Raw genomic sequence first — 225,911 nt, 5'->3', positions numbered from 1 at the left:
TCTGTTTCCATATATTGCACCGGCTTTCTGCCGGAAGTCGCGGTGTTAACCTTCAAAAGCCCGTCTCAGGGCATTTCTTACGATCAAGGCAAACTTTTCCTTCCGCACTTTGCGACAGTTCAACGGCGTGGACGGAAGTGGGAAAAGTGTCTGTACCCTCAAGGAGCCCCTCGCCATGCACGCCATCAGCTTTATCCAGGACTTGGCCGTGATCATGTTGGTGGCAGGGGTTGTCACCATCCTGTTTCACCGCCTCAAGCAGCCGGTGGTGCTGGGCTACATCGTCGCCGGGTTCATCATCGGCCCCCACACCCCTCCGTTCGGCCTGATCCACGACGAAGACACTATCAAGACCTTGGCCGAGCTGGGTGTGATTTTCCTGATGTTCTGCCTGGGCCTGGAGTTCAGCCTGCGCAAACTGTTCAAGGTCGGTGCCACGGCGTTTATCGCGGCCTTCCTGGAAATCATCCTGATGATCTGGATCGGCTACGAGATCGGCCGCTGGTTTGACTGGAGCACGATGGACTCGCTGTTCCTCGGCGCGATCCTGGCGATCTCCTCGACCACCATCATCGTCAAGGCGCTCAATGACCTGAAGATGAAGAACCAGCGCTTCGCCCAGCTGATCTTTGGCGTGTTGATCGTGGAAGACATCCTCGGCATCGGCATCATCGCCTTGCTGTCGAGCATTGCCGTCAGCGGCACGGTCAGCTCCGGCGAGGTGTTCTCAACGGTCGGCAAGCTCTCGCTGTTCATGATTGTCGCGCTGGTTATCGGCATTTTGCTGGTGCCGCGTTTGCTGGCCTACGTGGCCAAGTTCGAAAGCAACGAGATGCTGCTGATCACCGTGCTGGGCCTGTGTTTCGGCTTCTGCCTGCTGGTGGTAAAGCTGGAATACAGCATGGTGCTGGGCGCGTTCCTGATCGGCGCGATCATGGCCGAATCCCGCCAGTTGATTAAGATCGAACGTCTGATCGAACCGGTTCGCGACATGTTCAGCGCCATCTTCTTTGTGGCAATTGGCTTGATGATCGACCCACAGATCCTGCTGCAATATGCCTGGCCGATTGCAGTGATTACCGTGGCGGTGGTGCTGGGCAAGATGTTGTCCTGCGGCCTAGGTGCGTTTATCGCCGGCAATGATGGCCGTACCTCACTGCGCGTGGGCATGGGGCTGTCACAAATTGGTGAGTTTTCCTTCATCATCGCGGCGTTGGGGATGACGTTGCAGGTGACCAGTGATTTCCTCTATCCCGTAGCGGTGGCGGTTTCGGCGATTACCACACTGCTCACGCCGTACCTGATCCGTGGCGCCGACCCGCTGTCATTGAAGATCGCGTCGGTAATGCCCAAGCGTTTGAGCCGGGTGTTCGGCATGTATGGCGAATGGCTGCGCAGCATTCAGCCTCAGGGCGAGGGCGCGATGCTGGCGTCGATGATCCGCAAAATCATCCTGCAAGTAGGGGTGAACCTGGCGCTGGTGGTGGCGATCTTCTTTGCCGGCAGCTTTTTTGCTGTGCGAATCGGAGGGTATCTGGAAGGCTGGATCAGTGATCCCAGCTGGCAGAAGGCGTTGATCTGGGGTGGGGCGTTGTTGCTGTCGCTGCCCTTCCTGATTGCGGCGTACCGTAAGCTCAAGGCGCTGTCGATGCTGCTGGCGGAGATGAGTGTGAAGCCGGAAATGGCCGGGCGGCATACCCAGCGCGTGCGAAGGGTGATCGCGGAGCTGATCCCGATCCTCTCGCTGCTGGTGATCTTCCTGCTATTGGCAGCCTTGTCGGCCAGTATTCTGCCGACCAACAAGTTGCTGGTGCTGATCGCCGTGGTCACGGCGGCAGTGGCGGCCGTGCTCTGGCGGTGGTTCATCCGCGTGCATACGCGGATGCAGGTCGCCTTGTTGGAGACGCTGGATAATCACAAGGATACGCCGGAGCACTAAGCGCCTGGGGGTGGGGTCAGCTTTCCAGCCAGACGTCCCGCGCCCAGTGCCACACCGATTCCCAGGTTTCCTCGGTGACGATTTCTTCTTCGCCGGACCACAGCACTACAGTGCCGTCTTCTTCGACGCAGTAGTAGTCGTCGCCGTCCTGGCAGATCGGGATCAGGCTACGATCAACACCGGCGTCCCAGGCGTTGGCGGCAACGTCTGGCAGGTAGGTGTGGGATTGCGGGTCGGTGACGGTCACCGGCTCCAGGCTGCCGTACACCACGTCGCTGACGGTCAGCAGAAACTCTCGGAAGACAAACGGAATGTCGATGAACAGTTGTTCCTCGATTTCCACCAGCAGGTCTTCGTCAGGCAGCTCCAAAGGAACCGGGACCGGTTCGTTGGCTTCACGCAATTGTTCGATGATTTCTTCCACGGCCGGGATCCTCTTGCTAGATGGCGCGGTTTATAGGGGCGTTTTATACAGTAGCTCGCTATAAGTGCAACCGTGAAATAGAAAACCCCGGACAGGTCCGGGGTTTTTTGTATCTGCGTGCTAAGCGTGCAGGGATCAGCCGTTCTGGCGGATACCGGCCACCAGCCAAGGCTGGTTGTCGCCCTGGGCACGTTCCATGTTCCAGCTTTCGCTGAACACTTCGCCCTGGTCGAAACGCGAGGTCTTCGACACACCGCTGAAGGTCAGGGTGGCGATGGTCTTGTCGGCGCGATCATCCACACCTTCCAGCTGGACGCGCAGGTCGTCGATGTAGGTCGACTGGAAGCCGTCGCCCAGGTCGGCGCGTTCGCGCTTGAGGAACTCCAGCAGCTGTGGGGTCACGAACTCGGAGATCTTGTCCATTTCGTTGGCGTCCCAGTGTTGCTGCAGGGACTGGAAGTGGCTACGGGCCGCTTCGACGAAACGCTCTTCGTTGAACCAGGCCGGCGCGTTGATCACCGGACGGGCTGCAGCAGGGGCTGCAGAACCACCGAAGATCGAGCCCATGGCTGGTTTTTGCTCGAACACTTCACGCTGCATCGGCGCGCCGGCTGGAGCCAGGTGCTCCTGCTGCTTGCGGCGACGGGCGGCGATAAAGCGGAAGATCACAAAGGCGATGACCGCCAGGATCAGGATGTCGAAGATCTGCATGCCCTGGAAGCCGCCGCCCATGAACATGGACGCGAGCAGGCCACCGGCGGCGATACCGGCCAGAGGGCCCAACCAGCGCGAAGCACCGCCGGCCTTGGCCGCGGCGCCGGCAGCACCGGCTGCGCCTGCGGTCGCGGCTGCACCGCCCGTGGCGCCGGCGGATGGAGCCATTTGGCTGGTCTGGTGAGTCGGTGCCGCACCGGAACTTTTGCCGCCACCGAAGCGTTTGGCGTTGGCGTCGAGGCTCATCGTCAGGCCGATGCACAACGCCATGGCGATGCTAAGAAAACGTTTCATAAAGGGAATTCCCATTTGTGGATTGCACGCGCGCCATGTTGCACAGGTGTAGTGACACTGGCTAGCGACATAATGTTTCGGGCTTTTGCGTAGGACCGATTCAGAATGGTCTGTAGGACTTATTACAGATATTGGCCCGCGCTCGTTAAATACAAGGGCGGGCCAATAACCTTCATGTAGGCAAATGTTTCAGCTCTGACAGCGGGGAAGACCTCAGAGGGCTTCGAGTTTCGCGTAACCCATCATCAGCCACTTGCTGCCTTCGGCGAAGTTCACCTGCACCCGTGCCTGGGCACCCGCGCCTTCGAAGTTGAGGATCACGCCTTCACCGAACACTGAATGCCTGACCTGCTGGCCAAGGCTGAACTGGGTTTCCGGGATTTCGGAGCCGGCAAACAGGCTGCTGGAGTTCTGCTGCTGGCCTCCGCCGAATGGGCGGCTGACGCTGTTGGACAGGCGCACTTCCTGGATTAGACCCTTCGGCACTTCACGTACGAAGCGTGACACCTTGTTGTAGGTCTCGCTGCCATACAGGCGTCGGGTCTCGGCGTAGGTCATCACCAGGTTCTGCATGGCGCGGGTGATGCCCACGTATGCCAGGCGGCGTTCTTCCTCAAGGCGGCCGGGTTCTTCCAGGCTCATCTTGTGCGGGAACAGGCCTTCTTCCATGCCCACCAGGAACACATACGGAAATTCCAGGCCCTTGGCGCTGTGCAAGGTCATCAGCTGGATGCTGTCTTCATGCTCATCGGCCTGGGTATCACCGGCTTCCAGCGACGCGTGGCCGAGGAACGCAGCCAGCGGCGTCAGCTCTTCGTCTTCCTCGGTGTTTTCGAAGGCACGGGCGGCGCTCACCAGTTCCTCAAGGTTTTCTACCCGGGCCTGGCCTTTCTCGCCTTTTTCCGCTTCGTGATAGGCGATCAGCCCGGACTGTTCGATTACCGTCTGGGTCATCAAATGCAGGGGCATTTGCGCGCACTTGGCCGCCAGGTTCTCGATCAGCTCGACAAACACCCCCAACGCACCGGCTGCGCGGCCAGTCAGGCCTTTATTGACGATGAGCAAGCGCATGGCTTCCCACATCGACACATCGGCATGGCGTGCGTGATCGCGGATGGCCTCGACGGTTTTTTCGCCGATGCCGCGCGCCGGGATATTGATCACCCGCTCCAGCGCCGCATCGTTGCCGCGACCTTCCAGCAAGCGCAGGTAGGCCATGGCGTTCTTGATTTCGGCGCGCTCAAAGAAGCGCTGGCCGCCATAGATGCGGTACGGGATGCGTTCGCGCAGCAAGGCTTCTTCCAAGACCCGCGATTGGGCGTTGGAACGGTAAAGGATCGCGATGTCGCTGCGCGCCAGGCCGGTCTTCAGCGCGCTTTCGATGGTTTCCACCACGTAGCGCGCTTCATCGTGCTCGTTGAACGCGGCGTACAGGTTGATGGCCTCGCCTTCGCCGCCGTCGGTCCACAGCTCTTTGCCCAGGCGCCCGGTGTTGTTGGCGATCAAGGCGTTGGCGGCCTTGAGGATGCCGGCGGTGGAGCGGTAGTTCTGCTCCAGGCGGATGGTCACCGCGTCTGGGAAGTCTTCGGAATACTGGTAGATGTTCTCGATTTTCGCGCCACGCCAGCCGTAGATCGACTGGTCGTCGTCGCCCACCACCATCAGGCTGTCGCCACCCTTGGCCAGCAGGCGCAACCAGGCGTACTGCACGGCGTTGGTGTCCTGGAACTCGTCCACCAGGATGTGGCGGAAGCGCTTCTGGTAATGGGCCAGCAGGCCTGGGTTGTCACGCCACAGGTCGAGGGCGCGCAACAGCAGCTCGGAGAAATCGATAACCCCGGCGCGTACGCAGGCGGCCTCGTAGGCTTCATAAATGCTGCGCATGGTGGCCAGGAACAAATCACCGCTGGCCTGGATATGCTGTGGGCGCAGGCCTTCGTCTTTCTGGCCGTTGATGAACCATTGCGCCTGACGCGCCGGCCAACGCTGCTCGTCGAGGCCCAGCTCGCGGATGACCCGCTTGACCAGGCGTTGCTGGTCATCGCTGTCGAGGATCTGGAAGGTCTGGGCCAGGCCCGCCTCCTGCCAGTGTGCCCGCAACAGGCGGTGTGCCAGGCCGTGGAAGGTGCCCACCCACATACCGGCCGGGCTGATGCCCATCAACTGCTCGATGCGATGACGCATCTCGGCAGCGGCCTTGTTGGTGAAGGTCACCGACAGGATGGAATGCGGGGACGCGTTTTCGACCTGGATCAACCAGGCGATACGGTGCACCAGCACTCGGGTTTTACCGGAGCCAGCACCGGCCAGGACCAACTGACGGCCAACAGGGGCCGCTACGGCCTGGCGTTGGGCATCGTTGAGGGAGTTCAGCAAAAGGGAGAGATCATCGCGCATCGGCGCATTCTATGGCCCCCGGGGAAGTGGGGCAAATACCAATGCCGGGTGGTCGACCGAAAACCACCCGGGTGATGACCGGTCGGTCAATGGCCGCAGCCCGCGGGGCGTCTCGCTCGAGCCCTCTGGCACCGAAGTTTGCGCCGCACGACCGTGCAGATTTTATGACGTAGAGCAGTTTGGCCCAGGCGCTTGCTTGTGTATGCTCCGTCGACGTTTCGGGCTCACCATTATAAGAACACTGCCTATGACCTTCAGCACTGATCTGCTCGGCCCCTCAGCGGCGCCCGCGCAGGTTCTTCGCAAACACTACGCCACGGAGATGGCGGTCGAGCGCACGCGCCTGCTGTATCAGGGTTCGCTGTTGCCGACCCTGTTGATGCTGGTGAATGGCCTGGTCTGCGCCTGGCTGTTGTGGAACCCCAAGCAATACCTGCTGGACAGTATCTGGCTGGTCTGGCTGCTGGCCCTGGTGGCGATGCGTGTGATCCAAGTGGCGGCGTTCGACTCGGCCATGCCCAGCCGCCAGGCTCAGCCGGTGTGGCGGCGTATGTTCATGCTGGGTTCGGCCGTCAGCGGTCTGACCTTGGCCACGGCCGCGATCGCGCTGGTGCCGGTCGATAGCTTCATGCAACAGGCCTGGGTGTTCGGCCTGATCGGCGCGGCGACGCTGTCCGCCAGTGTGGCCTATGCCGTGAGCCTGCCGGCGTTCTTGTCGTTCGCCTTGCCGTGTCTGGTGCCGGCGATCCTTTACCTGTTCTGGACCGGCGACCCGCAGCAACGCGGTTGGGGTGTGCTGGGCCTGATCCTGCTGGCATCCTTGAGCCTGGTGGCGTGGCAGGTCAATCGCCTGATCCAGCGCGGGCTGCTGCGGCGTTTTCAGAATCAGGCACTGATCGAACATCTGCAACAGGCGCAACAGCGCAGCGAGCAACTCAATCAGGAGCTGGTGCGCGAAGTTGAACAACGTCGTCAGGTCGAGCACGAACTGCGCGAAGCCCAGGTCGGCCTGCAGGACCGCGTGGCGCAACGCAGTCAGGAGCTGGACGCCACCCATCTGGCCCTGAATAAAAGCGAAGCGCGCCTGGCCATGGCGCTGCAAGCCAGTGAGTTGGGCCTGTGGGACTGGAACCTGCAAACCGACGAAGTCCATCACACCCAACTCAAGGAGTTGTTCGGCCTGGAGCCGGAATACGTCACGGCCATGCTCAGCCACCTCAAGCCGCGCTTGCACCCTGATGACCTGCCGCTGCTCAAGCGTGCCTTGGTGGAACACCTCAAGGGCCGCAGCGAGGACTACCAGGTGGAATACCGCGTGCGCCACGGCGATGGGCACTGGGTGTGGATCGAAGACCGTGGCCGCGCCGTGGAGCGTGCGCCCAGTGGGCGGGTGACGCGCATGCTGGGTACGCGCCGCGATATCACTGCGGGCAAGGCCCTGGAAGAACAGCAGCGTTTGGCGTCGACAGTATTCGAGGCCGCCAGCGAAGGCATCGTTATCCTTGACCCGGACTACAAGCTGATCGCCGTGAACCAGGCGTTCAGCCGTGTCACGGGTTTTGAAACCGACGACATGATCGGTCGCAATGTGGTCGAACTGCCCAGCAGCCGCGATGCCCGCCGCCACTTCCCAGTGATCCGCCAGGCGTTGCTCAGCCACGGTACCTGGCAGGGTGAACTGGTGGAGACACGCAAGAACGGCGAGCTGTATCCGCAGTGGCTGCAATTGAATGTGGTGCGCGATGTCCGAGGAAAAGTCAGCCACATTGTGGGCTTCTTCGCCGATCTCTCGGCGCGGCGCGAGTCCGAAGAGCGCATGCGCTACCTGACCCATTACGACGAATTGACCGGCCTGGCCAACCGCTCGCTGTTCCGCGAACGGCTGCGCGAGGCTCACCAGCGCGTACGCCAGGGCGGGCGCAACCTGGCGTTGCTACACATCAACCTCGACCGCTTCAAATTGCTCAATGACAGCCTGGGCCATGAAGTTGCCGACCAACTGCTGCAGAAAATGGCACGCCGCCTGATCAACGCTTTACCTGAGGCTGACACCATCGCGCGTCTGTCCGGGGACGAATTCGCTGTGCTGTTCGACGCCTACGGCAACCTGTCCAGTCTTGCGCGAGTGGCCACGCGGTTACTGGCCAAACTGCGGGTGCCCGTGACGGTGGAGGGGCATGAGCTGGTAGTGAGTGCCTCGATGGGTGTCAGCCTGTTGCCGGACAATGCGCGGGAAATTTCCGCACTGGTCAGCCAATCCAACATGGCCATGCAACATGCCAAACACCTGGGCGGTAATAACTTCCAGTTCTACACCGACAGCCTGCAAGCCAGCACCCTGGAGCGTTTGCAGCTGGAAAACCACTTGCGCAAAGCCATTGATGAGGGCCAGCTCACGGTGTTCTATCAGCCGAAACTCTGCCTGGCCACCGGCAAGCTGAATGCTGCCGAGGCGTTGATCCGCTGGGAGCATCCGCAGTGGGGCATGGTGCCGCCGGGGGACTTTATCGGCCTGGCCGAAGAGACGGGTCTGATCGTGCCACTGGGCGAGTTCGTGCTGCGCGAAGCCTGCTGGCAGGCTTGTGAATGGCAGCGCCAGGGGCTGGCGCCGATCCGGGTGTCGGTGAACCTGTCGGTGCATCAACTGCGCCAAGGCAAGCTGGTCAGCCTGGTGCGCCAGGTGCTCGAAGAAACCGGCCTGGACCCGCAATACCTGGAGCTGGAACTGACCGAAAGCCAATTGCTCGACAGCGTCGAACACATCATCGCCACCTTCCAGCAACTGCGGGACCTGGGCGTGAAACTGGCGATCGACGATTTCGGCACGGGTTATTCGTCCCTGAGCTATCTCAAACGCATTCCCGTGGACTATGTGAAGATCGACCAGACCTTCATCCGTGGGCTGGGCCAGGGGCGTGAAGACGCGGCCATCACCCGCGCCATCATCGCCATGGCCCACGGGCTGGCGCTCAAAGTGGTGGCCGAAGGCGTGGAAGATCAACAGCAGCTGGATTTCCTGCGCGGTGAACGTTGTGACGAGGTGCAGGGCTATTTGATCAGTCGGCCGATGGAGGCCAAAGGGCTGGCAGATTTGTTACGGAAAAATGCGGATTTTCCCTAGTGATGCCTGGGGCCGCCCTGTGGCTACAACTTGGCCGCCCTTAGATTCAAAGGGGGGCGGGGCGATTTAGTGATGCGCCGGACGGGCAAAACGACAATTCTTGTAGTATAACTACAAGCTTGCTACATCCCTGGCCCTGCCCATAACAAGAGTCCTGCCCTTTGAACCTGTTGCAACATATCGCCCAGTCGCGCCACCTGTTACGCAAATCGGAACTCAAGGTTGCCGATCACGTGCTGCTTGACCCTGCGGCTGTGATGCACAGTTCCATGGCCGACCTGGCGCACAGCGTGGGCATCAGCGAGCCGACCATCGTGCGCTTCTGCCGCGCCATCGGCTGCTCCGGGTTCCAGGACTTGAAACTCAAGCTGGCGCAAAGCCTGGCCGCGGGTGCCAGCTTTGGCCAATTCGCGATCCATGAAGACGACTCCGTCGCCGACTACAGCCTGAAAATCTTCGACACCACCCTGCACACCTTGATGGAAGTGCGGGAGAAGCTTGACCCGGTGGAGTTGCAAAAGGCCGTGACCGCCATGTCCCAGGCCCAGCGTGTCGAGTTCTATGGTTTTGGTGCTTCTGGCGCGGTGGCTGCCGATGCCCAGCACAAATTCTTCCGCTTGCTGCTCACCGCAGCGGCCTACAGCGACCCGCACATGCAGGCGATGTCGGCGGTGACCTTGAAGCCTACGGACGTAGCCATCTGCATTTCCCAGTCGGGCCGTTCCAAAGACCTGCTGATCACCGCCAACCTGGTGCGTGAAAGCGGTGCATCGCTGATCACCCTGTGCCCGAGCCAGACGCCGTTGGCGGAACTGTCCACGGTCAACCTGGCGATTGATGTGCATGAAGACACGGAAATCTATACGCCGCTGACCTCGCGTATTGCCCATCTGGTGGTGATCGACGTGCTGGCGATGGGCGTGGCCATGGCGCGCGGGCCGAGCCTGGTCAACCACCTCAAGAGCGTGAAGCGCAGCTTGCGCAGTCTTCGCCTGTCGCCTAAATCGGTCAAAGCCCTCGACGATTGATTCAAAGTCACACTCGGTCAAATGTGGGAGCAGGCAAGCCAGCTCCCACAGTGGATCTGCGTCAGCTTTAGAAGATTCATCGTCCTGTAACCCCCGCGCCGCCAAACCGTCATCGCCCAGGGCCATCCTGAACTCCCCGTACTCGCATTGGGAGACTCCAAATGGCCCGGCCCTACGAAGACAGCAACAGCTCCGTCAAAACCCGTCGTCAGCAGGAAGACCAGCGCCGCATGGCGTTCCGTCGCGCAATCGAAGACCGTTGCGAGGAGCGCCAACTGCTCCAGAGCATCAGTGACTACCCGGAACTCCATTGGCAGGCGCCCGCGGGTGCCCAGCGAAACGCTCAGCCAGTGCGCTGATCTGCACCCGCTCGCTGCGGATAAAGCCCAGGAACGCATGGGCCACCGGTGACAGGCGCTTGGCTTTGGCTTGCACCAGGCACCAACTGCGGTACAGCGGCAGTTCTTCCACCGGCAGCTCCTTGAGCCCGCCGGTGGCCAGTTCCATGTTGACTGCGTGACGCGTCAGCAGGGCCACGCCCAACCCCGCGCATACACATTCACGCTGCGCCTCGGCCGAGGCCACTTCCACCGCCTGGGTGAAGTGCACGCGTTTTTCCTTGAAATACTCCTCGCAGGCCAGTCGCGTGCCGGAGCCTGGCTCGCGCAGCAACAGTGTGTAGGGTTCCAGATCCTGCAGGCGCAGCGGCCCTTGCAGGCTTAGCGGGTGATCGTGTGGCGCCACGGCGACGATCGGATTGTTGAGGAACGGCAGGAATTCCAGGCCCATGTCCTGGGGCACCATGGACATGATCACCAAGTCATCGCGGTTGTCCGAGAGCCTTCGGATCACCTGGGCGCGGTTGACTACCGTGAGGTGCAACTGCACTTCCGGATGCTGGCGCTTGAAGGCGGCAAACAGGTGCGGCACGAAGTACTTGGCGCTGGACTCAATCGCCAGCTTGAGCTGGCCTTGCAGCGAACCCTGCATATCCGACAGCTGCATATCGAGGTTTTCCAGGCGCCCGAAAATGTCGCGACTGGCGCGTTGCAAGGCTTCGGCGGCCTCGGTCATGTAGAGCTTTTTGCCGACATAATCGAACAACGGCTGGCCGATCAGCTCTTCCAGCTGGCGGATTTGCAGACTCACGGCCGGTTGAGTGAGGGACATTTCCTCGGCTGCGCGGCTGTAGGAGCGCAAATCGCAGACTTCATTGAAGATCTGCAATTGACGCAATGTCATACGCATCAATGATTTACGCATTATTTCAATCCTTTCGCCCCAGGCCGTCCGGCCAACTATAAGTCTTTACTTATGCACGACCCAATAATTATTGATTTTTGTTAATCCCTCTGCAGGCTTAGTGTGTGTCTCGCGACTGTCATGAAACATTTGGTCACGCGCCGACCCGGGTCTAGCGGGTCGAAGAACGCAGCAATCGGCTCAAGGGAATTTCCAAGTGATAAAAAAGATCCTGATCGCCAACCGTGGTGAAATCGCCGTACGAATCGTGCGTGCCTGCGCCGAGATGGGCATTCGCTCGGTCGCGGTCTATTCCGACGCCGACCGCCACGCGTTGCACGTCAAGCGTGCCGACGAAGCCCACAGCATTGGTGCCGAGCCCCTGGCCGGCTATCTGAACCCGCGCAAGCTGGTGAACCTGGCGGTGGAAACCGGTTGTGATGCGCTGCACCCTGGTTACGGCTTCCTGTCGGAAAACGCCGAACTGGCAGACATTTGCGCCGAACGCGGCATCAAATTCATTGGCCCGTCGGCAGAAGTGATTCGCCGCATGGGCGACAAGACCGAAGCGCGCCGCAGCATGATCAAGGCCGGTGTACCGGTCACGCCGGGCACCGAAGGCAACGTTGCGGATATCCACGAAGCCCTGACCGAAGGCGACCGCATCGGTTATCCGGTGATGCTCAAGGCCACTTCCGGTGGCGGTGGCCGTGGTATCCGTCGCTGCAACAGCCGTGAAGAACTTGAACAAGCCTTCCCTCGCGTGATCTCCGAAGCCACCAAGGCCTTCGGTTCGGCGGAAGTGTTCCTGGAAAAGTGCATCGTCAATCCCAAGCACATCGAAGCGCAGATCCTCGGTGACAGTTTTGGCAACGTGGTGCACCTGTTCGAGCGCGATTGCTCGATCCAGCGCCGCAACCAGAAGCTTATCGAGATTGCCCCCAGCCCCCAGCTGACCCCAGAACAGCGCGCCTACATCGGCGACCTGTCGGTGCGTGCGGCCAAGGCCGTGGGTTACGAAAACGCCGGCACCGTGGAGTTCCTGCTCGCCGAGGGCGAGGTGTACTTCATGGAGATGAACACCCGGGTGCAGGTGGAACACACCATCACCGAAGAAATCACCGGTATTGATATCGTCCGCGAACAGATTCGCATCGCCTCCGGCCTGCCGCTGTCGGTGAAACAGGAAGACATCCAGCACCGTGGTTTCGCGTTGCAGTTCCGCATCAACGCTGAAGACCCGAAGAACAACTTCCTGCCCAGCTTTGGCAAGATCACCCGTTACTACGCCCCCGGCGGCCCTGGCGTGCGTACCGACACGGCGATCTACACCGGTTACACCATCCCGCCGTTTTACGACTCCATGTGCCTGAAACTGGTGGTGTGGGCGTTGACCTGGGAAGAAGCCATGGACCGCGGCCTGCGAGCCCTGGACGACATGCGCCTGCAAGGTGTGAAGACCACCGCCGCCTACTACCAGGAAATCCTGCGCAATCCGGAATTCCGCAGCGGCCAATTTAATACAAGCTTTGTGGAAAGCCACCCTGAGCTGACCAACTACTCGATCAAGCGCAAACCCGAAGAGCTGGCCCTGGCCATCGCCGCCGCCATCGCCGCCCACGCAGGCCTGTGAGGAATATAAGAATGAGCAAGAAAATCTTCGTAACCGACACCATCCTGCGCGACGCCCACCAATCGTTGCTGGCGACCCGCATGCGTACCGACGACATGCTGCCGATCTGCGACAAGCTCGACAAAGTCGGCTACTGGTCCCTGGAAGTCTGGGGCGGCGCGACCTTCGACGCCTGTGTGCGCTTCCTCAAGGAAGACCCGTGGGAGCGCCTGCGCAAACTGCGCGCCGCGTTGCCCAACACTCGCCTGCAGATGCTGCTGCGCGGCCAGAACCTGCTGGGCTACCGCCACTACAGCGACGACGTGGTCAAAGCCTTCGTCGCCAAGGCTGCCGTAAATGGCATCGATGTATTCCGCATTTTCGACGCCATGAACGACGTGCGTAACCTGCGCGTGGCGATCGAAGCGGTGAAAGCCGCCGGCAAACACGCCCAAGGCACCATCGCCTACACCACCAGCCCGGTGCACACCGTCGAAGCTTTCGTGGCCCAGGCCAAGCAGCTGGAATCCATGGGTTGCGACTCGATTGCGATCAAGGACATGGCCGGCCTGCTGACGCCGTACGCCACCGGCGAGCTGGTCAAGGCGTTGAAGGCCGAGCAAAGCCTGCCGATCTTCATCCACTCTCACGACACCGCCGGCCTGGCCGCGATGTGCCAGCTCAAGGCCATCGAAAACGGTGCCGACCACATCGATACCGCCATCTCCAGCTTCGCCTGGGGCACCAGCCACCCAGGCACCGAGTCGATGGTCGCCGCCCTTAAAGGCAGCGAATTCGACACTGGCCTGAGCCTGGAGCTGCTGCAGGAAATCGGCCTGTATTTCTACGCCGTGCGTAAGAAATACCACCAGTTCGAAAGCGAATTCACCGCGGTCGATACCCGCGTTCAAGTCAACCAGGTGCCCGGCGGGATGATTTCCAACCTGGCCAACCAGTTGAAAGAGCAGGGTGCGCTCAACCGCATGAACGAAGTGCTGGCGGAAATCCCGCGTGTGCGTGAAGACCTCGGCTTCCCGCCGCTGGTCACTCCGACCTCGCAGATCGTCGGCACCCAGGCGTTCTTCAACGTGTTGGCTGGCGAGCGCTACAAAACCATCACCAACGAAGTGAAGCTCTACCTGCAAGGCGGCTACGGCAAGGCGCCAGGCATTGTGAACGAGAAACTGCGTCGCCAGGCCATCGGCAGCGAAGAGGTGATCGACGTACGCCCGGCCGACCTGCTCAAGCCGGAAATGACCAAGCTGCGCGGCGAGATCGGCGCGTTGGCCAAGTCTGAAGAAGACGTGCTGACCTATGCCATGTTCCCGGACATCGGGCGCAAGTTCCTCGAAGAACGCGACGCCGGCACCCTGGCGCCTGAAGTGCTGTTGCCGATCCCTGAAGCTGGCGGCGTGGCGCGCGTCGGTGGCGAGGGCGTACCGACTGAATTTGTGATCGACGTGCACGGTGAAAGTTACCGCGTGGACATCACCGGTGTGGGCGTGAAGGCTGAAGGCAAGCGCCACTTCTACCTTTCCATCGATGGCATGCCGGAAGAAGTGGTGTTCGAACCGCTCAACGAGTTTGTCAGCGGTGGCAGCAGCAACCGCAAGCACGCTACGGCGCCGGGTCATGTCAGCACCGCAATGCCGGGCAATATCGTCGACGTGCTGGTCAAGGAAGGCGACGTGGTCAAGGCCGGCCAGGCCGTGCTGATTACCGAAGCCATGAAGATGGAAACCGAAGTGCAGGCCGCTATTGCCGGCAAGGTGACCGCGGTTCATGTGGCCAAGGGCGACCGGGTCAACCCTGGCGAAATCCTGATTGAAATCGAAGGCTGATCCAGCCTTCGAAACTACCGTTTAATCCTCGGGGGGCAGGTGCCCCCTTTTTTTGCCCGAAATCTGGCAGGTTTAGAAGCTCATCTTCCATTGGCCCATCAAGCCTTGGTTACGGCTGTTTGTACCGGCTTGGGCGCTGTAGGTCAGGCCTACGGAGTGCTGTGTCGACAACGCGAGGTCCAGGCCAGCGTGCAGGTCCAGGCTATTGCGGTCCAGCGAGGTGCCATTGATGGTGAAACCGTCTGCCATGGCCGGCAGGGCTCGATAGGACTGGCGGACCTGGCTGTCGACGTCGCCGTAGAGGTGTTTCCAGCTTGTGCTGAGGTGAGGTGTGAGGCTGATCTGGTTATCGAATCGATACAGCGTTGCCAAGCGCAGGCCAAAAGTGCTGCTCAGGTTTTGCTGGGTTTGTGCGCCGACGTTCAGCGCGGTCAGACCTCCCGTTTCCTTGAAACTGTCGCGGTGGTAGCGCTGGAAGCCGAGGCCTGCGAAGGGTTCGATGCTCAGATCCGCGACGCCCAATTGATAGCCCATTTCAGAGAACAGGGTTTGGCTTTGAGCGTTGTATTTGCCCTTTAGCTGCTCCTTGTAATCAAGCAGGTTGACGTTGCGCTTGTTCTGGCCAGCATGGTCGCTGTAGATCGCACCCAGGCGCAGGGCCAGCGGTCCGTCCTGGCGCACGGCATAACCCCCCAGGTGCCAGCTGTCCAAGTTGGCGGAGAAACGTTGGGCATCGAGGTTGCTGGTGGATTTCGCGGCCATGACACCGACTCTCCACGCGTCATCCAGTGCCCAGTCGGCACCCAGCAACAGGCCTTGGCTTTCGTATTTCATCCCGGCGCTGCCGCCTTGTTTGTCGAGGCTGCCGCCGTTGCCCAAGCCTTGCACCCAGACGTGGCCTTCGTCGTCGGTGGGCAACGAGCGTAGGGTCGAGAGCAATTGGTTGCTCAGGTGCTGCGTGGTGTTGTGCGTTGCCGTGGCAAGGTTGGCGTTCTGGCTGCCGGCCAACTGCTCAAGGCTTGCGCCGATCCCTCCGGGTTGTTTGCCCAGTGCATCGCCGAATTTTTCCAGGGCTTTGATTTGCTCGGAGTTCAGTTCTCCGGACTCCAGTAACCGAATCAACGCGGGCTCCAGCACCTTGGCCACCTGCAAGCCATTGTGGGAGGTCGCTTTCTGAGTGAGATAACCGTCGAGGGGCTCCGCGTTGGCTTCGGGCTCGTAAGGCCACGCGTCGGGCAGCGCATCGTCGGGTTGAAACGGATACGGCAGGTATTCGATATCGCCTCGCGCCTGCGCGGTTTGAAGGCTGGCGGCGCTGAGGGCAAGGGCAATGACAAGTGCGAGTCGGTGTTGTGTAAAGGACATGAAATCCCAACCTCTGATGAATGAGGCCGGGAATTTAGCGAGATCGCGGGGTGATAACTGTCAGGCCAACTACCCCTGGTTTGCGGGAGTTGTCTCTAGTCCGGCGCGATTAAAAACGCATCTGCTGTGGCCGCGTATCGAACACGGTGAAGGCAATCAGACCCTGAAGTCGCTGAACGCGGTGTTCCGCCCCTTCGGCTTGCAGATGGGCGTGGTCAAGGTCCGTCGTAAATGGAGCAACTGACCCTCACCCGCGCCGTACGTAGCCCTTGCCGTAATGCCGCTCCATCCGTGCCTGGATCAGTTCCAGTCCGAGGGACATCACCCAGTAGATGATTGCTGCGGTGGTGAGCATCTCGATGTAGCGATAGCTTGAGCGTCCATAGGACTGCGCCAGGAACATCACTTCCCACACGCCCATCACTGAGATCAGGGACGAGTCCTTGAGCATCGAGATGAACTGGTTGGTGGCGGGCGGGATGATGGTGCGCATGGCCTGGGGCAGGGTCACGTGCCAGAAGATCACACTGTCACGCATGCCCAACGCCAGGGCCGCTTCGCGTTGGCCGTGAGGCACGCCGAGGATGCCGGCGCGAAAAATTTCGCTCAGGTAGGCGCCGTAGTTCAGCGACAACGCGATGATCCCGGCGACGATGGCGCCTGGCACCAGACCCAGTTGGGGCAGGCCAAGGTAGATCAGGAGGATCTGGATCAGCAGCGGCGTACCGCGAAAGAACGACGCGTAAAAGCTGGCAATGCCAAAGGCCACGGCGCTTTTGGACAGGCGCCCCAGCGCGGTGACAAAGCCCAGTATCGACGAGGCCACGATTGCGCACAGGCACAGGAACACTGTCAGCGCTGCGCCTTGCAGAAAACCGTTAGGCGCCAGGTGCAGGCCCACCAGGTTGGGCAGTTTGTCGAGAATGATCGAGAACTTCAGGTCAAAGCTCAGGAAAAAACTCGCAAACAGGCAAAACAGCGCGGCCCAGGTCAGGTACAGCCGCGTGCGGAAACCCAGCAGGCGCTGAAGCCGCGATGCATTGACCGGCGGCTTGGGAGGCGTTGGAAATGCTGTCATTGGCTGATGTCAGCGCCGATCCATTTTTGCGACAGCTTGCTCAAGGTGCCGTCCTGTTTCAGCTGCGCGAAGACTTCACGCACTTTGCTGTCCCACTGCGGGTCGCCTTTTTCGATGGCCACCGAATTGGGCTCGGAATACAGCGGCTCGCCGGCCAGCTTGAAACGCTTGTCCTGGGTCAGGCGCGGTTGGGCGGTGACCAGGTTGGTGAGGATCGCATCCAGACGCACGCCGGCGCCCAGGCCGAGGTCCTGGAAGGCCACGTTGTCGGTGTCATACGGGGCGATCTGCACATCCTCGAATGGATATTGCAGTTGGGTGTCCTCGGCGCCTTCAATCACCAGGTTTTTATTCAGGTAGCTCTCGTAGCTGGAGGCGCTGGTGAGGCCGACTTTCTTGCCGCTCAGGTCCTTGGCGCTGTGGATGCGATCATCCTTGGCGTTGACCACGATCACCGCCGGCGACGCGTAATACTCCACGGGGAAGTCGAACACTTCGGCGCGAGCCTTGCTCGGGGTCATGGAGCAGATGCAGATGTCGTAGCGCCCGCTCCAGCGCCCGGCGGCGATCACGTCCCAGGACGGGGTCTCAAGACGCAACTTCACACCGAGTTTCTGCGCCACGGCCCTGGCCACGTCAACGTCGAAGCCATCCAGCTGGTTTTGCTCGTTCAAGAACGAGAACGGTGGATAGCTTTCCATCAGCACGCCCACCAATTCTTTGTTCTTCTCGATGCGATCCAGCGTCGCACCGCCGAAGGCTTGAGTCGAGGCGGCCAGCAGGGTCAGGCCCAGGGCCAGCAGCGGTTGAAGTTTCATGAAGGACACCGTTAGAAAAAAGAGTTGTTATGTACCGAATGGAGCGTATTAAATAGTTATAAGAACGACTCTCATAGTGAGTTATTTTCATAAGCTTATGAGTAAAAAGCATATGGCCACAGCAACAGTAATTCTCGATGGCGGCATGGGCCGTGAACTGCAGCGCCGCGGCGCGCCGTTTCGGCAGCCGGAGTGGTCAGCACTGGCGTTGAGCGAAGCACCGCAGGCGGTTGAAGCGGTGCATGCGGCTTATATCCAGAGCGGTGCCAATGTCATCACCAGCAACAGCTACGCGGTGGTGCCGTTTCACATTGGCGAGGAGCGGTTTGCTGCCGAGGGCCAGGCCCTGGCGGCCCTGGCCGGTACGCTGGCACGACGTGCTGTGGAAGCTTCCGGTCAGGCCGTGCGAGTAGCGGGTTCGTTGCCGCCGTTGTTTGGCTCATATCGCCCCGATCTGTTCGAGCCGCAGCGCGTGGCCGAGTTGCTGACGCCACTGGTGCAGGGCCTTGCGCCCTACGTTGACCTGTGGCTGGCGGAAACCCAGAGCTCCATCGCTGAAGCGCGTGCGATCCAGGTCGGGCTGCCGCAGGACGGCAAGCCGTTCTGGCTGTCGTTTACCCTCAAGGACGAAGACACCGACGACGTGCCGCGCCTGCGCTCCGGCGAGCCAGTGGCGGACGCGGCCGAAGCGGCGGCGCAGTTGGGTGTGCAGGTGTTGTTGTTCAACTGCAGCCAGCCGGAAGTGATCGGCGATGCGATTGATGCCGCGCGCCAAACCTTCGAGCGGCTCGGCGTGCACATTGAAATAGGGGCCTACGCCAACGCCTTCCCGCCGCAACCCAAGGAAGCCACGGCCAACGATGGTCTGGACCCACTGCGTGACGACCTTGACCCGCCGGGCTATCTGCACTGGGCTGCGGATTGGCAGGCACGTGGCGCCAGCCATTTGGGCGGGTGCTGCGGGATTGGGCCGGAGCATATCGCCGTGTTGGCGCAGAAGCTGGGTTAATTGAACCCACACAGGCCCAAATGTGGGAGCGGGCTTGCTCGCGAAAGGGGTGGGTCAGGCGACATCGTCGTTGGCTGAAACACCACCTTCGTGAGCGAGCCCGCTCCCACATTCATGTTGTGGTGACCGTGGGGGCTAGGCTCGGCACTCTGCCAGTGTGTTGAGTTGGCCTGAGGTTGTTTGATTCGCCTCCGACAACCAGCGCTCAAACCCCGCCTCAATCGCCGGCCATTCCGAATCGAGGATCGAGTACCACGCGGTATCTCGGTTCTGCCCCTTCACCACCATGTGCTGGCGGAACACCCCTTCAAAACTGAATCCCAAGCGCTCGGCCGCATATTTGGAACGGGCATTGCCGTTGTTGCATTTCCATTCCAGTCGGCGATAGCCCTGCTCAAATGCATACTTGCCCAGCAAGTACACCGCCTCGGTGCTTTTGGGCGAGCGCTGCATCGGCGCACCGAAGGTGACGTGACCAATTTCAATACGACCTTGCGCCGGCACGATGGACATCAAGCTGAGGATGCCCTGTACCTGACCGGTCGCGCGGTCGATCACGCTGAAAAAGTACGGATCACTGTTGGCGGCGTGATTGTTCAGCCAGGCATCGAATGTGCTGCGCTCGGGAAACGGCCCATAGGGCAAGTAGTCCCACAGTTTTGGATCCGCGCCTGGGCCATGGAGGGCGTGGAACAAGTCGTCGCCATGGCGGGCCGGATCGAGTTTTTCCAGGCGGATGAAGCGTCCTTCCAGCAGTTGAGCTGTGGGCGCCGGGACGCCTTTCCAGTTGGCGAGAGAGGTCATCATGCTGCGCTCCTTAAAGGCCTTTGCGAAATTGGATGAAGCCAGGGCGTTCGGCGATGCGTTCGTAGAGTTGGATCGCGGTGGCGTTGGTCTCGTGGGTCAGCCAGTGGACCTTGCAGCAACCGTCAGCTTTGGCGGTGGCGTAGACGAATTCGATCAGCTTGCGGCCCACGCCGGTGCCGCGTTCGGTCGGGACCACCAGCAGGTCCTGCAGGTAGCAGGAGTTCTCGATGCTCCAGTTGGAGCGGTGGTAGATAAAGTTGACCATGCCCACCGCCTTGCCGTCCTGCCAGGCCAGGGCCGAGTAGGTAGGCTCGCTGGCGTCGATCAGGCGCTGCCAGGTGCTTTGGGTGACGGCGTCGGGCAGTTCGGTGTTGTAGAACGTCAGATACGCTTGCCACAGCGGCAGCCAAGCGGCGTGGTCGGCGGCGGTGACTGGGCGGATGTCGATCTGGCTCATTCTGTGGCTCCTTGGGGAATGAAGCGTGCGAGGGTCTGGTCACGCACATCGATGCTGGCGGCAAGGCCTTCGCGTACACCGGCAATATCCGCCGAGCTGCGGTTCTGGCTGAGTTTGCGTTTACCGATCAGGCGCTCGATCGGCAGGGCGAAGCCGACGATGGCTTTGAGCATGCCGTCAATGTAGTCGGCCGGGGCGTCGCTGACTTTCCACGGCTGCGCGCGACTGCCTTCGTGGCGATCGGTCAACGCCGTGACCACTGCGAGCAGGCGCTGGGCGTCGCTGAATACCTCGGCCTTGCCGTAAGCGTGCACGGCGATGTAATTCCAGGTGGGTACCACTTTGCCGTGCTCGGCCTTGGCCGGGTAAAACGCCGGGCTGATGTAGGCCTCGGCACCGGCAAAGATCACCAGGGTTTCGCTGCCGTTGTGCAGGTCTTGCCATTGTGGATTGGCCTTGGCCAGGTGCCCGTAGAGCGTGCCGTTCGGGCCCTCATCCGGGTTGAGCAGCAGTGGCAAGTGACTGGCCAGCAGGCCGTGCTCACCAAACGTCACCACTTGCGCCAGGCGAGTGTGTTGGATCAGCTGATGCAGTTCGGGCAAATCATCGAGGGCGAATGAGCGTGGTGTGTACATGCAAATTTTCCTTGGCGAATGCTTGCATCGTAGGCAGGCTAATGGCTCGTTGTAAGAGCCATCTGGAACCAATTTCATAGGTCCAATATGTCGCCTGTCTCGCCACCCCTGTCATTCAACCCCGCCGGTATTGAGTTGGATCGCCGTCAGGGCCTGACTCGCCAACTGTATGACGCCTTGCGCCAACGAGTACTGGACGGGCGGCTGGTCAGTGGCACGCGCTTGCCTGCGACCCGTGACTTGGCGGCCGCGCTGTCGATCTCCCGCAACAGCGTGGTGCGTGCCTACGATCAGCTGTATGCCGAGGGTTTCACGGAGAGCCGCGTGGGCGACGGAACTTATGTGGCGAAACTGCCCACTGCAAAAAAGCTGTCCACAAACCTGTCCACAGGGTTATCAACAGGCTTATCCCCAGGTTTATCCACAAATCCCTCTCAAAACCCTCAAGCTGCGCCGGTAAAAGTTATCCACAGCGCAGCGCTGGGGCGCTTGGAAAACAACCATTTGCCCCTGCCGCCCACGGGGCCGCCGCGCGCTTTTCGCGTGGGTGTGCCGGCGTTTGATCTGTTCCCCTTTGACGTTTGGGCCAAGCTGAATGCGGCTTTCTGGCGCAAACCGGACTTCGAACAACTGTGTTACGGCAACCCCGCAGGCGACCCGCGATTGCGCGGGCTGATCGCCGCGTATCTACGCAGCTCGCGGGGCATGCAGTGCTCGGCTGAGCAAATTGTGATCACCAGTGGAGCGCAACAGGCAATTAGCCTTTGTGCACAGTTGCTGGTGGCGCCTGGCGATGGTGTGGCGATTGAAAACCCTGGCTACCGTGCGGCCGGCCATGCCTTCGCGTTGGCTGGCGCACAGCTGCGCGGCGTGGCGGTGGATGCAGAGGGCATTGATTGCAACGTGTTGAACACCTTGAGCGATTGCCGCCTGGCCTATGTCACCCCGTCTCATCAGTACCCGTTGGGCGTAGTCATGAGCCTGGCCCGGCGTCTGGAGTTGTTGGCCTGGGCCGAGCGTAGCGGGGGTGGATCATCGAGGACGACTACGACGGCGAATATCGCTACAGCGGCGCCCCGTTGGCCCCGCTGGCGGCCTTGGATCGCAGCGGGCGCGTGCTTTATGTGGGCACCTTCGGCAAAGTCGCATTCCCCGCATTGCGCCTGGGTTACCTGGTGTTGCCGCCGACGCTGGTGGAGGCGTTCGCCCAGCGCCGCGCGGTGGATGTACGGCATTCGGAGGTCAGCACCCAGGCGGTGATGGCGGAGTTCATGGCCACGGGGCATTTTCAACGGCATATCCGACGCATGCGCCGTGCTGCACTCAGTCGGCGTAACGCGCTGCTGAACGCCTGGTCGGGCGAGCTGGCGGGCGTCGGCAGTCTGCCCAATGCCGCTGCGGGCCTGCACCTTACAGTACGGGTGGACAGCCTCGCTCGCGAACAGCAACTGCTGGCGCAAGCGCGCTCGGTTGAGGTGGAGATCAGTGCCCTGAGCAACTACTGGTTGCCCGACTCCAGCACACCCCCCGATCAACGCGCCGGGCTGGTGCTGGGGTTTGCCGCGGTGCCCGAGGCGGCGATCAGGCAGGCGCTGGGCCGGTTGCGCAAGGCCTGGACAGGTTAGGCGACAGGCTGAGGTGGTTTAGCCTTGAGGAACAGCGAGCGCGCCAACTGTGGACCGATTTCTCTACGGTACACGGCGATGTCGCTCAACGATTCGCGTTGGCCACCCATCTTTCGCTGCTTGTGGGTTTTCAGGTGGGCCGCGGTGTAGGCCTCGTTCGGACCGGTTGGGGTGGGGTAGTGAAAGTGTGCATACCACAGCGGGAGTTTGGTTGTGGCGTCCACCACCGTGTATTCCCGTAGATAGCCCTTGTCGCGCCCCCTGAGTTTAATGCGCTCGCCAACCGGTGGATCGACCGTCACGGCGCCCTCATGCAACAGTATTTCGATATGTGCGGCCTCCGGTGGGCGGCGCTTGAGCACGTCGATCTTGACGCGTTTGCCTTCTCGGTACAGTTTTTTGCCTGCCTCATCCAGGTTGCGGCTGGTCAGCGCGGCCGACGGCGAGTCGATTCCTGTCAGGTTGCTGGCGGTCAATGCGTCTTCGATGTCCAGGCTGGCCTGTTCCAATTTTTTGGCGTGCCGATGAAAGCTTTCTTCGATTTCCACTGGCAGCTGTGCGGTTTTTTTAGCCCAGGCTTCCTTACGGGTGATAAATGCGTCGACGCCATCGATCAGATCCAGGCCCGAATTGATGGCAATTTGCAGATCGCGGACCCGGGTGCGGGGACCGGGCTTGAGCACCTGTTCCTGTTCCACCCAGACCCCGGGCTCTTTCTCGTGGAAGGTGGCAATAACCTTGCCCGTCATCGGCTCCTTCACATCGACCAGCGCTTTGCCGTCTTCAGCGGGAGTTTCTCGCTGTTCGCCGACCACTATCCCCTTGGAGCGCGTCTTGATGTACTTACGCTTCACTCTGGAGGCGGCGTTGGACGGGCCTGGGGTGGGTTCAAGTGTTTTGCGCTCGCGAAGCAGGGCCGTCAGTTGTTTCTTTGCGCGTTGGGCAAACTCATCCACTTGCGTGCGCAGGTTTTCGAGGTCGGGCCTGTTGAGGTCGGTGGGAAACTCCGCCGGCAGGTCCACGAGGTTCTGATCAACCCTGGAGAACTGGTCCGTCAGGCTATCCAGTGTTTCGATCAATTGCTCCAGGGGGGCCACATTGACGGGTTGCACGGCCTCCCTGAAGCTTTGCACCGTCAGCTCCGCCGCGTCGACGATGCGGCGTAAGGCCTCCCTGGCATCGACGCGCGATGGCGACTCGCCTTCTGTTACGCACAAGAAGTGGCTCAAGCTGACCTTGAACGCCTTGAGGTCATCAACGTCATGGCCTGACGCGAAGTTATCATCGCTTTGGACCAGCTCTGCTCCCAACGCACCCAGGTCCAGGGCCTGCTCGCGGCGTTCTCGTACATATTCCAATCGATCGATCATGGCCTGTGTCGCGGTATACAAGTCGCGATAGTGAACCGTAGGCCAGGTATCTTCTTGAATATTCTCGATATCGAAGTGGCCCTGTGAGGCTTGCAACTGTTTGCGAAATGGAATTCCTTGTTCATAGATGGCTGAACGCGCCAGCAATAGCTGGTGTTTCAGGTAACTCGCCATGCCGTCCTGGTAGTTGGGAACCGTGTCGATGATCTTCAAGGATTTAAGCTGTGAAATCGGCACGTCTATCTCTTTGAGGCGCGTATCGATCTGTTCGAGAAAGGTGGCCCTGGCCAACTCCTTTGCGTCATCCGCAGCACTGTCGATGGCGCTGCGCAGTTTTTCAAGACTGGCAGTGCGCTCGGCTCGCGTGTTTTCAAATAGCTCCAGTTTTTGACGTAAGTCAGCGATTTTCGGTGGCCTGAGGGCTTCACCTTTTTTGCGCCGACTGCGCAGGCCTGCGCCACGAAGACGCAAGCGTGTATCGACAAACCATTGGCCCAGTTGGTTACCGATTAGCAGCGGACCGTGCCGGCCCGGTTGTTGCGGATCGACGATCAATACTGCGTCGTTTTCATCGACGATCACTTCAAACCATCGCTCACCCACCGGGGCGTACCAGTGTTGGTCTTTGGCATAGAGATTCAGGTAGGGCCCGGCGACCGTATGTTGTTCGCCTAATTTATCGGGCTTGGGTAACGTGAAACTGTCCAGGAAAGTCCCCAGGCTTGGCGAGTTGCGGGTTATGGCTCCACTGATATGCAAGGTGTGCTCGTGGCCGATGGGGGGCCCTACGCCGTCCACCGTAGGTTTTTGTATGAGTTCTGGCTTGGCCGCAGGGGGTGGCAACTTTGGCAGTACGCCAGGCTTCTCGATGGCCGGCCCAGGCCCATGCCGTGTGGCTACGTGCGTTGCCAGCACCATGCCCAGCGTCAGGAAGATATCCACCAGGGCCGAAATGCCGGTTGTACGGTCGTCGATTTCTTTGGCGTCGACCATCTGTTGCAAGTCATCCATCAGTTGCCAGATCCAGGTCGCGGCGCCCACTGAGCGACCCATGAACGGCAGCACGGTGTTAAAGATCAGCCACCCGGCGTTCTTGAGGCTTTGCCAGCGCGCCTCGGCGTTGGACAGCGATTGGCGATCGGCCAGCGTAACCATTGCAGCGGCGTTGGCCTTGAACAGTGTTGCGAAGTAATCACCGCGCAGTACCTCCTGCCCCAAGTCGATGGGCCCGGTCATCACTAATGCGTTCAGCGGGTCGTTCACCAGGCTGGTGAGCACCCAGGGCGAGGGCAGGCTGCCGGGAAAGACAAACTGTGCGTAAGCCGTGCGCACATTGTCAGGCAGCCAAGCCAGCACCGATTGGCGCAATGGGGTGTCTTGCTTGATCGCGTACAGCAGGTTGGAGGGCGATGGGAACTCCATCAACTGTACATCGGACAGCGGACGATAGAGCAGGCAAGGCCCCTTCTTCGGGTCTTGAGGACCAATGATGAACATGTTGCTGACCACGTCGACTGAGGCGGTCAGGCGCAACTTGGGGCGCAGGGACAGCGGGCGAATGACGATGGCCGCGCCGTCGACTTCACGGGCCGCGCTGTCAGGACTCAAGGCGGCACAAACGTAGCGATAGCCTTGTTCACTCACCCCGAAGACGCGCTGAATTTTGCACTGCAGCGCCAGCAACGGTAATTGCAGGCGTAGGTGAGCGATGTAGAGCTGTTGCCGACGCAGGGATTCGACAGGGTCGTCAAGGAGTGTGCGCTTGACCAGGGCCGGATAGCGCTCACCGACATTCGCCTGGGTAATCAACGCTTCCAGGTAGGCAGCCGTCATCCAGGCAGGCACATCGCTGCCGTTTTTATAGCTGACGGTTTTGTTGCCCAAAGGCAGGGCTATCAGGTTTTCCAGGGCCAGCTGCGCCAGCGTCAGGGTTTGGATCTGGGTATTGCCCGGCACAATCAAGGTGCCCCAGGCCTGCACGCTGGTAATGGTGATCCGTACATTGTTGAGTGTTGCGCGGGCAACCTCTGGGTGCTCAGTGAGCATGAGCGTATGAATGGCATCCAGGGCGAATTCATCGATGGACTTGATGCCATCATCAAAGGCTTTACCCGCGTCCTGAAAGTGCTGGGCCGCCACATCCATCGAGTATCGCCCATAGGCTGATTGATCGGTGGGAGACGCGTCGAGCAACCAGGTGGGCAGTGCATGATGAACCGCGTCGAGCCTGGATGGGGCTATCAGTGACAGCAAGTCAACCGTGTTGCTGGGGGCGGCTTGGGCCACGGTGGCTACCACTTCGCCGTTTTCGAAGGTGACCGCGCCGATCGCTTGAATTTGCAAGGCTATAAACGTGCAGGCCTGTTGCTCGAAAAAATTGCCGGCCGGCTCGAACAGGCGCCAGTGCATCGAGGAAGACCGTGCAATGGCACCGTGAGTGCTCAAGGATTCGCCAAACTCCTTCTGGCTGTTGAAGGCGGCGTAGCCAGTGCCAATCGAATAGCTGAGGATAATTTCACGCTCCCCGAGGCGCCCGATCAGCACCGCCAACGCTGCCAGGTTGGAGTGGCTGACCTGCGTGGCTTGCTGCACGTCGATATCAATCAGGTAGGCCTTGGTGTTGTACTTGTCGTGGAGCTGGCGGTCGGCGTAGTCGGGATAGAGAAAAACGTTCCTGGCGACGTTGCACTCATCTTCATCCCAGCCCTCGACGCTTTCGATATTCCAGATTCTGCGCAAGGCATTGGCAAAGCTCTGCCAGCGCGGGCCGTTCTCTTGCGGGCTCTGGTTCCAGAACAGAAGTTGCTGCTCTTGGTACGCGACGGGCAGCAGCGGTGCCAGCTCATTGATCAGGCTGCCGACAGTGTCCACCTTGACCGGCAGATGCACGTTCGGCCCGAGGGTGGTTTGATAGATCAGGTAATGCTCGCCGTCGATCCAGGTCACTGTGGTGTTGGACATCACGCACCGGGACAGCGCCCCGGTAAGCGATTGGGCGTGCGGCGTACCGGGCAGGATCACCTCTGCAGTGATTTGCCAGCCGGGTGTGATCAGAAGCGCCAGGTCGGGGTCAATGTCGAGGTCGGGATACAACTCGCGTAAGCTCGAACGCAGGGTGGCCGCGGCTACTTCGCGTAATGAAGGGCCGGTGGTCAGTTGGGTCAGTAAATCTTTGGCGCTGGAGGGGAATGTGGGCAAGAGGGGCTCCTGACAGGCAAGGTGATGAGGGCTGCCGAATGCAGCTCAAGACCTCAATCACGCTAAAGCGCAGGTCTGTCAGGAGGTGGTATTCAGATACCCGACTTGATCTTGCTCCAGGCTCGGGTCCTGGCGCGCTCCGCGTCACGGCCCAAAGGTTTAAGGGTATACAGCGTGGCCATCGCCGCCTCGGTGGGGTACAGGTTGGGGTTGTTGCGAATCGAGGGGTCAACCTGTTCGGTGGCGTCTTTGTTCGGGTTGGGGTAGCCGACGAAATCGCTGATCGGCGCGATCACCTGCGGTTGCAACAGGTAGTTGATGAAGGTGTAGGCGTCCTGCGGGTTTTTCGCGCCTTTTGGGATGGCAAGCATGTCGAACCAGATCGGCGCGCCTTCCTTGGGCAGGCGCATATCTACGGTCACGCCATTTTTGGCGTCCCTGGCGCGGTTGGCGGCCTGGGAGAAGCTGCCGGAGTAACCGACGGCCACGCAGATGTCGCCATTGGCGATATCGGCCATGTACTTGGAGGAGTGAAAGTAAGTGACGTAGGGGCGAATCTTCAACAGCAGCGCTTCGGCCTTTGCATAGTCCTTGGGGTTGCTGCTATTGGGGTCCAGACCCAGGTGTTGCAGGGCCAGGGGCAGGATCTCCGACGGGGAATCGAGCAGGGCCACACCGCATTGCTTGAGCTTACTGATGTTTTCTTCTTTGAAGATCAGGTCCCAACTGTCCACCGGCGCATTGACGCCCAGCGCGGCCTTGACCTTGTCGGGGTTGAAACCGATGAGAATGGTGCCGTACATGTACGGCACGGCAAATTTATTGCCTGGGTCATTGGCTTCGATCAGCTTCATCAGCTTGGGGTCGAGGTGCTTCCAGTTCTGTAACTGGCTGCGGTCCAGAGGTTGGAAAACTCCGGCCTCGATCTGCTTGGCCAGGAACACATTGGATGGCACCACCACGTCATACCCGGAGTTGCCGGTGAGCAGCTTGGCTTCCAGGGCTTCGTTGGTGTCGAAGATGTCATACACCAGTTTGATCGTGGGGTTCTGCGCCTTGAAGTCTTCCAGTGCCTTGGGCGTGATGTAGTCGAACCAGTTGTAGACCCGCAGGGTTTTCTCTTCGGCGTGGGCCATACCGCTGATAACGGCAGCGCAGAGGACGAGTGACTTGAGCATGTTCATTGGGCTGCCCCTTCAAATCCTTCAAGAACGTTGACGGCATTGATGCCGATTTCTTCCACGGCATAGCCGCCTTCCATCACGAACAGCGTGGGTTTGCCCAGATCGGCGATGCGTGCGCCCATTGCCAGGTAGTCCGGGCTGTCGAGTTTGAACTGTGAGATGGGGTCGTCCTTGAACGTGTCCACACCCAGGGACACGATGATGATGTCGGCGCCATAGCGCTCGATCTCTTTACAGGCTTCCTCAAGCGCTGCACTCCAGCGCTCCCAGCCGGATCCTGCAGGCAGCGGGTAGTTGAAATTGAAGCCTTCGCCTGGGCCTTCACCCAATTCGTCGGCATAGCCCAGGAAAAACGGAAACTCCGCCTCGGGGTGGCCGTGGATCGACGTGAACAGCACGTCGCGGCGTGCGTAAAAAATCGATTGGGTGCCGTTGCCGTGGTGGTAGTCCACATCCAGGATCGCGACCTTTTTGTGGCCCTGATCAAGAAAGGCTTGGGCGGCAATGGCGGCGTTGTTGAGGTAGCAATAACCGCCCATCAAGTCGCTGGCGGCGTGATGTCCCGGTGGTCGGCACAGGGCGAAGGCACTGTGGGCGCCTTGCTGGATCGCCTGTTGCGCGGTGAGCGCGACTTGCGCTGCGCTGTACGCCGCTTGCCAAGTGCCGGCGGTAATCGGCGCGCCGCCGTCGAAGCTGTAGTAACCCAGCTGGCCGTGCAGGCTGGTGGGCAATACCCTGCGCAAGGTACGGGCGGGCCAGGTGTAGGGCAGCAGGTCGCCATCCGTGGCGAATTCAGTCCAGCGCGCCCAGGCGCCTTTGAAAAATTCCAGGTAGTCGCGGCTGTGGATGCGTTGCAGCGGCGCCACGCCAAAATCCTGCGGCGCTTGCACCGGGCCCAGTTCGCGGTCCTTGACCCGTTGCAGCACGTGGTCCGCGCGCGAGGGCATTTCGAAACAGGGCATCAGTTGCCCGTCCATCAATTCGCACCGACCGTGATGCAGGTGATGATCGTCTGAGTAGATCGTCAGCATTTTTTGTTCTCCGCAGGCTGTATCAGTGGATGCAGTCTTGCGGCGGGACGGTTTTAAGAAAACAGCAAGAGCGGCCAAAAGGGGATAAATACGGCCAAATTATGTGACCGCAATTCGCCCCGCTAGCGCATCGACCCGTCATTGCGAGGCGTCAGGGGCGAAATTGACTGGGTGCCACGCCGCTCCAGCGTACAAATGCGTGGCGAAAGCTGGCGGTTTCACTGAAACCGAGCTGTTCCGCGATTCGGTAGATCGGCAGTTCGTCCTGCCCCAGCAACTGCTTGGCGCGCTCGAAGCGCAGCTCATCGAGCAGTTCCTGGTAGCTGCTGCCCAAGTCATGCAAATGCCGACGTAAGGTTCGCGCGGAACAGTTCATCTGCGCAGCCAAGCCTTCAATGCCGGGCGCGGCGTGGAGCTGGGCGGCGAGCAAATGGCGGATCCGACCCAGCCAGGCCTGGCGCCCGGTAAACTCCAAGTTCTGCTTGCGACAGCGATCGGTCATGGCTTGATGGGTGACGGCGTCGGCCAGTGGCAGCGGCTGGTCGAGCCAGCGCTTATCAAACGCGAAGGCGTTGGCGCTGGCTTCAAAATGCAGTGAGCACGCGAAGCACTCGTGGTAGCGCGCGTGATAGTCCGGCGCGCTGTATTCGAAACGTGCACCGAGTAACGGCAGCGGCTGGCCCAGCAGGTCGTCGCAGATGATTTTCAGCGAAACCAGGCAGAATTCGACGTTGAACATTTCCAGCGCGGGCGTTTCCCGGTAATCGGCGGCGGTCAGCCAGATACGTTCGCCGTCGTTTTCCAGGCTCAGCTCGAAAAGTGTTCCCAACAGCGCCGGGTAGCGTAGCGCCAGGCGCAACGCGTCACCGAAGGTGGCACAGGTGAGCAGGGCATAACCGAGCATGCCGTAGGACGACACATGCATCTTGCGGCCCAATTCGAGGCCAATATCCCGCCGCAGCGCGACTGCGTTGGTACACACACGCATCTCCTGGTTGGTGGTGATGCAGGCGTCGGCGCGGCTCAAGTCGGCGGCGCAGATACCGCTGCCCGCGAGCAACGTTTCAGCCGGCAAGCCTTCGGCCTTGAACGCGTTAATGACCAGCGAGACGGCGTTGAGGGTCGTGAGGTGGGAGTGCAACATAGGGGCTTCCAGCCAGGGGATGGCTGGAAGTGGAGCAAATTATATGCCGCTCAGCGCAGCTCGCCGCACAGGTCCAGCTCTACCAGACGGCGGACCTCCTGGATATCGAGCCCGGCGCCGATCAGCGCGTTGAGCTTGCCGAACGCGGCTTCACGGGTCATGCCGCCACCGGACAACACGCCCACGCCACGCAAACGACTGCCGGCTTCGTAGACGTCCAGTTCCACGCCGCCTTCATGGCATTGGGTGATCGCGACCACGACCACACCTTGCGCCTGCGCACGCTGAAGGCTGGCGAGGAACTCGGGGTTATCGCTGGGCCCGGTGCCGCTGCCGAAACATTCCAGGATCAGCGCTTGAATGCCGCTGCCAATCACCGCGTCCAACTGCGCCGCACCGATGCCCGGCACCAGAGGCAGCACGCCGACGCTGGCCAAGGCTTTGGGCTGGCGATAGTCCAAGGCCTTGGGAATGGACTCTGCACGCGCAGCACCGCCCTGGCGATTCAGCGCCGCGAATGGATTGCGACCGAAGCTGCGAATTTTCGCGCAACGGGTCGGTGCCATCAGCGCGCCGTGGAAGTACAGGTGCACACCCGGCGCGATGCCTTTGCCCAGCGCCGCCAGGGCGCCGCTGACGTTTTCCCAGGCATCGCTGTCGGGCACGCCGGCTGGCAGCATCGAGCCGGTAAACACCACCGGTGCAGGCAGGCCGAGCAGTTGAAAGCTCATGGCCGCCGCGCTGTAGGCCAGGGTGTCGGTGCCGTGCAGGATCAGCACGGCATCGCAGCCGTCGTCCACGGCCTCAACCACGGCGGTGCGCAGGCGCTGCCAGTAAGCGGGGGTCATGTTGGCGCTGTCGATCAACGGGGCCATTTCCTGGAAGCGCCAGGCAGGCGCTGGCAGGTGTGCCAGCTGTTCGCGCATGCGTGCTTCGAAGCCGGATGCGGGAGCCAGGCCATGGGTGCTGGCCTGCATGCCGATGGTGCCGCCGGTGTAGAGCACCATGACGTTACTGGATGAGGACATCGATAATTCTCCTGAACGAAAAACGCCGCACGGCCTTGAGCATGCCCAAGGTCGTGCGGCGTGTCATCTATCTACGCTTAGCGTTGCACTTGAGCGTTCAGCTCAGCCGACGTTGCTGCTTCAGGTTTTACCGGGTTCGCCGGCCACGCCTTACGGTCCAGGTCCAGATCAGGAAACTGACTGGAGTCGAACACCGGCGTCTTGATACCCGCCGCGCGCTGGTTGTCGTAGTCGTTCAGGATGCGCATGGCGATCTTGAACAGGAACGCCAGGGCGAACAGGTTGACGAACGCCAGCATCGTCATGGTGATGTCGGCGAAGGCAAACACGGTGCTCAGGTTCTCGATGGAACCCCAGAAAATCAGCACCAGCACCAGCGCGCGGTAGCCCATCAACACCTTGCGGTTGTTGCCGACCAGGAAGCGCAGGTTGCTCTCGCCGAGGTAGTAGTTGTACATGATCGAGGTGAACACGAACAACGCCAGGGCCACCGAGATAAACATGCGACCCCAGTCGCCGACCACGGCCGCCAGGGAGTTCTGGGTCAGGGCAATGCCGTCGCCTTCGAAGCCCGGGGTGTAGAAGCCGGAAAGCAGGATCAGCAACGCAGTACAGGTGCAGATCACGAAGGTGTCGAGGAACACGCTGAACGCTTGCACCACGCCTTGGGCGATCGGATGCTCTACCGACGCCACGGCTGCCACGTTAGGCGCACTGCCCAAACCGGCTTCGTTGGCGAACACGCCGCGCTTCACACCCATGATGATCGCGCTGCCCACCAGGCCGCCGAAGGCTTGGTCGAGGCCGAAAGCGCTCTTGACGATGGTCGCGAGCATGGCGGGTACGTGGTCGAATTGCAGCACGATCACGTACAGGGTTACCGCGATGTAGACCAGGGTCTTGACCGGTACCAGCAGGTCGGCAATCGAGGCGATGCGCTTGATCCCACCGATGAACACCAGGCCGAGCAATACGGCCAGGGCCAGGCCGGTGTAGGTGGTGTCCAGGCCAAAGGCGTTGTTCAGCGAGTGAGTTACGGCATGGGCTTGCAGGCCGTTGAACGCAAAACCGAAGGTCACCAGCAGCAGGAATGCCATGACCATACCCAGCCAGCGCTTCTGCAGGCCGTGCTGGATGTAGTAGGCCGGACCGCCACGGTAGGTGCCTTCGGCGTCGGTGCGCTTGTACAACTGGCCGAGGGAGCACTCGATGAAGCTCGACGACATGCCGACCAACGCGGTGACCCACATCCAGAACACGGCACCGGGACCACCCAGGGTCACGGCAATGCCGACACCCGCGATGTTACCGGCACCCACGCGGCCGGCCAGGCTGAGCATCAGCGCCTGGAAGGAGCTGAGCTGGCCGGCGCTGCTTTTGAGGCTGTCTTTAAACACCGAGAACATGTGGAAAAAGTGGCGCAACTGAACGAAACGCGAGCGAATCGTGAAATAACCGCCGAGCCCGACAATGAGCACGATCAGTACTTTCCCTGAGAGGAAGTCGTTGATGACTTCGAGCATGGAGTGTTCCTCGCTGATTTTTCTAATGGCAAACGCAGGACGGTTCAATGCATCGCTCGGCACCAGGCAGTGCACGACGCTTGGACCCCAATCCTTTTGCGGGTGTTGTTATTCATGCGGTTTCGCGCTGTCCAGGACCTCGATAACGACGATCTCTGACGCGAAGAGGGGCGGCACTATACCTAGGCGAGCGTGATCCGTCTGCACAGGCCGATTAAAGGTTTCAGCACGCTCGAGTCGGGCAAGGAGGGTTTGCAGGGCGATATTGGATTTTTTATGGGCGTCATTTCACAACCTTGAGGCAAAAAAAAGGGCCTGAAGAACGAGCCTTCAGGCCCTCAAAAGGTGAGAGGTGTCTAGTCCCTCAACCTGGTGAGCGGTGCAACAAACGCTTAGGCCTTCAGGGGAACCAAGCGTGGAGCAATCATGTTTTCGGGGCGCAGGATGTCGTCGAGCATGGCGTCGTCGAGCAAGCCTTCTTCGCGCACCAGTTCCAGCACGCCGCGGCCGCTTTCGAGGGCGATACGCGCGATGCGGGTGGCGTTTTCATAGCCGATGTACGGGTTCAGCGCGGTGACCAGGCCGATGGAGTGCTCCACCAGTTCGCGGCAGCGCGCTTCGTTGGCGGTGATGCCGACGATGCAGTGTTCGCGCAGCATGTCCATGGCGCGTTGCAGCAGGCGGATCGAGTCGAAGATCTTGAAAGCGATCAGCGGCTCCATCACGTTCAGTTGCAGTTGGCCACCTTCGGCTGCCATGGTCAGGGCCAGGTCGTTACCGATGACCTGGAACGCTACCTGGTTCACGGCTTCCGGAATCACCGGGTTGACCTTGCCGGGCATGATCGAGCTGCCTGGCTGACGCGCTGGCAGGTTGATCTCGTTGATGCCGGTGCGTGGGCCGCTGGACAGCAGACGCAGGTCGTTGCAGATCTTCGACAGCTTCACCGCCGTGCGCTTGAGCATGCCGGAGAACAGTACAAAGGCGCCCATGTCGGAGGTGGCTTCGATCAGGTCGGCGGCTGGAACAACCGGTTGGCCGCTGATAACGGCCAGGCGTTGTACAGCCAGGGCCTGGTAACGCGGGTCGGCGTTGATGCCGGTACCGATGGCGGTGCCGCCCAGGTTGACTTCGGTCAGCAGCTCGGGCGCGAGGGTCTTCAGGCGCGCCAGGTCTTCGCCCAAGGTGGTGGCGAAGGCGCGGAATTCCTGACCGAGGGTCATCGGCACGGCGTCTTGCAACTGGGTGCGACCCATTTTCAGCACGTGGCTGAACTCTTCGCCCTTGGCGGCGAAGGCCTGGATCAGGCTGTCGAGGCTGGCGAGCAGCGCGTCATGGCCCAGCAGCAGACCCAGGCGGATCGCGGTCGGGTAGGCGTCGTTGGTCGACTGCGCCATGTTCACGTCGTTGTTGGGGTGCAGGTACTGGTATTCGCCCTTGTTGTGGCCCATGGCCTCCAACGCGATGTTGGCGATGACTTCGTTGGCATTCATGTTAGTTGAAGTGCCAGCGCCGCCTTGAATCATGTCCACCACGAACTCTTCGTGGAAATCGCCGCGGATCAGGCGGGCACAGGCTTCGCTGATGGCAGCGTGCTTGGCTTCGCTGAGCTGGCCCAGTTCGCGGTTGGCGTCAGCCGCCGCTTGCTTGACCATTGCCAGACCGACCACCAATTTCGGGTAATGCGAAATCGGAACGCCCGAGAGGCGGAAGTTGTTCACCGCTCGCAGGGTCTGGATGCCGTAATACGCTTGAGCAGGTACTTCGAGTACGCCAAGCAGGTCTTTTTCGGTACGGAAAGATGCAGCGGAGGACATGACGGAAATCATCTCGATATGGACCCGGAACTGGCCGGAACGCTGCGAATGCTAGGCTTGTAGAACTTTTTGGGCCAATGCTGTTAAACACTGGCCTATGCACAAACGGCATAATGCAGGTGTGACCCGGTTATCATGACGGGCGTGTGTGCCAAAATGGTGCATACCCGTGGGAGGAAGTGATGAACCTTGAGAGCAAATGGCTGGAAGACTTCAGCGCCTTGGCGGCCACCCGCAGCTTTTCCCAGGCGGCAGAGCGACGCTTTGTGACCCAGCCGGCGTTCAGCCGACGTATCCGTAGCCTGGAGGCAGCGTTGGGCCTGACCCTGGTCAACCGCTCGCGCACACCGGTGGAATTGACGGCAGCGGGGCAGTTGTTCCTGGTGACTGCGCGCACGGTGGTTGAACAGCTCGGCGAGGTTCTGCGCCATTTGCATCACCTGGAAGGCGGGCAGGGCGAAGTCATGCAAGTGGCAGCCGCCCACTCCCTGGCCCTGGGGTTCTTCCCGCGCTGGATCGCACAATTGCGTAACGAAGGCTTGAACATCGCCACGCGCCTGGTCGCCACCAACGTCGGTGACGCGGTACACGCGCTGCGCGAAGGCGGCTGTGACCTGATGCTGGCGTTCTACGATCCGGACGCCGCTATGCAGATGGACGCCGAGATCTTCCCGTCGCTGCACCTGGGCAACACCGAAATGCTCCCGGTGTGCGCCGCTGATGCCGACGGCAAGCCGTTGTTCGATCTGGAAGGCGAGGGCAGTGTGCCGCTGCTGGCCTACAGCGCCGGCGCGTTCCTCGGGCGTTCGGTGCATTTGCTGCTGCGCCAGCGTGCGCTGCGTTTTACCACCGTGTACGAAACCGCCATGGCGGACAGCCTCAAGAGCATGGCCCTGGAAGGCCTGGGCATCGCCTGGGTACCGCAACTTAGCGTACGCGCGGAGTTGGCCCGTGGCGAACTGGTGGTGTGCGGCGGCCCGCAATGGCATGTGCCGCTGGAGATCCGCCTGTATCGCTGTGCGTTGGTGCGCAAGGCGAACGTGCGGTTGTTGTGGCGCAAGTTGGAAGGTGGCGCGGCCCAAAGCGCCTGAGCGCGATGCAGATCAACTGTGGGAGCGGGCTCGCTCGCGAAGACGGTGTATCAGACACCGCTATTTTGACTGCCCCAGCGCATTCGCCAGCAAGCCTACTCCCACAGGGTTTTACAGCGTCCCTGGCTGACTCTTGAGTCAATAAAACCGCCGGTTTGCGCCACTGGACAGATGGTCATTCCAGGGGCTGTTTATCTTGATTATTACGGTATACTGCGCGGCCTTCGGCCGGTCCAACCGGCCTTAATTCGTACAACAAGCCACGCCGGATTTCCCGCGTGGCTTGTTGTTTTTTGACGCGCCTGCGGGCGCCCAGAGAGAAGAGGCACGACGATGAGTGCATTGGTTGGCGTGATCATGGGCTCCAAGTCCGATTGGTCCACCCTTAGCCACACCGCCGATATGCTGGAAAAACTCGGCATTCCGTATGAAGTGAAGGTGGTCTCTGCCCACCGCACCCCGGATTTGCTGTTCCAGTATGCCGATGAAGCAGAATCCCGTGGCATCGAGGTGATCATCGCCGGTGCCGGCGGTGCGGCGCACCTGCCAGGCATGTGTGCGGCCAAGACCCACCTGCCGGTGCTCGGTGTGCCGGTGCAGTCGTCGATGCTCTCGGGTGTGGATTCGCTGTTGTCCATCGTGCAGATGCCGGCCGGTATCCCGGTGGCGACCCTGGCGATCGGCAAGGCCGGTGCGATCAACGCCGCGTTGCTGTCCGCCAGCATCCTGGGCGCCAAGCACCCGCAGTTCCACGCGGTGCTGAAGAAATTCCGTGCTGAGCAGACAGACAGCGTGCTGGACAATCCAGACCCACGCATCGCCTGAGGTTGTTGACGATGAAAATCGGTGTAATCGGTGGCGGCCAACTGGGTCGCATGCTGGCTCTGGCGGGAACCCCGCTGGGGATGAACTTCGCTTTCCTGGACCCGGCGCCGGACGCCTGCGCGGCCGCCTTGGGTGAACACCTGCGCGCTGACTACAGCGACCCGGACCACTTGCGCCAACTGGCCGACGAAGTCGACTTGGTGACCTTCGAGTTCGAAAGCGTCCCGGCCGAAACCGTTGCGTTCCTGTCGCAGTTCGTCCCGGTGTACCCCAGCGCCGAAGCCTTGCGCATTGCCCGTGACCGCTGGTTCGAGAAGAGCATGTTCAAGGACCTGGGCATTCCGACCCCGGCCTTCGCCGATATCCAGTCCCAGGCAGACCTGGACGCTGCAGTCGCCAGCATCGGCCTGCCGGCCGTGCTGAAAACCCGCACCCTGGGTTATGACGGCAAGGGCCAGAAAGTCCTGCGCACTGAAGCTGATGTGGTCGGTACCTTCGCCGAACTGGGCAGCGTCGCCTGCCTGCTGGAAGGCTTCGTACCGTTCACCGGCGAAGTCTCGCTGATCGCCGTGCGTGCCCGTGATGGCGAAACCCGTTTCTACCCGCTGGTGCACAACACCCACGACAGCGGCATCCTCAAGCTGTCAGTGGCCAGCACCGACCACCCGTTGCAGGCTTTGGCGGAAGATTATTCCAGCCGTGTGCTCAAGCAACTGGATTATGTAGGCGTGATGGCGTTCGAGTTCTTTGAAGTCGACGGTGGCCTCAAGGCCAACGAAATCGCCCCACGCGTGCACAACTCCGGGCACTGGACCACCGAAGGCGCCGAGTGCAGCCAGTTCGAAAACCACCTGCGGGCGGTTGCGGGCTTGCCATTGGGCTCCACGGCCAAAGTCGGCGAGAGCGCCATGCTCAACTTCATCGGCACCGTGCCTGCGGTGGAAAAAGTCATCGCCATCGACGACTGCCACCTGCACCACTACGGCAAGGCCTTCAAGGCCGGGCGCAAGGTCGGCCACGCCAACCTGCGTTGCAAGGACCGCGCAACGCTGGAAGCGCAGATCCTCAAGGTTGAAGCGCTGATCGCCGAGCAATAAGGTGAGCCCGACGGGAACCATTGGTGACCGTCGTCTCTCTGATTGCAGGATGCCAAAGCCTGACTAGGCTTTGGCATAGCTCACTTCAATCAGAGGGAAATGCCATGGGTATCATCGGAACCATTTTTATCGGCTTGATCGTCGGCCTGCTGGCGCGTTTCCTGAAACCAGGCGACGACAGCATGGGGTGGATCATGACCATCCTGTTGGGTATCGCTGGCTCTCTGGCCGCGACCTACGGTGGTCAGGCACTGGGTATCTACCAGGCCGGTCAAGGTGCAGGTTTCATCGGCGCGCTGGTGGGTGCCATTGTGTTGCTGGTGATCTACGGCCTGATCAAAAAGAAGTAATCAGCCGACAAAGTCCTCTGCGCTGCGCAGGCGCAGGGGGCTAGAATGCTCGGCACTTGTACTTGCCGAGCTTCTCCATGCGCCGTCTTCTGTTGACTCTCCTTTTGCTGGGCCCTGGCCTGGCGCACGCCGGTGAACTGCCGGAAACCGACTGGCTCGACCTGATGCCGCTTTCCGACCAGAAAGCCCTCGAAGCCATGCCCGAGATCGATCACAACTCCCCCGAAGCCCAGGGCACCTTCACCGACAAAGGTGGCCTCAAGCAAAGCAAAGGCTTGCCGGCGGTGATGTATTCCACCAAGACCGTGGCCGCCATGAACGGCAAGAACATCCGCATCGGCGGCTACCCGGTGCCGTTGGAAACCGACGCCAAGGGCCGAAGTACTTTGTTCTTCCTGGTACCGTATCCGGGCGCCTGTATCCACGTGCCGCCTCCGCCGCCCAATCAGCTGGTGCTGGTGCGCTATCCCAAGGGGCTGAAGCTGGATGATATCTACACGCCGCTGTGGGTCACGGGCACGCTGAAGGTGGAGAAGGTCAACAATGACCTGGCCGATGCGGCGTATGCGCTGGATGCGGGGAAAGTACGGGTGGTGAAGGAGTCGGATTTATAAGGCGCGGCACATGACCCAATGTGGGAGCGAGCAAGTCTCACCGCCGCTCCCACATTTCGATTGGGCTTACAGGGCTATAGCGGCGATGCTCACGCCCAGCGTATGGCTTTCACCCGGTGCCAGGCTCACCACGTCATCCAGCACATTCGCCGTCTCGATGCACAGCATGCCTGTCCAGCCATCATCGGCCATGTCGTCAAATGCCTTGGCGCGTTCGGTCCACGGGTTCCAGATCACGGTCGACTTTGAGCCTTCGCTGGTGAGCTGGATACGGCGTTGCCAGTCTTTGTCGACGATAGTCAACTGTGACGGCGTATCGAGGTAGATGCGATCGGTCTCGGCGGTGAAGTGCAGCAGGCCGGATTGTGTCTTTTCGGTCCAGCCGTCGGCGGTATCGATATAGGCGCGCCCGTCCAGCCCTTCGACCTGCGCATTGCGCACATCGCTTACGGCGAAGTAGGTGTGCAGCGCCTGGCTGAGGGTCACGGTGTCGGTACCACGGTTGTGGCTGGTCAGGCGGATATGCAGTTGGTCATCCAGCAGCAGGCTCAGTGTCAGGCCGACCTGATGGGGCCAACCAGGAAAGCCGCCTGCCGGCACCGGCAGTACCAGATCCACGCGTAGCGCTTCACCTTCAAGCTCGGTCGCGGCCAATTCCCACAACGCTGTGCGCACGAAACCGTGTGCGCCAGCGGGCTGCTCGCTCTGACGCATCGCTTTCACGCTCTGCGGGTTGCGGTCAAATACGCCAAACCACGGCCAGCACACCGGTACGCCGGTGCGAATGCCCTTGCCCTTTTTGAACACCGCTTCAGGATTCGGCCAGATCAGTGGCTGTTCGCCGTCGCGCCCATAACTGAAGAGATGCGCGCCCTGTTGGGCCACTATCAGTTCGGCACCGTTGTGGCGGATACGCCAGCAATCCAGCTCGTCGATTTTCACGGTTTCAACGTGGGGCGTCGGCATAACAAAGCACTCTTCATGGCAGGCAATGGGGCAATTGACCGTCAAAACCCGGCGAGGTTTAACGTGCGCGCGATGGAACCGAGCGCGTGCGGCCGCTGCCGTCGATGGCGACGAATACAAATACCGCCTCGGTAACCTTGCGCCATTCGCTGGACAGCGGGTCGTCGCTCCACACTTCGACCATCATCTGGATCGAGCTGCGGCCGATTTCCAGGGCCTGGGTATAAAAGGAGAGCTGTGCGCCCACCGCGACCGGCACCAGGAACGCCATGCGATCAATGGCCACAGTGGCGACACGCCCGCCTGCAACCTTGCTGGCCATGGCGGTGCCGGCCAAGTCCATCTGCGCGACCAGCCAGCCGCCGAAGATGTCGCCAAAACCGTTGGTTTCACGCGGGAGCGCGGTGATTTGCAGGGCGAGGTCGCCTTGCGGGATAGGATCTTCTTGTTCGAGTTCGATCATGCCGAGGGCCTCTGACCCGTAACGCTTCATGGGTATTTCAAGTGGATAGCCGTCTTCGAAAAAAACGTTTCAGCACCAACATACACCGCGTGATGCGTTTCTCGTAAGGCGTACTAAAGGGAAACTCTGCCAAATCGGCTGGATGGCGCCCAACGACGTTTTGGCACCGCAGCCCCTCAAGACTGCGGTTCTTGCGCTTGCAAGGGCCGAGTATATCGAGACCCTGGCGCCACGACGACCTCTGGGCGTTCATTTGGTCGGCATTTAGCGGCTGTATCGCGGCTTTTTCCGGCAACTGTGCTTATCGGCGCAAATAAACAGCAGGAAAGGGGAATATTGCGCCCCTATAAATGGTTATTCGCTCAACGCTGTGCTTTTTCTAGCGATTTGCTATCTTGCCAAACCTGCCGCAAGTCCCGCTTGCCATCCTGATTACTATAAGAGAAGCCTTGCTATGTCCTCCGTGCCCGCAAGCAGTGCGCAACCGTCGCGCCCGCTGACCCGCAACGACTACAAAACCCTGTCGCTGTCTGCCTTGGGCGGGGCGCTGGAGTTTTATGATTTCATCATTTTCGTGTTTTTCGCCACCGTGGTCGGAAAACTCTTCTTCCCCGTGGACATGCCTGAATGGCTGCGCATGATGCAGACCTTCGGCATCTTCGCCGCCGGCTACCTGGCACGCCCCCTGGGCGGCATCATCATGGCGCACTTCGGTGACCTGTTGGGTCGCAAGAAGATGTTCACCCTGAGCATCTTCATGATGGCCGTACCGACCCTGATCATGGGCCTGCTGCCAACCTACGCGCAGATCGGTCTGTGGGCACCGGTGCTGTTGCTGCTGATGCGCATCATCCAGGGCGCCGCGATTGGTGGTGAAGTGCCTGGCGCCTGGGTGTTCGTCTCCGAACACGTACCGCCGCGCCACATCGGCTACGCCTGTGGCACCCTGACCAGCGGCCTCACTGCCGGTATTTTGCTGGGTTCGCTGGTGGCCACTGCGATCAACACGCTCTATAGCCCGGAGCAGGTCTCGGATTTCGCCTGGCGGATCCCGTTCCTGCTCGGCGGCGTGTTCGGCCTGTTGTCGGTGTACCTGCGTCGCTGGCTGCATGAAACGCCGATCTTCGCCGAGATGCAGCAGCGCAAGACCCTGGCCGCCGAGCTGCCATTGCGCGCGGTACTGCGGGATCACCGCGGCGCTATCGTGTTGTCGATGCTGCTGACCTGGCTGCTGTCAGCTGGCGTGGTGGTGGTCATCCTGATGACCCCGACCGTGCTGCAGACCGTCTACCACTTCAGCCCGACCGTGGCGCTGCAGGCCAATAGCCTGGCCATCGTCACCCTGAGCCTGGGCTGCATAGCCTCGGGCGCATTGGCTGACCGCTTCGGTGCCGGCCGCGTGCTGGTTACCGGTTGTGCGCTGTTGTTGGCAACGTCCTGGACGCTGTATCACAGCCTCATGGCCCACCCGGATTGGTTGTTCCCGCTGTACGCCCTGACCGGCCTGTTCGTAGGCACCATCGGCGTGGTGCCGTACGTGATGGTCAAAGCCTTCCCGCCCGTGGTGCGTTTCAGCGGCTTGTCGTTTTCCTACAACGTGGCCTATGCCGTGTTCGGCGGGCTGACGCCGCTGGCAGTGTCGCTGCTGATGAAGGAAAGCCCGATGGGCCCGGCCTATTACGTTGCCGCCCTGTGCTTGATGGGGATGGTGGTGGGTGGGTATCTGTGGAAGCGTTCGCGCTGACGCTTTGACAATGACCGCTCCCGCGCCCTGCGTGGGAGCGATGGCAACGCCTCGCTATGCCCCTTCTCCTTGCCAATAGTGGCCTTTCATCTAACTGTCACATTCCAGACATAGAGTGTTCACACGGCCTCCCGATACTTGGCCCCGATCCAACTATCCCTATCTGCTAGGAGCAAGGCATGAAACTGAAACGTTTGATGGCGGCAATGACTTTTGTCGCTGCTGGCGTTGCGACCGCCAACGCGGTGGCCGCTGGTGTTGATCCGGCAATTCCGGCTTATGTTAAGACCACTGGTGTGTCGGGCAACTTGTCCAGCGTTGGTTCCGATACCCTGGCTAACCTGATGACCCTGTGGGCCGAGGGTTACAAAAAGGAATACCCGAACGTCAACATCCAGATTCAAGCTGCCGGCTCCGCTACCGCGCCACCTGCGCTGACTGAAGGCACCTCCAACCTGGGCCCGATGAGCCGCAAGATGAAGGACACCGAACTGGCGGCCTTTGAGCAGAAGTACGGCTACAAGCCAACCGCTATCCCGGTTGCCGTGGATGCCCTGGCTGTGTTCGTGCACAAGGACAACCCGATCCAGCACCTGACCATGGAACAAGTCGACGCGATCTTCTCCTCGACGCGTCTGTGCGGTGGCAAAGCCGACGTGAAAACCTGGGGTGACCTGGGTGTGACCGGCGACCTGGCCAACAAGCCAGTACAACTGTTCGGTCGTAACTCGGTTTCCGGCACCTACGGCTACTTCAAAGAAGAAGCCCTGTGCAAAGGCGACTACAAGCCAAACGTGAACGAACAACCTGGCTCGGCTTCGGTCGTGCAGTCGATCAGCTCCTCGCTGAACGGCATCGGTTACTCGGGCATTGGCTACAAGACCGCCAGCGTGAAAACCGTGGCCCTGGCCAAGAAAGGCAGCACGGATTTCATCGAAGACAGTGAAGAAAACGCCCTGAACGGAAAATACCCGCTGTCGCGCTTCCTCTACGTTTACGTCAACAAAGCCCCGAACAAGCCTCTGGCCCCGCTGGAAGCTGAGTTCGTGAAGCTGGTTCTGTCCAAACAGGGCCAGGAAGTTGTGGTGAAAGACGGCTACATCCCACTGCCAGCCAAAGTCGCCGCCAAGGCCCTGGCTGAACTGGGTCTGAAAGAAGGCAACTGATTGCCTCTGCGGGGCCGGAGTACCGGCCCCGCATCCGAATTTTCTAGTCCGCTGCCAGCCTTGCTTCGCGGCGGCTTTGTTGCGTCACTGCACTGTCATCTTTCTGTCATACAGGATCGCTAGGGTGTGCGCATGAATGATCTGGCCAATTCCACCATGACGACGACTTCTCCCCCCAAGCGCATTGACTTCAATACGCCTGAGCTGCAACGCAAGCGCCGCATTCGCGCGCTCAAGGATCGCCTGACCCGTTGGTATGTGCTGGTCGGCGGCCTCGCCGTCCTCGGCGCCATTACCCTGATTTTCTTCTTCCTGGCCTATGTCGTCGCGCCGCTGTTCCAAGGCGCCTCCTTGACCAAGGAAGATGCATTGACCCCGGCCTGGATCCAGGACGCGGGCAAGCCGCTGATGATCTCCCTCGAAGAACAGAACCAAGTCGCCATGCGGGTTTCCGACAAGGGCCAGGCGTTGTTCTTTAATGTGGAAACCGGCGCTGAACTCAAGCGCGTCGACCTGCCACTGCCCGCTGGCACCAGCGTTGCCTCTATCGGTGAAGACCAGCCCGGTAGCCCGTTGGTGATCCTGGGTCTGTCCAATGGCCAGTCCATGGTGTTCCGCCACACGTATAAGGTGTCCTACCCGGACGGCAAGAAAACCATCACGCCTGCGATCGAATACCCCTACGGTGAAACGCCGATCGTGCTGGATGACGCCGGTCGCCCGCTGGAGCACGTCGCCCTTAATGCCACTGATTCCACCTTGGTGGTTGCAGGTTCCGCCGGTTCGCATTTGAACGTGCTGTCCCTGAGCCGCGAAGAAAACATGATGACCGGCGAAGTCACCAGCGAGCAAAAGCGCATCGAACTGCCGCAGATGACCGAGCCAGTGAAGGCGATCTTCATCGACCCACGCCAGCAATGGTTGTACGTGATCAACGGTCGCGCCCTGGCCGACGTGTTCAGCTTGCGCGACAAGAGCCTCAATGGTCGTTACAAATTGCTCGAAGACGGCAATGCCGAGGTGACCGCCAGCACGCAGCTGGTGGGCGGTATCTCGCTGATCATCGGTAACTCCAAGGGCGGCCTGGCCCAATGGTTCATGGCCCGCGATCCGGATGGCGAGCAGCGCTTCAAACAGATCCGCACCTTCCAGATGGGCACCACGCCTATCGTAGAAATTTCCGCCGAAGAGCGTCGCAAAGGCTTCACCGCCCTCGACGCTTCCGGCCAGTTCGGCGTGTTTCACAGCACCGCGCACCGCACCCTGTTGGTCGACCCTGTAGTCGATGGCCAAGGCGTGTACGGCATGTCGCCACGGGCCAACCGGGTGATCGTCGAAGCCGGCGGCAAGCTGCAACCGTTGATGCTCGATAACCCGCACCCGGAAGTGTCGTGGAGCGCGTTGTGGAGCAAGGTCTGGTACGAGAACTACGACGAGCCTAAATACGTCTGGCAATCGACCGCCGCCAACACCGACTTCGAACCCAAGATGAGCCTGGCCCCGCTGACTTTCGGCACCCTGAAGGCCGCGTTCTACGCCATGCTGCTGGCGGCGCCACTGGCCGTTGCCGCGGCGATCTACACCGCCTACTTCATGGCCCCGAGCTTGCGCCGCAAGGTCAAGCCGGTGATCGAACTGATGGAAGCAATGCCGACGGTGATCCTCGGCTTCTTCGCCGGCCTGTTCCTGGCGCCGTATGTGGAAGGGCATCTACCGGGCATCTTCAGTCTGTTGATGCTGTTGCCGATTGGCATCCTGGTCGCCGGTTTCGTGTTCAGCCGCCTGCCTGAGTCGATCCGCCTGCGGGTGCCCGATGGTTGGGAAAGCGCGATCCTGATCCCGGTGATCCTGTTCATGGGCTGGCTCTCGCTGTACATGAGCCCGTACCTGGAAACCTGGTTCTTTGGCGGCGACATGCGCATGTGGATCTCCCATGACCTGGGCATTACCTACGACCAGCGCAACGCCCTGGTCGTCGGCCTGGCCATGGGTTTCGCGGTGATCCCGAACATCTATTCCATCGCCGAAGACGCCGTATTCAGTGTGCCTCGCGGGCTGACCCTGGGCTCGCTGGCCCTGGGCGCCACGCCGTGGCAGACCATGACGCGCGTGGTGATCCTGACCGCCAGCCCGGGCATCTTCTCGGCGCTGATGATCGGCATGGGGCGTGCTGTCGGCGAGACCATGATCGTGTTGATGGCCACCGGTAACACCCCGGTGATGGAGATGAACCTGTTCGAAGGCCTGCGCACCTTGGCGGCCAACGTCGCGGTGGAAATGCCCGAGTCGGAAGTGGGCGGCAGTCACTACCGCGTGCTGTTCCTCTCGGCGCTGGTGCTGCTGCTGTTCACCTTCATCATGAACACCCTCGCCGAGCTGATCCGTCAGCGTCTGCGCAAGAAATACTCGTCGCTTTAAGAAAGGTAGAAGTCTGTGAAACAGAACTCCCTGAATGGATGGTTCAAGAGCGGCGCCCCCGGCGTCTGGATCAGCGGTGGCGCAGTGTCCATCGCGGTCATCATGACCATTGGTTTGTTGGCCGTGATTGCGGTGCGTGGTTTGGGCCACTTCTGGCCAGCCGACCTGATCCAGGCCAACTACACCGTACCGGGCCAGGCCAACCATATCGTCATCGGCGAAGTGGTGCAGAAAGAAGAAGTACCGCGTGAGCGCCTGAAAAGCGCTGGCCTGCCTGTGCCGGAGCAAGGTCCGGAATTCATGACCCGCGAGCTGATCAAGGTCGGCAACCGCGACCTGAACGGCAACGACTTCACCTGGATCGTCGGCGAGTGGCTCAAGGACCAGACCACGCCTGCGAACCTGATGACCATCGAGCGCCGTGAGTGGGGCAACTTCTACGGCACGCTGGTCAACGTCAAGCAGGATGGCAAGGTCATCGCCGAAGGCGAAGCCGCGTGGCCGGAACTGCAAGCCCGTGTCGAGCGCGTCAATAAGCTGGCCGCCCAACTCAAGACCCTGGAGAAGTCCGACATTGGCGCGATCAACGCCGGTCTCGAACGCATCCGTCTGCACGGCCGCAAACTGGAACTGGAAGGCAAGCTCGACGCTGCCGCCCAGGCCGACATGGACGCCGACCGCGCCGAGCTGAATGCCCGCTACCAGGACATCGAAGAGCGCCTGGCCGATCTGCATGCCCAGTTCAACCGCGACGCCCTGACCGCCCGTGACGGCAACGGCAAGGAAGTCGAAATCGGCATCGGCAAAGTGGTGCACGCCTACCAGCCGAACGCGATGGGCACGATCACCAAGGTCGGTTTCTACTTCAGCAAAGTCTGGGAATTCCTCAGCGACGACCCACGGGAAGCCAACACCGAAGGCGGGATTTTCCCGGCCATCTTCGGCACCGTGATGATGACCCTGATCATGGCGATGATCGTCACTCCGTTCGGCGTGCTGGCAGCGGTGTACCTGCGTGAATACGCCAAGCAGAACACCCTGACCCGCGTCATCCGTATCGCCGTGAACAACCTGGCTGGTGTGCCGGCCATCGTCTACGGCGTGTTCGGCCTGGGCTTCTTCGTGTATGTCTTGGGCGGCTCGGTGGACCGCCTGTTCTTCGCCGAAGCCCTGCCGGCGCCGACCTTCGGTACGCCGGGTTTGTTGTGGGCCTCGCTGACCCTGGCACTGCTGGCGGTGCCGGTGGTGATCGTAGCCACTGAAGAAGGCCTGGCGCGGATTCCTCGCACCGTACGTGAAGGCTCCCTGGCACTGGGCGCGACCAAGGCGGAGACGCTGTGGAAGATCGTGCTGCCGATGGCCAGCCCGGCGATGATGACTGGCATGATCCTCGCCGTGGCCCGCGCCGCCGGTGAAGTGGCGCCGCTGATGCTGGTCGGTGTGGTGAAACTGGCGCCGTCGCTGCCGCTGGACGGCAACTACCCGTACCTGCACCTGGACCAGAAGATCATGCACCTGGGCTTCCATATCTATGACGTCGGCTTCCAGAGCCCCAACGTTGAAGCCGCACGACCGCTGGTGTACGCCACCGCGTTGCTGCTGGTGCTGGTGATCGCCACGCTCAACTTGTCGGCGGTGTGGATCCGTAACCACCTGCGCGAAAAATATAAAGCGTTGGACAGCTAATTGAAGTGAGCGCGGACTGAATGTGGGAGCGGGCTTGCTCGCGAAAGCGGTGTATCGGAAACACATGTGCTGACTGACACACCGCTTTCGCGAGCAAGCCCGCTCCCACACCGAACTGCGCCAGACACAGCTTTTTAGTAAGCCGCCAGCCCGATCCAGAAGCCTGCGGTTCAATGAAACGAATTGGTAGCACAGGGAGCATCCCATGCAACAAGACACCCACACCCACGGCATCAACATGTCTGCCCTGGGGCGCGACAAGCAGAGCCTGAGCCTGGCCCAGGAAACCGTGGCCATCGAAGTGCCGGGCCTGAGCCTGTACTACGGTGAAAAACAGGCACTGTTCGACGTCAGCATGAACATCCCCAAGCAGCGCGTGACCGCCTTCATCGGCCCGTCGGGTTGCGGCAAGTCCACACTGCTGCGGACCTTCAACCGCATGAATGACCTGGTGGACGGCTGCCGCGTAGACGGTGCGATCAACCTCTACGGCACCAACATCTACCGCAAGGGCGAAGACGTGGCCGAGCTGCGTCGCCGCGTGGGCATGGTGTTTCAGAAGCCCAACCCGTTCCCCAAGACCATCTACGAAAACGTGGTCTACGGCCTGCGCATCCAGGGCATCAACAAGAAACGCATCCTCGACGAAGCAGTCGAGTGGGCCTTGAAAGGCGCGGCGCTGTGGGACGAAGTCAAAGACCGTCTGCACGAGTCAGCCCTCGGCCTGTCCGGTGGTCAACAGCAGCGTCTGGTGATCGCGCGGACCATCGCCGTTGAGCCGGAAGTGCTCCTGCTCGACGAACCGTGCTCGGCACTCGACCCGATCTCGACGCTGAAAGTCGAAGAGCTGATCTACGAGCTCAAGTCCAAGTTCACTATCGTCATCGTGACCCACAACATGCAGCAGGCGGCGCGGGTTTCCGACTACACCGCGTTCATGTACATGGGCAAACTGGTGGAGTTCGGCGATACCGATACCCTGTTCACTAATCCGGCGAAGAAGCAGACCGAAGACTACATCACCGGTCGATACGGCTAGAGAGCTGTGGTTCTCATCGCACTGACGCTGCGGTTCTCCGCACCTTACCGGACGCTCCAAGGACGCCAACATGATTAGCAAAGAAGGCCTTACCCACCACATCTCCGCGCAGTTCAACGCCGAGCTTGAGGAAGTGCGCAGTCACCTCCTGGCGATGGGCGGGCTGGTGGAGAAGCAAGTCAACGACGCCGTGACTGCGCTGATCGAGGCCGACTCGGGCCTGGCCCAGCAAGTGCGTGAGATCGATGACCAGATCAACCAGATGGAACGCAACATCGATGAAGAATGCCTGCGCATTCTGGCCCGTCGCCAGCCGGCGGCGTCCGACCTGCGTTTGATCATCAGCATCTCCAAGTCGGTGATCGACCTGGAGCGCATCGGCGATGAGGCCACCAAGATCGCCCGCCGCGCCATCCAGCTCTGCGAAGAAGGCGAAGCGCCACGCGGTTACGTGGAAGTGCGCCACATCGGTGATCAGGTGCGCAACATGGTGCGCGATGCCCTTGACGCCTTTGCCCGCTTCGATGCTGAGCTGGCACTCTCGGTGGCGCAGTACGACAAGATCATCGACCGCGAATACAAGACCGCGCTGCGTGAACTCGCGACTTACATGATGGAAGACCCACGCTCTATTTCGCGGGTCTTGAGCATTATCTGGGTACTGCGTTCTCTGGAGCGCATCGGCGACCACGCACGCAATATCTCGGAACTGGTGATTTACCTGGTGCGCGGGACCGACGTTCGGCACATGGGCCTCAAGCGCATGAAGGCCGAAGTTGAAGGTTCGGCGGATCTTATCCCTAATGTTCCGGGCGAATCTGACGATAAGTAAGGTTGCCCGAGAAATTAACGCCCGGCCTTTGGTCGGGCGTTTTTGTTTGCGGCCACTGAATTTTTTGCACGTTGAGTGAGATAAATTCCCAACGTGACTACAGAGTTTTGGCAAAATGCCACCAGTCAGGCGTGTTGCGTGCCGAAGTGTTAATAGGATGAAGGGTCGATGAGTAAAGTCAGTGTGTTGGTGGTGGATGACGCCTCGTTTATCCGCGACCTGGTGAAGAAGTGCCTGCGCAACTACTTCCCCGGGATCAAGCTTGAAGACGCGGTGAACGGCAAAAAGGCCCAGGCCATCCTGATGCGCGAGAGCTTCGACCTGGTGCTGTGCGACTGGGAAATGCCGGAGATGTCTGGCCTTGAACTGCTGACCTGGTGCCGCGAGCAGCCTCACCTCAAGGCCATGCCGTTCGTGATGGTGACCAGCCGTGGCGACAAGGAAAACGTGGTCCAGGCCATCCAGGCCGGCGTTTCGGGCTATGTCAGCAAGCCGTTCACCAACGAGCAGTTGCTGAACAAGGTCAAGCAAGCCCTGCACAAGATCGGTCGCCTCGACGCGCTGGTCGCCAGTGCACCGACCAAAATGAACTCGGCTTTCGGCAACGATTCACTCAGCGCGCTGACCGGTGGCAAACCGGAAGCCGCACGCGCAGCGCCGGTTGCTGCTGCGCCTGTGCCCAACAAAGGCCTGCTCAACAGCCCACCGGTACAGGCGCCTTCAGCGGCGCCGGCTGGCGGTCGTGGCCAGGGCCAACTGCGCCTGTCCAGCGGCAGCCAGCAATGCGTGATCAAGGCACTGAGCATCAAGGAAGCGCTGCTGGTGGTGCGCCGTGGCGAAGTGTTGCCTCAGGTACTGGAAAGCGCCGTGCTCGACCTGGAGCAGGGTGAGAATGCCGAAGTGGCCCGTCTCAACGGCTACCTGCACGCCATCGTCGCCTTCGAACCCAAGCCTGACAGCGATTGGTTGCAGCTGACCTTCCGGTTTATCGACCAGGACGCGCAGAAGCTCGACTACATCTCTCGCCTGATCGCACGGGGTACGGCGCAGAAGCACTTTGTGCCGGGTGCCTGACCTCTTGATACCGGAAATTGACCGATTATCTGACTGTCGGCGTCTGCCTAAATGAACGTGGATATTTGTTTCAGCGGGCTGCCAGTCTAAAGTTGTCATGATCCCTTGTTAGCCTGCCGTTCCGTTATCCCGGCAGGTTCACGCCATGCTCATGCGCTTTTTGCTGTGCTGCGGGCTGGCCACGGTCACCGTGTCGACCCAGGCCATGACCCTCTACAAATCCATCGATGCCAATGGCGTGGTGTTTTTCAGCGATCGCTATACGCCGGGTGCCCAGGCATTCGTGATGCAGGAGCGCAAGCTCGAACGGCCGATACTTGACAGGCCGCCTTCCCGTTACCCACCTCAGGCGCACCGCTATCCCTTGCCTTGGCGTGGCGGACCGTTTCGTATGACCCAAGGCCCCAACGGCACGTTCAGCCATACAGATGCCAAAAGCCGCTACGCCATGGACATCGCCATGCCCGAAGGTACGCCGATCATTGCGGCACGCAGCGGTGTGGTGGTGAAGACCGAAAACGAGCAGGCCGGGCGGGGCAGTGATGCGTCGGGGAATTTCGTGAGGGTGCGCCACGATGATGGCACCGAGGGCGTTTACCTGCACCTCAAGCAAGGTTCGGTCAGTGTCCGAGCTGGGCAGCGTGTGGCGGTGGGGAGCCCGCTGGCGTTGTCGGGTAATACCGGCAACAGCAGCGGGCCGCACCTGCACTTTGTGGTGCAGCGCGCCACCGAGGCGGGGCTGGTGTCGATCCCGTATGAGTTCAACCAGCCGGTGGGTGCATTGCCCAACTTTGCGTTGGGCAATTGAGGGTCAATCCAGCAGAAGTACCTTGGCCAACACGATCTTCGGTCCTTTCATCTTCTTGATGATGATCCGCAAACCTTCCACCTCCAGCACTTCTTCCTCTTCCGGCACGCGCTTGAGGGTGTCGTAGATCAGGCCGGCCAGGGTTTCGGCCTCGATGTGGTCCAGGTCGACACCCAGCAGGCGTTCGACCTTGAACAGCGGGGTGTCACCGCGCACCAGCAGCTTGCCCGGCTGATAAGCCAGGATGCCGCGTTCGGCCTTGCGGTGTTCGTCCTGGATATCGCCCACCAGCACTTCCAGCACGTCCTCCATGGTCAGGTAGCCGATGATCTTGCCGTCGGCCTCTTCCACCAGGGCGAAATGCGCGCCGCCTTTGCGGAACTGCTCCAGCAGCTGCGACAACGGCATGTGTCGCGACACACGCTCCAGCGGGCGGGTCAGCTCAGCCAGGTTGAACGACTCGGGAATGTGGTCCAAGGCTGCCAGTTCCAGCAGCAGGTCCTTGATGTGCAAGAGGCCGACAAACTCGTTGCGCACCGCGTCATACACCGGGTAGCGGCTGAATTTGTGGCGACGGAACAGCGCGAGGATTTCCTTGAGCGGCGCATTAAAGTCCAAGGTGACCAGGTCTTCCCGGGAATTGGCCCAGTCCACCACTTCCAGCTCGCCCATTTCCACGGCGGAAGCCAGTACACGCATGCCTTGGTCGCTTGGGTCCTGGCCACGGCTGGAGTGCAGGATCAGCTTGAGTTCTTCGCGGCTGTAATGGTGTTCATGGTGCGGGCCAGGCTCGCCTTGGCCGGCAATGCGCAGGATGGCGTTGGCGCTGGCATTGAGCAGGTAGATCGCCGGGTACATGGCCCAGTAGAACAGGTACAGCGGCACCGCCGTCCACAGCGACAGCAGCTCGGGCTTGCGAATCGCCCAGGACTTGGGCGCCAGCTCACCGACCACAATGTGCAGGTAGGAAATCACGAAGAAGGCGGCAAAGAACGACACGCCCTTGATCACTTCCGGCGACTCGACGCCCACGGCGCCCAGCAGCGGTTCGAGGATGTGCGCGAAGGCGGGCTCACCGACCCAACCCAGGCCCAGGGAGGCGAGGGTAATGCCCAGCTGGCAGGCCGACAGGTAGGCATCAAGCTGGCTGTGCACGGTACGCAGGATCTGCCCGCGCCAGCCGTTTTTGTGGGCGATCGCCTCGACCCGGGTGGCGCGCAGTTTGACCATGGCAAATTCCGCCGCAACGAAGAAACCGTTGAGCAGTACCAGGATCAGTGCAAAAAGAATCATGCCGAAGTCGGCGAAGAGTGTAGCGAGGGTGATACCAGGGGAAGGGTCCATGATGGGGTTTTGCAGGTTCCGTGTGTTCAATAAGGGGTGGCAGGTGGGCCTGAAGGGCAGGCGCAAGTCGGCCAATGTAGCGGCTGACGGGGCGCTTGCCTAGTGCCCACTGCCGGGCGGGGCGTGGAATACGCACTTCGACACGCTGGAAATCTAATGTGGGAGCGGGCTTGCTCGCGAATGCGGTGGGTCAGTCAACACCTTCATGGCTGACCCACCGCATTCGTGAGCACGCCCGCCTTCACCTTTCAGGTTTGGGTCGTTCTCAGGTTATTCATCGGCAGTGACCCCCCGCGAACGGGTCATCTGCGTCGGCGGAAAATGGCAGGTAAACGTACTGCCATGCCCCAGCACGCTGCTGATTTCCAGGCGCGCACGGTGGCGCAAGAGCACATGCTTGACAATCGCCAGGCCGAGCCCGGTACCGCCGGTATTGGAGTTGCGGCTGGAGTCGACGCGGTAGAAACGCTCGGTCAGACGCGGCAGGTGCTTGGCGTCGATGCCGATGCCGGAGTCTTGCACGCTCAGGTGCGCGCCCTGTTCGTCGGTCCACCAGCGGATGCGGATATTGCCTTTGTCCGGGGTGTACTTCACGGCGTTGAACACCAGGTTGGAAAACGCACTGCGCAACTCACCTTCGCTGCCTTTGAGCAGCACGTTCGGGTCGGCTTCCAGGGTGATCTGTTGCCCACGTTGGCCGGAGAGGGCCAGGGCGTCGTTCTTGATGGTTTGCAGCAGGCTTTGTACGGCGACGGGGTGGTTATCCGAGGGGTAATCGGTCGCCTCAAGCTTGGCCAGCAACAGCAAGTCGTTGAGCAGCGTCTGCATGCGTGAACCTTGCTGCTGCATCTGCTGCAGGGCTCGGCTCCAGCGCGGATTGATCTCGTCGACGTTGTCCAGCAGCGTCTCCAGGTACCCACAGATCACGGTCAGAGGCGTACGCAGCTCATGTGAGACGTTGGCGACGAAGTCTTTGCGCATCTGTTCCAGCTGGTGGATGCGGGTAACGTCGCGCACCAGCATCAGGTGTTCATTGTTGCCGTAGCGCGTCAGGTACAGCTGGATGCGTACGCGGTCATTGGTGGGTGAGGGGATTTCCAGGGCTTCTTCGTAGTTTTCCTGCTCGAAGTACTCCTTGAAGCGCGGATGGCGCACCAGGTTGGTCACCGGCTGGCCGCTGTCCTGGGGCGTTTTGAGGCCCAGCAGGGTTTCGGCGGCGCGGTTCCACCATTCCAGGTTGCCGTCGCTGTCGAGCATGATCACCGCATCCTTGAGCGCGGCGGTGGACTCCTGCACCCGGTCGATCACCGCTTGCAGGCGCCCGCGCACCCGTTGGTCGCGTCGTTGCAGGTGGTAAATGCTGTCGAACACTTCGCCCCACAGGCCGTAGCCATCGGGCGGTGCTTCGTCGGGTTTGTGCTGGCGCAGCCATTCGTGCAGGCGCAGCAGTTGCTTGAGGGTCCAACCCAGGTACAAGGCAATGCCGACTGCCAGGCTCCAGCCGTAGTAGCCACTGACCAGGCCCACCAACAGGCAGCCGGTGATCAGCAAAAGCATGTGGCGGATCAGGGTGCCATGCCAGTTTTGGTTCACTTAAACATGCGTCCTTGTCAGCTGTTAAGGAAAAAAGGGACGGGCTCAGCCTTTGGTGGAGAAGCGGTAGCCGGTGCCGCGCACGGTTTGTACCAGATTCTCGTAGGCCTCGCCCAAGGCTTTGCGCAGGCGGCGGATATGCACATCCACGGTGCGCTCCTCCACATAGACGTTGCCGCCCCACACCTGGTCGAGCAGTTGGCCACGGGTGTAGGCGCGTTCCTGGTGGGTCATGAAGAACTGCAGCAGGCGATATTCGGTAGGGCCCATCTCGGCCGGCGTGCCGTCGATGGTCACGCGGTGACTGATCGGGTCCAGCAACAGGCCACCGACTTCAATCGGTGCTTCGCCATCGGTCGGGCCGGCGCGGCGCAGCACGGCTTTCAGGCGTGCGACCAGTTCGCGTGGGGAAAACGGCTTGGTGATGTAGTCATCGGCACCGACTTCCAGGCCCTGGATCTTGTTGTCCTCTTCGCCCTTGGCGGTGAGCATGATGATCGGGATGTCCCCGGTCAGCTCGTCACGCTTGAGACGGCGGGCGAGCTCGATGCCGGAGGTGCCGGGCAGCATCCAGTCCAGCAGGATCAGGTCCGGCTTGCGGTCGACGATAATGGCATGGGCCTGCTGGGAGTTCTCCGCCTCCAGGCAGTCGTAGCCGGCCATTTCCAACGCAACGGCGATCATCTCGCGGATGGGCGCTTCGTCGTCAACAATCAGAATGCTCCTGCCAACCATGCTCAAAAATCCTCTTGTCATTTAACTGTCTTGCGCCGCATTAGATAACGGAATTATTGCAGTCGTGTGACAGTAATTTAGTCGCTCGGGCAATTACCGCCTCTCTGGACTACGCTTTGGGTCCGAATCCTGACAACCAAAAAAGGAAGGTTCCGATGACTTACAGCACGATTTCCTGGAAAGCCCTGCTGGTAACGGCAGCGTTGACGCTACCGACCCTGGCGTTCGCGGCGGAACCCGCGATGACGAAAGACGGGATGCTGGTGGACCACAAGGGCATGACGCTCTACACGTTCGACAAGGATGCCGACGGCAAGTCAGTGTGCAAGGACCAGTGCGCGACCAACTGGCCGCCGCTCAAGGCTGAGTCCACCGATACGTCGACGGGCAAATGGACGGTGATCACTCGCGACGACCAGACCAGCCAGTGGGCCTATGACGGTAAGCCTGTCTACACCTACAAGGATGACCACAAGGCGGGTGACAAGACGGGTGATGGCAAGGGTGGGGCGTGGCATGTGATCAAGCCCTGATCACCACTGTAGGAGCCAGCTTGCTCGCGAAGGGCGTTAACGATAACGCTGGGTGCCTGACACACAACAGCGCTCTCAGGTTTTTCGCGAGCAAGCTCGCTCCTACAGCATTCAGCGAAATGCGTAGTCCGCCACAATCCCGACAAATATCGCCAGCCCGGCCCAGTGGTTGTGCAGAAACGCCTTGAAGCACTTCATCCGGTCCTTGTCGCGGGTGTACCAGAACTCCCAGGCAAAACAGCCCGCCGCCGCCAGCAAGCCCAGGTGGAACCAGCCGCCCAGCTCGAACCGTGCGCCCGCCAGCAGCAGGCACGCCAGCGAAAGGCCTTGCAGGGTCAGGATGATCACGCGATCAGCTTCACCAAACAAAATGGCGGTGGATTTCACGCCGATTTTCAAATCGTCATCGCGATCGGTCATCGCGTAATAAGTGTCGTAGCCCACCGTCCACAGCAGGTTGGCGATATACAGCAGCCACGCGGCGGCGGGCAGGCTGCCGGTCTCGGCGGTAAACGCCATCGGCATACCCCAGGAAAACGCCGCGCCCAGCACCACTTGAGGGTAATAGGTGTAACGCTTCATGAACGGGTAGCTCGCCGCCAAAGCCAAACCACCGAGGGACAACAGGACAGTGGTGGCGTTGGTCAACAGCACCAGCAGGAAACTGATGCCCATCAGCACCGCAAAAAACACCAGCGCTTCCTTGGAGCTGATCTTGCCGCTCACCAGTGGGCGCTGCTCGGTGCGCTTCACATGGCCGTCGACCTTGCGGTCGGCCCAATCATTGATCACGCAGCCGCCCGCCCGGGTCAGCACCACGCCCAGCACGAAAATCACAATATTGATCAGGGACGGCGAACCTTTGCCTGCAATCCACAGTGCCCACAGCGTCGGCCACAGCAGCAAGTAAATGCCGATGGGTTTGTCCATCCGGGTCAACTGAATGAAATCCCAGGCCCTCGGGTTCAGGCGGTTCAGGGATTTGAGCAGGCGTTGATACATCAGCAGTTCTCCGGATGGGCATGCAGCGCGTGCCAGAAGCTCGGCAAAAAGATCTCCGCCACCAGCACGCTCAGCGAACCGCGATCGAAGCGTGAGCGGCGCGCCCACAGCCCGTCGGTCTGGACCGTCGTGGGCAGCCATTGTCGCGGGTAATGGCACACCTCAATGGCCTGGCGGGTGAATGCCTGGTCGCAAAACAGCAATTCACCCAGTGAACGGCTGCCCAACTCATCCATATGCAAGCCGTCGCCCTGCAAGGCACTGCGCGCCGCCACACTGCGCGCGAACACCCAAGGCTGGCCCTGCCCACGCAAATACACTTCACGCACCCAGCCGATAGTGGCCGGGGCCAGTGCCAGGGCAGCGCATTCATCATCGCGCAGTGGCTGCCACCCTTCGAACAGTGGCGTCACGCTGAAACCGTCGCTGGACAGCCACGTCAGCCGCCGTGTCAGTGAGTCTTCGTTGAACAGCCAATTGAGGGTCAAAGGCGCAGGCGCAGGGTGCAGAAGGCTCTGGGTCAGCCATTGGCAAGCATCGGAAGAGTCGATTGAGTGCGGCACGGTGAGTCAGTATTGGCAGCAAAAGAGGCGGCGAGCTTACCATGGCGTCCCTGGTTTTTGCCGGACCGAACTGGCTGTTTGCGTCGATCGTGCTTGCATCTGCCCGCCCCGATCAGTACAAAACGCCCTGAGCCGCACGGCAACGCTGGATCCATCGACCGTCGGCCAAACTGCCTGGACCCTGAGGAAGTAAGTAATGAAGAAGTGGCAATGTGTAGTCTGCGGCCTGATCTATGACGAGAAAGACGGCTGGCCGGATGACGGAATCGCTCCGGGAACCCTGTGGCAAGACGTCCCGGAAGACTGGCTGTGCCCTGACTGCGGCGTGGGCAAAATGGATTTCGAAATGATCGAAATCGGCTAATTTTCAGCTTTCAGATAAGTACTACAAGGAGAAAGGAATGAACGCACCTGTCGTGATCATCGGCACAGGATTGGCCGGTTACAACGTGGCCCGGGAGTTTCGCAAGCTCGACAGCGAGACCCCATTGCTGCTGATCACCGCGGATGACGGGCGCTCCTACTCCAAGCCCATGCTCTCCACCGGCTTTGGCAAGAACAAGGAAGCCGATGGCCTGAGCATGGCCGAACCCGGCGCCATGGCCGAGCAACTCAAGGCCGAAGTGCGCACTCACACCCGCGTCAGCGGCATCGACCCCGGCCACAAGCGCCTGTGGATCGGCGAGGAAGCGGTGGCGTACCGCGACCTGATCCTGGCCTGGGGCGCAGAAACCGTGCGTGTGCCGGTGGAAGGCGATGCGGCTGAACTGATTTTCCCTATCAACGATCTCGAAGATTACGCACGCTTTCGTGCCGCCGCTGCCGGCAAACGCCGTGTGCTGCTGCTCGGCGCCGGCCTGATCGGCTGTGAATTTGCCAATGACCTGATCCTTGGCGGTTATGAAATCGACCTGGTGGCACCGTGCGAGCAAGTCATGCCGACCCTGCTGCACCCGGCCGCCGCCGCAGCGGTACAGGCCGGCCTGGAAAGCCTTGGCGCGCGCTTCCACCTGGGTCCTGTCCTCAATCGCCTACAGCGCACCGCTGACGGCTTGGAAGCCCATCTGTCGGACGGTGAAGTGATCGCCTGCGACCTGGTGGTCTCGGCCATCGGTCTGCGTCCACGCGTGGACCTGGCCGCCGCCGCCGGCCTGCAGACCAACCGCGGGATCATGGTGGATCGCCACCTCAAGACCTCCCACGCCAATATCTACGCCCTGGGCGACTGCGCCGAGGTCGACGGCCTGAACCTGCTGTACGTGATGCCGCTGATGAGCTGCGCCCGCGCCCTGGCCCAGACCCTGGCCGGCAACGCCACCGCAGTCAGCTACGGCCCGATGCCGGTGACCGTCAAGACGCCGGTCTGCCCACTGGTGGTCTCGCCACCGCCTCGCGGCACCGAAGGCGTCTGGAGCGTTGAAGGCGAGGGTGCCGACATCAAGGCCTTGTGCCGCGACGCCAGCGGCCGCCTGCTGGGCTACGCACTGACCGGCAGCGCCGTGATGGAAAAACTCGCGCTCAATAAAGAACTTCCACCGTTGCTGGCGTAAATAGCGGTCGTTCTGTCGGAATAACCGCGTTTTTCACCCTAGAAAGGTCGCCGCGAGACTGGCGGAGCGTGCGAGGGCATGCCATCCTCACTCCCGTCTGCCGCAGAGTAGAGCCTGCGGCGCTTTGGGCGCTGCTCCAGAAGAGAGCAGCACGGACATAACAACAAAAAACCGTCAAAGAGGCTTCACTTATGCGTAAACCAGAACTCGCAGCCGCCATCGCTGAAAAAGCGGATCTCACCAAAGAACAGGCTAACCGCGTCCTTAACGCTGTTCTCGAAGAAATCACCGGCGCCCTGCACCGCAAGGACAGCGTCACCCTGGTTGGCTTCGGCACCTTCCTGCAACGCCATCGCGGCGCCCGCACCGGCAAAAACCCACAAACCGGTGAGCCGGTGAAAATCAAGGCGAGCAACACCGTTGCGTTCAAACCGGGTAAATCGCTGAAAGACACTGTTAACGCGTAATGGCGTTACCGTCTCGAACGGGGCGGGGTGGTAGGAAAAATGGGCACGCCGACTGGGTCGGGTGCCCATTTTTTGTCCTTGGTGTTACAGAGTCTGCAGGCCAACCAGCAAGCTCACGGGTGTAGACGCGCCGTCCTCTTATTTAGAGTCATCATTGGACCTGCCAGTTCTTTTTGAAAAGCGCACGTCACCCGCAATAATTTCAATGTAATAATCATGGCTTTGGATAATATAGTGTGTGTATTTGTTCTTGTCATAGGCTCTCCAGTTGGGTGAAGTGATATCCCTTTCTTTTGTCAGGCCTTCAAGCCAAGAGGACTCAGGGATTACCCAATAGGAGGACTTGAACTCATCGTCCTCGCGGTTTTCGTAATAGTGCAGGTGTTTATTACGCTCCAGCCTGAGGGCCCATACATTAGAGAAATCCAGAATGCCGATATATTTGGAGTAGTTTGCGTTTTTGGTCCAAGTAGGAAACTCGGCTCTTACATCATCTCGCTCAAGGGTGATGCGAACGTTGTCATTCGGCGCCTGCCATACTGGCAACTCAATAGCGAATGCCCGATCTTTACTTGTAGGTACTGTCATAGCCGTTATCCTTTGCATGTTGGTACTTTGGACGTACCGCTATTTGGCAAGCCATTATTCCTGAGTCGGGTATTAAAGTCGCGTAGCAGGGTAGGGTCGGTAATGACCTTGTACTTAATTTGTTTTGCCTTGCCCAGCACAGCAATCGCCAGGCGGCTGTTGCCATCCCGTGCGACAAGCTGGCCTTTGACATTCACCACTTCAATTGGTGGGAAATCGGTAACTTTCAGTTTGCCCTTTTTAACTTGGTTGACGACAGATTGGATAGGTTTTTTTCCTTCGGGAGTATCGAACGCGCTATTGATGGTTCGCTGGGCAAAGTTGATGTCCTTCGGGTTTCCTAATTGCTCACCTGGGCCCAGCTCAATGCCTTCCAGGCCAAGCGGGTCAACCCAGCTGAAAGGGTTGAAGCCGTATAAGTAGAGATTCAGTCCTCCCATCAAGCTGATCGGGTCAGGGGATGTAAAGCGCCCTATATCCGGATCGTAGAATCTGAAAGTGTTGTAGTGCAGCCCTGTTTCTCGATCCAGATACTGCCCCTGGAATCGCAGGTTCTGTTCTTCAATGTAATGAGGTTCTCGCACTTCCTCCAGCGTGTTGCCCCACACCCGGTACGTTGCCTGCCAGACGATGTGGCCGTCAGCTTCGCTGAGTTGTGCCGGAAGGCCGTTGAGATCGTTATGGTAATAACGCAATTTCTGCAGTTGTCCAATGCCATCTACGCGGGCCAGGGGTTCATAGCCCTCATTTTCGTACACGTATAGGCTGGTCTGGCTGTATTTGTGTTCCTGCAAGAGACGCAAGCCGTCCCAGGAAAAACGAGTTTCACTCAGTGGGTAACCATCAATACCGTGTTCCGTTTTTTTGATGCGTCGGCCCAGTGGGTCATAGTGCATTTTCACCACGTTGCCGTTTTCATTGCGGACTTCAATCAGTCGGCTTTCTGCATCGTAGGCAAATCGTTGTACGCCTCGGGAGGTGCTGCGTTTTTCGATCATGCGTCCGAAGCCGTCATAACGGTAGCGCTTGTCCTGATAGGTCATCAGCTTGTTATGTACTACTAGGCCCGCTCCGGGGTGCGGACTGTCCAGCAGGTTGGCGGCGGCGTCGTAAGTAAAGGTTTCGCGCTGGCCCAGCAGGTTATCCTGGCTGGCAGTGATGCGGCCGGTAGCGTCGTAGTGCAACAGCTGGCGCTGCTGGGTCGTTGGTTGCTGATCGAGTTTGCCGGTCAAATTGTCAGCGGGGTCGTATTCGAAGTGCTGTTGCATTGCCGCCGGCGTCAGCATGGGCTGGTGGCTATGACGGCAATGGCGTGAACGCAGGCGACCGCTCCGGTCGTATTCGCTACGTGTGCTGAGCTGGCCTTGAGTACGTAGCACTTCACGATGAAGGCGGTCGCGCTCGAAGTCGCTGATAACTTCTCCGTCCAGATTGATCTGATGCAAGTGGCCGCTGCCGTAATACAGCCGATTAAGCCAGCGGCCGTCAGGCAGTTGGGTCTGGGTTAGATTGCCGAGTTCGTCATAGTGATGTTGCAAGGTGCCCATAGGGCTTTGTTCGGTCAATAACCGGCCGAGAGGAGCGTATGCGAAACTCAGGACTTGGGTATCGCCCGACAGATCGGTAAAGGTGACGGCGCAGAGCTGGTCCAGCGAATCGTAAACGTATTCGGTGCGGCCATCATCGGTCATTTTTGCAATCAGTCGGCCAACAGCGTCGCGTTCCATCCGGTGAACGATAGGTGACGGCGTCTCGGCAGCGTTGACCAGAGTATTGTCGAAATGCGCGGGAACGGCCGTCATTGCAGTCATGTGGTTCAGCAGATCATAGGTGTAGCGCTTGGCGCTGCCATCGAGGTCTCGCTGTTCGGTCAAGCGATCCCCGGCGTCCCAGACAAACTGGTAGCTTTCTTCATTCTCGTTGATCAGGGCTTTCAGCCGTCCATAGCTGTCATAAGCGAACTTCACCCGTCGGCCATAGGCATCCGTTCGCTGACACACCTGGCCACGCCTATTGTGTTGATACAACGTGGTGTGCCCTGCCGGGTCGGTGTAACCCAGCAATAGGCCACTGGTATCACGTGTGTACTGTTCGGTTCGCCCGTCAGGCAATTGGCTGCTGATCAGCCGCCCACGGGCGTCATGGCTGAACTGAGTACGTTCTCCGAGCGCATCAGTGATGAACTGTAAAAATCCCCGCTCGTCGTAACCGAATCGCGTCGAATAACCCGAGCAATCGATGTGTTCGACCAATTGCCCAAACGGACTCCAGCGCAGCTTTTTGCTTTTGCCGGTAGCGTCGATGATTTCCACGGGGTGGCCGTGGCTGTCGTAGCGATAACGGGTAATGTGGCCCATCGGGTCGGTGGCGGCGATGCAGTTACCGCGCTGATCGTATTGATAGTGCCAGCTGTGGTTGGCGGGGTTGGTCTCAACCAGAGGTAATGCCCAGTGTTCGAGCCACATCGTCGAATCGCGACGGCCCAGCGGGTCGATTTCACTGATGAGGTTACCGGTTTCGTCGTAGCTATATTCAAAGCGCCCGCCCTGAGGATCGGTAGCGCCGAGCAATTGGCGCTCATCGTTCCAGTCGAACAGCCAGGTCTGGCCGAGATTGTCGCTGTACTTGGTGATTTGGTGCTGGTTGTTCCAATGACGAATGCTGATGCGCTGCATGCCGTCGGTGATGCGCGTGACACCGGCACTCAGGTCGTACTCGAAATGGTAAGCATCGCCTTCATCGGTCCAATGGTGTGATACGCGCCATTCCACGTCCTCAACCAAGGCCCACTCATAAAAAGAGCGCAGTCCGGCAGGCAGTTGGTGCTCTACCATCCGCCTGCCTGCGTCGTAACTGAAGCGTCGTTGTATCTGACCGGTGGCATCGCGCACCTCTGTCAGATCGCCAGTTGCGTTGTAACTGTAACTCACGAGCACTTCACGACGCTGATCAGGGTAAACACGCTCAATCTTGGACACGTGACCCTGGTCGCGGATTAATTCAACCTGCACCAGATCAAGGTTGTCGTGCAACTGCACCAAACGCCCGGCGGCGTCGTAGTTGAGGTGGATGCGATGGTCGTTGCGGTCACCAAGCTGAGTAAGGCGTAGCAGTGATACGTTTGCCGGAGTGGATTCGAACAAGCGATATATACCGTCGGCGCTTTCGATCAGCAACTGACCATTGCGATGTCGCCGAATGCTCAAACCCTCTCCCGGACTGAACATCGCGCTGCCAAGTGATATACCGCCAAGGTTGATTCGCCTGCCTTGCTCGTCGGTGTAGAGCAATTCTTCACCGCCGTCAGGGTGTAGCAGTATCTCTACGCTGATCTCGTACGGGACACTCCAGCCTGCACCAAACATCCCGGTGCGGCGCTCATCTCGCGAGTTATAAAAACGTTGCCAATCGATTGGCAGGATGCCGGGCAATACAAAATCCAGCTCAGTCTCGCCACCCAATACCTTGGCCCCAGTTGCCGCATGCACCGGGTTAGGTGACCCCATCGTCGCATTGGCTGCAGCGCCCATCGCTTGGCTGACGGCATAAGAAGTTACCCCCGCGAGCAACATGCACGGCAAATTACTCAGCGTCTTGCCTTTGGCACCTTTCAGCATCATCAGCGCTTCAATCGCCAACCCCACCCCAGGGGTTTTCCCGCTGCGAATCTCCTGCACCACCACCGTCCCACCACCAATGGTGACGTTTGGCGAGATCAGCCCCGACGACACCACCGTCGCATCGCACATGCTGCGGTCGCCACTGCGCACGGCGGGCTGGCCGTTGATGGTGACTTTGTCAGACCCTTCGGCCAGAAGCTGTGGTGGCATCGGCGGATGGCGGGCACACAGGACCATGTCGGTGAGGGCCGGTACCACGCCCGGTGCAGGCGTGGCGACAGTGGGGCGCCATAGTTGGGAGAAGAAACCCTCGGCCATGTCCAGAAAGCCGGGCTCGGGTCGTGGCTCGGGATCGGGCTCCGGCGGCACTTGCTCAAGCTCTGTGCCAGCGGGTGCCACGTGCGAAGGAATGGAGCCTGCGGCCCGTGCAGCCGGAATGCTGTTGACGAAAGTGTCGGTCGAACCCACCGCAATCGTGGCTTCCACCACGGGCGGGAACAGCGCGTTGGCGAAGCTCTCGCACATCTTGCTGAGGCCCTTGTCGGCCCCCGTCTTGCTCATGGCCATGCCGACGACAATGCCCACCACCGCGCCGAGGATGCAGCCGCCGATACCGGCGGTAGCAATCGTCACCCCCACGGCCGCCGCGACAGCAGCAGTCGCCAGCGCAGTAATCGCCACGTTGGCCGCCACCTCCAGCACACCGCCGAGGATGTCGGCCATCATGGAGGTGTGGGTCAGCGCATCGCCCATCCGGGCAGCCCATAGAGCGTCAGACATACAAGCAGCTCATCAAGAAATGGCGTCGAACGACAGCGAATTTTTAATCAACGCCCAATGCGCCGCCTCGGCATCCCCGAGCTTGTCGGCCTTCACGTAACTCAAGGCGAGCATCTTGCGCGTTCCCGGTAGAACCAGCGCCAACTGGTACTGGAACACTTTGTCATTGCCCTTGTTGAACTGGCTGCGCAGTTCGATGCCTTCCACTTCTTGGGCTGCGCCCAAACGCACGTCCACACCGGGTTGGTAGCGCAAATCCTGCACCTGTTTTTCCAGGCGCTGGAGCTGGTCGTTGAAGTTGCTGTGCAGGGTTTCACCCTCGGCCAGCAGGCTGCGGCTGACAATCAGGGATGTTCCCAATTCAGGGAACTTGAGGATATTGATCGTCGCGTCCTGCAACTCACTGGCGGGCAGTTGAAACTGGAATTCGTTGATTCGATACGTCATGAAAACAGGTCTCGTCAGGAACTTTTAGGCGCGGGGAACGCGGCTTTGATATTGGCGTCGATGGCGCCTTTCTGGCCCTGGCCATCCGGCGTGGCGCCGGGGCCGCCGCCGTTGTTCAGGTGCAGGACGCCGCCGGTGTTGAACTCTGCGTCGCCGCTGGCATAGAAGCTGATCTGCACGCCGGTGAGGTTGATCTGCCCACTGGCGTTCAACTCCAAAATGCTTTCGCCGCAGACCAGGCGCAGGTTTTCGCCCACTTCGATGACGTAGCTCTGGCTGATGCTGTCGGTCTTCTTCTGGCCTACTGAGAGGATGTCTTCCTGCTTGACGATGCGCAGGCGGTTGTTGCCGATGGTCACCGTCTCGTTATGCCCGATGCTTTTGTTACGGTCATGCCCCACCGAATGGCTCTCATCCACCTCCACCACGATGTCCTGATTGCGCTCGGCGTGGATATACAACTGCTCCAACCCCTTCTTGTCCTCCATGCGGATTTCATTGAAGTTGGCTGGGCTGCCGCCCTTGCTGGAGCGGCTTTTCATGCCGCTCTGGGTAGCGTTCTCCGGCAGGTCGTAGGGCACCGTCTGCTCGGCGTTGTACACGCGGCCGGTGATGATCGGCCGGTCGGGGTCGCCTTCCAGAAAGCTCACAATCACTTCCTGGCCGATCCGTGGGATCTGCATCGATCCCCAGTTCTTGCCGGCCCAGGATTGCGATACACGAATCCAGCATGAGCTGTTCTCGTTGGATTGGTCGTGACGGTCCCAGTAGAAGTGCACTTTTACGCGGCCGTACTGGTCAGTCCAGATTTCCTCGCCCTTGGGGCCGACCACCAGCGCGGTCTGCGGGCCTTTGACGATGGGCCGATGGGTGTTGGCCAGCGGGCGGAAACTCTGCTGGGCGTCGATGCAGGTGAGGCTGCTTTCGAACTGCGCCGAACCCGAGCCGCCGCCGCTTTCCAGGCTTTCCTGGACGATGTAGTAGCGGCAGCCGACGATCAGGTATTCGCGGTTCTGGTCCTGGCGACTGAAGCCGGTCAGGCTGAACAAATGCCCCGAACCCAGGCCACGGGCGTTGCCGTTGAACTCGATCTGTTCATGCAGGGTTTGCAGGGCTTCGATGCGGGTGCGCGCATAGTGCTCGCCGTCTTCGCTTTGCACGTAGGTGCCGGGGTAGTCGTACAGCGGATAGTCGCCGGCGGTGTGCGGGCGCGGCATGGCCGAGCGCACGTCGATGCTGGCGCTGGGGCGTTGGAAGTCGTAGTCGTTGAGCTCCATCGAGCCCGGCTGCACCTCGTGCGCCAGGTGCCAGTTGTGCATGTGGTCGCGTTCGCGCTGCTGCTCGTCCTTGGGGTAGTACGGGATCGACGCGTAGCCGGGCACGGTGGTGTGGGCGCCGTAGGCGTCGGCCAGCACCAGCACATGGCGGTCCTGCTCGTGGCGGAAGAAGTAGTAGATACCTTCCTGTTCCATCAAACGGCTGACGAAATCAAAGCTGGTCTCGCGGTACTGCACGCAGTATTCCCACTCGCGGTACGGCCGGCTCAGGGCGTCCTCGAAGTCGGAAAACCCCAGGTCGCGGAACACCTGCTTGATGATCTGCGGGATGCTCAGGTTCTGGAAAATCCGGCAGTCGGACGTGCGGCTGAGCAGCCACAACCAAGGACGCAGCGTCACCTGGTAACTGGCGAACTGGCCCTGGTCGATGTTCTGACTGCACCGCGCGACGATGCCGTGAAAATGCCGCTCACCTCCGTCCGCCAGTTGCAGGCCCACGCTCATGGGCTTGCCGAGCAACTGGTTGAGGTCGATGTTGGCGTCCAGGGACGTCAGTTGCAGCTCATAGTTGAACAGCCTGCCCAGCTCTTCACCGCCGCCCATTTCATTGAGCAGCAGCACATCCGGCCCGAGGGGGCTGGTGATCTTGGCCAGGCGTGAGGCTTGGTTGAATAGCATTGGGCGTCCTGTAAAGGTCTTGATTACTGAAGGAACCGAATCCAATGTGGGAGCTGGCTTGCCTGCGATAGCAATTGAACATTCAACATTGATGTTGACTGATACACCGCTATCGCAGGCAAGCCAGCTCCCACATTTTGACCGTGTTCCGTCAGGTCAATCTGCGTCGCTGAAGTCGTAGTGCAATTCATTATCCCGGCTGCTGATCCGTACCCCCGCCAACGCCTTGCCTTCGAGCATGCGCGTGAGGAACTCACGGCTCATGTCCGGCAGCAGGCTGTTGGTGAGAATGGTGTCGATCATGCGCCCGCCGCTTTCGGTCTCGGTGCAACGCGAGACGATCAGGTCGACCACCGCGTCGTCGTAATCGAAGGCCACTTTGTGCGTCGTCTCCACACGCTTCTTGATGCGGTTGAGTTGCAGGCGGGTGATTGCCTTGAGCATCTCGTCGCTCAGCGGGTAGTAAGGGATGGTTACCAGGCGGCCGAGCAACGCAGGCGGGAAAATCTCCAGCAGCGGCTGGCGCAGGGCCTTGGCGATTTCCTCCGGCTCCGGCACGTTCGCCGGGTCTTTGCACACCTGGGAAATCAGCTCGGTGCCGGCGTTGGTCGTCAGCAGGATCAGGGTGTTCTTGAAGTCGATCACCCGGCCTTCGCCGTCCTCCATCACGCCCTTGTCGAACACCTGGAAGAAGATTTCATGCACGTCCGGGTGGGCTTTTTCCACCTCATCCAGCAGCACCACGCTGTAGGGTTTGCGCCGTACCGCTTCGGTCAGCACGCCGCCTTCGCCGTAGCCGATATAGCCCGGAGGTGCGCCCTTGAGGGTCGACACCGTATGGGCTTCCTGGAATTCGCTCATGTTAATGGTGATGACGTTCTGCTCGCCGCCGTACATGGCTTCGGCCAGGGCCAGGGCGGTTTCGGTCTTGCCCACGCCGGAGGTGCCGGCCAGCATGAACACGCCAATCGGCTTGCTCGGGTTGTCGAGGCCGGCGCGGGATGTCTGGATGCGCTTGGCGATCATCTGCAGGGCGTGGTCCTGGCCGATGATGCGTTTCTTCAGGTGCTGGTCGAGGTTGAGCACCGTTTCCAGCTCGTTGCGCGCCATGCGGCCGACCGGGATGCCGGTCCAGTCGGCGACCACCGAGGCCACGGCCTGGTAATCCACGGTGGGCAGGATCAGTGGGGTTTCGCCTTGCAGCGCGGTCAGGCGTTGTTGCAGGTCGACCAGCTGGGCGCGCAATTCATCGCTCTCGTTGTTCCCGGCAGGGCTGTCCACGACACCGACTTTTTCGCGCAACGTTGCCCGGGTGGCGAGCAACTCATCTACCAGCGCTTTCTCTTCAGCCCAACGGCTTTCCAAGGTTTCAAGACGCTCACGCTCAGCGCTCAACAGCGCCTCGGTGTTGGTCTGGCGCGCACCAATTGCAATGCCGATGGCGTGTTCGCGGGCGATGATCTGCAACTCGGTTTCCAGGGCTTCGATGCGACGGCGGCTGTCGTCCACTTCGGCCGGAACCGCGTGCAGGCTGATGGCGACGCGAGCGCAGGCGGTGTCCAGCAGGCTCACGGACTTGTCCGGCAACTGGCGCGCTGGAATGTAGCGATGAGATAGCTTCACCGAGGCTTCCAGCGCCTCATCGAGGATCTGCACCTGGTGGTGTTTTTCCATGGTCGACGCCACGCCGCGCATCATCAGCAGCGCCTTGTCCTCCGACGGCTCGGCGACTTGCACCACCTGGAAACGCCGGGTCAGCGCCGGGTCCTTCTCGATGTGCTTCTTGTACTCGGCCCAGGTGGTCGCGGCCACGGTGCGCAAGGTGCCACGTGCCAACGCCGGCTTGAGCAGGTTGGCTGCATCACCGGTGCCGGCGGCACCACCGGCACCCACCAGTGTGTGGGCTTCGTCGATAAACAGAATGATCGGCTTGGGCGAGGCCTGCACGTCTTCTATAACCTGGCGCAGGCGCTGTTCGAATTCGCCTTTCATGCTGGCGCCGGCTTGCAGCAGGCCCACATCAAGGCTGCGCAGTTCCACGTCTTTCAATGCTGGCGGCACGTCACCGGCGACGATACGCAGGGCGAAACCTTCGACCACCGCGGTCTTGCCCACCCCGGCTTCACCGGTGAGGATCGGGTTGTTCTGGCGGCGGCGCATGAGGATGTCGACGAGTTGGCGGATTTCTTCATCACGGCCAACAATCGGGTCGAGTTTGCCGCTGCGCGCCTGTTCGGTCAGGTCGACCGTGAAACGCTTGAGGGCTTCCTGCTTGCCCATCGCACTCGGCGCCATCGCACCGCTGGCTTCGCCCGGAACGGCGCCGGCGTTGAAACCGTCGCTTGCGCTCAGGGCATTTTCCGGCGAATCGCCGACGTATTCGTCAAAGCGCTCGCTCAGGGCTTCGGCCTTGATCTTGTCGAATTCCGACGACAAGCCCAGCAACGCATGACGCAGGCTGGGTGTCTTCAAGATACCGAGCACCAAGTAACCGGTGCGCACTTGGCTTTCACCGAACATCAGGCTGCCGTAGACCCAGCCGCGCTCAACCGCTTCTTCCACATGCGAGGACAGGTCGGTGATCGAGGTCGAGCCACGCGGCAAACGATCCAGCGCTTCGGTGAGGTCACGGGCCAGGCGCGCCGGCTCCACGTTGAACTGACGGATGATGCGGTGCAGGTCCGAGTCCTGCAGTTGCAGCAACTGGTGAAACCAGTGAGCCAGTTCCACATACGGGTTGCCCCGCAGCTTGCAGAACACGGTGGCGGCTTCGATGGCCTTGTAGGCCACGCTGTTGAGTTTGCCGAACAGTGCGGCGCGACTGATTTCACCCATGCTCTGGATTCCTTGAGGTGGTGGCCTGATCGGCGTAATGCCGGGCCAGGATTAGGTCGTTGGCGTCGTGCGCAGGGCTACCGAGCCAGGTGTTGAAGCCCAGGCGGAACTGGCCGTTGAGTTGCAGTGCCGGCACTTCAGGTTGTTGCAAAACCAGGTTGAGGTCCCAGTCCAGTTCATGGCCCAGGTACTCGGCCACCCACGCCACCAGCTCGTTGAACGGCTGTTGGCCGGGCAGCATGCCCATGTAGTCCTCCAGCGTGAGCGGGCCCAGGCGGATACGGAATTTGTGCTGGCGGTCCCATACGAAGCTGCCCAGGCAAAAGTCCACGCCCAGGCGGTTGGCGCTCACGCTGACGCGGCTGCGTTCGGGCAACTCCAACCATTGGCCGACGTACTCTTCAATCTCCACAGGCAGCCCGAAGTACTCGCCGAGAATGGCTTTCAGGCCGTCGGGATAGCGGGTTTGCGCGGACAGATGGCCGCTGTAATGCAGCTTAGCGGTGTCCGGGATGAGTCCCTGATTCAGCAGGCTCGGCATGCCCCGTCCACTCAACGCAGCGAGGCGCGCGGACCAGTAATCATCGTCCGGGCGGTCGTGGCTGACCGTCGGCCGGGCCTCTGCCCATGCCCGGTAAAACAGGCTGAGCAGGCGATGGTGGAACACATCCAAAAACTGCTTGCTGGTGCTGTCGGAGTTGTTGCGCTGGCGCTCGCGCACATATTCGGTGATATGCAGCGGCAGCGGGCCATTGGGCCCGCCAAGGCCGAAGAAGAACTGCTCGAGCCGCGCCGGCTTGCCGTCGCCACCGGGATCGACCGAGGCCAGCGTGGCCGGCGCGAAGGTGCAGTCGGCCTGTTGCCCCAGGCGCAGCGGATCATCCGCCAGGCGCAGGGAATGGCCCAGGCGCGGCAGGTCCGGCGATTCGCACTCGATACGCCGCAGCGCCTGGAAGAAATCGTATTCCCAGGGCTCCTGATGCATCGCATCCAGGGTACTCACAGGGTCGGGCGACGTCCGGGCTTGGCTTTCCATCGCATGATCTCGCCGCGTTCGGTGGTACGGATCACCGTCTCGGTAAAACTGTTGATCGACACGTAGCGTGCCAGGAAGCGTTCCAGCACCGCACCGAGCAGGAACACGCCGGTGCCGCGAAACGCGTTTTCATCGAATTCCAGGGTGATCTCCAGCCCGCGCCCAAATACGATCGGGCCGGGCATCGGCAGGCGGCGGGTCACCGCTTTGCTGCTGACGTCGCGCAGGCCTTCGATCTGCAATTGCAGGGCGGCGTCGTTGCTGTCGCCATACAGGCGCAACAGTTCGCGCAAGGCCGCGGCGCCCTGGCCCTGTTCGCTCAACGACAGATAGTTGAGCGACAACTGGCTTATCAGGCGCCAGGCCTTGGCGTCATGGGCATGGCTGGCGCGCGGACGACTGGGGCCTGCCACGCAACGTACGGACAGCACCGGGGCGCTGTCGGCCAGGGTGAAGTCGGTCTTGCCGTTGCCGATGCTCATGAACAGTGGCAGATCGCGGTTGGTGCACAGCGCGGTCACGCCGAGTTGGCGCAGGTCGTGGCGGTACGGTGACTGCCGGCTGTCCACCAGGCTGACGAAGGTTTCGCTGCCGACATAAGTGGAGCGCGGACCGTTGCGGCGTTGGTCGCTGGACAACACGCGCGGCTCGCGGCGCACCGTGTAGTACGCCTGGTCCCGGCCGTAGCGGGAGGGATCACGCACTGCATAGAACGGCAAAAATGGCTGCTCCGGCCCAGTGCCGTGTCCTGTGATGCCACTCAACGAATGAATCTCGAAATCCATCGGGCGCGTACGGTCGGCGATCACATGGTGTTCGTTGACCCGGTCAGACAAGTGGATGCGGTCCACGCGCTTGGGGAACAAGTTGATCGCCGGGGTGCAGAACGGCAGGAACTGCGCCGCGCCGACGCTGCCTTCCAAACTCGGCTCATGGCGGTCGAACAGCACGATCAGTTCCAGTTCCTGGCCGTCGCAGCGTTTGACCGCGCGGCTCAGCTCAGCGAACTCGACGAACAGGAAGCGGTGGGGCAGGGCAAAGTATTCCTGCAACAGGCGATAGCCCTGGAACGCACGCGCAACAACCGGCATGGCGGCGTCGGCGTCATCGAAACCCCGCGAGCGCAGTGCGTCTTGTGGCAGGCGCTCGACCCAATCGCCCCCCGGCTTGCGTGCAAACACCGCGCAGGCGTTGCCCAGCAGTTGCTCGTAAAGGCGGAACGGTTGTTCGTCAGCACCGCTGAGGTACAGCGGCAGGTTATCCAGGTCGAGGCTGTTGAAGGGCAATTCGGCGCCGGTGCGCAGGGTCAGGCGCAGGCCGGCCTTGGCTTTCGGCTCGCTGGCGGCCAAACGGCCCAACACGGCGGCGGGGTTGCCGAAGTACTCGGCGTTGCTCACTTGCAACGGCCATAACGTCACTGGATGAGCAGTGCGGTACTCGCAACAGGTCTGGGTTTCACGACCTAATGCGGCGCGCAGGACAGTGTCGCGGGGCAGTGGGAAACCACTGGCCAGGGAGCCCTCGTCCGGGTCGGTCTGCAATTGCACCACGGTCATCGACGGCGTGGGCGCCAAGTAGTGCGGGTAGGCGATTTCCAGCAGGTTGTGGGTGAAGGTCGGGTACTCGGCATCGAGCTTGAGTTGCACGCGGGCGGTGAGGTAGGCAAAACCTTCGAGCAGGCGTTCGACGTACGGGTCGGCGCAGTCCATGCCGGACAGGGTCAGCCGACTGGCGATCTTCGGGTATTCCTTGGCGAACTCGGCGGCGCTTTCGCGCACGTGGTGCAGTTCCTGGTTGTACAGCTCCAGCAGGCGCGGGTTCATGAGCGTCTCCGCTGGTCGGCATTCACCACGCGCACGTGGCCTGATTCCAGGTCGAGGTCAGTTTGCAGCAGCAGGCGCAATGGCACCGGCTGGGCCCACAGGTCGCCTTCAATCTCGAAACTCAGGGCGTTATGGTTCATCTCGCCATGGCCGACGCGGGCTTTGACCCGCAGGGTGTGGCGCAGGATGCGCGGTTCAAAGGTTGCGATGGCCTGGTAGATCAGGGCTTCCAGGGCCTTGATGTCGACACTGGAAACACTGTTGCCCGCCAACGCCGGCAGGCCGTAATTAACCACCGATGTGCCGGCCGGGGTGTGCAGCGTGGCATCGGCATCGAGCAACGACGTGGTGTTGAGCAGCCACGCCAGGTCACGCAGCACCGAGGCTTTTAATTGGGTCAGGGACAGCACGCGTTTGTCGGCGCTTTCCTTGGGATTGGTCGGGTCGTCGTCGGTCAGCCGGTCCAGCAGGGACGGTTGCAGACGGTCGCGGGAAGCGATTTCAGTTACCACCAAAGCAGCTCCACGGACGGGTTGTGAGGGGGACGGTGGGTGAGCGGGGAGGCCTGGGGCCGTGGCGCGCAGCCACGGCCACCAGGGCTATCAGCGCTTGGTGTTGGAGCGGATGTTCCAGCCAAACTTGATCGCGCCGCCGTCTTTGGTGCCGTCGGCTTTCTGCGGCTGGTAGTCGACCATCACTTGGGCAAAGTTCAGGGTGACGTTCTCGGTCAGGCGGTCATCGGTGCCCGAACCGCCCGTGCTCAGGGAAGTCACCAGCACTTCTTCCAGGTTGATCACCATGTACTCGACCTGGCTTTCGCCACCGGCCTTGCGCACGGTCAGCTTGACCTTGTCGATGTGCTTGCCGCTGGCGCAGTGCATCATCAGGTTCGGCGAAGCCTTGTCGACGTACTTGGTCAGCGACAGGTCCTGGATATTCACCTTGCCCGCGCCGCCGCCACCGCCGACATGCATATTGCCGGACTGGGCCATGCCCCAGCTCCAGTTCAGCACGTCGATTTCGTCCTTGTGGGCCTTGTCCATGGACTCGCCCTTGATGTCGCCGATCTTGATGAAAATATCAACAGCCATGTTTTCTCCCTGTGTGGCGTGCGCCACTCGATTTGGTTTGTGTGGGAGCGGGCTTGCTCGCGAAGGCGTTGGATCAGTCAATACTTGTGCCGACTGACACTGCGCCTTCGCGAGCAAGCCCGCTCCCACAGTAGAGCGAGTTCGCTTTTACTTATGCACTTTTCGCCGAAGGCAGCTTCGATACCAGGCGCAGCGACACGGTCAGCCCTTCGAGCTGGTAGTGCGGGCGCAGGTAGAACTTGGAGTTGTAGTACCCCGGGTTGCCTTCCACTTCTTCCACGATCACTTCGGCGGCCGCCAATGGATGCTGGGCCTTGGTGGTTTCGGTGGAGTGCGCAGGGTCACCGTCAACGTAGTTGAGGATCCAGTCCTGCAACCAGCGCTGCATCTCGTCCTTCTCTTTGAAGGAACCGATCTTGTCGCGCACGATGCACTTCAAGTAGTGGGCGAAGCGGCAGGTGGCGAACAGGTACGGCAGGCGCGCGGCCAGGTTGGCGTTGGCGGTGGCGTCCGGGTCATCGTATTCGGCCGGCTTCTGCAACGACTGGGCGCCAATGAACGCGGCGAAGTCAGTGTTTTTCTTGTGCAGCAGCGGCATGAAACCGTTCTTCGCCAGCTCCGCTTCACGGCGGTCGCTGATGGCGATTTCGGTCGGGCACTTCATGTCCACGCCACCGTCATCGGTAGGGAACGTGTGCGCCGGCAGGTTTTCCACTTCACCGCCAGACTCGATGCCACGGATGCGCGAGCACCAGCCGTAGTGCTTGAACGAACGATTGATGTTCACTGCCATCGCGTACGCGGCGTTGGCCCAGGTGTACTTGGAGCTGTCGGCACCGTCGGTGTTTTCTTCGAAGGCGAAGGCTTCCACCGGGTCGGTCTTGGCGCCGTACGGCAGGCGTGCCAGGAAACGCGGCATGGTCAGGCCGATGTAGCGCGAATCTTCCGACTCACGCAGCGAGCGCCAGCCAGCGTATTCCGGGGTGGTGAAGATCTTGGTCAGGTCGCGCGGGTTTGACAGTTCCTGCCACGAGCCCATGCCCATCACGGTCGGCGAAGCGGCAGCGATAAACGGGGAGTGCATGGCGGCGCAGACTTTCGACAGTTCGCCCAGCAGTTCCACATCCGGTGGCGACTGGTCGAAGTAGTAGTCGCCCACCAGGCAGCCGTATGGCTCGCCGCCGAACTGACCGTATTCTTCTTCGTACATCTTCTTGAAGATCGGGCTCTGGTCCCATGCGGTGCCCTTGAATTTCTTCAGGGTCTTGTGCAGGTCCGGCTTGGAGATGTTGAGCACGCGAATCTTCAGCTGCTCATCGCTCTCGGTGTTGTTGACCAGATAGTGCAGGCCGCGCCAGGCGCTTTCCAACTGCTGGAAATCCTGGTGGTGGATGATCTGGTTGACCTGGGCGGTCAGCTTGGCGTCGATGGCGGCGATGATCGATTCGATCGACTTGATCGCGTCATTGGACACCAGGTCGGTTTGTGCCAAAGCCTGTTCGGCCAAGGTGCGTACGGCGGTTTCCACGGCTTCGCGGGCACGCTCGGTCTTGGGCTTGAACTCTTGCAGCAGCAGGTTGGCGAACTCGCTGGCTTCTTCGGTGGCACCCAGGATCTGGCTGCCTTCGCGGGCGGTATTGTCGGTCATGATTACTGATCCCCTGCAGGCTTGGGCGCGCTGGCAAGTGCCTGAAGCAGTGCCGGGTCCTTGATCGCCTTCATGATGATTTCTTCAGCGCCAGTCTTGCCGTCCATGTAGGTCAGCAGGTTGGCCAGCTGGGTGCGGGCTTCGAGCAGTTGGTTCAGCGAGTCGACCTTGCGGGCCACGGCGGCCGGGCTGAAGTCGTCCATGCTTTCGAAGGTGATGTCCAGGCTCAGGTTGCCTTCGCCGGTCAGTTCGTTCGGTACGTGGAACGCCACGCGCGGCTGCATGGCCTTGAGGCGTGAGTCGAAGTTGTCGACGTCCACCTCAAGAAACTTGCGGTCGGCCACTGGCGCCAGAGGCTCGGCGGGCTTGCCGGCGAGGTCGGCCATCACACCCATCACGAAGGGCAGCTGGACCTTTTTTTCGGCGCCGTAAAGCTCGACGTCGTACTCGATCTGCACTCGAGGCGCGCGGTTGCGCGCGATGAATTTCTGAGAACTTTGCTTCGCCACGTTGCTGCTCCTGGTCGCTTGAGCGACGGTGTTGTTACTGCACAGTCGGGCGGCTTACTCGCCGTCCGGGCCACGCAGGTTTTCAAATTGGGACATGCCGTCGGGAATCAGATTGCGCACGATGGCCGCAAAGTCGGCATGCACCAGATTCTTGGCCCGGTTCAACAGCACCGGCAGCGGGCTCGAAGGCTCGTGCCGGGTGTAGTACGCAAGGATCTTGTCGAGGCTGCGCAGCACATCGTCGCGGCTGGCGATATCGCCAGCGGGGCGAGGTGCTGCGGGGGCGGCGGCGAAGTCGACCGAGGGGGCATTGTCGTCACTGACGGCCTCGGGTTCGCTGCTGCCAGCGGTGCCGGGCACCGCTTGGTTGAGTATCTGCAACGCCTGCTTGAGCGGTTGCTTCAAGGCACTGAGGTCCACGCCTTGGGCGGAACCGACCTGATCGTTGACCTGTTGTTCGATGGCTTCGCACGCCGCACGCGCTGCAATCAGGGCGTCGCGGGTGGCCTGCAGTTGCTCGGGGTCGCTGTCGAGGAACGCGGCGTTGAGTTGCTGGGCGCCGAGTTGTTCATCGGGAAAATTCAACAGGCCGCTGGCGTTGAGCGCCGCGCGAAGGGTCACGGGGCCGAAGGTGCGCGAGCGCGTGAGGATGCTTTCGCGCAGCAGGCGGATGTTGGTGTCGCAGGTCAGGCCGGTGAGGGCGTTGATGCGCACGGTGGGGTCGTTATCGTCGTCGGCGTCCAGGCGCGGGTGCAGGTCGGCCCAGTAGTCGCGCAGCAGGGCGTCGATCAGCGTCAGGGCTTCGGCCAGGCCGGCCACGCCCTGGAGGGCGAGGGCGCTTTGCAACAGGAAATGAGTGATGCGCAGGTCTTTGCTGCGCGCGAGCAAGTCGAGGCTTTGCTGCTGGATGCTGCGCCATTCAGGCGGTTCAGCGGGCAGGATGGCGTCGCCCATGCTGCGCTCGGGTTGGCCCTTGGCATCACGCTCCAATTGCAGAAATTGCGCGTCATATTCCATGTCTTCGCCACAAGGCGAAGTCGCGGAAACGGCGGTGAGCAGCAACGGCACATCCACTGAATTTGATCTCCCTATCAGCCCGTTAGATGGCGGGCAATTCATGCATTAGTTGCGCGAGGAACTTTGCATGTTTTCTTGGTCATATAAGCAAGATGCCACTAATGTGCCATCACTGGTATTCAAGAAGTTGTGCATTTTTGGTGTAGTACTTAGGGCTTGTCAAGGTAAGCTATTCGCCCTCTGTGACAGATGTGCGGTGCTTAACAACCTGCGCGACTGGTGGGTCGAACGACGCACCGGGACAGGATTTTTGTCATAGAGCCCAGTTAAGATCAGCGATCATGCTGGTATTGACAGGTTTTGGACGGTCGATTGCTCGACCTGATGGGGATACCCCGGGAAGCGCTGTCCCGGGAATCGACCGCGCGCGAAGTATCAGCAAGGAGGCAAGATGTCGCTGTGTTTGACTATCACTAGTTATCACAAGATTACCCCTGGGCAGTGCTCCGAAAAGTCCATGAATCAGGGCGCGATGGCTATCGGCCGCAGCTCGGATAATGACTGGGTATTGCCTGATCCAGAGCGCCTGGTGTCCTCGCAACATTGCGTTATTCAATACAAAGATGGCCGCTATTATTTAACCGATAACAGCACAAATGGTGTGGAGTTGGTTAAAGCCGGTATTCGTATGCGCCGGGGTAATAGTGAACTGTTGCAAGATGGTGAACTGATCCGCATCGGCGATTACGAGATCCAGGCGCGCATCGACTTCAACGTGCAATCCATCGACAGTCAGCCGTTTACCGGCGATGCACCGAACAGTTTTGAAGCGCTGATGGGCGCTGTGGTGAACACGCCCGCGCCCGTCGCCACGCCGGTGATTGCGCCGCAGTTCCAGGGAGCGTCCTCGATGGACACGCTGCCGGACCTGTTTGATTTCCTCAGCCCCACTGCCGTGCCGCCACCGACGGTGCCGGACCACGTGCCTTCCGAGCAACACGACTTCCGCCCGCCGACGCCGGTCGCGATGCCTGTGGCCGAGCCGCCTGTGGTATCGGGCGCGGTGATCCCCGAAGACTGGGACCTGTTTGGCGATGCGCCTGCGCCTGTCGTCAGTGCTCCACCACTGCCGACGCCACAGCCAGTCACCCCGCCGCCACCCGTGGTCGAGCCCATGCTCCCCGTGGCAGACAGCCAACAACCCGACCTCCTGCAAGCCTTCCTGCGCGGCGCTGGCCTGGACCAATTGCGCCTGGACAAAGCCCAGGCCGAGGCCCAGATGGAAAGCATCGGCCGCAGCTACCGCCTGATGGTCGAAGGCCTGATCGACGTGTTGCGTGCCCGCGCCAGCCTCAAGGGCGAGTTCCGCATGCAGCAGACGATGATTCAGCCTGCGGAAAACAATCCGTTGAAATTTGCCCCCAATGCTGATGAAGCGTTGCTGCTTTTGCTGCGTCACGGTAACCAAGCGTTTATGGCGCCGGACCTCGCCGTGCGCGACAGTTTTAACGACTTGCGTGCCCACCAGTTGGCGGTGATGGCCGGCGTGGAAGCGGCCATCAAGCACTTGCTCAGCCGATTCGAACCGGCGCAATTGGAAGAACGCATGGGCAAGCCTGGCGGGCTGTCGAGCCTTTTCAATGGCTCGCGCCAGGCGCAGTACTGGCAACAGTTCACCGAGCTCTACAGCAATATTTCCCGCGAGGCCCAGGAAGACTTCCAGGACCTGTTCGGCCGTGAATTCAGCCGGGCCTACGAAGAGCACAGCGCACGACAGCGTCGGTAAAACCGCGCCGCAACACATGGATTAACGGATAGCTAAGTACGTCATTGAGGACGCAGGATGATTCCCAGGTTTTTACTCGCAGCCGCCACCTTGCTGCTGCTGACGGCGTGTGCCAAAGACGCCGCCAAACCCGAAACCACCGCCGAGGCCGAAGCGGATACGGCTGCCGTCGAGCTGCACTTTCACGCGATCAGCGGGCTCAACCCCGGCGCCAACGGCCAGGCCGCCCCGGTGCGGGTGCGCATCTTCGAACTGAAAAACGCCGCCACCTTCGCCCGCTCCGATTACTTCGCATTGGCCGACCGCGCCCAATCCACCCTTGGCCTGGACCTGCTGGACCAGGATGAAGTGATGGTGCAACCCGGCGAGCAACTGACCATCCAGCGCGATCTCGACCCGTCCACGCGCCAGATCGGTTTGCTCGTGGGCTATCGCGAGTTGGACCGCGCGCAGTGGCGCACGGTGATCAATGTGCCCGCGCGCCAATACACCGAATACCAGATCAGCCTCGATGTGCGTGCCGTGCGCGCCGACGTCGTGGTCACCCCATCCAGCCCTGCCCAATAAGAAGCAATCGGAGCCCCCATGTCCTGGAACAATCGCGTGGTCTGGTCGGAAGGCATGTTCATCGGAACGCAGCACTTCCAGCAGCATGACCGTTACCTGGAAAACCTGATCGACGCCCGTAGCCGCCCGCTGTCCGCAGGCAGTTGGGGTTTTTCCGAATTGCTGATCGACCAGGGCCTGCTGGCCCAGGGCAAGCTGGCGATTGTTTCGGCGCGCGGTCTGTTGCCCGACGGCACGCCGTTCAACATTCCCCAGGACGACCTGTCGCCGAGCCCGTTGAACATCGATGACAACCTGCGCGATGGTCTGGTGTACCTGGCGCTGCCGCTCAAGCGTGCCGGTGCTCGCGATACGGTGGATGAAGGCGAAGCCCTGGAAGCCGCGCGTTACGTGAGCCAGGTGCGCGAAGTGCGCGACGACAACGCACCGTTCGAAAACCGCGCTCCGGTGGCCGTGGGCGCCCGGGCCCTGCGCCTGCTGACCGCCCAGGATGGCATCAGCGATTACGCCGCCATCGGCCTGGTGCGCATCAAGGAAAAGCGCGCCGACCGCGCACTGGTACTCGACGACACCTACATCCCGCCGGTGCTGGACGTGGCCGCGAGCAAGCCACTGACGGCATTTCGCAGCGAACTGCTTGGCCTGCTGCACCAACGCGGCGAAGCCCTGGCGGGGCGCGTGGTCGCCTCGGGCGCCGGTGGCGCATCGGAGATTGCCGACTTCATGCTGCTGCAACTGGTCAACCGTGCCCAACCGCTGATCCAGCATTTGAGCCAACTGAGCCCGCTGCACCCGGAGCGTTTCTTCAGCGAACTGGTGAGCCTGGCGGGTGAGTTCTCGACGTTCTCGACCTCGGGCCGACGCCCCCAGGAATACCCGCAGTATCAGCACGACGACCTGGCCCTGAGCTTTGCCCCGGTGATGGCCGCCCTGCGTGAAGCGCTGTCGATGCTGATCGACAGCAAGGCCACGCCGATCCCGATTGTCGAGAAAGCCTACGGTGTCCACGTGGCGATGCTGGCCGACAAGACCCTGCTCGATAGCGCCAGCTTCATTCTGGTGGTGCGTGCCGATGTCCCCGGCGAGACCCTGCGTGCGCGCTTCGGCCAGCAGAGCAAGGTCGGCTCGGTGGAGCACATCCGCGACCTGGTCAACCTGCAACTGCCGGGCATCACCCTGTTGCCTCTGCCCGTGGCGCCGCGCCAATTGCCGTACCACGCAGGTTCCACCTATTACGAGCTGGATCGCGGCAGCGATGCCTGGCAACAGTTGGGCAACTCCGGCGGCTTCGCCTTCCACATCGCCGGGCAGTTCCCGGGCTTGAACCTGGCCTTCTGGGCGATCCGAGGATAATCCGCGATGCATCCCAATGATGATGACCGCACCCAGTTCATGCCGCGTCCGGGTGGCCGAGCGCCGGAACCTGCGCGTGCCGAACCTGCGCCTTTGGCCATGCCGGCCGCGCCGATGCTTACCGGCAAGAGCCAGGGCCTCAACCCGCTGGAAAGCGCCGCTGGCCCGCTGTTGGCATTGCTGACGCGCCTGCGCAACACCATCGCCCATCCAGCGCCGGCCAGCCTGCGCGCGCAGTTGCTGGCCTACCTGCGCCAGTTCGAAGAGCGCGCCGAAGCGGCCGGTATCGCCCGCAACGAAGTGCTGCTGGCCCGTTATGCGCTGTGCACCGCGCTGGATGAAGCGGTGTTGAGCACACCCTGGGGCAGCACCAGTGACTGGGGTAAACAGAGCCTGTTGATCACCGTGCATAACGAAGCCTGGGGTGGCGAAAAGGTCTTCCAGTTGCTCGATCACTGCCTGCAAAGCCCACGGGAACGCCTGTATCTGCTGGAGCTGTTGTACCTGTGCATGTGCCTGGGTTTTGAAGGCCGCTACCGCGTGATGAACGACGGTCGCAGCCAGTTGGAAACCCTGCGTGAACGTACCGCTGCGGCCATTCGCAGTGCGCGTGGCGAACACGAGCGTGAACTGTCGCCGCACTGGCGTGGCGTGACCGTGGCCCGTGATCGCCTGGCGCAATTCATGCCACCGTGGATCGCCGTGGCCATCGGTGTCGCGCTGCTGCTGGCGCTGCTGTTCGGCTTGCGCCTCAAGCTGGCGTCGGATGCCGAGCCGGTGTTCAAGAATATCCATGCCCTGGGCGAGATACCGGTGCAGGCCATCGACCGCCCGGTGGCGCAGCCCAAAGTCATCGAACGCCCGCGCCTGGCTGGCTTCCTGGTGGAAGATATCAAGGCCGGGCGCGTTGCCGTTGAAGATGCAGTCGACCGTTCCGTGGTGACCATCCGTGGCGATGAACTGTTTGCGTCCGCCAGCTCGAGCATCGTCGATGACTACCAGCCACTGATGCTGCGCATCGCCGACGCCATCCGCAAGGTCAAGGGCCAGGTGCGCGTCACCGGACACAGCGACAATCGCCCGATTGCCACGCTGCGCTTCCCGTCCAACTGGGCGCTGTCCGAAGCGCGGGCCAAGTCGGTGCTGGAGATCCTGGCGGCCAAGACGGGCCAGGCGGATCGCTTCAGCGCCGAGGGTCGCAGCGACACCGAGCCGGTGGCGACCAACGCCACCGCCGAAGGCCGTGCCCGCAATCGTCGGGTTGAAATCACCGTATTGGCGGAGGGCGTCGAGTGAAGGCGTTTTTCAGTTTCATGATTCGCTGGGTGATCCCCGTGCTGGGCTTGATCGCGCTGAGCCTGATCATCTGGTTTGTGGGGCCGTTGCTCGACGTGCTGGTGCCGGAAGGGCGCCGCTGGGCGCTGATTATCCTGGTGTTCGCGGTGTGGATCGCCTACCGCGTGTTTCGCATCATCCAGGCGCGGCGCCAAGCGGCCGAAGTGATGCGCAGCCTGGCGGCAGAAACCCCGGCCGACCCCAACAGCGTTGCTACTGCCGAAGAGCTCACCACCCTGCGTCAGCGCATGGACGAGGCCCTGGCGCTGCTGAAAAAGGCCAAGTTGGGCGGCGACGAACGCCGCAACCTCTACGAGCTGCCGTGGTACGTGATTATCGGCCCTCCGGGTTCGGGCAAGACCACTGCGTTGGTCAACTCCGGCTTGCACTTCCCGTTGGCTGCCCAGTTGGGCGCCGGTGCCGTGCGCGGCGTCGGCGGTACGCGCAACTGCGACTGGTGGTTTACCGATCAAGCGGTGTTGCTCGACACCGCCGGCCGCTACACCACCCAGGACAGCAACTCCACGGTGGACAAAGCCGCGTGGCTGGGCTTTCTCGACCTGCTGAAAAAGCAGCGCTCGCGCCGCCCCATCGATGGTGCCTTCATTGCCATCAGCCTGTCGGACCTGTTGCTCGGCACCGACGCCGAGCGCGCCGCCCATGCCGCCGCTATCCGTCTGCGTATCCAGGAGCTGTACACCCAGCTGGGTGTGCGTTTCCCGATCTACCTGATGCTCACCAAACTCGACCTGGTGCCAGGGTTCATGGAGTTCTTCGACAACCTGAGCAAGGAAGAGCGCGCCCAGGTGTGGGGCATGACCTTTGCCCTGGACGACGGCAAAAACACTGACAGCCCGCTGGCGCACCTGCAAAGCGAGTTCGCCGGCCTGGAACAGCGCCTCAACGAACGTCTGGTCGAACGCCTGCAACAGGAGCGTGACCCGGCGCGGCGCGACCTGATCTACGGCTTCCCGCAGCAGTTCGGTGCGTTGAAGGATTGCCTGCAAAGCTTCCTCGAAGGTGTGTTCAAGCCCAATGCCTTTGAAGAGCGTGTGCTGCTGCGCGGTGTGTATTTCACCAGCGGCACCCAAGAAGGCAGTCCGATTGATCGCTTGATCGGTGCGATGGCGCAGAGCATGAACCTGGACCGCCAGCACCTGGCGCGTCAGAGCGGCACAGGGCGCAGTTACTTCATCGAAAAACTCTTCACCGCCGTGGCGTTTGCCGAGCGTGGCCTAGTGGGTGTGAACCCCAAGGTCGAGCGTCGACGCAAGTGGATTGCGCGCGGTGTGCTCGCCGCCACCGTTGCGTTGGTCGTGGTGGTCAGCAGTTTGTGGTGGGTGAGTTACCGCGCCAACCAGGCGTATATCGCCCAGGTCGACCAGAAGGTCGCGCCGCTGGGCCAGACTGTGCAGAACCTGAGCCCGGCGCAGCGTGACATCCTCGCTGTGCTGCCATTGCTCAACGCTGTGAAGAACCTGGCGGGCGACTCTCCAAGCTGGTCCGAAGGGTTGGGGCTGTACCAGGGCGACATGCTTGAAGCCGAGTCTGCCAGCGTCTACCGCAAGCTGTTGATCGCGGTGTTCGCACCACGCCTGGTGACGCGTATCGAAGAACAACTGCACGGCGGCGGCAATTCCGACTTCCTTTACGAAGGCCTCAAGGCCTACCTGATGCTCGCCGATTCCGAGCATTACGACCCGGACTTCATCAAGGCCTGGATCGCCCTCGACTGGGACCGCAACCTGCCACGCGACCTGCCGGCGGATCAGCGCCAGGCGCTGGCCGGGCACTTGCAGTCGCTGTTCGAACGCCATCCGCCCACTGCGCGCCTGGATCCCCGGCTGATCGACGACCTGCGTCGCCAGTTGCAACAACTGCCGGTGGCCCAACGTGTGTATGACCGGGTCAAGCGCCAGAAACTGCCTGAAGGCATCCCGGACTTTCGCCTCAACGAAGCCGCCGGCCGTGACGCTGCGCTGGTGTTCAGCCGCAAAAGTGGCAAGCCATTGGGCGAGCCGTTGAGTGGGTTCTTCACCGCCAAGGGCTATCGCCAGGCGTTTCTGCTGAGCAGCCTGAACCAGACCGGCACCCTCGCTGAAGAACAATGGGTGTTGGGGCACGAACAGGCCGACCAGCAGAACGTGGTGAGCCTGGCTGCCGATGTGCGGCGCCTGTATTTCCAGGATTACCAGCGCCAGTGGGATGCGTTGCTGGCGGACATCGACTTCGTGCCGATCACCAGCGTGGCCCAGGCGGCCGACGTGCTGCGGGTGATTTCCGGCCCGACCTCGCCGCTGAAAAAGCTGCTGGTGGCCGTGGCCAAGGAAACCGATCTGCAAGCCGAAGAACGCCAGTTGGCCGCCAAAGGCGTGCCGGTAGAAGGGGGTGTCGACAAGCTCAAGGAGCGCCTGGGCAGCCTGCTCGGCCAAGAGCAGCCGGCTGCGAATGCGCCAGCGGCGGCGGATGATCCTGTGACCGCGCACTTTGCCGAACTCAACAGCATCGTCAGCAAGAACGAAGGCGAGCCGGCGGCCATCGATGGCCTGCTCACGGACATGAATGCGCTGTATGTGCAGGTCAGCGCCATGGTCGGCGCCAGCGGCGACGCGTTGCTCGGTGAGGCGAAAAACCAAGCGGCGGCTGCGGCCACGCGCGTCAGCCTGAATGCCGAGCGCCAGCCACCGCTGGTGCAGGGCATGGTCAAGTCGGTGGTCAATTCCACCACCAATAGCATGATGGGCGGGGTGCGCAATCAACTGAACGCGGCCTGGGTCAGCGAAGTGGTCAACGTGTATCGCCAGTCGCTGGCCGGGCGTTACCCGATGTCGCCGGGCAGCGCGCGTGACGCGACCCTGGATGACTTCGGGCAGTTCTTTGGCGTGGGCGGGGTGATGGACAACTACTTCCGCAAGTACCTGCAGCCTTACGTCGACACCTCCGCGCAGACCTGGCGCTGGCAGCCGGGCGCGGCGCAGAAGCTTGGGATTGCGCCGGGCGTGCTGCAAACCTTCCAGCGTGCCGCGACCATTCGCGATGCGTTCTTCCGCGCCGGTGGCACCCAGCCGATTGTGCGTTTCGAACTCAAGCCGGTGTCGATGGACCCGACCATCACTCAGTTCCTGTTGGACCTCGACGGCCAACAACTGAGCTACGATCACGGCCCGAGCCGCCCGGTAGCGATGCAATGGCCAAACCCCGGCAGCATTGGCGTGGTGCGTATCTCCATCATGCCGCCGTCGGCCAGTGGCCGTTCCGGCGTGACCCTGGACGGGCCCTGGGCCTGGTTCCGCTTGCTGGAGCAGTCAGACCTCACCGCCGGTAACTCGCCGGACCGTTTCAACCTGCGCCTGCGCGTCGATGGCGCAAGCATCGCCTACGAATTGCGCGCCAACAGCGCCTTCAACCCGTTCAAGAGCCGCGTGCTCAGTGGCTTCAGCCTGCCGGAGCGGTTATGACGACTGTGGGTTTCTACGGCAAGTTGGCCAGCCGCGGTGACTTTGTCAGCCGCGCCTTGCCCCAGAGTTTCATCGGCCCATGGGACAGTTGGCTGGCAGCAGGTTTGCTTGCCAGTCAAAACAGCCTCGGCGGTGACTGGCTCAACACGTACCTGGTCAGCCCGTTGTGGCGTTTTGTGCTGGCGCCCGGGGTGTGCGGGCCGGACGCGGCGGCAGGCGTGGTGATGCCGAGCATCGATCGGGTCGGACGCTACTTCCCGCTGGCGGTGGTGGCGTTGCTCGATCACGACACCAATCCTGCCTCCCTGGTAGGTGGCCCGGACAGCTGGTTCGAGCAGACCGAAGCGCTGTTGCTCAGCACCCTGGATGCCGGGGCTACCTTCGAAAGCTTCAATGAAGGCCTCGATGCCCTGGGCCTCCCGTCGACTGAGTCGCGCGCGGTAGACAGCCGTTTCGCCGGCCTGCAACGGGTGGCCGCCACCGAACCGCACCAGCGTATGACCGCCCTCGCCGAACAGGCCTGCGACGGCGCGAGCCTGTGGTGGGGCCGTGGGTCACAACGTATTTCCCCTGGTTTGTTGCGGTGTCAGGGCCTGCCTGCCGCTGGCGATTTTGCGCAGTTTTTGCTCGGACAAGAAGGTGTGGTGTAGATGGGGTCGACGTACAAATCCGCGAGCAAAAGCCATGTGGGCATGGTCCGCCAGGTCAACGAAGACGCCTGCCTGGACCTGCCGGAAAACCGCCTGTGGGTGGTGGCCGACGGCATGGGCGGGCATGCGGCGGGGGACTATGTGAGCAGCCTGATCGTCGACAGCCTGCGCAGCGTGCCGGTAGGGCGTTCCCTGGATGAATACACCGCAGCGCTGCGTAATGACCTGCTGCGCATCAATGCCGCCGTGCGCGAAGAAACCGCCCACCGTGGCGTAACCATGATGGGCAGCACCGTGGTGCTGTTGGCCGCGCGTGGCTTGCGCGGCGTGTGCTTGTGGGCTGGCGACAGTCGCTTGTACCGCCTGCGCGATGGCGTGCTCGAAGGGATCTCCCGCGACCACAGTTACGTGCAAGACCTGCAAGACAGCGGTCTGCTCAGCGAAGCTGATGCGCGCACGCATCCACGCGCCAACATCGTCACCCGAGCGATTGGCGTGGAGGCGTACCTGGAATTGGCGGTGGTCGACCTGCTGATCGCCCCCGGTGACAGCTACCTGTTGTGCAGCGACGGCCTGAACAAGACCGTTGAAGACCATGAAATCCGCGAAGTCCTGGGCCACGACACGCCGGATGAAATCGTGCGCAGCCTGGTGCATCTGGGGCTCAGCCGGGGTGCGCCGGACAACATCACTGCCATCGTCGTGAAGGTATCACCATGAACATCGTCATCCCGGGTTATGACATCGAAGGCGAAATTGGCGAAGGCGCCATGGCCAGCGTGTACCTGGCGACCCAGCGTTCCCTGGAGCGCAAAGTGGCCTTGAAGGTGATGGCGGCGGCATTGGCGGCCGACCCGAGCTTCTGCGAGCGCTTCCTGCGCGAGGGCAAGACCCTGGCGCGCTTGTCGCATCCGCACACGGTGACCATCCATGACATCGGCAATGTCGGTGAGCTGTACTACATGGCCATGGAATACCTGCCCAACGGCACGCTCAAAGAGCGCATCGCCGCCGGCATGACGCCGGAGCAGGGGGTGACGCTGATCCGCCAGATCGCCTCGGCACTGGGCTATGCCCATGCTCAGGGCCTGGTACACCGCGATGTGAAACCGGCGAACATTCTGTTCCGCGCGGATGGCACGGCAGTGTTGTCCGACTTTGGTATCGCCAAGTCGCTGGATGATCGCACCCAGTTCACCCAGGCCGGTTTTGCCGTGGGCACGCCGAGCTATATGAGCCCGGAGCAGGCGCGGGGCCAAGAGATTGATGGTCGGGCGGACCTGTACGCGCTGGGCGTGGTGCTGTACGAGATTCTCGTCGGCAAGCTGCCGTACACCGGCACGGATGCACTGTCGACGGCGCTGGCGCACCTGACCGAACCGCTGCCCGAATTACCGGTGCACCACGGCCGTTATCAGGAAGTGCTGCGCAAGCTGTTGGCCAAGGATCCGGCGGAGCGCTTTCCGGATGCGGCAGCGTTGTTACAAGCATTGGATAACCTGCCGTCGGAGTCGCCGGAAGCCACGTTAGTGCGGCCGCTGCCGATCCCGATGAGTTTTGATTTAGCCGGCATCACCCCGGAATCCATCGAAATCCCTACCGAAAAACCCCAGCCGGTGCGCCAACCGGTGGTGCCGCCGATCCAGCACAGCGAGCAGCGCCGTGGTCCGGTGTTGGCACTGGCCGCTGTTGCGGTGGCGGTTGCGTTGGCCATTGGTGGCGCGAGCTATTGGTGGTTGAGTGGCGGCGATGAGCCTGTGGCCAAACCGCCCGCTGCGGCAGTGCCTACGGTGGCTTCGCCTGTGGCCGAAGCGGATGGCGGTCAACGTCCGTTGCTCATGGCAGGCAAGAAGACGCTGTTCCAGCGCGTGCTCAGCAAGCCGGGCGCCAAGCTGTCCGCTGACGCCGGCAGCGCGCCGGGCAAAGCCCTGCCGGCGTTCTCCGTGCTCTACGTCTACCAACGCAAGGACGTTGACGGCAGCCCGTGGGTACGTGTCGGCGCCGCCACCGATGGTCGCAGTGACGGTTGGTTGCCTGCGTCCCAGGTCAGCGACTGGAAGCAGAGCCTGGTGCTCAAATTCACCGAGCGTTCGGGGCGGGCGCCGGTGATGTTCCTGCGCCAATCCGCTGAAGTGGAAAAGCTGCTGGCTGACCCGGCCGCCGCCAAAGGCGTACTGGCCAAGGCGCAGAAAAACAGCGAAGACAACAGCCAGATCCTGGCGCTGGAGCCGGCCGCCAGCGCCGTGCCGCAAAACCAGTTCTACCTGCTGCCGATCTTCGACGCCAAAGAGAGCTTCGACGAAAACGGCCAGCCGGTGCAGTTGCTCAATGTGGCCTCCATCGACCCAGGCACCAGCGCCGCCAAACCGGCTACACCGGTGATCAGCGCCAATGCCGACGCCTTTCGCACGGCGGTGGTTCTCGTGGTCGATACCACCGTTTCCATGCAGCCCTACATCGACCAGGTCCGCGACGTCGTGCATGAGCTGCAAACCCGTATCGGCGAGCGGGGCGAGTTGGACAGCGTGAGCTTCGGCATGGTGGGCTTTCGCAGCAGCATCAAGAAAACCCCTGGCCTGGAATACGTCGCCAAGACCCTGATCACCCTCGACCAGGGCCGCGACCCGCAGCGTTTCCTCGACATGGCGCGCCAGGTCAAGGCGTCCACTGTGTCCAGCCACTCGTTCAACGAAGACGCGTTTGCCGGGGTGATGCAGGCGGTGGATGGCATGGATTGGTCCGGCTATGGCGGGCGCATCATTCTGCTGGTCACCGATGCGGGTGCGCTGCGCAAGAACGATCCCTTTGCCGCCACCCAGATGAACGAAGCCGAAGTGCGCCAGGCCGCGTTGGGCAAGCAGATCAAGATCTACGCCCTGCACTTGCGCACCGACGCCGGCAAGAAAACCCATGCTGGCGCCGAGAGCCAGTACCGCATCCTCACCGCCGACGCCAACCCGCAGATCGGCGACCTCTACACCGCGGTGCCTGGGGGCGACGTGCGCAAACTCGGTGAGCGCGTGGATGAGATCGGTACGGTGTTCGCCAACCTGGTGCACCAGGTGCGCAGCAACACGCCGCAGCCGGTGCCGTTGCTGAACAGCGCACCGAGCCTGGCGGACAAATCCGCCGCCGTCGGTTATGCCATGCACATGGATTTCCTCGGTCGCAAAACCGCAAGCCAGGCGCCGCAACTGGTCAGCGCCTGGACCGCCGACCGCGACCTGACCAACCCGGCACTGCCGGCGTTCCAGGTGTGCGTGATGCTGACCAAGCTGCAGCTCAACGATCTGCAGCAGTCGCTGAAGTTGATCGTCGACGCGGCGCGCAAGACGCAGACCTCGCCCAAGGACTTCTTTCAGGAAATCGCCAGCGCTTCGGCCTACATGAGTCGCGACCCGCAGGCCTTGCGCAAGGGCGGCAACCTGGCCGACGGCGGCATTCTCGGCGAATACCTGGAAGGCCTGCCGTACCGCAGCAAGTCGCTGAACATGACCCAGGACCTGTGGTTGTCGTTGAGCGTGGCCGAGCAGGAAGACTTCATCGATGAGCTGGACTCGAAGATCCGCCTCTACGAAACCTTCCACAATGACCTGGCCAACTGGGTCCGTTTCGGCGATGCCGAGCCGGGCGATGCGTTGTACCGCGTGCCGTTGTCGACGTTGCCGTAATGCTGAACCTGAGCGCGGTGCACAAGAGCCGAGGCGTCGGTAGCCAGCGCTATAGCCTGGTGATCCCGGCGCTGGCGCTGCGTGCGGGTGAGCAACTGGCGATTGTCGGGCCCAGTGGTTGCGGCAAGAGCACCTTGCTGGATTTGCTGGCGCTGGTATTGGCGCCGGATCAGGTCGGGCAGTTCGAATTCCATCAGCAGGACATAGCCGGGCTATGGCACGGCGATCAGCAATCCACCCTGGCCGCGCTGCGTAGCCAGCATCTGGGGTATGTGCTGCAAACCGGCGGTCTGCTGGGGTTTCTCGATGTGCGCGGCAATATCGCGTTGTCCCGGCAACTGTTGGGTTTGAAGGACGATGGCAGCGTGGCGCGCCTGGCCGAGCAGTTGGAGATCAGCGACCAGTTGACCAAGAAGCCGACGGCGCTTTCGGTGGGCCAACGCCAACGCGTCAGCTGTGCCCGCGCCCTGGCCCATGCGCCACAACTGGTGCTGGCGGATGAACCGACGGCGTCCCTCGACCCCTTGAATGCCGAGCGCGTGATGCAGGCGTTGCTGGCCCAGGCTCGTGAACACCGTGCGGCGTGTGTGATCGCTACCCATGATGAACCCCTGGCCCGCGCCAGTGGCTTGCAGGTGCGGCGCATCAGTTGCCGTCGCGACGCCGATGGCGGCGTTACGGCGACCCTCGGGGAGGTGTGCTGATGCGCATCGGTCTGGTGGCGTCGCTGGCCTGGCAGGACTATCGCAACGATGCCTGGCTGTCCGCCTGTTCGGTGCTGGCGCTGGTCGCCGTCATCGCACCGTTGTTGGTGTTATTCGGCCTGAAATTTGGACTGGTTAGCAGTTTGACCGAACGTTTGCAGACCGACCCCGCCACCCGTGAAATTATTCCGCTGGGCGGTGGTCGATTCAGCAGCGCCTTTATCGAGCAGCTCGGTCAGCGCAACGATGTGGCATTCGCGCTGCCGCGTACGCGGCAGATTGCGGCGACCGCGCAGGTGGGCACGCTGGTCCTGGAGATGCTACCGACCGCCTCGGGTGACCCGTTGCTGGCCGGCCTGCCGGTGCCGCAGGGCCTGGGTCAGATCGTGCTGAGCCACACCGCCGCCGAGAAGCTTGCGGCGCGGCCAGGGGATTGGCTGGAAACCAGCTTTGCACGGCAAGTGGCGGGACGCGTGGAAGCCCAACGCACGCGCTTGCAGGTGCTGGCGGTATTGCCGTTGGAAGCCTTTGCCCGTGACGGCTTGTTTGCCGATCTGAAACTGCTGGAAGGGGCGGAAGACTACCGCGACGGTCGTGCAGTGCCCGCGTTGGGTTGGAGCGGTGAGGCGGTGGGGACGAATGAGCAGCGGGTTTACCCGGCGTTTCGCTTGTATGCCCGTAACCTCACTGATGTGGAGCCGCTGCGGGTGTACTTCGCGGGGCAGAATTTATTAGTGTCGACCCAGGCACAGACCATCGCGCAGGTGCAGTCGTTGAGCCGCAACCTGTCGATCGTGTTCTGGGTGATCTGCGGCTTGGCGTTGGCGGGGGCGTTTGCGGCGATCTTTGCCGGGGCCCTGGCCGCCGTCGCGCGCAAGCGGCGGGAATTGTCGGTGCTGCGCCTGCTGGGGTTTTCCACGGGCGGGCTGCTGTTGTTCGTGGTGGTGCAGGCGCTGTACAGCGCAGGGTTTGCTGCCGTGCTCAGTGCTGGGCTGTATGGCGTGGCCGAGGCGGCGTTGAATAAGCTTTTTGTGCAGGTGCCGGGCGAATACGCCAGCCACCTGTTGGCGCGTCATTACGGCCTGGCCCTGATTGCAGTCATGGGCGTCAGCGCCGTGGCGGCGGCCTGTGGTGGTTGGCGAGTGGCGCGGATCCAGGCTTCTGAAGGAATCAGAGATGTTTAAGTTACTGGGCGCCTGTGTGGCGCTGAGCCTGGCCTCAATGGCCTGGGCCGACGAGGCAAGCGACAAGCTCGACAACCCCAAGCCGTTGGAAGGCGACGTCAGCCTGCCGCTGCCGTGCGAAGGCAACATGGTGTTCCGCTATGCCTATGTGCTGGCCCAGGGCTCCCTGGACGACCGCGAAATCAACCTCGGCTACCCCTTTGCCGAAGGCGAGGCGGGCTATCAGCAGTCGTTTATTTCCGGCTACCGCCGCGACTTCATCAATGGCCAGTTCACCCTCAAGGATCTCCCGAAAGACTGGAACAAAGTCATCGCGCCGTTGATGCCGAAGACCGACGCCAAGACCCCGCTCAAGCCCATGTTGTACTTCATCGGCAAGTACGAAGTGACCGCACGCCAGTACGCCCAGGTGATGTCCCAGGCCCAGTCGCTGGCCAGCGGTGAACCCGCGCCTGCGTGCGATGCGCCCACTGGCATGGCCGCGCGCTTGCCCAAGGTGAAGCTGTCGCGCTTTGAGGCCGAGCGTTTCTCGGCGGTGTACAGCGCCTGGCTGATGAAATACCACCGTGAGCTACTGCCGGTGAGTGGTCGCGGTTCTTCGGCGGATGACGGTGGTCTCGGTTTTGTGCGCCTGCCCACCGAAGTGGAGTGGGAATTCGCCGCACGCGGCGGCCATGCGGTCAGCCGCCAGGACTTGGAAGGGCGCCTGTTCCCCCGTCGTGTCGACGGCAGTGACAGCGACGGCCCGCTCGGCGATTACGCTGTGTTCAACCAGGTGGCCGGCGGTACCGGCCAAGCCGCGCGCCTGATGCCTATCGGCACCAAATTGCCCAACCCGATTGGCCTGTTTGATGTGATCGGCAATGCGGCCGAAATGGTCCAGGAGTCCTTCCAGCTGGTGCACGCCGGGCGTCGCCAGGGCGCTTATGGCGGCTTTGTGGTCAAGGGCGGCAACTACCTCGAAGGCGAGGGCACGCTGTTTACCGGCATGCGCCGTGAGTACCCACTGTTCGCCGCCGACGGCACCGAGCAAAGCAACGAGACCACCGGTTTTCGCGTGGCGATCGGCGCACTGTCGGCACCGCGTTCGCGCTACAAGGAACTGTTCGCCCAGTGGCAGAAAGAAGGTCGCCTCGCCTCGCTGACCGACGCCATCGACGACGCCCAGGACCCGACCAAGCGCCTGGACAGCATCATCGCCGCCAGCGTCGACCCCAAGCTGCAAGCCGAGCTGGGGTTGGTCAATGAAGAGCTCAAGCGCAACGTCTCGCTGATCGCCCAGCAACGCGAAGAGGCGGCGGGCAACCTGATCCAGTCGGCCGCGTTGGTGGCCGAAACCATCGCCAACTACAACATCCGCCTGGCCAACCTGCAGAAGAGTCGCCAGCAGGCCCTGGACAACAAGGACGAGGCCAGCGCGCAGCTGTTTGACATGGCCATCACCAATGGCCGCAGCGCGCTCGATGGCGCGGTGGCGATTTATATCGACAACCTGGCCACCGGCACGCGTTACACCGATGCGGTGATCCAGGCGCAGTTTCAACGGATCAAGGAGGAGTTGGATCGCAAGCCGGTGCTCGGCAAGAGCCTGGTGACGCGCGCAACACTGTTCGTTCGCCATGTTGGCAACTACCGCAAGCAACAGCGGGCCGACCCGGCAACGATCTTGAAGGAACTGCTCGCAGCGAGCGGTCAGCGATGAGCGCTGGCTGTATGGCGAGCTTGGAAGGGACTCAGGCGGCGGTGGGCCGTGCTGGGCAAGTCAAACTTAAACGAGAACACACCTATGCTTTTTTCCCGTAAGGCGGTTTCCAAGCGTCACTTGCTGCTGATCGCGGCCGGTTTCAGTACTGTGCTGACCGGTTGCGCCACGTCGCCGGCCTCCAAGGTCGCGTCCAGCACCAAGGTCGAGTACTACCCCAACTGCTACGAGCCGGTGCAACACCTGCGCGCGACCGATTCGGACATGACCAAGTCGGTTGTGACCGGTGCAGCCATCGGCGCTGCCGGTGGTGCACTGCTGGGCGCCCTGACCGGCGACTCCGACAAGCGCGGCCGTAACGCTGCCATCGGTGCCGCTGGCGGCGCCCTGGCCGGCGGCGCGGCGGGTTACTACACCGAGCGTCAGAAGCAGATCAGCGATGACAACCAGCGCATTGCCTCTTACTCCACAGACTTCAATAAAAGCGCATCGGATATCGACCGCAGCACCGCCTACGCCAAAGCCTCGCAGCAGTGCTACCAGAGCGCGTTCACCAAGCTGGTGGCCGACCGCAAAGCCAAGACCGTCAACGACACCGAAGGCCGCAAGCGCCTGGCGGAAATCGTTGCGGGTTTGAAGGAGTCCAATGACCTGATCGTTGCCGTCAACGGCAAGGCCAGCGAAGACCTGAACAACTACACCCAGGCCTACGAAAAAGACCTGCAGCAAGTGGGTGTGCAGCGTAACGACGTAGTCACCGTGGCCCAAGCCGACGTAACGCCGCCACCGGTACCCGCCAAGAAAGGCAAGACGCCACCGAAAGTCGCGAAGAAGCTGCCGGTTGTGCCAAAAGAAGCAGTCACCACCGAGAAGAGCATCCAGACCGTGCAGGCCAAGCAAGCTGAAAGCAAGCAGGTTGCCAGCGCCGGCAAGGCACAACTCGAAGGCAGCTGCCGCGATCCGAACCTGGCCGACTGGGCACCGGTACCTTGCCCTAACGTTTAAACAAAATGCTGCTATAAGCGTCAAACGCCAGCCGATCTTCCGCTAATGCGCAAGATCGGTGGCGTTCCTTTAGCAAATCGTTAAACTGCTGCGGCCACTCAATAATTACACCGAGGCCGTGTGCATGAAATTTCGTCTTCTCCTGTGGGTGCTGGGCCTGATGATGGGCAAAGCCAGCCGCACCAATCCCGCCTTCCAGCAGCAACTGGGTGACAAAGACCTGGCCTTCCAGCTGCAGACCCTCGACGGCAAGGTTGCTCGTCATTTCATCGTCAAAGACCAGCGCATCACCAGTCGCTCGGGTGTTCACCCGTCGCCGGCGTTCGCCATCGCCTTTAAAGATGCCGCCTACGGCTTCGCTACGATGCAGGCGAAGAACAAGCAATTGGCATTCATGACGGGGATTCAGGACAAGTCGATCCAGATCAAGGGCAACCCGGCGCTGGTGATCTGGTTCCAGGGGTTGACCAAGTATTTGAAGCCGAAGAAAAAGAAGTAACTACCGTAGGAGTGAGCTTGCTCGCGAAGGTCGTGAACGATGACGCGGGGTGTCTGGAGCCCCGCGGTGTTGTCAGGTTTTTCGCGAGCAAGCTCGCTCCTACAGGGTGTGGGTGGCTCAGCCCTGGCTGAACTGCGAAGCCAGCTCGCGCAACAACACTTCGGCATCCAGCACCTTACTCACCACTTCGTCCGCCTTTTCCCGGCTCAGCCCCAGGCGCTCAAGCAACTCGTCGGGGATGGTTTCATCCGGCCCGGACCCGATGCCGCGGCTGCGCAGCAGGCGCACGGCCAGGCACACCAGGTTCGGATATTCGGCGTATTGACCATCGTAGGTCGGATCATGCTGGAAGCGCAGGGCGGTGGATAGCTCATCCGGCATGTCCCAGTAGCGCATCAGCCAGGCACCGATCTGCTCGCGGCTGATGCCCAGCAGGTGTTGCTCGACATAGCTGTGGCACAGGTGCGGGTTGACCTCCAAGTGACGGCAGATCAGCGAGAAGTGCGGCGGGAACACGTGGGCCAGCAGCAGGTAACCGAAGTTGTGCAGCAGGCCGGCCAAGTAGGTCAGGCCGGCTTCCGGGCGCTGGGCGCGCGGCATGGCGCGGGTCAGGCCTTCGATCACGGCGGCGGTGTAGATTGACTGGTGCCAGTACGGCGTGGACTGGTGCGGATGGTCTTTGGGCAGGCTCAACGTCTTGCCCAGTGCCAGGCCCAGCGCCAGGTTGATCACCAGGTCAAAGCCCAGCACGCGCACGATGGCGTCTTCCACGGAGCGGATCTTGCCCGGCGAGGCGTAGTACGGCGACGCGGCCCAGCTCACCACTTGTGCGGCCAGCGCCGGGTCGGTCTCGACCACGCCGGTGATGTCATCAATGGTGGCGTTCGGGTCGACGCGCAGCTTGATGATCTTCTGCGCGGTATCGGCCAGCGGTGGAATCTCGATAGTCGCTTCCAGGCGTTGCTGGATACGGCGGGCGGTGAACGCCTGCATCGCCTGGGTGATTTCCTCACGGTCATCATTGGGGCGGTCGAGGTTGGGGCGGATATTGCTCAACGGCTCGCCGAAGTGGCCGGCGCTGGCCTTGGTGAGCATCGTCTTGAAGGCGTCTCTGGAGATCTCCAGCAACAGGCCTGCTTCACCCGAATGCACCAGCAGGCTGGGTTCGTCGAGCAGGCTGCCTTCGTACAGGCAAGGTGAACTGGTGAGCGGTGGCAGGCCCGGCAGCAGGGTCAGTTCGTGTTTGCCCAGCATGCGCTCGACGCGATCCGGCGACACGGCCGTGAGGCGGCGACCGGTGAGTTCGGCGAGGCGGTTGAGGTCAAGCAACTGGTTCTGCGGGAACAGCACCATCAGTGCGCCCACCGCGTCTTCCAGCAATACTGCCTGGATTTTTTGCGCAGGATTCAGGCCCGGTAGATCGGCGACTTCCGTGTAGGGGATGGCGAGTTTTGCGAGCAGAGCCCGAATGACCGGCGGGGCGGTCAGTGGGGCTGTGGCGAGGGCAACTTCTGACATGGCCTGATCCAATTTCTTACAGTCAACGAAGTATAACCAGCTTGATACAACTGTTGGTCGACTAACTGAGGTTTGTGACGCGGTTCATTTGTAGGCGCGGGCTGGCCCGCGCCTACAAAGCCTCAGGTCACACCTGGCCGTATTGCTGCCCATGGCGCAGCCAGCGATCCAGCAACGGGCTGACATGATCCGGCCAGCGTTCGAGCAACGCTTGCGCCGCATCGCGCACGGCCGGCAGTAGGTCGGCGTCGCGCATCAGGTCGGCGACCTTGAATTGCAGCAGGCCGGTCTGGCGAGTGCCGAGCATTTCCCCAGGGCCGCGCAGCTCCAGGTCTTTTTCGGCAATGACAAAACCGTCGTTGGTTTCGCGCATGATGCCCAGGCGCTGACGACCGATCTGCGACAGCGGCGGGTGGTAGAGCAACACGCAATGGCTGGCGGCGCTGCCCCGGCCGACCCGGCCGCGTAACTGGTGCAGCTGCGCCAGGCCCAGGCGTTCGGGGTTTTCAATGATCATCAGGCTGGCATTGGGTACGTCCACACCTACTTCAATCACCGTGGTGGCCACCAGCAGTTGCAGGTTGCCGGCCTTGAAGTCGGCCATCACCGCGGCTTTTTCAGCGGGCTTCATGCGCCCGTGGATCAGGCCGACTTTGAGTTCACCCAGCGCGCTGGTGAGGTCTTCATAAGTGGTCTCGGCAGCCTGGCAGGTCAGCTCCTCGGACTCTTCAATCAGCGTGCACACCCAGTACGCCTGGCGCCCTTCGGCACAGGCGCCGCGCACGCGCTCGATCACTTCGACACGCCGGGTGTCAGTGACCAATACGGTGTTGACCGGAGTCCGGCCGGGCGGCAGTTCATCGAGGATCGAGGTGTCGAGGTCGGCGTAGGCGCTCATGGCCAGGGTGCGCGGGATCGGCGTGGCGGTCATGATCAGTTGGTGTGGGTTCATACGTCCGCCCACGCCTTTCTGACGCAGGGCCAGGCGTTGTTGCACGCCAAAGCGGTGCTGTTCGTCGATGATCACCAGCGCGAGGTTCTTGAACTGCACTTCGTCCTGGAACAGCGCGTGGGTGCCCACCACCATCTGTGCGCCGCCGGCAATCTGTTCCAGGGCTGCCGCGCGGTTCTTGCCCTTGAGCTTGCCGGCCAGCCACGCGACTTCCAGGCCCAGGGGTTCGAGCCAGCGCTTGAAGGTGATGAAGTGTTGCTCGGCGAGGATCTCGGTCGGTGCCATCAACGCCACTTGATAACCGGCTTCCAGCGCTTGCAGGGCGGCGAGGGCGGCGACCACGGTCTTGCCCGCGCCCACATCGCCCTGGATCAGGCGCAGCATGGGCTCCTGCTGGCTGAGGTCGTAAGCGATTTCATTCCCGACGCGCTGTTGGGCACCGGTCGGTGCGAAGCCGAGGTTGGCCAGGTACTGCGCGGGCAAGCGGGTGGCTTTGGGCATCGCCGGCGCACGTAGCGAACGCATGCTTTCGCGCAGGCGTTGCTGGGACAGTTGGTGGGTCAGCAGCTCTTCGAAGGCCAGGCGGTGCTGGGCCCAGTGATGACCCAGTGCGAGTTCGTCGACATCGGCATCGGCGGGCGGGTGATGCAGGTAGCGGATCGCATCGTCCAGCGACGCCAATTGATAATCGCGGGCCAGCTCCAACGGCAACCAGTCGGGCAGGCTTTTCGGGCCGAGCATCGTCAGCGTCTGCATGCACAGTTGGCGGAGGCGTTGCTGGGTCAGGCCTTCGGTGAGCGGGTAGATGGGGGTGAGTGTGGTGTCGACCGGCGGCGGCTCGTCGCCGGTGATCGCGCGGTATTCCGGGTGATAGATCTCCAGGCCCGATGCCCCGGGCCGTGCTTCGCCGTAACAGCGCACGCGGGTGCCGCGCTTGAGCCCTTCCTTCTGCGCGTTGCTGAAATGGTAGAAGCGCAGGCTCAGGCCACCGGTGCCGTCCTGCAGGCGCACGACCAGGCTGCGACGCTTGCCCATCACCACGTCGGCGCCGCTGACGGTGCCTTCGATCACGGCATCCTGCCCAGGGCGCAACTGGCCGATGGGCACGACGCGGGTCCGGTCCTGATAGCGCAGGGGCAAATGGAACAAGACGTCCTGGAGGTTTTCCAGGCCGACCTTGGCCAACTTCTCGGCCATGGCTTCACCGACACCCTTGAGTGCCGTCACCGACACCTGCGACAGCTCAGTCATACCGTTGCTTAGCTCGCAGCTGTCGGCTTGGCCACCGAGCACAGGCGGATCGAATCGGCGAGGATCTCAATCGCTTTCGGCCGTGGGAAGCTGGCGCGCCAAGCGATCGCCACGGTACGGAACGGCACCGGCGGCGTGAGTGGGCGCACTTCGATCACGCCGGGGGCGTAGTGATGGCTGTCCACTGCTGACAGCGGCAGGATCGAAATACCCAGACCGGACGCGACCATGTGGCGGATGGTTTCCAGGGAGCTGGATTCCACGGTGGTGTGCTTGGCGCCGTCGTTGCCCTTGGTCAGGGTCGGGCAGGCTTCCAGGACCTGGTCGCGGAAGCAGTGGCCCTCGCCGAGCAGCAGCAGGCTCTTGTCGTTGAGCAAGGCGGCGTCGATGGTGTCTTTTTTGGTCCACGGATGGTCGGCCGGCATCAGCACCTGGAACGGCTCGTCGTAGAGCGGCAGGGTCAGCACGTCGGCTTCGTTGAACGGCAGGGCGATGATGATCGCGTCCAGCTCGCCGTTGCGCAGTTTGTCGCGCAGCACGTGGGTGAAGTTTTCTTCGATATACAACGGCATCTGCGGTGCGACGCGGTGCAGTTGCGGGATCAGGTGCGGGAACAGGTACGGGCCGACCGTGTAGATGGCGCCGACTTTCAGCGGTGCGGTCAGCTGGTTCTTGCCGGCCTGGGCCAGTTCGCGAATGCTCTGCGCTTGCTCCAGCACCTTCTGGGCCTGGGCAACAATGCCTTCACCCACCGGCGTAAGGCGCACGGCGCTCTTGCTGCGCTCGAAAATCAGCACACCGAGTTCGTCTTCAAGCTTTTTCACGCCCACCGACAGCGTCGGCTGGCTGACATGGCAACGCTCGGCCGCGTGGCCGAAGTGCTGCTCTTGGGCGAGGGTAACGATGTAGCGTAATTCTGTAAGAGTCATAGCGGGCGTCCATGAGGTTGCGGGCCAAGCATACCGGCTGCAATCGATAGACGCACGTTATCAGAACTTTGCTGGGGATTGAGCGGGGAATATCGGTGATTTTGCTGATGCGATAAACCCATCTGGGCTGCCCGCGATGCAGGCACCTCGGTCTATCAATTGCACCGAGGTGATGCTATCGCAGGCAAGCCAGCTCCTACACAAGCTGATGCCTGCAACCCTTAGCGGCGGCGTTTCTCGATGTTGTACACGAACGGTGCAACGATCTCGATACTGCCGCCTCTGAGCATGTCTGCCGGTGGCTTGGGCAACGGCTGGGCACGGCGGATCATATCCAGGGTGGCGCGGTCCAGGTCGGCGTTGCCGGAGCGGCCCACCAACTCGTAGGACAGCACGTTGCCGTCGGCATCGACCACGAACTTCAGGCGGTTGAGGCCTTCCTTGCCACGGGCCTGGGCGCCTGGCGGGTACTTCTTGTACTTCTGCAGGTGAGCCAGCAGGGTGCCTTCCCAGGATGCCTTCGCTGCGATTTGCTGCGGAGAGGGGCCTGGTACAGGCTGGGCCGATTTCTCAGCCGGTGCCTGGGTCGGCGGAGCGTCGCTCGGCGGATCCTCGGAGGGTTTCTCCTTGGGCGGCTCGATCTTCTTCTCCACTGGCTTCGGCGGCTGTGGTTTGGGCTTGGGTTTGACCGGCTTGGGCACCTGGATCGTTGGCTTGGGTGCCTCGGCCAGTTTCGGCAGGGGCAGCTCTTCCACCGGTGCAGGCGGCTGCGGCGGCGTCACCACCTTGGGCGGCGCTGGCGGTGGCGGTGCGGGCATCGGCGCCAGGTCGATGACCATGGCCGCCGGCGGCAACTGCACCGTACGCGGCGCTGACCAATGAAGCGCGATAGCGATCGCGACGGCATGCACGCCCAGTACGACGGCGAGGCTGGTGCCATAACGCGTCAGTTTGTGGCGCGTCGTGATCATTTCTTGGCTGCCGTCTCAAGTCCGACCAAGCCTACCTTGAGGTAGCCGGCTGCCCGCAGGGCATCCATCACGCTCATCAGGTCGCCGTAGTCCACGCCCTTGTCAGCCTGGAAGAAGATCGTCGTGTCTTTCTTGCCTTGGGTCTTGGCGTCGAGCACCGGCCCCAGGGTTTCAGCCTTGACTTCTTCTTCACCCAGGAACAGGCGTTGGTCCGCCTTGACGCTGAGGAAGATCGGCTTCTCCGGCCGCGGCGCCGGCTTGGCGCTGGACGCGGGCAGGTCAACCTTGATGTCCACGGTCGCCAATGGTGCCGCCACCATGAAAATGATCAGCAGCACCAGCATCACGTCGATAAACGGCGTGACGTTGATTTCGTGGTTCTCGACGAGTTCGTCGTCGCCTTGATTCAAATGCAGGCCCATGGCCGATTACCCCACTTTCACCATGTGCGGTTGCGAGCTGCGCTCGGTAGGCAGGTGATCGAGATCGCGGCTGACCAGCAGCAGGACTTCTGCCGACGCGTCCGATACCTGAGCCTTGTAGCCGGCAATCGAACGGGCGAAGACGTTGTAGATCACCACCGCAGGAATCGCGGCAACCAGGCCCAGGGCGGTAGCCAGCAGGGCTTCGGCGATGCCTGGGGCAACGACGGCAAGGTTGGTGGTCTGGGTTTTGGCGATGCCGATGAAGCTGTTCATGATGCCCCACACGGTGCCGAACAGACCGACGAAGGGCGCGGTCGAACCAATGGTCGCCAGCACGCCGGTGCCGCTGCTCATGTTACGACCGCAGGCCGCCACCAGGCGCTCCAGGCGGAAGGCCACACGTTCCTTGATGCCTTCTTTTTCGCGGGTGTTGGCCGACAGGCGCATTTCTTCCAGCGCGTCGTGCACCAGGGTGTTGGCCAGGGTGCCTTTCTTGGTCGCGCTTTCGCTGGCTTCCTTGAGGGTAGTGGCCTTTTTCAGGTGGACGATTTCGTTGCGCAGGCGACGTTTGGCGCCCAGCAACTCGAAGCCTTTGGCAATCCAGATGGTCCAGGTGATGATCGAGGCGATGGCCAGGCCGATCATGACGGCTTTCACTACCACGTCAGCGTTCTGATACATGCCCCATGGCGACAGGTCGTGGGCCATGCCCAGGGTGTTGTCTCCTTCCAGAACCACCCCGGTCTCGTCGGCGGAGGCTGGGTCAGCAGCCTGGGCCGGGTCGGTAGCAGCGGGCGCTGCGGCGGGAGCGGCCGGTGCCGCGGCGTTTTGCTCGGCTGCAGCCGGGGTGGCTGGCGCGGTGGCGTCAGCGAAGGCAGCGGTCGGTGCCAGCAGTACGCTGAACAGCAGCGCAGCAATCGCACGCCAGGCGCGGGATGGGCTGTGAAGCTTGGTTGGCGAAGCGGGGGTTGTATTACGTGTCATGCTGGCCGGACCTGAGTAAAAAAATGAGTGATCGTCCTTCCAGACCCATGGGGTCGAGGACAAATGGGCGGTTATTATTGCAAGTAATTCTTGTTAACAAAAGTAATACAGTTACTTTATTTGTCCTTTTTCTGGCCGACGGTCATCTGCGAAGGCTAACCTAGACCTTTCAGTACGGAGTTTTTTGTGATGGCAGCGCCTTCTGTTGTGATAGCCGGTTGTGGCGATGTAGGTAGTCGGCTGGCCAGCCAGTTGCTGGCCTCGGAATGGGAGGTCCATGGCCTGCGCCGCGATATTTCGCGGCTGCCTGATGGCGTGATCGGTATTGCCGGGGACTTGTTCAAGAAGGAGTGCCCTGACACCTGGCCGATCGGCGGGGTGGATTACCTGGTGTACTGCGCCGCTGCGACGGATCACGACGAGGCTGGCTATCGCGCCGCTTACGTACAAGGGCTGAAACATGTGCTGGAGTGGCTGGGCGACTACGGCCAGGAGCCGAAGCACCTGCTGTTTGTATCCAGCAGCAGTGTCTACGGACAGCAGAAGGGTGAGTGGGTCGACGAAACGTCGGAAACCCAGGCGAAGGGATATTCCGGGCAAGTCATGTTGGAGGCTGAGCAGGTGGCGCTCAACAGCGGCATCCCGGCCAGTATCGTGCGCCTGACGGGCATTTATGGCCCCGGTCGCGAATGGCTGCTGACTCAGGTTCGCCAAGGCTACCGCGTCGCAATCGACCCACCTTTATATGGCAACCGCATTCACGCGGAAGACGCTGCGGGTTTGCTGGCCTTTTTGTTGCGGCATGTAGAAAAGGGCGGTTCGCTGGACAAGGTCTACATCGGCGTCGACGATGCGCCCGCGCCACTGGCCGAAGTGGTGGACTGGTTGCGCGAGTACCTGGGTGTGACCGAATGGGCCGATGACGCCAGTGTGCGGCGCGCCGGCAGCAAGCAATGCAGCAATGCGCGTATCAAGGCGCTGGGTTGGGTGCCGACGTACCCAACTTACCGGGAAGGCTACGCGGCGATCCTCAAAGGCTGAAATGCGGTGAAAAATGTGGGCGCCGGCTTGTTCGCGAAGGCGCAGTGTCAGGCACTGAATGTGTTGCTGATACACCGCTTTCGCGAGCAAGCCCGCTCCCACATTTGGGTCTGTGTTCGGCTACTTATTGCTTTTCAAGCAACCACTGGCGTGGGCCTGGCGTAAACGAAGGCACTTCATCCGCCTGCGCGGTGTTGACCGCCTGGAAGATCTCCAGTTGTTTACCCTTGCGGATAAAGATCCACGGATTGCCCTGGCCATTCAGTTGCAGCCAGATGCTGTCGTAGCCGCCGCTCATGGACGCGCAATCGCCCGCCAGGCACAGCGAGTACTGATCGACATTCGGCAGGCCGGCGACCTTGCCGTTAGCCTGGAACTGTACGATGGCGCCGCTGCCGAAGCCGTCGCTGATCTTCCAGTCGCCGCCCATGTAGGCTGCATACAACGCACGCTCAAAGTTGGCGCCTATGGGCGCACCGTCCGGCGCAGGCTCTTTGGGGCGGGCGAACAACTGTTCAGGCTCGTTATCATTAGCCACTTGCAGCAGTTGCTTGCCTTTGCGCTTGAGTTCGGTGGCGGAGCTGCCGTAGAAGTCCACGCTCCAGGCGCCGGATTTTTCACTCAGCAACTTGCCTTCCGCTACTTCAAAACCGTTGTAGTAGCGTGCCTGCGAGGCCTTGGTATTGACCTCCCATTCGAGGTTCGGGCCGAAGCTTTGCAGGGCTTCACGCAAAGGGCCGCCTTTGGCTGCCGCATCGATGGCGACCTGGTTGATCCAGGTGCCGCCCGCATCCCGGTCGGCAGGGTTGCTGGCGCAGCCGCCAAGCAACAGGGCGAGCAGTGATGAGGCTACAAGCGCTTTGCGCATCATGAAATCCTTCTGAAACGAAATCGGCGCAGCCTATGGGGGCTGCGCCGGGTGTTTTACTCGATGACCAGAATCGCGTCCATCTCAACCTGCGCACCCTTTGGCAGGGCGGCAACGCCGATGGCGGCGCGGGCTGGGTACGGCTGTTCGAAGTACTTGCCCATGATCTCGTTGACCTTGGCGAAGTGGCTCAGGTCGGTGAGGAAGATGTTCAGCTTGACGATGTCTTTGAACGAGCCGCCGGCAGCCTCGGCGACCGACTTGAGGTTTTCGAAGACCTGTACGGTCTGTGCTTCGAAGCCTTCCACCAGTTCCATGGTCTTTGGGTCCAGCGGGATCTGGCCGGACATGTAGACGGTGTTGCCCGCCTTGATCGCCTGGGAGTAGGTGCCGATCGCGGCTGGGGCCTTGTCACTGGTGATAACAGTCTTGGTCATGAATGACTCCTTGTAGTAGAGCGGTTATGCACGCATACGGGTGATGCGGATGACCCCGGTCAAGGCGCGCAGTTTCTTGATCACACGGGCCAGGTGCACGCGGTCGTGCACGCTGACCACCAGCTGGACCACGCTGATGCGGCCATCGCGCTCGTCCATGCTGATCTTCTCGATGTTGCCGTCGGCCGCGTTGACGCTGCTGGCGAGCAGGGCGATCAGGCCGCGCTGGTGTTCCAGCTCCACCCGCAGCTCGACGTTGAATTCGCCGGTGACATCCTTGGCCCATGAGAGCTGGATGCATTTTTCCGGGTTGTGGCGGATTTCGGTGATGTTGCGGCAGTTGTCCAGGTGCACCACCATGCCTTTACCGGCCGACAAGTGGCCGACAATCGGGTCGCCGGGGATCGGTGTGCAGCATTTGGCGTAGCTGAGCACCAGGCCCTCGGTACCACGAATCGCCAGCGGACCTTCGGGGCTCGGCAGCTGTTCGCCTTCGCCGAGCAGGCGGCGGGCGACTACATAGGCCATGCGGTTGCCCAGGCCAATATCTTCCAGCAGGTCTTCGATGGTTTCCTGGCGGTACTCGTGGAGCATCGCTTGCACGCGCTCTGTAGGAATCTTGTCCAAGGCGCTGTCGAAACCGTTGAGGACTTTGTTCAGCAGGCGTTCGCCCAGGCTGATGGACTCGGACCGGCGTTGCAATTTGAGCGCGTGACGGATGTGCGTGCGGGCCTTGCCGGTGACCACGAAGTTCAGCCAGGCCGGGTTCGGGCGTGCGCCCGGAGCGCTGACGATCTCGACCGTGGAGCCACTCTGCAGCGGTTCGGACAGCGGCGCGAGACGACGATTGATCCGACAGGCGATGCAGCTGTTACCCACATCGGTGTGCACGGCGTAGGCAAAGTCGACCGCCGTGGAGCCTTTGGGCAGCTCCATGATCCGGCCTTTGGGTGTGAATACGTAGACCTCGTCCGGGAACAGGTCGATCTTCACGCTTTCGATGAATTCCAGGGAGTTGCCGGCCCGTTGCTGCATTTCCAGCACGCCCTTGACCCACTGGCGGGCGCGGGCATGGGTGCCTTTGGGCTGCTCGTCGCCGCTGGATTTGTAGAGCCAATGGGCAGCAATGCCGTTGTTGGCCATCTCTTCCATTTCGCGGGTGCGGATCTGGATCTCGATCGGCACCCCATGCATGCCGAACAACGTGGTGTGCAGCGACTGGTAGCCGTTGGCCTTGGGGATCGCGATGTAATCCTTGAAGCGGCCTGGCAAAGGTTTGTACAAATTATGTACAGCGCCCAGCACGCGATAACAGGTGTCCACCTTGTCAACGATGATCCGGAACGCATACACGTCCATGATCTCGTTGAAGGCCCGGCGCTTGCCGCGCATCTTTTTATAGATGCCGTAGATATGCTTCTGCCGCCCGCTGACCTCGCCCTCGATCTCGTCGATCGCCAGGCAGTGGCTCAGCGACTCTTCGATCTTGTTGACGATTTCCTTGCGGTTGCCACGCGCGCGCTTGACCGCCTGGTAGATGCGCGCCGAACGCATCGGGTGCATGGCCTTGAAACCGAGGTCTTCGAATTCGATACGAATGGCGTGCATGCCCAGCCGGTTGGCGATGGGGGCGTAGATTTCCAGGGTTTCTTTGGCGATGCGCCGGCGTTTTTCGCCGGACAGCACTTCCAGCGTGCGCATGTTGTGCAGCCGGTCGGCCAACTTGACCAGGATCACCCGGATATCGCGGGCCATGGCCATGGCCATCTTCTGGAAGTTTTCCGCCTGGGCTTCGGCTTTGGTTTCGAAGTTCATCTGGGTCAGTTTGCTGACCCCGTCGACCAGTTCGGCCACGGTTTCGCCAAATTGCGCGCTGAGCGCTTCCTTGGCAATACCGGTGTCTTCGATCACGTCATGCAGCATCGCAGCCATCAGGCTCTGATGGTCCATGTGCATGTCGGCAAGAATATTTGCCACCGCAAGAGGATGGGTGACATACGCCTCGCCACTGCGGCGGCGCTGACCGTCGTGGGCTTGTTCGGCGTAGAAATACGCTCGGCGGACCAGGTTGACCTGGTCTGGGCCGAGGTAGGCCGATAAGCGATCGGCGAGGGCGTCTATGCTCGGCAAAGTGTGAACTCCTGCCGTTGGCTGTGACCCCGCGCCGTGCTACGTCGACCAGGCATAGGCTTAGACGGCCTCGTTGGACTCGTCCTCGAACGCTGCAAACAGCGGTTCGTCTTCAACGATTTCAGCGTTGGCGATGAACTCGTAGCTCATCAGGCCTTCAGCGATTTCACGCAGGGCTACAACAGTAGGCTTGTCGTTTTCCCACTGGACCAGGGGCTCTTTGCCGCCAGTGGCCAGTTGACGGGCACGCTTGGTAGAGAGCATGACCAGCTCAAAGCGGTTATCCACGTGTTCTAGGCAGTCTTCAACGGTTACGCGGGCCATGGTATTCCTCGGAGCGAATGCAAGATGCGCGCTGCCCGGTTGGGCGAGCGGACTGAACAGTTTAAAAAATCACCAGCGTTTAGGGAAGCGCTGATTTCTCGCAGGCCCTCGCAAAACCGCTACAAGTGCCAATGTAAAGCCCTTGCAGCGGTTTTGGGAAGAGCCAATCAACCGAGCAGTTCGGCCAGTAATTTGCCGAAACGCTGTTGCTGACGCTTTTGCTGGAGTTGATTGGTGCGGAAAATCGCCTTCAAATCATCCAGTGCGTGGGCAAAATCGTCGTTGATGATCAGGTAGTCGTAGTCGACGTAGTGGCTCATTTCACTGACGGCTTCGCGCATGCGGCCTTCGATGATCTCGTCACTGTCCTGGCCACGATTGGTCAGGCGCTGGTGCAAGGCTTCCAGCGACGGCGGCAAGATGAAGATCGAGCGCGCCTGGGGCATCAGCCGGCGCACTTGTTCGGCGCCTTGCCAGTCGATTTCCAGGATCAGGTCGTGGCCTTCGTCCAGGGTCTGCTGCAAGTGGCTCTGCGAGGTGCCGTAGAGATTGCCGAACACTTCGGCGCGTTCCAGGAAGTCGCCGTGTTCGATCATCTTGACGAACTCGGTGCGCTCGACGAAGTGATAGTGCACGCCGTTCACCTCACCTGGGCGCATGGCGCGGGTGGTGTGGGAGACCGAGATGCGGATCTGCTCGTCAGCGTCGGTCAAGGCCTTGACCAGGCTGCTTTTGCCCGCGCCCGACGGGGCGGAAATGATGTAAAGGGTGCCGGTGCTGTGGGTCATGGAGGTTGCCTTACTCAATATTCTGTACTTGTTCGCGCATCTGCTCGATCAACACTTTGAGGTTGACCGCCGCGGTGGTGCTGCGCGGATCGAACGCCTTGGAGCCCAGTGTATTGGCTTCGCGGTTGAGTTCCTGCATCAGGAAGTCCAGGCGCCGACCGGCGGCACCGCCGGACTTGAGCACTCGGCGCACTTCGAGGATGTGGGTGCTCAGGCGATCCAGCTCTTCGGCGACATCGCTCTTTTGCGCAAGCAGGACCATTTCCTGTTCCAGTCGCGTCGGGTCGAGGTCGGCCTTCATGTCGGTGAAGCGGTCGAGCACCTTCTGGCGCTGGGTGGCGAGCATTTGCGGCACCAGTTCGCGCAAGGTGACAACATCTTCTTCGATGGAGGTCAGGCGCTCGTTGATCAGGCGGGCCAGTTCGGCACCTTCGCGCTCGCGGCCGGCTTTCAGCTCCTTCAAACCCTGGTTAAACAGGGCGAGGGCTTCAGCGTTGAGGGCTTGCGGGTCGGTGGCGTCGGCCACCAGCACGCCGGGCCAGGCCAGCACTTCCAGCGGGTTGAGCGCGGCGGGCTGCTTGATCAGTCCGGCGATGGTTTCGGCGGCGGCGACCAGTTGCGCGGCACGGTCGCGGTCAATCTGCAAGGCTTTGCCGGTGGTTTCTTCGGTGAAACGCAGGGTGCATTCCAGCTTGCCACGGGAAATACCCTGGCGCAGCGCTTCACGCACGGCGCCTTCGAGGTCGCGGAACGATTCCGGCAGGCGCAGGTGCGGCTCCAGGTAACGGCTGTTGACCGAGCGCAGCTCCCAGCTCAGGGTGCCTTGGACGCCGGCTTTCTCGACGCGCGCGAAGGCGGTCATGCTGTGCACCATGGAGGTACCTCGCGTTGCAGCCCGAAAACACGGGCTGATGATTAAGAAGGCGCAGGATTGTAGCGCAGTGGGGCGGACACGCCCAAACCCGAGCATTCGTAACCGAATTTTTTAGCAGTGCCCCGAATCGGCTCGCGGCTCTATAATGCTCGGCAGTTTTTCGTCCTCAGTACAGGTGTCTCCCTATGAAACGTCCAAGTGGTCGCGCTGCCGATCAGCTCCGCTCGATCCGCATCACCCGCAACTACACCAAACACGCCGAGGGGTCTGTACTGGTCGAGTTTGGCGATACCAAGGTCATCTGCACCGTCAGCGTTGAAAACGGCGTGCCGCGCTTCCTTAAAGGCCAGGGCCAGGGTTGGCTGACCGCCGAGTACGGCATGCTGCCGCGCGCCACCGGCGAGCGTAACCAGCGTGAGGCCAGCCGTGGCAAGCAGGGCGGTCGTACCCTGGAAATCCAGCGCCTGATCGGCCGCTCCCTGCGCGCAGCCCTGGACATGTCCAAGCTGGGCGACGTGACCCTGTACGTCGACTGCGACGTGATCCAGGCCGACGGCGGCACCCGTACCGCGTCCATCACCGGCGCCATGGTGGCCCTGGTTGACGCACTGAAAGTGATCAAGAAGCGCGGCGGCCTGAAGGCGGGCGACCCGCTCAAGCAAATGATCGCCGCTGTGTCGGTAGGCATGTATCAGGGCGAGCCCGTGCTGGACCTGGACTACCTGGAAGACTCGGCCGCCGAAACCGACCTGAACGTGGTCATGACCAGCACCGGTGGTTTCATCGAAGTGCAGGGCACCGCCGAAGGCGCGCCATTCCAGCCGGCCGACCTGAATGCCATGCTGGCCCTGGCCCAGAAAGGCATGACCGAAATCTTCGAGTTGCAGAACGCCGCCCTGGCTGACTGAGCCCGCCTCAAGGAGAAACGCCATGAATGACAACAGCCAAGTGCCGGTGCCGACGCCTTCCTACGAAGTGCGCCAGGGGGCAATGTTGTGCCATCTCGCGGCGTTTCTGGGGTTTGTGTTCCCCTTCGGCAGTGTCGTGGGGCCATTGATCCTTTGGCAGATGAAGAAGGAAAAGGATGCGTTCATCGATGATCAAGGCAAGGAAGCCTTGAACTTCCAGATCACCGTGGCCATCGCCTGGATGGCTTGCATCGTGCTGGCCTTCGCGGTGGTTGGGTTTTTCCTGATGTTTGCCCTGGCGGTCGCCACGATCGTGCTGACCATCATCGGCAGCATCAAGGCCAACAAAGGGATTCCCTATCGCTACCCGTTGACCTGGCGTGTGATCAAATAATGAGCGCCCACAAAAAAACCGACAGCGATGTCGGTTTTTTTGTGGCTGGAAAAAGACCTCAGATGGTCAGTGTCCAGTCGTAGTCCACGATCAGCGGCGCATGCTGCGAGAAGCGTGGCTGGCGTGGCAGGCGTGCACTGCGGACGAACCGGCGCAGACCTGGGGTCAGCAACTGGTAGTCGAAACGCCAGCCCAGGTTGAGCATCTCAGCCTGTTCGTTATCCGGCCACCAGCTGTACTGGTCGCCTTCGCGGCTGACTTCGCGCAGGGCATCCACATAGCCCATGTTGCCGACAATCTCGTCCATCCAGGCACGTTCCGGCGCCAGGAAGCCCGGGGATTGCTGGCTGTCGCGCCAGTTCTTGATATCCAGCTTCTGTTGCGCCACGTACAGCGAGCCACAATAAATGTACTCGCGACGTTTGCGTCGCTGTTTATCCAGGTAACGGGCGAAATCGTCCATTAGCTTGAACTTCTGGTTCAAGTCTTCATCGCCGTTCTGCCCCGAAGGGAGCAGTAAGGTCGCGATGCTGACCTTGTCGAAATCGGCTTGCAGGTAGCGCCCGTAGCGGTCGGCTGTCTCGAAGCCGAGGCCGCTGATGACCGCCTTGGGTTGCAACCGCGAATACAAAGCCACGCCACCTTGGGTGGGCACTTCGGCATCGCAGGCATAAAGGAAGTAGCCATCCAGTTGGAAGGCTGGGTCGTCCAGTTCAAAGGCGGAGGCGCGGGTATCCTGCAGGCAGATGACGTCGGCATTCTGGGCTTGCAGCCAACTGAGCAAACCACGCTCGACTGCAGCCTGAATACCATTAACGTTCACACTGATGATCCGCATAAATGGCCCCAAAAATCGCGTGCGTGTATGATACACGCCGTCTACCTAATTAGCTAAATCCGTGGTATCTGAGGCTTTTTTCATGCAGGCGTATCAACGCGATTTCATTCGTTTTGCCATCGATCGCGGGGTTTTGCGCTTCGGTGAGTTCACCCTCAAGTCCGGGCGCACCAGCCCGTACTTCTTCAATGCGGGCTTGTTCAACTCGGGTTCGGCCCTGGCTCAGTTGGGGCGTTTCTACGCGGCAGCCATTGTTGAAAGCGGTATTTCCTTCGACGTGCTGTTTGGCCCGGCCTACAAGGGTATCCCCCTGGCAGCTGCAACGGCCGTGGCCCTGGCGGAACATCATGGGCGCGATCTGCCGTGGTGCTTCAACCGCAAGGAAGCCAAGGCTCATGGCGAAGGCGGCAGCCTGGTGGGTGCGCCGCTGACCGGCGATGTATTGATCATCGATGACGTGATCACGGCCGGTACGGCTATCCGTGAAGTGATGCAGATCATCGCGTCCCAGGACGGCGCCAAGGCCGCCGGTGTGCTGATCGCGCTGAACCGCCAGGAGCGTGGCAACGGTAAGTTGTCGGCGATCCAGGAAGTGGAGCGTGATTTTGGCATTCCCGTGGTGAGCATCGTGTCGTTGAACCAGGTGTTGCAGTTCCTGGAGGATGATCCGCAGCTCAAGCAGCACCTGCCGGCGGTGCGTGCGTACCGCGAGCAATTCGGCGTCTGACACAGTAAAACCTGTGGAGTGGGCTTGTGTGGGAGCGGGCTTTCAGTGATACAGGTGCTGACTGATCCACCGCTTTCGCGAGCAAGCCCGCTCCCACAGGGGATCTCCGCACTGCTGCAAAATCAGCGTCCATAAAAAAGCCCCGCTCAATCGGATTGTGCGGGGCTTTTTAGTTTATGGCGTTTAAGGACGCTTGCGGTTACTGATCAACGTGCCCATGCCGGTATCCGTGAAGATCTCCAGCAGTACCGCATTCGGCACCCGGCCATCGATGATCAGCGAGCTGCCGACGCCGCCTTGCACCGCTTCCAGCGCGCAACGGATCTTCGGCAGCATGCCGCCGTAGATGGTGCCGTCGGCGATCAGGTCGTCCACCTGTTGGGTGGTCAGGCCGGTCAGCACTTTGCCTTGCTTGTCCATCAGGCCGGCGATGTTGGTCAGCAGCATCAGCTTTTCAGCTTTCAGTGCTTCGGCCACCTTGCCGGCCACCAGGTCGGCGTTGATGTTGTAGGACTCGCCATTGGCACCCACACCGATCGGCGCGATCACCGGAATGAAGTCGCCCTTGACCAGCAGGTTCAGCAGGTCGGTGTTGATGCCGATCACTTCGCCCACTTGGCCGATGTCGATGATTTCCGGCTGGGTCATTTCCGGCGTCTGACGGGTCACGGTCAGTTTTTTCGCCCGGATCAGCTCCGCGTCCTTGCCGGTCAGGCCGATGGCACTGCCGCCGTGACGGTTGATCAGGTTGACGATGTCCTTGTTGACCTGGCCACCGAGGACCATCTCCACCACGTCCATGGTCTGCGCGTCAGTGACGCGCATGCCATCGATGAAGTGACTCTCGATCGACAAGCGCTTGAGCAGGTCGCCGATTTGCGGGCCGCCACCGTGGACCACCACCGGGTTGATCCCAACGGCTTTCATCAACACGATGTCGCGGGCAAAGCCGGTTTTCAGCTCGTCGCTTTCCATGGCATTGCCGCCGTACTTGATCACCAGCGTCTTGCCGACGTAGCGTCGGATGTACGGCAACGCTTCGGACAGGACCTTGGCAGTGTTGGCAGCGGCTTCGCGTTCGAGGGTCATTCAGGGCTCCGGTAAAAAATCAGAACGGTAATTGGAGATCAGGGGCAACACGTTTCAACTGGGCGTGGAACACGTCCTTGATGCGCTGCAACTCAGCCTCGGTATCCGCCTCGAAACGCAGGACCAGCACCGGTGTGGTGTTGGACGCGCGAACCAGGCCCCAGCCTTTGGCGTAATCGACTCGCACACCATCAATGGTGGTCAGGTTGGCGCCTTCGCCCCATTGCGCATCGTGCAGTGCGTCAATGATGCTGAATTTGCTCTCCTCGGTCACATGGATATTGATCTCTGGCGTAGAAATATCGTTCGGGAAGGTCTGGAACAGCTCTTCGGCGGTGGATTTTTCCTTGCTGAGGATCTCCAGCAGGCGTGCGGCGCTGTAAATACCGTCATCAAAGCCGAACCAGCGCTCCTTGAAGAACACGTGGCCGCTCATTTCGCCGGCCAACAGCGCGCCGGTTTCCTTCATTTTCTTTTTGATCAACGAGTGACCGGTCTTCCACATTAGCGGGCGGCCGCCATATTCCTTGATCAGCGGAGTGAGGCGGCGGGTGCACTTCACGTCAAAGATGATCTCGGCGTTGGCGTTGCGCGCTACCACATCGCGGGCAAACAGCATCAGCAGGCGATCCGGGAATACGATTTCGCCGGTTTCAGTCACCACGCCCACACGGTCGCCGTCACCGTCAAAGGCCAGGCCGACGTCAGCCCCGGTTTCCTTGACCTTGGCGATCAGGCCCACCAGGTTTTCAGGCTTGCCTGGGTCCGGGTGGTGGTTGGGGAAGTTGCCGTCGACCTCGCAGAACAACGGGATCACTTCGCAGTTCAGCGCTTCGAGCAGCTGCGGGGCGATCACGCCGGCCGCGCCATTACCGCAATCCACCACCACTTTGAGGCGGCGCGCGAGTTTGACGTCACGGGTGATTTCATCAGAGTAGCGTTGCAGGATGTCAACTTTGGTGACGGTGCCCTTGCCGCTGGTCAGGTCGTTGTTTTTCAGGCGGTCGTGCAGCGCCTGGATCTGTTCGTTGGCCAGGGTGTCGCCAGCGATGACGATCTTGAAGCCGTTGTAGTCCGACGGGTTATGGCTGCCGGTGAGCATTACTCCGGATTTGCCGGCCAGTACGTTGGCTGCGTAGTACAGCGCAGGTGTTGGCACCAGGCCAACGTCACTCACATGGCAACCGCTGTCGGCCAGGCCCTGGATCAGTTGCTCCACCAGTTCCGGGCCGGACAGGCGACCGTCACGGCCGACCGAAACATTGGGCTCATCCTGGGCCAGGCTCTGGGAGCCGATGGCGCGGCCAATCCAGTAGGCGGTTTCGGCTGTCAGGGTCTTGGGCACCACGCCACGAATGTCATAGGCGCGAAAGATGCTGTCGGGGAATGTCGGGACTACTCGGGCTGCGGTACTCATCGCGGGGGGGGAACTCCATCTGAAGGGGGCAAGGCTGGCCTTAATGTGGCTGACCGGCAGGCTCAAACTGAAGGGTATGACGGTGTTTTCGGCAGAGAGTTCGTGGTGCAAAAATGCCATCGGAGCGCTGGTTTCGTCTGGATTGTCGCGTAATTCGTTGATTTCTATGGAGAAATCTCGCTGATAAGGTCCGCGCATTCTTCGTCCTGAAAAGCCTTGCGGTGGCGTCTGGCCGGGCAATGGCGCCCGGCCAGATTCAGCTTAGTCAGTGACTTCCGGAATGCCCAAAACCGCCTGCGCCGCGTTGGGTTTCATCGAACTCCTCGACCAGCTCGAAATGCGCCTGCACCACCGGCACCAGTACCAACTGGGCAATGCGCTCGCCGACGGCGATGTTGAACGCGGTCTGGCCACGGTTCCAGCACGACACCATCAGCTCGCCCTGGTAGTCCGAGTCGATCAGGCCCACCAGGTTGCCCAGTACGATGCCGTGTTTGTGGCCCAGGCCGGAGCGGGGCAGGATCAGCGCCGCCAGGCCAGGGTCGCCGACGTAGATCGACAGGCCGGTGGGAATCAGGAGGGTCTGGCCCGGCTCAAGGACGGTGTCCTCCTTGAGCATGGCGCGCAGGTCGAGGCCGGCGGAGCCTGGAGTGGCGTAGGCCGGCAGTGGGAATTCGTTACCGATGCGTGGGTCGAGGATCTTGGCTTGCAAAGCGTGCATGGACATTAAACCTGGTTCAGCCGTTGGGCGATAAAAGAGATCAGTTGGCGGGCAATCTTGCCCTTGCTGGTCTGGGCGAAAACGGTGGCGTGCAACTCGCGGTCGATCACGCTGATGGCATTTTCCTCGCTGTTGAAGCCGATGCTCGGGTTGGCGACATCGTTGGCAACGATCAGATCGAGGTTTTTGTCTTTCAATTTGCGTGCTGCGTAGTCCAGCAGGTGTTCGGTCTCGGCGGCAAAGCCGACACTGAACGGACGGTCCGCACGGGTGGCGATGGTCGCCAGGATGTCCGGGTTGCGCACCATTTGCAGGAGCAGGCCGTCACCGCTTGTAGGGTCTTTCTTCAGTTTTTGCGGGGCGACGACTTCCGGGCGGTAGTCCGCCACCGCCGCCGAGGCGATGAACAGGTCGCACGGAATGGCTGCCTCACAGGCCGCCAGCATGTCGCGGGCGCTGACTACGTCGATTCGCGTGACCCGGTCAGGGGTCGGCAAATGCACCGGGCCGGTGATCAAGGTGACGCGTGCGCCTGCCTCGACCGCCGCTTCAGCCAAGGCAAAGCCCATTTTTCCTGAGCTATGGTTGGTGATGTAGCGCACCGGGTCGATGTTTTCCTGGGTCGGCCCTGCCGTGATCAGTACGTGCTTGCCGGTCAGGGCCAGGTGCTGGAAACACTCGGCGGCGCACAGCGCCAGGTCGGTTGCTTCAAGCATGCGGCCCATGCCGACGTCGCCACAGGCCTGGCTGCCGGAGGCCGGGCCGAACACTTTGAGGCCACGGCTTTGCAGGAGTTGGGTGTTGGCCTGGGTGGCCGGGTCGCGCCACATGGCCTGGTTCATGGCCGGGGCGATGGCGACGGTGGCGTCGGTGGCCAGTACCAGGGTGGTCAGCAGGTCATCGGCGATGCCCTGGGCCAGGCGTGCGATCAGGTCGGCGGTGGCCGGCGCGATCAGCACTAGGTCGGCCCATTTGGCCAGCTCGATATGGCCCATGGCGGCTTCAGCTGCCGGGTCGAGCAGGTCCAGGTGAACCGGGTGGCCGGACAGCGCTTGCATGGTCAGTGGGGTAATGAACTCACTGCCACCGCGGGTCATGACCACGCGCACTTCGGCGCCTTGGTCCAGGAGCCTGCGAACCAGTTCTGCGCTCTTGTAGGCGGCAATGCCGCCGCCAACGCCGAGAACGATGCGTTTCCGATACAGACGCTGCATTGGTTTGCCTTTCCAGTTCAGTGATGCCAGTTCAGTGACGCCTGCGATGCCCCCCTCCCCAGGGGAAATCACATGCAAAAAAGAGGGCCTACGATAACACAGCGTCCGCGAGGCAACAGCGGCGTACGCGCAGGGAGGTGGGATGAGTATTCGTGATTGGCCGGTGGCAGAACGGCCCCGGGAAAAGCTTTTGGAGTGGGGCGCGGCGAGTCTGTCGGATGCCGAACTGTTGGCGATCTTCCTGCGTACCGGGGTTTCCGGCAGGAGCGCGGTGGATCTGGCGCGCCATCTGTTGGCGCAATTCGGTGGCTTGCGCCCACTGCTGGAGGCCAGCCAGACGTTGTTCAACCAGCAACTGGGCCTGGGGCCGGCGAAGTTTGCCCAGTTGCAGGCAGTGCTTGAAATGGCCAAGCGGCACATGGCCGAGCGCCTGCGAAGCGAATCGGTGCTGGAAAGCCCCGTGGCCGTGCGGGACTACCTGAAGGCCATGCTGCGCCATGAGCCTCATGAGATCTTCGGCTGCCTGTTCCTTGATTCAAGGCACAGGGTGCTGGGCTTTGAGGCGTTGTCCCAAGGCACCATCGACGCGGCGATGGTGTATCCCCGGCAGGTGGTCAAGCGCGCTTTGGCCTACAACGCGGCGGCGTTGATCCTGTGCCATAACCATCCTTCCGGCAGCCTTGAGCCGAGCGCAGCTGATCGAAAATTGACCAGGTTGCTGCAGAAAGCCCTGGAAGTGGTGGATGTGCGGGTGCTGGATCACATCATCGTGGGGGATGGCGATCCGTTGTCGATGGCGGAATATGGGTGGATTTAGCCCGCCCCATCGGGACGGGCCTGGTGCTCAGGGCTTGACGCTGACTTTCGAGAAATCCTGGCGACCGAACGGACTCACCTGGTAGCCCTCAACATTCTTGCGAGCCAGGGCAAACGCCGTCGGGTGCGCGAGCGGCAACCACAGCGCCTGTTGCTGGATCTGCGCCTGGGCCTGCTGGTACAGCTTACTGCGTACGCCTTGCTCGCTGGTGGTCTTGCCGGCGCTGATCAGTTTGTCCAGCGCAGGGTCGCAGTAGCGCGCGAAGTTGGTGCCGGATTTTACCGCTGCGCAGGAAAACTGCGGGGTCAGGAAGTTATCCGGGTCGCCGTTGTCGCCGGCCCAGCCCATGAACAGCAGGTCGTGTTCGCCGGCCTTGGCGCGACGAATCAGCTCGCCCCATTCGATCACGCGGATCTCGGCCTGGATGCCGACCTTGGCCAGGTCAGCCTGCAGCAGCTGTGCGCCAAGGTTTGGGTTGGGGTTCAGCAGACTACCGGTAGGGCGGGTCCAGATGGTGGTCTTGAAACCGTCCTTGAGCCCGGCGCGGTCCAGCAGTGCCTTGGCTTTGGCGAGGTCCTGTGGATAACCGGGCAGATCCTTGGCGTAGCTCCAGGTGTTGGGCGGGTAGGGGCCGTTGGCGGCTTCGGCGGTGCCTTCAAATACGGCCTTGAGGTAGCTGCCCTTGTCGAACGCCAGGTTGATCGCCTGGCGCACTTCTGGCTTGTCGAGAGGCGGGTGCTGGCTGTTGATGGCCAAGAAGGCGGTCATGAAGGCCGCCGTTTTCTCCACCTTGAGCGCCGGGTCTTTTTCGGCTTCGCCCACATCCAGCGGCTTGGGTGACAGGGCGATCTGGCATTCGTCGCGATGCAGTTTCTGCAGGCGCACATTGGCGTCCGGGGTGATGGCGAAGATCAAGTTATCCACAGGCGGTTTGCCGGCGAAGTAGTTCGGGTTGGCCTTGTAGCGCACCACGGCATCTTTCTGGAAGCGGCTGAAGATGAACGGCCCGGTGCCGATCGGCTGGCTGTTGAGCTTTTCCGGGGTGCCGGCCTTGAGCAGTTTTTCGGCGTATTCCGCCGGGTAGATCGAGGCAAAGCCCATGCTCAGGGCGGCGAGGAAGGTGGAGTCGGCGTGATCCAAAGTGAAGCGCACGGTCAGCGGGTCGAGGGCGTCGATTTTCTTGACCAGCGTCGGCAGTTGCAGCGACTGCGCGTGGGGGAAGCCGCTCTGGGCGATCTTGTGCCATGGGTTCGCGGGGTCGAGCATGCGCTCGAAGCTGAAGCGCACATCTTCGGCGGTCAGGGTGCGGCTTGGTGTGAAGTACTCGGTGCGATGGAATTTCACATCCGGGTGCAGCTTGAAGGTATAGGTCAGGCCATCCGGCGAAACTTCCCAGCTGTCCGCCAGGCTGGGCACCAGTTTGCCGCTCGCCGCATCGTAGTCCACCAGGCGGTTCATCAGCACGTCGGCCGAGGCGTTGGTGGTGGTCAGCGAGTTGTATTGCACCACATCGAACCCTTCGGGGCTGGCCTCGGTGCAGACGCTCAAGTTGCTGGCGGCAGAGGCCAGCGGCGCGATAAAGAGAGGGGCGAGCAATAGCGGTAGGGCAGCGAGGCGCATGTTCGGTTTCCTTTGCAGATCGAAGGCCCATCTGCGAGTGCAGTCTGGAAAAGTCCTACCGTAGTGGTCTGATTGGTAAATGACTAGCCCATTTTTGCCTGTGCTTTTGCCCCAAATACTGTTTTGATGGCACCTCAGCGCGTTTTGTCGTGCACTTCACCGTGCCCGCGAGCGCTGTAAATCATTCTGTGCGACGAGCGGTCGGCTGTGACAGCGGCCCCTCCTGGCAACGGTTCAGGCGTCTGCCGCCAAGATTTACGCCAGTAAAAACACTCGGGCTGTTGTTGCACTGGGGTCTTTCTGGTATAAAGCAGCGCTCTTTTCTAGGGGCCCGGTTCCTTCGCTTGTAGGTGTAGCCGGTAAGACCCTAAAGAAACGCGGCGCCTGGCGCCAAATGACTGAGAGATTAAGCGGCCAACCCATGCCGGGTTGGGCATGTGGTTTTAGAGGGCTGAGGCATGTCGAGAGTCTGTCAAGTTACCGGTAAGGGTCCGGTGACTGGGAATAACATTTCCCACGCAAATAACAAAACCCGTCGTCGTTTCCTGCCGAACCTGCAGCATCACCGCTTCTGGGTTGAAGAAGAGAAACGTTTCGTCCGTCTGCGCGTATCTGCTAAAGGCATGCGCATCATCGACAAGCGTGGCATCACTGTCGTGCTGGCTGAATTGCGCCGCGCTGGCACAATCTAAGGAGCTATATCATGCGTGAATTGATTCGAATGATCTCTAGCGCCGGTACTGGTCACTTCTACACTACCGACAAGAACAAGCGTACTACCCCGGACAAGCTCGAAAAGAAAATGTTCGACCCGCGCGTTCGCAAGCACGTGATCTACAAAGAAGGCAAAATCAAGTAATTGATTTTCCTCCTTGTGAAAAAAAGCCCGTATCTCACGATTCGGGCTTTTTTTTGCCTGCGATTTGCCGGTCAGGCTTTCTGTTCGAACACCACGTAGATCTTGCGGCAAGGCTCCAGCACTTCCCAGGTACCGCTGAAGCCGGCGGGGATCACGAAACGGTCGCCGGCGCGCAAGGTCTTGGCATTGCCGTCGGCATCACGTAGCACGGACACGCCCTGCACAATCTCGCAGTATTCGTGTTCGGTGTAGTTGACCTTCCACTGCCCGACTTCACCTTCCCACACGCCGGCACTCATCTGTCCGCACGGGCTGTTGTAGTGGTTATAGATCGTTTGCTCGGGATCGCCCTTGAGGATTTTTTCGGCAGCGGGGCGGTAGCGTTCTGGGGCGGTGCTGGCTTGGCTGAAGTCGACGATGTCCTGGATGCTCATGTGCGTGTCCCGTCTGGCCTGCGGTTGGAGAACCCAAAGTCTATGTTTATTAAAATGAACATCGCAAGGGCGTTTGCCGGGGTTATGTCAAATATATTGAAACATCCCCAGCCGCTGGTTTAGGGTGGCAGCTGCCTTGAGCCGAACAGCAGGCTGGCCGGGCAAGAATTCTTTGAGGCTGCCGGGGGACACCGCCCGGCCCTTGTATTCAATAAGAGGAGGACACTCGCATGACCACCCTGACCCGTGCCGACTGGGAACAACGCGCCAAGGATCTGAAGATCGAGGGCCGTGCCTATATCAATGGCGAGTACACCGCCGCCGTATCCGGTGACACCTTCGAATGTATCAGCCCGGTCGATGGCCGCCTGCTGGCCACTGTTGCCAGCTGTGACGCGGCCGACGCCCAGCGCGCCGTGGAAAACGCCCGCGCCACCTTCAATTCCGGCGTGTGGTCGCGCCTGGCGCCGGCCAAACGCAAGTCCGCCATGCTCCGTTTCGCCGCGTTGCTCAAGGCCAATGCCGAAGAGCTGGCGCTGCTCGAAACCCTGGACATGGGCAAGCCGATCAGCGACTCCCTGAACATCGACGTACCCGGCGCGGCCAATGCTCTGAGCTGGAGCGGCGAAGCCATCGACAAGATCTACGACGAAGTCGCCGCGACCCCACACGACCAATTGGGCCTCGTGACCCGCGAACCCGTTGGCGTGGTTGGCGCCATCGTGCCGTGGAACTTCCCGTTGATGATGGCCTGCTGGAAACTCGGCCCGGCGCTGTCCACTGGTAACTCGGTGATCCTCAAGCCGTCCGAAAAATCCCCGCTGACGGCCATCCGTATCGCGGCCCTGGCCGTTGAAGCCGGTATTCCAAGAGGCGTGTTCAACGTGCTGCCGGGCTACGGTCACACCGTCGGCAACGCGCTGGCGCTGCACATGGACGTCGACACCCTGGTGTTCACCGGTTCCACCAAGATCGCCAAGCAACTGTTGATCCGCTCCGGTGAATCGAACATGAAGCGTGTGTGGCTGGAAGCTGGCGGCAAGAGCCCGAACATCGTGTTTGCCGACGCGCCTGACCTGCAAGCCGCCGCCGAATCCGCCGCCGGTGCCATTGCCTTCAACCAGGGCGAGGTCTGCACCGCAGGTTCCCGCCTGCTGGTGGAACGCTCCATCAAGGATAAATTCCTGCCATTGGTGATCGAGGCCCTCAAGGGCTGGAAGCCCGGCAACCCACTGGACCCGGCAACCAATGTGGGCGCGCTGGTGGACACCCAGCAAATGAACACCGTGCTCTCGTACATCGAAGCCGGCCATGCCGATGGCGCCAAGTTGGTCGCCGGTGGCAAGCGCACCCTGGAAGAAACCGGTGGCACTTATGTCGAACCGACGATTTTCGATGGTGTGACCAACGCCATGAAGATTGCCAAGGAAGAGATTTTTGGCCCCGTCCTGTCGGTGATCACCTTCGACAGCGCCGAAGAAGCTGTCGCCATCGCCAACGACACCATCTACGGCCTGGCCGCAGCCGTGTGGACAGCCGATATCTCCAAGGCGCACCTCACCGCCAAGGCCCTGCGCGCCGGTAGTGTGTGGGTCAACCAGTATGACGGCGGCGACATGACCGCGCCGTTCGGTGGCTTCAAGCAATCGGGCAACGGTCGCGACAAGTCGTTGCATGCGTTCGACAAGTACACCGAGCTGAAGGCGACCTGGATCAAGCTCTAAGCAACACCGCAGTCCAAATGTGGGAGCGGGCTTGCTCGCGAAAGCGGTATGACAGTCGACATCAATGTTGAATGTGCAACCGTTTTCGCGAGCAAGCCCGCTCCCACACTGTTTTGCATGACCTCAAGAATTATCCACAGGAGCGTGGAAATGCGTTGGGCGACTTATTTCGCAGTCCTGGCTTCGGTGCTCAGTGTCGGCCTGGCCCTGGGCGTCAGCATGCCGCTGGTGTCCCTGCGCCTCGAAAGCTGGGGCTACGGCAGTTTCGCAATCGGCGTGATGGCAGCGATGCCGGCCTTTGGCGTACTGCTGGGTGCGAAGGTCTCCAGTCGCATGGCCTCATGGCTCGGCACCGCCAACCTCATGCGCCTGTGCCTGTGGGCGGGCGCGGTGTCCATCGGTTTGCTGGCGATCCTGCCCAGCTACCCGGTGTGGTTGGTATTGCGCCTGATGATCGGCGTGATCCTGACCATCGTATTCATCTTGGGCGAAAGCTGGATCAACCAGTTGGTGGTGGAGCAGTGGCGCGGACGGCTGGTGGCGCTGTATGGCTGCAGCTATGCCTTGAGCCAGCTGTCGGGTCCGTTGCTGCTGGGCCTGATCGGCACAGGCCATGACTACGGCTTCTGGGTCGGCGTGGGCTTGTTGGTAGTGGCGCCATTCCTGTTGCTGGGCCGCTCCGGCGCGCCCACCGCCGAGTCCTTCAGCGTGACCTTCGCCGACCTCTGGCGCTTCTGCCTGAGCCTGCCCGCGATTGCCTGGGCGGTGGCGTTGTTCGCCGCGTTCGAGGCGATGATTCTGACGCTGTTGCCGGTGTATTGCCTGCAGCAGGGCTTCACCGCCGAGATGGCCCTGGCCATGGTCAGCACCGTAGTGGTCGGCGATGCGCTGCTGCAATTGCCTATTGGCGCATTGGCCGACTACCTGCCGCGACGTACGCTGTTCCTGAGTTGTGCGGTGCTGTTACTGGTGTCGAGCCTGGCGATTCCACTGCTGATGCACACGCCGCTGATCTGGCTGGTCTGGGTGGTGTTCGGCGCGAGTGCCGGAGGGTTGTTCACCCTGTCGTTGATCCTGATCGGCGAGCGCTACCGTGACGATGCGCTGGTACGCGCCAATGCCCATGTGGCGCAGTTGTGGGGGATCGGTTGCCTGATCGGTCCGCTGGTGGCCGGCGCTGGCAGCCAGTGGATCAGCGGGCATGCGTTGCCGTTGCTGATGGCGGCCGGTGCGCTGGGCCTGGTGCTGTTGTTGCTGCGCCAAGGCGCATTCGGAGCGGCACAACCGGTGTAGGAGCGAGTTTGCTCGCGAAGAACTCAAGGACGCCGCGTTAAACCAGGCGGCACGCGTTATCGTTAACGTTTTTCGCGAGCAAGCTCGCTCCTACAGCAAGCGTTCCAGGCCTACTGAGGTGGCAAACCAGGCATTGAACCGTCGCCACCAACTGCCAGGCTCGCGGGTCAAGGTGTGCAGTTGGCCGTTATCTTCGGTCACCCACACGACTTGGCCGTCCTGCAGCTTCGCCTCGTAGCTCAAGGGCGGCGCCATGCCTTGCAGCGCCAGGTTGCGCACATGTTCTGCCAGCTCAGGGCTGTCGACCAGCACACCCACTTCGGTATTCCACAGCACCGAGCGCGGGTCGAAGTTGAATGAACCAATAAACGACTTCTCGCGATCAAAGATCATCGCCTTGCTGTGCAGGCTCGAATCGGAGCCCCTGAAGGTGCCTCGGCGAAACAGGTGTGGGCCGCTGCCGCCACTGGGGTCGCCCGGTTGGCGGCGCAGCTCGTAGAGTTTCACGCCGTGCTCCAGCAGCGCCTTGCGATAGGGCGCATAACCGCCGTGCACGGCAGGCACGTCGGTGGCTTCCAGGGAGTTGGTCAGCAGGCTCACCGACACACCGGCATCGGCGCGCCCGGTCAGGTACACCAGGCCGGGTTGCCCTGGCACGAAGTACGCCGAGATCATTATCAGCTCATGATTGACCCCTTCCAGCTCCGGTGCCAGTTGGGTGGTGAGCAACAACCGAGGATCCGGGTCGGCCTTGGCCAGCACCTTGCTCGGCGCGTCCCACAATGCCTGGTTCCAGGCCCAGATCAGCTCGCGGCGCCAGGTGTCCATGCGCGGTTGGGTCTGGTAGGTGCGCAAGCGGTTGTACAACGCGTGGTTCTGCTGGCGCGATTCGGCCAGGGACGCTTCCAGGCGCACACGCGCGGCGGCCAGGTCGCTTTTGGAGGGCATATTGGCGACAAAGTCATCGATCGGCTTGCTCAGGGCGCTGTTCCAGTATTGGTCGAAACTATGACCAAGCTGCTCGGCGACGGGCCCCACGCTGAGCATGTCGATATCGGTGAAGTTCAGGTTGGGCTCAGCGTCGAAATACTCATCCCCCAGATTGCGTCCGCCGACGATCGCCACGCTGTTGTCCGCCAGCCACAGCTTGTTGTGCATGCGCCGATGCTGCAGCGACAGGTTGAACAGCCGTCCCATGGCCCGTGTGGCACCCGTGCTGCGGCCCAGGTGCAAGGGGTTGAACAGGCGGATCTCGATCTTGGGATGGGCGGCGAGGGTGGCGATGATCTGGTCGAGGCCGTCGCTGGTGGTGTCGTCCAGCAGGATGCGCACGCGCACGCCACGGTCAGCAGCCTTGAGCAGTTCGTCCACCAACATGCGCGTACTGATGCCGTCATGCACAATGTAGTACTGCAGATCGAGGCTGATCTGGGCGTTGCGGATCAGTTCGGCGCGGGCCATGAAAGCCTCGCTGCTATTGGGCAGCAGGCGAAAGCCGGAGCGGCCTTGATACGGCGCCGCCTGCGCTTGGATCGAGCGGCCGAACGATGATTGTGCGGCGGGCAGGGCGTCGCTGGGGATGCGCGGTGTGCTCACCGTTGCGCAGCCGCCCAGGGCCAGGGCTCCCAGCAGGAAAAACGGTAATAGCCGTTGAATCATCAAGGGAGTTGCTTCCAGATCAGGGCGGTTGTCGGCATGTGACGGCAAATTCCTGCAAAAGGTCAGTCGGCCGCCTCGGCCAGCATCTTGATTGCGGCAGCACCCACCTTGCGTACGGCTTCTTCAATCTGCGGCGTTGGCTTGGCAGCGTAGTTCATGCGCAGGCAGTTCCGGTATTTGCCCGACGCCGAAAAGATGCTGCCGACGGCCACCTGCACGCCTTGCTCTACCAACACACGGTTGAGCTTGAGCGTATCAAAGCCTTCCGGCAGCTCGATCCAGAGCATGAAACTACCCTGGGGCCTGCTGGCGCGGGTGCCGGTAGGGAAGTAGCGGCTGACCCAGTCGATCATCAAGTCACGATTACGCTGGTATTGGGTACGCATCCGCCGCAAATGCGGTTCGAAGTGACCACCTTTCAGGAATTCGGCAATCGCGATCTGCGGTTGCGTTGCGGTGCAGCCGGTGCTGATGTATTTCATGTGCAGCACCCGTTCCAGGTATCGGCCCGGTGCGACCCAACCGATGCGCAAACCCGGTGCCAGGGTTTTCGAGAATGAACTGCACAGCAATACACGGCCGTCTTCGTCGAAGGACTTGATGGTGCGCGGGCGCGGGTAGCTGTAGGCCAGCTCGCCATACACATCGTCTTCGATGATCGCCACGTCAAAGCGCTGCGCCAGGGTCAGCAGCGCCTTTTTGCGCGCCTCGGGCATGATGTAGCCCAAGGGGTTGTTGCAGTTGGGGGTCAGCTGGATGACCTTGATCGGCCACTGTTCCAGCGCCAATTCCAGGGCTTCAAGGCTGATGCCGGTGATCGGGTCGGTGGGGATTTCCAGGGCTTTCATGCCCAGGCCCTTGAGGGTCTGCATGGCGCCGTGAAAGCTCGGCGAATCCACCGCGACAATGTCGCCTGGCTCGCAGATCGCATGGATGCTGGCGGACAGTGCCTCATGGCAACCGGTGGTGATCACGATGTCCTCGGCCGTCAGCTGGCAGCCGGAATCCAAGGAGAGACGGGCGATTTGCTCGCGCAATTCCACACAGCCGAGGATGTTGTCGTAATACAGGCCCGGTAGATCCTGGCGGCGACTCACGCGGGCCAGGCTGCGCAGCAGGGGCTTGATGGTCGGCGACAATACATCCGGCATGCCTCGGCCCATCTGTATGACATCCTTGCGCGGAACTGCGCGAATCAACTCCAGTACCTGATCCCACTGGGAGATTTCCACGGGCCGCTGTGCCGGACGGCCAACCTCGGGCAGGGCCGGCAGCTCGCGACTGACCGGCACGAAATAGCCGGATTTTGGCTTGGGCATCGCCAGGCCGTTGTCTTCCAGCAATCGATAGGCCTGCTGCACGGTGCTCAGGCTGACCCCATGTTCCACGCTCAAGGCCCGTACAGAAGGCAAACGATCACCAGGGCGATAGAAGCCCTGTTCGATGCGGGTGCCCAGCAACTCGGCGAGGTTCATGTACAGGGTCATGGCGTTTGCTCCCGATAAACCATTACAGATAGGCAGAAAATACAGGATTCAGCCAACCATAGGCAGTATCTGTATGTATTTAATAAAGGTGGGTTGAATCTGTAATGGTTTCTGCCGTACGCCCATGCTTGTCACTCAAGGCAACAATGCAAATGAGGGGCAGCAAAATGAACGGCATGAGCGATGTGCGGCTGGCGTTACACAGTCAGGAACTGGAGGCAGAGCAGGAGCGGGCTACGGCGCCGCGCGACATCGGCCGCTGGAGTCTGTTCTGGCACCGTCGTCACACGCGCAAGGCTCTGCTGCATCTGACGAGCGAACAGCTGCGCGATGTCGGATTGACCGCCGAACAAGCGCGCCAGGAAGGTCTGAAATCCTTCTGGCGCGATTGAATCACATCCGCTCTTTGAGGCGGTGCCAGAGCATCCCCAATGCCAGCAGCGGCGAGCGCAGGTGCTTGCCGCCGGGGAAGGTGATGTGCGGCACCTGGGCGAACAGGTCAAAGCGCCCCTGTTGCTGGCCACTGATGGCTTCGGCCAGCAACTTGCCCGCCAGGTGGGTGGCGTTGAGGCCATGGCCGGCGTAGGCCTGGGCGTAATACACGTTGGGTTGGTCGGTCAGGCGGCCAATCTGCGGCAAGCGGTTGGCACCGATACCGATCATGCCACCCCATTGATAATCGATTTTCACGTCGGCCAATTGCGGGAACACCTGCAGCATTTTCGGGCGCATGTAGGCGCCGATGTCCTTGGGATCGCGACCGGAGTAATGGCAGGCGCCGCCGAACAGCAGGCGACGGTCGGCGGACAGCCGGAAGTAATCCACCGTGACACGCTGGTCGCACACCGCCATGTTCTGCGGCAGCAAATCGACAGCTTGGGCTTCGCTCAACGGTTCGGTGGCGATGATGTAGCTGCCGGCGGGCAACACTTTGCCGCTCAGGCGTGGGTTGAGGCCATTGAGGTAGGCATTGCAGGCCAGCACCAGGGTTTTGGCGCGTACGTTGCCCTGGGCGGTGTGTACGTTGACTTCGGGGCCGTAGTCGATGCGCGTGACTTCGGACTGCTCGAACAGCTTCACGCCCAGCTGCTGCGCGGCGGCGGCCTCACCAAGGGCCAGGTTCAGCGGGTGCAAGTGGCCGGACCCCATGTCAATCATGCCGCCTACATAACGGTCCGAGCCGATCACGCTGCTCATTTGGTCAGCGTGCAGCAGGCGCACTTCATGGCGATAGCCGAGGCCGCGGAGCTCTTCGGCGTCTTCGGCCAGGCCTTGCAGGTCGCGGGACTTGTTGGCCAGGTCGCAGTAGCCCCACGTCAAGTCGCAGGGGATCTGGAAGCGTTCGACGCGCTCACGCACGATCTCCACCGCTTCCAGGCCCATCAGCTTCATCTGGCGCACGCCTTCGGTGCCGATCACGTTGGCGAACTGGTCCAAGCCATGCCCGACGCCACGAATCAATTGGCCGCCGTTGCGTCCGCTGGCGCCCCAGGCGATCTTGCGTGCCTCCAGCAACACCACGCTGAAACCCCGCTCGGCCAGCTCCAGCGCCGTGTTCAGCCCGGAAAAGCCCCCGCCGACCACGCATACATCGGCCGTCATGTCGCCCGTCAACACCGGGTAATCGGGTTGCGCCACACTGCTGGCTGCATAATAGGACGGAGCGTGCCGGGCGCTGGCAGTCATGGGGAGCATCCCTGTTTGGAAAATTTGACGCAGGATACAGCGGTCGGACAAAACTGTCTGCGCAGGGCGTTTTGCGTCAGAATCCACGTCTATTCGCCGTTCGGTATGTGTTTCGATGAGTTGCAACAGTCAGAAAATCAGCGCGCTGCGTCGGCAGATTCCTTCGTTCGAGTGCGTTCCCGGTTGCCACGACTGCTGTGGGCCGGTGACCACCTCGCCGGAGGAAATGTCGCGCCTGCCGCGCAAGACCGCCGCCGAGCAGGACGCGGCCATGGATGAACTGAACTGCGTGCACCTGGGCCCCCACGGCTGCACGGTGTACGACGAGCGACCGTTGATCTGCCGGCTGTTCGGCACGACCAAGACGTTGCCGTGCCCCAACGGGCGCAGGCCGGTGGAGCTGATTCACCCGCGGGTGGAAAAACAGATCCACGAATACATGGCGAGTACCCGGCAGGTACTGGTTTAACTCGGTTACTGTGTTGTGTCAGTCAGTCCGGGATCGGAAGGTTCAGGCTCTCCTTAACTTCTTCCATCACGATATAGCTCTTTGACTCCCGCACATGGGGCAACTTGAGCAGGATATCGCCCAGCAGTTTGCGGTACGACGCCATCTCGGAAATTCGCGCCTTCACCAGGTAGTCGAAGTCGCCCGACACCAAGTGACACTCCAGCACATGGGGCAGTTTCAACACGGCGCGGCGGAACTCCTCAAAGGTGTCGCCGGACTTGTAATCGAGGCTGATCTCGACAAATACCAGCAAACTGCCTTTCAAATGCTGCGGGTTGAGCCGCGCGTTGTAGCCCATGATGATCCCTTCACGCTCTAGCCGGCGCACGCGCTCGGTACAGGGCGTGGTCGACAGCCCGACCTTTTCCCCCAGCTCCGTAAACGAAATACGCCCGTCGGTTTGCAGGATGCGCAGGATGTTGCGGTCGATCTTGTCCAGCTCCCGCTTGGTCTGGGTGTTGGTACGCATAGGGGATACGCCTCTGTGAAAAGGGTTTTTGCCGAGAATTGTCGCCAAATATAGGCAGTTATATAGTGAAATGCACTGGCAATTGTTTTTTACACTGCGCTCATCATTGCTCGAATAACACACGTCAGCGGCCATGCCCGCGATGAGGATATAAAAATGCGCGTTCTGGTCTTGGGTAGCGGCGTCATTGGTGTGACCAGTGCCTACTATTTGGCGCGGGCCGGCTTTGAAGTGGTTGTCGTCGACCGTCAGCCTGCTGCTGCCATGGAAACCAGTTTCGCCAACGCCGGCCAGGTGTCGCCAGGCTATGCATCGCCCTGGGCCGCACCGGGTGTGCCACTCAAGGCCATCAAGTGGCTGCTGCAACGCCACGCGCCGCTGGCGATCAAGGCCACCGCCGATATCGACCAATACCTGTGGATGGCGCAGATGCTGCGCAACTGCACCGCGAGCCGTTATGCGGTGAACAAGGAGCGCATGGTGCGCCTGTCCGAGTACAGCCGCGACTGCCTCGACGAACTGCGCGCGGAAACCGGCATTGCCTACGAAGGCCGTAGCCTGGGGACTACCCAACTGTTCCGCACCCAGGCGCAGCTGGATGGCGCAGCCAAGGACATCGCCGTGTTGAAAGAGTCCGGCGTGCCGTTCGAAGTGCTCGACCGCGCCGGCATTGCCCGCGTCGAGCCGGCCCTGGCGAGCGTCACCGATATCCTCGCCGGCGCCTTGCGCCTGCCTAACGACCAGACCGGTGACTGCCAGATGTTCACCACCCGCCTGGTCGACATGTGCAAGCAGCTCGGCGTGGAATTCCGCTTCGAGCAAGACATCCAGCGCCTCGATTACGCCGGTGACCGCATCAACGGCGTGTGGGTCGACGGCAAGCTGGAAACCGCCGACCGCTACGTGTTGGCCCTCGGCAGCTACTCGCCGAAATTGCTCAAGCCGCTGGGGATCAAGGCGCCGGTGTACCCGCTCAAGGGCTACTCGCTGACCGTGCCGATCACCAACCCGGCGATGGCGCCGACTTCGACCATTCTCGACGAGACCTACAAGGTCGCGATCACCCGTTTCGACAACCGCATCCGCGTCGGCGGCATGGCTGAAATAGCCGGTTTTGACCTGTCGCTTAACCCGCGTCGGCGCGAAACCCTGGAGATGATCGTCAACGACCTTTATCCTCAGGGCGGCGATTTGACCGAAGCCACGTTCTGGACCGGCCTGCGCCCGACCACCCCCGACGGCACGCCGATTGTCGGTGCTACCCCGTTCAAGAACCTGTTCCTGAATACCGGCCACGGCACCCTCGGTTGGACCATGGCTTGTGGCTCCGGTCGCTTGCTGGCCGACCTGATGGCCAAGAAAACGCCGCAGATCAGTGCGGAAGGCCTCGATATTTCCCGTTACGGCAACCACCAGGAGTCCGCACAACATGTCAATCCAGCGCCAGCTCACCAATGAGCGCATGAGCCAGATCGTTGTCCACAACGGTACCGTGTACCTGGCCGGGCAAGTCGGCGACGACATGAATGCCGGAATTGAACAGCAGACCCGTGAAACCCTGGCCAATATCGAGCGTTTGCTGGACCTGGCCGGCACTGACAAGACCAAGTTGCTGTCGGTGACGATCTACCTGAAAGACATCGACGCGGATTTCGCCGGCATGAACGCGGTATGGGACAAGTGGCTGCCCAAAGGTGTTGCGCCGGCCCGTGCCACGGTTGAAGCCAAGCTGTGCGAACCGGAAATCCTGGTAGAGCTGTCCGTCGTGGCTGCCCTGCCTTAAACAACGATCCCTCTCCCGGTGCCGAGGTTGCCTGTCGGTGCCGGTTTTTCTTCACTCTGCCGCCTAGAAGCCTGCCACCATGCGTCCTGCCCGTGCCCTGATTGACCTCCAAGCCCTGCGCCACAACTACCAATTGGCCCGTGAAGTCACGGGGGCCAAGGCCCTTGCCGTGATCAAGGCCGATGCCTACGGACATGGCGCCGTGCGTGTGGCCCAGGCGTTGGAAGCCGAGGCCGATGGGTTCGCCGTCGCCTGTATCGAAGAGGCGTTGGAGCTGCGCGCCGCCGGGATTCGTGCGCCGGTGCTGCTGCTGGAAGGTTTCTTCGAGGCTGATGAGCTGCCACTGATCATCGAGCATGATTTCTGGTGCGTGGTGCATTCGCTGTGGCAGTTGGAGGCCATCGAACAGGCCAAGCTGAGCAAACCGCTGACTATCTGGCTCAAGCTCGATTCCGGCATGCACCGTGTTGGCTTGCACCCCAAGGATTATCACGAGGCTTATCAGCGCTTGCTGGCCAGCGGCAAGGTGGCCAAGATCGTACTGATGAGCCACTTTGCCCGCGCCGATGAACTCGACTGCGTACGCAGTGATGAACAGGTGGCGGTGTTTGACGCGGCGCGCCAGGGCTTGTCGGCCGAGGTGAGCCTGCGCAACTCGCCATCGGTGATGGGCTGGCCGAATGTGTCTAGCGATTGGGTCCGTCCCGGCATCATGCTCTACGGTGCGACGCCTTTTGGCGAAGACCAGGCCGTAGCCTCGCGCTTGCAGCCAGTAATGACCCTGGAGTCCAAGGTTATCTGCGTACGTGAGCTGCCGGCCGGGGAGCCGGTGGGCTACGGCGCCAAGTTCATTACGCCGAAACCCATGCGTATCGGCGTGGTTGCCATGGGATATGCCGATGGCTATCCGCGCCACGCGCCGACCGGTACGCCGGTACTGGTGGCCGGGCAGCGCAGCCAGTTGCTGGGCCGTGTGTCCATGGACATGCTGTGCATTGACCTGACTGACCTGCCTCAGGCCGGGCTCGGTTCCACGGTGGAGTTGTGGGGCAAAAACATCCTGGCCAGTGATGTGGCGGTCGCCGCCGAGACCATTCCTTACCAACTGTTCTGCAACCTGCGCCGCGTGCCAAGGCTCTATTCCGAGGCTTGACCGCCAGTCACGAACACAAGCGCCCGGGATTTAGGCCCAAGTGTTGTAAATACTGAACGCTGTCGCCATGATAACGCTCAATTACAACAAAGCCTGAATCCTAGGAGGCTCCTGCATTGGACGTCGGCGAACGACTGCAATCCATCCGTAAACTGAAGGGTCTTTCCCAGCGCGAGCTCGCCAAGCGCGCGGGTGTCACCAACAGCACCATTTCGATGATCGAAAAAAACAGCGTCAGCCCCTCGATCAGCTCCTTGCGCAAGGTGCTGGGCGGCATCCCTATGTCCATGGTCGAGTTCTTTTCCGAGGAGATCCTCCAGGAAATACCGACGCAGATCGTCTATAAAGCCAATGAGCTCATTGATATCTCTGACGGCGCCGTCACCATGAAACTGGTAGGCCGGGCTCACCCCAGCCGGGCGATTGCGTTTCTCAACGAAATCTACCCGCCGGGCGCCGACACGGGCGAAGAAATGCTCACCCACGAAGGCGAAGAAACCGGGATTCTGGTGGAAGGTCGTCTGGAGTTGGTGGTCGGTCTTGAAACTTTTGTGCTCGAAGCGGGCGATAGCTACTACTTTGAAAGCACCAAGCCTCATCGTTTTCGCAATCCGTTCGACGTGCCGGCGCGACTAATCAGCGCAGCCACACCCGCGAACTTTTAAGAAAAGAGGCGTCCTGCCTGCGTGGCAGAGACTCCCGTAGCTGTATCCGTGAAGCTGAATCTCCCTTTATTTAATAGGGTTGTTTCGGCAGGGCGGGCTAACCGTTATACTTTCGCCGCCTGCGAAACCGTGGCCGCAGGCGTGAATAGCCACCATTGAGGGTGAACGCGTGAACCTAATTATGAAAATGCTGGCTGCACCAGCAACCGTACTGGCCCTATGGGCTGTCAGCGCTCAAGCTGCGACCAATGATGACATTGCCAAGCGCCTGGAGCCTGTCGGCCAGGTTTGCGTCCAGGGCCAGGAATGCAAAGGCATGGAAGTGGCGGTCGCCGCAGGCGGCGGCGCTGCGAAGACGCCGGATGAAATCATTGCCAAGCATTGCAACGCTTGCCACGGCACTGGCCTGTTGGGCGCGCCGAAAATCGGTGACACCGCTGCCTGGAAAGAACGCGCTGACCACCAGGGCGGCCTGGATGGCATCCTCGCCAAGGCCATTACCGGTATCAATGCCATGCCGCCAAAGGGCACCTGCGCCGATTGCTCGGATGATGACCTCAAAGGTGCGATCGAGAAGATGTCCGGTTTGAAATAAACCGATCTTCGCCAAAAAGCCGCTTACAAGCGGCTTTTTTGTACCCGTGATTTGTGTTTCAGCGCTGTTCTTTGCAGCAAAGACCCGGCAAGCTCGGTCCAACCCCTAATCATGGAATGTTCAGGAGGGTCGGATGGTGCAGTTGTGTTCAATCGAGCAAGCAGTTGACGATGTGCTGGAGCGGTTGCCGGCGCATATCCACATGGGCATGCCGCTTGGCCTGGGCAAGCCGAACCTGTTTGCCAACGCGCTGTACCGGCGCATTGCCAAATTGCCGGAGCGGTCGCTGACGATCTATACCGCCTTGAGCCTGGGCCGGCCAACACTGGGCGATGGTTTGCAGAAACGCTTTCTCGAACCCTTTATCGAGCGAGTGTTTGGCGATTATCCCGAACTGGATTTCCTCGCCGCCCTGCACAAGGACAACCTCCCGAAAAATATCCACGTGCAGCAGTTCTTCATGCAGCCCGGCAGCTTGCTCCACAGCGAGTCGGCCCAGCAGGATTACGTCAGCAGCAATTACAGCCACGCCGCCCGCGACATCAACGCCGCCGGCCTGAACCTGGTCGCTCAACTGGTTGCCAGCAGCAGCGAACACCCTGATCGTCTGAGCCTGAGCTGCAACCCGGATATCACCCTCGACCTGTTACCAATGATCGCCAAGCGCCGTGATGCCGGTGAAACCGTGCTGATCGTCGGCCAGGTCCACAGCGATTTACCCTACATGCCGGGTGATGCGGAGCTGGGCATGGACGCCTTCGATTACCTGATCGATGAAAAAGACAGCACCACGTTGTTCTCCACACCGAACATGCCGGTGGGCTTCCAGGACCACTTTATCGGCCTGCATGCCAGCACCTTGGTGCGCGATGGTGGCACTCTGCAGATCGGCATCGGCTCCATGGGGGATGCGCTGACTGCCGCGCTGCTGGCGCGCCAGGCGGACAATGAGGCCTACCGATTGCTGCTGACTGACCTGGACGTCTATCAGTGGGCGCCGTTGATCAGCCACGAAGGCGGTGTCGATCCGTTCGCGCGTGGCCTCTACGGGTGTAGCGAAATGTTCGTCAACGGGCTGCTGGTGCTGGCGGACGCGGGGATTATCCGCCGCAAGGTCTACCCGGATGTGGCGACGCAGGAGCAGGCTAACGCTGGCACGCTCGACGACGCCGCGCAGCCCGACGGGATCTCGATCCACGGCGGATTCTTCCTCGGCCCGCGAAGTTTTTACCAGCGCCTGCAGGAAATGACCCACGCCAAGCGCCTCGAATTCAACATGACCCGCATCAGTTACATCAATGAGCTGTACGGCCAGGAAGAACTCAAACGACTGCAACGGCGGGATGCTCGCTTTATCAACAGTGCGATCATGGTGACCTTGTTGGGCGCGGGGGTAGCGGACCAGTTGGAAGACGGGCGCGTGCTCAGCGGCGTGGGCGGGCAGTACAACTTCGTTGCCCAGGGTCATGCGCTGGAGGGCGCGCGCTCGATTTTGATCCTGCGCAGCTGGCGCGAATCGGCGGGGGAGGTCAGTTCCAATATCGTCTGGGACTATGGCCACTGCACGATTCCCCGGCACCTGAGGGATATCGTCATCACTGAGTATGGAATCGCCGATTTGCGCGGCCAGACGGATGCCAAGGTGATCGAAGCGCTGCTCAACGTAACCGACTCGCGCTTTCAGAATGACTTGATCGAAAAGGCGCAGAAGGCCGGCAAGTTGCCGAAGGATTTCCAGTTGGATCCGCGCTTTGCCGATAACACGCCGGAGCGGCTCCAAGGTATTCAGGCGCGGCATCGCCGGTTGTTCCCGGAGTATCCGCTGGGCAGCGATTTTACGGATGAAGAGCGGGATCTGTTGCGGGCGTTGAACTGGCTCAAGAGCAAATTCAAGCTGACGGAGATTCTGGAGCTGGGTAAGGCGGCGTTGGATGCGCCGGAGCCGGAGGCGTATCCCGAGCATTTGAAACGGATGCGGTTGGATAACCCGGAGGGGCTGAAAGAGGATTTGTATCAACGTTTATTGCTCGCCGGCCTGCAGGCCACCGTGCACTGACAGCCCAACGCAAAACCAAATGTGGGAGCGGGCTTGCTCGCGAAAGTGGTGTATCAGTCGACGTCTACATTGACTGTCACAGCGCATTCGCGAGCAAGCCCGCTCCCACAGGGTTAACTGCATTCAGGCAGCGATTACTCGATGAAAGTGACCACGCCACCCGCCAGCGACTTCACCCGTGCTAGCGACTCAACCCGATAACCCTGCGCATCCAGCTCGGCACGACCACCCTGGAATGACTTCTCGATCACGATCCCCAAACCGGCGACGGTCGCGCCGGCCTGCTTGATGATCGAGATCAGCGCCTGGGACGCCTTGCCGTTGGCCAAAAAGTCATCGATCACCAGCACGCGGTCGCTGCTGGTCAGGTGGCGCGGGGAGATCGCCACAGTGCTTTCGACTTTCTTGGTGAAGGAATACACCGTCGCCGACAGCAGGTTTTCTGTCAGGGTCAGTGACTGTTGCTTGCGGGCGAAGATCACCGGTACGCCGAGGTTCAGGCCGGTCATGATCGCCGGGGCGATGCCCGAGGCTTCGATGGTGACGATCTTGGTGATGCCCGAATCCTTGAACAAGGCGGCGAATTCGTCGCCGATCAGCTTCATCAGTGCCGGGTCGATCTGGTGGTTCAGAAAGGCGTCGACCTTGAGTACCTGATCGGAAAGCACGATGCCTTCTTCGCGAATTTTCTTGTGCAGTGCTTCCACGGAAAGCTTCCTCTAATGGCGCGGTGCGCGCCGAAAGTAGATTAAAAAGTAGTCGATTCTAGCGCTTTAACATCGCGCGTATGTCCGCCAAGGCGGTGTTGCCGCGAACGGCCTTCACCTCGGTCGGGGTGTCGTCATTGCCTTCCCAGGCCAGGTCGTCCGGCGGCAGTTCGTCCAGGAACCGGCTGGGGGCACAATCGATGATTTCGCCGTATTGCTTGCGCTTGGCGGCAAAGGTGAAGGCCAAAGTCTGACGCGCGCGGGTAATACCCACGTAGGCCAGGCGCCGTTCTTCTTCGATGGTGTCGGCTTCGATGCTGGAGCGGTGCGGGAGGATTTCCTCTTCCATGCCCATGATGAACACGTAGGGGAATTCCAGGCCCTTGGACGCATGCAAGGTCATCATCTGCACACCCTCGGCGCCGTCTTCCTCTTCCTGCTGGCGCTCAAGCATGTCGCGCAGTACCAGCTTGCCGATGGCGTCCTCGACGGTCATCTCGCCGTCTTCGTCTTTTTCCAGGGTGTTCTTCAGCGCTTCGATCAGGAACCAGACATTGCTCATGCGGTAATCCGCGGCCTTGTCGCTGGAGCTGTTGGTGCGCAGCCAGTTCTCGTAGTCGATGTCCATGACCATGCTGCGCAGGGCGCTGATCGGGTCTTCGCCGGCGCACTGCTCGCGGACCTTGTCCATGAAGCGCTTGAAGCGCGCCAGTCGATCGGTGAAGCGCGAGTCCAGGTGCTCGCCCAGGCCGATTTCGTCGGTGGCGGCGTACATCGAGATCTTGCGTTCAGTGGCGTAGTTGCCGAGTTTTTCCAGGGTGGTGGAGCCGATCTCGCGGCGCGGCACATTGATCACGCGCAGGAACGCGTTGTCGTCGTCCGGGTTCACGATCAGCCGGAAGTAGGCCATCAGGTCTTTGACTTCCTGGCGTCCGAAAAAGCTGTTGCCGCCCGACAGGCGATACGGCACCTGGTGATGCTGCAATTTCAGCTCGATCAGCTTGGCCTGGTAGTTGCCGCGGTACAGGATTGCGAAATCGCTGTAGGGCCGGTCGGTGCGCAAGTGCAGGCTGAGGATTTCCACGGCCACGCGCTCGGCTTCGGCGTCTTCGTTACGGCAGCGGATCACGCGGATTTCGTCGCCGTGGCCCATCTCACTCCACAGTTGTTTTTCAAACTCGTGGGGGTTGTTCGAGATCAGCACGTTGGCGCAACGCAGGATGCGGCTGGTGGAGCGATAGTTCTGCTCCAGCATCACCACTTTCAGGGACGGGTAGTCGTCCTTGAGCAACATCAGGTTTTCCGGGCGCGCGCCGCGCCAGGCGTAGATGGACTGGTCGTCGTCGCCTACCACGGTGAACTGGTTGCGCTTGCCGATCAGCATTTTCACCAGCAGGTATTGGCTGGCGTTGGTGTCTTGGTATTCATCTACCAGCAGGTAGCGCACCTTGTTCTGCCATTTTTCGAGGATGTCGGCGTGTTCCTCGAACAGCTTCACCGGCAGCAGGATCAGGTCATCGAAGTCCACTGCGTTGAACGCCTTGAGCGTGCGCTGGTAGTGGGTGTAGACGATGGCGGCGGTCTGTTCCTTGGGGTTGCGTGCGTTTTCCAGGGCCTGGGCGGGCAGGATCAGGTCGTTTTTCCAGGCGCCGATCATGTTCTTGATCTCGTCCACGCCGTCGTCGCCTGCGTACTCCTTTTGCATGATGTCGGTCATCAGCGACTTCACGTCGGTCTCGTCGAAGATCGAGAAGCCCGGCTTGTAGCCCAGCCGCGCATGCTCCTTGCGGATGATGTTCAGGCCCAGGTTGTGGAAAGTGCACACGGTGAGGCCACGGCCCTCGCCACCCTTGAGCAGGGTGCCGACACGCTCTTTCATTTCCCGCGCCGCCTTGTTGGTAAAGGTCATGGCGACGATGTACTGGGCGCGGATGCCGCACTGCTGGATCAGGTGCGCGATCTTGCGGGTGATCACGCTGGTCTTGCCGGAGCCTGCACCGGCGAGCACCAATAGAGGGCCGCCGACGTAGTTCACGGCTTCTTGCTGCCGGGGATTGAGTCGGGACATACAGAATTCAGGGAGTCGTTGTTCAAAAGGGCGGGCATTTTAACAGGCTCGCAGGATTCTGCTCTGTCAGAACGACAGTGTGACGTACCACTCGATCTAAATTTGCCGGTTTTGATACTTTGCCGCAGGATGTCGGGGTTATTTGCGACTAATCTTTACAGTTCGCGTGTTTGGTAACCCCTATCATTGGTGATCATCTGGCCGCACGTCATAATGCCCGCTGTCACGAAATTTTGCAGAGTCTAGGGAGCTAGCTTGTCTACGCCTGTCGAACCCTTGCGTTTGCTGCTGCTGGCCGATGAGCCCGCGTGGGCAGCGTTGTTGCGCGAGTGCCTGGCGCCGATGGGCGATGGGGCTGTGCTGATCAGCGCACCAAACTGGGAGTCCGTGAGCCGTCTGTTCGATGACGACCACAGCGCCGTGCTGTTGACCACGCCCAGCTTGCAGCCCGGCCCTGGCCGCTGCAGCCTGCCGTGCGTATTGCTGCTGGAGCAGGAGCCGCTGGTTTCGCCGCTGGGCGTCAGCGATTGGCTGGTGCGCGATGTATTGGATGCCGATACAGTGCGCCGCTGCCTGCGCCACGTCCGCGAGCGTGGCGTACTGGAAAACACCCTGCAGCGCCTGGCCGAACAGGACCCGCTCACCGGTATCGCCAACCGCCAGGGCTTCCAGACCTTGCTCGCCGCACGACTGGTCGAGAATGAAGGCCGTGGCCTGGCCCTCGGCCACCTGGACCTCGACAATTTCCGCCACGCCAACGACGCCCTCGGCCACCAGGCCGGCGACCGGCTGATCCTGCAAGTGGTCTCGCGGCTCAAGAGCCAACTTGAGGTCGGGGACCAACTGGCGCGCCTGGGCAGTGACGAGTTTGCCCTCTTGATCGACACCCGCCGCGCGCCCCAGCGTGCCGAGTGGATGGCCGAGCGCATCACCGAAGTCATGGCCGAACCGTACTGGGTGGATGGCGAAAGCCTGCTGATCGGCTGCAGCCTGGGGGTGGCCCATGCCCGTGCCCGCGCCGGCGCCGACCCGCTGATGTGGCACGCCCATATCGCCATGCAGCAGGCCAAAAGCACCCAAGGCTGCACCTTTCATATCTTCAACGAACGCATCAACCGCAACGCGCGCAGCCTGGCCGACCTGGAAAGTGAGCTGCGCCGCGCCTTGCGTCGTGACGAACTGGAGCTGCACTACCAACCGCGCCTGGACCTCGACGACGGGCATATCGTCGGCCTTGAAGCCTTGGTGCGCTGGCGCCACGACGAGCGTGGCCTGTTGCCGCCGAGTGAGTTCGTGCCCCTGGCCGAACAAAGCGGCCTGATCGTGCCGTTGGGTTACTGGGTGATCTCCCGCGCGCTGCGCGACATGCAGGACCTGCGCGAACGCGGCCTGCCGCCGCTGCACATGGCGGTCAACCTGTCATTCCGTCAGTTCCAGGACAGCCAGTTGCTCTCCACCCTCAGCCGGCTGATTGCCGAGCGGGGCGTTGAGGCACAGTGGCTGGAGTTCGAACTCACCGAAACCGCCGTGATGCGCCGCAGTGACCTGGTCAAGCAGACCATGGACGCCCTCGGCCGCCTCGGTGTTCGGTTCTCCCTGGACGATTTCGGCACGGGCTTTTCATCGTTCGTGCACCTCAACAGCCTGCCGATCGCCTTGTTGAAGATCGACAAGAGTTTTGTCGGCGGTATGGAAGAGCGCGAAGAGAACCGCAAACTGGTGCACGCCATGATCAACCTGGCCCACAATCTCAACCTTGAAGTGGTCGCCGAAGGCGTGGAAACGCCGGAGCAACTTGCACTGTTGCGCTTGTTTGGCTGCGACCAGGCCCAGGGTTACCTGATCAGCAAGCCGCTGCCGTTGGCGGAGCTTGTGGAGTACCTGACCTTCGGGAAAAGCCAGCAGGCCTTGCTGGGTTGATTGGGTGCCCACCCAATCAACTGTGGGAGCAGGCAAGCCAGCTCCCACACTGACCGATTACAGCCTTCAATCCGGCTGAGCTGCTTGCAACGTGCTGTAGGTTTCAGGCTCTCGCCGAATCATGCGCTTCATCTTCGCTTCAAATGCCCAAGTCAGGCTGACTGCCGCGCACGCCAGGCCCAGCGCCAAGCCCCACCATACGCCGGTCGGTCCCCAGCCCAGGGTGAAGGCCATCAGCCAGGCCGACGGTGCCCCGATCAACCAATAGCAACCCGCGCCGATCAGGAAGGTGGTCTTGGCGTCCTTGAGCCCGCGAATGCAGCCCATGGCGATGGTTTGCACACCGTCGAACAGCTCGAACCAGGCGGCGACAGCGAGCAGGCTGACGGCCAGGACGATCACGTCATGGAAGGCCGGGTCGTTATGGTCGATAAGCAATCCGATCAAAGGATCGGAATAAAGCCACAGCACGGCGGCAAATCCCAACATCACCGCTGCGCCAAATCCGATGCCGACGCGCCCGGCCAGGCGTGCCTGCAGCAACTGCCCAGCGCCGTAATGTTGGCCGATACGCATGGTCACCGCGTAAGACATCCCCGCCGGCACCATGAACGCCACCGAGACAATTTGCAGCGCGATCTGGTGCGCCGCCAACTGCGTGCTGCCCATGGTGCCCATGCACAGCGCCGCAAACGCGAACAACCCGACTTCCACCGCATAAGTGCCGCCAATCGGCAGGCCCAGGCGCCACAGCTCGCGCAGGTACTGGGTATTGAGGCGCAGCAGGCCGGTGCTCAACGGGTACGCCGCATAGGTACGGTTGCGGTGGATGTACCACATCAGCGCCAACGCCATGCCATTGGCGACGACGGCCGTGACCAGTCCGATGCCCATCAGGCCCAGTTTCGGCAGGCCGAACATGCCTTCGATCAACGCATGGTTGAGCAGGTAGTTGGCCACCGCGCCACCGAGGCTGATCACCATCACCGGCTGGGCCTTGCCAATCGCGCTGGTGAAGCCGCGCAAGGCCATGAAGCTCAGGAAACCCGGGAGGGCGAACGGCAGGATCGTCAGGAATTGCCCCGCCGAGTGCACGTTGGTCTCGGTCTGGCCGAACAGCAGCAGCAGCGGCTTGAGGTTCCACAACAGCAAGCCGGCCGCCAAGGCCATCAGCCAGGCGAGCCACAGTCCGGCCTGGGTCAGGCGGGTGGCGCCTTCGATATCCCCCGCGCCGTGACGGATTGCCACCAAGGTGCCCACGGCGGCAATCACGCCGATGCAGAAAATCGACACGAACGAATAGCTTGCCGCGCCCAGGCCGCCACCGGCCAGGGCTTCGGGGCTCAGGCGCGCCATCATCAGGGTGTCGGTCAGCACCATCAGCATGTGCGCCAACTGTGAGGCAATCAACGGCCCTGACAGCCGCAGAATGGCCCAGAGTTCGGTACGTGCCGGATGCTGCATGATCATCACGCTCGAATAGTCGAAGGGTTGAGGGAGGGTTGATTCTCGGCGCTCTCAGCGCATTGCACAAAGGGATAAATGCGATCGTTCACATGACTAAAACTCATGCCTGATGAATCTGGTACGTTACGGCATTGCTTGTAGGAGCTTGCCAAATGTCACGTCGCCTTCCTCCCCTTTATGCCCTTCGCGCGTTTGAGGCGGCATCGCGGCACAATTCCTTCACCCGTGCGGCGGAGGAACTGTCTATAACGCAAAGTGCGGTGAGCCGACACATCCGCACATTGGAAGATCACTTCGCCTGCCGCCTGTTCCAGCGCAGCGGCCGCACCTTGCAGCTCACCGAGGCGGCGCGTCTGTTGTTGCCTGGTGTGCGCGAAGGTTTCGCCGCGCTGGAGCGGGCCTGCCATACCTTGAATGCCGAAGACGACATCCTGCGCATGAAGGCACCGTCCACCCTGACCATGCGCTGGCTGTTGGCGCGGCTCAGCCGGTTCCGTGCGTTGCAGCCCGGCAATGAGGTGCAACTGACCAGCGCCTGGATGAGTGTGGACGAGGTGGACTTCAACCAGGAACCCTTCGACTGCGCCGTGCTGCTGAGCTACGGCCATTTTCCGGCGGATTGGGAGGCCAGTTATCTATTCCCGGAATTGCTGATTCCGGTGGGCGCCCCCAACCTGCTGGAGGATGGACCCTGGGATGTCGAGCGCCTGGCCACCGCCGAGTTGCTGCACCCCACGCCTGACCGTCGTGATTGGCGCAACTGGCTGGAGCGCATGGGCTTGTCATCCCAGGTGTCGCTCAAGGGCGGGCAGGTGTTCGATACCCTAGAACTGGGCATGATCGCCGCTGCGCGGGGTTACGGCGTATCCATGGGTGACCTGCTGATGGTGGCCGAAGACGTGGCCCAGGGCCGATTGAGCCTGCCCTGGCCAACAGCCGTAGCCAGTGGTGAAAGTTATTACCTAGTGTGGCCGAAGACCCGCCCCGGCGGTGAGCGGCTGCGGCGCTTGGCGGAGTTTCTCCAGGCGGAGGTCAAGGCGATGGCGTTGCCTTCAGTCGAACGTCTCGATTGAGTGGTTGCAGAGCGTTCGTGCAATCGTTTGCGTGATACCCCTGTGATTCGCTCAAGTATTGCTTCGCCCAGCCGAAGAAGGTGTGTTGGAACAATCGTGCACCAACGTTTCCCACCAGATAATTTGCCGAGCAACGCTATGAGATCAGGATGATCCTGGCCTCGGCCAGGAGCCTTCATGACTCAACCTCGCGCTCGGATAGCCTCACAGCTAGGCCTCGCACTCGCCGTGATTCTGGCTGTCGTCATCAGCGGCAGTACTGTGTTTGCTCTGCGTTCCCTCGACTCCGCCAACCTCGCCACCCGCGAGGAACACCTGGCCAGCGAGGCGCGCTTGCTTGCCGATCAACTCAACACCTTCCACGGCACCTTGCGCGAGAGTACCCAGCGCTTGAGCGGGCTGTTCGAAAAGCGTTTTGGTGCCGGTTTGAGTGTGCGTGCAGACCAACCAGTGACCGTGGCCGGTGTGCAGACCCCGAGCCTGTATCTGGGCAGCGAGGTGTTGAACAACAACTTCGAGGATGTGGATGAGTTCAAGCAGATGTCCGGCGGCGTGGCCACGGTGTTTGTACGCAGCGGCGAAGACTTCATCCGCATCAGCACGTCGTTGACCAAACAGGATGGTAACCGCGCCATCGGTACGGTCCTGGATCGCCAAGGCCCGGCTTATCAGCGTGTGCTCAGCGGGCAGACCTACATCGGCCGGGCGGTATTGTTCGACCGCTCCTACATGACCCAATACAGCCCCGTGCGTGATAGCAGCGGTCAGGTCATCGCCGTGCTGTTCATCGGTTTTGACTACACCGATGCGCAGAATGCCCAGTTCGAGAATCTCAAGCGCTTCCGTATCGGCCAGACCGGCTCCCTGGCCCTGCTGGACGAGCAGAAGCGCTGGCTGGTGCCCCCGGCTGGCGTGCAGGCGCTGGACCAGGCGGTTCCAGTGATGTTGGACCTGGCCAAAACACCAGGCAAAGGTCGCTTCTGGGCGGACAAGAACGAAGAATTCTACAGCGTCTCTGTGCCCTTCGACGGCGGGCCGTGGGCAGTTGTCGCGAGCATGCCCAAGGCCGAGATTCGCTCGGTGACCTGGGACGTCGGCATCCGCCTGGTGATCGGCAGCGTGCTTGCCATGCTGCTGGCGGTCGGCGCAACGGTCTGGTTGCTGCGTAGCAAGTTGGCGCCGTTGGGCGACCTGGTGCGCCAGGCCGAAGCCCTGGGTGCGGGGGACTTGAGCGTACGCCTGAATGTGTCCAGCCATGACGAAATCGGCCAGTTGGCGCGCAGCTTCAACCAGATGGGTGAAGCGCTGTCGACCATGGTCTCGCATATCCGCAAGGCAGCCGAAGAGGTCAACAGCCGTGCCCAGGCGTTGTCTGGGTTATCCGGTGGTGCTTATGAGGGCATGGAGCAGCAGTCCGGTGAGATCACTAGCATGGCTGGTGCAGTGGAAGAGTTCAGCGCCACGTCGCTGAACATCGCCGATAACATGGGCAGCACCGAACGCCTCGCCCAGGAAAACGCCCAGCAAACCCGTATCGGGCGCAACTCGATGCAAGAAGCGTCGTCGTCCCTGGAACACATCGCCGCCGCGCTCAACAGCACGGCTACGGTGATCAACACCCTGGGCCAGCGTTCCCAGGAAATTGGCGGGATCGTCGGCGTGATCACCTCGATCGCCGAACAAACCAACCTGCTGGCACTCAACGCCGCCATCGAAGCCGCACGGGCAGGTGAGCAGGGTCGTGGGTTTGCCGTGGTCGCTGATGAGGTGCGTAACCTGGCGTCGCGTACCCGTGAGGCCACCGACGAAATTTCCGGGATGATCCAGAGCATCCAGCAGGAAACCGGCAACGCCATCAGCACCATGGAGCGCGGCAACGTATTGATGCAGGAAGGCCTGTCGCGCAACGCCGATGTGGCGTCGGCCCTGGCGCGTATCGACGAGCAAAGCCGCTCGGCCGGTCAGCAGTTCGCTGCGATCACCACCGCCACCCAGGAACAGAGCAGCACCGCGACTTTGCTCAGCAGCAACCTGCAGAGCATTGCGCTGGCCAACAGCGAGCAGCGCGAGGTGGTGTCGAACCTGGCGATCACGGCCAAGGAACTGGAGACCCTGGCGGCGGGCCTGCGGCATGAAGTGGATCGGTTTCGTTGAGACCTAGCGGTCGCCCAGCCCTGGGTCCACGCGCTTGCCGATGTCTTTGAGGCGCGCCAGTTGGTCGACCATGCCAGGGGCTTCGTCCATGCTGGTGACGAAGGTCCACAGGTAGGTCATGACCGCATACACATGACCGGCCTTGACTGCGGGGGACAAGGCCAACTGGCTGATGGCGACCACGAAGAGCAAGGCAGCCAGCGTGCCGAGAAACAGGTACGCAGCGGCCTCGCGGTCTGACAGCCAGATCCGCAGGCGAGACAGCACCTGGTAGTGGCGTCGCAGGGTCGGCGCACCGACTTTTTCCACCAGGCCGATTTCCTTTTCCAAGCGATTATTCAGGCGCTCATGCAGCGCTTGGTTACGTTGGGCAAAGCGCGGCAACAGCGTGATACACAGCACCAGTGCGCCCAGGCACGCGAGACCGACCCAGGGCTCGATCACGATCAGCATCACCGCCGCACCAATAATCGATACCAGCGCCGTGGCGATGATCGGCACGTGTTTCTCAAAGAAGTCGACGAACTCTCGTGCGAGCACCACCCGTGCCGCTGACTTGGAGGTGCTGTGATTCTGCAGGCGCTGGTTCAGAATCACCGGCACCGCCAGGTCGGCGTAGATCCGGGTGAAGGTTCGGGTGTCCAGCGCCCGGCGTGCCGCGCCGACGACCCAGAACGCCAGGACCACGGCGGCGTAGAACAGAGCGTTGCTGGCATCGCCCCGAATGATTGCATCCACCGCAAACCCGGCAAACAACGGGTATGCCAGCAGCAGGGCATTTTCCAATGCAACCAATGACAGCGTGCCGAACAGCTTGCCGGGATAGGCTTTGGCGATCGCTTTGAGGGTCTGGCCGGCGGATTGCTGGCCGATTTTCTTGCTTTCTTCGATCAGGATTTGAGGCGTGACGGATGTCATGGGTGCACCAAAGGGATGATAGACGCTATTATTGAGCGACTGCTCAAGTATCCTTGAGCGATCGCTCAAAAAGCAAGCGCCGCTTATCTGCCGGTGCCGAAAGGAATTGCCATGTCGCGTATCGACCGTAAAGACCAGATCATCGCCGCCGCCCTGGAGTTGTTTCGCAGCAAGGGGTTTGCCGATGTGTCCACCCGCGACCTGGCCGAACATGCCGGGCTGTCCCGTAGCCACGTTTATCACTACTTCAGTGATTGGAAGGAGCTGCGCCGCGAAGCCTTCGTGCGGTTTGCCAATGAGCAGTTGGACGAAGTACGGGCGCCTCTGGCAGAAGCCCCCCCGCTGGATGCCTTTGTGGGTTTTTTGCGTGACTGCCTTCCGAGCACCGCCGATGCAGGCTGGGCGCTGTGGCTGGATGCCTGGGACGAAGCGATGCAAGACCCGCAAATGGCCCAGGCTTACCTGGTGATCAATGCTCAATGGCAAGGCATGCTCGCCGAAGTGATCGAGCGAGGTGTCGCTGCCAATGTCCTGCGTTGTGACTCGCCACAACGCGCTGCCCGCCAAATCTTTGCAGTGGCGATGGGCTACGCCGACGACCTGATGCTCCAGCCCTCCACGGAGTCGGCCGAAGCGGCCTTGGATGAAGTGATGGAAGTGGCGCGGTTGCTGCTGGACTTTCCACAGTCACCCTAGCCAACAGCCGCGGGCCGATACTGCAACGCTTCCGCCAGATGCGCCCGGTTGATGCTATCGGTGTGCTCAAGGTCGGCTAGGGTGCGTGCCACTTTGAGCAGCCGATGGGCTGCGCGCAGGGATAGCGTCAGCCGCTCACAGGCGTTTTCCAGCCAGCATTCGTCGACCTTCGCCAGCTTGCAGTGCTTGCGTAGCCCCGGCAGATCAAGGAAAGCATTCGCGCAGCCTTGGCGTTGTTGTTGGCGATCGCGGGCCTGGGCGACCCGTGCCGACGCCTCGGCTGTGTTATCGCCTGCCTGCTGGGTAGGATTCAACGCAGTGGTTTCTCGCGCCACAGTGAGGTGCAAGTCGATGCGGTCCAGCAGCGGCCCGGAGAGCTTGTTGCGATAGCGCTGGATCTGCTCCGGCGTACAGCGACAACGTCCGCTGGGTTCGCCGAGGTACCCGCATGGGCAGGGGTTCATGGCGGCGACCAGTTGGAAGCGGGCCGGGAAGCTCACGCGGTCGCGGGCACGGGAAATCACGATGTGCCCTGATTCCAGTGGCTCGCGCAGCACCTCCAATACTTTGCGGTCGAACTCCGGCAGCTCATCCAGAAACAGCACGCCGTGATGGGCCAGGGTGATTTCTCCCGGTTGCGGCTTTGACCCGCCTCCCACCAGCGCCGGGCCCGACGCCGAATGATGCGGCTGGCGAAACGGTCGGTGCGGCCAATGACTGAGTGGCGCCACGCTGACGACCGATTGAATCGCCGCCACTTCCAGGGCTTCCTGCTCACTCAGCGGTGGCAACAAACCCGGTAGGCGACTGGCGAGCAATGTCTTGCCGGTGCCGGGCGGGCCGCTTAACAGCAGGTTATGCGCCCCCGCCGCCGCGATCAGCAGTGCGCGCTTGGCGGCGAGCTGGCCCTGTACTTCGCTCAGGTCCGGGTAAGGTTTGTTCAGATACAGCAATCCGTCGGATTGGTAGGGCTCGATAGGCTGATGTCCGTTCAGGTGTGCCACCACCTGCAGCAAGTGATCCACGGCGAGCACTTTCAACCCCGACGCCAGGCAGGCTTCTTCCGCATTCGCCCGCGGCACGATTACGGTGCGCCCCGCCTTGCGCGCCGCCAATGCTGCCGGCAACACGCCTTTCACTGCCCGCACTTCGCCGGACAGGGCCAATTCTCCCAGGCATTCCACCTCATCGAGCATCGACGCCGGCACCTGCACGCTGGCCGCGAGGATTCCCAAGGCAATCGCCAGGTCAAAACGCCCGCCGTCCTTGGGCAGGTCGGCAGGCGCCAGGTTCAGGGTGATGCGGCGGGCCGGGTATTGCAGGGCAGAATTGAGAATGGCGCTGCGCACCCGGTCCTTGCTTTCCTTGACCGCCGTTTCCGGCAAACCCACCAGTGTCAGGGACGGCAGACCATTGGCCATGTGCACCTCGACGGTGACGGCGGGAGCTTCGACGCCAATTTGGGCACGGCTGTGGACGATGGCGAGGGACATGCTCGTTCCTTGAAGAATTGAGGCCGCTTCCTGCGGTTTCTCAAAGGTAGTCGAGGGAACGCATGGGCAACGAATCAGACTTTTACAGGACGTATCAACGTGCAAAGGCGTTGGGATACTTATCCAGATAGGCGCCGTTGAGTTGGGTGTCCGGGGCACGCATGAAGGTGCGGAAATCGGGAATCAGGAACACCAGCAGTGACAACCCCAGCACCATCGCCCCCAGCGACGTGATGGTCAGGGTGACACCGAGGTTGGCGATCAGGCCATTCATGGCGAAACTGCCCAGCGGGCTGGCTGCCGCGGACAGAAAGGACACGGTGGCGAAGATCCGGTTGCGGTGCTGCTTGGGGGTCGCCAGTAATCTCACGGCAGAGGTCGGAATGTTGATCAGCATCAGGCCCACCCCGCCACAGAAAAACGCCAGGGGCACGACGACTATCGATGAGAGCGCGCCGGCCAGCCACATATTGCCCCCCAACAGTGCAAAGCCTGCCGCGACACACAGGTCGCGGGGTACCCGTTGGGTCAACCAGCCGGTGATCGTGTAGCTGCCCGCCAGGATGCCCAGGCCGAAGCACGCATCCAGCAGGCCGAGGTAGGTGATCGGGTAGTGGATAACTGTCTTCACGTACAGCGGCAGCAGGATGGTAAAAAATGGAAACAGGGCAAAGTTGACGAGCATCGCCACAAGAGCCAGGTAGAACTCGACCTTCACCCCATAGACCGCCTTGAAACCCGAGTAAATCATGCGCCAGCCGCTGGAGGTCGGTTCAGGTTCATCTGGGGCGCTGGCGCCGAGGTGGAGTGGAATGGATGCGATCAACACTGCCGCGCCAAGCATCGCAATGAAGTCGACGGCAAACGCCAGCGGGGTACCGAAGCTGAAAATCAACGCGCTGGCCATGGCTGGCCCGAGCAGGTTGGAAATGGACGACAGCATGCTTTTGGTGCGCACGGCCAGTGAGACCTGATCGTCACGCGCAAACAATGGAATGATCGACGACTGCAGCGGCTCGCGCACACCGGCGACGGCACTGCTGATGAGCATCAGGGCGCCGACGCTCCAGGGGTTGAACAGCTGCGTCGCAGACAGAAAAAACATCAACAGCGCGGTCAACACGCTGGTCAGGGAAACCAGCCTGAGGATCAGGATCTTGTTGTACTTGTCGCCCAGCCATCCCAGCAGAGGGCGGGCCAGCACCTGCGCCGCGATGGAGCAGGCGATCATGTTGGCGAAGACGACGGCGGAACCGGTTTCCTGCAAGGCCCACCACGCCACGGCGAGTTGGTTGCAGCGGCCACCGAGCACCACCAGTAAAAAGCTGAATTGTATTTTCAGCAGGCGCCGGTCGAGGGCCGGCAAGCCCCACAGGGACCGGTTGATGCCGGTTATTCGCCCGCTGGCGTCAATCGCGCTTCCAGTTCCGCGACTTTTGCCTCCAGGCTCTCCAGCCGCGCACGCGTGCGGGCAAGTACCACCATCTGGCTATCAAATTCTTCGCGGCTCACCAAGTCGAGCTTGCTGAAACCACTTTGCAGCAAGGCCTTGAATTGGCTTTCGATTTCATTGCGGGGCAATGGGGTGTCACCGCTGAACAGGCGAGAGGCGTGGCCGCTCAGGGCGTCGAGGAGGTCTTTGGGCGCGAGCATGGGAAATATTCCGGAAAACTGTTGGCCGGCAGTGTATCACGCAGCGTCTATAGTCTTTTTCACGACGGCGGGCGCACGCTTTTCGCGCAGAGGGTCGGGCGGCTACGCACTGTTTTTGTGCGCATTGCCGTCGCCCAAAAGCCTCGCAGGTGGGGATAAGTGGGCAAAGGACTGATTTCAGTGATTTTTACGGAGCTGGCAAGGTTTCTGCTTAGACGAACATGACCCATGCACTGATGCAGTCGCTGTGACGAATGCAGTGCGCCGACGGATCAGGGGTACAGGTTTCGTCACCAGTGGTTCGCTGGCGTCGCAAAGGCAAATGCCGAGGCGACGACGCGTTACAAAGCCAGGCACTGCGCTTAGACTTGAGACGGGTTTGTTTTCCTGGGGCAAGTCCACCAATTCGGGAGAGAGTTTTCATGAAGCTAGTCACTGCCATCATCAAGCCGTTCAAGTTGGACGATGTACGCGAGTCGTTGTCCGAGATCGGCGTGCAGGGCATTACCGTTACTGAGGTCAAAGGCTTCGGTCGGCAGAAGGGTCATACCGAGCTGTATCGCGGCGCGGAATACGTGGTCGATTTCCTGCCGAAGGTGAAGATTGATGTCGCCATTGACGACAAGGATCTTGACCGGGTTATCGAGGCGATAACCAAGGCCGCCAACACCGGCAAGATCGGTGACGGCAAGATCTTCGTGGTCAATCTGGAACAGGCTATTCGCATCCGTACCGGCGAAACCGATACCGACGCAATCTAAGCCGCCAAACCCCAACGCCCCAGGAGAAAACAATATGACTCTGCGTAAATTCGCAGGGCTCGGAGCCCTGTTGTCCATCGTAATGCCAAGCCTGGCCATGGCGGCAGACGAAGTGGCTGCTCCAGTCCTCAATTCCGGCGACACCGCCTGGATGTTGACCGCCACCGCTTTGGTGCTGTTCATGACCATCCCTGGCCTGGCGCTGTTCTACGGCGGCATGGTCCGCTCCAAGAATATTCTGTCGGTGATGATGCAGTGTTTCGCGATCACCGGCCTCATCAGCATCCTCTGGGTCGTATACGGCTACAGCATCGCGTTCGATACCACCGGTATGGAACAGGGTGTGGTCAACTTCAACTCCTTCTTCGGCGGCATGGGCAAGGCGTTCCTGGCGGGCGTGACCCCGGCCAGCATCACCGGCCCTGCAGCGCTGTTCCCGGAAGCGGTGTTCATCACCTTCCAGATGACCTTCGCGATCATCACCCCGGCGCTGATCGTCGGTGCCTTCGCTGAGCGTATGAAGTTCTCCGCGATGCTGATCTTCATGGCTATCTGGTTCACCCTGGTCTATGCGCCGATCGCGCACATGGTCTGGAGCGGCAACGGTGGCCTGATGTGGGACTGGGGCGTGCTGGACTTCGCCGGCGGCACCGTGGTGCATATCAACGCGGGTGTGGCTGGCCTGGTGGCGTGCATCGTGCTCGGCAAGCGTAAAGGCTTCCCGACTACTCCAATGGCTCCGCACAACCTGGGTTACACCCTGATCGGCGCAGCCATGCTGTGGATCGGCTGGTTCGGCTTCAACGCTGGTTCCGCGGCTGCGGCCAACGGCACTGCCGGCATGGCAATGCTGGTTACCCAGATCGCTACCGCTGCTGCAGCGCTGGGCTGGATGTTCGCCGAGTGGATCACCCACGGTAAGCCAAGCGCACTCGGCATCGCCTCGGGTGTGGTGGCGGGCCTGGTAGCCATCACCCCAGCGGCTGGCACCGTGGGCCCGATGGGCGCCTTGGTGATCGGCCTGGTTGCCGGTGTGATCTGCTTCTTCTGCGCCACCAGCCTCAAGCGCAAGCTGGGCTACGACGACTCCCTGGACGCGTTCGGCGTGCACGGTATCGGCGGTATCGTCGGTGCGATTCTCACCGGTGTGTTCGCAGCCCCTGCGCTGGGCGGCTTCGGCACCGTGACTGACGTTGCCGCGCAGGTTTGGATCCAGTGCAAAGGCGTTGGCTTCACTGTGATCTACACGGCGATCGTGACCTACGTCATCCTCAAGGTGCTGGACATGGTCATGGGCCTGCGGGTGACCGAAGAAGAGGAGGCCGTCGGCCTCGACCTGGCGCAACACAACGAGCGCGGCTACAACTTGTAAGTACGCATAAAAAAGATGCCCGGCTTGCCGGGCATTTTTTTGCCTGGCGTTTGTCAGTCATAACACGCTGTGTCGGTTTTTTCGTCGAGTTTGTGATGAGGTTCACCCGGCACTTTTCCGCGTGCCAATGTCTTACAGGCATGTAGGCGTATTCGGCACTTTGTTTTTTCCCAGAGCGCGCTAGAATGCGCGCCGATGGGCGGAGAACTGTATGTGGCAACAGACCTTGATTACCCTGCGGGCCAAGCCCCGGGGCTTTCACCTGGTGACCGATGAGTTGCTGGCCGGCTTGCCTGAGTTGAAGGCCTGTCGCGTGGGCTTGTTGCATCTGTGGTTGCAACACACTTCGGCCTCGTTGACCGTGAACGAGAATGCCGACCCGGCGGTTCTCCGTGACTTCGAACGTTATTTCAACGCGCTGGTGCCGCAAGGCCTTGCCGGGTTTGAACACAACGACGAAGGTCCGGATGACCTGCCGGCGCACTTCAAGGCCAGTCTCCTGGGCTGCCAGCTGAGTTTGCCGGTGAAGGCCGGCCGCTTGGCGATGGGGACCTGGCAAGGTGTTTATCTGGGCGAGCACCGTGATCATGGCGGTGCTCGTAAAGTCCTCGCCACCTTGCAGGGTGATGGGGCATAAGCCACTGGTTATCCCGTGGATGTTGATTTTTTTCCGGCAGCCGTCGACAGAAGGTGAAGCTGGGCTATAACTAATCTGCTTTTCGCAAGTCATGAGGTAGAACATGAGCGACGATGATCTGGAAAACGACGACCTGGAAGTAGGTGACGACGACGACACCGAAGAAGGTCTGGAAGCGGCGGCGGAAGACGTGGCTGACGACGACGGTGGCGATGACGCACCTGCCCCGGCTGCCAAGGGCAAAGCCAAGGCTGCTGTGTCGGTAGATGAATTGCCGAGCGTTGAAGCCAAGAACAAAGAGCGTGATGCCCTTGCCCGTGCGATGGAAGAATTCCTCGCTAAAGGCGGCAAAGTGCAGGAAGTCGAGGCCAACGTGGTGGCAGATCCACCGAAGAAGCCTGATAACAAGTACGGCAGCCGACCTATCTGAGGTCAGTCACCAGCTTGTAGGGAAAAGCCCGCCGTCGCTGCGGGCTTTTTCATGGGCGTTATTTCCAGCCAGCCAGCAAAGGCGCTAATTCGGCCAAGCTGCGAACCTCTGCATCCGGGCGCTTATCGGCTTCCCAAACCTTACCCGTCGGGTTGAACCACACCGCCCGAAGCCCCGCCTGCTGCGCCCCGGCAATGTCATCCCCTGGATGATCGCCAATATGCACCGCTGCGCTGGCATCCACGCCACCGCGTTGCAACGCTTCTTGAAACAGTCGCGCATCCGGCTTGGCGATGCCGATGTCTTCAGCGCGCAGGGCAAAGTGAAAGTAGTCCGCCAGGCCCACGCGCTGCACGTCGGCATTGCCGTTGGTGATCACCCCCAGCAAGAAGTGCTGGCGCAAGGCTTTGAGCATGGGCTCCGCTTCGGGGAAGGGGGCGAGTTGGTGGCGCGCGTGTATGAACGCCTCGAAGCATACATCCGCCATTTCCGTGGCCTCAGGCTGTGGATAACCAGCCTCTTCAAACGCATGCATCAACACCCTGTGACGCAAAAGGCTGATCCGGTGTTTCAGCTCGGGATGGCGCTCCAGCACCTGTTGGCGAAGACTGGCGAAGTGCTCCAGCGGCAAATCGCCGACCTTCGCAGCGTTGACCGTCAGCCATTCGCGCATCGACGCTTCGGCGCTGATGATGACGGGTACGTTGTCCCAGAGCGTGTCGTCCAGGTCGAAAGTGATCAGCTTGATACTCATGAGTCGCCGCCCTTGATGCGTTTGGCCCGTGGATGGGCGCTGTCGTACACCGTTGCCAGGTGTTGGAAATCCAGATGGGTGTAGATCTGCGTGGTCTTGATGTCGGAGTGGCCGAGCAGCTCTTGAACCGCGCGCAGGTCCTGGGACGATTCCAGCATATGGCTGGCAAAGGAGTGTCGCAGCATGTGTGGGTGCAGGTTCTGACCCAGCTCGCGCTCACCGGCGGCCTTGACCCGCACTTGAATCGCCCGTGGCCCCAGGCGCCGGCCTTGCTGGCTGACAAACACCGCGTCATCCGCGGGATTGGTCAGCAGGCGCAGCGGTAGCCACAGTTGCAAGGCTTCCCGGGCTTTGCGGCCCACCGGTAGCACGCGGGTCTTGCTGCCCTTGCCGAGTACTTGCACCAGGCCGTCCGCCAGGTCCAATTGGTCGAGATTCAGGCCAGTCAGCTCCGACAGACGCAGGCCAGATGAATAGAACAGCTCCAGGATGGCCTGGTCGCGATGGGCCAGGAAGTCATCCTCGACGGCGCCATCCAGCAATTGCAGGGCGCGGTCGGTGTCCAGGGTTTTGGGCAGACGTCGTTCGCCCTTGGGCGGCGACAGGCCGTTGGCCGGGTCGTGATCGCACAGGCCTTCGCGGTTCAAATAGTGATAGAGCCCGCGTACCGCCGAGAGCAGGCGCGACAGGCTGCGCGAGGATTGACCCGCCTGGTGCAGGCGCGCGATCAGGCTGCGCAGGCTCTGGATATCCAGAGCCTTCCAGCTGCTGATCTGTTGTTTCTCACAGTAGGCCAAGACCTTGTTCAAGTCCCGCCGGTAGGCTTCCAGCGTATGGGGCGACACCTGGCGCTCGTTGCGCAGGTGAGCGCAGTAAGCGTCCAGTTGCCGTTCCATGGTTAGCGCACCGCGCGCAGGGCGGTGGTGAAGCGCGGCAGGACGCGGCCCAGTACTTCGGCAATGTAGGTCAGGAACAGCGTGCCCACTGAGCTCTTGTAGTGCTGGGGATCGCGGCTGGCGATGGCCAGTACACCGTGCAGGCCTTGATGGCTGAGAGCGACCACCGCAGTGGAACCGATCTGCTTGCGCTGCTCGGCACCAAACAGGAAGTCCAGCTCATGCTCGCGCAAGGTGCCGCTGATGGTCTTGCCTTCGGACAACAGGCCGCCGATGGCTGTTTGTGCGTCGCTGCCGCTGACCCAGCGACCCACCGGCATCGGGTTGTCGCTGAATAGGATCAAGCTGACAAAGGGCACCTGGAAGTCCTGGCGAAGGCTGTCTTCGACGGCGATCACCGTTTCTTCCAGGCTGGTCGCATCCATCAGGGTCAGGATCAGGCGACGGGTTTTTTCGAACAGGCGGTCGTTGTCGCGTGCGACGTCCATCAAGTGCGAGAGCTTGTGGCGCATTTCGATATTGCGCTCGCGCAGGATCTTCATCTGCCGCTCCACCAGCGACACAGTATCGCCGCGTTGGTGGGGGATGCGCAGCGCCGGCAGCAGTTCTTCGTGCTCGACGAAGAAGTCCGGATTAGCCTCAAGGTACGCCGCGACGGCAGCGGCCTCCAGACTGTCGCTCGGGGTAGCGTGTGCGGGTACTTGAGGCTTATCGGTCATTAGATTGGCTCACTCATAGACGGACCTGTCCTTCGTATACGCGCGAGGCCGGCCCGGTCATCATCACCGGGTGGCCAGGGCCTGCCCACTCAATGGACAAGCGTCCACCGGGCAGGTCGATCAGCAGCGGCGAATCCATCCACCCCTGGCTGATCGCGGCCACGGCAGCGGCGCAAGCACCGGTGCCGCAGGCCTGGGTTTCGCCGGCGCCGCGTTCCCACACACGCAATTGCGCGCGGGTACGGTCGATCACCTGCAGGAAGCCCACGTTGACCCGTGCCGGAAAGCGCGGGTGGTGTTCGATCTTCGGCCCCAATTCATGCACGGGCGCGTTGTTGATGTCGTTGACCCGCAGCACGGCATGGGGGTTGCCCATGGACACGGCGGCGATCTCGACGGTCTTGCCGTCAACATCCAGTGCATAGCTGGCAGCTTGCTCGGGGGCCTGGAACGGAATGTCCGCCGGCACCAGGCGTGGCGCACCCATGTTGACGCTGATCTGGCCGTCACTGCGGATATCCAGTTCGATCACGCCGCTCTTGGTCTCGACACGGATCTGCCGCTTGGCGGTCAGGCGCTTGTCCAGCACAAAGCGCGCGAAGCAGCGCGCACCGTTACCGCACTGTTCCACTTCGGAACCGTCGGCGTTGAAGATCCGGTAACGGAAATCCACCTCCGGGTTGCTGGGAGCCTCGACGATCAGTAACTGGTCGAAACCAATGCCGGTGTGACGGTCGCCCCACTGTTTGGCGTGCTTGGGCAGGATGTGCGCGTGCTGGCTGACCAGGTCGAGGACCATGAAATCATTGCCCAGCCCGTGCATCTTGGTAAAACGCAGCAGCATGGCTTACTCCGGCAGCAGGCTTTCGCCAGCATACAACTCGGCTACCGTCTCGCGGCGACGCACTTCAAACGCTTGATCACCGTCCACCAGCACCTCGGCGGTACGCCCGCGGGTGTTGTAGTTGGAACTCATGACAAACCCGTAGGCACCGGCCGAATGAATGGCCAGCAGATCGCCTTCCTCCAGCGCGAGCTGACGATCCTTGGCCAGGAAGTCACCGGTCTCGCAGATCGGGCCGACGATGTCATAGGCGCGGGCTTTGCTTGCGCGAGGCGTCACGGCGGTGACATTCATCCAGGCCTGGTACAGCGCCGGGCGGATCAGGTCGTTCATCGCCGCATCGACGATGGCGAAATCCTTGTGCTCGGTGTGCTTGAGGTACTCGACCTGGGTCAGCAGCACGCCAGCGTTGGCGACGATATAGCGGCCAGGCTCGAACATCAGCGTCAGGTCGCGGCCTTCGATACGCTCGCGCACAGCCTTGATGTAGTCGGCAATCAGCGGCGGCTCTTCATCGCGATAACGCACGCCCACGCCGCCACCGAGGTCGATGTGGTGCAGGTAGATGCCGCATTCGCCGAGACGGTCGATCAGCGCCAGCAGGCGATCGAGCGCATCCAGGAATGGCGGCAGCGTGGTCAGTTGCGAGCCGATATGGCAGTCGACGCCCAGTACTTCCAGGTTCGGCAGTTGGGCGGCGCGGATGTACACATCCTCGGCGTCGGCAATAGCGATGCCGAACTTGTTCTCTTTGAGACCGGTGGAGATGTATGGGTGGGTCCCGGCATCGACGTCCGGATTGACGCGCAGGGAGATCGGCGCACGCACGCCCATCTCGGCGGCCACGACCTGCAGGCGCTCCAGCTCGTCGGTGGATTCGATATTGAAGCAGTGCACGCCGACTTCCAGGGCGCGACGCATGTCTTCGCGGGTCTTGCCGACGCCGGAGAACACGATCTTTTCAGCCTTGCCGCCAGCGGCCAGCACACGTTCCAGCTCGCCACGGGAGACGATGTCGAAACCAGCGCCCAATCGCGCCAGGACATTCAGTACGCCGAGGTTGGAGTTGGCCTTGACCGCGTAGCACACCAGGTGCGACACGCCGTCGAGGGCGTCGGTGAACGAGCGGTACTGGGCTTCGATATGCGCACGCGAATACACATAGGTCGGGGTGCCAAAGCGCTGGGCTATCGCGGACAACGCCACGCCTTCCGCGAACAGCTCGCCGTCCCGGTAGTTAAAAGCGTCCATGGAGTACCCTTATTCGTAGGTGTCGTGCTTATGCGCTTTGGATGGTTTTTGCGACGATTGCGCCTGTTCATTCGGGTCTTTGCTGTCATCGGGCAGGTACAGCGGGCCTTTTTGACCACAGGCACTAACGAGGCAAGCGACCGCGACGAGCGCAGCAAGGGAAGAGATCAGGCGCTTCATGGCGAAATCCTTGAATATGCATTAATTGCGCCCGAGTATACCGACCACCCGCCAGCTTGCCTATGCGCTGGAATACCCGTCCGGCGGGGGTTTGCCGAGAGAGTCAGGAAGCGGACTACGCTGCTTGAGGATTTTTCACACCGTCAATCGTGTTGAAATCGGTATCCTTTGCAATCGGCGGGGCTCGCCCGTATCGTGCGGCGCTTGAGCAAAACCAGACACTTTTGAGGTTGCCACAATGAGTTTGACCGAAGCCCGTTTTCACGACCTGGTGGATTCGACCCAGCAGGCGTTGGAGGATATTTTCGACGACAGCGGCCTGGACGTGGACCTGGAAAACTCGGCCGGCGTGCTGACCGTCAAGTTCGAGAATGGCACTCAACTGATCTTCAGTCGCCAGGAGCCTTTGCGTCAGCTGTGGCTGGCTGCACGTTCCGGTGGTTTTCACTTCGATTACAACGAAGAAGACAACAATTGGCAGTGCGACACCAGCGATGAGCTGCTCAGTGAAATGCTCGCGCGGCTGGTTCTGGAACAAGCCGGCGCCGAGCTGGATTTTGACGAGATCTGACCGTGACCCAGCCTGCACCTGTCCGCCCGCCGAAACCGTTGTTCAGTAATGTCAGCCCGGCGGTGCCGTCACCTTGTATCAGTTTGTGTCGTCTGGACGAGCAGAAAGTCTGCCTCGGGTGCTTCCGGCACGTGGAAGATATCCGCGAATGGCGCTCTGCCGACGACGCGCGGCGCCGACTGATCTGCGCGGAAGCCGAGCAGCGCAGGGCGCGCGCCTGAGGCCGTCTTGTTTATTTGTGACGCTGTGGTAGTGTCCGGGTACGCCTCAACTCATCGAGGCCCGTGAGAACCCCGCCTTTTCCTGGCGGGGTTTTGCTTTTTTGTGCAGAAAAAAGGAGTCTGCCTGAATCATGACCACCGCACCGTCCATCATCCTCACCCGTCTTGACGTGCAGCGTCTGGAGCAACTGATCGACCGCCTGGGCGACGAATCTCCCGGCGTCGAAGCGTTGCAAGCCGAACTCGACCGCGCCGAAGACGTGGTTGGTCACGATGAAGTGCCTGCGGGTGTCGTGACCATGAACTCCAGCGTGCATTGCCGTGAGCAAGGCAGCGGCAAGGACTACCACCTGACCCTGGTCTACCCGAAAGACGCGAACGCCGACGAAGGCAAGATTTCGATCCTGGCACCCGTGGGCAGCGCGTTGCTCGGCCTGCAAGTTGGCCAGCACATCGACTGGCCGGCACCGGGTGGCAAGACCCTCAAGCTGGAATTGCTCAGTGTTGAAGGGCAGCCTAAAGACGGCGGCGCCTTCCCTCTCTAAATCTGGCTCAGTGCCTCGTTGAGCGACAGCTCAAGTTCGGCCTTGTAACGCAGGTACAGGTTGCTTGGGCTTTGCACATCGCCGAGCAGGCCGGACAGATCCAGGTCCGTTATGTAGCAGCGGTAACGCTCGGTCTCCCGGCGTTGCCCGACGATTTCCTGGGCGACCACTGCAAACAGCTGGTCGCCAAATTCCAGTTCGGAAAACTCCCGCTGATTGCAGTACAGCGTGATACCTACCTGGCCCTGCGCTGCCTTGCCGATAATTGCCTGCACGTCATAAAACGGTTTGTTCGTCGGGTTCAGCGGCGCTGGCCGAGGTTCGATGCCGCGTGCGCGACCACTGACCGACGGCAATAGCTGGTAATACAAGACCTGTACCGCGCCCAGCGGCTCTTGCGGGTCCAGCGGGGACAATGCGTCCCGGCGATAAATGATCGACTGCAAGAAACGCTGCAACGGCGCCAACAGACTCTGTTCATCGTGAAACGGCAAGCGCTGCTGCCAAAGCGCGTTGAATTCATCCAGCACATACAGCTCGGCAAAACCCTCGTTGACGCGGTAGAACACCTGCACGCAATCGGCCATGCCCATCGGCAGCAACACTGCCAGATCGTGGTCTTCCAAGGCCATGGCGTCCAGGTGCAAAGGGCTGTAGCTGGCCAGTTCTTCGCTGAGGTAGGCGACCAGCGCATCCTGGGTCGCCAGTGATACATGGTTGGCTTGGCCCGGCATCAGTTCCATGACGTGATAGTGCTGCTGCACCTGGAGCACATAGCGGTGATTACCCTGGCTGAGCAGCAGGTTCTGCGCGGTGTCGAAGATCTCTTCCACGCGCTGGGCAATGAATTGCGCGCGGTTGTGACAGAAGCAGCGCACTCGCAGGCGTGGCAGATGGTCGGGAGGCAACTGGTTGAGGTAGTCGCGCAGGCAGTCGAGCAACGCGTGGGGGCCGTCGTAGCGGCTGACCATCACCTCGTTCCAGCTGTTGAGCGTGACCTGGTCCAGGGTCAGCACCAGGTTGTCGCGCACACCGGCGTAACTCAGGGAGTCGGTGCGCTCGGTGGTCATCAGGATATTCAGGTCGCGATGGTGCTTGAGCGGGTCGACGCCGACGTTGATCAGCAACAACACTTCTTCGGGCACTGCCGAGCGCAGCAGGCGTTGTTCATCCACGCTGGTCAAGGGCAGGTCGATGGTCTGTTGCAGGCTGCCCAGCAGGTTGAACAGCTCGAATTCAGTCATGTCACTGGTGCCAGGGTGCAAGGCCAGGCGCGTGCTGCTGTCGATCACGCCGTTGCGATGGCACCAGGTGAGCATCTCCAGCAGGTCGCGACTGCGCTTGATCGGCGCGAAGTGCTCCCATTCCAGGGCCGTCAGGTTACCGTTGTACAGGCCCCAATGATGCTGGCCCGGCTCCTTGCGGTTGGGCGATTGCACCAGGGTCAGGGTGTCTTCGGCCAGGTCCGGGGCGATGCCGGGGTTGATGAACTCGACTTTGCCGGCCTTGCGCTCGAACGCGGCGTACAAGCGCCGCCCCAGTACGTTGAGGTCGCGCTTGTTGATCAGGCTAACGGTCTGTTCGGTGCGGGCGAACTGGGTCAGGAAGCGATAACTGTAATTGAGCTCGCTGACCAGCGCCCGCCGCTCGGAAGCGACCTGGCGTACCTTCCATTGGCTGCGACTGTCCAGCAGCGCCAATTGGCGCTGGTCCCAGCCCCATTCGTGGGCCAGGCGCTCCAGCAGCAGCCGTTGCCAGCTGGTGGTGCGCTGGCTGGCGCTGAGCTTGCGGTTGACCTTCAGGTACAGCGCGCGCCGCACCAGCTCCAGGCGCTCGGGTTCGTTGCGGGCCTTGAGGTATTCCTCGATGCGGCGGTACACCACGATGTACGGGTCCAGCTCATCCAGGTCCATTTGGTTGGCGAACACTGCACGCTTGAAGCGCAGGCTCAAGCAATGCACGTTCGGGTGTTCGCTGGCGTAGACCTCGGTCAGCAGCAGCTTGAGCACGGATTTGTAAGGCGACTCGATGCCCTTGAACAGCTGCCACAGCCCGGCGCCGATGAATTCGCCTGGGGGGATGCGCGCCAGGTGGCCGAGGTCGAGGGTTTCATCGGCGCGGATGAAACGTTTGGAAATCAGCGTGTGGGTGAACTCGGCATACCGGGTCTCTTCATACACCGGTACCAGCCACCAGATCGGCGTGCGCCCGGCCAGCCAGATGGCGGTGCGGTAGAACTCATCCAGCAACAGGTAATGCTGGGTGGTGCCGCAGTCGTCGGAGCTCAGCTGCGTGTCGCGCTCACCGAGGACAAAGCGCGTCGGCTCGATCAGAAAGAAGTGTGCCTCGGCGCCCATGGTCAGGGCCCAGGCTTCCAGCAACTGGCATTTCTTGCGCAGTTCGGCCAGTTCAGTCTCGCTCAGGTCCGCGGCGTGACACACCCACACGTCCATGTCGCTCTGGTCGGCCTGGGCCAGGGTACCCAGGCTGCCCATCAGGAACAGGCCGAGGATCGGTCGCGGCGGGTTGCCATGGCGTGGCTTGTAGGAGAACGAGCGGGTCAGGCGCTGGGTTTCGGTGAGGGCTTGGGCGTCCGGTTCGTAATTCGACAGGCCTGCCGGCGTACTGCCCGACACATAGCCAGGCAGCAGCGGATGGTTAACGTGGAAAAACAGCGGCAACAGGTTCAGCACGCTTTGCTGGCGCGGCGTCAGCCCCTCGATGGCCCGGGCCATGCGGCCTTCATTGAGGGCCATGAACCGCGCGCGCAGCTGGGCCAGCACCTTGCGGTCGATGCCTTCGTCCAGGTCGGGGCGGATTTCATGGGTGCGGGTCATGTCGAACTCGGTGGCTCGCAGGGCCCGACGTGGGCGGCCGTGTAGGAGTTTACAGCCAGTAGCGTAGGAGGTTTAGAGGGAAATGGATTTTGACGTCAGAATTTTCGCACTTGCACAGCAACGCCCTCGGAATCCGCACATAGCGGACTCCATGGGCGGTATCCGGTATCAGGCGGCTTCTTTGGTCGTGGCAGTGGTCAAGATCGTCAGCAGGGTCTGGGCCTGCTCTGCGGCGTCCCGGCCAAGGCTGGTCAGGTAGCCTCCGTCCGGCTGGTCGATCAGCCCTTTCGCGTGGAGGCGCTTGGCAGCGGCGATGGCGGTAGGCGCGGCGGTCTGGTGGACTTTCAGACCTTCTTTGGTGCTGTCCAATGGGAAGAGTACAAGGATTTCCAGTTCGGCAACCAACTCAGGGGTATACGACATAAGGACTCCAGACTTTCTAAGAATTTATTAGAGGCTAGCAGGCCATAAGGTGAACGCACTTTGCCGAACTGTCCAGTGTGTTGCCGCGTGTTGGATTTATTGCTTTTCGGGTGGCAACTCCGGCAGGGCGCGCAGTGCAGTTTCATACCATTCGGTATTGAAGGCGCGGTCTTCTTCCAGCAGCGCATCGATCTCGACAGCCAGCACGTGGGCCATCAGCTGGAGGATCTCTTCACGCTCGTAACCGACCAGGGTCAGCTTGTTGAAGGTGGCCTTGGCAGCCGGTGGGTTTTCGCTTTCGATCTGGTTCTCGATCGCTTCGATCAGGGTGGTTTCGGCGAATTCTTCTTCGTCGTTGTCGATATCGGTCGGCTCGCTCATGGCAGGCTCCTCAAGGAAAGGGCGTCAGTCTACCCCCATTCAGGCAGGTGATGCTGCTGGTCAGGGCGGGCGCCGGGATCTATAACAGTTGCAGCCAACCCCTTTCCCGGCCTGGAGGCACAGACATGCTCAAGCTCTACGGATTCTCGGTCAGTAACTACTACAACATGGTCAAGCTGGCGCTGTTGGAAAAAGGGCTGCCTTTCGAAGAGGTGCCTTTTTACGCCGGCCAAACCCCTGAAGCCCTGGCCGTGAGCCCGCGAGGCAAGGTGCCGGTGCTGGGCGTCAAGCAGGGTTTTATCAACGAAACCAGCGTGATCCTCGAGTACATCGAGCATACCCAGGAAGGGCCCGCACTGCTGCCGGCCGAGCCGTTCCAGCGTGCTCAGGTATTGGCGTTGTGCCGGGAAATCGAGCTGTACATCGAACTGCCTGCTCGCGCCTGTTTCGCCGAGGCATTTTTTGGCATGCCGGTGCCGGATGCGATCAAAGAGAAGTCCAAGGCCGAGTTGCTGTTGGGTTTCGGGTCGTTGGGCAGGCACGGCAAGTTCGCACCCTATGTGGCGGGTGAGAGTTTCACCATTGCCGATCTGTATTTCATGTACAGCGTGAACCTCGCCTGCGCGGTGGGCGAGAAGCTGTTTGGCCTGGATCTACTGGCTGAAATGCCGGCGGCCAAGGCGTTGCTGGAAAGGTTGCACGCCATGCCCAACGCTCAGAAAGTGGCGGCGGACAGGGAGGCAGCGATGCCGGCCTTTATGGCGATGCTAGCGGCAAAAAAATAATAACGACGAGCGCCGCTCAAAATGTGGGAGCGGGCTTGCTCGCGAAGGCGGTGGATCAGTCAACACATTGATGACTAGTCCACCGCTTTCGCGAGCAAGCCCGCTCCCGCAGGGTTGACCGCGTTGCAGCAGAAACCGCGGTCTAGCGGCTGGCGAGCAGGGCCTGGCCGCGCGCGACGGCTGCCTTCACCTGCGCCGGCGCAGTACCGCCCACGTGGTTACGGGCATTCACCGAGCCTTCCAGGGTCAGCACGGCAAACACGTCCTGTTCGATCTGGTCGCTGAACTGGCGCAGTTCTTCCAGGCTCATTTCCGCCAGGTCCTTGCCAGTGTCCACGCCGTACTTAACCGCGTGGCCGACGATTTCGTGGCAGTCGCGGAACGGCAGGCCACGGCGTACCAGGTAGTCCGCCAGGTCAGTCGCAGTAGAGAACCCGCGCAGCGCCGCTTCACGCATGATCGCGTGCTTGGGCTTGATCGCCGGAATCATGTCGGCAAAGGCGCGCAGTGAGTCGCGCAGGGTGTCGGCGGCGTCGAACAGCGGTTCCTTGTCTTCCTGATTGTCCTTGTTGTAGGCCAGGGGTTGGCCTTTCATCAGGGTCAGCAGGCCCATCAAGGCGCCGAACACGCGGCCGCTCTTGCCACGCACCAGCTCGGGTACGTCGGGGTTTTTCTTTTGCGGCATGATCGAGCTGCCGGTGCAGAAACGGTCTGGCAGGTCGATGAACTGGAATTGCGCGCTGGTCCACAGCACCAGCTCTTCGGAGAAGCGCGACAGGTGCATCATCGCGATGCTGGCAGCGGCGCAGAACTCGATAGCGAAGTCACGGTCCGACACGCCATCCAGGGAGTTGCCGCCCACGGCGTCGAAGCCCAGCAACTGCGCGGTGTATTCGCGGTCGATCGGGTAAGTGGTGCCGGCCAGCGCGGCGCTGCCCAATGGCATGCGGTTGGCGCGCTTGCGGCAATCGACCAGGCGCTCGTAATCGCGGCTGAGCATTTCGAACCAGGCCAGCAGGTGGTGGCCGAAGGTCACAGGCTGCGCGGTCTGCAGGTGAGTGAAGCCCGGCATGATGGTGTCGGATTCACGCTCGGCCTGTTCCAGCAGGCCTTTTTGCAGGCGGGTGATTTCGCCCAGTATCAGGTCGATTTCATCACGCAGCCACAGGCGGATATCCGTGGCCACCTGGTCGTTACGGCTACGGCCGGTGTGCAACTTCTTGCCGGTCACACCGATGCGGTCGGTGAGGCGGGCCTCAATGTTCATGTGCACATCTTCCAGGTCGACGCGCCAGTCGAACGTGCCAGCTTCGATCTCGCCACGAATGGTGGTCAGGCCGTCGATGATGCTGTCGCGCTCGGCGTCGGTCAGCACGCCGACCTTGGCCAGCATCATCGCGTGGGCGATGGAGCCCATGATGTCGTGGCGGTACAGGCGCTGGTCGAAGGTGACGGAGGCGGTGAAGCGGGCGACGAAGGCGTCGACGGGTTCACTGAAGCGGCCGCCCCAGGACTGGTTGGTCTTGTCGGTGCTCATGGATTCGCTCGTGATCTGCTTAGTAAAGAGGCATGGAAGTGTGCCAGCGATAATAACAGGGTTGCCCGTGGACGCGGTGCTGCGGGTTGTCGGCATTTTTATTTGTGCAAAGGATGGCTAAGTGCCTTGCCGCCGAACGCGTCCAGGACGAGACTGGGTACAGGTACTTGTTGAAACGATATTTGACGATTGAGCAATGTCGTCTCAGTGAGCGTCTACAGTTGGACTGATAGTGTGTGAATGCACCAAAGTCGGGTGATGCGGTCAGAGCCCAGACTATCCATTTAAAAAGGGGGGTATTCGGATTGTGTATCAGCAAACCCTACGACGATGCCCGAAGGCAGCAGGTCTTGGGCGCTATTGAACAGGTCCGGGTAAATATGGGTGCCACTCTCAGGGCACTTTTTGCCGCTCGCGCTAGTCTTAGCGTGGATCGCTGTGACGCAAGTCACCGCACCTGTCTACGCTATCCTTGTGCGAGACTCACGCAGGAATCCAGCGCAATATGAATGTCCTGATCGTTGATGACGAACCCCAAGCCCGCGAGCGACTGAGCCGTTTGGTCAGTGATCTCGAGGGTTATGCAGTACTAGAGCCGAGCGCCACCACGGGCGAAGAGGCGTTGACGCTGATCGACAGCCTCAAGCCGGATGTGGTGTTGCTCGATATCCGTATGCCGGGCCTCGATGGCCTGCAAGTGGCCGCCCGGCTGAGCGAGCGAGAGTCGCCACCCGCCTTGGTATTTTGCGCAGCAGGCGATGAGTTTTCTGCGGAGACGCTGGAAGCCAGCGGAGTCAGCTTCCTCACCAAACCGGTGGCTGGCGAAGCGTTGCTCAAGGCCTTGAAAAAGGCTGAGCGCCCAACCCGCGTCCAACTCGCTGCCCTGACTCAGCCTGCTGCCCAGAGTGGTAATGGGCCGCGCAGCCATATCAGCGCCCGTACCCGTAAAGGTATCGAGCTGATCCCCTTGGGCGAGGTGGTCTACTTTATCGCCGATCACAAGTATGTGACCCTGCGCCACCAGGGCGGCGAAGTGCTGCTCGATGAACCGCTCAAGGCGCTTGAGGATGAATTTGGCGACCGCTTCGTGCGTATCCACCGCAATGCGCTGGTGGCTCGCGAGCGGATCGAACGCCTCCAACGCACGCCGCTTGGGCACTTTCAGCTGTTCCTCAAAGGCCTTAATGGCGACGCGCTGATCGTCAGCCGACGGCATGTGGCCGGTGTGCGCAAGATGATGCAGCAGCTTTAGCCCGAGGGCTGTGGCCAGGCCTGTAACCCATATCCCGGTGCGACGCGGCCAGGGAGGCCCCGCACTTGCTGATTCAAATCAAAGCGTATTTGCCTGAGCTGTTATTATCTGCCGTATCTATTCAGTACGGATTGATCCATGTCCTCTCGCGAAATCCGCATCGCCACCCGTAAAAGCGCCTTGGCCTTATGGCAGGCCGAATACGTCAAAGCTCGCCTGGAACAGGCTCACCCTGGTCTCAAGGTGTCCCTGGTGCCTATGGTCAGTCGCGGCGACAAGCTGCTCGACTCGCCACTGTCGAAGATCGGCGGCAAGGGTTTGTTCGTCAAGGAGCTGGAAACCGCGCTGTTGGAAAACGAAGCCGACATCGCTGTGCATTCGATGAAAGACGTGCCCATGGACTTCCCTGAAGGCCTGGGCCTGTTTTGCATCTGCGAGCGCGAAGACCCGCGTGATGCCTTTGTTTCCAACACCTACGCCTCCTTGGACGCATTGCCTTTGGGCAGTATCGTCGGTACGTCGAGCCTGCGTCGCCAGGCTCAGCTGTTGACTCGCCGGCCGGACTTGCAGATCCGCTTTCTACGCGGCAACGTCAACACTCGCCTGGCCAAGCTGGATGCCGGTGAATATGACGCGATCATCCTCGCAGCGGCCGGCCTGATTCGCCTGGGTTTCGAAGACCGCATCACTTCGGCCATCAGCGTCGAGGACAGCCTGCCAGCCGGAGGGCAGGGCGCCGTTGGCATTGAATGCCGCACCGCCGACAGTGAAATCCACGCCCTGCTCAAACCCCTGGATCACCCTGACACCGAAATACGCGTGACGGCTGAACGAGCCTTGAACAAGCACCTCAACGGTGGCTGCCAGGTGCCGATCGCCTGCTACGCCGTGCTCGAAGGTGAACACTTGTGGTTGCGTGGCCTGGTGGGCGACCCGGAAGGCGGCACACTGCTGACCGCCGAGGCGCGTGGACCACAGCGTGACGCCACGGCCTTGGGTATCCAGGTGGCCGAGGAGCTGTTGGACAAGGGTGCGGGTGCCATCCTGCAAAAGGTCTACGGCGAGGCTGGCGCGCAGTGACCGAATGGCGCGTGCTGCTGACGCGGCCTGCCGAGGAGTCGAGGGCGCTTGCGGCCTCGTTGGCCGACGCCGGTATTTTCAGCAGCAGCCTGCCTTTACTGGATATCGAGCCGCTCCCCGTTACGCCTGAACAGCAGGCCGTCTTCCATGACCTGGGTCGCTACTGTGCGGTGATCGTGGTCAGCAAGCCTGCAGCGCGCCTTGCAGTTGCGCAGCTGGATCGAACCTGGCCGCAGTTGCCATGGTTCAGTGTCGGCGCTGCCACCGCGCAGGTATTGGCCGCACAGGGGCTGAATGTTAAGTATCCGCCTACTGGCGACGACAGTGAGGCCTTGCTTCAATTGCCTGCGTTGCGCGAGGCTATCGCCCGCCCGGATGCCCGGGTGTTGATCCTGCGCGGCGAGGGCGGTCGGGAGCTGCTGGCGGAGCGCTTGCGCGAACAAGGTGCTAGTGTCGACTATCTGGAGTTGTATCGCCGTTTCCTACCGGCCTACAAGGCCGGGGCATTGATACAACGCATCCAGTTGGAACGCTTGAACGGCCTGGTGGTCAGCAGTGGGCAGGGTTTTTTACACCTGCAAGCCCTGGCCGGAGCCGATTGGCCCCAGGTGGCCCAGCTGCCGTTGTTCGTGCCAAGCCCCCGTGTCCAAGAGATGGCGCGGGTCGCTGGCGCAGAAAAAGTTGTGGATTGTCGCGGTGCGAGTGCCGCGGCTTTGTTAGTGGCGATACGGAGTTATCCCGTTCCCACTCTCTGAAACGCAAAGGACGGATACGTGAGCGAAACAGCCTTGCCTAAAGATGAAACCCAACCCGCACTTGATGCGCCGGTTGAGTCACCGGTTACCGCGCCGCGTCGCGGCAATGGCCTGGCAATCGTCGCCCTGCTGCTCGGCGTAGCGGGTGTTGCCGCCGGCGGTTGGGGCGTCTGGCAGGTCCGCGCGCTGCAAGCCAGCAGCCAGCAGCAGCTGGGCCAGGTGCAGACCCTCGATGACCAATCCCAGTCCCTCAAGCAAAGCCAGCAACAACTGGCTGCGCGGCTGGCGCAGTTGCCGGGTGCTGATGAGCTGGAGGAGCGCCGTCGCCTGGTGGCCCAGTTGCAGGGTGACCAACAGCGTTTGAGTCAGCGTCTGGAAACCGTGCTGGGGTCCAGTCGTAAAGACTGGCGCCTGGCTGAGGCGGAACACCTGATTCGCCTGGCGAGCCTGCGCCTTTCTGCCCTGCAAGACATCAACAGCGCCCAGGCGTTGGTCCAGGGGGCCGACGAGATTCTTCGCGAGCAAAGCGATCCGGGCGCCTACGCTGCTCGCGAGCAATTGGCCAAGAGCCTTGCCGCGCTGCGCAGCACCGAGCAGCCGGACCGTACCGGGCTGTACCTGCAATTGGCGGCCTTGCGCGACCAGGTCGTGCAACTGGCCGCCATTGCCCCTGAGTATCAACTCACCGAACCTGCTTCCGATGGACGCCCGACTACCGATACGGAAAGCCGCTGGAGCCAGTGGTGGGAGCAGATTTCCCGTTACTTCCGCATTGACTTCAACCCGGATGACAACATCCGTCCGCTGCTGGCTGGGCAAGGCTTGAATCAGGTGCGCCTGGCCCTGAGCCTGGCGCTGGAGCAGGCGCAATGGGCAGCGCTCAACGGTGAGTCGGCGGTCTACAGCCGCTCCCTGGGCGAGGCGCGCAGCGTGTTGCAAGATAATTTCAACCAGGACAACCCGCAAAGCCAGGCGATGCTGGCGCGCATCGCCGAGCTTGAGCCCAAGGCGGTGTCGGTGGTGACGCCGGACCTGGCCGCGAGCCTCGCTGCCGTGCAGGCATACCTTGAGCGTCGTCACTTGTCTGCCGACGAAGCCAAGGCGGCGGCCACGCCGGCGAAGCAGGAGTAGAGCCGATGAAACGTTTCTATGTGATCCTGGTTCTGGCGATTGCAATCGCGCTGGCACTGGCAGTGGGCATTTCGAAACACACCGGCTACGTGCTGATTACTTATCCTCATGTGCTGCATTACGAGTCGAGCCTCTGGGCAACCTTGGTTGCGGTATTTGCCATCGGCCTGGCGATCTACCTGATCCGTGTGTTGTTGAGCCTGGTCACCACTTCCGGTGGCGTGGTCAACCCCTGGTCGCGGCGTAACCGCAGCCGTCGCGTACAGATTGCAATCGAGCAAGGTCAGATGGACCTCGCCGAGGGCCGCTGGGCCAGCGCTGAGCGCCACTTGCACCGTGCCGCCGAAGCCGAGCGTCAGCCGCTGCTGTATTACCTCGGCGCAGCCCGTGCCGCGAATGAGCAGGGACGTTACGAAGAGTCCGACGGCTTGCTGGAACGCGCCCTGGAGCGTCAGCCCCAGGCCGAGCTGGCGGTTGCCTTGAGCCATGCGCAACTGCAGCTTGACCGCGGTGATACTGACGGCGCACTGACCACTTTGCAGACCATGCATGAACGTCATCCTCATAACGCCCAAGTCCTGCGTCAACTGCAGCGCTTGCATCAGCAGCGGGGCGATTGGTCTTCGGTGATCCGTCTTTTGCCTGAGCTGCGCAAGGATAAAGTGCTGCCCGCCAGTGAACTGGCCGAGCTTGAGCGACGGGCGTGGGGCGAGAACCTGAGCCTCGCGGCCCAGCGTGAAGAGCAGGGCGAGGCCGGTTTGCAGTCCCTTGAGCGGGCCTGGCAGCAACTCACGTCCGCCCAGCGCCAGGAGCCGCAACTGGTCCTGGCTTATGCCGAGCAACTGCGCCAATTGGGCGCCGATGCCAAGGCCGAAGAAGCACTGCGCGGCGCAATCAAGCGTGGCTACGACAGTCATTTGATTCGACTCTACGGCTTGCTGCGCGGCGGTGACCCGGCCAAGCAATTGAAGTTTGCCGAAGGTTGGCTCAAGGACCATCCAGGGGATGCCAGCCTGCTGCTGACGCTGGGCCGCCTGTGCCTGCAAAACAGCCTGTGGGGCAAAGCGCGGGATTATCTGGAAAGCAGCCTTCAGGTGCAGCGCAATCCCGAGGCCTGTGCCGAATTGGCGCGTTTGTTGGCGCAACTGGGTGACACCGACCGCAGCAACCAGTTGTTCCAAGAAGGGCTGGGGCTCCTGGATAACCGTTTGCTGGCGTCCCCGCTGCCTGTCCCAGTTCGGGCCTGATGTAGGAAGGTAAGATGAGGGTTGGCTCGGACATGTCTGGCGGCCAACCCCTTTCGACCTTGAAAAACTGTTTGTAGAGCGTTTGTGGGCAGCGTCCGACGCTGAACAATCCAACGTCCTCCATCTTCTGGCGGTAAGTCCTTACCCTCTCGCGGAATCGTCTGCTCTGGCACGTATTGAAAGGGGTCAGGCCTTTCCTCTACCGTAACGACCTATCTTTCGCTGTGCGGATAAAGCATGTCTTTGGCCCCTTCACGCTCCTTGTTTTTCCTTGCGTTCCTGGCAGGTGCGCTGACATTGGGCGCGTCCTTTTACCTCGAGTTCGGCGTCTCCCTGCGCCCTTGCTTCCTGTGTCAGATGCAAAGGGGGTTCCTGGCGGCTTTCACATTGATCAATCTGGTCGCCGCGATCCATAACCCCAGGCGCCTGGTGAGTTGCCTGTATGGGCTGGCAGGCATGGTCTTCGCGTTGCTCGGCGCCATTACCGCCGTGCGCCAGGTGTTGCTACAAAACGCCGCACCGGACCAGGCGGCTGATTGCTGGCCCAGCCTGCATTACATGATCGAAAACCTGTCGGTTTGGCAGGCCCTGCAATTGACGGTCAAAGGCACCGTCGACTGCATGGATATCAGTTGGACGCTGTTTGACTTGAGCCTGCCGGAGTGGAGCTTGTTGTTCTTCGTCGGGATGTTGATCCTGGGTGCCATACAGTTTTCACCGCTGCTTTCAAGCCATCGTTTGCGCCCGGCGAGACGCTGAAGGCCACTCACAGTTCGTAAGACGGGATTAAACACTTGTATGAACTTTCTCTCCTGCGTACCTTGAAGCCACAGTCATGCGGGCATAATCTGGCCCGCACGTGTCATTGAAACCGTTTGTCAGATGCGGCCTTGTCCCGCTGTTGCTTTATCCTTGAAGTGTTGCGCGGGCACCAGGCGGCAGCGCCCCTATAGGGAAGAGAGATCACCATGCTGGAAAGTTGTCAGAATGCTCAGGAACGCTGGGGTGGGGTGCACAAGCTGATCGACAGCTGGCTGAAGGCACGTCACGAACTGGTTCGGGCCTTTGATGCACTCGGCGCCAAGCCCGAGGCACTGGCGGAGAACCGTGAACCGTTGCAGGATTTCTGCGGTGTGTTGGTGGACTACGTGTCAGCCGGCCATTTCGGCGTCTACGAACAGCTGACCAAGGAGGCGGAAGCCTTCGACGATCAGCGTGGCTTGGAATTGGCTGAGACCATTTACCCACGCATCGATGTCATCACCGAAAAGCTATTGGCCTTCACCGACCTGTGTGATGCCGGAAACTGTGTTGCTGCAAAATTCAAAGAATTGGGCGCACTGTTGCATGAGCGATTCGAGCTGGAAGATTGCTTGATCGAAGTGCTGCACAACGCTCATAAGGAAGAGCCTGCTACCCAGGCTTGACCCTCGACAGCCCTACAAAAAACGGTGCGCATGACGCACCGTTTTTTATGGCCTCAGTGTCGGGTGCCGAGTAACTCGATCTCGAACACCAGGGGGGTATAGGGCGGAATCAATTCGCCGGCACCGTCGGCACCATAGGCCTGGGCTGATGGGATCACCAGGCGCCATTTCGCACCCACCGGCATCTGTTGCAACGCACTGCTCCAGCCGTTGATCACGCTGTCCAGGCGAAACCACTGGGGTTGCGTGCTTTGGTCGAACACCGTCCCATCGGGTAACCGCCCCACGTACTTCACTTGAACTTGATCGCTGGCCGTTGGCTTGTCGCCAGTGCCGGGGGTGAGCTCGGTGAGCAAGATTCCATCCGCTAATTCGCGCACGCCTTTTACGGCTTTTTCCTTGTTCAGGAATTGGTGTTCGGCCGCGAGTGCTTTTTCGCTTTGCGATGCCTGCGAGTCGGTTTCGGTCTGTGCTTCGTGCTGGGCAAGAATCTGCTCGATGCGTGCGTTGTCCAGTGCCAACGGCTTGCCTTGATACGCTTGCTTTAGACCGTCGATCAACGCCTGCAGCTGCAGGTCGGGAACCTCCTGGCGCAAGCGTTCGCCGAGGCTTGCGCCAAGGCTGTAGGCGAGGTCGTGCTGGTTTGGTTCAGTGGTTTTTGCGGGCGATTGCTCGCTCGCATTGGCCCCTGATATCGCCAAGCCAAGCACAAGGAAAAGATAACGCGACATGGGGATTCTCCCGCCGAAAGTGCGACGGATTATGCCAGTGTGAACGGGTAAAAAGAGCCGTGTATTTTCGTTATATCGATAAGAATTTCCGCACGGTGCAACGCAAGTCAAACGATACTGTCAACATGCCCTAGCGGCGGTAAGAGCAGAGGGCTAGTATGAGCCGCACCCACGTCAGCCAGGAGGTAAACCATGTCGGCCAAACAGAAGCCTGTTAATACCCCGTTGCATTTACTCCAACAACTTTCGGGCAGCTTGCTCGAACATCTGGAAAGCGCCTGTTCCCAAGCGTTGGCCGATGCAGAAAAACTGCTCGCCAAGCTGGAAAAACAACGCGGTAAAGCGCAAGAAAAGCTGCACAAATCCCGCACCAAACTGCAAGACGCCGCGACTGCCGGCAAGGCCAAGGCTCAAGCCAAAGCCAAAGACGCTGTCAAAGAACTTGAGGATCTGCTGGACGCCCTCAAGGATCGCCAAGCTGAAACCCGCGCCTACATTTCCCAACTCAAAAAAGATGCTCAGGAAAGCCTGAAACTGGCCCAGGGCGTTGGTCGTGTGAAAGAAGCTGTGGCTAAAGTGCTGGGCGCTCGTACCCCTGCAAAAGTTGTTGCTGCGAGCTCGGCGAAAAAGCCGGCGAGCAAAGCTGTTGCTGCCAAGGCACCGGTTAAAGCCGCCGCAAAACCTGCTGCCAAAACCGCTGCTGCAAAACCAGCCGCAAAACCTGTTGCCAAAACCGCTGCTGCAAAACCAGCCGCCAAGCCAGTTGCCAAAACTGCTGCTGCAAAACCAGCCGCCAAGCCAGTTGCCAAAACTGCTGCTGCAAAACCAGCCGCCAAGCCAGTTGCCAAAACCGCTGCTGCAAAACCAGCCGCCAAGCCAGCTGCCAAAACCGCTGCTGCGAAACCAGCCGCCAAGCCAGTTGCAAAAACTGCTGCTGCGAAACCAGCCGCCAAGCCAGCTGCCAAAACTGCTGCTGCAAAACCAGCCGCCAAGCCAGTTGCTAAAACCGCTGCTGCGAAACCAGCCGCCAAGCCAGCTGCCAAAACCGCTGCTGCAAAACCAGCCGCCAAGCCAGCTGCTAAACCTGCTGCTGCGAAACCAGCCGCCAAGCCAGCTGCCAAACCTGCTGCTGCAAAACCAGCCGCCAAGCCAGCTGCTAAAACCGCTGCTGCAAAACCGGCCGCCAAGCCAGCTGCCAAACCCGCTGCTGCCAAACCGGCCGCCAAGCCAGCTGCCAAACCTGCTGCTGCCAAACCAGCCGCCAAGCCAGCCGCTAAACCTGCTGCGGCAAAACCCGCTGCAAAGCCAGCCGTTGCCAAGCCAGCTGCCGCAAAACCAGCAGCGGCCAAGCCAGCAACACCTGCTGCTGCCCCGGTAGCATCCACCGCCCCAACTGCACCGGCCAGCAGCACCCCTGCTCCGGTAGCGCCAAGCACCAACCCAACCAGCGCTTCCTAAGTGCTGGTGGCCACGGGGCGCAGCTGATGCAGCGCGCCGTGGTCAAGGTTGGCGGCATCCTCAGCCGCCAGTCCTTCCAGCCACAGTTGCGGGTCCATCGCATCGCCTGCCGGCCACGATTGTGCCAGCGCTTCCAGTCGCGCCAGCAACTGCCGTTCGGCGTCCAGCTCCAGGGCCTTTACCCGCTCGCGTAACCCCGCCAGATCTTCATCCTGCTGCGCCATGCCACGCCATTGTGTGCGTACTCGACGTAACGGTTCGATCACTTGTGTCCGCCACGGCCTGGCAATCTGTCTCAGCGCTTGCAGACGCTCGGTGGTTACTGCCACAGCGCGCTGCTCCAACCACGCACCACACAGCAACAGGCACACATCTGCGCCTTGCTCCTGCAAACGCAGGCATGCGGCTTCGACACCCGGACGGGCGTAGGTCGTGAGGGCAAAGCTCCACAGGTCAGCGTTCATATTCACACCCAAGCCAGCGGCCAACGAAGCTGGTAGACTCCGCCGCCATTATGATCCGACTTCAAAGCCTAACATTACAGCGTGGCCCGCAACGTCTTCTCGAAGACGCCGAGCTGACCCTGCACGCCGGTCACAAAGCCGGCCTGATCGGTGCCAACGGCGCCGGCAAATCCACGTTGTTCGCCCTGCTGCTGGGTGAGCTGACCCCGGATTCCGGGGACTGCTTGCTGCCCGCCGACTGGCGCATCGCCCATATGCGCCAGGAGATCGACACCCTGGACCGTATCGCGATCGACTACGTGCTCGATGGCGACCTGCGCCTGCGCCAGGTGCAACACGACCTGGCCGAGGCCGAGAAAGCCCAGGACGGCGCCGCCCAGGCTCGCCTGCATTCCGAGTTGGACAGCGCCGACGGCTACACCGCCGACGCCCGCGCCCGCAAGATGCTCGCCGGCCTTGGTTTTACCAACGAACAGATGGACCGCCCGGTCGCCGACTTCTCTGGCGGCTGGCGCATGCGCTTGAACCTTGCACAGGCGCTGATGTGCCCTTCGGACCTGTTGCTGCTCGACGAACCGACCAACCACTTGGACCTCGATGCGATCCTGTGGCTGGAAGACTTCCTCAAGAATTATCAGGGCACCTTGCTGCTGATCTCCCACGACCGGGATTTTCTCGACGCCGTGGTCGACAACATTGCCCACGTCGAACAAAAGAAAATCACGCTCTACCGTGGCGGCTACACCGCGTTCGAACGTGCTCGCGCCGAACGCTTGGCCCAGCAACAACAGGCCTACGAGAAGCAGCAGGCGCAGCGCGCGCACATGGAAAGCTACATCGCCCGCTTCAAGGCCCAGGCCACCAAGGCCCGCCAGGCCCAGAGCCGGATCAAGGCGCTGGAGCGCATGGAGGAACTGTCGGCGGCGCACGTCGATTCGCCGTTCGACTTCGTGTTCCGCGAGTCGGTGAAGATCTCCAGCCCGCTGCTGGATCTTTCCGATGCACGCCTGGGTTATGGCGACAAAACCATCCTGGAAAAAGTGAAGCTGCAGCTCACGCCGGGTGCGCGCATCGGTTTGCTCGGCCCCAACGGTGCGGGTAAATCGACACTGATCAAGAACCTGTCGGGCGAGCTTTCGCCTCTGGCCGGCCGCCTGACCCGTGGCGAGAATACGGTGGTGGGCTACTTCGCCCAGCATCAGCTGGATTCTCTCGATTCCAAGGCTAGCCCGTTGCTGCACCTGCAGCGTCTGGCGCCGACCGAGCGCGAGCAGACCCTGCGCGATTTCCTCGGGGGGTTCGACTTCCGTGGTGCGCGCATCGACGAGCCAGTGCTGAACTTCTCCGGCGGTGAAAAAGCCCGCCTGGCCCTGGCATTGATCGCCTGGGACCGTCCGAACCTGTTGCTGCTCGACGAACCGACCAACCACCTGGACCTGGAAATGCGCCTGGCGCTGACCATGGCCCTCCAGGAATTCAGCGGTGCGGTACTGGTGGTGTCTCACGATCGCCACTTGCTCAAGAGCACCACGGACAACTTCCTGCTGGTGGCGGACGGTAAAGTCGAAGAGTTCGACGGTGACCTGGACGACTACGCGCGCTGGCTGACGGATTACCGCCTGCGCAACGCGCCGGTCAGCAATACCCCGGTCAACCCCGACAAGACCGACAAGAAAGCCCAACGTCAGGCTGCCGCTGCGTTACGCCAACAATTGGCGCCGCACAAGCGTGAAGCCGACAAGCTGGAAGCCGAGTTGGGCAAGGTGCACGAGCGCCTGGCCAAGATCGAGACCAGCCTGGGCGACAGCGCCGTCTACGAGGCTGCCCGCAAGGACGAGTTGCGCGACCTGCTGGCTGAACAGGCCAAGCTCAAGGTACGCGAAGGGCAATTGGAGGAAACCTGGATGGAAGCCCTCGAACTGCTCGAAACCCTGCAAGCGGAGCTGGAGGCGCTGTCCTGATGGAAGCGTTGCAACTGCCAATACCGACGCAGTGGGTCGAACCCGTCTGGGTCGGCGTGCAAATCCTGCTGATCCTGCTGGCCGGCTACCTCGCCCAGCGCTTTGTCGCCAAGGGCCTCACTCGCTTGGGTGAGCGCTACCCGTTTCCGCCGCAACTGCTGATGCCGCTGCGCGGGGGCCTGCGCTGGCTGATCATGGGCAGTGCGTTGATTTTTGTGCTGGGCCGCCTGGGTGTGTCTGCCACGGTGTTGTGGACGGCGCTGTCGGGGTTTGTCGCGGTCGCCGCGGTGGCGTTCTTCGCCATGTGGTCGGTACTGTCCAACCTGCTGTGCGCCATTCTGATCTTCACTGTCGGGCCGTTTCGCCTGGGCGATATCGTCGAATTGGTGGATACCGTCGACAAACCGGGGGTGAAGGGTCGTGTCGTGGCGATCAATCTGCTCTACACCACGTTGATCGAAGTGGCAGAGGCGGGTACTGACAGCGCGATGGTGCAAGTGCCCAACAGTCTGTTTTTCCAGCGTTCTGTTCGGCGGTGGCCAGGTACCCACGTGTTTCCGGGCGACCGCTAGCATTCACATCTTGTAAAAATCTATAGCCAGCCTTTGGTCGGCGGAGTTAGCTTAAGGCACAACAGCGAACTCCCTTCCGAGGTGTGCAATGGCACTCGATACGTGGCTGGCCTTTTTCCTGGCCAGTTGGATCATCTCCCTTTCTCCTGGCGCTGGCGCCATCGCCTCGATGTCCAGCGGCCTGCAATACGGTTTCCTGCGTGGTTACTGGAACGCCATCGGCCTGCAACTGGGCCTGGCGATGCAGATTGCCGTCGTTGCTTGCGGCCTGGGTGCCATTCTGGCGACGTCTTCCACCGCCTTCTATGCGATCAAATGGTTTGGCGTGGCGTACCTGGTGTACTTGGCCATCAAGCAATGGCGCGCTTTGCCCATGGACATGACCGATGAAGCGGCCGTGCGCCCGATCGGCAAGCCGATGGCGATGATGTTCCGCGGCTTTCTGGTGAATGCCAGCAACCCCAAGGCCCTGGTGTTCATGCTGGCGGTACTGCCGCAGTTCGTGAACCCGCAGGCGCCGCTGCTGATCCAGTACCTGATCCTGGGGGCGACGATGATCTGCGTCGATATGGTGGTGATGGCGGGTTATACGGGGTTGGCGTCGAAGGTGTTGCGCCTGCTGCGTACGCCTAAGCAACAGAAACGTCTGAACCGTACGTTTGCGGGGTTGTTTGTGGGGGCGGCGGGCTTTCTCGCCAGCCTGCACCGCGCAACGGCATAACTGACGAAACCGGATCAAACATGTGGGCGCTGGCTTGCCGGCGATAGCATCACCTCGGTGTTTCTGAAACACGGGGGTGTCTGCATCGCAGGCGAGCCAGCGCCCACATTTGATTTGTGTTGCGTGCGGTAAACGCCGAGATCATCTCCTGTCGCCTGCCACTCGATGTGATAGTGCCCATCTCTAAAAACGCCAAATCACTTACGCCTTGAGTCAAACCCGTTAAAGCCTAACAATGTGTTACTTCGTATTTCCATTTGAGATTCGTTCATGACTGCCCCCTTCCGTTTTCTCGTCTGGCTACTGTTGCCGGCGTTGATGTCGTGCAGCTTCAACCTGTTGGCCGCGACTGCCGAGGGCGCCCCACAAGCCCTGCATTTGCTGGACTACATTGGCGCTGACTATCCACCGACGGTAGAGGCGGGCAAGGTGATCGATGAATCCGAATACCGCGAACAGCTTGAGTTTCTCGGGGTGCTGCAAGGCCTGGTGGCAGAACTCCCTCAGCGGCCGGAGCGCGCTGCGTTGGTCAAAGGCGTCGATGAACTGTTAGCGGCTGTCACTGCCCGTCAGGACGGTGCGACAGTCGCCCGGCAAGCCCGTCAATTGGGCGCTCAACTGGCCGTGGCTTATGAGGTCAGCCAAGCCCCGGCGATCACCCCTGATCCAACGCGCGGCGAGCCGCTCTACGCCCAGCATTGCTCGGTGTGCCACGGCACGACGGGGGCCGGTGATGGCCCGGCCAGCGTCGGTATGACGCCGCCACCGGCCAATCTGCGTGACCCTGTGCGCCTGGACCGCCTGAGCCTCTATGCGGTCTACAACACCCTCGGTCTGGGCGTTGAAGGCACCGACATGCCGTCCTTCTCCGACCAACTGGACGACCGCCAGCGCTGGGACCTGGCCACGTATATCGCCGGCTTCACCGCAGACCCGGCCGCCGCGAAAAGCGAGCAACCGTTCAACCTTGCGGACCTGGCACGCCAGACCCCCAATGAAGTACTGGCCGCGAGTGGCCCTGCTGCTGCCGCGACGTTCCGCGCCCAGCGTGCGCAACCGCCGCAGGTCAAGCGTGGCCCGGCGCAGTTGCTCGATTACACCGCCACCACCCTGGACAAGAGCCTGGCCGCATTCCGCAACGGCGACCACGAACAAGCCTACGACCTGTCGGTAGCCGCGTACCTGGAAGGCTTTGAGCTGGTGGAAAGCTCGCTGGATAACGTCGACGCCAACGTGCGCAAGGACACCGAGAAGGCGCTGATGGCCTACCGGCAGTCGTTGCAGGACGGTTTGCCGGTAGAGCAGGTGCAGCAACGCCTGGATGTGGCCAAGGGCAAACTCACCGAGTCCGCCGGCTTGCTGGGCAGTGATGGCCTGAGTTGGTCGCTGAGCTACATCTCCGGCTTGCTGATCCTGCTGCGCGAAGGCCTGGAAGCCATTCTGGTGCTGGCGGCGATCCTCGCGTTCCTGCGTAACACCGGCCAGCAGTCGGCGGTGCGCAGCGTCAACGTGGGTTGGGGGCTGGCGCTGTTGGCGGGTCTGGCGACCTGGGCATTGGCCGCGTATGTGATTGACGTGAGTGGCGCCCAGCGCGAGTTGCTTGAAGGCTGCACGGCGCTGTTTGCCAGTGTGATGGTGCTGTGGCTCGGCGTGTGGATGCACGACCGCCGCCACGCCGCCGCCTGGCAGGACTACATCAAGAGCAGCCTGGTAGGCGGCGGCGGGCGTTTCGGCTTCGCGATGCTGGCGTTCTTCTCGGTGTACCGCGAGCTGTTCGAAGTGATCCTGTTCTACGAAACCCTGTGGCTGCAAGCCGGCCCGGCTGGACACAACGCCGTGCTGGCGGGTGGTGCGACGGCGCTGGTGCTGCTGGTGGGCCTGGCGTGGGTGATCCTGCGTGGTTCGGCGAAGTTGCCGCTGGCGCTGTTCTTCGGCATCAACGCGGCGTTGCTGTGCGCGCTGTCGGTAGTATTTGCGGGGCATGGCGTGAAGGCGTTGCAGGAAGCCGGCATCTTCGGTACTCGCCCGGTGGCGTTCTTTGACTTCGACTGGCTGGGCATCCACGCCGATGCATACTCGCTGAGTGCGCAGGCTGTGGCGATCCTGGCGATCGTGGTGTTGTATGGCCGCAGCCGAGTGGCCGAGAAGCGCCGAGTGGCGGCCTGACATGCGGGTGTGGATCGATGCCGATGCCTGCCCTCGTGCAGCCAAGGACCAGGTGGTGAAGTTCGCCCTCAAGCGCCAGTTCGAGGTCGTGCTGGTGGCCGGTCAGAGCCAGATCAAGCCGAGCTTTTCGTGTGTGAAACTGATCGTAGTGCCCAGCGGCCCGGATGCAGCGGATGACTACCTTGTAGAGCACGCGGTGCCTGGCGAGTTGGTGATCTGCAGCGACGTGCCGCTGGCCGACCGCCTGGTGAAAAAGGGCGTCACCGCCCTCGATCCACGGGGCAAGGAGTTCAGCCCGGCGAACATGAGCGAACGCCTGGCGGTGCGTAACCTGTTCACTGACCTGCGTGAACAGGGCCAAATGGGCGGTGGTCCACCGCCCCATGGCGAGAAGGAAAAGCAGGCCTTTGCCAATGCTCTGGACCGCATTCTCACTAAGTTGATGCGTCCCGCTTGACCTCGGTAGGGGAGCCCGCGCACCACGGTTGAATGATTGGCTGCTCGTCAGTCGTTTTCGTGGGTGAGTTCCAACACCCGGTCCACCAGCTTGTTGATCCCCGAAGCGACCTCACTGATGTTTTTGCCGAGCATATAGGCCGGCGTGCTCACCAGCTTGCGCGCCTTGTCCTCGACGATATCTTCCACCGTGCACTCCTGGTGGGTGGCGCCCATTTTGTCCAGTGCGGCAGCCGTGTCGGCACAGTTGCCGATGGTGCAGGTCACGCCCGGGCCATAGATCTTCGCCGCTAGGGCCGGTGAGATACAGATCAGCCCCACAGGCTTGCCGGCTTCGGCAAAGGCCTCGGCCAGCTCCAACACCTGCGGGTTGACGCTGCAGCCGGCGCCTTCCACGGCAAAGTTCGACAGGTTCTTCGCCGCGCCAAACCCGCCGGGCACGATCAGCGCGTCGAAGTCTTCGGCATTGGCTTCGCGGATGTCTTTCACATCACCGCGGGCAATTCGGGCCGACTCCACCAGTACGTTGCGTGACTCGGGCATTTCTTCGCCGGTGAGGTGGTTGATCACGTGCAGTTGCGCGATGTTCGGGGCAAAACATTGGACTTGAGCGCCGCGCTGGTCCAGGCGCAGCAAGGTGATCACGCTTTCTTGGATCTCTGCGCCGTCATACACGCCGCAGCCGGAAAGGATCACTGCAATCTTTTTGCTCATGGGCATTTCTCCTGGGGTCTTGGCGTTAAATGTCTACTAATTTGTCATCTGTTGCCAATGGGATCTCGCGTCGCTGCACCTAATCTTGATGTAACAAAAATAGACCGGACCAGACCATGGACTTCGTGCCTTACGCGGTACCGTTTTTCATCGCCTTGATCGTGGTAGAGCTGCTTGCCGACCGCTGGCGCGGCGAGCGCAACTACCGGGTGGCGGATGCCATCAACAGCCTCAGCACCGGCGTGCTCTCGACCACCACGGGGCTGCTGACCAAGGGCGTGGGGCTGTTGACCTACGCGTTCGCCCTCAAGCATCTCGCCGTGTTCGATCTGCCGGTCCAGAGTGTCTGGACCTGGGTGTTCGCCTTCGTGTTCTACGACTTCTGCTACTACTGGCTGCATCGCATGGGTCACGAACGCAACATCCTGTGGGCCGCGCACTCGGTGCATCACCAGAGCGAGGACTACAACCTCAGCACCGCCCTGCGCCAGACCAGCACCGGTTTCCTGCTGAGCTGGGTCTTCTACCTGCCCCTGGCCGTACTCGGCGTGCCATTGGTGGTGTTTATCAGCGTGGCATCGCTCAATTTGCTCTATCAATTCTGGGTACACACCCGGCATGTGCCGAAGCTCGGCTGGTATGAGTGGTTTTTCGTCACGCCGTCCAATCATCGGGCCCACCATGCACAGAACGCTCTCTACATGGATCGCAACTACGGCGGGGTGTTCATTTTTTGGGACCGGCTGTTCGGCACCTTCCAGGAAGAAGACGACAATGAACCGGTGATCTTCGGCGTGACCACGCCCTTGGCCAGCTGGAATCCACTGTGGGCCAACCTGCAGTTTTATGCGCAGTTGTGGAGTGATGCGCGGCGTACCGAGCGTGGGTGGGACAAGTTGCGTATCTGGTTCATGCGCACTGGCTGGCGCCCGGCGGACGTGAAGGCCAAGTACCCGTTGGCCAAGCATGACCTGACGCAGTTCCGTAAATTCGAGGTGCCGCTGGATGTACGTCAGCAGATCTATATCGCCCTGCAATTTGCGGCGTATGTGGGCTTTGGCAGCTATTTGATGAACGTCGGCGAAGGGCTGCCCACGGCGGCGCTGGTCCTGGGCTGGAGTGCCATGGCGCTGGGGTTGTTTACCTTGGGTGTGGCCCTGGAGAATCGCCCATGGGCGCTGAAGGCCGAGCTTTTACGGCTGGTGCTGAATGTGCCGCTGGTCTGGCTGGCGCCGCTGGTCGGGCTATGGCCAGCCAGCCACCTGGGCTGGCTGGGCCTGCTGAGCTACAGCCTGCTCAGCGTGATTGGCCTCTACTGCTGCAGAAGCCGGTTTACTCGACTGGTGTCTTAGGCGTTTCGACCGGGACCGGCTCGGCGGCGAGCCGGGCCTTGGCACAGGCCTCGCGGGCAATGCGCGCATTCTTGATACGGCGGCGCAGCCACAGGCCGAAGCCCAGTAGCAGCAACGCGCCCAATACCCACAGCTCGTATTTCTTGATGCTGCCCAGCATGCCTTCCAGCACTGCCCCGAAGTGATAGGCCGCAGCGCCTAAGGCCAAAGCCCAGATCGCGGCGCCAATACCGTTGAGGATCAGGTAGCGCAATGGCGGATAGCCAGAAAGGCCGATCGCCACCGGCATGACCGTGCGCAATCCGTAGACGAAGCGGAAGCTCAACACCCAGATATCCGGGTGCCGGCGGATGTGCTCCAGAGCCTTGTCACCCATCAATTGCCAGCGCGGCTTGCGCGCCAACAGCTTACGGCCGTGCTTGCGGCCCATGTAATACCAAAGCTGATCGCCGGCATAGCTGCCGAAAAATGCAACGACCACCACCAGGTTGATATCCATGTAGCCACGGAACGCCAGGAAGCCCGCGAGAACCAGAATGGTCTCGCCTTCAAAGAAGGTGCCCAGGAAGAGCGCAAAGTAGCCGAAGTCATGCAGAAATTGTTGAAGCATGGTCTGGGGTGCTGGCGAAATGAACGCGCAGCCTACGCCTTCATGAAGATTCATGAAAGTATCGAGATGTGTCACGAAGTGAACAATTCCTACAGAAGTGACGAATGCGACTTCAGGTCGCATCCTTAAGCACAACTGTCATACCTTCGTCATAATGGCCGCTTATAACTGCAACGCTCGCCCGTAAACCCGGGCTCAGGAGTCTGTCGTGAGCTTTACCCCTGCCAATCGCCTGTTCCCCGCCACCCGTCTGCGTCGCAATCGTCGTGATGATTTCTCTCGCCGCCTGGTGCGGGAAAACGTACTGACGAGCAACGATCTGATCCTGCCGGTCTTTGTACTGGACGGAGAAAATCGTCGGGAAGCGGTGGCATCGATGCCCGGTGTGGAGCGTTTGACCATTGATCTGCTGCTTGAAGAGGCCGCCGGTTGGGTCGAGCTGGGAATTCCTGCATTGGCGCTGTTCCCGGTCACGCCTTCTGAACTCAAGTCCCTGGATGCTGCCGAAGCCTGGAACCCGGAAGGGATCGCCCAGCGTGCCACCCGCGCCCTGCGCGAGCGTTTCCCGGAGCTTGGGGTGATCACTGACGTGGCGCTGGACCCGTTCACCACCCACGGTCAGGATGGCATTCTTGACGAAGACGGCTATGTTCAGAACGACATCACCGTCGATGCACTGGTCAAGCAGGCCTTGTCCCACGCAGCGGCAGGTGCCCAGGTGGTTGCGCCGTCGGACATGATGGACGGTCGCATCCAGGCGATTCGCGAAGCCCTGGAGCTGGCGGGTCACGTCAATGTGCGGATCATGGCCTACTCGGCCAAGTACGCCAGCGCCTATTACGGCCCGTTCCGCGACGCGGTGGGTTCGGCGCTGAACCTGGGCAAGGCCAACAAGGCTTCGTACCAGATGGACCCGGCCAACAGCCATGAAGCCCTGCACGAAGTAGCGGCCGACCTGGCCGAAGGCGCTGACATGGTGATGGTCAAGCCGGGGATGCCGTACCTGGACATCCTTTATCGGGTCAAAGAAGAATTCAAGGTGCCGACGTTTGTCTATCAGGTCAGCGGCGAGTACGCGATGCACATGGCTGCAATACAGAATGGATGGCTGAGTGAAGGGGTGATCCTTGAATCCCTGACAGCCTTTAAACGCGCCGGGGCTGATGGCATTCTGACCTACTTCGCCGCCCGCGCCGCCCAATTGCTTAGAGAGCAACAATAGCCCTCACAGGAACATTCGATGAATACCGAAGGACTCTCAGAAGTTGCCGTAAAAGACGCTCACCCGGTGGTTGAACAAGTCACCGAGACCCCGCCGGAGCATGAGCCCGCCGCGCCTGCCGTGGTGGCCGAACCGCCCGTGCCGGCCCCGGTGGTCGCCGTGACCAACCTGGATGACAGCAGCCTGTACATCCACCGTGAGCTGTCACAACTGCAATTCAACATCCGCGTGCTGGAGCAGGCGCTGGACGAGTCCTATCCGCTGCTGGAGCGGCTCAAATTCCTGCTGATCTTCTCCAGCAACCTGGATGAATTCTTCGAAATCCGTGTCGCCGGCCTCAAGAAGCAGATCACCTTCGCCCGCGAGCAAGCCGGCGCCGACGGCCTGCAGCCGCATCAGGCCCTGGCACGTATCAGCGAGTTGGTGCACGGTCATGTGGACCGCCAATATGCGATCCTCAACGATATCCTATTGCCGGAACTGGAAAAACATCAGGTCCGCTTCATCCGTCGTCGTCACTGGACCACCAAGATCAAGACCTGGGTGCGCCGTTACTTCCGTGACGAGATCTCGCCGATCATCACCCCGATCGGCCTCGACCCGACGCACCCGTTCCCATTGCTGGTGAACAAGAGCCTCAACTTCATCGTCGAGCTGGAAGGTATCGACGCCTTCGGTCGCGATTCTGGCCTTGCCATCATCCCGGCCCCACGCCTGTTGCCACGCATCATCAAGGTACCGGAAGAGGTGGGGGGGCTGGCGATAACTATGTATTCCTCTCGTCGATGATCCATGCCCACGCCGATGACCTGTTCCAGGGCATGAAGGTCAAGGGCTGCTACCAGTTCCGCCTGACCCGTAACGCCGACCTGGCACTGGACTCCGAAGATGTCGAAGACTTGGCCCGTGCCCTGCGCGGCGAGTTGTTCTCGCGGCGCTACGGTGATGCGGTGCGGCTTGAAGTAGCGGATACCTGCCCGAAACACCTGTCGGACTACCTGCTCAAACAGTTCAACCTGGCCGAATCCGAGCTGTACCAGGTCAATGGTCCGGTCAACCTGACGCGCCTGTTCAGCATCACTGGCCTGGACAGCCACCCGGAGCTGCAATACACGCCGTTCACCCCGCAGATCCCGAAACTGCTGCAGAACAGCGAGAACATTTTCAGTGTGGTGAGCAAGCAGGACATCCTGTTGCTGCACCCGTTCGAGTCCTTCACACCGGTGGTCGACCTGCTGCGCCAGGCCGCCAAGGACCCGCATGTCCTGGCCGTACGCCAGACCCTGTACCGCTCCGGCGCCAACTCGGAAATCGTCGATGCCCTGGTCGACGCCGCGCGTAACGGCAAGGAAGTCACGGCGGTGATTGAGCTGCGTGCGCGCTTCGATGAGGAATCCAACCTGCAGCTGGCCAGTCGTCTGCAAGCGGCGGGTGCGGTGGTGATCTACGGCGTGGTGGGTTTCAAGACCCACGCCAAGATGATGCTGATCCTGCGCCGTGAGGCCGGTGAGATCGTGCGCTACGCCCACTTGGGCACCGGTAACTACCACGCCGGCAACGCCAAGCTCTACACCGACTACAGCCTGCTGACCTCCGACGATGCCTTGTGCGAAGACGTCGGCAAACTGTTCAGCCAGTTGATCGGCATGGGCAAGACCTTGCGCATGAAGAAGCTGCTGCACGCGCCGTTCACCCTCAAGAAGGGCATGCTCGACATGATTGCCCGCGAGACCCAGTTCGCCCTCGACGGCAAGCCGGCGCACATTATCGCCAAGTTCAACTCGCTGACGGATCCGAAGATCATCCGCGCGCTGTACAAGGCCAGCCAGTCCGGCGTGCGCATCGACCTGGTGGTGCGTGGCATGTGTTGCCTGCGCCCTGGCATTGTCGGGGTGTCGCACAACATTCATGTGCGCTCGATCATCGGCCGCTTCCTGGAGCACACGCGGGTGTTCTACTTCCTCAACGGCGGTGAAGAGCAGATGTTCCTCTCCAGTGCCGATTGGATGGAGCGCAACCTCGATAAGCGTGTCGAGACGTGCTTCCCGGTGGAAGGCAAGAAGCTGATCATGCGGGTCAAGAAAGAGCTGGAAAGCTACCTCACCGACAACACCCACAGCTGGAGCCTGCAGTCGGACGGCCGCTATGTGCGCAACACGCCGACCGGCAACCAGAACCCGCGCAGTGCGCAGGCGACGTTGTTGGAGAAGTTGGGTAGCCCGATTCTCACCGTGAATTAAAACCCAACGCGGTCAAAAAAATGTGGGAGGGGGTTTGCTCCCACATTGGTTTTCGATGTGTTTCGGTTAAGGCATTAGCAATAAATCTTTGTTATTACATCGCCAGGACTCACGCGCCCCCATCGGTAGCCACCTTTGCAGACGGTAGGATTAGGGGCATTTTTCTCTGCAGGGGACCCGGCTCCTGTTCGCTCGGTGGGTTTTTCTTTGCGTTCGAATAACTCTTCCAAAAGTCTCCAATTATTTGGATATGAGCCTCCTAGGTAATAAGTTCCGTTTACCCAAGTTCCAGCCTCAGCGGGTTTTGGCATCATTACTTGGCTAACGGCCCACATACACAGGAACCCACTGACAACCATTTTGAATTTCATGAGTGCAACTCCTTCCTTAGTACAAGCAGCGGCATAACCATTACCCAGGTCAGTTTTCACGGACTGCCGCCAATACGCAGCAGTGCTGGCGTCATAGCGCTAACCCTGTTCAGTCTTTACACGCCATGCATCCCCCGCTTTTCACGGAAGCGTCGCCGTTACAGCAATAGCGGTTTGCGTGGCATCCATGACCACACCGGCCATATGCGCGCCGTTTTTGGAGATAGCCGTCACCCGGTTGTTTTTGCCTCCGCCAATCGACGGCAGGCACACGCTTCCCGTCGTCTGCGTCCAGGTGCAACCCAGTGAGTATTGGTCGTTGGTGAGGATATTCAGCCCAACGACATTACCGCCGACGATTGCACCGGCTTCGCCCCATACGCTTCCACTCGGAAAAAGAATGAATGTGATGATCGGGATGGGAAGTGTTGAGGGTAGCCAGGTCATGTACTGGTTTCGTCCATCGGCGGTGTTCTGGGAGACCAATACCTGGCCTATCTCGTTGATATTGATAACCATGTTTTTAGACCCCGAGGATAAGGTCAGCACCAAGGGGGTGGCAGTTTTGCTGCTCCAGAATGCACTTTTCGCCACATTCACCGCCGAGTTTGGATAGAGGCATGTGCCGACGAAGCTTGAGGCCTTAGTGGCACTGTTGACTATGCAGTTAGTGGCGCCAGGGGGCAGGGGCAGGTTGGTCAGGGTATAGAACGATCCGGTTTTTTCCGCGACTCGTGCGGTGGTGTTGCCGGCATTGTTCGGGCAATTGAGCGCGATTTGGGGGGTGCCGGTGGCGGGCAGGTTGAGGTCCGCGACGGTGCAATTATCGCCCCAGTCGGACACGCGTTCCGGGGTGCTGCTACCGGTCGCATAAAACACCACGGTACCCCGGCTATCGGCGTTATAGCTTGACCCCGCCACGTCGCCTTGGTCATTGATCGCAACGCCTTTGGTGGCGACATCTTGGGGGCGTAGCAGCGGAATTAACCACGTGGAAGGCAGCGGGTTCAGTTTGGTGGGCGCGGTACTGGGGGATGTGGCTTCCCAGGTCGTCCCGAAATGCGAGTTGCTGGCGTCCCTGCAATCGCCCACTACTTTCCCGGTGTTGGACACTGCCCAAACGCGGCACGGTTGGCCGGTCGCCAGGGGCGGGAGCGCGACCTGGGATCCGCTACCGACGGCCACCCACGGAATATCGTTGGCGGTAGTGCTGGCCGGCGTGCAGTTGCCCACGGTGATGCCGCTATCATTGATGTCGATCGGCGCGCATTGCGCACCTACGGTTACGGCGAAAGGCGTCCATGTGGCTGCATGGGCGACACTCAGGCCTGTCGCATAGAGGCCTAAGCCCAGAAGGGTGATAGCCGATAATTTCATAGTGAGTCCTTCCTTGGGGTGATGCGGTCTACGGGTGCTCTGCGTTACTGCCTGTTACGCGAGAGGGGTGAGCGGGAGTAAAGATTGATCAGCAGATATGCACAACTGTCATATCTGACAGGTCTGCATGAGTGGCTAACGGGAGGGGCAAGGTGTTTTTGCGCGGGCCAATGTGTGAAGGGGCCTGCTCCCGATTGCGGTATGTCAGTCACTGGATACGTTGACTGAACCACCGTAATCGGGAGCAAGCCCCCTTCCACATTGGTTGTATGGTGTTGTCTAGATCGGGTCAGCGCAGGTTCAGGTTGAACCCCACCCGCGTCAGCCACTCGGCTTCCTGACCAAAATCCGCCTGGGTCAGTTGGTTTTCATCCAGCCAGCCTTTCGGGAACACCACGTCCAGGCTGTCGCCGTTGGCACGCAGGGTCACTTGGGGCATTTCTTGGGTACCACGAATATGGTGGAACAGGATCGCAAAGCGCAGCAGCACGCACAGGCGGATCAGCTTGATGCCTTCGTCACCGAATTCAGCGAATTTGTCCTTGGGGATGTTACGGCGATGGCCGCGCACCAGCAGGGCGAGCATTTGCTGGTCTTCGCGGGAGAAGCCGGCCAGGTCCGAGTGCTCGATCAGGTAAGCGCCGTGCTTGTGGTAATGGTAGTGGGCGATATCCAGGCCCACTTCATGCACCTTGGCGGCCCAGCCCAGCAGCTCGCGCCATACGCCGTCTTCCAGGTCCCAGTCTTCGGCCACCTGGTCGAAGGCGTGCAGGGCTTTGCGCTCCACACGGGCGGCCTGTTGCAGGTCGACGTGATAACGCTCCATCAACGAAGTGAGCGTGCGCTCACGCACGTCTTCATGGTGGTGGCGGCCTAGCAGATCATAGAGCACACCTTCGCGCAGGGCGCCGTCACAGTGGTCCATGCGTTGCAGCTCAAGGGCGTCGAAGATCGCTTCGAGAATCGCCAGGCCGGCCGGGAAGATGGTGCGACGATCGGGCTTGATGCCGTCAAAGTCGATTTTCTCGGCATCCCCCAGCTTGAACAGCTTGCGCTTGAGCCACGCCAGGCCTTCGGCATTCACTTCGCCAGTGCCGTGGCCGCCGGCTTTCAGGGCCAGGCCGATCGCGCGGATGGTGCCGGACGAGCCGATGGCTTCATCCCAGGTCAGGCGGTGCAAGGCGTGCTCGATGCTCATGATCTCCAGCCGCGCCGCCGTATAGGCCTGGGCATAGCGCGCCGGGGTAATCTTGCCGTCCTTGAAATAGCGCTGGGTGTAGCTGACGCACCCCATTTGCAGGCTTTCGCGCAGCAACGGTTCGAAGCGTTGGCCAATGATGAATTCGGTACTGCCGCCGCCGATGTCGGCGACCAGGCGTTTGCCGGGGGTGTCGGCCAAGGTATGGGACACGCCTAGATAGATGAGACGCGCCTCTTCTCGGCCGGAGATGACTTCGACCGGATGCCCAAGGATCTCCTCGGCGCGGCGGATGAAATCGCCACGGTTGCGGGCTTCACGCAACGCGTTGGTGCCGACGATTCGCACGGCACCCAAGGGCATGCCGTTGATCAACTGGGCAAATCGCTTGAGGCAGTCGAGCCCGCGCTGCATGGATTCTTCGTTGAGCTGACGCTCGTCGTCGATGCCGGCAGCCAGTTGCACTTTCTCGCCGAGCCGCTCAAGGATGCGGATTTCGCCGTTCTGGGCCTTGGCCACGACCATGTGAAAGCTGTTGGAGCCCAGGTCGATGGCGGCGATCAGGGACAGATTCTTGGCTTGGGATTGCGGCATGGTAAGGGGGTCTCGGTCGATAACCCAGCCATCGTGCCACGATCGACCTTTGGTGCCAACGCGTACCGCTTCGGTAATTTTCCTGCAGGTGTCTGTGAGGAATTCTTGTGGGAAATGTAGGGCGGTTTTCTAAGTTCAAAGAGAACGGGGATTTATCTTTGTAGGAGTTATTAACATTTCGTTGTTTTTATACTGTTTGTGATTTTGCCTACAAGGAAGCGATTAATAGCTTATTGGTTTTGTATTTGCACCTACTTCATCGTTCGGCTTGGCTCACTATTTGTTTTTACAGTTCCCACAATGACTGATGCCTAATCTGATTCTTTAGTCAGGTACAAAAACGACAGACTGTCATCCGGCAATTACGCCGTGGTGTTATTTATTTAGGCTCGGAATTTTCGGCCGTCGTAAATGCACCTACTCATTACAGATGACAGGTTGAATATGAAAAAAATGCTTGGTGTGACAGTGGGTGCTCTTTGCTTGGCCGCCAGTATCGGGGCTCATGCAACGAATGTTGCTGAACTGATTGTACGAGGGACTATCAAACCGGTGGCGTGCAACCTTAGCCTCGCCGGTGGCGGCATCGTCGATTACCAGACAATTCCCGCCTCAAGCTTGTCGCCGACGCAGTTCACGCCTCTTGCAGCAAAAACCGTGGGCTTGAACATCAGTTGCGGCCAAGCACCGGCGCAGTTTCGAGTGATGCTGAGCGACCTGCAATCCGCCAGCAAGGTGACAGGCATCCTCGGTGCCGGGTTCACCGAGGCTCAGAACTATGGCCTGGGCCTTGCCAATAGCAAGCGTACCGGTGGGTACTCCGTGACTCTCAAAAACCTGCAATCTTCCAGCGGGACCCTGACCCCTATCATGCGCAGCAGTCAGGGGGCGGCCTGGCAGAACAGTGACGGTAAAGTCGCCCAATCGCCTTCCCAGTACTCATGGCGTAGCGGCACCACTGTGGTGCCGGCATTCGTTAACAGTCTTACAGGCACGCTTGAAGTGAAAGCCGTTATCAACCGCACGCAGGATTTGGACCTGACCCGTGATGTAACGCTGGATGGTCGCACCAGTCTGTCAGTGGATTACATCTAAGTACGTCATTAATAGCCGACATAAACGCAAAGGCACTTACTTGCCTTTGTTAAGTGTCGGCTGTTTTAGCGTGTGCGTTTGTGGGTGTTCAACTTTATGGCTGTGGGGAAAATCGGTGAATGTTCTATCAATAATCGTGACGTCGTTGCTGCGCTATATAAGCTTTTGCCTTTTTTTGTGCGGTATGGCAGTCGCGGACGGAATGCAGCCCGAGACAACCGTTGTCATACTGAATGAAGAAGAAGGTGAGGCGACACTTAATGTTAAAAACACGGACCCCCGCCCTGCGTTACTTCATTCAGTCATACAAAACATACCGGAAGACCTCGAACCCTTGTTGATCGTGACGCCTCCGATTACGCGGGTGGAGGCGGGCGACACTCAACTGGTTCGCTTCATCAGTACCACGAAGAAACCGCTCAAGACCCAACGCCTGAAACGAGTTTCCTTTGAAGGCATCCCCGAGGCACGTGCGCCTGGCGGTGCGACCATTGGTATCACCCTGCGCCAGAGCCTGCCATTGATCCTGCACCCCAAAGGCTTGGCCAGGCATGACGCGCCCTGGCAGTTGCTGACATGGAAGCGTGAAGGGGATCAGTTGCGGGTCCACAACAACAGCCCTTACGTCGTGCGCCTGGGGATGGAAGTACAACTGCATCCGCAGGCAAGCGTTGCAACGTTGCCGCGAACGTACATCCTGCCGGGCGAAGTGCTGACGCTCGCGTCGGAAGACTCGGTGGCGGGCGTGGTGGCCGTGGGGATTCAACCGGCCACGGTCTACGGGTTTACGGTGGACAGTTACCGCGCGCCCGTTACGGCTGAGGCGGATTGACGGGCCTATGAAAAAAATCAGGCATACCCGTCGCTCTGCCAATAGCGTGCCGAGCACTATTTCCCAGGCTCGCTCCAGAATTCTGCTGGGGCTTGCGACGCTGTGGAGTCTGCCAGGTAGCAGCGCAGCGGTTGGGTTGGGGGAAGGTTTTGATCTGGCCGCGCTGACCTCCCTTGGGATTGATCCGCAGGTGTCTGAATACTTCCGTAGCGCAGCGCGCTTTCGCGAAGGTGTTCATGTGGTCGGACTGCGAGTCAATGGCACGCCGCTGGGGTTGGTTGACGCCCGTTTCGATTACCAGGGGCAGTTGTGCTTCACCCCTGCATTGCTGGCAAAAGCCGGTCTGGTTACCCCGTCCAAGGTTCTGCGCGAGGGCATCACCCCTGATCAGGCCTGCCATGATTTCGTTGGGGAATATCCGGCGACCATGGTGCGACTGCGCCCCAGCAGCGACGAGGTCACACTGGTGGTGCCGACCCAGTCCCTGCGTGCGCCGGAGTGGGAGGGCGGGAGTTTTTCCGAGGGTGGCGCGGCCGCGCTCTTCAACTACGACGTATTGGGTTTCGATACCCACGCGCGCAGTGGGTCAAGTCGTTTCGTGTCGGCCTATACCGAGGCGGGATTCAACCTGGGTAATTGGATTGTACGCAGCCGCCAGTTTTATGTGTCCGACAATGGCAAGACGCGCACCGAACAGGTGAATGCCTATGCCCAGCGCGATATCGCGGCGTTGCAGTCGACCTTCCAGGTGGGGCAGATTTCCACCAACAACCCTATATTCGGCGGCGTACAACTGACGGGCTTGCAGTTCTTCCCGGATGGCCAGCAGCGCTCCGGTGCGGGCGACAGCAATGTCGTCGTTGAAGGGCTGGCTCAAAGCCAGTCACGCGTCGAAGTCCGTCAGTCGGGCGCATTGATCCACTCCACCCTGGTGCCGGAAGGTCCGTTCAGGCTGACCGGTTTACCGTTGCTGAACAGCACCAGCGACCTCGACGTGAGCGTGATTGACGTGCGTGGGGCAAAGCGCAGCTTCGTGGTGCCCGCTGCGTCCTTTCTTGGTGGGGCTCCGGTGGAGCCGGGGTACTATTTTTCCCTCGGTAAGGTGCGTGAGACGACCCTCGACAACCAGCAATCCCCTGTGGTTGCCATGGGCAGCGGCACCTGGGGGTTGGGCCAGCGCTCGTCGTTGGGTTTCGGTTTGCTGAGTACCGACGAATATCAGTCGGCAGGCGGATCCCTGAGCAGTGTGTTTTTCCATCAGGTGACCGTGGGCGTGCGCCATAACCTGTCCCGTGATGCTCAAGATGAGGTGGGAGGTGCGCGGAGCACGCTGTCTTTGGGGATTCCGTTATTTGCCAACCTTGATATCAACCTGAGTGCCTCGGCACAGAGCCGTGGTTACCGGGAGGTACTGGACGCCGGCCAGGCGTCGAGGGGGTACGACCTCGATGCGCGTTTTAAGCGCCAGTACACGGCCGGTTTGAGCTGGGCGGACCCGTCCCTGGGTGGTTTCTCCCTCGGTTTCACCCGTAGCTCGCAATTTGACGGGCAATCCAACGATCACCTCTTTGCCTCGTGGAACAACACGTTCAACGGCGTGGGTGTCGCACTGATCGCCGACGCTCAGGTAGACGCGACCGCGCCTCGGAGCCTGGAGCCGATTCGGGGCGGCCGCCGCAACGATCGGCTGGACGAGGGCATGTCTGTCAGGCTGCAGGTCACGGTGCCCCTCGGGACTGATCGGAGTATGAGCACTTACGTCAGTCGTCGAGGTGACCGGCTGGATGCCGGCACCGCCCTCAGCGAGCGGGTCAACGACTATGTGAACTACGAGGTCGGTGTCGATCGGGACATGAAAGAGCGAGAGCAAAGCGTGCGCGGCCGTGTGGACGTCTTGCCGCTGTATACCCGCGTGAGCTTGGGCGTCGACCGTGATCCGTCGAACACCCATTATTCCGGCCAGCTGCAAGGCGGCATCGTGGCCCATGAGCACGGCGTGACCTTCTCGCCGTATGCGGTGCAGGACACGTTTGGCATTGTCTCGGTGGGCGATATCGGAGCGGCCAAGGTTTCGACACCCCAAGGGCCGGTATGGACCGATTTCAGCGGCCAGGCAGTGATCCCCGGGCTGCAGGCCTACAGCAACAACCATCTGCAGGTGCAGACCCAGTCGCTGCCCAAGCGCGTCGACTTGAAGAACGGGACCAAGGTGCTCGCTGCCGGTCGGGGCTCAGTCAATATTCTCAACTTTGACGTGGTGAAAGTCCGTCGTCTATTGCTTGAAGCCCAGGACGAAGAGGGCCGACCACTGCCTCAAGGTGCCGCGGTGTTCGGTGAAGACAACAACTTTGTGACCAGCGTAGTGGGCGAGGGCATGGTGTTCCTGAGCAATATCGATGGGCCGCAAACCCTGACGGTTTCACTGCCGGACGCCAAATCCTGCCGGCTGCAAGTCAATCCTGAGCAAGAGCCTGACGATGACACACTCTACGAAACCGCACCGGTGGTCTGCCATGTTCGCTAAGCGCAGGAGCCTGTGGCTGGTGTGGGTGGTCCTTGTGGCGAGCCAGGCGCAAGCCGACAACTGCCGGATGACCTTGAGCGAGCCCCGGGTCGATTATGGGGTGATTCGTCCTTCGCAAGCGACCTCCGGCCGGGCGACAGTGACGCTGGACACGCCACGTACGCTGCACCTGAGCGTGCTTTGCACGAATGCTTCGACGATGGCGCTGCGTTTCAGCGGTGTCGCCGCCGATGCCCAAGGCTTTCAGTTCGGGCGGCAAGGGCGTTTTACCTTGAGCCTGAGGCAGGCTCAGGTCGACGGCAGGCCGGTATCGTGGCAGCCCGATGAAGCCGGCAACGGGCAGCTGTTACCGGGTCGTGCGTTGTATGCGAGCGCAGGCGGTGCGCCGGTGACGGGCCGTCGGTTGACGGCGCAGGTGGAAATAGCGGTTCAATTGCCGGCCAATGCCCTCTCGGTCCGTCGAGAGGTGCTGCTGGAGGGGCATGGCCAGTTCGAACGGGTCAGTGCGACTGTTCCGTCGAACCAATGAAGTTGGCCAGCTCGGCGGTTTGCGGGCTGGCGAACAACACTTTGGGGTCGCCTACTTCATGCACCTTGCCCTGGTGCATGAACACCAGCTTGTCGCCGACTTCACGGGCGAAGCGCATTTCGTGGGTCACCATGATCAGGGTCATGCCGTCCTTGGCCAGTTGGCGCACCACGCTGAGCACTTCGTTGACCAGTTCCGGGTCGAGGGCCGAGGTGATTTCGTCGCACAGCAGCACCTTGGGCGACATGGCCAGGGCGCGCGCAATCGCCACGCGTTGTTGCTGGCCGCCGGACAGGCGATCGGGGAAGGCGTCGAACTTTTCGCCCAGTCCGACGCGCTCCAGCATTTGCTTGGCTAATTGGGCCGCCTTGGCCTTCGGCACTTTCTGCACCACTTGCGGCGCAAGCATCACGTTTTCGCCGACGGTCAGGTGCGGGAACAGGTTGAATTGCTGGAACACCATGCCGACTTTCTGCCGCAGGCTGCGCAGGTCGGCGCGGGCGGCGTCGAGGTATTCGCCATCGACTTCGATCACCCCGTCGTTGATCGACTCCAAGCCATTGAGGGTGCGCAGCAAGGTGGATTTGCCCGAACCGCTGCGGCCGATGATCGCCACCACCTGGCCTTCTTCGACGGTCAGGTCGATGCCCTTGAGTACATGGTGATCGCCGTAATACTTATGCAGGGCGGAAATTCTAAGCAGAGGCATGCAGTCTCCTTTCCAGGTAGCGCGCACTGAGGGACAAGGGGTAACAGAGCAAAAAGTAACCAAGGGCCACCAGGCCGTAGACCATGAAGGGTTCGAAGGTAGCGTTGGCGAGCATGCCGCCGGTCTTGGTCAGTTCCGTGAAGCCGATGATCGAGGTGACGGCGGTGCCTTTGACCACCTGCACCGAAAACCCCACGGTAGGCGCGACGGCAATCCGCAGCGCCTGGGGCAGGATTACGTAGCGCAGTTGCTCCAGCGGGTTAAGCGCCAGGCTGGCCGAGGCTTCCCATTGCCCGTGGGCGATGGAGTCGACGCAGCCACGCCAGATTTCGGCGAGATAGGCGCTGGTGAACAATGTCAGGGCAATCGCCGCCGCCAGCCAGGGCGAGATATCCACACCGAGCAGGGCGATACCGAAAAACACCAGGAACAGTTGCATCAACAGCGGCGTGCCCTGGAACAGTTCGATATAGGTGCGTGCAAGGTTGCGCGGGAAGGCTTTGCGGCTGATGCGCATCGTCATCACCAGCAAACCGATCACACCGCCGCCGACAAAGGCCACCAATGACAGCAGCAAGGTCCATTGCAGGCCCGTGGCCAGGTTGCGCACGATGTCCCAGAAGGAAAAATCACTCATCGGCTGTTCCTCATCACGAAGCGGCGGCCGATCCAGTTGAGCAACTGGCGAATCATCAACGCCATACACAGATACACCAGCGTGGTCAGGGCATAGGTTTCAAAGGCGCGGAAGTTGCGCGACTGGATAAAGTTGGCGGCAAAACTCAGTTCTTCAGTAGCGATCTGGGAGCACACCGCCGAGCCGAGCATCACGATGATGATTTGGCTGCTCAGGGCCGGCCACACTTTGCCCAGCGCCGGCAGCAGCACGACGTGGCGGAAAGCTTCGAAGCGTGTCATGGCCAGTGCGGCGGCGGCTTCAAGTTGTCCGCGCGGAATAGCCTGAATACCGGCGCGGATGATTTCCGTGGAATAGGCGCCCAGGTTGATCACCATTGCCAGCACGGCGGCTTGCCACTCGGTGATCTTCAGCCCCAGGGACGGCAGGCCGAAGAAGATGAAGAACAACTGCACCAGGAACGGCGTGTTGCGGATCAACTCGACATACACGCCGAAGCACCACGCAAACGGCTGGATCTTCCACGCCCGCACCACGGCGCCGACGGTGCCCAGGGCTACACCGAGGATGGCGCCGATGGCCGTCAGCTCAAGGGTAAACAGCGCGCCACGCAACAGCAGATCGGTATTGGCCAGCACTGGCACGAAGTCAAATTGATACGCCATGAGTCAGCTCCGTCGCTTCAGAGATCGGCGGGCAGTGGCTCTTTCAGCCATTGCATAGCGTTCTTTTCCAGGCTGCCGTCGGCTTTGGCCGCGACCAGGATCTGGTTGACCTTCTCCAGCAGCGCCGGCTCGTTCTTGTTCACGCCCACGTACACCGGCGAGTCCTTGAGTTTCACTTTCAGCGCGGGCACGCGTTTCGGGCTGCGCTCGCTGATAGCCACCATCACTACGTTGCCGCTGGCGATCAGGTCGACTTGGCCGGCGAGGTAGGCGGCGATGGTGGAGTTGTTGTCTTCGAAGCGCTTGATGGTGGCCTCCTTGGGTGCCACGGCGGTCAGCTCGATGTCTTCAATGGCGCCACGGGTCACGCTGATGGTCTTGCCCTTGAGGTCGTCGGTGCTGCTGATGGCCGCTTCAGGCGGGCCGAACACGGCCAGGTAGAACGGTGCGTAAGCCTTGGAGAAGTCGATGACCTTTTCCCGCTCGGCGTTCTTGCCCAGGCTGGAGATCACCAGGTCGACCTTGCCCGTGGTGAGGAAGGGAATACGGTTGGTGCTGTTGACCGGGGTGAGTTCCAGCTTGACCTTGAGTTGGTCAGCCAGCAGCTTGGCGGTGTCGATGTCCAGGCCGCGGGGCTTCATGTCAGGGCCGACCGAGCCGAAGGGCGGGAAGTCCTGGGGCACGGCGACCTTGAGGGTGCCACGGGCGACGATGTCGTCCAGACCGTTGGCCTGGGCGGGTGCCTGGCTCAGCATCAGGCTGGCAAACAGGGCAGTAAGCAGGGCGCTGTAGCGCTTGGTCATGGCAACTCTCCGAGAAGGGCGAAGGAATTTTCTGGATTAGCTCAGTGCATAGCCCATGCCATCACTCTCAATAAAGCCTGCAAGCCAGGGATTTATTGCGTTGCGATGGTCAGACTGGTCTGAACAGTTCGTGGGTTTTTCGCACCCTTTTCGAGCGTCGGCAAAACCTCGCGAGCCCCTTTGGGGCGTGGCTTGCCGCCGACGGCGAATAGCTTTACAACTAGCCGCTCAGTTGACTGGAACCTCGAGTTTTCTATGAATTCCATCGCCCAAGCCGTACCGGAAGCGGCCCTGCAGGCCATTCGCAAACTGATCAAGGACCAGGGCTTCGGGCCGGGCGATGCCTTGCCGTCGCAACGGGATCTGGCGGTGCAACTGGGGGTGAGCCGAGCGTCGTTGCGCGAGGCGTTGTCGTCCTTGAGTGCCCTGGGTGTGGTCAGTGTTCAGCCTGGCAAGGGTGTGTTCGTGCAGGCGGCCGAGGAGTCGCCGGGGTTTACCTGGCCCTTTGCGGCTCAGGCCACGCCGCTGGATATCTTCCAGTTGCGCTATGCGCTGGAAGGGTTTGCGGCGGGGTTGGCGGCGGTGACGCTGACTGTCGATGAGCTGGACAGCCTGGAAGATAACGTCGAGGCCATGCGCAAGGTGCTCAAGGCCGGCGACTTTGAAGCCGCTGCCCGGCTGGACTTCGAATTCCACCAGCGCGTCCTGCTGGCCAGCGGTAATCAGGCGATGGTGAGCATCCTGAGTGCCAGCGCCGAGGTGTTCCTGGAGAGCCAGAAGCTACCGTTCATCCGGCCGGAGCGGGCCATGGAAACCTGGCAGGAACATCGCAGGATCCTGCGCGCCCTGGCCCGGCGCGCCAGTGCGGCGGCGCAGAAAAGCATGCAGGAACACGTGCGCAATGCGGCGTTGCGCACGGGCATTGCCTTCGTGACTCCCGTCACGCCGTGAGTTGGGCTATACCCAAACTCATGCACTGCCATAGCAAGACTCAATCAGAGGCGGCTTCCTGAACGGTGGAAGGGCGGCTATGATGGGCCACGTTTTTTTTGCTTACAATCCGGAGACATCCATGAGCAACGATCTTATCAAGCACGTCACCGACGCGACCTTTGAGGCCGAAGTACTCAAGGCTCAAGGCCCGGTGCTGGTTGACTACTGGGCTGAATGGTGCGGCCCTTGCAAAATGATCGCTCCAGTCCTGGACGACATTGCGACCACCTACGAAGGCAAGCTGACCATTGCCAAGCTGAACATCGACGACAACCAGGAAACCCCGGCCAAGCACGGCGTGCGTGGTATCCCGACCCTGATGCTGTTCAAGGACGGTAACGTCGAAGCGACCAAAGTAGGCGCGCTGTCGAAGTCTCAGTTGCAAGCGTTCCTTGACGCGAACATCTAAGCGTCGTCAAAAAGGCCCCGCAAAATAGCGGGGCTTTTTCGTGAAACAGGGCTAGACGCTCCGAAACTCAGGTGGTACATTCGGCCCCGCACTGGTTTCTCCACTGCCCCCTGCATGCCGTCGCCGACGCACTCCTTTTCGATTAGTACGCGATCCTGTCGCCTTCTCTGCGGCGCGGCCTCATTAAGCCAAAAGCTTAATTTCCCCCTCCATAAATGATTACGTCATTCCTATATGAATCTGACTGAACTCAAGCAAAAGCCGATTACCGACCTGCTCCAGCTGGCCGAAGAAATGGGCATAGAAAATATGGCCCGTTCGCGCAAGCAGGACGTGATTTTCTCCCTGCTGAAAAAGCACGCGAAAAGCGGCGAGGAAATCTCCGGTGATGGCGTGCTGGAGATTCTCCAGGACGGCTTCGGCTTCCTCCGCTCTGCTGACGCCTCCTATCTTGCCGGCCCAGACGATATCTACGTCTCGCCGAGCCAGATCCGTCGCTTCAACTTGCGCACCGGTGACACCATCGTTGGCAAGATCCGCCCTCCGAAGGAAGGCGAGCGTTACTTCGCCCTGCTCAAGGTCGACACGATCAACTTCGATCGTCCCGAGAACGCGAAGAACAAGATTCTCTTCGAGAACCTGACCCCGCTGTTCCCGACCGTGCGCATGAAGATGGAAGCCGGTAACGGTTCCACCGAAGACTTGACCGGTCGTGTGATCGACCTGTGCGCCCCGATCGGCAAAGGCCAGCGTGGTCTGATCGTTGCACCGCCGAAAGCCGGTAAGACCATCATGCTGCAGAACATTGCAGCGAACATCGCGCGTAACAATCCTGAAGTTCACCTGATCGTGCTGTTGATCGATGAGCGTCCGGAAGAAGTGACCGAAATGCAGCGCACCGTGCGCGGCGAAGTGGTTGCCTCCACGTTCGATGAACCGCCAACCCGTCACGTACAGGTTGCCGAAATGGTGATCGAGAAGGCCAAGCGCCTGGTCGAACACAAGAAGGACGTGGTGATCCTGCTCGACTCCATCACCCGTCTGGCCCGTGCCTACAACACCGTGATCCCGAGCTCCGGCAAGGTATTGACCGGTGGTGTCGATGCCCACGCCCTGGAAAAACCGAAGCGTTTCTTCGGCGCCGCGCGGAACATCGAAGAAGGCGGCTCGCTGACCATTATCGCCACCGCATTGGTTGAAACCGGTTCGAAGATGGACGAAGTGATCTACGAAGAGTTCAAGGGTACCGGTAACATGGAACTGCCCCTGGACCGTCGCATCGCGGAAAAACGCGTGTTCCCGGCGATCAACATCAACCGCTCCGGCACCCGCCGCGAAGAGTTGCTGACCGCCGACGACGAACTGCAGCGCATGTGGATTCTGCGCAAGCTGCTGCACCCGATGGATGAAGTGGCTGCCATCGAGTTCCTGATCGACAAGCTGAAAACCACCAAGACCAACGACGAGTTCTTCCTGTCGATGAAGCGTAAGTAATACGACGTTTCAGGTCCGAAAGAATGGCGCCCTCAGGGGCGCCATTTTTTTTGTGCCGTTTTTTAAGCATTCTCCGTAACCAAATACATCGCGATAAGCTGCCAGCCGCCGCCATAGCAGGTAGGATGTACGCCTATTTTACGGGTGGCATGGTTAATGAAATTCAAGGATCTTCGGGATTTCGTGCAGCAACTTGAGCAGCGCGGAGAGTTGAAACGTATCCAGATGCCGATTTCCCCGGTGCTGGAAATGACTGAGATTTGCGACCGTACCTTGCGTAACAAGGGCCCGGCGCTGCTGTTCGAGAACCCGACCGGCTTTGATATCCCGGTGCTCGGCAACCTGTTCGGTACGCCCGAACGCGTGGCCTTTGGCATGGGCGCCGAGTCAGTCAGCGAATTGCGCGAGATTGGCAAGTTGCTGGCCTTCCTCAAGGAGCCCGAGCCGCCCAAGGGGCTCAAGGATGCCTGGTCGAAGCTGCCGATCTTCCGCAAGATCATTGCCATGGCCCCCAAAGTGGTCAAGGACGCGGTGTGCCAGGAAGTAGTCATTGAAGGCGATGATGTCGACCTGGCCATGCTCCCGGTGCAAACCTGCTGGCCTGGCGACGTCGGCCCGCTGATCACCTGGGGCCTGACCGTCACCAAAGGTCCGAACAAGGATCGCCAGAACCTCGGTATCTACCGCCAGCAAGTGATCGGCCGCAATAAGGTGATCATGCGTTGGTTGAGCCACCGTGGCGGCGCGTTGGACTTCCGCGAATGGTGCGAAAAACACCCCGGCAAGCCGTTCCCGGTCTCCGTGGCACTGGGTGCCGACCCGGCCACCATCCTCGGCGCCGTGACCCCGGTGCCCGACAGTCTGTCCGAATATGCCTTCGCCGGCCTGTTGCGCGGTAACCGCACCGAACTGGTGAAGTGCCGCGGCAACGACCTGCAAGTACCGGCCACTGCCGAAATCATCCTGGAAGGCGTGATTCATCCGGGTGAAATGGCCGATGAAGGCCCGTACGGCGACCACACCGGCTACTACAACGAAGTCGACAGCTTCCCGGTGTTCACCGTCGAGCGCATCACCCACCGGATCAAGCCGATCTACCACAGCACCTACACCGGCCGTCCGCCAGATGAGCCGGCTATCCTGGGCGTGGCGCTCAACGAAGTGTTCGTGCCGATCCTGCAGAAGCAATTCCCGGAGATCACCGACTTCTACCTGCCGCCGGAAGGCTGCTCGTACCGCATGGCCATCGTGACCATGAAGAAGTCGTACCCAGGCCACGCCAAGCGGGTAATGCTCGGTGTGTGGTCGTTTTTGCGACAGTTCATGTACACCAAGTTCGTTATTGTCACCGATGACGACATCAATGCCCGCGACTGGAACGACGTGATCTGGGCCATCACCACGCGTATGGACCCCAAGCGCGACACGGTGATGATCGACAACACGCCGATCGACTACCTCGACTTCGCCTCGCCGGTGTCGGGCCTGGGTTCGAAGATGGGCCTGGACGCCACCCACAAGTGGCCGGGTGAAACCACCCGCGAGTGGGGCCGGGTGATCGTCAAGGATGAAGCCGTCACCGCCCGTGTCGATGCGATCTGGAAAGAATTGGGAATAGATTGATGCGAGTAACCCTGCAACCTTCCGGCGCCGTGCTGGAGCTGGTCCCTGGCGAGCGAATCCTCGAAGGCGCGCGCCGCCTGGGCTACGAATGCCCCCAGGCCTGCCGCAACGGCGTGTGCCATGTGTGCGCCGCGCTCTTGGTGGAAGGCCGGGTGCAGCAGGCCGGTGAAGTGCGTGATCACGGCGAGTTCTACACCTGTATCGCCGAGCCGCTGGAAGATTGCATTGTGTTGTGGGATGGCGTGCTGGCGCCGGGAGAGTTGCCGTTGCGCAAGTTGTCGTGCCAATTGAGTGAATGCGTTGAGGTGGGTGGCGATGTGTGGCGCGTGCGCCTGCGTGCGCCGGCCGGCAAGGCGGTGCGTTACCACGCCGGGCAATACCTGATGATCGAGCGCGAGAACGGTGAGCAGTCCGCGTTCTCCCTGGCCTCGGCACCCCATGCCGGCCGCGAGCTGGAGCTGCATGTGCTGGCCCGCGAGGACAGCGCGCGCACCTTGCTTGCGCAACTGCAACGCAACCAAATGGCTCGCGTAGAGCTGCCTTTTGGGGATACTCACCTGGCCGAGCTGCCGGACGGGCCGCTGGTGTTGATCGCCGCTGGCACCGGCATGGCGCAGATGCACAGCCTGATCGAGCATTGCCGCGCCTCCGGCTTCAAGCACCCTGTCCACCTGTACTGGGGCGTGCGCCGTCCGGAAGATTTCTATCAGATCGAACACTGGGACCAGTGGCTGCAACTGCCCAACCTGTTCCTGCACAAAGTCGTCAGCGACCTGTGCGGTTGGGAAGGGCGCTGCGGGCTGTTGCATGAAGCGGTGTGCGAAGACATTGCCGACCTCAAGTCGGTGCACGTCTACGCCAGCGGTTCACCGGCGATGATATACGGCACCCTGGATGCGCTGGTGGATGCCGGTATGGACGCGCACCAGATGCGTGCGGACGTGTTTGCTTACGCCCCTCGGCCCTAAAACGATCACCTGCATCACGGATGTACGCTGATCAAACTGTGGGAGCGGGCTTGCTCGCGAAAGCGGTGGGTCAGTCAGTGCATGTGTCACTGAACCACCGCATTCGCGAGCAAGCCCGCTCCCACAGTGGACTGCGTCGTGTCTGTGTCAGAAGCGCACGCCTGTGGTCACCATCGCGGCATTGAACCCCAGCAACACTAATTCCGCCGCCACTGGCCCGTAATGGGTGCCCACCGACGGAATGATCACCGGCGCTACGCCAAAACGGTTCAACGGGATCTTGTCGCGGTACTTGCCGCGATAGCCCTGGATCGCCCCGCCCGTCAGCTTCACATACACCGGGTAGTCGGCCATATCGTAGCGCTTGCCTGCGTACGCATAGTACGAGCGCTGCCGGAACGAGTTGCGAAACGTCGCCCCGCCATACACAAAGCCTGACGCTTCATTGCGTTCCAGGCCGATCAGGTCCTGGTTGTTGTTGTGCTCGGGGTCGGGCGCAAAATGCCGGGTGTAGACGCTCGTCTGTGCGTACCAGAAGCCTTTGTCGTCATCGGTTGCGGGTATTTCGCCCGCCAGTGCGGTGGTGGCCTGGGCCAGGAACAGCAGGCCAGGCAGTCGGAATCTTTTCATGGGTACGACCTCGATAGTCGGTGTGATGGACGGCTAGGTGGGTCGTGATGGGTGTGCACTATTTTGACGGTTTGGTGCGCTCCCAGGCTGAACCGGGGCTGAAAGTGACGGAATTGGCACGCGTAATGCTGACGAATGGCTGTCGGGCATATATCCGTACTTATTCACTTACGGTATTTAGTGTCTTATACAAATGTCCTTAAGCTATATCTGAGACAGGCGGCTTATTGCTGCAGGTTTTATTACGGTAAAGTTGCTTACAACTGGTAATACATAGGAGGCGTAACGCTCTTCGTCATGACCGCCATTGAAACTGATCTTTTGCAATTGGCTTACCCTCCGCGGCTCGATCTTGGGCCGCAACTCACTCACGAACAGTTAATGAGCTCGATGCAGGCCACCATGGCCCTGCATAAGGGTGGGCCGGTCTGGCTTTTCGCTTATGGTTCGCTGATCTGGCGCCCTGAATGCTCGTCGACCGAGCGGATGCGGGCACGGGTTCATGGTTATCACCGGGGCCTGTACCTGTGGTCCCATGAGCATCGGGGAACACCGGAAATTCCGGGGTTGGTCTTTGGGCTGGATCGCGGCGGCTCCTGCAGCGGGTTTGCCTACCGCTTGCCGGAAGATCAGCTGGAGGCCTCGCTCTACGCTTTGTGGCAGCGCGAGATGCCTTATCCCTCCTACCGGCCGCATTGGCTCAGTTGCCGTCTCGAAGATGGCAGTACGGTGCAGGCGTTGGGATTTGTCTTGGAGCGGCACTTGCCCAGCTATGCCGGCAACTTGCCCGACGTTGTGCTGAACCATGTGTTGCAGAGCGCTTGCGGGCGTTACGGCACGACTCGCGATTATGTCGAGCAGACCGTCAACGCCCTGCGTAGCCACGCCATGCCAGATAAGAACCTGGAGGCGCGGCTCAAGCGTTGTGCAAAGAGTTGCTCAGGCGGTTAGCGCGCCGAGCTGACGCTGTTGGTGTGCCACAGCGTTGGGATCAAGAAGGCGATGGCCAATAGACACGCGCCGATCAGCAACACGAAACCACCGTCCCAGCCGAAATGGTCCACGGTGTAGCCCATGGCCGCACTGGCCGCCACCGAACCCCCCAGATAACCGAACAGACCGGTGAAACCCGCGGCGGTGCCGGCGGCTTTCTTCGGTGCCAGTTCCAGCGCCTGCAGGCCGATCAGCATCACCGGGCCATAGATCAGGAAGCCAATGGAGAACAGCGCGATCATGTCGACCATCGGGTTGCCCGGCGGGTTGAGCCAGTACACCAGGGTCGCCACGGTCACCAGTGCCATGAACACAATGCCGGTGAGGCCACGGTTGCCACGGAAGATCTTGTCCGACATCCAGCCGCACAGCAGGGTGCCCGGAATACCGGCCCACTCGTAGAAGAAGTACGCCCACGACGACTTGTCGACCGTGAAGTGCTTGGCTTCTTTCAAGTAGGTCGGCGCCCAGTCCAGCACGCCGTAGCGCAGCAGGTAGACGAATACGTTGGCGAAGGCGATGTACCACAGCATTTTGTTACGCAGCACGTATTTGACGAAGATTTCCTTGGCGCTGAATTCGTCTTCGTGGCTGGCGTCGTAACCTTCCGGGTAGTCGTTCTTGTACTTCTCGATAGGCGGCAGGCCTACCGATTGCGGGGTGTCGCGCATGGTAATGAAGGCAAACGCCGCCACCAGCAATGCCACGGTGGCCGGCACGTAGAACGCCGCATGCCAGTCGTTGAACCAAGCCATGCCCAGCAGGAACAGCGGACCGATCAGGCCGCCGCCGACGTTATGCGCCACGTTCCATACGGAAACCACGCCGCCGCGTTCTTTCTGCGACCACCAGTGCACCATGGTGCGTCCACTTGGCGGCCAGCCCATGCCTTGGGCCCAACCGTTGATGAACAGCAAAATGAACATCATGGTCACGCTGGACGTCGCCCAAGGTGCGAAACCGAAAATGAACATCACCCCGGCGGAAACCAGCAGGCCGAAGGGCAGGAAGTAGCGTGGGTTGGAGCGGTCGGACACCAGGCCCATGAGGAACTTGGACAGGCCGTAGGCAATCGCAATAGCCGACATCGCCAGGCCGAGTTCGCCTCGGGTATAACCCTCGTCGATCAGGTAGGGCATAGCCAGGGAGAAGTTCTTGCGCAGCAGGTAGTACCCGGCGTACCCGAAGAAAATGCCGGCGAAGATCTGCCAGCGCAGGCGTCGGTAGGTACTGTCTATTTTTTCTTCAGGCAGGGGCGCCTGATGTGCGGCAGGACGAAAGAAAGCAAACATTCAAGAGCTCCAAATTTCTTGTTTTGACTGCGGATGCGAATGTTACAGTTTCGTTACCGAAAATAGCATCGCCTCTTATCTGCAAACACAGGAAATGAGAGCAATTGCATGTTCTCTTATGAACATGTCGCGATTAGATAAGTGCTGGTCGTGATTGAGTTTGTGAGACGCTGGAGATCCAAAGGTAGGAGCGGGCTTGCTCGCGAAAGCGGTGGGTCAGCCAGTGCATGTGTCACTGAACCACCGCATTCGCGAGCAAGCCCGCTCCCACATTGACCGCATTTCACATCGTTGAGCGAGTTTGCACGACTACCTTGCCCACCGCCTTGCGCTGTCCCAAATCATTAATTGCCTGGGCGGCCTGTTCCAGCGGATACACCTGGGACACCAACGGCTTCAACTTGCCCTCGGCATACCACGTGAACAGCTGTTGGAAATTTGCCGCATTGTCCTGCGGCTGGCGCTGGGCAAACGAGCCCCAGAACACCCCAACCACCGCCGCGCCCTTGAGCAGCGCCAGGTTCACGGGCAGCTCCGGAATTCGCCCGCTGGCAAACCCCACCACCAGCAAACGGCCGTTCCAGGCAATGGCGCGGATCGCCTGATCAAACAGGTCGCCACCCACCGGGTCGTAGATCACATCGGCGCCGTTGCCGTCGGTGAGGCGCTTGATTTCGTCTTTCAGGCTGGCTTCGCTGTAGTTGATCAGCTCATCGGCGCCGGCGGCCTTGGCCACTTCGAGTTTATCGGCGCTACTGGCAGCAGCGATCACCCGTGCGCCCATGGCTTTGCCGATTTCCACGGCGGCCAGGCCCACGCCACCGGAGGCGCCGAGTACCAACAGGGTTTCGCCGGGTTGTAGGTTGGCCCGTTGTTTCAGCGCGTGCATGGACGTGCCGTAGGTCATGCTGAAAGCCGCTGCAGTGTTGAAGTCCATGCTCGGTGGGATCGGCAGCACGTTGTAGCTGGGCACTGCGACTTGCTCGGCAAAGCTGCCCCAGCCCGTCAGCGCCATGACGCGGTCACCGACGTTCAAGTGGCTGACCTTTTCCCCCACTTCACTGACCACGCCCGCCGCTTCGCCACCCGGCGAAAACGGGAAGGGCGGTTTGAACTGGTACTTGCCCTCGATGATCAGCGTGTCCGGGAAATTGACCCCGGCGGCATGCACGTCCAACAGGATCTCGTTCTTCTTGATCGTTGGGCTTGCGACATCTTCCAGCACCAGGGTTTCGGCAGGGCCGAAGGCTTTGCACAGCACAGCTTTCATCGGACTATTCCTTTTGGCGTCGTGGCCGATAAGTGTAGGAGGGCAGGCGCGTGGGTCAACAAGCATGCCCCGGCCTGATAAGCCGCCATAAGCTTGTGCTCAGCCTTGCTAGCGTTATGCTACCCGGCAACCGAATTTGAGGAATGAACTGTGAAAGCGTGGATCCTGTTGATGCTGGCCCTGACTTTGCCGATGGCAGCCCAGGCCGAAGAAGCCAAAGAAGGCGAGGCGCCGAAGGTCAGCTATATCAGCCTGAGCCCGCCGTTCGTGGGTAACTATGGCCTGGATGGCACGGCGAAACTCAAGGTATTCAAGGCCGACATCGCTTTGCGCGTGACGGGCGCCGAAGCGGCGGCACTGGTGAAAGCCAATGATCCATTGATCCGCAACCAGCTGGTAGCGCTGTTCACCCAGCAGACCAACGAGGCCATGAGCACCGTCGAAGGCAAGGAAAAGCTGCGCCAGGAAGCGCTCAAGCAAACCCAACAAGTGATGAGCGACGAGACGGGCAAGCCGGTGGTGGAAGACCTGTTGTTCAACAACCTGATCATCCAGTAATCCACCTAAGCCCCATGGGGCCTGGCTTCTATTGTGAGCAGGCTCCGGCAGGCTACGACGCGAGGCTCTTGCGGAACCTCGCCAACGCCACTGCAAAAAACAGCAACCCAATCCCCGCCAGCGCCAGCACGTCCGGCCACACCACGCTCACGCCTGCATCGCGAAACAGAATCGCCGCGCTTAAACTCACAAAGTGCGTCGATGGCGAGCCCTGCATCACCCACTGCAACCACTCGGGCATGCTGTCCAGCGGCGTGCTGCCGCCTGAGAGCAGTAGCATCGGGATAATGACTGGAATCGCCAGCAGGCCGAACTGCGGTGTCGAGCGGGCAAGCGTCGCGAGGAAAATCCCCAGCGCCGTACTGGCAAACAGGTACAGCGCCGTCACGAACAGGAACAGCCCCAGCGACCCGGCCAGCGGCACGCCAAGCAGTCCTTTGACCACCACTTCCAGCGACAGCCAGGTGCACAGCACCACCACCAGCATATTGCTCCAGATTTTTGCCAACATGATCTCCAGCGCCGTCAGCGGCAGCACCAGCAGGTGGTCGAGGGTACCGTGCTCGCGTTCGCGCAGCAGCGCGGTGCCGGTCAGGATAATGGCGAGAATAGTGATGTTGTTGACGATCTGGATCACCGCCAGGAACCAGCCGCCTTCCAGGTTGGTGTTGAACAGCGCGCGGGTAGTGAGCAGGGCGGGCGCCTGGTTGGCGGCGGCTTGCCCGCTATAGGTCAGCAGTTCCCGCTGGAAAATCCGCCCGATATAGCCCGCGCCCATGAACGCTTGGCTCATCGCCGTGGCGTCGACATTCACCTGCACGCCCGGTTGGCGCCCTGCCAGCAGGTCTGCCTGGAAGTTCGCCGGCACATTGATCACGAAGGTGTATTCGCCGCTGTCCATGACCTTGTCCAACTGGTCATAGGCCAGAGGAATGGGCGCTTGAAACTCGGGCGGCTGCAGCGCCTCGGCCATCTGGCGGGAGAGCGAGCTGTGGTCTTCATCGACAAATGCCACGCTGGCATTGTGCACGCCGATCACTGAACCGGCGGCGGGCATATAGATGGCGACGGTGAAGGCGTAGAACAGAAACAGCAGCAACACGCCGTCGTGGCGCAGGCTGGTCAGTTCCTTTATGCCCAGACGCAGGATGTGCGCGAACTTATGCATCAGGCCTCCTGCTTCTTGAGCATGATCAGGCTCAGTCCGGTGAACCCGACGAAAAACCCGAACAGCGCCAAGCACTGTGGCCACAACTGGCGCAGGTCCAGGGCCTTGGTGAACGTGCCCACGGCGATATCCAGGAAATGCCCTGCCGGGAACAGCATGCCCATCAATGCCGCCGCACCTTCCAGGGACGAGCGCGGCACGATCAGCCCGGAGAACTGGATGGTCGGCAGACTGGTGATGATCATGGTGCCGAGGATCGCCGCGATCTGCGTACGGGTGAACGCAGAAATCAGCAGGCCCATGCTGGTGGTCGCCAGCACGTAGAGCAGGCCGCCAAACGCCAGCGTCAGGCCGCTGCCCTTGAACGGCACGCCGAACAGCCAGCGGTTCATTGCCACCAATACCGCCAGGTTGACCAGGCTCACGGCCAGGTACGGCGTTTGTTTGCCGAGCAGGAATTCCAGACGGGTCAGCGGCGTGGCGTAGAAGTTGGTGATAGAGCCCAACTCCTTCTCGCGCACGATGCCGAGGGCGGTGAGCATCGCCGGGATGAACGCCAGGATCAGCGCCATCACACCGGGGCCGATGGCGTTGACGCTGACCACGTCCTGGTTATAGCGAAAGCGCGTTTCCAGCTTGGCGGCCGCTGGGTGGTTGCGGGGCAGGCTGCTCAGTTCGGCCAGTTGCTGCAGGTTCTCCTGGTGCACGGCCTCTACATAGTTACGGCTGGTTTCCGCGCGAAACGGCATGCCGCCATCGAGCCATGCGGCTACGCTGGGCTGGCGACCGGCGTAGAGGTCGCGACCAAAACCGGGAGGGATCTCCAGGGCCAGTTTGATTTCCGAGCGTTGCAGGCGCCGGTGCAGTTCATTCGAGTCCCGGATGGGCGTCTGCTCGGCGAAATAGCGTGAACTGCGAAACCCCTCCAGGTAGGCACGGCTTTGCGGCGTCTGGTCCTGGTCGTAGACGGCGAAGGCGAGGTTTTCCACATCCAGGGAAATGCCGTAGCCGAAGATCACCATCATGAACATCGCGCCCAGCAGCGCGAAGGCCATGCGTACTTTGTCGCGCAGCAGTTCCTTGCCTTCGCGGCTGGCCACGGCTAACAGGCGAGCCAGGCTGAAACCGCGTTTGCTCACGGGCGGCGCGCCGGTTTCGCTGACGGTTGCGGTGGGGGCATCGGATTTGGCTTCGCCTTGAGCCTGTTCCAGGCAGGTGACGAACGCTGCTTCCAGCGTATCGCCGTGGAATTGCCGTTGCAGCGCATCCGGCGTATCGCAGGCCAGCACCTCGCCCGCGTGCATCAGGGAGATGCGGTCGCAGCGCTGGGCTTCGTTCATAAAGTGGGTGGACAGGAAGATGGTCACACCTTGTTCGCGGGACAGCTCGATCAGCAACCGCCAGAAGTCATCCCGTGCGGCCGGGTCGACGCCCGACGTGGGTTCGTCGAGGATCAGCACTTCCGGGCGATGCAGCACCGCCACCGCCAATGACAAGCGCTGGCGCAGGCCGAGGGGCAGTTCACCGGACGGTTGTTCGGCGACGTCACCGAGATCGAAGCGCTGGATCAGCTCATCAATGCGCGGGCCACTCTCGGCCTTGGGTAAGTCGAACAGTTGCGCATGCAGCACCAGGTTCTGGCGCACGCTGAGCTCGCCATACAGTGAGAAGCTTTGCGACATGAAACCCACGCGCTTGCGGGTCGCCAGGTCCTTGGCGTTGACCGGGTTGCCCAGCAGGGTCGCGCTGCCTTCGGTGGCGGGCATCAGCCCGGTGAGCACCTTCATGGTGGTGGTCTTGCCGCAGCCGTTGGAGCCGAGGAAGCCGAAGATCTCGCCTCGGCCGATGGCGAAGCTGACCTTGTTTACCGCCGTGAAATCGCCGAAACGCAGGGTCAGGTCGTGGGCTTCGATGGCGATGTCGGTGGTGTCGCTTTCTCGCGGTGGGATCAGCAGCGGCTGGTTGCTGTGGGCGCTGTTGCCCTGGAAGTGGGTGAAGGCCTCGTCCAGTTTGCCGCTGGGTGTTGCGTCAGCCAATTCACTGCTCAGCCCGTCCGCAATCAGCTTGCCGCGATCGAGCATCAGGCAATGTTCGAATTGCTCGGCTTCCTCCATGTAGGCCGTGGCCACCAGCAGTGTCAGTTGCGGGCGTTCGCCGCGTACGCTTTCGACTAGCTCCCAGAAGCGTCTGCGTGAAAGCGGGTCGACGCCGGTGGTGGGCTCGTCGAGGATCAACAAGTCCGGGTCGTGGATCAGCGCGCAACACAGGCCGAGCTTTTGTTTCATTCCTCCGGAGAGTTTGCCGGCCGGGCGGTCGGCGAAGCGCGCAAGGTCGGTGGACAGCAGCAGGTTGTGCATGCGCTGTTCGCAGTCGGCTTTCGACAGGCCAAACAGTGTGGCAAAGAAACGGATGTTTTCGCTGATGGACAACTCGGGATACAAGTTGCCGCCCAGCCCTTGAGGCATGAAGGCGATGCGCGGGTACAGGCTATTGCGGTGGCGGCGATCTTCAATCGCACCGCCAAGCACGTTCAACTGACCGTCCTGAAGCTTTTTAACCCCGGCGATCAAGCCCAGCAGGCTCGACTTGCCCGCGCCATCCGGGCCGATCAACCCGCAGCGCGTACCGGCCGGCAGGTTGAAAGTGATGTCGACCAGGGCCTGTTGCTGGCCGTAGCGGTGGTTGATCCCCGTCGCCTGCAGCGCCAGGGCGCTCATCGCAGGTTGGCCGGCCAGTCGATGTCAGCCGTGCGCACGTAGCCTGCGCCGGGCATGCCGGGTTTGGCTTGCGGCACGGCGCTGGGTTGGGTCAGGCGCAGTTTGACGCGAAACACCAGTTTCTGGCGTTCGTCGCGGGTTTCCACTTCTTTGGGCGTGAACTGGGATTTGGCGGCTACAAAGCTGATCTTGGCCGGCAGTGGTTGGTCGGGCAGGGCATCGAGCAGGATGCGTGCGTCGCTGCCAACGGTGAGGCGGCCGGTGACGGAGGCGGGCAGGTAGAGGTTCATGTATTGGTCGTTGGGATCGATCAGCAACAGTACGCGTCCTCCCGCGCCCAGCACTTCGCCAGGCTCGGCCAGACGCAATTGGATAATCCCGTCGATGGGCGCGCGCAGGCTGCTGTCATCGATCTCGCTGGTGAGTTGGGCCACCTGGGCTTGGGCTGCGCCGATGGCGGCTTTCACCGAGGCTACCTGGGCTTGTGCGGCAACCACCGCCGCATTGCCGGTGTTCTGACGCGCTTGCTGCTGGTCGATCAGTTGGCTGCTGGCGAAGCCGCGCTTGTACAACTCTTGGGTGCGCCTGAGTTCCTGGTTCGCCAGCAGTTGTTCGCTTTGTCGCAGTTGCACATTGGCTTCGGCAGCGGCGAAGTTTTCCTTGGCGCGCAGTACTTCGGCTTCGGCCTGTGCGCGTTGGGCTTCCAGCGTGCGGGTGTCCATGCGTGCAAGTAGCTGGCCCTTGAGCACCTTGTCGCCTTCGTCCACCCGCACTTCGGCGAGGCGCCCGGGGATCTTGGCGGCAATCTGCACTTCGGTGGATTCCAGGCGGCCATTGCCCATGCTCAGGCCCTCGGGCAGGCGGTCCTGAGTGGAGCGCCAGTAGCCGAAGCCACCGGCACCCAACAACAGGGCGATGAGGGCGATGGCGAAAAGACGGGAGGTGTGGTGATTCGTCGACATGGCTGCTTCCTGCGGCATTAGCGTCCTAGTTTGAACGGTTTGCCCCGGCGGGGCCTTGATACCGATCAGTTAAAGCAAATTGATCACGGCAGCCCATTGCTCGGGCGTGACGGCCATCACCGACAACCGGCTGCCTTTTTGTACCAGGGGCAGTTCGGCCAGGGCGGTTTGCTGCTTCAGGTAACCAAGGCCCAGCACTTTGGGAAAAGTCTGGACATGGGCGACGGTGATCGCGCTCCACGGATTTTTTTCCGGGGTGGCTTTGGCGTCGAAGTAGTGGCTTTCGGGCTCCAGCGCGGTCGGGTCCGGGTAGGCCGCTTCAACGATTTTACCGATGCCGGCAATGCCGGGCTCCGGGCAGCTGGAGTGGTAGAAGAAAAACAGGTCACCCACCGCCATGGCACGCAGGAAGTTGCGCGCCTGGTAGTTGCGCACCCCGTCCCAGCGGGCTTCGCCGAGCTTTTCCAGGCCTTTGATAGAGAGTTCGTCGGGCTCGGATTTCATCAGCCAATAGGCCATTTTTGGGCTCCTGAAAAAAGCAGTGGGCAAGTTGTCAGGCAATTTGATGACAAACCGACAGTCGGTTGGCGTCAAGGTTTGCGTGTTGGTTCACGTTACCGCAGAATGCCGGCTTTTAAAGCTTGACGCAGCTGCAACGGACTACTTTGGAACGTTGTTGTCATCGTGTACGAGGTGCCTGCAGGGGGGCAATCGATGCAACGTAAACCGGATTTACTATGGATTTTGGTGATTTTGTTTGGTCTGGGCGTCGTGACCACCGGGTATGCCCAAAGCTTATGGTCGAACAAGACCGATGCACCCGTTGAACTGGCTCAGCAGCAGCCGCAACCGTTCAAACGCTGACCCCTCTTCTAAGGCGCCGCTGACTCCAGTGGCGTCTTCGCAATATACCAACGCTTATCGGTTACGGTGCCCGCCAGCGGCACATCCCAGCTTGCCTGTGCCAATCGATCGACCTTCTGACATTCGTGGGCCAGGCCCAGCAGCGTCGGCTTGCGCCAGCTCTGACGGCGCGCCAGGTAGGCCAGGCTGCGATCGTAGAACCCGCCGCCCATGCCCAGGCGTCCTCCTGCATCATCGAAACCCACCAACGGCAGCAGCACCAGGTCCAGCGCCCAGACCTTGCGTTGGCGGCTGATATTCACCCGTGGTTCCAGGATACGAAAGCGATTGGGCAGCAGCTTTTCCCCGGGCCTTACGCGCTGGAACACCATCTTGGTCCGTGGCCAGGCGCTGAGCACCGGCAGGTAGGTGGCCTTGCCCCGGCGCTGGGCTGCACGCAACAGCAGGCGCGGATCAATTTCACCGTCCGTCGGTAGATACAAGGAAATATGTTTGGCCCGACGAAACAGCGGGTGCTGTGCGAGTTGCCGATACAGGCCGTGGGCGGCCTTGCGCTGCTCGCTCGGCGTGAGGGCGCGGCGGGCTTTGCGCAACATGCGTCGAAGTTGCGGACGGGAAAGCGGCGCAGGTTCGGTCATGGTTTCGGCTCATAAAACAATGCCAGTCCGAGGACTGGCATTGAGTTTGGGAATTCAGGCTCCCCGACAGAGCCGCTGTCGACTTAGCCCTTGAACCCGAAAGTTCAAGGTGGAAGATGCAGTAGGCTTTAAGGCTTTCCGTCTAGCGGACATGCACACCAGCCCAACGTGCAACTTCCAGGGTAGTGCGAATCGGCTCAGGGACATCGCCGACTGGCAAACACGCCAGGGAGTGGGGCGAGTATACCTTAAACAGTCGCCGCAATCAGCCCTTGGGTGCGTCTGAATCGCTGGAAAGCACCAGATCGACACGCTCCAGCAGGTCACGCACCTGCTCACGCGTCGAGCCGCTGGCCTGCACGTCAGGGCGTTCCTGCTTATGCAGTAAATCGTGGGTGATATTCAGGGCGGCCATCACGGCGATGCGGTCGGCGCCGATGACTTTGCCGCTGCTGCGGATCTCACGCATCTTGCCATCCAGGTAGCGGGCGGCGCTCACCAGGTTGCTGCGCTCCTCCTGGGGGCAAATGATCGAATACTCTTTGTCGAGGATCTGCACGGTGACGCTATTGCTTGAACTCATGAGTCTTGCTCCAGGGCCTTCAGGCGCGAAATCATCGATTCGACCTTACGCCGGGCGATTTCGTTTTTTTCAATGAGGTGAGCGCGTTCCTCGCGCCAGGTCTTTTCCTGAGCTAATAGGAGTCCGTTTTGACTCTTAAGTTGCTCGACCCGAGTAATTAGCAATTCGAGTCTGGCCATCAGCGCTTGCAGGTCGGTGTCTTCCATTGGGTTCCACTGGATTTGTCTGATGAATGGCAACTGCAGGATAAACGATCTGACGCCCTTGATAGTCTTGGTACGTCTGCCGGTGCTAGGATACAGCGCTCCATTCTAGACATTGCGCCGTCTGGCGCCTAGCTCACCATGCCTATTCAGAACTCCCCGTACGACGCTTTTTCCAAACTGCTGAGCACCAGCGGCCACCCATGCTCGCCTGCCGAACTGCACGGCGTGTTGCTGGGCCGCAGTTGCACCGGCGTTGGCTTTGATGCCGACAACTGGCTGGCAGACGTGGCCGAGCTGCTGGAAACCGAACCGACCGACAACGTGCGCAACGCGCTGATCGGCCTGCAAGAGATGGTCAAGGGCGAGCTGACCGGTGATGACGTCACCGTGGTCCTGCTGCTGCCGACCGACGACGCGCCGCTCGCCGAGCGCGCCGCCGCCCTGGGCCAATGGTGCCAAGGCTTCCTCCACGGTTTCGGCGTCAACGCCGGCGGCCTGGAACTGAGCACCGACGCCAAGGAAGTGTTGCAGGACCTGGCCGCCATCTCCCAGGTGCAAGATGCCCTGGAAGAATCCGAAGACGGTGAAGGCGACTACATGGAAGTCATGGAATACCTGCGCGTCGCGCCGTTGCTGCTGTTCACCGAGACCAAGAAGTCCGCTGAGCCTGCTGCACCCAAGCCGTCGCTGCACTAAAAAGGAAGCCCATCTGCCCATGATCCATATCCCCCGAGCGGAATACACCCGACGCCGCAAGGCGCTCATGGCGCAGATGGAACCCAACAGCATCGCGATCCTGCCGGCCGCTGCCGTGGCGATCCGCAACCGTGATGTCGAGCACGTGTACCGCCAGGACAGTGACTTCCAGTACCTGAGTGGCTTCCCCGAGCCGGAAGCGGTGATCGTGCTGATGCCGGGTCGCCAGCACGGCGAGTACGTGCTGTTCTGCCGTGAGCGCAATGCCGAACGCGAACTGTGGGACGGCCTGCGCGCCGGCACCGAAGGCGCGATCCGTGACTTTGGCGCGGACGACGCGTTCCCCATCACCGATATCGACGACATCCTGCCCGGCCTTATCGAAGGCCGCGACCGGGTGTATTCGGCCATGGGCAGCAACGCCGAGTTCGATCGGCACCTGATGGACTGGATCAATGTGATCCGCTCCAAAGCCCATCTGGGCGCCCAACCGCCGAACGAATTCGTTGCCCTGGATCATCTGCTCCACGACATGCGCCTGTATAAATCGGCGGCAGAAGTGAAGGTGATGCGCGAGGCCGCGCGAATCTCCTGCGCCGCCCACGTGAAGGCGATGCAGGCCAGCCGGGCCGGCTTGCATGAGTTCAGCCTGGAAGCCGAGCTGGATTATGAATTTCGCAAAGGCGGCGCGAAGATGCCAGCCTATGGCTCCATCGTCGCCGCCGGGCGCAACAGCTGCATCCTGCATTACCAGCAGAATGACGCGGTGCTCAAGGACGGCGACCTGGTGCTGATCGACGCCGGTTGCGAGATCGACTGCTACGCCAGTGACATCACCCGCACCTGGCCGGTCAATGGCAAGTTTTCGCCGGAACAGAAGGCGATCTACGAAATAGTACTGGCTTCCCAGGAAGCCGCGTTTGCCGAGATCGCTCCGGACAAGCATTGGAACCAGGCCCACGAGGCGACGGTGCAGGTCATCACCGCCGGGCTGGTGAAGCTGGGATTGTTGCAAGGTGACGTTGACGAGCTGATCGCCAACGAAGCGTATAAAGCCTTCTACATGCACCGCGCCGGCCACTGGCTGGGCATGGATGTGCATGACGTGGGCGAGTACAAAGTGGGCGGTGAATGGCGGGTGCTGGAAGTCGGCATGGCGTTGACCGTGGAGCCGGGCATCTATATTTCGCCGGACAACCAGACTGTGGCAAAGAAATGGCGTGGCATTGGCGTACGCATCGAGGACGACGTGGTAGTGACCAAGCAAGGCTGTGAAATCCTGACCGGCGGTGTGCCCAAAACCGTGGCCGACATCGAAGCGCTGATGGCGGCTGCCCGATGAGCCGGGTCAATCTGGCAATCATCGGCGGCGGCCTGGTAGGCGCCAGCCTGGCGTTGGCGTTGCAGGCCGGGGCCAAGGCGCGGGGCTGGAAGATCGTGCTGATCGAACCCTTCGCGCCGGGCGACCACTACCAGCCAAGCTACGATGCGCGCTCTTCCGCCTTGTCCTACGGCGCGCGGCAGATCTATCAGCGCCTGGGCCTGTGGCAGGACATCGCCCGTCGCGCCGAGCCGATCAAACAGATCCACGTGTCCGACCGTGGACGCTTCTCCACCGCGCGGCTGTCTGCCATGGAAGAGGGCGTGCCGGCGCTCGGTTATGTGGTCGAAAACGCTTGGCTGGGCCAATGCCTGTGGCAAGGCCTGGATAAAGACGTGGTCAGCTGGCGTTGTCCGGCGGAAGTCACGCGCATGGAGCCGCTGCCCGATGGCTACCGCCTGACGCTCAACGATGAAACCGTCCTGGAATGCGACCTCGCCGTACTGGCTGACGGTGGCCGCTCCGGCCTGCGCGAGCAATTGGGTATTGGCGTGAAAACCCGCCCGTACAACCAGAGCGCGCTGATCGCCAACATCACCCCCAGCGAATCCCATAACGGCGAAGCGTTCGAGCGTTTCACCGATGAAGGCCCGATGGCCTTGCTACCACTGCCGGACAACCGCTGCGCGCTGGTGTGGACCCGCATCGGCATGGACGCGCAACGCCTGGCCAATCTCGACGAACGCAGCTTCCTGAGTGAATTGCAGGGCGTGTTCGGCTACCGCCTGGGCACGCTGAAGCAAGTGGGCGCTCGTCATCTGTACCCGCTGACGTTGGTTGAAGCCGAGGAACAAGTGCGCTCGCACCTGGCGGTCCTTGGCAATGCCGCCCACAGCCTGCACCCGATTGCCGGACAGGGCTTCAACCTGTCCCTGCGTGATGCGAATGCGTTGGCCGATGCTTTGCTGGCCGGGCCGCAAGTGCCGGGTGACCTGGCCACCTTGCAGGGCTATCGGGACCGACAGCGCCTCGACCAGAAACTCACCGTGGGCTTCTCCGACCAGGTCACGCGCCTGTTCGGCAGCGCCCAGCCGTTGGTCGCGCTGGGTCGCAACATGGGCCTGCTGGGCCTGGATCTGTTGCCGCCGGCCAAGCGCTGGTTCGCCCGTCAGGCCATGGGCCTGGGCACGCGCCCCGATGCGTAAGTGGTTGATCGAACGCCTCGGCAAGGCGCGGTTGTTGCGTTGGATCATGACCCTGTATCCACCGTACCTGGGCGCGGGGGTCAGCGTGCGGCATATGAGCGCCGATTTTCGTCAGGTTAAAGTGCGCATGGGCCTGGGCTGGTACAACCGCAACTATGTCGGCACGCAATTCGGCGGCAGCCTGTATTCGATGGTTGATCCGTTCTACATGCTGATGCTGATGGAGAACCTGGGCCGCGACTACATCGTGTGGGACAAGGCCGCGAGCATCGACTTTGTCTCGCCGGGCAAAGGCCCGGTGTATGCCGAATTTTCCATCGACGAAGCCTTGCTGGACGAGATTCGTCGACACACCGAAGGTGGCGAGAAGTACCTGCCCCACCTCAAGGTGCAGATTCATGACGGCTCCGGCACCCTGGTGGCGCGGGTCGACAAAACCCTTTACGTGCGGCGCAAGCCGCCAGTGAGACAGGCTTAAAGCATGGACATGCGCGCAGATGTGCTGATTGTCGGGGCCGGAATGGTCGGAAGCGCCCTGGCGCTGGCGTTGCAGGGCAGTGGCCTGCAGGTGCTGCTGCTTGACGGCAGCCCGCTGAGCGTCAAGCCGTTCGACCGTGACGCGGCCTTCGAGCCACGGGTGAGCGCCTTGTCGGCCGCCAGCCAGCGCATCCTCGAGCGCCTGGGCGTGTGGGATGGCATCGTGTCTCGGCGCGCCAGTCCTTACGGCGAGATGCAGGTGTGGGACGGCAGCGGCACCGGGCAGATCCACTTCTCGGCGGCCAGCTTGCATGCCGAGGTGCTCGGGCACATCGTCGAGAACCGCGTTGTGCAGGATGCCTTGCTCGACCGCCTGCATGACTGCGACCTGGGCCTGCTGGCCAATGCACGCCTGGAACAGATGCGCCGCTCCGGCGATGACTGGTTGCTGACCCTGGCCGACGGCCGCACGTTGCGCGCGCCGCTGGTGGTGGCTGCCGATGGTGCCAACTCCGCCGTGCGCCGCCTGACCGGCACCGCGACCCGCGAATGGGACTACCTGCATAACGCCATCGTCACCAGCGTGCGCAGCAGCGAGCCGCACCAGCGCACGGCGTGGCAACGCTTTACCGACACCGGTCCGCTGGCGTTCCTGCCGCTTGTGCGGGACGGGCAGGAGGATTGGTGTTCGATCGTCTGGTCGACGACGCCGGCCGAGTCCGAGCGCTTGATGGCGCTGGATGATGAAAGCTTCTGCCGCGAACTGGAGCGGGCTTTTGAAGGCCGTCTCGGTACGGTGCTGAGCGCCGACCCGCGCGTCTGCGTGCCGTTGCGCCAGCGTCACGCCAAACGCTACGTGGCCGAAGGCCTGGCATTGATCGGCGACGCGGCCCACGTCATCCACCCATTGGCAGGGCAGGGCGTGAACCTGGGCTTTCTTGACGCCGCGACACTGGCCGAAGTGCTGCTGTCGGCGACCGAGCGCGGCGAGCGCCTGGCAGATGTGAAGGTGCTGAGCCGCTACGAACGCCGACGCATGCCGCACAATCTGGCGCTGATGGCGGCGATGGAAGGTTTCGAGCGGTTGTTCCAGGCTGACCAACTACCGCTGCGCTGGTTGCGTAATGCCGGGTTGAAGCTGGTCGACCAGATGCCCGAAGCCAAGGCCGTGTTTGTACGCCAGGCGCTGGGCCTGACCGGCGATCTCCCAGACCTGGCCAAACCCTGACATTGAAGCCCGGTCCCTGTGGGAGCGGGCTTGCCCGCGAAGAGGCCATCAGCTCCACCGCAAAATGCTGGCTATGCAACATCTGGTAACGCCTCCACCAAGCGCTACCAAATGTGAGTCCTTATCATTTGCCCTCTTTTTGCAAATGAGAGACTGCCCCCATGTTGGCACCCAAGCGCCTCCTGACTGCTCTGGCACTCACCTTGATCGGCAGCACCACCGTGCAGGCCGCCGACGAAGTGGTGGTCTACTCCTCGCGCATCGATGAACTGATCAAGCCGGTGTTCGATGCCTACACCCAGAAAACCGGCGTGCAGGTGAAGTTCATCACCGACAAGGAAGCCCCGCTGATGCAGCGCATCAAGGCCGAGGGCGAAAACGCCACCGCCGACCTGCTGCTTACCGTCGACGCCGGCAACCTCTGGCAGGCCGAGCAGATGGGCATTCTGCAACCGTTCACCTCCCCGGTGATCGACAAGAACATCCCCCTGCAATATCGCTCTTCAAAACATACCTGGACCGGCTTGAGCCTGCGCGCGCGGACCATCGCCTATTCCACCGACCGGGTAAAACCGGGCGACCTCACCACCTACGAAGCCTTGGCCGACAAGCAGTGGGAGGGCCGTCTGTGCCTGCGCACGGCGAAAAAGGTCTACAACCAGTCGCTGACCGCCACCTTGATCGAAACCCACGGTGCGGCCAAGACCGAAGAAATCGTCAAGGGCTGGGTGAACAACCTGTCCACCGACGTGTTCTCCGATGACATCGCCGTGCTGGAAGCGATCAACGCCGGGCAGTGCGACGTGGGCATCGTCAATACCTACTACTACGGCCGCCTGCACAAGCAGAAGCCGGACCTGGCGGTAAAACTGTTCTGGCCGAACCAGGGCGACCGTGGCGTGCATGTGAACCTGTCGGGCATCGGTCTGACCCAGCACGCGCCGCACCCGGAAGCCGCCAAGGCGCTGGTGGAGTGGATGACCACGCCTGAGGCGCAGAAGATCTTTGCCGACGTGAACCAGGAGTTCCCGGCCAACCCGGCCGTGGCGCCGTCGGCGGAAGTGGCGAGCTGGGGCAAGTTCGTGGCGGACACCTTGCCGGTGGAAGTGGCGGGCAAGCGCCAGGCCGAGGCGATCCGGTTGATGGATCGAGCTGGCTGGAACTAAGCTCGGCCTCAACTGCACCGCCGATCAAATGTGGGAGCTGGCTTGCCTGCGATAGCATCACCTGGGTATCACTGATACACCGAGGTGCCTGCATCGCAGGCAAGCCAGCTCCCACATGGGTTAGCGGTGACTTCAAAATCTTCATTTGCCTGAGAGCTTTTCCTTGGCCCACCCCGCCCAACGCCGCTGGTACCTGCCGGTCTTCACCGTTGCCGCCCTGGTGCTGCTGCCGCTGAGCGTACTGCTGCTGTCCTGGCAAAGTATCGACGCACAAATCTGGTCGCACCTCTGGGAAACCCAGATGCCGCGCCTGCTGGGCAACACACTGACCCTGGTGTTGGGAGTCGGTGTCGGCGTAACCGTGCTGGGTGTCAGCCTGGCGTGGCTGACCAGCCTCTGCGAATTCCCCGGCCGGCGCTGGCTTGACTGGGCGTTGATGCTGCCCTTCGCCATCCCTGCGTATGTTCTGGCGTTCGTGTTTGTGGGGCTGCTGGACTTCTCCGGGCCTGTGCAAACCCTGCTGCGCGAATGGTTCGGCACCGGGCTGCGTCTGCCACGGGTGCGCTCCACCGGCGGTGTGATCATCGTCCTGGTGCTGGTGTTCTACCCCTACGTCTACCTGCTGGCGCGCACTGCATTCCTGGCCCAGGGCAAAGGCTTGATGGAGGCTGCACGGGTGCTGGGGCAATCGCCATGGCGAGCGTTCTGGCACGTGGCCTTGCCTATGGCGCGGCCGGCGATTGGCGCCGGGGTTGCGCTGGCGTTGATGGAGACCCTGGCGGATTTCGGTGCGGTTTCGGTGTTCAACTTCGACACGTTCACCACCGCCATCTACAAGACGTGGTACGGCTTTTTCAGCCTTTCCAGCGCTGCCCAGTTGGCCAGCCTGTTGCTGTTGGTGGTGATGCTGGTGCTGTATGGCGAGCGTCGCGCTCGGGGTGCCAGCCGACCGAGCAACGAGCGACCACGGGGCAAGGCGCTGTACCGCCTGCGGGGGTTCAAGGCGGCGGCGGCCAGTGGCTGGTGCGGGCTGGTGTTCGCCTGTGCGTTTGTCATCCCGATGCTGCAACTGGTCGTCTGGTTCTGGCAGCGTGGTCGCTTCGATCTGGATGAGCGTTATTCGGGCCTGATCATCCACACCCTTTACCTGGGCGGGATCGCCGCCTTGATCACGGTCAGCGTGGCGCTGGTGCTGGCCTTTGCCAACCGGCTGGCGCCAACGCGGGCGATCCGCTCCGGCATCAGTCTGGCCAATGTCGGTTATGCCTTGCCGGGTTCGGTGCTGGCGGTATCGATCATGTTGGCGTTCAGCTATCTGGACCGTGAACTGGTGGTGCCGTTGTCCGGCTGGTTCGGCGGCGCGGGCAAGCCATTGCTGTTGGGCAGCCTGTCGGCACTGGTGCTGGCGTATCTGGTGCGATTCCTGGCGGTGGCCTATGGACCCTTGGAAAACAGCCTGGCGCGCATCCGGCCCTCCTTGCCGGAAGCCGCGCGCAGTCTTGGCGTATGCGGTCCACGACTGTTTTGCAAAGTGTATCTGCCGTTGCTGCTGCCGGGGACCTTGAGCGCAGCGCTGCTGGTCTTTGTCGATGTGCTCAAGGAAATGCCCGCGACCCTGCTGATGCGCCCGTTCGGCTGGGACACCCTGGCCGTGCGGATCTTTGAAATGACCAGTGAAGGCGAATGGGCGCGGGCTTCTTTGCCCGCGTTGACACTGGTGCTGGTAGGCCTGTTGCCGGTGATCGGGCTGATTCGGCGCTCTGCCCGCCAAATCGGTTAGGTGCCAGTCCTACAGCTTGCGGCTACAATGCGCGGCATTCGGTGCGCTTCGTCTTTCGGAGCGGGTCGCTGAACGTGCTGCAGACCTTGTAATTCAAGGTGTTCGGCACGAACAGCAGCTCCGCGCACCTTCGCCACGCCCGGAAGGAGAAACCCATGGGACAGCGTACGCCTCTGTATGACCTGCATCTCGCCCTTGGCGCGAAAATGGTCGATTTTGGCGGTTGGGATATGCCTCTGCACTACGGCTCGCAAGTTGAAGAACACCATCAGGTGCGACGCGACTGCGGGGTGTTCGATGTATCTCATATGACCGTGATCGATGTCACCGGCCCCCAGGCCAAGGAATGGCTCCAGTACCTGCTGGCCAATGATGTCGAACGTCTGCACGACTGCGGTCGTGCGTTGTACAGCGCCATGCTTAACGAAAAGGGCGGCGTGGTGGATGACATGATTGTCTACCGCACCGAGTCCGCTTATCGCCTGGTGGTCAATGCCTCCACGCGCGACCAGGACATGACGTGGATGCACGCGCAGCTGGGCAATTACCAGGTGCAGCTGCATGAACGCCCTGAGCTGGCCATGCTCGCTATCCAAGGCCCTCACGCCCGGCAGAAGATTGCCGAGCTGGTTACCCAGTCTCGCAGCACGCTGATTCACCAGCTCAAGCCCTTCGAAGGCCAGGCCGATGGCGATTGGTTTATCGCGCGCACGGGTTACACCGGTGAAGACGGCCTGGAGATTGTCCTGCCGGCCGATCAGGCACCGGGCTTTTTCAACGACCTGGTAGGTGCCGGTATTTCACCCATCGGCCTTGGCGCCCGCGATACCCTGCGCCTGGAAGCAGGCATGAACCTCTACGGTCAGGACATTCACCAGGATATTTCGCCCCTGGCGTCGAACATGGCCTGGAGCATTGCCTGGGAGCCCGCCGAGCGTAACTTCATTGGTCGTGCTGCGCTGGAAGCGGAAAAAGCGACGGGTGTCCAGTTCAAACTGGTCGGCCTGGTACTGGAAGAGCGCGGGGTTTTACGTGCTCATCAGGTGGTTCGTATCGCCAATATTGGCGAAGGGGAGATCACCAGTGGTAGTTTCTCTCCTACGCTGAGCAAATCCATTGCCCTGGCGCGTGTACCGACGGCCACTGCCGATCGGGCCGAAGTGGAAATCCGCGGCAAGTGGTACCCGGTTCGAGTGGTCAAACCGACCTTCGTGCGCCATGGCAAAACCTTGATCTAACCTATTTTCGGCAGGCCAATGGCCGCTGACATTACCTCTTGAGGACACAGATTATGAGCGATATCCCTGCCGACCTGCGTTTCGCCGAAAGCCACGAATGGGCACGCCTGGAAGCCGACGGCACCGTGACCGTCGGTATTTCCGACCATGCACAGGAAGCGTTGGGTGATGTGGTGTTCGTTGAGCTGACCGAAGTCGGCAGCGTGTTTGACGCGGCGGCCCAGGCGGGTGTGGTGGAGTCGGTGAAGGCCGCTTCGGATATCTACTCGCCGGTAGCTGGCGAAGTGATCGCGGTGAACGAGGCCTTGAGCGACGAGCCAGAGCTGTTGAACTCCGACCCGTACGGCGCGTGGATCTTCAAGCTCAAGCCAAACGACCCGGCTGATCTGGAAAAACTGCTGGATGCTGCTGGCTACAAAGCCGCCATCGGCGAGTAAACGCCAATAGCTGGACCGGCTCAAAACAATGTGGGAGCTGGCTAACCTGCGATGCGGGCACCTCGGTGTATCAGTGATACCCAGGTGATGCACTCGCAGGCTAGCCAGCTCCCACAGCTGATTATGGCTAGCCGGCTTTCAGGACCGCCTTCACTGCTGCCACCGACCGCTCCACATCCGCTTCTGTCATTGCTGTGAACATCGGCAACGACACGATCAAACGACCTACCTTTTCTGCCACCGGGAACATACCTTCCTTGAACCCCTGCGCGCGATAAAGGCTCAGCAGGTGGATCGGTGGGTAGTGATAGCCAATGCCGACGCCGTGGGCCTGCATCTGCTCCATGAAGGTGGCGCGGGCCGGCAGACCGTCCTGGCGTTCCGGCAGCACCAGTTGGAACAGGTGCCAGTTGCTGTTTTCGAAGTCGGCCGGTGGCAGTTGTGCGCCGTATTGCTCTTCAAAATCACTGCCAAAGCATTTGAAATAATGCCGCGCCAGGTTCTGACGATGCGTGGTGATCTGCTCGATATGGGCAAACTGCCCCAGGCCAATGGCGGCGGCGATGTCGGTCATATTGAATTTGCCGCCCAGCACATCCACATCCAAACCGTCGAAGCCGGTGCGGGTAACGCCCTGCAGACGATATTTTTCCGCCAGCCGCGCTTCCTCGGCGTTGTTCAAGACCAGGCAACCGCCCTCGGAAGACGTGATGTTCTTGTTGGCCTGGAAGCTGAAAGACACGAAATCACCGGTGGCGCCGATACGCTCGCCATCCCAGCTGGAACCCAGCGCCTGAGCAGCATCCTCGACGATGCGCAGGTTGTACTTGTTTGCCAGCGCATACAGCATCGGCATGTCCAGGGGCAGGCCGGCCAGGTAAACCGGGATGATCGCCTTGGTGCGCGGGGTAATCGCGGCCTCCACTTGGGCCAGGTCGATGTTGCGGGTGACCGGGTCGATATCGGCAAACACCGGCGTGGCGCCCACTTCCAGGATCACGTTGGCCGTGGCAACCCAGGAGATCGGCGTGGTAATCACTTCATCGCCCGGCCCAATCCCGGCAATGCGCAAGGCAATCTCCATGGTGCACGTCCCGGAGTTGAAGGTGCGCACCGGCCGGCCGCCAAAGTATTCCGACAACTGAGCCTCGAACGCCTGCACTTTCGGCCCACTGGTGATCCAGCCTGAGCGCAGTACATCGCCGACCGCCGAGATGGTGGCTTCATCGATGGTGGGTTTGGAGAACGGCAGGAAGGGCTGTTGGCTCATGACGACGAAGGCATCCGTTTCAGAGTGGCGTTGAGTGGGCGAGGTAGCAGTACCGGCATGGTTGCACGGCTTGACTGAATATAGCCTGTCGCCTGTGAATGAATCGTCGTCGGTTGGGCAAAAAAATGCCGCTTCAAAAGCGGCATTCTCTAATGGGACTCAGAAGGTGTACCGCGCTTCCAGGAACACGTTCTGCTCTTTGAGCTTGCCTTTGAGTTGTTCATCACGAGCGTTCACACGGTTTGCGAAGGTGTTGTAGCCGGTTTCCACGTCACCCATGGCGATGTAACGATAGCCCGCTCCCAGACTCAGTTGCTGGCTAACCTTCGCTTCCAGACCCATGCCTACGCTATAGGCGAGGTTGTGTTGGCGGTTGTTGGCGAAACGGCGGCTTTCATTGGTTTGATAGCCTTCGGCTTCAATGCGTGCGACGCCGACACCTGCCATACCGTAAAACGACAACCACTGGTTGATAGGGATATCTTTATAGCCGTTGAGCATCAAGCGTTGGCTCTGGACCTGCAAACTGTTGACGTTGGCATTAAAGGGGGCCCAGTAGGATTTGAATGTCGAGTTGTTCGGCAGCGTGTATTCCCCTTCCAGTCGCCAGCCATTGTCAAAGCTATAGCCAGCGGCGAAAGAGGCCACGAATGACTTGCTGCTATCCGGGGCGTCCACCCGTTCAGTCACGCGAGGGCTGGTGAGCAACGAACTGGAGAGGTTCTGGCGGGCATTGTTGAATTTGGCTGATCCGTACCAGCTTTCTGCCTGGGCGTAGGCGGTAGCAAATGCAGAGAGCAGCAGAGCGTAGGCAATCTTGTGCATGGGCAGTGATTCGCTTTATTCAAAAAGGAACCCTTAGCTTGTTGCCCGGCAGGAAGAGGCTCCACAGGACTTGTCCGTATTCAGCTGTGAAAGCAGGAACATTTATGTAGTGCTCAGGTGCGATGACCGTAGGAGTTGAAGACAAAAAAATGCCGCTGTTTAAAGCGGCATTTTTTATCGAACCCGAGTTATTCGGTAACTGCGTTTTTCGCGAGAATGGCGTTGGCCAGTTCCATATCCGTGGCTTGCAGGCCAGGGTTGTCGGCGCGGACTTTCTGCATGGCCGCTTCCAGGTACGGGCCGCGGATGCCGCCGTCGCTGGCAACAAAGCTGCCTGCGTCATCCTGGGCGGCGACCACCAGCTTGTGGTCCTTGAAGGTCAGGTACGTCGAGCCAGTGGTGGCGCCCGACGAGATGACATTGCGCCAGAAACTGTCGGCCATGGCTGAACCGACAGGGAGGGAAAGCACAGCGAGGGTTGCGACAGCATATTTGAGACGCATGATGGGTGACTCCGGGTGGGTTATCTGTACATTATGATTGTAGTTATCCCGACCGAGTTCCCTCACTGACTAAACAGTTTCAACCCTTAACACCACGCCTTCTTGGCCAATCACCCGGACTTGAGCACCTGCAGCGCTGTCTGGGCCGGTGACCATCCATACGCCGTCACCGACCTTTATCTTGCCTCGCCCATCCACAATTGCCTGATGCACCACGAAGGTGCGGCCGATCAGCTCCGAGCCACGCTCGTTCAGTCCCGGCTGGTCGCTGGCCTTGGCACTGCTGCGCTGGCGCCTCCACCAATACACCGCGGTCAGGATCGACAACACGGCAAACAGTAGGAGTTGCCACTCCAGCCCCAAAGGTGGCACCAGGAACTTGATCACACCCACGGCCGCCGCCGCGATGCCCATCCACAGCAGGTAACCACCGGCACCGAATACCTCAAGGATCAACAGCACCGTACCCAGTGCCAGCCAATCCCAAAACGACAGATGCTGCAGGAAATCCCACATGGCGCTGGCCTCAGCCTTTCTTGTTGTCGAACGTTGCCTTGACGATCTCGCCGATACCACCGACTGCACCGATCACCTGGCTGGCTTCCAGCGGCATCAGGATGACCTTGCTGTTGTTGGCCGATGCCAGCTTGCCCAGTGCATCAATGTATTTTTGCGC

The 225,911-nt window shown here is 61.1% G+C and carries 203 protein-coding genes, 1 other RNA gene and 3 pseudogenes (1 of these 207 only partly in view); 105 read left to right on the top strand and 102 right to left on the bottom strand.

Annotated elements, in window-relative coordinates; translation table 11 throughout:
* Positions 1–175: 175 nt before the first annotated feature.
* Positions 176–1,939: a cation:proton antiporter gene (locus tag AB4N92_RS11895; protein WP_010207625.1), complete on the top strand. Its 1,764-nt coding sequence runs from the start codon at positions 176–178 to the stop codon at positions 1,937–1,939.
* 16 nt (positions 1,940–1,955) lie between these two features.
* Here AB4N92_RS11895 and AB4N92_RS11890 read toward each other — a convergent pair whose 3' ends face one another.
* The 3 genes from AB4N92_RS11890 to uvrD form a co-directional block, all read right to left on the bottom strand.
* Positions 1,956–2,363 (bottom strand): SMI1/KNR4 family protein, encoded by a 408-nt coding sequence (locus AB4N92_RS11890; RefSeq protein WP_010207624.1) that lies wholly within the window; start codon positions 2,361–2,363, stop codon positions 1,956–1,958.
* A 135-nt stretch (positions 2,364–2,498) separates the two neighbouring features.
* Entirely contained in the window at positions 2,499–3,371 is an 873-nt protein-coding gene (locus AB4N92_RS11885) for a Tim44 domain-containing protein (protein ID WP_010207623.1), read from the bottom strand.
* A 213-nt stretch (positions 3,372–3,584) separates the two neighbouring features.
* Positions 3,585–5,768: a DNA helicase II gene (uvrD, locus tag AB4N92_RS11880; protein WP_010207622.1), complete on the bottom strand. Its 2,184-nt coding sequence runs from the start codon at positions 5,766–5,768 to the stop codon at positions 3,585–3,587.
* 247 nt (positions 5,769–6,015) lie between these two features.
* Here uvrD and AB4N92_RS11875 point away from each other — a divergent pair, with 247 nt between their 5' ends.
* The 3 genes from AB4N92_RS11875 (at position 6,016) to AB4N92_RS11865 (ending at position 10,276) form a co-directional block, all read left to right on the top strand.
* Entirely contained in the window at positions 6,016–8,889 is a 2,874-nt protein-coding gene (locus AB4N92_RS11875; protein WP_047542419.1) for an EAL domain-containing protein, read from the top strand.
* Positions 8,890–9,050: 161 nt separating this feature from the next.
* Entirely contained in the window at positions 9,051–9,917 is an 867-nt protein-coding gene (gene hexR / locus AB4N92_RS11870; protein WP_003177007.1) for a transcriptional regulator HexR, read from the top strand.
* A gap of 161 nt (positions 9,918–10,078) precedes the next feature.
* Positions 10,079–10,276 carry a PA3496 family putative envelope integrity protein gene (locus AB4N92_RS11865; protein ID WP_021492569.1) on the top strand — a complete coding sequence of 66 codons (198 nt, stop codon included), beginning with the start codon at positions 10,079–10,081 and terminating at the stop codon, positions 10,274–10,276.
* Here AB4N92_RS11865 and AB4N92_RS11860 read toward each other — a convergent pair.
* Positions 10,206–11,180, bottom strand: coding sequence for a LysR family transcriptional regulator (locus tag AB4N92_RS11860; protein ID WP_236266749.1), 975 nt, complete (start codon positions 11,178–11,180; stop codon positions 10,206–10,208). The two genes, AB4N92_RS11865 and AB4N92_RS11860, sit on opposite strands and share 71 nt — an antisense overlap.
* Positions 11,181–11,376: 196 nt before the next feature.
* Here AB4N92_RS11860 and AB4N92_RS11855 point away from each other — a divergent pair, with 196 nt between their 5' ends.
* Entirely contained in the window at positions 11,377–12,792 is a 1,416-nt protein-coding gene (locus AB4N92_RS11855; RefSeq protein ID WP_003195732.1) for an acetyl-CoA carboxylase biotin carboxylase subunit, read from the top strand.
* Positions 12,793–12,803: 11 nt separating this feature from the next.
* Complete coding sequence (gene oadA / locus AB4N92_RS11850; RefSeq protein WP_010207617.1) at positions 12,804–14,612, top strand: sodium-extruding oxaloacetate decarboxylase subunit alpha; 1,809 nt, start codon at positions 12,804–12,806, stop codon at positions 14,610–14,612.
* A gap of 72 nt (positions 14,613–14,684) precedes the next feature.
* Here the strand turns inward: oadA and AB4N92_RS11845 are convergent, their stop codons facing one another.
* Complete coding sequence (locus tag AB4N92_RS11845; RefSeq protein ID WP_236266748.1) at positions 14,685–15,977, bottom strand: autotransporter outer membrane beta-barrel domain-containing protein; 1,293 nt, start codon at positions 15,975–15,977, stop codon at positions 14,685–14,687.
* On the opposite strand from AB4N92_RS11845, the gene AB4N92_RS11840 reads away from it, so the two are divergent.
* On the top strand, positions 15,976–16,221 hold the full coding sequence (locus AB4N92_RS11840; protein WP_029529032.1) for a hypothetical protein: 246 nt from the start codon (positions 15,976–15,978) through the stop codon (positions 16,219–16,221). The two genes, AB4N92_RS11845 and AB4N92_RS11840, sit on opposite strands and share 2 nt — an antisense overlap.
* A gap of 3 nt (positions 16,222–16,224) precedes the next feature.
* On the opposite strand, the gene AB4N92_RS11835 is transcribed toward AB4N92_RS11840, so the two are convergent.
* Together AB4N92_RS11835 and AB4N92_RS11830 are read right to left on the bottom strand one after the other, a co-directional pair.
* Complete coding sequence (locus AB4N92_RS11835) at positions 16,225–17,055, bottom strand: amino acid ABC transporter permease (RefSeq protein WP_010207614.1); 831 nt, start codon at positions 17,053–17,055, stop codon at positions 16,225–16,227.
* Positions 17,052–17,873, bottom strand: a complete 822-nt coding sequence (locus AB4N92_RS11830) for an ABC transporter substrate-binding protein (protein ID WP_047542424.1) — start codon at positions 17,871–17,873, stop codon at positions 17,052–17,054. Before AB4N92_RS11830 ends, AB4N92_RS11835 begins: the two co-directional genes overlap by 4 nt.
* A gap of 112 nt (positions 17,874–17,985) precedes the next feature.
* On the opposite strand from AB4N92_RS11830, the gene AB4N92_RS11825 reads away from it, so the two are divergent.
* Positions 17,986–18,882 (top strand): homocysteine S-methyltransferase family protein, encoded by an 897-nt coding sequence (locus tag AB4N92_RS11825; RefSeq protein ID WP_198729612.1) that lies wholly within the window; start codon positions 17,986–17,988, stop codon positions 18,880–18,882.
* Positions 18,883–19,017: 135 nt separating this feature from the next.
* Here AB4N92_RS11825 and AB4N92_RS11820 read toward each other — a convergent pair whose 3' ends face one another.
* Genes AB4N92_RS11820 through AB4N92_RS11810 form a run of 3 tightly spaced genes read right to left on the bottom strand, consistent with a single transcriptional unit; the run spans position 19,018 to position 20,781 of the window.
* A complete protein-coding gene (locus AB4N92_RS11820; RefSeq protein ID WP_029529031.1) occupies positions 19,018–19,689 on the bottom strand; it encodes a GNAT family N-acetyltransferase in 672 nt (223 codons plus the stop codon).
* Positions 19,690–19,699: 10 nt separating this feature from the next.
* Positions 19,700–20,146: a GNAT family N-acetyltransferase gene (locus AB4N92_RS11815; RefSeq protein ID WP_010207608.1), complete on the bottom strand. Its 447-nt coding sequence runs from the start codon at positions 20,144–20,146 to the stop codon at positions 19,700–19,702.
* Positions 20,143–20,781 carry an FMN-binding negative transcriptional regulator gene (locus AB4N92_RS11810; protein ID WP_010207606.1) on the bottom strand — a complete coding sequence of 213 codons (639 nt, stop codon included), beginning with the start codon at positions 20,779–20,781 and terminating at the stop codon, positions 20,143–20,145. Before AB4N92_RS11810 ends, AB4N92_RS11815 begins: the two co-directional genes overlap by 4 nt.
* 87 nt (positions 20,782–20,868) lie before the next feature.
* Between AB4N92_RS11810 and pdxR the strand changes: the two are divergent.
* A pseudogene (pdxR, locus tag AB4N92_RS11805) lies at positions 20,869–22,406 on the top strand (MocR-like pyridoxine biosynthesis transcription factor PdxR).
* Here the strand turns inward: pdxR and AB4N92_RS11800 are convergent.
* The 7 genes from AB4N92_RS11800 to aspA all read right to left on the bottom strand — a co-directional run bounded on the left by AB4N92_RS11800 (position 22,403) and on the right by aspA (position 34,701).
* Complete coding sequence (locus AB4N92_RS11800) at positions 22,403–26,974, bottom strand: dermonecrotic toxin domain-containing protein (protein WP_198729613.1); 4,572 nt, start codon at positions 26,972–26,974, stop codon at positions 22,403–22,405. The pseudogene pdxR and the gene AB4N92_RS11800 sit on opposite strands and share 4 nt — an antisense overlap.
* 92 nt (positions 26,975–27,066) lie before the next feature.
* Positions 27,067–28,158 carry a polyamine ABC transporter substrate-binding protein gene (locus AB4N92_RS11795; protein WP_044288073.1) on the bottom strand — a complete coding sequence of 364 codons (1,092 nt, stop codon included), beginning with the start codon at positions 28,156–28,158 and terminating at the stop codon, positions 27,067–27,069.
* On the bottom strand, positions 28,155–29,189 hold the full coding sequence (locus tag AB4N92_RS11790) for a histone deacetylase family protein (RefSeq protein ID WP_106119393.1): 1,035 nt from the start codon (positions 29,187–29,189) through the stop codon (positions 28,155–28,157). Before AB4N92_RS11790 ends, AB4N92_RS11795 begins: the two co-directional genes overlap by 4 nt.
* 151 nt (positions 29,190–29,340) lie before the next feature.
* Complete coding sequence (locus AB4N92_RS11785; RefSeq protein ID WP_010207597.1) at positions 29,341–30,333, bottom strand: AraC family transcriptional regulator; 993 nt, start codon at positions 30,331–30,333, stop codon at positions 29,341–29,343.
* 50 nt (positions 30,334–30,383) lie between these two features.
* The gene (locus AB4N92_RS11780; protein WP_198729614.1) at positions 30,384–31,361 is read right to left on the bottom strand and encodes an asparaginase; all 978 of its coding nucleotides are present in this window, start codon (positions 31,359–31,361) and stop codon (positions 30,384–30,386) included.
* Positions 31,362–31,438: 77 nt separating this feature from the next.
* On the bottom strand, positions 31,439–32,884 hold the full coding sequence (locus tag AB4N92_RS11775; protein ID WP_010207595.1) for an alanine/glycine:cation symporter family protein: 1,446 nt from the start codon (positions 32,882–32,884) through the stop codon (positions 31,439–31,441).
* 392 nt (positions 32,885–33,276) lie between these two features.
* Complete coding sequence (aspA, locus tag AB4N92_RS11770) at positions 33,277–34,701, bottom strand: aspartate ammonia-lyase (protein ID WP_010207594.1); 1,425 nt, start codon at positions 34,699–34,701, stop codon at positions 33,277–33,279.
* Positions 34,702–34,883: 182 nt separating this feature from the next.
* Between aspA and AB4N92_RS11765 the strand changes: the two genes are divergently transcribed.
* The 5 genes from AB4N92_RS11765 (at position 34,884) to AB4N92_RS11745 (ending at position 38,678) form a co-directional block, all read left to right on the top strand.
* Positions 34,884–35,792 (top strand): LysR substrate-binding domain-containing protein, encoded by a 909-nt coding sequence (locus tag AB4N92_RS11765; RefSeq protein WP_010207593.1) that lies wholly within the window; start codon positions 34,884–34,886, stop codon positions 35,790–35,792.
* Between the two features lie 333 nt (positions 35,793–36,125).
* Positions 36,126–36,617 carry a 5-(carboxyamino)imidazole ribonucleotide mutase gene (purE, locus tag AB4N92_RS11760; protein ID WP_003195648.1) on the top strand — a complete coding sequence of 164 codons (492 nt, stop codon included), beginning with the start codon at positions 36,126–36,128 and terminating at the stop codon, positions 36,615–36,617.
* A gap of 11 nt (positions 36,618–36,628) precedes the next feature.
* Positions 36,629–37,714 (top strand): 5-(carboxyamino)imidazole ribonucleotide synthase, encoded by a 1,086-nt coding sequence (locus tag AB4N92_RS11755; RefSeq protein WP_010207591.1) that lies wholly within the window; start codon positions 36,629–36,631, stop codon positions 37,712–37,714.
* A gap of 104 nt (positions 37,715–37,818) precedes the next feature.
* Positions 37,819–38,064: a GlsB/YeaQ/YmgE family stress response membrane protein gene (locus AB4N92_RS11750; protein WP_005792540.1), complete on the top strand. Its 246-nt coding sequence runs from the start codon at positions 37,819–37,821 to the stop codon at positions 38,062–38,064.
* A 77-nt stretch (positions 38,065–38,141) separates the two neighbouring features.
* On the top strand, positions 38,142–38,678 hold the full coding sequence (locus tag AB4N92_RS11745; protein WP_010207590.1) for a DUF3299 domain-containing protein: 537 nt from the start codon (positions 38,142–38,144) through the stop codon (positions 38,676–38,678).
* 66 nt (positions 38,679–38,744) lie between these two features.
* Here the strand turns inward: AB4N92_RS11745 and AB4N92_RS11740 are convergent, their stop codons facing one another.
* Together AB4N92_RS11740 and AB4N92_RS11735 are read right to left on the bottom strand one after the other, a co-directional pair.
* The gene (locus AB4N92_RS11740; RefSeq protein ID WP_047542438.1) at positions 38,745–39,644 is read right to left on the bottom strand and encodes a D-hexose-6-phosphate mutarotase; all 900 of its coding nucleotides are present in this window, start codon (positions 39,642–39,644) and stop codon (positions 38,745–38,747) included.
* Between the two features lie 58 nt (positions 39,645–39,702).
* Positions 39,703–40,107 carry an acyl-CoA thioesterase gene (locus AB4N92_RS11735; protein WP_003176975.1) on the bottom strand — a complete coding sequence of 135 codons (405 nt, stop codon included), beginning with the start codon at positions 40,105–40,107 and terminating at the stop codon, positions 39,703–39,705.
* A gap of 454 nt (positions 40,108–40,561) precedes the next feature.
* Here AB4N92_RS11735 and AB4N92_RS11730 point away from each other — a divergent pair, with 454 nt between their 5' ends.
* The 8 genes from AB4N92_RS11730 to AB4N92_RS11695 all read left to right on the top strand — a co-directional run bounded on the left by AB4N92_RS11730 (position 40,562) and on the right by AB4N92_RS11695 (position 50,874).
* A complete protein-coding gene (locus AB4N92_RS11730) occupies positions 40,562–41,851 on the top strand; it encodes an MFS transporter (RefSeq protein ID WP_010207587.1) in 1,290 nt (429 codons plus the stop codon).
* 179 nt (positions 41,852–42,030) lie between these two features.
* On the top strand, positions 42,031–43,017 hold the full coding sequence (locus AB4N92_RS11725; RefSeq protein WP_010207586.1) for a phosphate ABC transporter substrate-binding protein PstS: 987 nt from the start codon (positions 42,031–42,033) through the stop codon (positions 43,015–43,017).
* Between the two features lie 384 nt (positions 43,018–43,401).
* A complete protein-coding gene (locus AB4N92_RS11720) occupies positions 43,402–45,435 on the top strand; it encodes an ABC transporter permease subunit (RefSeq protein WP_175439659.1) in 2,034 nt (677 codons plus the stop codon).
* A gap of 15 nt (positions 45,436–45,450) precedes the next feature.
* Complete coding sequence (gene pstA / locus AB4N92_RS11715; RefSeq protein WP_038454062.1) at positions 45,451–47,121, top strand: phosphate ABC transporter permease PstA; 1,671 nt, start codon at positions 45,451–45,453, stop codon at positions 47,119–47,121.
* A gap of 205 nt (positions 47,122–47,326) precedes the next feature.
* Complete coding sequence (gene pstB / locus AB4N92_RS11710; RefSeq protein WP_010207582.1) at positions 47,327–48,160, top strand: phosphate ABC transporter ATP-binding protein PstB; 834 nt, start codon at positions 47,327–47,329, stop codon at positions 48,158–48,160.
* 70 nt (positions 48,161–48,230) lie between these two features.
* Positions 48,231–48,992 carry a phosphate signaling complex protein PhoU gene (phoU, locus tag AB4N92_RS11705; protein WP_010207581.1) on the top strand — a complete coding sequence of 254 codons (762 nt, stop codon included), beginning with the start codon at positions 48,231–48,233 and terminating at the stop codon, positions 48,990–48,992.
* Between the two features lie 168 nt (positions 48,993–49,160).
* A complete protein-coding gene (locus AB4N92_RS11700; RefSeq protein ID WP_038454049.1) occupies positions 49,161–50,066 on the top strand; it encodes a response regulator in 906 nt (301 codons plus the stop codon).
* A gap of 145 nt (positions 50,067–50,211) precedes the next feature.
* Complete coding sequence (locus AB4N92_RS11695) at positions 50,212–50,874, top strand: M23 family metallopeptidase (RefSeq protein WP_010207576.1); 663 nt, start codon at positions 50,212–50,214, stop codon at positions 50,872–50,874.
* Positions 50,875–50,877: 3 nt separating this feature from the next.
* Here the strand turns inward: AB4N92_RS11695 and AB4N92_RS11690 are convergent, their stop codons facing one another.
* The 3 genes from AB4N92_RS11690 to phoB all read right to left on the bottom strand — a co-directional run bounded on the left by AB4N92_RS11690 (position 50,878) and on the right by phoB (position 54,546).
* Entirely contained in the window at positions 50,878–52,218 is a 1,341-nt protein-coding gene (locus AB4N92_RS11690; protein WP_010207573.1) for a hemolysin family protein, read from the bottom strand.
* Positions 52,219–52,488: 270 nt separating this feature from the next.
* The gene (gene phoR / locus AB4N92_RS11685; protein WP_217908576.1) at positions 52,489–53,775 is read right to left on the bottom strand and encodes a phosphate regulon sensor histidine kinase PhoR; all 1,287 of its coding nucleotides are present in this window, start codon (positions 53,773–53,775) and stop codon (positions 52,489–52,491) included.
* Between the two features lie 81 nt (positions 53,776–53,856).
* On the bottom strand, positions 53,857–54,546 hold the full coding sequence (gene phoB / locus AB4N92_RS11680) for a phosphate regulon transcriptional regulator PhoB (RefSeq protein ID WP_010207570.1): 690 nt from the start codon (positions 54,544–54,546) through the stop codon (positions 53,857–53,859).
* Between the two features lie 155 nt (positions 54,547–54,701).
* Between phoB and AB4N92_RS11675 the strand changes: the two genes are divergently transcribed.
* A complete protein-coding gene (locus AB4N92_RS11675; protein ID WP_010207569.1) occupies positions 54,702–55,079 on the top strand; it encodes a COG4315 family predicted lipoprotein in 378 nt (125 codons plus the stop codon).
* A 111-nt stretch (positions 55,080–55,190) separates the two neighbouring features.
* Here the strand turns inward: AB4N92_RS11675 and ubiA are convergent, their stop codons facing one another.
* Both ubiA and AB4N92_RS11665 read right to left on the bottom strand, forming a co-directional pair.
* Entirely contained in the window at positions 55,191–56,081 is an 891-nt protein-coding gene (ubiA, locus tag AB4N92_RS11670; RefSeq protein ID WP_010207568.1) for a 4-hydroxybenzoate octaprenyltransferase, read from the bottom strand.
* Positions 56,081–56,644: a chorismate--pyruvate lyase family protein gene (locus tag AB4N92_RS11665; RefSeq protein WP_029529030.1), complete on the bottom strand. Its 564-nt coding sequence runs from the start codon at positions 56,642–56,644 to the stop codon at positions 56,081–56,083. The genes ubiA and AB4N92_RS11665 overlap by 1 nt, the downstream gene beginning before the upstream one ends.
* A 196-nt stretch (positions 56,645–56,840) precedes the next feature.
* Between AB4N92_RS11665 and AB4N92_RS11660 the strand changes: the two genes are divergently transcribed.
* The 3 genes from AB4N92_RS11660 to AB4N92_RS11650 all read left to right on the top strand — a co-directional run bounded on the left by AB4N92_RS11660 (position 56,841) and on the right by AB4N92_RS11650 (position 58,661).
* A complete protein-coding gene (locus AB4N92_RS11660; protein ID WP_003213373.1) occupies positions 56,841–57,008 on the top strand; it encodes a rubredoxin in 168 nt (55 codons plus the stop codon).
* A 37-nt stretch (positions 57,009–57,045) separates the two neighbouring features.
* Positions 57,046–58,194: an NAD(P)/FAD-dependent oxidoreductase gene (locus AB4N92_RS11655; RefSeq protein ID WP_010207565.1), complete on the top strand. Its 1,149-nt coding sequence runs from the start codon at positions 57,046–57,048 to the stop codon at positions 58,192–58,194.
* A gap of 191 nt (positions 58,195–58,385) precedes the next feature.
* Positions 58,386–58,661, top strand: a complete 276-nt coding sequence (locus tag AB4N92_RS11650) for an HU family DNA-binding protein (RefSeq protein WP_003176958.1) — start codon at positions 58,386–58,388, stop codon at positions 58,659–58,661.
* A 138-nt stretch (positions 58,662–58,799) separates the two neighbouring features.
* Here AB4N92_RS11650 and AB4N92_RS11645 read toward each other — a convergent pair whose 3' ends face one another.
* The 12 genes from AB4N92_RS11645 to tssA all read right to left on the bottom strand — a co-directional run bounded on the left by AB4N92_RS11645 (position 58,800) and on the right by tssA (position 76,067).
* Complete coding sequence (locus tag AB4N92_RS11645) at positions 58,800–59,249, bottom strand: hypothetical protein (protein ID WP_010207560.1); 450 nt, start codon at positions 59,247–59,249, stop codon at positions 58,800–58,802.
* Positions 59,250–59,254: 5 nt separating this feature from the next.
* Positions 59,255–63,649, bottom strand: coding sequence for an RHS repeat-associated core domain-containing protein (locus tag AB4N92_RS11640; protein ID WP_236266747.1), 4,395 nt, complete (start codon positions 63,647–63,649; stop codon positions 59,255–59,257).
* 12 nt (positions 63,650–63,661) lie between these two features.
* A complete protein-coding gene (locus tag AB4N92_RS11635; RefSeq protein WP_010207557.1) occupies positions 63,662–64,096 on the bottom strand; it encodes a DcrB-related protein in 435 nt (144 codons plus the stop codon).
* A gap of 14 nt (positions 64,097–64,110) precedes the next feature.
* A complete protein-coding gene (locus AB4N92_RS11630; RefSeq protein WP_010207556.1) occupies positions 64,111–66,051 on the bottom strand; it encodes a type VI secretion system Vgr family protein in 1,941 nt (646 codons plus the stop codon).
* Between the two features lie 156 nt (positions 66,052–66,207).
* Entirely contained in the window at positions 66,208–68,886 is a 2,679-nt protein-coding gene (gene tssH, locus AB4N92_RS11625; RefSeq protein WP_106119389.1) for a type VI secretion system ATPase TssH, read from the bottom strand.
* Positions 68,879–69,922, bottom strand: a complete 1,044-nt coding sequence (tssG, locus tag AB4N92_RS11620) for a type VI secretion system baseplate subunit TssG (RefSeq protein WP_236266746.1) — start codon at positions 69,920–69,922, stop codon at positions 68,879–68,881. Before tssG ends, tssH begins: the two co-directional genes overlap by 8 nt.
* Entirely contained in the window at positions 69,886–71,745 is a 1,860-nt protein-coding gene (gene tssF, locus AB4N92_RS11615) for a type VI secretion system baseplate subunit TssF (protein ID WP_010207553.1), read from the bottom strand. Before tssF ends, tssG begins: the two co-directional genes overlap by 37 nt.
* Entirely contained in the window at positions 71,742–72,257 is a 516-nt protein-coding gene (gene tssE, locus AB4N92_RS11610; RefSeq protein WP_010207551.1) for a type VI secretion system baseplate subunit TssE, read from the bottom strand. Before tssE ends, tssF begins: the two co-directional genes overlap by 4 nt.
* Before the next feature lie 90 nt (positions 72,258–72,347).
* Positions 72,348–72,836 (bottom strand): Hcp family type VI secretion system effector, encoded by a 489-nt coding sequence (locus tag AB4N92_RS11605; RefSeq protein ID WP_005792512.1) that lies wholly within the window; start codon positions 72,834–72,836, stop codon positions 72,348–72,350.
* A gap of 151 nt (positions 72,837–72,987) precedes the next feature.
* Complete coding sequence (gene tssC, locus AB4N92_RS11600; protein ID WP_010207548.1) at positions 72,988–74,484, bottom strand: type VI secretion system contractile sheath large subunit; 1,497 nt, start codon at positions 74,482–74,484, stop codon at positions 72,988–72,990.
* A gap of 2 nt (positions 74,485–74,486) precedes the next feature.
* A complete protein-coding gene (tssB, locus tag AB4N92_RS11595; protein ID WP_010207547.1) occupies positions 74,487–74,993 on the bottom strand; it encodes a type VI secretion system contractile sheath small subunit in 507 nt (168 codons plus the stop codon).
* A 54-nt stretch (positions 74,994–75,047) separates the two neighbouring features.
* The gene (gene tssA / locus AB4N92_RS11590; RefSeq protein ID WP_021492585.1) at positions 75,048–76,067 is read right to left on the bottom strand and encodes a type VI secretion system protein TssA; all 1,020 of its coding nucleotides are present in this window, start codon (positions 76,065–76,067) and stop codon (positions 75,048–75,050) included.
* 394 nt (positions 76,068–76,461) lie between these two features.
* Here tssA and tagH point away from each other — a divergent pair, with 394 nt between their 5' ends.
* The 13 genes from tagH to AB4N92_RS11525 all read left to right on the top strand — a co-directional run bounded on the left by tagH (position 76,462) and on the right by AB4N92_RS11525 (position 93,924).
* On the top strand, positions 76,462–77,796 hold the full coding sequence (gene tagH, locus AB4N92_RS11585) for a type VI secretion system-associated FHA domain protein TagH (protein ID WP_047542446.1): 1,335 nt from the start codon (positions 76,462–76,464) through the stop codon (positions 77,794–77,796).
* 57 nt (positions 77,797–77,853) lie between these two features.
* The gene (gene tssJ / locus AB4N92_RS11580; RefSeq protein ID WP_021492587.1) at positions 77,854–78,363 is read left to right on the top strand and encodes a type VI secretion system lipoprotein TssJ; all 510 of its coding nucleotides are present in this window, start codon (positions 77,854–77,856) and stop codon (positions 78,361–78,363) included.
* 18 nt (positions 78,364–78,381) lie between these two features.
* Positions 78,382–79,716: a type VI secretion system baseplate subunit TssK gene (tssK, locus tag AB4N92_RS11575; RefSeq protein WP_045791498.1), complete on the top strand. Its 1,335-nt coding sequence runs from the start codon at positions 78,382–78,384 to the stop codon at positions 79,714–79,716.
* Positions 79,717–79,722: 6 nt separating this feature from the next.
* A complete protein-coding gene (locus tag AB4N92_RS11570) occupies positions 79,723–81,012 on the top strand; it encodes a DotU family type VI secretion system protein (protein WP_010207539.1) in 1,290 nt (429 codons plus the stop codon).
* Positions 81,009–84,509, top strand: a complete 3,501-nt coding sequence (gene tssM / locus AB4N92_RS11565; RefSeq protein WP_010207538.1) for a type VI secretion system membrane subunit TssM — start codon at positions 81,009–81,011, stop codon at positions 84,507–84,509. Before AB4N92_RS11570 ends, tssM begins: the two co-directional genes overlap by 4 nt.
* Positions 84,506–85,159 (top strand): type VI secretion system-associated protein TagF, encoded by a 654-nt coding sequence (gene tagF / locus AB4N92_RS11560; RefSeq protein ID WP_010207537.1) that lies wholly within the window; start codon positions 84,506–84,508, stop codon positions 85,157–85,159. The genes tssM and tagF overlap by 4 nt, the downstream gene beginning before the upstream one ends.
* Positions 85,160–85,879 carry a PP2C family protein-serine/threonine phosphatase gene (locus AB4N92_RS11555; protein ID WP_010207536.1) on the top strand — a complete coding sequence of 240 codons (720 nt, stop codon included), beginning with the start codon at positions 85,160–85,162 and terminating at the stop codon, positions 85,877–85,879. It begins immediately after the preceding gene.
* The gene (locus AB4N92_RS11550) at positions 85,876–88,830 is read left to right on the top strand and encodes a serine/threonine-protein kinase (RefSeq protein WP_045791499.1); all 2,955 of its coding nucleotides are present in this window, start codon (positions 85,876–85,878) and stop codon (positions 88,828–88,830) included. The genes AB4N92_RS11555 and AB4N92_RS11550 overlap by 4 nt, the downstream gene beginning before the upstream one ends.
* On the top strand, positions 88,830–89,534 hold the full coding sequence (locus AB4N92_RS11545) for an ABC transporter ATP-binding protein (RefSeq protein WP_010207533.1): 705 nt from the start codon (positions 88,830–88,832) through the stop codon (positions 89,532–89,534). The genes AB4N92_RS11550 and AB4N92_RS11545 overlap by 1 nt, the downstream gene beginning before the upstream one ends.
* A complete protein-coding gene (locus tag AB4N92_RS11540) occupies positions 89,534–90,718 on the top strand; it encodes an ABC transporter permease family protein (RefSeq protein WP_045791500.1) in 1,185 nt (394 codons plus the stop codon). The genes AB4N92_RS11545 and AB4N92_RS11540 overlap by 1 nt, the downstream gene beginning before the upstream one ends.
* Positions 90,711–92,420 carry an SUMF1/EgtB/PvdO family nonheme iron enzyme gene (locus AB4N92_RS11535; protein ID WP_010207531.1) on the top strand — a complete coding sequence of 570 codons (1,710 nt, stop codon included), beginning with the start codon at positions 90,711–90,713 and terminating at the stop codon, positions 92,418–92,420. Before AB4N92_RS11540 ends, AB4N92_RS11535 begins: the two co-directional genes overlap by 8 nt.
* Before the next feature lie 84 nt (positions 92,421–92,504).
* Positions 92,505–93,425 (top strand): type VI secretion system-associated lipoprotein TagQ, encoded by a 921-nt coding sequence (gene tagQ, locus AB4N92_RS11530; RefSeq protein WP_010207530.1) that lies wholly within the window; start codon positions 92,505–92,507, stop codon positions 93,423–93,425.
* A 124-nt stretch (positions 93,426–93,549) separates the two neighbouring features.
* The gene (locus tag AB4N92_RS11525) at positions 93,550–93,924 is read left to right on the top strand and encodes a hypothetical protein (RefSeq protein WP_010207528.1); all 375 of its coding nucleotides are present in this window, start codon (positions 93,550–93,552) and stop codon (positions 93,922–93,924) included.
* A 117-nt stretch (positions 93,925–94,041) separates the two neighbouring features.
* Here the strand turns inward: AB4N92_RS11525 and AB4N92_RS11520 are convergent, their stop codons facing one another.
* From AB4N92_RS11520 to exbB, 6 genes are all read right to left on the bottom strand, one after another.
* Positions 94,042–95,442 carry an aminoacyl-tRNA deacylase and HDOD domain-containing protein gene (locus AB4N92_RS11520; RefSeq protein WP_021492591.1) on the bottom strand — a complete coding sequence of 467 codons (1,401 nt, stop codon included), beginning with the start codon at positions 95,440–95,442 and terminating at the stop codon, positions 94,042–94,044.
* Between the two features lie 127 nt (positions 95,443–95,569).
* Positions 95,570–97,645, bottom strand: coding sequence for an ATP-dependent DNA helicase RecG (gene recG / locus AB4N92_RS11515; RefSeq protein WP_010207525.1), 2,076 nt, complete (start codon positions 97,643–97,645; stop codon positions 95,570–95,572).
* Between the two features lie 8 nt (positions 97,646–97,653).
* Positions 97,654–98,574: a hydrogen peroxide-inducible genes activator gene (locus AB4N92_RS11510; protein ID WP_010207523.1), complete on the bottom strand. Its 921-nt coding sequence runs from the start codon at positions 98,572–98,574 to the stop codon at positions 97,654–97,656.
* Positions 98,575–98,795: 221 nt separating this feature from the next.
* Positions 98,796–99,545 (bottom strand): TonB family protein, encoded by a 750-nt coding sequence (locus tag AB4N92_RS11505; protein WP_010207522.1) that lies wholly within the window; start codon positions 99,543–99,545, stop codon positions 98,796–98,798.
* Positions 99,542–99,967, bottom strand: a complete 426-nt coding sequence (gene exbD, locus AB4N92_RS11500) for a TonB system transport protein ExbD (RefSeq protein WP_003195519.1) — start codon at positions 99,965–99,967, stop codon at positions 99,542–99,544. Before exbD ends, AB4N92_RS11505 begins: the two co-directional genes overlap by 4 nt.
* Before the next feature lie 6 nt (positions 99,968–99,973).
* Positions 99,974–100,954 (bottom strand): tonB-system energizer ExbB, encoded by a 981-nt coding sequence (exbB, locus tag AB4N92_RS11495; RefSeq protein WP_010207521.1) that lies wholly within the window; start codon positions 100,952–100,954, stop codon positions 99,974–99,976.
* A gap of 189 nt (positions 100,955–101,143) precedes the next feature.
* On the opposite strand from exbB, the gene AB4N92_RS11490 reads away from it, so the two are divergent.
* Entirely contained in the window at positions 101,144–101,995 is an 852-nt protein-coding gene (locus AB4N92_RS11490; RefSeq protein ID WP_021492593.1) for an SDR family oxidoreductase, read from the top strand.
* Positions 101,996–102,119: 124 nt separating this feature from the next.
* Here the strand turns inward: AB4N92_RS11490 and AB4N92_RS11485 are convergent, their stop codons facing one another.
* From AB4N92_RS11485 to AB4N92_RS11460, 6 genes are all read right to left on the bottom strand, one after another.
* Positions 102,120–102,863 carry a hypothetical protein gene (locus AB4N92_RS11485; RefSeq protein ID WP_010207518.1) on the bottom strand — a complete coding sequence of 248 codons (744 nt, stop codon included), beginning with the start codon at positions 102,861–102,863 and terminating at the stop codon, positions 102,120–102,122.
* Positions 102,864–102,919: 56 nt separating this feature from the next.
* Positions 102,920–103,300, bottom strand: a complete 381-nt coding sequence (locus tag AB4N92_RS11480) for a RidA family protein (RefSeq protein ID WP_003176922.1) — start codon at positions 103,298–103,300, stop codon at positions 102,920–102,922.
* Positions 103,301–103,324: 24 nt separating this feature from the next.
* Entirely contained in the window at positions 103,325–105,430 is a 2,106-nt protein-coding gene (gene spoT, locus AB4N92_RS11475; protein ID WP_016975931.1) for a bifunctional GTP diphosphokinase/guanosine-3',5'-bis pyrophosphate 3'-pyrophosphohydrolase, read from the bottom strand.
* Positions 105,431–105,490: 60 nt separating this feature from the next.
* Positions 105,491–105,754: a DNA-directed RNA polymerase subunit omega gene (rpoZ, locus tag AB4N92_RS11470; protein WP_003176920.1), complete on the bottom strand. Its 264-nt coding sequence runs from the start codon at positions 105,752–105,754 to the stop codon at positions 105,491–105,493.
* Between the two features lie 167 nt (positions 105,755–105,921).
* A complete protein-coding gene (gene gmk / locus AB4N92_RS11465) occupies positions 105,922–106,542 on the bottom strand; it encodes a guanylate kinase (protein ID WP_010207513.1) in 621 nt (206 codons plus the stop codon).
* Positions 106,543–106,552: 10 nt separating this feature from the next.
* Positions 106,553–107,416 (bottom strand): YicC/YloC family endoribonuclease, encoded by an 864-nt coding sequence (locus AB4N92_RS11460; RefSeq protein ID WP_010207512.1) that lies wholly within the window; start codon positions 107,414–107,416, stop codon positions 106,553–106,555.
* A gap of 185 nt (positions 107,417–107,601) precedes the next feature.
* Here AB4N92_RS11460 and rph point away from each other — a divergent pair, with 185 nt between their 5' ends.
* Positions 107,602–108,324, top strand: a complete 723-nt coding sequence (rph, locus tag AB4N92_RS11455; RefSeq protein ID WP_010207511.1) for a ribonuclease PH — start codon at positions 107,602–107,604, stop codon at positions 108,322–108,324.
* A 22-nt stretch (positions 108,325–108,346) separates the two neighbouring features.
* Positions 108,347–108,718, top strand: a complete 372-nt coding sequence (locus AB4N92_RS11450) for a DUF4870 domain-containing protein (protein ID WP_044288063.1) — start codon at positions 108,347–108,349, stop codon at positions 108,716–108,718.
* A gap of 58 nt (positions 108,719–108,776) precedes the next feature.
* On the opposite strand, the gene AB4N92_RS11445 is transcribed toward AB4N92_RS11450, so the two are convergent.
* Positions 108,777–109,556 (bottom strand): exodeoxyribonuclease III, encoded by a 780-nt coding sequence (locus tag AB4N92_RS11445; protein WP_003195493.1) that lies wholly within the window; start codon positions 109,554–109,556, stop codon positions 108,777–108,779.
* Positions 109,557–109,638: 82 nt separating this feature from the next.
* Here AB4N92_RS11445 and pyrE point away from each other — a divergent pair, with 82 nt between their 5' ends.
* A complete protein-coding gene (gene pyrE / locus AB4N92_RS11440; protein ID WP_198831527.1) occupies positions 109,639–110,283 on the top strand; it encodes an orotate phosphoribosyltransferase in 645 nt (214 codons plus the stop codon).
* A 183-nt stretch (positions 110,284–110,466) separates the two neighbouring features.
* On the opposite strand, the gene argB is transcribed toward pyrE, so the two are convergent.
* From argB to coaBC, 4 genes and pseudogenes are all read right to left on the bottom strand, one after another.
* Positions 110,467–111,372: an acetylglutamate kinase gene (gene argB / locus AB4N92_RS11435; protein ID WP_010207505.1), complete on the bottom strand. Its 906-nt coding sequence runs from the start codon at positions 111,370–111,372 to the stop codon at positions 110,467–110,469.
* A gap of 19 nt (positions 111,373–111,391) precedes the next feature.
* Positions 111,392–112,795 (bottom strand): annotated as a pseudogene (locus tag AB4N92_RS11430) (phosphomannomutase/phosphoglucomutase); the annotation flags it as partial.
* 259 nt (positions 112,796–113,054) lie between these two features.
* A complete protein-coding gene (gene dut, locus AB4N92_RS11425; RefSeq protein WP_010207501.1) occupies positions 113,055–113,510 on the bottom strand; it encodes a dUTP diphosphatase in 456 nt (151 codons plus the stop codon).
* Positions 113,511–113,515: 5 nt separating this feature from the next.
* Positions 113,516–114,724: a bifunctional phosphopantothenoylcysteine decarboxylase/phosphopantothenate--cysteine ligase CoaBC gene (coaBC, locus tag AB4N92_RS11420; protein ID WP_010207499.1), complete on the bottom strand. Its 1,209-nt coding sequence runs from the start codon at positions 114,722–114,724 to the stop codon at positions 113,516–113,518.
* 142 nt (positions 114,725–114,866) lie between these two features.
* Here coaBC and radC point away from each other — a divergent pair, with 142 nt between their 5' ends.
* Positions 114,867–115,541 (top strand): RadC family protein, encoded by a 675-nt coding sequence (radC, locus tag AB4N92_RS11415; protein ID WP_010207497.1) that lies wholly within the window; start codon positions 114,867–114,869, stop codon positions 115,539–115,541.
* A 27-nt stretch (positions 115,542–115,568) separates the two neighbouring features.
* On the opposite strand, the gene AB4N92_RS11410 is transcribed toward radC, so the two are convergent.
* Complete coding sequence (locus tag AB4N92_RS11410; RefSeq protein WP_010207496.1) at positions 115,569–117,161, bottom strand: ABC transporter substrate-binding protein; 1,593 nt, start codon at positions 117,159–117,161, stop codon at positions 115,569–115,571.
* 458 nt (positions 117,162–117,619) lie between these two features.
* Here AB4N92_RS11410 and rpmB point away from each other — a divergent pair, with 458 nt between their 5' ends.
* The gene (gene rpmB, locus AB4N92_RS11405) at positions 117,620–117,853 is read left to right on the top strand and encodes a 50S ribosomal protein L28 (protein ID WP_010207494.1); all 234 of its coding nucleotides are present in this window, start codon (positions 117,620–117,622) and stop codon (positions 117,851–117,853) included.
* A gap of 11 nt (positions 117,854–117,864) precedes the next feature.
* Positions 117,865–118,020, top strand: a complete 156-nt coding sequence (gene rpmG / locus AB4N92_RS11400; protein WP_003176906.1) for a 50S ribosomal protein L33 — start codon at positions 117,865–117,867, stop codon at positions 118,018–118,020.
* Positions 118,021–118,091: 71 nt separating this feature from the next.
* Here the strand turns inward: rpmG and AB4N92_RS11395 are convergent, their stop codons facing one another.
* Positions 118,092–118,454, bottom strand: a complete 363-nt coding sequence (locus AB4N92_RS11395) for a cupin domain-containing protein (RefSeq protein ID WP_010207492.1) — start codon at positions 118,452–118,454, stop codon at positions 118,092–118,094.
* Positions 118,455–118,684: 230 nt separating this feature from the next.
* On the opposite strand from AB4N92_RS11395, the gene AB4N92_RS11390 reads away from it, so the two are divergent.
* Both AB4N92_RS11390 and AB4N92_RS11385 read left to right on the top strand, forming a co-directional pair.
* Positions 118,685–120,178 (top strand): aldehyde dehydrogenase, encoded by a 1,494-nt coding sequence (locus tag AB4N92_RS11390; protein WP_154847500.1) that lies wholly within the window; start codon positions 118,685–118,687, stop codon positions 120,176–120,178.
* Between the two features lie 150 nt (positions 120,179–120,328).
* Positions 120,329–121,471, top strand: coding sequence for an MFS transporter (locus tag AB4N92_RS11385; protein ID WP_187516850.1), 1,143 nt, complete (start codon positions 120,329–120,331; stop codon positions 121,469–121,471).
* 90 nt (positions 121,472–121,561) lie between these two features.
* Here the strand turns inward: AB4N92_RS11385 and AB4N92_RS11380 are convergent, their stop codons facing one another.
* Both AB4N92_RS11380 and AB4N92_RS11375 read right to left on the bottom strand, forming a co-directional pair.
* The gene (locus AB4N92_RS11380) at positions 121,562–123,130 is read right to left on the bottom strand and encodes a phospholipase D family protein (RefSeq protein WP_031291069.1); all 1,569 of its coding nucleotides are present in this window, start codon (positions 123,128–123,130) and stop codon (positions 121,562–121,564) included.
* A 62-nt stretch (positions 123,131–123,192) separates the two neighbouring features.
* Positions 123,193–124,617, bottom strand: coding sequence for an aminotransferase-like domain-containing protein (locus AB4N92_RS11375; protein ID WP_010207488.1), 1,425 nt, complete (start codon positions 124,615–124,617; stop codon positions 123,193–123,195).
* Between the two features lie 167 nt (positions 124,618–124,784).
* Here AB4N92_RS11375 and AB4N92_RS11370 point away from each other — a divergent pair, with 167 nt between their 5' ends.
* Positions 124,785–125,009 (top strand): DUF1127 domain-containing protein, encoded by a 225-nt coding sequence (locus AB4N92_RS11370; RefSeq protein ID WP_010207487.1) that lies wholly within the window; start codon positions 124,785–124,787, stop codon positions 125,007–125,009.
* A 1-nt stretch (position 125,010) separates the two neighbouring features.
* Here the strand turns inward: AB4N92_RS11370 and AB4N92_RS11365 are convergent, their stop codons facing one another.
* On the bottom strand, positions 125,011–126,303 hold the full coding sequence (locus tag AB4N92_RS11365) for an NAD(P)/FAD-dependent oxidoreductase (RefSeq protein WP_236266745.1): 1,293 nt from the start codon (positions 126,301–126,303) through the stop codon (positions 125,011–125,013).
* Positions 126,304–126,418: 115 nt separating this feature from the next.
* On the opposite strand from AB4N92_RS11365, the gene AB4N92_RS11360 reads away from it, so the two are divergent.
* A complete protein-coding gene (locus tag AB4N92_RS11360) occupies positions 126,419–126,772 on the top strand; it encodes a YkgJ family cysteine cluster protein (protein ID WP_010207483.1) in 354 nt (117 codons plus the stop codon).
* A 22-nt stretch (positions 126,773–126,794) separates the two neighbouring features.
* Here the strand turns inward: AB4N92_RS11360 and AB4N92_RS11355 are convergent, their stop codons facing one another.
* Complete coding sequence (locus AB4N92_RS11355) at positions 126,795–127,283, bottom strand: Lrp/AsnC ligand binding domain-containing protein (protein WP_003176896.1); 489 nt, start codon at positions 127,281–127,283, stop codon at positions 126,795–126,797.
* 156 nt (positions 127,284–127,439) lie between these two features.
* Here AB4N92_RS11355 and dadA point away from each other — a divergent pair, with 156 nt between their 5' ends.
* From dadA to AB4N92_RS11325, 6 genes are all read left to right on the top strand, one after another.
* Entirely contained in the window at positions 127,440–128,741 is a 1,302-nt protein-coding gene (gene dadA / locus AB4N92_RS11350) for a D-amino acid dehydrogenase (RefSeq protein WP_010207481.1), read from the top strand.
* Positions 128,713–129,066, top strand: a complete 354-nt coding sequence (locus AB4N92_RS11345) for a RidA family protein (RefSeq protein WP_010207480.1) — start codon at positions 128,713–128,715, stop codon at positions 129,064–129,066. Before dadA ends, AB4N92_RS11345 begins: the two co-directional genes overlap by 29 nt.
* A 79-nt stretch (positions 129,067–129,145) precedes the next feature.
* On the top strand, positions 129,146–130,219 hold the full coding sequence (gene alr / locus AB4N92_RS11340) for an alanine racemase (RefSeq protein ID WP_021492603.1): 1,074 nt from the start codon (positions 129,146–129,148) through the stop codon (positions 130,217–130,219).
* Between the two features lie 116 nt (positions 130,220–130,335).
* Positions 130,336–130,884 carry a cupin domain-containing protein gene (locus tag AB4N92_RS11335; protein ID WP_003176893.1) on the top strand — a complete coding sequence of 183 codons (549 nt, stop codon included), beginning with the start codon at positions 130,336–130,338 and terminating at the stop codon, positions 130,882–130,884.
* A 181-nt stretch (positions 130,885–131,065) separates the two neighbouring features.
* A complete protein-coding gene (locus AB4N92_RS11330; RefSeq protein ID WP_010207476.1) occupies positions 131,066–131,479 on the top strand; it encodes a c-type cytochrome in 414 nt (137 codons plus the stop codon).
* A 133-nt stretch (positions 131,480–131,612) separates the two neighbouring features.
* Positions 131,613–133,535: an acetyl-CoA hydrolase/transferase C-terminal domain-containing protein gene (locus tag AB4N92_RS11325; RefSeq protein ID WP_045791506.1), complete on the top strand. Its 1,923-nt coding sequence runs from the start codon at positions 131,613–131,615 to the stop codon at positions 133,533–133,535.
* 134 nt (positions 133,536–133,669) lie between these two features.
* Here the strand turns inward: AB4N92_RS11325 and AB4N92_RS11320 are convergent, their stop codons facing one another.
* Together AB4N92_RS11320 and rep are read right to left on the bottom strand one after the other, a co-directional pair.
* Positions 133,670–134,242 carry a xanthine phosphoribosyltransferase gene (locus AB4N92_RS11320; RefSeq protein ID WP_010207474.1) on the bottom strand — a complete coding sequence of 191 codons (573 nt, stop codon included), beginning with the start codon at positions 134,240–134,242 and terminating at the stop codon, positions 133,670–133,672.
* Between the two features lie 58 nt (positions 134,243–134,300).
* Positions 134,301–136,310, bottom strand: coding sequence for a DNA helicase Rep (gene rep, locus AB4N92_RS11315; RefSeq protein WP_010207473.1), 2,010 nt, complete (start codon positions 136,308–136,310; stop codon positions 134,301–134,303).
* A 255-nt stretch (positions 136,311–136,565) separates the two neighbouring features.
* Between rep and AB4N92_RS11310 the strand changes: the two genes are divergently transcribed.
* Positions 136,566–138,230: a putative bifunctional diguanylate cyclase/phosphodiesterase gene (locus AB4N92_RS11310; protein WP_010207472.1), complete on the top strand. Its 1,665-nt coding sequence runs from the start codon at positions 136,566–136,568 to the stop codon at positions 138,228–138,230.
* 66 nt (positions 138,231–138,296) lie between these two features.
* Here the strand turns inward: AB4N92_RS11310 and AB4N92_RS11305 are convergent, their stop codons facing one another.
* Positions 138,297–139,700 carry a NorM family multidrug efflux MATE transporter gene (locus tag AB4N92_RS11305; RefSeq protein WP_010207471.1) on the bottom strand — a complete coding sequence of 468 codons (1,404 nt, stop codon included), beginning with the start codon at positions 139,698–139,700 and terminating at the stop codon, positions 138,297–138,299.
* Between the two features lie 149 nt (positions 139,701–139,849).
* Here AB4N92_RS11305 and AB4N92_RS11300 point away from each other — a divergent pair, with 149 nt between their 5' ends.
* Positions 139,850–140,770, top strand: a complete 921-nt coding sequence (locus AB4N92_RS11300) for a LysR substrate-binding domain-containing protein (RefSeq protein WP_460130094.1) — start codon at positions 139,850–139,852, stop codon at positions 140,768–140,770.
* 177 nt (positions 140,771–140,947) lie between these two features.
* Positions 140,948–142,924 carry a methyl-accepting chemotaxis protein gene (locus AB4N92_RS11295; protein ID WP_010207466.1) on the top strand — a complete coding sequence of 659 codons (1,977 nt, stop codon included), beginning with the start codon at positions 140,948–140,950 and terminating at the stop codon, positions 142,922–142,924.
* Positions 142,925–142,927: 3 nt separating this feature from the next.
* Here AB4N92_RS11295 and AB4N92_RS11290 read toward each other — a convergent pair whose 3' ends face one another.
* Complete coding sequence (locus AB4N92_RS11290; RefSeq protein ID WP_176331943.1) at positions 142,928–143,842, bottom strand: ABC transporter six-transmembrane domain-containing protein; 915 nt, start codon at positions 143,840–143,842, stop codon at positions 142,928–142,930.
* Between the two features lie 111 nt (positions 143,843–143,953).
* Between AB4N92_RS11290 and AB4N92_RS11285 the strand changes: the two genes are divergently transcribed.
* On the top strand, positions 143,954–144,538 hold the full coding sequence (locus tag AB4N92_RS11285) for a TetR/AcrR family transcriptional regulator (RefSeq protein WP_044288170.1): 585 nt from the start codon (positions 143,954–143,956) through the stop codon (positions 144,536–144,538).
* Here the strand turns inward: AB4N92_RS11285 and AB4N92_RS11280 are convergent.
* The 3 genes from AB4N92_RS11280 to AB4N92_RS11270 all read right to left on the bottom strand — a co-directional run bounded on the left by AB4N92_RS11280 (position 144,535) and on the right by AB4N92_RS11270 (position 147,684).
* A complete protein-coding gene (locus tag AB4N92_RS11280; protein WP_010207462.1) occupies positions 144,535–146,031 on the bottom strand; it encodes a YifB family Mg chelatase-like AAA ATPase in 1,497 nt (498 codons plus the stop codon). The two genes, AB4N92_RS11285 and AB4N92_RS11280, sit on opposite strands and share 4 nt — an antisense overlap.
* Before the next feature lie 94 nt (positions 146,032–146,125).
* Positions 146,126–147,397 carry an MFS transporter gene (locus AB4N92_RS11275; RefSeq protein ID WP_010207461.1) on the bottom strand — a complete coding sequence of 424 codons (1,272 nt, stop codon included), beginning with the start codon at positions 147,395–147,397 and terminating at the stop codon, positions 146,126–146,128.
* Positions 147,398–147,423: 26 nt separating this feature from the next.
* The gene (locus AB4N92_RS11270; RefSeq protein ID WP_010207460.1) at positions 147,424–147,684 is read right to left on the bottom strand and encodes an accessory factor UbiK family protein; all 261 of its coding nucleotides are present in this window, start codon (positions 147,682–147,684) and stop codon (positions 147,424–147,426) included.
* A gap of 422 nt (positions 147,685–148,106) precedes the next feature.
* Here AB4N92_RS11270 and glnK point away from each other — a divergent pair, with 422 nt between their 5' ends.
* The 4 genes from glnK (at position 148,107) to sutA (ending at position 150,884) form a co-directional block, all read left to right on the top strand.
* Complete coding sequence (glnK, locus tag AB4N92_RS11265) at positions 148,107–148,445, top strand: P-II family nitrogen regulator (RefSeq protein ID WP_002555808.1); 339 nt, start codon at positions 148,107–148,109, stop codon at positions 148,443–148,445.
* A gap of 34 nt (positions 148,446–148,479) precedes the next feature.
* Positions 148,480–149,817: an ammonium transporter gene (locus AB4N92_RS11260; protein ID WP_010207459.1), complete on the top strand. Its 1,338-nt coding sequence runs from the start codon at positions 148,480–148,482 to the stop codon at positions 149,815–149,817.
* Positions 149,818–150,028: 211 nt separating this feature from the next.
* Positions 150,029–150,454: a secondary thiamine-phosphate synthase enzyme YjbQ gene (locus AB4N92_RS11255; protein ID WP_010207458.1), complete on the top strand. Its 426-nt coding sequence runs from the start codon at positions 150,029–150,031 to the stop codon at positions 150,452–150,454.
* A gap of 103 nt (positions 150,455–150,557) precedes the next feature.
* A complete protein-coding gene (sutA, locus tag AB4N92_RS11250; RefSeq protein WP_010207457.1) occupies positions 150,558–150,884 on the top strand; it encodes a transcriptional regulator SutA in 327 nt (108 codons plus the stop codon).
* Between the two features lie 58 nt (positions 150,885–150,942).
* Here sutA and AB4N92_RS11245 read toward each other — a convergent pair whose 3' ends face one another.
* Genes AB4N92_RS11245 through lptM form a run of 6 tightly spaced genes read right to left on the bottom strand, consistent with a single transcriptional unit; the run spans position 150,943 to position 155,528 of the window.
* Complete coding sequence (locus AB4N92_RS11245; RefSeq protein WP_010207455.1) at positions 150,943–151,638, bottom strand: HAD family hydrolase; 696 nt, start codon at positions 151,636–151,638, stop codon at positions 150,943–150,945.
* Complete coding sequence (gene xerC, locus AB4N92_RS11240) at positions 151,635–152,534, bottom strand: tyrosine recombinase XerC (RefSeq protein ID WP_010207453.1); 900 nt, start codon at positions 152,532–152,534, stop codon at positions 151,635–151,637. The genes AB4N92_RS11245 and xerC overlap by 4 nt, the downstream gene beginning before the upstream one ends.
* Positions 152,535–152,536: 2 nt before the next feature.
* On the bottom strand, positions 152,537–153,253 hold the full coding sequence (locus AB4N92_RS11235) for a DUF484 family protein (RefSeq protein ID WP_010207452.1): 717 nt from the start codon (positions 153,251–153,253) through the stop codon (positions 152,537–152,539).
* 13 nt (positions 153,254–153,266) lie between these two features.
* A complete protein-coding gene (gene dapF, locus AB4N92_RS11230) occupies positions 153,267–154,097 on the bottom strand; it encodes a diaminopimelate epimerase (protein WP_010207451.1) in 831 nt (276 codons plus the stop codon).
* A gap of 3 nt (positions 154,098–154,100) precedes the next feature.
* Positions 154,101–155,348: a diaminopimelate decarboxylase gene (gene lysA / locus AB4N92_RS11225; protein WP_042570932.1), complete on the bottom strand. Its 1,248-nt coding sequence runs from the start codon at positions 155,346–155,348 to the stop codon at positions 154,101–154,103.
* Positions 155,349–155,357: 9 nt separating this feature from the next.
* Positions 155,358–155,528, bottom strand: coding sequence for an LPS translocon maturation chaperone LptM (gene lptM, locus AB4N92_RS11220; RefSeq protein ID WP_010207449.1), 171 nt, complete (start codon positions 155,526–155,528; stop codon positions 155,358–155,360).
* 238 nt (positions 155,529–155,766) lie between these two features.
* On the opposite strand from lptM, the gene cyaY reads away from it, so the two are divergent.
* The 3 genes from cyaY (at position 155,767) to rnk (ending at position 156,865) form a co-directional block, all read left to right on the top strand.
* Complete coding sequence (cyaY, locus tag AB4N92_RS11215) at positions 155,767–156,099, top strand: iron donor protein CyaY (protein WP_010207448.1); 333 nt, start codon at positions 155,767–155,769, stop codon at positions 156,097–156,099.
* A 2-nt stretch (positions 156,100–156,101) separates the two neighbouring features.
* Positions 156,102–156,320 carry a DUF1289 domain-containing protein gene (locus AB4N92_RS11210; protein ID WP_010207446.1) on the top strand — a complete coding sequence of 73 codons (219 nt, stop codon included), beginning with the start codon at positions 156,102–156,104 and terminating at the stop codon, positions 156,318–156,320.
* A 131-nt stretch (positions 156,321–156,451) separates the two neighbouring features.
* Positions 156,452–156,865 (top strand): nucleoside diphosphate kinase regulator, encoded by a 414-nt coding sequence (gene rnk / locus AB4N92_RS11205; RefSeq protein ID WP_010207444.1) that lies wholly within the window; start codon positions 156,452–156,454, stop codon positions 156,863–156,865.
* On the opposite strand, the gene AB4N92_RS11200 is transcribed toward rnk, so the two are convergent.
* The 3 genes from AB4N92_RS11200 to AB4N92_RS11190 form a co-directional block, all read right to left on the bottom strand.
* A complete protein-coding gene (locus AB4N92_RS11200; protein WP_236266744.1) occupies positions 156,862–159,702 on the bottom strand; it encodes a class I adenylate cyclase in 2,841 nt (946 codons plus the stop codon). The two genes, rnk and AB4N92_RS11200, sit on opposite strands and share 4 nt — an antisense overlap.
* A 168-nt stretch (positions 159,703–159,870) precedes the next feature.
* Entirely contained in the window at positions 159,871–160,125 is a 255-nt protein-coding gene (locus AB4N92_RS11195) for a TIGR02647 family protein (protein ID WP_010207442.1), read from the bottom strand.
* Positions 160,126–160,221: 96 nt separating this feature from the next.
* On the bottom strand, positions 160,222–160,506 hold the full coding sequence (locus AB4N92_RS11190; protein WP_010207441.1) for a hypothetical protein: 285 nt from the start codon (positions 160,504–160,506) through the stop codon (positions 160,222–160,224).
* A 125-nt stretch (positions 160,507–160,631) separates the two neighbouring features.
* Here AB4N92_RS11190 and AB4N92_RS11185 point away from each other — a divergent pair, with 125 nt between their 5' ends.
* On the top strand, positions 160,632–161,291 hold the full coding sequence (locus AB4N92_RS11185; RefSeq protein WP_010207440.1) for a glutathione S-transferase family protein: 660 nt from the start codon (positions 160,632–160,634) through the stop codon (positions 161,289–161,291).
* Between the two features lie 142 nt (positions 161,292–161,433).
* Here AB4N92_RS11185 and argH read toward each other — a convergent pair whose 3' ends face one another.
* Positions 161,434–162,828, bottom strand: coding sequence for an argininosuccinate lyase (gene argH, locus AB4N92_RS11180; RefSeq protein ID WP_236266743.1), 1,395 nt, complete (start codon positions 162,826–162,828; stop codon positions 161,434–161,436).
* A 505-nt stretch (positions 162,829–163,333) separates the two neighbouring features.
* Here argH and AB4N92_RS11175 point away from each other — a divergent pair.
* The 7 genes from AB4N92_RS11175 to AB4N92_RS11145 all read left to right on the top strand — a co-directional run bounded on the left by AB4N92_RS11175 (position 163,334) and on the right by AB4N92_RS11145 (position 169,720).
* Positions 163,334–164,080, top strand: coding sequence for a LytR/AlgR family response regulator transcription factor (locus AB4N92_RS11175; RefSeq protein WP_010207438.1), 747 nt, complete (start codon positions 163,334–163,336; stop codon positions 164,078–164,080).
* Between the two features lie 138 nt (positions 164,081–164,218).
* Positions 164,219–165,160: a hydroxymethylbilane synthase gene (gene hemC / locus AB4N92_RS11170; RefSeq protein WP_010207437.1), complete on the top strand. Its 942-nt coding sequence runs from the start codon at positions 164,219–164,221 to the stop codon at positions 165,158–165,160.
* Positions 165,157–165,915 carry a uroporphyrinogen-III synthase gene (locus AB4N92_RS11165; RefSeq protein WP_010207436.1) on the top strand — a complete coding sequence of 253 codons (759 nt, stop codon included), beginning with the start codon at positions 165,157–165,159 and terminating at the stop codon, positions 165,913–165,915. Before hemC ends, AB4N92_RS11165 begins: the two co-directional genes overlap by 4 nt.
* 18 nt (positions 165,916–165,933) lie before the next feature.
* A complete protein-coding gene (locus tag AB4N92_RS11160) occupies positions 165,934–167,046 on the top strand; it encodes a uroporphyrinogen-III C-methyltransferase (protein ID WP_010207435.1) in 1,113 nt (370 codons plus the stop codon).
* A gap of 5 nt (positions 167,047–167,051) precedes the next feature.
* The gene (locus AB4N92_RS11155) at positions 167,052–168,293 is read left to right on the top strand and encodes a heme biosynthesis protein HemY (protein ID WP_010207434.1); all 1,242 of its coding nucleotides are present in this window, start codon (positions 167,052–167,054) and stop codon (positions 168,291–168,293) included.
* Between the two features lie 237 nt (positions 168,294–168,530).
* Entirely contained in the window at positions 168,531–169,052 is a 522-nt protein-coding gene (locus AB4N92_RS11150) for a disulfide bond formation protein B (RefSeq protein WP_010207433.1), read from the top strand.
* Between the two features lie 209 nt (positions 169,053–169,261).
* Positions 169,262–169,720 carry an Rsd/AlgQ family anti-sigma factor gene (locus AB4N92_RS11145; protein ID WP_010207432.1) on the top strand — a complete coding sequence of 153 codons (459 nt, stop codon included), beginning with the start codon at positions 169,262–169,264 and terminating at the stop codon, positions 169,718–169,720.
* A 53-nt stretch (positions 169,721–169,773) separates the two neighbouring features.
* Here the strand turns inward: AB4N92_RS11145 and AB4N92_RS11140 are convergent, their stop codons facing one another.
* A complete protein-coding gene (locus tag AB4N92_RS11140) occupies positions 169,774–170,451 on the bottom strand; it encodes an FKBP-type peptidyl-prolyl cis-trans isomerase (protein WP_042570928.1) in 678 nt (225 codons plus the stop codon).
* Positions 170,452–170,643: 192 nt separating this feature from the next.
* On the opposite strand from AB4N92_RS11140, the gene AB4N92_RS11135 reads away from it, so the two are divergent.
* Positions 170,644–171,909 carry an AlgP family protein gene (locus AB4N92_RS11135; protein WP_236266742.1) on the top strand — a complete coding sequence of 422 codons (1,266 nt, stop codon included), beginning with the start codon at positions 170,644–170,646 and terminating at the stop codon, positions 171,907–171,909.
* Here the strand turns inward: AB4N92_RS11135 and AB4N92_RS11130 are convergent.
* Positions 171,906–172,373: a TIGR02444 family protein gene (locus AB4N92_RS11130; protein ID WP_021492614.1), complete on the bottom strand. Its 468-nt coding sequence runs from the start codon at positions 172,371–172,373 to the stop codon at positions 171,906–171,908. The genes AB4N92_RS11135 and AB4N92_RS11130 overlap by 4 nt on opposite strands.
* A 50-nt stretch (positions 172,374–172,423) precedes the next feature.
* Between AB4N92_RS11130 and AB4N92_RS11125 the strand changes: the two genes are divergently transcribed.
* From AB4N92_RS11125 to AB4N92_RS11105, 5 genes are all read left to right on the top strand, one after another.
* Positions 172,424–174,334: an ATP-binding cassette domain-containing protein gene (locus AB4N92_RS11125; protein ID WP_010207427.1), complete on the top strand. Its 1,911-nt coding sequence runs from the start codon at positions 172,424–172,426 to the stop codon at positions 174,332–174,334.
* Positions 174,334–174,906 (top strand): mechanosensitive ion channel family protein, encoded by a 573-nt coding sequence (locus AB4N92_RS11120; protein ID WP_010207425.1) that lies wholly within the window; start codon positions 174,334–174,336, stop codon positions 174,904–174,906. Before AB4N92_RS11125 ends, AB4N92_RS11120 begins: the two co-directional genes overlap by 1 nt.
* A gap of 88 nt (positions 174,907–174,994) precedes the next feature.
* Positions 174,995–175,627, top strand: a complete 633-nt coding sequence (locus tag AB4N92_RS11115) for a LysE family transporter (RefSeq protein WP_010207423.1) — start codon at positions 174,995–174,997, stop codon at positions 175,625–175,627.
* Positions 175,628–175,897: 270 nt separating this feature from the next.
* Positions 175,898–177,793: an FTR1 family protein gene (locus tag AB4N92_RS11110; protein WP_010207422.1), complete on the top strand. Its 1,896-nt coding sequence runs from the start codon at positions 175,898–175,900 to the stop codon at positions 177,791–177,793.
* A 1-nt stretch (position 177,794) separates the two neighbouring features.
* On the top strand, positions 177,795–178,250 hold the full coding sequence (locus tag AB4N92_RS11105) for a YaiI/YqxD family protein (RefSeq protein WP_010207421.1): 456 nt from the start codon (positions 177,795–177,797) through the stop codon (positions 178,248–178,250).
* A 47-nt stretch (positions 178,251–178,297) separates the two neighbouring features.
* Here the strand turns inward: AB4N92_RS11105 and elbB are convergent, their stop codons facing one another.
* A complete protein-coding gene (elbB, locus tag AB4N92_RS11100; protein WP_010207420.1) occupies positions 178,298–178,963 on the bottom strand; it encodes an isoprenoid biosynthesis glyoxalase ElbB in 666 nt (221 codons plus the stop codon).
* 116 nt (positions 178,964–179,079) lie between these two features.
* Here elbB and AB4N92_RS11095 point away from each other — a divergent pair, with 116 nt between their 5' ends.
* Positions 179,080–180,315, top strand: coding sequence for a sterol desaturase family protein (locus AB4N92_RS11095; RefSeq protein ID WP_236266741.1), 1,236 nt, complete (start codon positions 179,080–179,082; stop codon positions 180,313–180,315).
* Here AB4N92_RS11095 and AB4N92_RS11090 read toward each other — a convergent pair.
* Complete coding sequence (locus AB4N92_RS11090; protein WP_010207418.1) at positions 180,296–180,925, bottom strand: DedA family protein; 630 nt, start codon at positions 180,923–180,925, stop codon at positions 180,296–180,298. The genes AB4N92_RS11095 and AB4N92_RS11090 overlap by 20 nt on opposite strands.
* A 208-nt stretch (positions 180,926–181,133) precedes the next feature.
* On the opposite strand from AB4N92_RS11090, the gene hemB reads away from it, so the two are divergent.
* Both hemB and ppk1 read left to right on the top strand, forming a co-directional pair.
* Complete coding sequence (hemB, locus tag AB4N92_RS11085; RefSeq protein WP_010207417.1) at positions 181,134–182,147, top strand: porphobilinogen synthase; 1,014 nt, start codon at positions 181,134–181,136, stop codon at positions 182,145–182,147.
* 18 nt (positions 182,148–182,165) lie between these two features.
* Positions 182,166–184,387: pseudogene (gene ppk1 / locus AB4N92_RS11080) on the top strand (polyphosphate kinase 1).
* Positions 184,388–184,899: 512 nt separating this feature from the next.
* Here the strand turns inward: ppk1 and AB4N92_RS11075 are convergent.
* Together AB4N92_RS11075 and ppx are read right to left on the bottom strand one after the other, a co-directional pair.
* Positions 184,900–186,135, bottom strand: a complete 1,236-nt coding sequence (locus tag AB4N92_RS11075; RefSeq protein WP_236266740.1) for a hypothetical protein — start codon at positions 186,133–186,135, stop codon at positions 184,900–184,902.
* Between the two features lie 289 nt (positions 186,136–186,424).
* Positions 186,425–187,927 carry an exopolyphosphatase gene (gene ppx / locus AB4N92_RS11070; protein ID WP_010207414.1) on the bottom strand — a complete coding sequence of 501 codons (1,503 nt, stop codon included), beginning with the start codon at positions 187,925–187,927 and terminating at the stop codon, positions 186,425–186,427.
* 444 nt (positions 187,928–188,371) lie between these two features.
* Between ppx and AB4N92_RS11065 the strand changes: the two genes are divergently transcribed.
* The 4 genes from AB4N92_RS11065 to AB4N92_RS11050 all read left to right on the top strand — a co-directional run bounded on the left by AB4N92_RS11065 (position 188,372) and on the right by AB4N92_RS11050 (position 192,907).
* Complete coding sequence (locus AB4N92_RS11065) at positions 188,372–189,022, top strand: DUF1120 domain-containing protein (protein ID WP_029529026.1); 651 nt, start codon at positions 188,372–188,374, stop codon at positions 189,020–189,022.
* 184 nt (positions 189,023–189,206) lie between these two features.
* Positions 189,207–189,854: a fimbria/pilus chaperone family protein gene (locus AB4N92_RS11060; RefSeq protein WP_231501120.1), complete on the top strand. Its 648-nt coding sequence runs from the start codon at positions 189,207–189,209 to the stop codon at positions 189,852–189,854.
* A gap of 7 nt (positions 189,855–189,861) precedes the next feature.
* Positions 189,862–192,378 (top strand): fimbria/pilus outer membrane usher protein, encoded by a 2,517-nt coding sequence (locus AB4N92_RS11055; protein WP_305375399.1) that lies wholly within the window; start codon positions 189,862–189,864, stop codon positions 192,376–192,378.
* On the top strand, positions 192,368–192,907 hold the full coding sequence (locus AB4N92_RS11050) for a DUF1120 domain-containing protein (RefSeq protein ID WP_187516864.1): 540 nt from the start codon (positions 192,368–192,370) through the stop codon (positions 192,905–192,907). The genes AB4N92_RS11055 and AB4N92_RS11050 overlap by 11 nt, the downstream gene beginning before the upstream one ends.
* On the opposite strand, the gene AB4N92_RS11045 is transcribed toward AB4N92_RS11050, so the two are convergent.
* Genes AB4N92_RS11045 through AB4N92_RS11030 form a run of 4 tightly spaced genes read right to left on the bottom strand, consistent with a single transcriptional unit; the run spans position 192,879 to position 195,721 of the window.
* Entirely contained in the window at positions 192,879–193,616 is a 738-nt protein-coding gene (locus tag AB4N92_RS11045) for an amino acid ABC transporter ATP-binding protein (RefSeq protein ID WP_010207409.1), read from the bottom strand. The two genes, AB4N92_RS11050 and AB4N92_RS11045, sit on opposite strands and share 29 nt — an antisense overlap.
* The gene (locus tag AB4N92_RS11040; protein WP_010207408.1) at positions 193,603–194,253 is read right to left on the bottom strand and encodes an amino acid ABC transporter permease; all 651 of its coding nucleotides are present in this window, start codon (positions 194,251–194,253) and stop codon (positions 193,603–193,605) included. Before AB4N92_RS11040 ends, AB4N92_RS11045 begins: the two co-directional genes overlap by 14 nt.
* Complete coding sequence (locus AB4N92_RS11035; RefSeq protein ID WP_010207407.1) at positions 194,250–194,918, bottom strand: amino acid ABC transporter permease; 669 nt, start codon at positions 194,916–194,918, stop codon at positions 194,250–194,252. The genes AB4N92_RS11040 and AB4N92_RS11035 overlap by 4 nt, the downstream gene beginning before the upstream one ends.
* Positions 194,919–194,935: 17 nt before the next feature.
* On the bottom strand, positions 194,936–195,721 hold the full coding sequence (locus tag AB4N92_RS11030; RefSeq protein WP_010207406.1) for a transporter substrate-binding domain-containing protein: 786 nt from the start codon (positions 195,719–195,721) through the stop codon (positions 194,936–194,938).
* A 255-nt stretch (positions 195,722–195,976) separates the two neighbouring features.
* Here AB4N92_RS11030 and AB4N92_RS11025 point away from each other — a divergent pair, with 255 nt between their 5' ends.
* The 5 genes from AB4N92_RS11025 to AB4N92_RS11005 all read left to right on the top strand — a co-directional run bounded on the left by AB4N92_RS11025 (position 195,977) and on the right by AB4N92_RS11005 (position 201,208).
* Complete coding sequence (locus AB4N92_RS11025; RefSeq protein ID WP_010207405.1) at positions 195,977–196,672, top strand: FadR/GntR family transcriptional regulator; 696 nt, start codon at positions 195,977–195,979, stop codon at positions 196,670–196,672.
* Positions 196,673–196,793: 121 nt separating this feature from the next.
* The gene (gene trxA, locus AB4N92_RS11020; RefSeq protein WP_010207403.1) at positions 196,794–197,123 is read left to right on the top strand and encodes a thioredoxin TrxA; all 330 of its coding nucleotides are present in this window, start codon (positions 196,794–196,796) and stop codon (positions 197,121–197,123) included.
* 234 nt (positions 197,124–197,357) lie between these two features.
* Positions 197,358–198,617 (top strand): transcription termination factor Rho, encoded by a 1,260-nt coding sequence (gene rho, locus AB4N92_RS11015; RefSeq protein ID WP_003176825.1) that lies wholly within the window; start codon positions 197,358–197,360, stop codon positions 198,615–198,617.
* A gap of 156 nt (positions 198,618–198,773) precedes the next feature.
* Positions 198,774–200,240 carry a 4-hydroxy-3-polyprenylbenzoate decarboxylase gene (gene ubiD / locus AB4N92_RS11010; protein WP_003176824.1) on the top strand — a complete coding sequence of 489 codons (1,467 nt, stop codon included), beginning with the start codon at positions 198,774–198,776 and terminating at the stop codon, positions 200,238–200,240.
* On the top strand, positions 200,240–201,208 hold the full coding sequence (locus tag AB4N92_RS11005; RefSeq protein WP_010207400.1) for a CDP-6-deoxy-delta-3,4-glucoseen reductase: 969 nt from the start codon (positions 200,240–200,242) through the stop codon (positions 201,206–201,208). The genes ubiD and AB4N92_RS11005 overlap by 1 nt, the downstream gene beginning before the upstream one ends.
* A 147-nt stretch (positions 201,209–201,355) precedes the next feature.
* On the opposite strand, the gene AB4N92_RS11000 is transcribed toward AB4N92_RS11005, so the two are convergent.
* On the bottom strand, positions 201,356–201,838 hold the full coding sequence (locus AB4N92_RS11000) for a hypothetical protein (RefSeq protein ID WP_010207399.1): 483 nt from the start codon (positions 201,836–201,838) through the stop codon (positions 201,356–201,358).
* Between the two features lie 297 nt (positions 201,839–202,135).
* Between AB4N92_RS11000 and AB4N92_RS10995 the strand changes: the two genes are divergently transcribed.
* Complete coding sequence (locus tag AB4N92_RS10995) at positions 202,136–202,789, top strand: gamma-glutamylcyclotransferase (protein WP_021492624.1); 654 nt, start codon at positions 202,136–202,138, stop codon at positions 202,787–202,789.
* Here the strand turns inward: AB4N92_RS10995 and glpT are convergent.
* Positions 202,786–204,123: a glycerol-3-phosphate transporter gene (glpT, locus tag AB4N92_RS10990; RefSeq protein WP_010207397.1), complete on the bottom strand. Its 1,338-nt coding sequence runs from the start codon at positions 204,121–204,123 to the stop codon at positions 202,786–202,788. The genes AB4N92_RS10995 and glpT overlap by 4 nt on opposite strands.
* Positions 204,124–204,406: 283 nt before the next feature.
* Positions 204,407–205,393 carry an NADPH:quinone oxidoreductase family protein gene (locus tag AB4N92_RS10985; RefSeq protein WP_042570922.1) on the bottom strand — a complete coding sequence of 329 codons (987 nt, stop codon included), beginning with the start codon at positions 205,391–205,393 and terminating at the stop codon, positions 204,407–204,409.
* Between the two features lie 150 nt (positions 205,394–205,543).
* Here AB4N92_RS10985 and AB4N92_RS10980 point away from each other — a divergent pair, with 150 nt between their 5' ends.
* Positions 205,544–205,951: a flagellar basal body-associated protein FliL gene (locus AB4N92_RS10980; protein ID WP_010207395.1), complete on the top strand. Its 408-nt coding sequence runs from the start codon at positions 205,544–205,546 to the stop codon at positions 205,949–205,951.
* A 52-nt stretch (positions 205,952–206,003) separates the two neighbouring features.
* Here the strand turns inward: AB4N92_RS10980 and AB4N92_RS10975 are convergent, their stop codons facing one another.
* From AB4N92_RS10975 to AB4N92_RS10960, 4 genes are all read right to left on the bottom strand, one after another.
* Positions 206,004–207,119, bottom strand: coding sequence for an ABC transporter permease (locus AB4N92_RS10975; protein ID WP_010207394.1), 1,116 nt, complete (start codon positions 207,117–207,119; stop codon positions 206,004–206,006).
* Positions 207,119–209,836 carry a ribosome-associated ATPase/putative transporter RbbA gene (rbbA, locus tag AB4N92_RS10970; RefSeq protein ID WP_236266738.1) on the bottom strand — a complete coding sequence of 906 codons (2,718 nt, stop codon included), beginning with the start codon at positions 209,834–209,836 and terminating at the stop codon, positions 207,119–207,121. The genes AB4N92_RS10975 and rbbA overlap by 1 nt, the downstream gene beginning before the upstream one ends.
* A complete protein-coding gene (locus tag AB4N92_RS10965) occupies positions 209,833–210,798 on the bottom strand; it encodes an HlyD family secretion protein (RefSeq protein WP_021492627.1) in 966 nt (321 codons plus the stop codon). The genes rbbA and AB4N92_RS10965 overlap by 4 nt, the downstream gene beginning before the upstream one ends.
* Before the next feature lie 69 nt (positions 210,799–210,867).
* Entirely contained in the window at positions 210,868–211,317 is a 450-nt protein-coding gene (locus AB4N92_RS10960) for an EVE domain-containing protein (RefSeq protein WP_021492628.1), read from the bottom strand.
* Between the two features lie 195 nt (positions 211,318–211,512).
* Between AB4N92_RS10960 and AB4N92_RS10955 the strand changes: the two genes are divergently transcribed.
* Positions 211,513–211,662 carry a hypothetical protein gene (locus AB4N92_RS10955; protein WP_010207387.1) on the top strand — a complete coding sequence of 50 codons (150 nt, stop codon included), beginning with the start codon at positions 211,513–211,515 and terminating at the stop codon, positions 211,660–211,662.
* 8 nt (positions 211,663–211,670) lie between these two features.
* On the opposite strand, the gene AB4N92_RS10950 is transcribed toward AB4N92_RS10955, so the two are convergent.
* From AB4N92_RS10950 to AB4N92_RS10935, 4 genes are all read right to left on the bottom strand, one after another.
* On the bottom strand, positions 211,671–212,300 hold the full coding sequence (locus AB4N92_RS10950; RefSeq protein ID WP_010207386.1) for a 5-formyltetrahydrofolate cyclo-ligase: 630 nt from the start codon (positions 212,298–212,300) through the stop codon (positions 211,671–211,673).
* Positions 212,301–212,356: 56 nt separating this feature from the next.
* A non-coding RNA gene (gene ssrS, locus AB4N92_RS10945) (6S RNA) lies at positions 212,357–212,535 on the bottom strand.
* A 30-nt stretch (positions 212,536–212,565) separates the two neighbouring features.
* Positions 212,566–212,883, bottom strand: a complete 318-nt coding sequence (locus AB4N92_RS10940) for a cell division protein ZapA (RefSeq protein WP_010207385.1) — start codon at positions 212,881–212,883, stop codon at positions 212,566–212,568.
* The gene (locus AB4N92_RS10935) at positions 212,880–213,089 is read right to left on the bottom strand and encodes a TIGR02449 family protein (protein ID WP_007982902.1); all 210 of its coding nucleotides are present in this window, start codon (positions 213,087–213,089) and stop codon (positions 212,880–212,882) included. Before AB4N92_RS10935 ends, AB4N92_RS10940 begins: the two co-directional genes overlap by 4 nt.
* 138 nt (positions 213,090–213,227) lie before the next feature.
* Here AB4N92_RS10935 and AB4N92_RS10930 point away from each other — a divergent pair, with 138 nt between their 5' ends.
* The 9 genes from AB4N92_RS10930 to gcvH all read left to right on the top strand — a co-directional run bounded on the left by AB4N92_RS10930 (position 213,228) and on the right by gcvH (position 222,637).
* Positions 213,228–213,785 (top strand): YecA/YgfB family protein, encoded by a 558-nt coding sequence (locus tag AB4N92_RS10930; protein WP_021492630.1) that lies wholly within the window; start codon positions 213,228–213,230, stop codon positions 213,783–213,785.
* 19 nt (positions 213,786–213,804) lie between these two features.
* Positions 213,805–215,127, top strand: coding sequence for a Xaa-Pro aminopeptidase (gene pepP / locus AB4N92_RS10925; RefSeq protein WP_021492631.1), 1,323 nt, complete (start codon positions 213,805–213,807; stop codon positions 215,125–215,127).
* The gene (gene ubiH, locus AB4N92_RS10920; RefSeq protein ID WP_010207380.1) at positions 215,124–216,311 is read left to right on the top strand and encodes a 2-octaprenyl-6-methoxyphenyl hydroxylase; all 1,188 of its coding nucleotides are present in this window, start codon (positions 215,124–215,126) and stop codon (positions 216,309–216,311) included. Before pepP ends, ubiH begins: the two co-directional genes overlap by 4 nt.
* On the top strand, positions 216,304–216,789 hold the full coding sequence (locus AB4N92_RS10915) for a DUF4442 domain-containing protein (RefSeq protein WP_010207379.1): 486 nt from the start codon (positions 216,304–216,306) through the stop codon (positions 216,787–216,789). Before ubiH ends, AB4N92_RS10915 begins: the two co-directional genes overlap by 8 nt.
* Positions 216,790–216,798: 9 nt before the next feature.
* Complete coding sequence (locus AB4N92_RS10910; protein WP_236266761.1) at positions 216,799–218,016, top strand: 2-octaprenyl-3-methyl-6-methoxy-1,4-benzoquinol hydroxylase; 1,218 nt, start codon at positions 216,799–216,801, stop codon at positions 218,014–218,016.
* 161 nt (positions 218,017–218,177) lie between these two features.
* Complete coding sequence (locus AB4N92_RS10905; protein ID WP_010207376.1) at positions 218,178–219,182, top strand: extracellular solute-binding protein; 1,005 nt, start codon at positions 218,178–218,180, stop codon at positions 219,180–219,182.
* Positions 219,183–219,345: 163 nt separating this feature from the next.
* Positions 219,346–220,962, top strand: coding sequence for an ABC transporter permease (locus AB4N92_RS10900; RefSeq protein ID WP_044288041.1), 1,617 nt, complete (start codon positions 219,346–219,348; stop codon positions 220,960–220,962).
* Positions 220,963–221,117: 155 nt separating this feature from the next.
* Positions 221,118–222,200: a glycine cleavage system aminomethyltransferase GcvT gene (gene gcvT, locus AB4N92_RS10895; protein ID WP_010207372.1), complete on the top strand. Its 1,083-nt coding sequence runs from the start codon at positions 221,118–221,120 to the stop codon at positions 222,198–222,200.
* A 53-nt stretch (positions 222,201–222,253) separates the two neighbouring features.
* On the top strand, positions 222,254–222,637 hold the full coding sequence (gene gcvH / locus AB4N92_RS10890; RefSeq protein ID WP_010207370.1) for a glycine cleavage system protein GcvH: 384 nt from the start codon (positions 222,254–222,256) through the stop codon (positions 222,635–222,637).
* 127 nt (positions 222,638–222,764) lie between these two features.
* On the opposite strand, the gene AB4N92_RS10885 is transcribed toward gcvH, so the two are convergent.
* From AB4N92_RS10885 to AB4N92_RS10865, 5 genes are all read right to left on the bottom strand, one after another.
* Entirely contained in the window at positions 222,765–223,907 is a 1,143-nt protein-coding gene (locus AB4N92_RS10885) for a DegT/DnrJ/EryC1/StrS family aminotransferase (RefSeq protein WP_010207369.1), read from the bottom strand.
* 159 nt (positions 223,908–224,066) lie between these two features.
* Positions 224,067–224,732, bottom strand: coding sequence for an outer membrane protein (locus AB4N92_RS10880; RefSeq protein ID WP_010207367.1), 666 nt, complete (start codon positions 224,730–224,732; stop codon positions 224,067–224,069).
* 188 nt (positions 224,733–224,920) lie between these two features.
* Positions 224,921–225,235 (bottom strand): DUF2388 domain-containing protein, encoded by a 315-nt coding sequence (locus AB4N92_RS10875; protein WP_003176799.1) that lies wholly within the window; start codon positions 225,233–225,235, stop codon positions 224,921–224,923.
* A 69-nt stretch (positions 225,236–225,304) separates the two neighbouring features.
* A complete protein-coding gene (locus AB4N92_RS10870) occupies positions 225,305–225,751 on the bottom strand; it encodes an NfeD family protein (RefSeq protein ID WP_010207365.1) in 447 nt (148 codons plus the stop codon).
* Between the two features lie 10 nt (positions 225,752–225,761).
* A protein-coding gene (locus AB4N92_RS10865; protein ID WP_010207363.1) for an SPFH domain-containing protein crosses the window boundary here: on the bottom strand, positions 225,762–225,911 show its end. The gene runs 771 nt beyond the window's last position; the window shows 150 of its 921 coding nt (coding positions 772–921); its start codon lies off the right edge, out of view; the stop codon is at positions 225,762–225,764.

It is taken from the genome of Pseudomonas sp. S3_A09 (genome assembly GCF_054668065.1).
Note: the sequence above shows the minus strand (reverse complement) of the source record. Positions and strands in the feature narration are given on the sequence as shown.

Bases quoted from the DNA above. Each gene is read 5' to 3' on its own strand.
- AB4N92_RS11895 (WP_010207625.1), top strand. From the start codon at position 176: ATGCACGCCATCAGCTTTATCCAGGACTTGGCCGTGATCATGTTGGTG.
- AB4N92_RS11885 (WP_010207623.1), bottom strand. From the start codon at position 3,371: ATGAAACGTTTTCTTAGCATCGCCATGGCGTTGTGCATCGGCCTGACG.
- uvrD (WP_010207622.1), bottom strand. From the start codon at position 5,768: ATGCGCGATGATCTCTCCCTTTTGCTGAACTCCCTCAACGATGCCCAA.
- AB4N92_RS11875 (WP_047542419.1), top strand. From the start codon at position 6,016: ATGACCTTCAGCACTGATCTGCTCGGCCCCTCAGCGGCGCCCGCGCAG.
- AB4N92_RS11865 (WP_021492569.1), top strand. From the start codon at position 10,079: ATGGCCCGGCCCTACGAAGACAGCAACAGCTCCGTCAAAACCCGTCGT.
- AB4N92_RS11860 (WP_236266749.1), bottom strand. From the start codon at position 11,180: ATGCGTAAATCATTGATGCGTATGACATTGCGTCAATTGCAGATCTTC.
- oadA (WP_010207617.1), top strand. From the start codon at position 12,804: ATGAGCAAGAAAATCTTCGTAACCGACACCATCCTGCGCGACGCCCAC.
- AB4N92_RS11840 (WP_029529032.1), top strand. From the start codon at position 15,976: ATGAAATCCCAACCTCTGATGAATGAGGCCGGGAATTTAGCGAGATCG.
- AB4N92_RS11845 (WP_236266748.1), bottom strand. From the start codon at position 15,977: ATGTCCTTTACACAACACCGACTCGCACTTGTCATTGCCCTTGCCCTC.
- AB4N92_RS11835 (WP_010207614.1), bottom strand. From the start codon at position 17,055: ATGACAGCATTTCCAACGCCTCCCAAGCCGCCGGTCAATGCATCGCGG.
- AB4N92_RS11830 (WP_047542424.1), bottom strand. From the start codon at position 17,873: ATGAAACTTCAACCGCTGCTGGCCCTGGGCCTGACCCTGCTGGCCGCC.
- AB4N92_RS11825 (WP_198729612.1), top strand. From the start codon at position 17,986: ATGGCCACAGCAACAGTAATTCTCGATGGCGGCATGGGCCGTGAACTG.
- AB4N92_RS11820 (WP_029529031.1), bottom strand. From the start codon at position 19,689: ATGATGACCTCTCTCGCCAACTGGAAAGGCGTCCCGGCGCCCACAGCT.
- AB4N92_RS11815 (WP_010207608.1), bottom strand. From the start codon at position 20,146: ATGAGCCAGATCGACATCCGCCCAGTCACCGCCGCCGACCACGCCGCT.
- AB4N92_RS11810 (WP_010207606.1), bottom strand. From the start codon at position 20,781: ATGTACACACCACGCTCATTCGCCCTCGATGATTTGCCCGAACTGCAT.
- AB4N92_RS11795 (WP_044288073.1), bottom strand. From the start codon at position 28,158: ATGAACATGCTCAAGTCACTCGTCCTCTGCGCTGCCGTTATCAGCGGT.
- AB4N92_RS11790 (WP_106119393.1), bottom strand. From the start codon at position 29,189: ATGCTGACGATCTACTCAGACGATCATCACCTGCATCACGGTCGGTGC.
- AB4N92_RS11785 (WP_010207597.1), bottom strand. From the start codon at position 30,333: ATGTTGCACTCCCACCTCACGACCCTCAACGCCGTCTCGCTGGTCATT.
- AB4N92_RS11780 (WP_198729614.1), bottom strand. From the start codon at position 31,361: ATGTCCTCATCCAGTAACGTCATGGTGCTCTACACCGGCGGCACCATC.
- AB4N92_RS11775 (WP_010207595.1), bottom strand. From the start codon at position 32,884: ATGCTCGAAGTCATCAACGACTTCCTCTCAGGGAAAGTACTGATCGTG.
- aspA (WP_010207594.1), bottom strand. From the start codon at position 34,701: ATGTCCTCCGCTGCATCTTTCCGTACCGAAAAAGACCTGCTTGGCGTA.
- AB4N92_RS11765 (WP_010207593.1), top strand. From the start codon at position 34,884: ATGAACCTTGAGAGCAAATGGCTGGAAGACTTCAGCGCCTTGGCGGCC.
- purE (WP_003195648.1), top strand. From the start codon at position 36,126: ATGAGTGCATTGGTTGGCGTGATCATGGGCTCCAAGTCCGATTGGTCC.
- AB4N92_RS11755 (WP_010207591.1), top strand. From the start codon at position 36,629: ATGAAAATCGGTGTAATCGGTGGCGGCCAACTGGGTCGCATGCTGGCT.
- AB4N92_RS11750 (WP_005792540.1), top strand. From the start codon at position 37,819: ATGGGTATCATCGGAACCATTTTTATCGGCTTGATCGTCGGCCTGCTG.
- AB4N92_RS11745 (WP_010207590.1), top strand. From the start codon at position 38,142: ATGCGCCGTCTTCTGTTGACTCTCCTTTTGCTGGGCCCTGGCCTGGCG.
- AB4N92_RS11740 (WP_047542438.1), bottom strand. From the start codon at position 39,644: ATGCCGACGCCCCACGTTGAAACCGTGAAAATCGACGAGCTGGATTGC.
- AB4N92_RS11735 (WP_003176975.1), bottom strand. From the start codon at position 40,107: ATGATCGAACTCGAACAAGAAGATCCTATCCCGCAAGGCGACCTCGCC.
- AB4N92_RS11730 (WP_010207587.1), top strand. From the start codon at position 40,562: ATGTCCTCCGTGCCCGCAAGCAGTGCGCAACCGTCGCGCCCGCTGACC.
- AB4N92_RS11725 (WP_010207586.1), top strand. From the start codon at position 42,031: ATGAAACTGAAACGTTTGATGGCGGCAATGACTTTTGTCGCTGCTGGC.
- pstB (WP_010207582.1), top strand. From the start codon at position 47,327: ATGCAACAAGACACCCACACCCACGGCATCAACATGTCTGCCCTGGGG.
- phoU (WP_010207581.1), top strand. From the start codon at position 48,231: ATGATTAGCAAAGAAGGCCTTACCCACCACATCTCCGCGCAGTTCAAC.
- AB4N92_RS11700 (WP_038454049.1), top strand. From the start codon at position 49,161: ATGAGTAAAGTCAGTGTGTTGGTGGTGGATGACGCCTCGTTTATCCGC.
- AB4N92_RS11695 (WP_010207576.1), top strand. From the start codon at position 50,212: ATGCTCATGCGCTTTTTGCTGTGCTGCGGGCTGGCCACGGTCACCGTG.
- AB4N92_RS11690 (WP_010207573.1), bottom strand. From the start codon at position 52,218: ATGGACCCTTCCCCTGGTATCACCCTCGCTACACTCTTCGCCGACTTC.
- phoR (WP_217908576.1), bottom strand. From the start codon at position 53,775: ATGCTTTTGCTGATCACCGGCTGCCTGTTGGTGGGCCTGGTCAGTGGC.
- phoB (WP_010207570.1), bottom strand. From the start codon at position 54,546: ATGGTTGGCAGGAGCATTCTGATTGTTGACGACGAAGCGCCCATCCGC.
- AB4N92_RS11675 (WP_010207569.1), top strand. From the start codon at position 54,702: ATGACTTACAGCACGATTTCCTGGAAAGCCCTGCTGGTAACGGCAGCG.
- ubiA (WP_010207568.1), bottom strand. From the start codon at position 56,081: ATGTATCAACGCCTGCTCAAATCCCTGAACCGCCTGAACCCGAGGGCC.
- AB4N92_RS11660 (WP_003213373.1), top strand. From the start codon at position 56,841: ATGAAGAAGTGGCAATGTGTAGTCTGCGGCCTGATCTATGACGAGAAA.
- AB4N92_RS11655 (WP_010207565.1), top strand. From the start codon at position 57,046: ATGAACGCACCTGTCGTGATCATCGGCACAGGATTGGCCGGTTACAAC.
- AB4N92_RS11650 (WP_003176958.1), top strand. From the start codon at position 58,386: ATGCGTAAACCAGAACTCGCAGCCGCCATCGCTGAAAAAGCGGATCTC.
- AB4N92_RS11645 (WP_010207560.1), bottom strand. From the start codon at position 59,249: ATGACAGTACCTACAAGTAAAGATCGGGCATTCGCTATTGAGTTGCCA.
- AB4N92_RS11640 (WP_236266747.1), bottom strand. From the start codon at position 63,649: ATGTCTGACGCTCTATGGGCTGCCCGGATGGGCGATGCGCTGACCCAC.
- AB4N92_RS11635 (WP_010207557.1), bottom strand. From the start codon at position 64,096: ATGACGTATCGAATCAACGAATTCCAGTTTCAACTGCCCGCCAGTGAG.
- AB4N92_RS11630 (WP_010207556.1), bottom strand. From the start codon at position 66,051: ATGCTATTCAACCAAGCCTCACGCCTGGCCAAGATCACCAGCCCCCTC.
- tssH (WP_106119389.1), bottom strand. From the start codon at position 68,886: ATGGGTGAAATCAGTCGCGCCGCACTGTTCGGCAAACTCAACAGCGTG.
- tssG (WP_236266746.1), bottom strand. From the start codon at position 69,922: ATGGAAAGCCAAGCCCGGACGTCGCCCGACCCTGTGAGTACCCTGGAT.
- tssF (WP_010207553.1), bottom strand. From the start codon at position 71,745: ATGAACCCGCGCCTGCTGGAGCTGTACAACCAGGAACTGCACCACGTG.
- AB4N92_RS11605 (WP_005792512.1), bottom strand. From the start codon at position 72,836: ATGGCTGTTGATATTTTCATCAAGATCGGCGACATCAAGGGCGAGTCC.
- tssC (WP_010207548.1), bottom strand. From the start codon at position 74,484: ATGACCGACAATACCGCCCGCGAAGGCAGCCAGATCCTGGGTGCCACC.
- tagH (WP_047542446.1), top strand. From the start codon at position 76,462: ATGTCGCTGTGTTTGACTATCACTAGTTATCACAAGATTACCCCTGGG.
- tssJ (WP_021492587.1), top strand. From the start codon at position 77,854: ATGATTCCCAGGTTTTTACTCGCAGCCGCCACCTTGCTGCTGCTGACG.
- tssK (WP_045791498.1), top strand. From the start codon at position 78,382: ATGTCCTGGAACAATCGCGTGGTCTGGTCGGAAGGCATGTTCATCGGA.
- AB4N92_RS11570 (WP_010207539.1), top strand. From the start codon at position 79,723: ATGCATCCCAATGATGATGACCGCACCCAGTTCATGCCGCGTCCGGGT.
- tagF (WP_010207537.1), top strand. From the start codon at position 84,506: ATGACGACTGTGGGTTTCTACGGCAAGTTGGCCAGCCGCGGTGACTTT.
- AB4N92_RS11555 (WP_010207536.1), top strand. From the start codon at position 85,160: ATGGGGTCGACGTACAAATCCGCGAGCAAAAGCCATGTGGGCATGGTC.
- AB4N92_RS11550 (WP_045791499.1), top strand. From the start codon at position 85,876: ATGAACATCGTCATCCCGGGTTATGACATCGAAGGCGAAATTGGCGAA.
- AB4N92_RS11545 (WP_010207533.1), top strand. From the start codon at position 88,830: ATGCTGAACCTGAGCGCGGTGCACAAGAGCCGAGGCGTCGGTAGCCAG.
- AB4N92_RS11540 (WP_045791500.1), top strand. From the start codon at position 89,534: ATGCGCATCGGTCTGGTGGCGTCGCTGGCCTGGCAGGACTATCGCAAC.
- AB4N92_RS11535 (WP_010207531.1), top strand. From the start codon at position 90,711: ATGTTTAAGTTACTGGGCGCCTGTGTGGCGCTGAGCCTGGCCTCAATG.
- tagQ (WP_010207530.1), top strand. From the start codon at position 92,505: ATGCTTTTTTCCCGTAAGGCGGTTTCCAAGCGTCACTTGCTGCTGATC.
- AB4N92_RS11525 (WP_010207528.1), top strand. From the start codon at position 93,550: ATGAAATTTCGTCTTCTCCTGTGGGTGCTGGGCCTGATGATGGGCAAA.
- AB4N92_RS11520 (WP_021492591.1), bottom strand. From the start codon at position 95,442: ATGTCAGAAGTTGCCCTCGCCACAGCCCCACTGACCGCCCCGCCGGTC.
- recG (WP_010207525.1), bottom strand. From the start codon at position 97,645: ATGACTGAGCTGTCGCAGGTGTCGGTGACGGCACTCAAGGGTGTCGGT.
- AB4N92_RS11510 (WP_010207523.1), bottom strand. From the start codon at position 98,574: ATGACTCTTACAGAATTACGCTACATCGTTACCCTCGCCCAAGAGCAG.
- AB4N92_RS11505 (WP_010207522.1), bottom strand. From the start codon at position 99,545: ATGATCACGACGCGCCACAAACTGACGCGTTATGGCACCAGCCTCGCC.
- exbD (WP_003195519.1), bottom strand. From the start codon at position 99,967: ATGGGCCTGCATTTGAATCAAGGCGACGACGAACTCGTCGAGAACCAC.
- exbB (WP_010207521.1), bottom strand. From the start codon at position 100,954: ATGACACGTAATACAACCCCCGCTTCGCCAACCAAGCTTCACAGCCCA.
- AB4N92_RS11490 (WP_021492593.1), top strand. From the start codon at position 101,144: ATGGCAGCGCCTTCTGTTGTGATAGCCGGTTGTGGCGATGTAGGTAGT.
- AB4N92_RS11485 (WP_010207518.1), bottom strand. From the start codon at position 102,863: ATGCGCAAAGCGCTTGTAGCCTCATCACTGCTCGCCCTGTTGCTTGGC.
- AB4N92_RS11480 (WP_003176922.1), bottom strand. From the start codon at position 103,300: ATGACCAAGACTGTTATCACCAGTGACAAGGCCCCAGCCGCGATCGGC.
- rpoZ (WP_003176920.1), bottom strand. From the start codon at position 105,754: ATGGCCCGCGTAACCGTTGAAGACTGCCTAGAACACGTGGATAACCGC.
- gmk (WP_010207513.1), bottom strand. From the start codon at position 106,542: ATGACCCACAGCACCGGCACCCTTTACATCATTTCCGCCCCGTCGGGC.
- AB4N92_RS11460 (WP_010207512.1), bottom strand. From the start codon at position 107,416: ATGGTGCACAGCATGACCGCCTTCGCGCGCGTCGAGAAAGCCGGCGTC.
- rph (WP_010207511.1), top strand. From the start codon at position 107,602: ATGAAACGTCCAAGTGGTCGCGCTGCCGATCAGCTCCGCTCGATCCGC.
- AB4N92_RS11450 (WP_044288063.1), top strand. From the start codon at position 108,347: ATGAATGACAACAGCCAAGTGCCGGTGCCGACGCCTTCCTACGAAGTG.
- AB4N92_RS11445 (WP_003195493.1), bottom strand. From the start codon at position 109,556: ATGCGGATCATCAGTGTGAACGTTAATGGTATTCAGGCTGCAGTCGAG.
- pyrE (WP_198831527.1), top strand. From the start codon at position 109,639: ATGCAGGCGTATCAACGCGATTTCATTCGTTTTGCCATCGATCGCGGG.
- argB (WP_010207505.1), bottom strand. From the start codon at position 111,372: ATGACCCTCGAACGCGAAGCCGCTGCCAACACTGCCAAGGTCCTGTCC.
- dut (WP_010207501.1), bottom strand. From the start codon at position 113,510: ATGCACGCTTTGCAAGCCAAGATCCTCGACCCACGCATCGGTAACGAA.
- coaBC (WP_010207499.1), bottom strand. From the start codon at position 114,724: ATGCAGCGTCTGTATCGGAAACGCATCGTTCTCGGCGTTGGCGGCGGC.
- radC (WP_010207497.1), top strand. From the start codon at position 114,867: ATGAGTATTCGTGATTGGCCGGTGGCAGAACGGCCCCGGGAAAAGCTT.
- AB4N92_RS11410 (WP_010207496.1), bottom strand. From the start codon at position 117,161: ATGCGCCTCGCTGCCCTACCGCTATTGCTCGCCCCTCTCTTTATCGCG.
- rpmB (WP_010207494.1), top strand. From the start codon at position 117,620: ATGTCGAGAGTCTGTCAAGTTACCGGTAAGGGTCCGGTGACTGGGAAT.
- rpmG (WP_003176906.1), top strand. From the start codon at position 117,865: ATGCGTGAATTGATTCGAATGATCTCTAGCGCCGGTACTGGTCACTTC.
- AB4N92_RS11395 (WP_010207492.1), bottom strand. From the start codon at position 118,454: ATGAGCATCCAGGACATCGTCGACTTCAGCCAAGCCAGCACCGCCCCA.
- AB4N92_RS11390 (WP_154847500.1), top strand. From the start codon at position 118,685: ATGACCACCCTGACCCGTGCCGACTGGGAACAACGCGCCAAGGATCTG.
- AB4N92_RS11385 (WP_187516850.1), top strand. From the start codon at position 120,329: ATGCGTTGGGCGACTTATTTCGCAGTCCTGGCTTCGGTGCTCAGTGTC.
- AB4N92_RS11380 (WP_031291069.1), bottom strand. From the start codon at position 123,130: ATGATTCAACGGCTATTACCGTTTTTCCTGCTGGGAGCCCTGGCCCTG.
- AB4N92_RS11375 (WP_010207488.1), bottom strand. From the start codon at position 124,617: ATGACCCTGTACATGAACCTCGCCGAGTTGCTGGGCACCCGCATCGAA.
- AB4N92_RS11370 (WP_010207487.1), top strand. From the start codon at position 124,785: ATGAACGGCATGAGCGATGTGCGGCTGGCGTTACACAGTCAGGAACTG.
- AB4N92_RS11365 (WP_236266745.1), bottom strand. From the start codon at position 126,303: ATGACTGCCAGCGCCCGGCACGCTCCGTCCTATTATGCAGCCAGCAGT.
- AB4N92_RS11360 (WP_010207483.1), top strand. From the start codon at position 126,419: ATGAGTTGCAACAGTCAGAAAATCAGCGCGCTGCGTCGGCAGATTCCT.
- AB4N92_RS11355 (WP_003176896.1), bottom strand. From the start codon at position 127,283: ATGCGTACCAACACCCAGACCAAGCGGGAGCTGGACAAGATCGACCGC.
- dadA (WP_010207481.1), top strand. From the start codon at position 127,440: ATGCGCGTTCTGGTCTTGGGTAGCGGCGTCATTGGTGTGACCAGTGCC.
- AB4N92_RS11345 (WP_010207480.1), top strand. From the start codon at position 128,713: ATGTCAATCCAGCGCCAGCTCACCAATGAGCGCATGAGCCAGATCGTT.
- alr (WP_021492603.1), top strand. From the start codon at position 129,146: ATGCGTCCTGCCCGTGCCCTGATTGACCTCCAAGCCCTGCGCCACAAC.
- AB4N92_RS11330 (WP_010207476.1), top strand. From the start codon at position 131,066: ATGAAAATGCTGGCTGCACCAGCAACCGTACTGGCCCTATGGGCTGTC.
- AB4N92_RS11325 (WP_045791506.1), top strand. From the start codon at position 131,613: ATGGTGCAGTTGTGTTCAATCGAGCAAGCAGTTGACGATGTGCTGGAG.
- rep (WP_010207473.1), bottom strand. From the start codon at position 136,310: ATGTCCCGACTCAATCCCCGGCAGCAAGAAGCCGTGAACTACGTCGGC.
- AB4N92_RS11305 (WP_010207471.1), bottom strand. From the start codon at position 139,700: ATGATCATGCAGCATCCGGCACGTACCGAACTCTGGGCCATTCTGCGG.
- AB4N92_RS11300 (WP_460130094.1), top strand. From the start codon at position 139,850: ATGTCACGTCGCCTTCCTCCCCTTTATGCCCTTCGCGCGTTTGAGGCG.
- AB4N92_RS11295 (WP_010207466.1), top strand. From the start codon at position 140,948: ATGACTCAACCTCGCGCTCGGATAGCCTCACAGCTAGGCCTCGCACTC.
- AB4N92_RS11290 (WP_176331943.1), bottom strand. From the start codon at position 143,842: ATGACATCCGTCACGCCTCAAATCCTGATCGAAGAAAGCAAGAAAATC.
- AB4N92_RS11285 (WP_044288170.1), top strand. From the start codon at position 143,954: ATGTCGCGTATCGACCGTAAAGACCAGATCATCGCCGCCGCCCTGGAG.
- AB4N92_RS11280 (WP_010207462.1), bottom strand. From the start codon at position 146,031: ATGTCCCTCGCCATCGTCCACAGCCGTGCCCAAATTGGCGTCGAAGCT.
- AB4N92_RS11270 (WP_010207460.1), bottom strand. From the start codon at position 147,684: ATGCTCGCGCCCAAAGACCTCCTCGACGCCCTGAGCGGCCACGCCTCT.
- glnK (WP_002555808.1), top strand. From the start codon at position 148,107: ATGAAGCTAGTCACTGCCATCATCAAGCCGTTCAAGTTGGACGATGTA.
- AB4N92_RS11260 (WP_010207459.1), top strand. From the start codon at position 148,480: ATGACTCTGCGTAAATTCGCAGGGCTCGGAGCCCTGTTGTCCATCGTA.
- AB4N92_RS11255 (WP_010207458.1), top strand. From the start codon at position 150,029: ATGTGGCAACAGACCTTGATTACCCTGCGGGCCAAGCCCCGGGGCTTT.
- sutA (WP_010207457.1), top strand. From the start codon at position 150,558: ATGAGCGACGATGATCTGGAAAACGACGACCTGGAAGTAGGTGACGAC.
- AB4N92_RS11245 (WP_010207455.1), bottom strand. From the start codon at position 151,638: ATGAGTATCAAGCTGATCACTTTCGACCTGGACGACACGCTCTGGGAC.
- xerC (WP_010207453.1), bottom strand. From the start codon at position 152,534: ATGGAACGGCAACTGGACGCTTACTGCGCTCACCTGCGCAACGAGCGC.
- AB4N92_RS11235 (WP_010207452.1), bottom strand. From the start codon at position 153,253: ATGACCGATAAGCCTCAAGTACCCGCACACGCTACCCCGAGCGACAGT.
- dapF (WP_010207451.1), bottom strand. From the start codon at position 154,097: ATGCTGCTGCGTTTTACCAAGATGCACGGGCTGGGCAATGATTTCATG.
- lysA (WP_042570932.1), bottom strand. From the start codon at position 155,348: ATGGACGCTTTTAACTACCGGGACGGCGAGCTGTTCGCGGAAGGCGTG.
- lptM (WP_010207449.1), bottom strand. From the start codon at position 155,528: ATGAAGCGCCTGATCTCTTCCCTTGCTGCGCTCGTCGCGGTCGCTTGC.
- cyaY (WP_010207448.1), top strand. From the start codon at position 155,767: ATGAGTTTGACCGAAGCCCGTTTTCACGACCTGGTGGATTCGACCCAG.
- rnk (WP_010207444.1), top strand. From the start codon at position 156,452: ATGACCACCGCACCGTCCATCATCCTCACCCGTCTTGACGTGCAGCGT.
- AB4N92_RS11200 (WP_236266744.1), bottom strand. From the start codon at position 159,702: ATGACCCGCACCCATGAAATCCGCCCCGACCTGGACGAAGGCATCGAC.
- AB4N92_RS11195 (WP_010207442.1), bottom strand. From the start codon at position 160,125: ATGTCGTATACCCCTGAGTTGGTTGCCGAACTGGAAATCCTTGTACTC.
- AB4N92_RS11190 (WP_010207441.1), bottom strand. From the start codon at position 160,506: ATGAGCGAGCCGACCGATATCGACAACGACGAAGAAGAATTCGCCGAA.
- AB4N92_RS11185 (WP_010207440.1), top strand. From the start codon at position 160,632: ATGCTCAAGCTCTACGGATTCTCGGTCAGTAACTACTACAACATGGTC.
- argH (WP_236266743.1), bottom strand. From the start codon at position 162,828: ATGAGCACCGACAAGACCAACCAGTCCTGGGGCGGCCGCTTCAGTGAA.
- AB4N92_RS11175 (WP_010207438.1), top strand. From the start codon at position 163,334: ATGAATGTCCTGATCGTTGATGACGAACCCCAAGCCCGCGAGCGACTG.
- hemC (WP_010207437.1), top strand. From the start codon at position 164,219: ATGTCCTCTCGCGAAATCCGCATCGCCACCCGTAAAAGCGCCTTGGCC.
- AB4N92_RS11155 (WP_010207434.1), top strand. From the start codon at position 167,052: ATGAAACGTTTCTATGTGATCCTGGTTCTGGCGATTGCAATCGCGCTG.
- AB4N92_RS11150 (WP_010207433.1), top strand. From the start codon at position 168,531: ATGTCTTTGGCCCCTTCACGCTCCTTGTTTTTCCTTGCGTTCCTGGCA.
- AB4N92_RS11145 (WP_010207432.1), top strand. From the start codon at position 169,262: ATGCTGGAAAGTTGTCAGAATGCTCAGGAACGCTGGGGTGGGGTGCAC.
- AB4N92_RS11140 (WP_042570928.1), bottom strand. From the start codon at position 170,451: ATGTCGCGTTATCTTTTCCTTGTGCTTGGCTTGGCGATATCAGGGGCC.
- AB4N92_RS11135 (WP_236266742.1), top strand. From the start codon at position 170,644: ATGTCGGCCAAACAGAAGCCTGTTAATACCCCGTTGCATTTACTCCAA.
- AB4N92_RS11130 (WP_021492614.1), bottom strand. From the start codon at position 172,373: ATGAACGCTGACCTGTGGAGCTTTGCCCTCACGACCTACGCCCGTCCG.
- AB4N92_RS11125 (WP_010207427.1), top strand. From the start codon at position 172,424: ATGATCCGACTTCAAAGCCTAACATTACAGCGTGGCCCGCAACGTCTT.
- AB4N92_RS11120 (WP_010207425.1), top strand. From the start codon at position 174,334: ATGGAAGCGTTGCAACTGCCAATACCGACGCAGTGGGTCGAACCCGTC.
- AB4N92_RS11115 (WP_010207423.1), top strand. From the start codon at position 174,995: ATGGCACTCGATACGTGGCTGGCCTTTTTCCTGGCCAGTTGGATCATC.
- AB4N92_RS11110 (WP_010207422.1), top strand. From the start codon at position 175,898: ATGACTGCCCCCTTCCGTTTTCTCGTCTGGCTACTGTTGCCGGCGTTG.
- AB4N92_RS11105 (WP_010207421.1), top strand. From the start codon at position 177,795: ATGCGGGTGTGGATCGATGCCGATGCCTGCCCTCGTGCAGCCAAGGAC.
- elbB (WP_010207420.1), bottom strand. From the start codon at position 178,963: ATGAGCAAAAAGATTGCAGTGATCCTTTCCGGCTGCGGCGTGTATGAC.
- AB4N92_RS11095 (WP_236266741.1), top strand. From the start codon at position 179,080: ATGGACTTCGTGCCTTACGCGGTACCGTTTTTCATCGCCTTGATCGTG.
- AB4N92_RS11090 (WP_010207418.1), bottom strand. From the start codon at position 180,925: ATGCTTCAACAATTTCTGCATGACTTCGGCTACTTTGCGCTCTTCCTG.
- AB4N92_RS11075 (WP_236266740.1), bottom strand. From the start codon at position 186,135: ATGAAATTATCGGCTATCACCCTTCTGGGCTTAGGCCTCTATGCGACA.
- ppx (WP_010207414.1), bottom strand. From the start codon at position 187,927: ATGCCGCAATCCCAAGCCAAGAATCTGTCCCTGATCGCCGCCATCGAC.
- AB4N92_RS11065 (WP_029529026.1), top strand. From the start codon at position 188,372: ATGAAAAAAATGCTTGGTGTGACAGTGGGTGCTCTTTGCTTGGCCGCC.
- AB4N92_RS11060 (WP_231501120.1), top strand. From the start codon at position 189,207: ATGGCAGTCGCGGACGGAATGCAGCCCGAGACAACCGTTGTCATACTG.
- AB4N92_RS11055 (WP_305375399.1), top strand. From the start codon at position 189,862: ATGAAAAAAATCAGGCATACCCGTCGCTCTGCCAATAGCGTGCCGAGC.
- AB4N92_RS11050 (WP_187516864.1), top strand. From the start codon at position 192,368: ATGTTCGCTAAGCGCAGGAGCCTGTGGCTGGTGTGGGTGGTCCTTGTG.
- AB4N92_RS11045 (WP_010207409.1), bottom strand. From the start codon at position 193,616: ATGCCTCTGCTTAGAATTTCCGCCCTGCATAAGTATTACGGCGATCAC.
- AB4N92_RS11040 (WP_010207408.1), bottom strand. From the start codon at position 194,253: ATGAGTGATTTTTCCTTCTGGGACATCGTGCGCAACCTGGCCACGGGC.
- AB4N92_RS11035 (WP_010207407.1), bottom strand. From the start codon at position 194,918: ATGGCGTATCAATTTGACTTCGTGCCAGTGCTGGCCAATACCGATCTG.
- AB4N92_RS11030 (WP_010207406.1), bottom strand. From the start codon at position 195,721: ATGACCAAGCGCTACAGCGCCCTGCTTACTGCCCTGTTTGCCAGCCTG.
- AB4N92_RS11025 (WP_010207405.1), top strand. From the start codon at position 195,977: ATGAATTCCATCGCCCAAGCCGTACCGGAAGCGGCCCTGCAGGCCATT.
- trxA (WP_010207403.1), top strand. From the start codon at position 196,794: ATGAGCAACGATCTTATCAAGCACGTCACCGACGCGACCTTTGAGGCC.
- rho (WP_003176825.1), top strand. From the start codon at position 197,358: ATGAATCTGACTGAACTCAAGCAAAAGCCGATTACCGACCTGCTCCAG.
- ubiD (WP_003176824.1), top strand. From the start codon at position 198,774: ATGAAATTCAAGGATCTTCGGGATTTCGTGCAGCAACTTGAGCAGCGC.
- AB4N92_RS11005 (WP_010207400.1), top strand. From the start codon at position 200,240: ATGCGAGTAACCCTGCAACCTTCCGGCGCCGTGCTGGAGCTGGTCCCT.
- AB4N92_RS11000 (WP_010207399.1), bottom strand. From the start codon at position 201,838: ATGAAAAGATTCCGACTGCCTGGCCTGCTGTTCCTGGCCCAGGCCACC.
- AB4N92_RS10995 (WP_021492624.1), top strand. From the start codon at position 202,136: ATGACCGCCATTGAAACTGATCTTTTGCAATTGGCTTACCCTCCGCGG.
- glpT (WP_010207397.1), bottom strand. From the start codon at position 204,123: ATGTTTGCTTTCTTTCGTCCTGCCGCACATCAGGCGCCCCTGCCTGAA.
- AB4N92_RS10985 (WP_042570922.1), bottom strand. From the start codon at position 205,393: ATGAAAGCTGTGCTGTGCAAAGCCTTCGGCCCTGCCGAAACCCTGGTG.
- AB4N92_RS10975 (WP_010207394.1), bottom strand. From the start codon at position 207,119: ATGCATAAGTTCGCGCACATCCTGCGTCTGGGCATAAAGGAACTGACC.
- rbbA (WP_236266738.1), bottom strand. From the start codon at position 209,836: ATGAGCGCCCTGGCGCTGCAGGCGACGGGGATCAACCACCGCTACGGC.
- AB4N92_RS10965 (WP_021492627.1), bottom strand. From the start codon at position 210,798: ATGTCGACGAATCACCACACCTCCCGTCTTTTCGCCATCGCCCTCATC.
- AB4N92_RS10960 (WP_021492628.1), bottom strand. From the start codon at position 211,317: ATGGCCTATTGGCTGATGAAATCCGAGCCCGACGAACTCTCTATCAAA.
- AB4N92_RS10955 (WP_010207387.1), top strand. From the start codon at position 211,513: ATGCAACGTAAACCGGATTTACTATGGATTTTGGTGATTTTGTTTGGT.
- AB4N92_RS10950 (WP_010207386.1), bottom strand. From the start codon at position 212,300: ATGACCGAACCTGCGCCGCTTTCCCGTCCGCAACTTCGACGCATGTTG.
- AB4N92_RS10940 (WP_010207385.1), bottom strand. From the start codon at position 212,883: ATGAGTTCAAGCAATAGCGTCACCGTGCAGATCCTCGACAAAGAGTAT.
- AB4N92_RS10935 (WP_007982902.1), bottom strand. From the start codon at position 213,089: ATGGAAGACACCGACCTGCAAGCGCTGATGGCCAGACTCGAATTGCTA.
- AB4N92_RS10930 (WP_021492630.1), top strand. From the start codon at position 213,228: ATGCCTATTCAGAACTCCCCGTACGACGCTTTTTCCAAACTGCTGAGC.
- pepP (WP_021492631.1), top strand. From the start codon at position 213,805: ATGATCCATATCCCCCGAGCGGAATACACCCGACGCCGCAAGGCGCTC.
- ubiH (WP_010207380.1), top strand. From the start codon at position 215,124: ATGAGCCGGGTCAATCTGGCAATCATCGGCGGCGGCCTGGTAGGCGCC.
- AB4N92_RS10915 (WP_010207379.1), top strand. From the start codon at position 216,304: ATGCGTAAGTGGTTGATCGAACGCCTCGGCAAGGCGCGGTTGTTGCGT.
- AB4N92_RS10910 (WP_236266761.1), top strand. From the start codon at position 216,799: ATGCGCGCAGATGTGCTGATTGTCGGGGCCGGAATGGTCGGAAGCGCC.
- AB4N92_RS10905 (WP_010207376.1), top strand. From the start codon at position 218,178: ATGTTGGCACCCAAGCGCCTCCTGACTGCTCTGGCACTCACCTTGATC.
- gcvT (WP_010207372.1), top strand. From the start codon at position 221,118: ATGGGACAGCGTACGCCTCTGTATGACCTGCATCTCGCCCTTGGCGCG.
- gcvH (WP_010207370.1), top strand. From the start codon at position 222,254: ATGAGCGATATCCCTGCCGACCTGCGTTTCGCCGAAAGCCACGAATGG.
- AB4N92_RS10885 (WP_010207369.1), bottom strand. From the start codon at position 223,907: ATGAGCCAACAGCCCTTCCTGCCGTTCTCCAAACCCACCATCGATGAA.
- AB4N92_RS10880 (WP_010207367.1), bottom strand. From the start codon at position 224,732: ATGCACAAGATTGCCTACGCTCTGCTGCTCTCTGCATTTGCTACCGCC.
- AB4N92_RS10875 (WP_003176799.1), bottom strand. From the start codon at position 225,235: ATGCGTCTCAAATATGCTGTCGCAACCCTCGCTGTGCTTTCCCTCCCT.
- AB4N92_RS10870 (WP_010207365.1), bottom strand. From the start codon at position 225,751: ATGTGGGATTTCCTGCAGCATCTGTCGTTTTGGGATTGGCTGGCACTG.